This window comes from Streptomyces sp. 4F14 (genome assembly GCF_048159485.1).
Lineage (GTDB): Bacteria > Actinomycetota > Actinomycetes > Streptomycetales > Streptomycetaceae > Streptomyces.
Genome location: NZ_JBLRVY010000013.1, coordinates 1 through 228174, shown reverse-complemented (window position 1 = coordinate 228174; position 228174 = coordinate 1). Strand labels below are relative to the sequence as shown.

200 protein-coding genes, 1 pseudogene and 2 riboswitches (1 of these 203 only partly in view) are annotated in these 228174 nt (G+C 72.2%); of the genes and pseudogenes, 95 read left to right on the top strand and 106 right to left on the bottom strand.

The genetic code is table 11. The features are described from left to right. The 11 genes from ACLZOT_RS23865 to ACLZOT_RS23815 form a co-directional block, all read right to left on the bottom strand. Positions 1-1779 carry the 5' end (the start) of an amino acid adenylation domain-containing protein gene (locus tag ACLZOT_RS23865; RefSeq protein ID WP_416971071.1) on the bottom strand. It extends 2340 nt beyond the left edge of the window, so only the first 1779 of its 4119 coding nucleotides appear in the window; it begins with the start codon at positions 1777-1779; its stop codon lies off the left edge, out of view. A 29-nt stretch (positions 1780-1808) separates the two neighbouring features. Continuing rightward, the gene (locus tag ACLZOT_RS23860; protein ID WP_416971070.1) at positions 1809-8483 is read right to left on the bottom strand and encodes an amino acid adenylation domain-containing protein; all 6675 of its coding nucleotides are present in this window, start codon (positions 8481-8483) and stop codon (positions 1809-1811) included. After that, positions 8476-12207, bottom strand: coding sequence for an AMP-binding protein (locus tag ACLZOT_RS23855; RefSeq protein ID WP_416971069.1), 3732 nt, complete (start codon positions 12205-12207; stop codon positions 8476-8478). The genes ACLZOT_RS23860 and ACLZOT_RS23855 overlap by 8 nt, the downstream gene beginning before the upstream one ends. Next, a complete protein-coding gene (locus ACLZOT_RS23850) occupies positions 12200-13255 on the bottom strand; it encodes a GntG family PLP-dependent aldolase (RefSeq protein WP_416971068.1) in 1056 nt (351 codons plus the stop codon). The genes ACLZOT_RS23855 and ACLZOT_RS23850 overlap by 8 nt, the downstream gene beginning before the upstream one ends. After that, positions 13252-15534, bottom strand: a complete 2283-nt coding sequence (locus ACLZOT_RS23845) for a pyridoxal-phosphate dependent enzyme (protein ID WP_416971067.1) — start codon at positions 15532-15534, stop codon at positions 13252-13254. Before ACLZOT_RS23845 ends, ACLZOT_RS23850 begins: the two co-directional genes overlap by 4 nt. A 45-nt stretch (positions 15535-15579) precedes the next feature. Beyond that, positions 15580-16500, bottom strand: a complete 921-nt coding sequence (locus ACLZOT_RS23840) for a kinase (protein ID WP_416971066.1) — start codon at positions 16498-16500, stop codon at positions 15580-15582. Continuing rightward, complete coding sequence (locus ACLZOT_RS23835) at positions 16497-18020, bottom strand: argininosuccinate lyase (protein WP_416971065.1); 1524 nt, start codon at positions 18018-18020, stop codon at positions 16497-16499. Before ACLZOT_RS23835 ends, ACLZOT_RS23840 begins: the two co-directional genes overlap by 4 nt. Before the next feature lie 267 nt (positions 18021-18287). Further along, positions 18288-19730, bottom strand: coding sequence for an amidohydrolase family protein (locus ACLZOT_RS23830; RefSeq protein WP_416971064.1), 1443 nt, complete (start codon positions 19728-19730; stop codon positions 18288-18290). Positions 19731-19774: 44 nt separating this feature from the next. Further along, positions 19775-20977, bottom strand: coding sequence for a cytochrome P450 family protein (locus tag ACLZOT_RS23825; RefSeq protein WP_416971063.1), 1203 nt, complete (start codon positions 20975-20977; stop codon positions 19775-19777). A gap of 72 nt (positions 20978-21049) precedes the next feature. Beyond that, complete coding sequence (locus tag ACLZOT_RS23820) at positions 21050-21466, bottom strand: peptidoglycan-binding domain-containing protein (protein ID WP_416971062.1); 417 nt, start codon at positions 21464-21466, stop codon at positions 21050-21052. Positions 21467-21481: 15 nt separating this feature from the next. Continuing rightward, the gene (locus ACLZOT_RS23815) at positions 21482-21868 is read right to left on the bottom strand and encodes a peptidoglycan-binding domain-containing protein (RefSeq protein WP_416971061.1); all 387 of its coding nucleotides are present in this window, start codon (positions 21866-21868) and stop codon (positions 21482-21484) included. Positions 21869-22064: 196 nt separating this feature from the next. Here ACLZOT_RS23815 and ACLZOT_RS23810 point away from each other — a divergent pair, with 196 nt between their 5' ends. Further along, positions 22065-22538: a hypothetical protein gene (locus ACLZOT_RS23810; RefSeq protein WP_416971060.1), complete on the top strand. Its 474-nt coding sequence runs from the start codon at positions 22065-22067 to the stop codon at positions 22536-22538. A gap of 21 nt (positions 22539-22559) precedes the next feature. On the opposite strand, the gene ACLZOT_RS23805 is transcribed toward ACLZOT_RS23810, so the two are convergent. The 3 genes from ACLZOT_RS23805 to metE all read right to left on the bottom strand — a co-directional run bounded on the left by ACLZOT_RS23805 (position 22560) and on the right by metE (position 29319). Beyond that, a complete protein-coding gene (locus ACLZOT_RS23805; RefSeq protein ID WP_416971059.1) occupies positions 22560-25112 on the bottom strand; it encodes an ATP-binding protein in 2553 nt (850 codons plus the stop codon). A gap of 101 nt (positions 25113-25213) precedes the next feature. Then, a complete protein-coding gene (locus ACLZOT_RS23800; protein ID WP_416971058.1) occupies positions 25214-26860 on the bottom strand; it encodes a purine-cytosine permease family protein in 1647 nt (548 codons plus the stop codon). Between the two features lie 167 nt (positions 26861-27027). Further along, on the bottom strand, positions 27028-29319 hold the full coding sequence (gene metE, locus ACLZOT_RS23795) for a 5-methyltetrahydropteroyltriglutamate--homocysteine S-methyltransferase (RefSeq protein ID WP_416971057.1): 2292 nt from the start codon (positions 29317-29319) through the stop codon (positions 27028-27030). Between the two features lie 142 nt (positions 29320-29461). Continuing rightward, positions 29462-29678, bottom strand: a riboswitch (cobalamin riboswitch). A 168-nt stretch (positions 29679-29846) separates the two neighbouring features. Here metE and ACLZOT_RS23790 point away from each other — a divergent pair. From ACLZOT_RS23790 to ACLZOT_RS23780, 3 genes are all read left to right on the top strand, one after another. Continuing rightward, positions 29847-31349, top strand: coding sequence for an MFS transporter (locus ACLZOT_RS23790; protein ID WP_416971056.1), 1503 nt, complete (start codon positions 29847-29849; stop codon positions 31347-31349). Positions 31350-31721: 372 nt separating this feature from the next. Further along, a complete protein-coding gene (locus ACLZOT_RS23785; protein ID WP_416971055.1) occupies positions 31722-33443 on the top strand; it encodes an ABC transporter permease in 1722 nt (573 codons plus the stop codon). A 35-nt stretch (positions 33444-33478) separates the two neighbouring features. Further along, positions 33479-34780 carry a nitrate/sulfonate/bicarbonate ABC transporter ATP-binding protein gene (locus tag ACLZOT_RS23780; protein WP_416971054.1) on the top strand — a complete coding sequence of 434 codons (1302 nt, stop codon included), beginning with the start codon at positions 33479-33481 and terminating at the stop codon, positions 34778-34780. A gap of 3 nt (positions 34781-34783) precedes the next feature. Here the strand turns inward: ACLZOT_RS23780 and ACLZOT_RS23775 are convergent, their stop codons facing one another. The 4 genes from ACLZOT_RS23775 to ACLZOT_RS23760 all read right to left on the bottom strand — a co-directional run bounded on the left by ACLZOT_RS23775 (position 34784) and on the right by ACLZOT_RS23760 (position 38684). After that, a complete protein-coding gene (locus ACLZOT_RS23775) occupies positions 34784-35197 on the bottom strand; it encodes an ArsR/SmtB family transcription factor (protein ID WP_416971053.1) in 414 nt (137 codons plus the stop codon). A 25-nt stretch (positions 35198-35222) separates the two neighbouring features. After that, on the bottom strand, positions 35223-36587 hold the full coding sequence (locus ACLZOT_RS23770) for an FAD-dependent oxidoreductase (protein ID WP_416971138.1): 1365 nt from the start codon (positions 36585-36587) through the stop codon (positions 35223-35225). Between the two features lie 161 nt (positions 36588-36748). Continuing rightward, positions 36749-37426 (bottom strand): hypothetical protein, encoded by a 678-nt coding sequence (locus ACLZOT_RS23765; RefSeq protein WP_416971052.1) that lies wholly within the window; start codon positions 37424-37426, stop codon positions 36749-36751. Positions 37427-37439: 13 nt separating this feature from the next. Then, complete coding sequence (locus tag ACLZOT_RS23760) at positions 37440-38684, bottom strand: aspartate aminotransferase family protein (RefSeq protein ID WP_416971051.1); 1245 nt, start codon at positions 38682-38684, stop codon at positions 37440-37442. Positions 38685-38852: 168 nt separating this feature from the next. Between ACLZOT_RS23760 and ACLZOT_RS23755 the strand changes: the two genes are divergently transcribed. The 5 genes from ACLZOT_RS23755 (at position 38853) to ACLZOT_RS23735 (ending at position 44515) form a co-directional block, all read left to right on the top strand. After that, a complete protein-coding gene (locus tag ACLZOT_RS23755; RefSeq protein ID WP_416971050.1) occupies positions 38853-40091 on the top strand; it encodes an MFS transporter in 1239 nt (412 codons plus the stop codon). Between the two features lie 99 nt (positions 40092-40190). After that, positions 40191-41507 (top strand): MFS transporter, encoded by a 1317-nt coding sequence (locus tag ACLZOT_RS23750; RefSeq protein ID WP_416971049.1) that lies wholly within the window; start codon positions 40191-40193, stop codon positions 41505-41507. 5 nt (positions 41508-41512) lie between these two features. Then, complete coding sequence (locus ACLZOT_RS23745) at positions 41513-42172, top strand: response regulator transcription factor (RefSeq protein WP_416971048.1); 660 nt, start codon at positions 41513-41515, stop codon at positions 42170-42172. 4 nt (positions 42173-42176) lie between these two features. Continuing rightward, positions 42177-43562, top strand: a complete 1386-nt coding sequence (locus ACLZOT_RS23740) for a sensor histidine kinase (protein ID WP_416971047.1) — start codon at positions 42177-42179, stop codon at positions 43560-43562. Continuing rightward, the gene (locus ACLZOT_RS23735) at positions 43559-44515 is read left to right on the top strand and encodes a TAXI family TRAP transporter solute-binding subunit (protein WP_416971046.1); all 957 of its coding nucleotides are present in this window, start codon (positions 43559-43561) and stop codon (positions 44513-44515) included. The genes ACLZOT_RS23740 and ACLZOT_RS23735 overlap by 4 nt, the downstream gene beginning before the upstream one ends. 14 nt (positions 44516-44529) lie before the next feature. On the opposite strand, the gene ACLZOT_RS23730 is transcribed toward ACLZOT_RS23735, so the two are convergent. The 8 genes from ACLZOT_RS23730 to ACLZOT_RS23695 form a co-directional block, all read right to left on the bottom strand. Further along, positions 44530-44898, bottom strand: coding sequence for a peptidase inhibitor family I36 protein (locus ACLZOT_RS23730; protein ID WP_416971045.1), 369 nt, complete (start codon positions 44896-44898; stop codon positions 44530-44532). A 97-nt stretch (positions 44899-44995) separates the two neighbouring features. Further along, positions 44996-46555 carry a protein kinase domain-containing protein gene (locus ACLZOT_RS23725; RefSeq protein ID WP_416971044.1) on the bottom strand — a complete coding sequence of 520 codons (1560 nt, stop codon included), beginning with the start codon at positions 46553-46555 and terminating at the stop codon, positions 44996-44998. Then, positions 46552-47289 (bottom strand): FHA domain-containing protein, encoded by a 738-nt coding sequence (locus tag ACLZOT_RS23720; protein WP_416971043.1) that lies wholly within the window; start codon positions 47287-47289, stop codon positions 46552-46554. The genes ACLZOT_RS23725 and ACLZOT_RS23720 overlap by 4 nt, the downstream gene beginning before the upstream one ends. A gap of 134 nt (positions 47290-47423) precedes the next feature. Next, a complete protein-coding gene (locus tag ACLZOT_RS23715; protein WP_416971042.1) occupies positions 47424-48074 on the bottom strand; it encodes an ABC transporter ATP-binding protein in 651 nt (216 codons plus the stop codon). Next, positions 48067-49053, bottom strand: coding sequence for an ABC transporter ATP-binding protein (locus ACLZOT_RS23710; protein WP_416971137.1), 987 nt, complete (start codon positions 49051-49053; stop codon positions 48067-48069). The genes ACLZOT_RS23715 and ACLZOT_RS23710 overlap by 8 nt, the downstream gene beginning before the upstream one ends. Positions 49054-49112: 59 nt before the next feature. Then, positions 49113-49985 (bottom strand): ABC transporter permease, encoded by an 873-nt coding sequence (locus ACLZOT_RS23705; RefSeq protein ID WP_416971041.1) that lies wholly within the window; start codon positions 49983-49985, stop codon positions 49113-49115. Next, positions 49975-50943, bottom strand: a complete 969-nt coding sequence (locus ACLZOT_RS23700) for an ABC transporter permease (RefSeq protein ID WP_416971136.1) — start codon at positions 50941-50943, stop codon at positions 49975-49977. The genes ACLZOT_RS23705 and ACLZOT_RS23700 overlap by 11 nt, the downstream gene beginning before the upstream one ends. Before the next feature lie 65 nt (positions 50944-51008). Then, positions 51009-52592 (bottom strand): ABC transporter substrate-binding protein, encoded by a 1584-nt coding sequence (locus tag ACLZOT_RS23695; protein ID WP_416971040.1) that lies wholly within the window; start codon positions 52590-52592, stop codon positions 51009-51011. A gap of 143 nt (positions 52593-52735) precedes the next feature. Here ACLZOT_RS23695 and ACLZOT_RS23690 point away from each other — a divergent pair, with 143 nt between their 5' ends. From ACLZOT_RS23690 to ACLZOT_RS23650, 9 genes and pseudogenes are all read left to right on the top strand, one after another. Continuing rightward, positions 52736-53425: a M24 family metallopeptidase gene (locus ACLZOT_RS23690; protein WP_416971039.1), complete on the top strand. Its 690-nt coding sequence runs from the start codon at positions 52736-52738 to the stop codon at positions 53423-53425. 83 nt (positions 53426-53508) lie between these two features. Then, on the top strand, positions 53509-54552 hold the full coding sequence (locus ACLZOT_RS23685) for an enoyl-CoA hydratase/isomerase family protein (RefSeq protein WP_416971038.1): 1044 nt from the start codon (positions 53509-53511) through the stop codon (positions 54550-54552). A 44-nt stretch (positions 54553-54596) separates the two neighbouring features. Beyond that, positions 54597-55787 carry a CaiB/BaiF CoA transferase family protein gene (locus ACLZOT_RS23680; protein ID WP_416971037.1) on the top strand — a complete coding sequence of 397 codons (1191 nt, stop codon included), beginning with the start codon at positions 54597-54599 and terminating at the stop codon, positions 55785-55787. Positions 55788-55988: 201 nt separating this feature from the next. Next, a pseudogene (locus ACLZOT_RS23675) lies at positions 55989-56978 on the top strand (LacI family DNA-binding transcriptional regulator); the annotation flags it as partial. Positions 56979-57417: 439 nt separating this feature from the next. Further along, a complete protein-coding gene (locus ACLZOT_RS23670) occupies positions 57418-58791 on the top strand; it encodes an ABC transporter substrate-binding protein (RefSeq protein WP_416971036.1) in 1374 nt (457 codons plus the stop codon). A 1-nt stretch (position 58792) separates the two neighbouring features. After that, on the top strand, positions 58793-59671 hold the full coding sequence (locus ACLZOT_RS23665; protein ID WP_416971035.1) for a carbohydrate ABC transporter permease: 879 nt from the start codon (positions 58793-58795) through the stop codon (positions 59669-59671). Continuing rightward, positions 59668-60597 (top strand): carbohydrate ABC transporter permease, encoded by a 930-nt coding sequence (locus tag ACLZOT_RS23660; protein ID WP_416971034.1) that lies wholly within the window; start codon positions 59668-59670, stop codon positions 60595-60597. Before ACLZOT_RS23665 ends, ACLZOT_RS23660 begins: the two co-directional genes overlap by 4 nt. 35 nt (positions 60598-60632) lie before the next feature. Then, positions 60633-62753, top strand: coding sequence for a beta-galactosidase (locus ACLZOT_RS23655; RefSeq protein ID WP_416971033.1), 2121 nt, complete (start codon positions 60633-60635; stop codon positions 62751-62753). After that, the gene (locus tag ACLZOT_RS23650; RefSeq protein WP_416971032.1) at positions 62747-64510 is read left to right on the top strand and encodes an RICIN domain-containing protein; all 1764 of its coding nucleotides are present in this window, start codon (positions 62747-62749) and stop codon (positions 64508-64510) included. Before ACLZOT_RS23655 ends, ACLZOT_RS23650 begins: the two co-directional genes overlap by 7 nt. Before the next feature lie 42 nt (positions 64511-64552). Here the strand turns inward: ACLZOT_RS23650 and ACLZOT_RS23645 are convergent, their stop codons facing one another. Further along, on the bottom strand, positions 64553-65149 hold the full coding sequence (locus ACLZOT_RS23645; protein WP_416971031.1) for a TetR/AcrR family transcriptional regulator: 597 nt from the start codon (positions 65147-65149) through the stop codon (positions 64553-64555). Positions 65150-65357: 208 nt separating this feature from the next. On the opposite strand from ACLZOT_RS23645, the gene ACLZOT_RS23640 reads away from it, so the two are divergent. The 7 genes from ACLZOT_RS23640 to ACLZOT_RS23610 all read left to right on the top strand — a co-directional run bounded on the left by ACLZOT_RS23640 (position 65358) and on the right by ACLZOT_RS23610 (position 77148). Continuing rightward, positions 65358-66905 carry an ABC transporter substrate-binding protein gene (locus tag ACLZOT_RS23640; protein ID WP_416971030.1) on the top strand — a complete coding sequence of 516 codons (1548 nt, stop codon included), beginning with the start codon at positions 65358-65360 and terminating at the stop codon, positions 66903-66905. Positions 66906-66914: 9 nt separating this feature from the next. Then, the gene (locus tag ACLZOT_RS23635; protein WP_416971029.1) at positions 66915-67859 is read left to right on the top strand and encodes an ABC transporter permease; all 945 of its coding nucleotides are present in this window, start codon (positions 66915-66917) and stop codon (positions 67857-67859) included. Further along, on the top strand, positions 67856-69862 hold the full coding sequence (locus tag ACLZOT_RS23630; protein WP_416971028.1) for an ATP-binding cassette domain-containing protein: 2007 nt from the start codon (positions 67856-67858) through the stop codon (positions 69860-69862). Before ACLZOT_RS23635 ends, ACLZOT_RS23630 begins: the two co-directional genes overlap by 4 nt. Beyond that, positions 69859-70695, top strand: coding sequence for an ATP-binding cassette domain-containing protein (locus ACLZOT_RS23625; protein ID WP_416971027.1), 837 nt, complete (start codon positions 69859-69861; stop codon positions 70693-70695). The genes ACLZOT_RS23630 and ACLZOT_RS23625 overlap by 4 nt, the downstream gene beginning before the upstream one ends. A 261-nt stretch (positions 70696-70956) precedes the next feature. Beyond that, positions 70957-72753, top strand: coding sequence for a beta-glucuronidase (gene uidA, locus ACLZOT_RS23620; RefSeq protein ID WP_416971026.1), 1797 nt, complete (start codon positions 70957-70959; stop codon positions 72751-72753). After that, positions 72750-73541: an SDR family oxidoreductase gene (locus tag ACLZOT_RS23615; RefSeq protein WP_416971025.1), complete on the top strand. Its 792-nt coding sequence runs from the start codon at positions 72750-72752 to the stop codon at positions 73539-73541. The genes uidA and ACLZOT_RS23615 overlap by 4 nt, the downstream gene beginning before the upstream one ends. A gap of 4 nt (positions 73542-73545) precedes the next feature. After that, the gene (locus ACLZOT_RS23610; protein WP_416971024.1) at positions 73546-77148 is read left to right on the top strand and encodes a family 78 glycoside hydrolase catalytic domain; all 3603 of its coding nucleotides are present in this window, start codon (positions 73546-73548) and stop codon (positions 77146-77148) included. 63 nt (positions 77149-77211) lie between these two features. Here the strand turns inward: ACLZOT_RS23610 and ACLZOT_RS23605 are convergent, their stop codons facing one another. Next, entirely contained in the window at positions 77212-77799 is a 588-nt protein-coding gene (locus tag ACLZOT_RS23605) for a hypothetical protein (RefSeq protein WP_416971023.1), read from the bottom strand. Between the two features lie 190 nt (positions 77800-77989). Between ACLZOT_RS23605 and ACLZOT_RS23600 the strand changes: the two genes are divergently transcribed. Further along, positions 77990-81637: a hypothetical protein gene (locus tag ACLZOT_RS23600; protein ID WP_416971022.1), complete on the top strand. Its 3648-nt coding sequence runs from the start codon at positions 77990-77992 to the stop codon at positions 81635-81637. 103 nt (positions 81638-81740) lie between these two features. Here ACLZOT_RS23600 and ACLZOT_RS23595 read toward each other — a convergent pair whose 3' ends face one another. From ACLZOT_RS23595 to ACLZOT_RS23550, 10 genes are all read right to left on the bottom strand, one after another. Further along, positions 81741-83033: a YhgE/Pip domain-containing protein gene (locus ACLZOT_RS23595; protein ID WP_416971021.1), complete on the bottom strand. Its 1293-nt coding sequence runs from the start codon at positions 83031-83033 to the stop codon at positions 81741-81743. A 56-nt stretch (positions 83034-83089) separates the two neighbouring features. Continuing rightward, positions 83090-84220, bottom strand: coding sequence for an ABC transporter substrate-binding protein (locus ACLZOT_RS23590; protein WP_416971020.1), 1131 nt, complete (start codon positions 84218-84220; stop codon positions 83090-83092). Between the two features lie 106 nt (positions 84221-84326). After that, entirely contained in the window at positions 84327-84821 is a 495-nt protein-coding gene (locus ACLZOT_RS23585; protein ID WP_416971019.1) for a MarR family winged helix-turn-helix transcriptional regulator, read from the bottom strand. A 66-nt stretch (positions 84822-84887) separates the two neighbouring features. Continuing rightward, complete coding sequence (locus ACLZOT_RS23580) at positions 84888-85862, bottom strand: Lrp/AsnC family transcriptional regulator (protein ID WP_416971018.1); 975 nt, start codon at positions 85860-85862, stop codon at positions 84888-84890. A gap of 83 nt (positions 85863-85945) precedes the next feature. Further along, complete coding sequence (locus ACLZOT_RS23575) at positions 85946-87484, bottom strand: MFS transporter (RefSeq protein ID WP_416971135.1); 1539 nt, start codon at positions 87482-87484, stop codon at positions 85946-85948. Positions 87485-87668: 184 nt separating this feature from the next. Then, entirely contained in the window at positions 87669-89048 is a 1380-nt protein-coding gene (locus ACLZOT_RS23570; RefSeq protein WP_416971017.1) for a glycoside hydrolase family 43 protein, read from the bottom strand. Positions 89049-89212: 164 nt separating this feature from the next. Beyond that, positions 89213-90082 (bottom strand): sugar phosphate isomerase/epimerase family protein, encoded by an 870-nt coding sequence (locus ACLZOT_RS23565; protein ID WP_416971016.1) that lies wholly within the window; start codon positions 90080-90082, stop codon positions 89213-89215. After that, positions 90079-91095: a Gfo/Idh/MocA family oxidoreductase gene (locus tag ACLZOT_RS23560; protein WP_416971015.1), complete on the bottom strand. Its 1017-nt coding sequence runs from the start codon at positions 91093-91095 to the stop codon at positions 90079-90081. Before ACLZOT_RS23560 ends, ACLZOT_RS23565 begins: the two co-directional genes overlap by 4 nt. Before the next feature lie 14 nt (positions 91096-91109). Beyond that, positions 91110-92516, bottom strand: a complete 1407-nt coding sequence (locus ACLZOT_RS23555; protein ID WP_416971014.1) for a sugar porter family MFS transporter — start codon at positions 92514-92516, stop codon at positions 91110-91112. Next, a complete protein-coding gene (locus ACLZOT_RS23550; RefSeq protein ID WP_416971013.1) occupies positions 92506-93456 on the bottom strand; it encodes a TIM barrel protein in 951 nt (316 codons plus the stop codon). Before ACLZOT_RS23550 ends, ACLZOT_RS23555 begins: the two co-directional genes overlap by 11 nt. 175 nt (positions 93457-93631) lie before the next feature. On the opposite strand from ACLZOT_RS23550, the gene ACLZOT_RS23545 reads away from it, so the two are divergent. Then, a complete protein-coding gene (locus tag ACLZOT_RS23545; RefSeq protein WP_416971134.1) occupies positions 93632-94624 on the top strand; it encodes a LacI family DNA-binding transcriptional regulator in 993 nt (330 codons plus the stop codon). A gap of 51 nt (positions 94625-94675) precedes the next feature. Here the strand turns inward: ACLZOT_RS23545 and ACLZOT_RS23540 are convergent, their stop codons facing one another. Further along, a complete protein-coding gene (locus ACLZOT_RS23540; RefSeq protein WP_416971012.1) occupies positions 94676-95674 on the bottom strand; it encodes a substrate-binding domain-containing protein in 999 nt (332 codons plus the stop codon). Positions 95675-95914: 240 nt separating this feature from the next. Between ACLZOT_RS23540 and ACLZOT_RS23535 the strand changes: the two genes are divergently transcribed. Continuing rightward, a complete protein-coding gene (locus ACLZOT_RS23535) occupies positions 95915-96478 on the top strand; it encodes an EF-hand domain-containing protein (RefSeq protein WP_416971011.1) in 564 nt (187 codons plus the stop codon). A gap of 7 nt (positions 96479-96485) precedes the next feature. Here ACLZOT_RS23535 and ACLZOT_RS23530 read toward each other — a convergent pair whose 3' ends face one another. Together ACLZOT_RS23530 and ACLZOT_RS23525 are read right to left on the bottom strand one after the other, a co-directional pair. After that, positions 96486-97067, bottom strand: a complete 582-nt coding sequence (locus ACLZOT_RS23530; protein ID WP_416971010.1) for a hypothetical protein — start codon at positions 97065-97067, stop codon at positions 96486-96488. A gap of 214 nt (positions 97068-97281) precedes the next feature. After that, a complete protein-coding gene (locus ACLZOT_RS23525; protein WP_416971133.1) occupies positions 97282-97695 on the bottom strand; it encodes a MarR family winged helix-turn-helix transcriptional regulator in 414 nt (137 codons plus the stop codon). A 274-nt stretch (positions 97696-97969) separates the two neighbouring features. On the opposite strand from ACLZOT_RS23525, the gene ACLZOT_RS23520 reads away from it, so the two are divergent. The 4 genes from ACLZOT_RS23520 (at position 97970) to ACLZOT_RS23505 (ending at position 103251) form a co-directional block, all read left to right on the top strand. Further along, a complete protein-coding gene (locus ACLZOT_RS23520; RefSeq protein WP_416971009.1) occupies positions 97970-98752 on the top strand; it encodes a putative protein N(5)-glutamine methyltransferase in 783 nt (260 codons plus the stop codon). A 115-nt stretch (positions 98753-98867) separates the two neighbouring features. Then, entirely contained in the window at positions 98868-99743 is an 876-nt protein-coding gene (locus ACLZOT_RS23515) for a hypothetical protein (protein ID WP_416971008.1), read from the top strand. Between the two features lie 76 nt (positions 99744-99819). Next, on the top strand, positions 99820-100179 hold the full coding sequence (locus ACLZOT_RS23510; protein WP_416971007.1) for a hypothetical protein: 360 nt from the start codon (positions 99820-99822) through the stop codon (positions 100177-100179). Between the two features lie 9 nt (positions 100180-100188). Next, positions 100189-103251, top strand: a complete 3063-nt coding sequence (locus ACLZOT_RS23505) for an ATP-binding protein (RefSeq protein WP_416971006.1) — start codon at positions 100189-100191, stop codon at positions 103249-103251. On the opposite strand, the gene ACLZOT_RS23500 is transcribed toward ACLZOT_RS23505, so the two are convergent. Further along, positions 103206-103994 carry an ABC transporter permease gene (locus ACLZOT_RS23500; RefSeq protein WP_416971005.1) on the bottom strand — a complete coding sequence of 263 codons (789 nt, stop codon included), beginning with the start codon at positions 103992-103994 and terminating at the stop codon, positions 103206-103208. The two genes, ACLZOT_RS23505 and ACLZOT_RS23500, sit on opposite strands and share 46 nt — an antisense overlap. Continuing rightward, the gene (locus tag ACLZOT_RS23495; protein ID WP_416971004.1) at positions 103991-104995 is read right to left on the bottom strand and encodes an ATP-binding cassette domain-containing protein; all 1005 of its coding nucleotides are present in this window, start codon (positions 104993-104995) and stop codon (positions 103991-103993) included. The genes ACLZOT_RS23500 and ACLZOT_RS23495 overlap by 4 nt, the downstream gene beginning before the upstream one ends. 165 nt (positions 104996-105160) lie before the next feature. Between ACLZOT_RS23495 and ACLZOT_RS23490 the strand changes: the two genes are divergently transcribed. Beyond that, entirely contained in the window at positions 105161-105649 is a 489-nt protein-coding gene (locus tag ACLZOT_RS23490; RefSeq protein ID WP_416971003.1) for a MarR family winged helix-turn-helix transcriptional regulator, read from the top strand. Between the two features lie 127 nt (positions 105650-105776). On the opposite strand, the gene ACLZOT_RS23485 is transcribed toward ACLZOT_RS23490, so the two are convergent. Then, a complete protein-coding gene (locus ACLZOT_RS23485) occupies positions 105777-106322 on the bottom strand; it encodes a TetR/AcrR family transcriptional regulator (protein ID WP_416971002.1) in 546 nt (181 codons plus the stop codon). Positions 106323-106471: 149 nt separating this feature from the next. Here ACLZOT_RS23485 and ACLZOT_RS23480 point away from each other — a divergent pair, with 149 nt between their 5' ends. The 9 genes from ACLZOT_RS23480 (at position 106472) to ACLZOT_RS23440 (ending at position 115150) form a co-directional block, all read left to right on the top strand. After that, positions 106472-107434, top strand: a complete 963-nt coding sequence (locus ACLZOT_RS23480; RefSeq protein WP_416971001.1) for a DMT family transporter — start codon at positions 106472-106474, stop codon at positions 107432-107434. A 195-nt stretch (positions 107435-107629) separates the two neighbouring features. Next, on the top strand, positions 107630-108598 hold the full coding sequence (locus ACLZOT_RS23475; protein WP_416971000.1) for a 2OG-Fe(II) oxygenase: 969 nt from the start codon (positions 107630-107632) through the stop codon (positions 108596-108598). 66 nt (positions 108599-108664) lie between these two features. After that, positions 108665-109681, top strand: coding sequence for a hypothetical protein (locus ACLZOT_RS23470; RefSeq protein WP_416970999.1), 1017 nt, complete (start codon positions 108665-108667; stop codon positions 109679-109681). A gap of 82 nt (positions 109682-109763) precedes the next feature. Continuing rightward, positions 109764-111299 (top strand): S-methyl-5-thioribose-1-phosphate isomerase, encoded by a 1536-nt coding sequence (mtnA, locus tag ACLZOT_RS23465; RefSeq protein WP_416970998.1) that lies wholly within the window; start codon positions 109764-109766, stop codon positions 111297-111299. After that, on the top strand, positions 111296-111976 hold the full coding sequence (mtnB, locus tag ACLZOT_RS23460; RefSeq protein WP_416970997.1) for a methylthioribulose 1-phosphate dehydratase: 681 nt from the start codon (positions 111296-111298) through the stop codon (positions 111974-111976). Before mtnA ends, mtnB begins: the two co-directional genes overlap by 4 nt. Then, a complete protein-coding gene (locus ACLZOT_RS23455) occupies positions 111973-112551 on the top strand; it encodes a 1,2-dihydroxy-3-keto-5-methylthiopentene dioxygenase (protein WP_416970996.1) in 579 nt (192 codons plus the stop codon). The genes mtnB and ACLZOT_RS23455 overlap by 4 nt, the downstream gene beginning before the upstream one ends. Then, positions 112548-113120, top strand: coding sequence for a hypothetical protein (locus ACLZOT_RS23450; protein WP_416970995.1), 573 nt, complete (start codon positions 112548-112550; stop codon positions 113118-113120). Before ACLZOT_RS23455 ends, ACLZOT_RS23450 begins: the two co-directional genes overlap by 4 nt. Next, positions 113117-114292 (top strand): aminotransferase class I/II-fold pyridoxal phosphate-dependent enzyme, encoded by a 1176-nt coding sequence (locus ACLZOT_RS23445; protein ID WP_416970994.1) that lies wholly within the window; start codon positions 113117-113119, stop codon positions 114290-114292. The genes ACLZOT_RS23450 and ACLZOT_RS23445 overlap by 4 nt, the downstream gene beginning before the upstream one ends. 63 nt (positions 114293-114355) lie before the next feature. Then, complete coding sequence (locus ACLZOT_RS23440) at positions 114356-115150, top strand: S-methyl-5'-thioadenosine phosphorylase (protein WP_416970993.1); 795 nt, start codon at positions 114356-114358, stop codon at positions 115148-115150. 149 nt (positions 115151-115299) lie between these two features. Here the strand turns inward: ACLZOT_RS23440 and ACLZOT_RS23435 are convergent, their stop codons facing one another. Then, positions 115300-116751: an AMP-binding protein gene (locus tag ACLZOT_RS23435; protein WP_416970992.1), complete on the bottom strand. Its 1452-nt coding sequence runs from the start codon at positions 116749-116751 to the stop codon at positions 115300-115302. Positions 116752-117363: 612 nt separating this feature from the next. On the opposite strand from ACLZOT_RS23435, the gene ACLZOT_RS23430 reads away from it, so the two are divergent. The 7 genes from ACLZOT_RS23430 to ACLZOT_RS23400 all read left to right on the top strand — a co-directional run bounded on the left by ACLZOT_RS23430 (position 117364) and on the right by ACLZOT_RS23400 (position 125455). Next, positions 117364-118443 (top strand): LLM class flavin-dependent oxidoreductase, encoded by a 1080-nt coding sequence (locus ACLZOT_RS23430; protein ID WP_416970991.1) that lies wholly within the window; start codon positions 117364-117366, stop codon positions 118441-118443. A gap of 42 nt (positions 118444-118485) precedes the next feature. Continuing rightward, positions 118486-118917, top strand: a complete 432-nt coding sequence (locus ACLZOT_RS23425) for a tetratricopeptide repeat protein (protein ID WP_416970990.1) — start codon at positions 118486-118488, stop codon at positions 118915-118917. Positions 118918-119148: 231 nt separating this feature from the next. Further along, entirely contained in the window at positions 119149-119688 is a 540-nt protein-coding gene (locus ACLZOT_RS23420) for a hypothetical protein (RefSeq protein ID WP_416970989.1), read from the top strand. Between the two features lie 70 nt (positions 119689-119758). Next, a complete protein-coding gene (locus ACLZOT_RS23415; RefSeq protein WP_416970988.1) occupies positions 119759-121813 on the top strand; it encodes a PEP/pyruvate-binding domain-containing protein in 2055 nt (684 codons plus the stop codon). After that, positions 121810-122775 carry a hypothetical protein gene (locus ACLZOT_RS23410; RefSeq protein WP_416970987.1) on the top strand — a complete coding sequence of 322 codons (966 nt, stop codon included), beginning with the start codon at positions 121810-121812 and terminating at the stop codon, positions 122773-122775. The genes ACLZOT_RS23415 and ACLZOT_RS23410 overlap by 4 nt, the downstream gene beginning before the upstream one ends. 534 nt (positions 122776-123309) lie before the next feature. Beyond that, positions 123310-124467 (top strand): MFS transporter, encoded by a 1158-nt coding sequence (locus ACLZOT_RS23405; RefSeq protein WP_416970986.1) that lies wholly within the window; start codon positions 123310-123312, stop codon positions 124465-124467. 262 nt (positions 124468-124729) lie between these two features. Beyond that, the gene (locus ACLZOT_RS23400; RefSeq protein ID WP_416970985.1) at positions 124730-125455 is read left to right on the top strand and encodes a TetR/AcrR family transcriptional regulator C-terminal domain-containing protein; all 726 of its coding nucleotides are present in this window, start codon (positions 124730-124732) and stop codon (positions 125453-125455) included. Positions 125456-125495: 40 nt separating this feature from the next. Here ACLZOT_RS23400 and dacB read toward each other — a convergent pair whose 3' ends face one another. The 3 genes from dacB to ACLZOT_RS23385 form a co-directional block, all read right to left on the bottom strand. Then, on the bottom strand, positions 125496-126833 hold the full coding sequence (gene dacB, locus ACLZOT_RS23395; RefSeq protein WP_416970984.1) for a D-alanyl-D-alanine carboxypeptidase/D-alanyl-D-alanine-endopeptidase: 1338 nt from the start codon (positions 126831-126833) through the stop codon (positions 125496-125498). Between the two features lie 299 nt (positions 126834-127132). After that, complete coding sequence (locus ACLZOT_RS23390) at positions 127133-128635, bottom strand: alpha/beta fold hydrolase (protein WP_416970983.1); 1503 nt, start codon at positions 128633-128635, stop codon at positions 127133-127135. A 177-nt stretch (positions 128636-128812) separates the two neighbouring features. Then, the gene (locus ACLZOT_RS23385; protein WP_416970982.1) at positions 128813-129136 is read right to left on the bottom strand and encodes an antibiotic biosynthesis monooxygenase family protein; all 324 of its coding nucleotides are present in this window, start codon (positions 129134-129136) and stop codon (positions 128813-128815) included. Positions 129137-129297: 161 nt separating this feature from the next. Between ACLZOT_RS23385 and ACLZOT_RS23380 the strand changes: the two genes are divergently transcribed. Further along, positions 129298-131496, top strand: a complete 2199-nt coding sequence (locus ACLZOT_RS23380) for an MMPL family transporter (RefSeq protein ID WP_416970981.1) — start codon at positions 129298-129300, stop codon at positions 131494-131496. On the opposite strand, the gene ACLZOT_RS23375 is transcribed toward ACLZOT_RS23380, so the two are convergent. Further along, positions 131493-132629, bottom strand: a complete 1137-nt coding sequence (locus ACLZOT_RS23375; protein ID WP_416970980.1) for a hypothetical protein — start codon at positions 132627-132629, stop codon at positions 131493-131495. The genes ACLZOT_RS23380 and ACLZOT_RS23375 overlap by 4 nt on opposite strands. Before the next feature lie 92 nt (positions 132630-132721). After that, positions 132722-133747 (bottom strand): 3-oxoacyl-ACP synthase III family protein, encoded by a 1026-nt coding sequence (locus ACLZOT_RS23370; protein ID WP_416970979.1) that lies wholly within the window; start codon positions 133745-133747, stop codon positions 132722-132724. A 364-nt stretch (positions 133748-134111) separates the two neighbouring features. Here ACLZOT_RS23370 and ACLZOT_RS23365 point away from each other — a divergent pair, with 364 nt between their 5' ends. Further along, on the top strand, positions 134112-135482 hold the full coding sequence (locus tag ACLZOT_RS23365; protein ID WP_416970978.1) for a class I adenylate-forming enzyme family protein: 1371 nt from the start codon (positions 134112-134114) through the stop codon (positions 135480-135482). On the opposite strand, the gene ACLZOT_RS23360 is transcribed toward ACLZOT_RS23365, so the two are convergent. The 9 genes from ACLZOT_RS23360 to ACLZOT_RS23320 form a co-directional block, all read right to left on the bottom strand. Further along, complete coding sequence (locus ACLZOT_RS23360; RefSeq protein ID WP_416970977.1) at positions 135386-137044, bottom strand: acyl-CoA oxidase; 1659 nt, start codon at positions 137042-137044, stop codon at positions 135386-135388. The two genes, ACLZOT_RS23365 and ACLZOT_RS23360, sit on opposite strands and share 97 nt — an antisense overlap. Next, a complete protein-coding gene (locus tag ACLZOT_RS23355; RefSeq protein WP_416970976.1) occupies positions 137034-138029 on the bottom strand; it encodes an ACP S-malonyltransferase in 996 nt (331 codons plus the stop codon). The genes ACLZOT_RS23360 and ACLZOT_RS23355 overlap by 11 nt, the downstream gene beginning before the upstream one ends. A gap of 203 nt (positions 138030-138232) precedes the next feature. Then, positions 138233-139003, bottom strand: a complete 771-nt coding sequence (locus ACLZOT_RS23350; protein ID WP_416970975.1) for an ABC transporter ATP-binding protein — start codon at positions 139001-139003, stop codon at positions 138233-138235. Continuing rightward, a complete protein-coding gene (locus ACLZOT_RS23345) occupies positions 139000-140010 on the bottom strand; it encodes a FecCD family ABC transporter permease (RefSeq protein ID WP_416970974.1) in 1011 nt (336 codons plus the stop codon). Before ACLZOT_RS23345 ends, ACLZOT_RS23350 begins: the two co-directional genes overlap by 4 nt. Then, positions 140007-140990, bottom strand: a complete 984-nt coding sequence (locus ACLZOT_RS23340) for an ABC transporter substrate-binding protein (RefSeq protein ID WP_416970973.1) — start codon at positions 140988-140990, stop codon at positions 140007-140009. Before ACLZOT_RS23340 ends, ACLZOT_RS23345 begins: the two co-directional genes overlap by 4 nt. Positions 140991-141090: 100 nt before the next feature. Then, positions 141091-141288, bottom strand: a riboswitch (cobalamin riboswitch). Beyond that, complete coding sequence (locus ACLZOT_RS23335; RefSeq protein WP_416970972.1) at positions 141286-141414, bottom strand: hypothetical protein; 129 nt, start codon at positions 141412-141414, stop codon at positions 141286-141288. It overlaps the preceding riboswitch by 3 nt. A gap of 233 nt (positions 141415-141647) precedes the next feature. Then, positions 141648-142037: a hypothetical protein gene (locus tag ACLZOT_RS23330; RefSeq protein ID WP_416970971.1), complete on the bottom strand. Its 390-nt coding sequence runs from the start codon at positions 142035-142037 to the stop codon at positions 141648-141650. Continuing rightward, entirely contained in the window at positions 142034-142555 is a 522-nt protein-coding gene (locus tag ACLZOT_RS23325; RefSeq protein WP_416970970.1) for a GNAT family N-acetyltransferase, read from the bottom strand. Before ACLZOT_RS23325 ends, ACLZOT_RS23330 begins: the two co-directional genes overlap by 4 nt. A gap of 37 nt (positions 142556-142592) precedes the next feature. Beyond that, entirely contained in the window at positions 142593-144014 is a 1422-nt protein-coding gene (locus ACLZOT_RS23320; protein WP_416970969.1) for a PucR family transcriptional regulator, read from the bottom strand. 350 nt (positions 144015-144364) lie between these two features. On the opposite strand from ACLZOT_RS23320, the gene ACLZOT_RS23315 reads away from it, so the two are divergent. Continuing rightward, positions 144365-146140: an FAD-binding dehydrogenase gene (locus tag ACLZOT_RS23315; RefSeq protein WP_416970968.1), complete on the top strand. Its 1776-nt coding sequence runs from the start codon at positions 144365-144367 to the stop codon at positions 146138-146140. A 195-nt stretch (positions 146141-146335) separates the two neighbouring features. On the opposite strand, the gene ACLZOT_RS23310 is transcribed toward ACLZOT_RS23315, so the two are convergent. Beyond that, on the bottom strand, positions 146336-146794 hold the full coding sequence (locus tag ACLZOT_RS23310) for a MarR family winged helix-turn-helix transcriptional regulator (protein ID WP_416970967.1): 459 nt from the start codon (positions 146792-146794) through the stop codon (positions 146336-146338). A 126-nt stretch (positions 146795-146920) separates the two neighbouring features. Between ACLZOT_RS23310 and ACLZOT_RS23305 the strand changes: the two genes are divergently transcribed. Beyond that, positions 146921-148384 (top strand): MFS transporter, encoded by a 1464-nt coding sequence (locus ACLZOT_RS23305; protein ID WP_416970966.1) that lies wholly within the window; start codon positions 146921-146923, stop codon positions 148382-148384. 158 nt (positions 148385-148542) lie between these two features. Here ACLZOT_RS23305 and ACLZOT_RS23300 read toward each other — a convergent pair whose 3' ends face one another. The 5 genes from ACLZOT_RS23300 to ACLZOT_RS23280 all read right to left on the bottom strand — a co-directional run bounded on the left by ACLZOT_RS23300 (position 148543) and on the right by ACLZOT_RS23280 (position 154274). After that, positions 148543-149181 (bottom strand): response regulator, encoded by a 639-nt coding sequence (locus ACLZOT_RS23300; protein WP_416970965.1) that lies wholly within the window; start codon positions 149179-149181, stop codon positions 148543-148545. Next, on the bottom strand, positions 149178-150389 hold the full coding sequence (locus ACLZOT_RS23295) for a sensor histidine kinase (protein ID WP_416970964.1): 1212 nt from the start codon (positions 150387-150389) through the stop codon (positions 149178-149180). The genes ACLZOT_RS23300 and ACLZOT_RS23295 overlap by 4 nt, the downstream gene beginning before the upstream one ends. Before the next feature lie 74 nt (positions 150390-150463). Further along, positions 150464-151582, bottom strand: coding sequence for an ABC transporter substrate-binding protein (locus tag ACLZOT_RS23290; protein WP_416970963.1), 1119 nt, complete (start codon positions 151580-151582; stop codon positions 150464-150466). A 149-nt stretch (positions 151583-151731) separates the two neighbouring features. Continuing rightward, positions 151732-152895, bottom strand: coding sequence for a helix-turn-helix domain-containing protein (locus tag ACLZOT_RS23285; protein WP_416970962.1), 1164 nt, complete (start codon positions 152893-152895; stop codon positions 151732-151734). 401 nt (positions 152896-153296) lie between these two features. Next, positions 153297-154274 (bottom strand): alpha/beta hydrolase, encoded by a 978-nt coding sequence (locus ACLZOT_RS23280; RefSeq protein WP_416970961.1) that lies wholly within the window; start codon positions 154272-154274, stop codon positions 153297-153299. A 231-nt stretch (positions 154275-154505) separates the two neighbouring features. Here ACLZOT_RS23280 and ACLZOT_RS23275 point away from each other — a divergent pair, with 231 nt between their 5' ends. Then, positions 154506-155462, top strand: a complete 957-nt coding sequence (locus ACLZOT_RS23275; protein ID WP_416970960.1) for a TerC family protein — start codon at positions 154506-154508, stop codon at positions 155460-155462. Here ACLZOT_RS23275 and helR read toward each other — a convergent pair. Both helR and ACLZOT_RS23265 read right to left on the bottom strand, forming a co-directional pair. After that, a complete protein-coding gene (gene helR / locus ACLZOT_RS23270; RefSeq protein ID WP_416970959.1) occupies positions 155452-157578 on the bottom strand; it encodes an RNA polymerase recycling motor ATPase HelR in 2127 nt (708 codons plus the stop codon). The genes ACLZOT_RS23275 and helR overlap by 11 nt on opposite strands. Positions 157579-157602: 24 nt before the next feature. Further along, complete coding sequence (locus tag ACLZOT_RS23265) at positions 157603-158796, bottom strand: glycosyltransferase (RefSeq protein WP_416970958.1); 1194 nt, start codon at positions 158794-158796, stop codon at positions 157603-157605. Between the two features lie 240 nt (positions 158797-159036). On the opposite strand from ACLZOT_RS23265, the gene ACLZOT_RS23260 reads away from it, so the two are divergent. Further along, entirely contained in the window at positions 159037-159918 is an 882-nt protein-coding gene (locus ACLZOT_RS23260) for an LLM class F420-dependent oxidoreductase (protein WP_416970957.1), read from the top strand. A 60-nt stretch (positions 159919-159978) separates the two neighbouring features. Here the strand turns inward: ACLZOT_RS23260 and ACLZOT_RS23255 are convergent, their stop codons facing one another. After that, positions 159979-160542 (bottom strand): NAD(P)H-dependent oxidoreductase, encoded by a 564-nt coding sequence (locus ACLZOT_RS23255; RefSeq protein WP_416970956.1) that lies wholly within the window; start codon positions 160540-160542, stop codon positions 159979-159981. Between the two features lie 121 nt (positions 160543-160663). Between ACLZOT_RS23255 and ACLZOT_RS23250 the strand changes: the two genes are divergently transcribed. The 3 genes from ACLZOT_RS23250 to ACLZOT_RS23240 all read left to right on the top strand — a co-directional run bounded on the left by ACLZOT_RS23250 (position 160664) and on the right by ACLZOT_RS23240 (position 164122). Further along, positions 160664-161359, top strand: coding sequence for a TetR/AcrR family transcriptional regulator (locus ACLZOT_RS23250; RefSeq protein ID WP_416970955.1), 696 nt, complete (start codon positions 160664-160666; stop codon positions 161357-161359). A gap of 118 nt (positions 161360-161477) precedes the next feature. After that, entirely contained in the window at positions 161478-162518 is a 1041-nt protein-coding gene (locus tag ACLZOT_RS23245) for a LacI family DNA-binding transcriptional regulator (RefSeq protein WP_416970954.1), read from the top strand. 173 nt (positions 162519-162691) lie between these two features. Next, the gene (locus ACLZOT_RS23240; protein WP_416970953.1) at positions 162692-164122 is read left to right on the top strand and encodes a benzaldehyde dehydrogenase; all 1431 of its coding nucleotides are present in this window, start codon (positions 162692-162694) and stop codon (positions 164120-164122) included. Here ACLZOT_RS23240 and trxA read toward each other — a convergent pair. Beyond that, positions 164119-164508, bottom strand: coding sequence for a thioredoxin (trxA, locus tag ACLZOT_RS23235; protein ID WP_416970952.1), 390 nt, complete (start codon positions 164506-164508; stop codon positions 164119-164121). The genes ACLZOT_RS23240 and trxA overlap by 4 nt on opposite strands. 120 nt (positions 164509-164628) lie before the next feature. Here trxA and ACLZOT_RS23230 point away from each other — a divergent pair, with 120 nt between their 5' ends. Then, positions 164629-166035 carry a dihydrolipoyl dehydrogenase family protein gene (locus ACLZOT_RS23230; RefSeq protein ID WP_416970951.1) on the top strand — a complete coding sequence of 469 codons (1407 nt, stop codon included), beginning with the start codon at positions 164629-164631 and terminating at the stop codon, positions 166033-166035. Positions 166036-166110: 75 nt separating this feature from the next. Here the strand turns inward: ACLZOT_RS23230 and ACLZOT_RS23225 are convergent, their stop codons facing one another. Beyond that, positions 166111-166740 carry a peptide deformylase gene (locus tag ACLZOT_RS23225; RefSeq protein ID WP_416970950.1) on the bottom strand — a complete coding sequence of 210 codons (630 nt, stop codon included), beginning with the start codon at positions 166738-166740 and terminating at the stop codon, positions 166111-166113. A 136-nt stretch (positions 166741-166876) separates the two neighbouring features. Between ACLZOT_RS23225 and ACLZOT_RS23220 the strand changes: the two genes are divergently transcribed. Then, the gene (locus ACLZOT_RS23220) at positions 166877-168277 is read left to right on the top strand and encodes a PepSY-associated TM helix domain-containing protein (protein ID WP_416970949.1); all 1401 of its coding nucleotides are present in this window, start codon (positions 166877-166879) and stop codon (positions 168275-168277) included. Positions 168278-168329: 52 nt separating this feature from the next. Here the strand turns inward: ACLZOT_RS23220 and ACLZOT_RS23215 are convergent, their stop codons facing one another. Both ACLZOT_RS23215 and ACLZOT_RS23210 read right to left on the bottom strand, forming a co-directional pair. Then, positions 168330-168767 carry a MarR family transcriptional regulator gene (locus tag ACLZOT_RS23215; protein WP_416970948.1) on the bottom strand — a complete coding sequence of 146 codons (438 nt, stop codon included), beginning with the start codon at positions 168765-168767 and terminating at the stop codon, positions 168330-168332. Between the two features lie 100 nt (positions 168768-168867). After that, the gene (locus tag ACLZOT_RS23210) at positions 168868-169374 is read right to left on the bottom strand and encodes a MarR family winged helix-turn-helix transcriptional regulator (protein ID WP_416970947.1); all 507 of its coding nucleotides are present in this window, start codon (positions 169372-169374) and stop codon (positions 168868-168870) included. Between the two features lie 91 nt (positions 169375-169465). Between ACLZOT_RS23210 and ACLZOT_RS23205 the strand changes: the two genes are divergently transcribed. Together ACLZOT_RS23205 and ACLZOT_RS23200 are read left to right on the top strand one after the other, a co-directional pair. Next, complete coding sequence (locus ACLZOT_RS23205; RefSeq protein ID WP_416970946.1) at positions 169466-170431, top strand: pirin family protein; 966 nt, start codon at positions 169466-169468, stop codon at positions 170429-170431. A gap of 6 nt (positions 170432-170437) precedes the next feature. Further along, on the top strand, positions 170438-171625 hold the full coding sequence (locus ACLZOT_RS23200; protein WP_416970945.1) for a fumarylacetoacetate hydrolase family protein: 1188 nt from the start codon (positions 170438-170440) through the stop codon (positions 171623-171625). 6 nt (positions 171626-171631) lie between these two features. Here the strand turns inward: ACLZOT_RS23200 and ACLZOT_RS23195 are convergent, their stop codons facing one another. The 4 genes from ACLZOT_RS23195 to ACLZOT_RS23180 all read right to left on the bottom strand — a co-directional run bounded on the left by ACLZOT_RS23195 (position 171632) and on the right by ACLZOT_RS23180 (position 177111). Beyond that, the gene (locus tag ACLZOT_RS23195) at positions 171632-173914 is read right to left on the bottom strand and encodes a beta-glucosidase family protein (RefSeq protein ID WP_416970944.1); all 2283 of its coding nucleotides are present in this window, start codon (positions 173912-173914) and stop codon (positions 171632-171634) included. A gap of 89 nt (positions 173915-174003) precedes the next feature. Next, positions 174004-174897 (bottom strand): carbohydrate ABC transporter permease, encoded by an 894-nt coding sequence (locus tag ACLZOT_RS23190; protein ID WP_416970943.1) that lies wholly within the window; start codon positions 174895-174897, stop codon positions 174004-174006. Between the two features lies 1 nt (position 174898). Continuing rightward, on the bottom strand, positions 174899-175801 hold the full coding sequence (locus tag ACLZOT_RS23185) for a carbohydrate ABC transporter permease (RefSeq protein WP_416970942.1): 903 nt from the start codon (positions 175799-175801) through the stop codon (positions 174899-174901). Further along, positions 175798-177111 carry an extracellular solute-binding protein gene (locus tag ACLZOT_RS23180; RefSeq protein WP_416970941.1) on the bottom strand — a complete coding sequence of 438 codons (1314 nt, stop codon included), beginning with the start codon at positions 177109-177111 and terminating at the stop codon, positions 175798-175800. Before ACLZOT_RS23180 ends, ACLZOT_RS23185 begins: the two co-directional genes overlap by 4 nt. A 223-nt stretch (positions 177112-177334) precedes the next feature. On the opposite strand from ACLZOT_RS23180, the gene ACLZOT_RS23175 reads away from it, so the two are divergent. The 8 genes from ACLZOT_RS23175 (at position 177335) to ACLZOT_RS23140 (ending at position 183683) form a co-directional block, all read left to right on the top strand. Then, positions 177335-178357 (top strand): LacI family DNA-binding transcriptional regulator, encoded by a 1023-nt coding sequence (locus ACLZOT_RS23175; RefSeq protein WP_416970940.1) that lies wholly within the window; start codon positions 177335-177337, stop codon positions 178355-178357. Positions 178358-178422: 65 nt separating this feature from the next. Beyond that, the gene (locus ACLZOT_RS23170) at positions 178423-179532 is read left to right on the top strand and encodes a hypothetical protein (protein WP_416970939.1); all 1110 of its coding nucleotides are present in this window, start codon (positions 178423-178425) and stop codon (positions 179530-179532) included. 69 nt (positions 179533-179601) lie between these two features. Next, a complete protein-coding gene (locus tag ACLZOT_RS23165) occupies positions 179602-179967 on the top strand; it encodes a hypothetical protein (RefSeq protein ID WP_416970938.1) in 366 nt (121 codons plus the stop codon). Positions 179968-180044: 77 nt separating this feature from the next. After that, positions 180045-180224 carry a hypothetical protein gene (locus ACLZOT_RS23160; protein WP_416970937.1) on the top strand — a complete coding sequence of 60 codons (180 nt, stop codon included), beginning with the start codon at positions 180045-180047 and terminating at the stop codon, positions 180222-180224. Between the two features lie 12 nt (positions 180225-180236). Then, positions 180237-180893, top strand: a complete 657-nt coding sequence (locus tag ACLZOT_RS23155) for a hypothetical protein (RefSeq protein WP_416970936.1) — start codon at positions 180237-180239, stop codon at positions 180891-180893. Further along, positions 180890-181774 (top strand): DUF6895 family protein, encoded by an 885-nt coding sequence (locus ACLZOT_RS23150; RefSeq protein ID WP_416970935.1) that lies wholly within the window; start codon positions 180890-180892, stop codon positions 181772-181774. Before ACLZOT_RS23155 ends, ACLZOT_RS23150 begins: the two co-directional genes overlap by 4 nt. After that, positions 181771-182685: a DUF6895 family protein gene (locus tag ACLZOT_RS23145; protein WP_416970934.1), complete on the top strand. Its 915-nt coding sequence runs from the start codon at positions 181771-181773 to the stop codon at positions 182683-182685. The genes ACLZOT_RS23150 and ACLZOT_RS23145 overlap by 4 nt, the downstream gene beginning before the upstream one ends. After that, complete coding sequence (locus ACLZOT_RS23140) at positions 182685-183683, top strand: serine hydrolase domain-containing protein (protein WP_416970933.1); 999 nt, start codon at positions 182685-182687, stop codon at positions 183681-183683. Before ACLZOT_RS23145 ends, ACLZOT_RS23140 begins: the two co-directional genes overlap by 1 nt. A gap of 1 nt (position 183684) precedes the next feature. On the opposite strand, the gene ACLZOT_RS23135 is transcribed toward ACLZOT_RS23140, so the two are convergent. Continuing rightward, positions 183685-183888, bottom strand: a complete 204-nt coding sequence (locus tag ACLZOT_RS23135; RefSeq protein ID WP_416970932.1) for a DUF6059 family protein — start codon at positions 183886-183888, stop codon at positions 183685-183687. A gap of 204 nt (positions 183889-184092) precedes the next feature. Here ACLZOT_RS23135 and ACLZOT_RS23130 point away from each other — a divergent pair, with 204 nt between their 5' ends. From ACLZOT_RS23130 to ACLZOT_RS23120, 3 genes are read left to right on the top strand one after another with little or no spacing between them, the layout of a single operon-like run. After that, positions 184093-184539: a hypothetical protein gene (locus ACLZOT_RS23130; RefSeq protein ID WP_416970931.1), complete on the top strand. Its 447-nt coding sequence runs from the start codon at positions 184093-184095 to the stop codon at positions 184537-184539. Positions 184540-184550: 11 nt separating this feature from the next. Further along, positions 184551-185222: a two-component system response regulator CseB gene (gene cseB, locus ACLZOT_RS23125; protein WP_416970930.1), complete on the top strand. Its 672-nt coding sequence runs from the start codon at positions 184551-184553 to the stop codon at positions 185220-185222. Next, the gene (locus ACLZOT_RS23120) at positions 185219-186415 is read left to right on the top strand and encodes an ATP-binding protein (RefSeq protein ID WP_416970929.1); all 1197 of its coding nucleotides are present in this window, start codon (positions 185219-185221) and stop codon (positions 186413-186415) included. Before cseB ends, ACLZOT_RS23120 begins: the two co-directional genes overlap by 4 nt. A gap of 3 nt (positions 186416-186418) precedes the next feature. Here the strand turns inward: ACLZOT_RS23120 and ACLZOT_RS23115 are convergent, their stop codons facing one another. From ACLZOT_RS23115 to ACLZOT_RS23095, 5 genes are all read right to left on the bottom strand, one after another. Continuing rightward, complete coding sequence (locus ACLZOT_RS23115; protein WP_416970928.1) at positions 186419-187309, bottom strand: SDR family oxidoreductase; 891 nt, start codon at positions 187307-187309, stop codon at positions 186419-186421. Then, positions 187309-188409 carry an enolase C-terminal domain-like protein gene (locus ACLZOT_RS23110; RefSeq protein WP_416970927.1) on the bottom strand — a complete coding sequence of 367 codons (1101 nt, stop codon included), beginning with the start codon at positions 188407-188409 and terminating at the stop codon, positions 187309-187311. Before ACLZOT_RS23110 ends, ACLZOT_RS23115 begins: the two co-directional genes overlap by 1 nt. Next, entirely contained in the window at positions 188399-190204 is a 1806-nt protein-coding gene (locus ACLZOT_RS23105) for a thiamine pyrophosphate-requiring protein (protein WP_416970926.1), read from the bottom strand. The genes ACLZOT_RS23110 and ACLZOT_RS23105 overlap by 11 nt, the downstream gene beginning before the upstream one ends. 246 nt (positions 190205-190450) lie before the next feature. After that, complete coding sequence (locus tag ACLZOT_RS23100; protein WP_416970925.1) at positions 190451-193369, bottom strand: FAD-binding and (Fe-S)-binding domain-containing protein; 2919 nt, start codon at positions 193367-193369, stop codon at positions 190451-190453. 28 nt (positions 193370-193397) lie between these two features. After that, positions 193398-194354, bottom strand: coding sequence for an LLM class F420-dependent oxidoreductase (locus ACLZOT_RS23095; protein WP_416970924.1), 957 nt, complete (start codon positions 194352-194354; stop codon positions 193398-193400). An 88-nt stretch (positions 194355-194442) separates the two neighbouring features. Here ACLZOT_RS23095 and ACLZOT_RS23090 point away from each other — a divergent pair, with 88 nt between their 5' ends. After that, complete coding sequence (locus tag ACLZOT_RS23090) at positions 194443-195060, top strand: diguanylate cyclase (RefSeq protein ID WP_416970923.1); 618 nt, start codon at positions 194443-194445, stop codon at positions 195058-195060. Here the strand turns inward: ACLZOT_RS23090 and ACLZOT_RS23085 are convergent. Continuing rightward, a complete protein-coding gene (locus tag ACLZOT_RS23085) occupies positions 194975-195667 on the bottom strand; it encodes an ANTAR domain-containing protein (RefSeq protein ID WP_416970922.1) in 693 nt (230 codons plus the stop codon). The two genes, ACLZOT_RS23090 and ACLZOT_RS23085, sit on opposite strands and share 86 nt — an antisense overlap. Before the next feature lie 133 nt (positions 195668-195800). Here ACLZOT_RS23085 and ACLZOT_RS23080 point away from each other — a divergent pair, with 133 nt between their 5' ends. Genes ACLZOT_RS23080 through ACLZOT_RS23050 form a run of 7 tightly spaced genes read left to right on the top strand, consistent with a single transcriptional unit; the run spans position 195801 to position 199838 of the window. Continuing rightward, on the top strand, positions 195801-196151 hold the full coding sequence (locus tag ACLZOT_RS23080; protein WP_416970921.1) for a MarR family transcriptional regulator: 351 nt from the start codon (positions 195801-195803) through the stop codon (positions 196149-196151). 50 nt (positions 196152-196201) lie between these two features. Next, the gene (locus ACLZOT_RS23075; protein ID WP_416970920.1) at positions 196202-196393 is read left to right on the top strand and encodes a hypothetical protein; all 192 of its coding nucleotides are present in this window, start codon (positions 196202-196204) and stop codon (positions 196391-196393) included. Then, positions 196390-196875, top strand: a complete 486-nt coding sequence (locus ACLZOT_RS23070; RefSeq protein ID WP_416970919.1) for a monovalent cation/H+ antiporter complex subunit F — start codon at positions 196390-196392, stop codon at positions 196873-196875. The genes ACLZOT_RS23075 and ACLZOT_RS23070 overlap by 4 nt, the downstream gene beginning before the upstream one ends. Further along, positions 196872-197120, top strand: coding sequence for a Na(+)/H(+) antiporter subunit B (locus ACLZOT_RS23065; RefSeq protein WP_416970918.1), 249 nt, complete (start codon positions 196872-196874; stop codon positions 197118-197120). Before ACLZOT_RS23070 ends, ACLZOT_RS23065 begins: the two co-directional genes overlap by 4 nt. Further along, positions 197117-197845 (top strand): hydrogen gas-evolving membrane-bound hydrogenase subunit E, encoded by a 729-nt coding sequence (mbhE, locus tag ACLZOT_RS23060; protein WP_416970917.1) that lies wholly within the window; start codon positions 197117-197119, stop codon positions 197843-197845. The genes ACLZOT_RS23065 and mbhE overlap by 4 nt, the downstream gene beginning before the upstream one ends. Beyond that, positions 197845-198192 (top strand): sodium:proton antiporter, encoded by a 348-nt coding sequence (locus tag ACLZOT_RS23055; RefSeq protein ID WP_416970916.1) that lies wholly within the window; start codon positions 197845-197847, stop codon positions 198190-198192. The genes mbhE and ACLZOT_RS23055 overlap by 1 nt, the downstream gene beginning before the upstream one ends. Beyond that, the gene (locus ACLZOT_RS23050) at positions 198192-199838 is read left to right on the top strand and encodes a complex I subunit 5 family protein (protein WP_416970915.1); all 1647 of its coding nucleotides are present in this window, start codon (positions 198192-198194) and stop codon (positions 199836-199838) included. The genes ACLZOT_RS23055 and ACLZOT_RS23050 overlap by 1 nt, the downstream gene beginning before the upstream one ends. On the opposite strand, the gene ACLZOT_RS23045 is transcribed toward ACLZOT_RS23050, so the two are convergent. Next, the gene (locus tag ACLZOT_RS23045) at positions 199784-200788 is read right to left on the bottom strand and encodes a Ppx/GppA family phosphatase (RefSeq protein ID WP_416970914.1); all 1005 of its coding nucleotides are present in this window, start codon (positions 200786-200788) and stop codon (positions 199784-199786) included. The genes ACLZOT_RS23050 and ACLZOT_RS23045 overlap by 55 nt on opposite strands. A 92-nt stretch (positions 200789-200880) precedes the next feature. Here ACLZOT_RS23045 and ACLZOT_RS23040 point away from each other — a divergent pair, with 92 nt between their 5' ends. After that, positions 200881-201051 carry a hydrophobic protein gene (locus ACLZOT_RS23040; RefSeq protein ID WP_416970913.1) on the top strand — a complete coding sequence of 57 codons (171 nt, stop codon included), beginning with the start codon at positions 200881-200883 and terminating at the stop codon, positions 201049-201051. Between the two features lie 8 nt (positions 201052-201059). Here the strand turns inward: ACLZOT_RS23040 and ACLZOT_RS23035 are convergent, their stop codons facing one another. From ACLZOT_RS23035 to ACLZOT_RS22975, 13 genes are all read right to left on the bottom strand, one after another. After that, positions 201060-201335: a gas vesicle protein K gene (locus ACLZOT_RS23035; RefSeq protein WP_416970912.1), complete on the bottom strand. Its 276-nt coding sequence runs from the start codon at positions 201333-201335 to the stop codon at positions 201060-201062. Beyond that, positions 201332-201520, bottom strand: coding sequence for a gas vesicle protein (locus ACLZOT_RS23030; RefSeq protein WP_416970911.1), 189 nt, complete (start codon positions 201518-201520; stop codon positions 201332-201334). Before ACLZOT_RS23030 ends, ACLZOT_RS23035 begins: the two co-directional genes overlap by 4 nt. After that, on the bottom strand, positions 201517-202272 hold the full coding sequence (locus ACLZOT_RS23025) for a GvpL/GvpF family gas vesicle protein (protein WP_416970910.1): 756 nt from the start codon (positions 202270-202272) through the stop codon (positions 201517-201519). Before ACLZOT_RS23025 ends, ACLZOT_RS23030 begins: the two co-directional genes overlap by 4 nt. After that, entirely contained in the window at positions 202269-202586 is a 318-nt protein-coding gene (locus ACLZOT_RS23020) for a gas vesicle protein (RefSeq protein WP_416970909.1), read from the bottom strand. The genes ACLZOT_RS23025 and ACLZOT_RS23020 overlap by 4 nt, the downstream gene beginning before the upstream one ends. Further along, positions 202583-203680 (bottom strand): SRPBCC family protein, encoded by a 1098-nt coding sequence (locus ACLZOT_RS23015; protein ID WP_416970908.1) that lies wholly within the window; start codon positions 203678-203680, stop codon positions 202583-202585. The genes ACLZOT_RS23020 and ACLZOT_RS23015 overlap by 4 nt, the downstream gene beginning before the upstream one ends. Beyond that, positions 203680-204234 carry a DNA primase gene (locus ACLZOT_RS23010; protein ID WP_416970907.1) on the bottom strand — a complete coding sequence of 185 codons (555 nt, stop codon included), beginning with the start codon at positions 204232-204234 and terminating at the stop codon, positions 203680-203682. The genes ACLZOT_RS23015 and ACLZOT_RS23010 overlap by 1 nt, the downstream gene beginning before the upstream one ends. Continuing rightward, the gene (locus ACLZOT_RS23005; RefSeq protein ID WP_416970906.1) at positions 204231-204482 is read right to left on the bottom strand and encodes a gas vesicle protein GvpG; all 252 of its coding nucleotides are present in this window, start codon (positions 204480-204482) and stop codon (positions 204231-204233) included. The genes ACLZOT_RS23010 and ACLZOT_RS23005 overlap by 4 nt, the downstream gene beginning before the upstream one ends. A gap of 30 nt (positions 204483-204512) precedes the next feature. Beyond that, a complete protein-coding gene (locus ACLZOT_RS23000) occupies positions 204513-205241 on the bottom strand; it encodes a GvpL/GvpF family gas vesicle protein (RefSeq protein WP_416970905.1) in 729 nt (242 codons plus the stop codon). Further along, complete coding sequence (locus ACLZOT_RS22995; protein WP_416971132.1) at positions 205238-205663, bottom strand: gas vesicle structural protein GvpA; 426 nt, start codon at positions 205661-205663, stop codon at positions 205238-205240. The genes ACLZOT_RS23000 and ACLZOT_RS22995 overlap by 4 nt, the downstream gene beginning before the upstream one ends. Positions 205664-205726: 63 nt before the next feature. Beyond that, positions 205727-205999, bottom strand: coding sequence for a gas vesicle protein (locus tag ACLZOT_RS22990; RefSeq protein ID WP_416970904.1), 273 nt, complete (start codon positions 205997-205999; stop codon positions 205727-205729). Positions 206000-206053: 54 nt separating this feature from the next. Next, a complete protein-coding gene (gene ligD, locus ACLZOT_RS22985; protein ID WP_416970903.1) occupies positions 206054-206968 on the bottom strand; it encodes a non-homologous end-joining DNA ligase in 915 nt (304 codons plus the stop codon). 6 nt (positions 206969-206974) lie between these two features. After that, complete coding sequence (locus ACLZOT_RS22980; RefSeq protein WP_416970902.1) at positions 206975-208324, bottom strand: NAD(P)/FAD-dependent oxidoreductase; 1350 nt, start codon at positions 208322-208324, stop codon at positions 206975-206977. Positions 208325-208364: 40 nt separating this feature from the next. Then, the gene (locus ACLZOT_RS22975) at positions 208365-208847 is read right to left on the bottom strand and encodes a phage holin family protein (RefSeq protein ID WP_416970901.1); all 483 of its coding nucleotides are present in this window, start codon (positions 208845-208847) and stop codon (positions 208365-208367) included. A 107-nt stretch (positions 208848-208954) separates the two neighbouring features. On the opposite strand from ACLZOT_RS22975, the gene ACLZOT_RS22970 reads away from it, so the two are divergent. After that, a complete protein-coding gene (locus tag ACLZOT_RS22970) occupies positions 208955-209515 on the top strand; it encodes a hemerythrin domain-containing protein (protein WP_416970900.1) in 561 nt (186 codons plus the stop codon). A gap of 55 nt (positions 209516-209570) precedes the next feature. Here ACLZOT_RS22970 and ACLZOT_RS22965 read toward each other — a convergent pair whose 3' ends face one another. Both ACLZOT_RS22965 and ACLZOT_RS22960 read right to left on the bottom strand, forming a co-directional pair. Further along, positions 209571-209897 (bottom strand): plasmid stabilization protein, encoded by a 327-nt coding sequence (locus tag ACLZOT_RS22965; RefSeq protein ID WP_416970899.1) that lies wholly within the window; start codon positions 209895-209897, stop codon positions 209571-209573. Positions 209898-209912: 15 nt separating this feature from the next. Further along, on the bottom strand, positions 209913-210449 hold the full coding sequence (locus ACLZOT_RS22960) for a type 1 glutamine amidotransferase domain-containing protein (protein WP_416970898.1): 537 nt from the start codon (positions 210447-210449) through the stop codon (positions 209913-209915). A gap of 88 nt (positions 210450-210537) precedes the next feature. Between ACLZOT_RS22960 and ACLZOT_RS22955 the strand changes: the two genes are divergently transcribed. From ACLZOT_RS22955 to ACLZOT_RS22940, 4 genes are read left to right on the top strand one after another with little or no spacing between them, the layout of a single operon-like run. Next, on the top strand, positions 210538-210762 hold the full coding sequence (locus ACLZOT_RS22955; RefSeq protein WP_416970897.1) for a DUF6458 family protein: 225 nt from the start codon (positions 210538-210540) through the stop codon (positions 210760-210762). 10 nt (positions 210763-210772) lie between these two features. Continuing rightward, a complete protein-coding gene (locus ACLZOT_RS22950) occupies positions 210773-212617 on the top strand; it encodes a transketolase (RefSeq protein ID WP_416970896.1) in 1845 nt (614 codons plus the stop codon). A gap of 10 nt (positions 212618-212627) precedes the next feature. Continuing rightward, complete coding sequence (locus ACLZOT_RS22945; RefSeq protein ID WP_416970895.1) at positions 212628-213134, top strand: DUF6328 family protein; 507 nt, start codon at positions 212628-212630, stop codon at positions 213132-213134. Positions 213135-213178: 44 nt separating this feature from the next. Then, positions 213179-213454, top strand: coding sequence for a WhiB family transcriptional regulator (locus tag ACLZOT_RS22940; RefSeq protein ID WP_416970894.1), 276 nt, complete (start codon positions 213179-213181; stop codon positions 213452-213454). Between the two features lie 113 nt (positions 213455-213567). Here ACLZOT_RS22940 and ACLZOT_RS22935 read toward each other — a convergent pair whose 3' ends face one another. After that, a complete protein-coding gene (locus ACLZOT_RS22935; RefSeq protein ID WP_416970893.1) occupies positions 213568-215673 on the bottom strand; it encodes a catalase in 2106 nt (701 codons plus the stop codon). A 139-nt stretch (positions 215674-215812) separates the two neighbouring features. Here ACLZOT_RS22935 and ACLZOT_RS22930 point away from each other — a divergent pair, with 139 nt between their 5' ends. Beyond that, positions 215813-216229, top strand: coding sequence for a CBS domain-containing protein (locus tag ACLZOT_RS22930; protein ID WP_416970892.1), 417 nt, complete (start codon positions 215813-215815; stop codon positions 216227-216229). Between the two features lie 97 nt (positions 216230-216326). Continuing rightward, positions 216327-216788, top strand: a complete 462-nt coding sequence (locus tag ACLZOT_RS22925; RefSeq protein ID WP_416971131.1) for a VOC family protein — start codon at positions 216327-216329, stop codon at positions 216786-216788. Here the strand turns inward: ACLZOT_RS22925 and ACLZOT_RS22920 are convergent. Beyond that, positions 216785-217204, bottom strand: coding sequence for a VOC family protein (locus ACLZOT_RS22920; RefSeq protein WP_416970891.1), 420 nt, complete (start codon positions 217202-217204; stop codon positions 216785-216787). The two genes, ACLZOT_RS22925 and ACLZOT_RS22920, sit on opposite strands and share 4 nt — an antisense overlap. Before the next feature lie 110 nt (positions 217205-217314). On the opposite strand from ACLZOT_RS22920, the gene ACLZOT_RS22915 reads away from it, so the two are divergent. Beyond that, positions 217315-218169 carry a hypothetical protein gene (locus ACLZOT_RS22915; RefSeq protein WP_416970890.1) on the top strand — a complete coding sequence of 285 codons (855 nt, stop codon included), beginning with the start codon at positions 217315-217317 and terminating at the stop codon, positions 218167-218169. Here ACLZOT_RS22915 and ACLZOT_RS22910 read toward each other — a convergent pair. Then, positions 218138-219532, bottom strand: coding sequence for an aldehyde dehydrogenase family protein (locus ACLZOT_RS22910; protein WP_416970889.1), 1395 nt, complete (start codon positions 219530-219532; stop codon positions 218138-218140). The genes ACLZOT_RS22915 and ACLZOT_RS22910 overlap by 32 nt on opposite strands. A 59-nt stretch (positions 219533-219591) precedes the next feature. Here ACLZOT_RS22910 and ACLZOT_RS22905 point away from each other — a divergent pair, with 59 nt between their 5' ends. Continuing rightward, positions 219592-220047 carry a DUF1569 domain-containing protein gene (locus tag ACLZOT_RS22905; protein ID WP_416970888.1) on the top strand — a complete coding sequence of 152 codons (456 nt, stop codon included), beginning with the start codon at positions 219592-219594 and terminating at the stop codon, positions 220045-220047. Beyond that, positions 220034-220669, top strand: coding sequence for a TetR/AcrR family transcriptional regulator (locus tag ACLZOT_RS22900; RefSeq protein ID WP_416970887.1), 636 nt, complete (start codon positions 220034-220036; stop codon positions 220667-220669). Before ACLZOT_RS22905 ends, ACLZOT_RS22900 begins: the two co-directional genes overlap by 14 nt. Before the next feature lie 16 nt (positions 220670-220685). Here the strand turns inward: ACLZOT_RS22900 and ACLZOT_RS22895 are convergent, their stop codons facing one another. Further along, on the bottom strand, positions 220686-221528 hold the full coding sequence (locus tag ACLZOT_RS22895) for an SDR family NAD(P)-dependent oxidoreductase (RefSeq protein WP_416970886.1): 843 nt from the start codon (positions 221526-221528) through the stop codon (positions 220686-220688). Between the two features lie 214 nt (positions 221529-221742). On the opposite strand from ACLZOT_RS22895, the gene ACLZOT_RS22890 reads away from it, so the two are divergent. Next, positions 221743-223026 carry a hypothetical protein gene (locus ACLZOT_RS22890; protein ID WP_416970885.1) on the top strand — a complete coding sequence of 428 codons (1284 nt, stop codon included), beginning with the start codon at positions 221743-221745 and terminating at the stop codon, positions 223024-223026. Here ACLZOT_RS22890 and ACLZOT_RS22885 read toward each other — a convergent pair. The 3 genes from ACLZOT_RS22885 to ACLZOT_RS22875 all read right to left on the bottom strand — a co-directional run bounded on the left by ACLZOT_RS22885 (position 223021) and on the right by ACLZOT_RS22875 (position 224993). Next, positions 223021-223617, bottom strand: a complete 597-nt coding sequence (locus ACLZOT_RS22885; protein WP_416970884.1) for a TetR/AcrR family transcriptional regulator — start codon at positions 223615-223617, stop codon at positions 223021-223023. The two genes, ACLZOT_RS22890 and ACLZOT_RS22885, sit on opposite strands and share 6 nt — an antisense overlap. After that, a complete protein-coding gene (locus ACLZOT_RS22880; protein WP_416970883.1) occupies positions 223617-223943 on the bottom strand; it encodes a non-heme iron oxygenase ferredoxin subunit in 327 nt (108 codons plus the stop codon). The genes ACLZOT_RS22885 and ACLZOT_RS22880 overlap by 1 nt, the downstream gene beginning before the upstream one ends. Before the next feature lie 156 nt (positions 223944-224099). Then, a complete protein-coding gene (locus ACLZOT_RS22875) occupies positions 224100-224993 on the bottom strand; it encodes a LysR family transcriptional regulator (RefSeq protein WP_416971130.1) in 894 nt (297 codons plus the stop codon). A gap of 129 nt (positions 224994-225122) precedes the next feature. Between ACLZOT_RS22875 and ACLZOT_RS22870 the strand changes: the two genes are divergently transcribed. Further along, positions 225123-226502 (top strand): M20/M25/M40 family metallo-hydrolase, encoded by a 1380-nt coding sequence (locus ACLZOT_RS22870; RefSeq protein WP_416970882.1) that lies wholly within the window; start codon positions 225123-225125, stop codon positions 226500-226502. An 88-nt stretch (positions 226503-226590) separates the two neighbouring features. Continuing rightward, positions 226591-227877 carry an MFS transporter gene (locus ACLZOT_RS22865; RefSeq protein ID WP_416970881.1) on the top strand — a complete coding sequence of 429 codons (1287 nt, stop codon included), beginning with the start codon at positions 226591-226593 and terminating at the stop codon, positions 227875-227877. The last annotated feature ends 297 nt before the right edge of the window (positions 227878-228174 follow it).

Below are 228174 nucleotides of genomic sequence, written 5' to 3'. Positions count from 1 at the left end.
CGGCTCGCGCAGGAAGTCGCGCAGGGCGACGCTCACCCCGAAGTCGGTGCGCACGCGCGCCAGCAGCCGGGTCGCCAGCAGGGAGTGGCCGCCCGCCTCGAAGAAGCTGTCGGCGGGGGCGATCCGGCCGCCGGGCAGCAGGTCGGCCATGGCGGCGACGATCCGCGCCACCACCGGGTCACCGCCCGTGTCGTCCACCGGCGTGTGGTCGCCCGGCGCCGGGTCGGGCAGGGCGCGGCGGTCGAGCTTGCCGTTGTGGGTGAGGGGGAGCGCGTCGAGGGGCACGAACACGCTGGGCAGCATGTACTCCGGCAGCACCTGCGCCAGCTGTCGGCGCAGCTCGGCGCCGGGCCCGTCCGCGACGACGTACGCCACGAGCGCCCGGCCCTGCTGCGGCAGTTCGCGGGCGACGACCGCCGCCTCGGCGACCCCGTCCAGGGCCCGCAACGCGCCCTCCACCTCGCCGAGTTCGATGCGGAAGCCCCGGATCTTGACCTGGTCGTCCCGGCGGCCGTGGTAGACGAACTCCCCGTCGGGCAGGAGCCGGGCCAGGTCCCCCGAGCGGTAACCGCGCCCCCGCCCGCCGGGCAGCTCCACGAACCGCTCCCGGGTCAGGTCGGGGCGGCCCAGGTAGCCGAGGGCCACGCCGGGGCCGGTCACCACGATCTCGCCGGTCTCCCCGGCCGCCACCGGCGCCAGCTCCTCGTCGAGGAGCAGGAACTCCAGGTCGGGCAGCGGACGCCCGATCAGCGACAGGCCCCGGTCCAGGTCGGCGCGGCGTACCCGCCGGAAGGAGGCGTGGACGGTCGTCTCGGTGATCCCGTACATGTTCACCAGGGCCGGGGTGTCGTCCCCGTACTTGTCCGCCCAGCGTTTCAGGTCGGAGAAGTGCAGGGCCTCCCCGCCGAACACCACCCAGCGCAGCGGCAGCCGGTCGGGGTGGCGGACGTCCTCGGCGGCGAGCTGGTTGAAGGCGGTGGGCGTCTGGCTGAGCACCGTCACGCGCTCCTCGCGCAGCAGCGCCCGGAAGGCCACCGGGTCCTGCGCGGTCGCCTTGGGGACGACGACCAGCGTGCCCCCGTACAGGAGCGCGCCCCACATCTCCCACACCGACACGTCGAACGCGAAGGAGTGGAACAGCGACCACACGTCCTCGGGCCCGAACCCGTAGTGCCCCTCGCTGCTGCTGAACAGCCTGAGCACGTTCCCGTGGGTGACCTGGACGCCCTTGGGGCGGCCGGTCGTGCCCGAGGTGAAGATGACGTACGCCCGGCTGTCCCGGCCGGCCGGTACGACTGCCGGGGCGCCGGTCCCGGACGGCGGCGGCGCGTCCACGCGCAGGACGGCCCGCTCGCCGGGCAGCGCGGCCAGGTCCCCGGAGGTGATCACGACGGCCGGGTCCGCGTCCTGGAGGATCACGTCGAGCCGGGCGCGCGGCGTCGCCGGGTCCAGCGGCACGTAGCAGCAGCCGACGCGCAGCACGGCGAGGGCGGCGGCGACCATGTCCGCCGACCGCTCCAGCAGGATCCCCACCGGGCGGGCCGGGTCGACGCCCAACGCCTGGAGAGCGCCCGCGAGTTCGGCCGCCCGCTCGTCCAGCTGCCGGTACGTCAGCGACCGGCGCCCGCAGCGGACGGCCACCCGGTCGCCGTACGTCCGCACGGCGGCGGCGAACGCCTCGGTCAGTGACCCGGCGCGCGCGACACCGGACGGGCCCGGCACGGGAGTCGTGCGCAGGGCGACCCGGCGGCGCAGTTGTTCCACACGGTCCTTGTTCATCGGGGGGTTCATCGGATTCTCCGGGTCCGTCAGAAGGCGAGCAGCAGGGCCGGGAGCAGACCGGCGGCGTCGAGGCGGCCGAGGAACTCCTCCCAGTGCGGGGAGCCGGCCACCGATGCGGCCTCGTCCGGGTCGGCGAAGTCGAGGCGTTCACCGCTGACCTCGTGCCAGATCCGGGTGAGCGCCTCCCGGTCGGCGGTGTCGGTCAGCGGGACGCGGTGCGGGTCGCCGTCCGGGTCCGCCAGCAGGCCCGCGAGCATCGACTCCACGGCCCGCAGCAGCCGGGCGGCGGTGTCGCCGGTGAACAGGGAGGCGTCGTACTGGAGGGTCAGGCTTCCGTCCTCCGTGAACCGGAACGACAGGTCGAACTGGGCCGTCGCGGGCGGCACTTGGACCAGCGAGCCGACCAGGCCCGGGACCCGGTCCAGGTCGAGGGGGAAGTTGTCCACCGTCACCAGGACCTGCACCAGCGGCGAGGTGTCCGGCCGCCGCTCGGCGCCCGAGACCCGCACGATCTCCTGGAACGGCAGGTGCTGGTGCTCCAGCGCCTCCAGCGCGCTCGCCGTCACCTCCCGCAGCAGATCGGCCGCGCTGCGGCCCGGCTCGACGCGGTAGCGGAACGGCAGGGTGTTGGCGAAGAACCCGATCAGCCCCTGCGTCTGCGGCAGGTCCCGCCCGGCGACCGCCGCGCCCAGCACCAGATCCGGCTGCTGCGCGAACCGGGACATGACGGCCGCGACCGCCGTGTGGAACACCATGAACGGCGTACTGCCGTGCGCGGCGGCGAACTCCCGTACCCGCTCCGCCGTTTCGGCACCCCAGGACGTCGTGAGGTGCCCGGCCGCCCGCGAACGGCCCTCCGTGCGCTCCACGTCGGTCGTCAGCGCCAGGTCGCCCGAGCAGCCGTCCAGGTAGGCCCGCCAGAACGCCACTTCCCCGGCGGCCCGCGTCGCGAGGAACTCCCGCTGCCACAGGGCGTAGTCGCCGTACTGCACCGGCAGCGCGGGCAGATCGGCGGGGCGGCCCGCCAGGATCGCCTGGTACGCCTCGGTGATCTCCCGGACCGCGACGTCCGTGGACCAGCCGTCGGAGACGGTGTGGTGGCTGCTCCAGCGCAGGATGTGCTCGGTGGGGGAGAAGCGGTAGAGGCGGGCCACGACCAGAGGGCCGCGCGTCAGGTCGAAGCGCTGGGCCAGGGCCTCGCGCCGGACGTACTCCTCGGGGTCGTCGACGCCCTCGGTCTCCTCGACGCCCAGGCTGATGCGTGCCGCCGGGTCCGGGGCCTGGTGGGGGACGCCGTCGCGGGCGCCGAAGCGGACCGAGAGGATCTCGTGCCGCTCGGCCAGCAGGTCCACGGCCGTACGCAGCGCGTCCACGTCGAGGGGGCCCGACAGGCGCAGCAGCGACGTGTTGTCGTAGGCCCGGTCGTCGGGGTCGACCTGGTGCAGGAACCACAGGCTGGCCTGTCCCGCCGTCAGCGGGAAGGAGACCGTGCCCGTGGGGCGGGGCGGGATGCTCAGGGCTACGGGCGCGGGCGCGTCCTGGGCGGCCTCCTCGTCGAGGCGGGCGGCGAGCGCGCGCGGCGTCGGGTTCTCGAACAGCAGACGCAGCGGCAGATCCTGGCCGAAACGGTCCCTGAGCCGTGCCATGACCTGCGTGGCGTGCAGGGAGTGGCCGCCCGCCTCGAAGAAGTGCGTCGTCGGAGAGGGCCTGCGGTTCAGGACGCCCGCCCACACCTCGACGACCGCCCGCTCGGTCGGCGTCGCCGGCTCGCCCGCCTCCTCGGCGCCCTCGGCCGCCGCCGTCAGGTCCCAGGCGGCCAGCGCCTTCGTGTCCACCTTGCCGTGCGGGGTGCGCGGCAGCCCGTCGAGGCGGACCAGGTGGTCGGGGACGGCGTAGCGGGGCAGCACCTCGCCGAGCCGCTCGCGCAGCGCGGACAGGCCGACCTCGACACGACGGACCTCCGCGCCCTCGCCGGTGTTCTCGGCCGCCCGGGGCACGAAGAAGCCGACGAGCTGCTTGCCGTCGCTCTCCGACTCCCGGACGATGACGGCGCTCTCCTGAAGCTCCCCGAGACCCGCGAACGCCCGCCGCACCTCGCCGAGTTCGATCCGGTGGCCCCGGATCTTCAGCTGGCTGTCGATCCGGCCGATGAACTCGAAGGTCCCGTCGGCCAGTTGGCGACCCCAGTCGCCGGTCCGGTAGGCGAGCACCGACGGGTCGCCGGCGAAGGGGTCGGGGACGAACGCCGCCGCCGTCCGCTCCGGGTCGTTCACATAGCCGCCGCCCACGCACAGCCCGCCGACGTACAGCTCGCCCGGCGTGCCGGCCGGCACCGGCTCGCGGTCCGCGTCCAGGACGTACACCTTGGCATTGCGTATCGCCCGGCCCACCGGCACCGACGCCGCCCGCTCGTCGGCCTCGCCGGCCAGCTCGAAGTGGGTGCAGTCGTCGGACACCTCCGTCGCGCCCCACATGTTCAGCAGCCGCACCCGCGGCAGCTCGCGCCGGAACGCGTTCGCGCAGCGGGGCGTCAGGGTCTCGCCGCTGGAGACGACCCAGCGCAGCGCGAACGGGGGGAACGACTCGACGCCGTGGTAGGCGAGTTCCGAGCTGAAGACGCTCAGCACGGACGGCGACACCTCAAGCACCGTGATGCCGTCCTCGGCGACCGCGCGCAGCAGCCGGGGCGGGTCCTGGCTGACGCCGTCCGGGTAGATCACGGTCGTCGCGCCGACCAGGAGCGGCGCCAGGAGCTGCCACACCGAGATGTCGAAGGTGGCCGCCGCGTCCTGGGACACCCGGTCGCCGGGGCCGATCCCCAGGTCGCCGAGTTTCGCCTCGATGTGGTTCAGCATCCCGTCGTGCCGCAGCAGCGCCCCCTTGGGCTCCCCGGTCGACCCCGACGTGAAGATCACGTACGCCGCGTCCCGGCCCCCGGGCACGGGACCGTCGTAGGGCACCGCCTTCTCGGCGTCGGCGAGGGCCTGCGCCAGGTCCAGCACACGCACCTCCTCCGTGACGGCGGGCCGGTAAGTCGCGTCGCACAGCACGGTCTTGGCCGCGCTCGTGCGCAGCACCGACGACACGCGGCGTACGGGCCCCTCCGGCAGCGGCAGGTACACCGCGCCGACGCGCAGGATCGCGAGGACGGCCGTCAGGTGGCCGATGCCGCGTACGGCACCCAGCGCCACCACCTCGCCGGGCCGCACCCCCAGCCCGTGCAGGTGACCGGCGAACGCGCCCACGCGCGCGGCCAGTTCGCGGTAGGTCAGCGTCTGGTCCTCGTACCGCACGGCGATGTCGTCGGCGTACCGCTGAGCCGCCTGCGCGAACCGGGTCAGCACCCCCGGCGCCGACAGCGGGGCCGCCGCCGGTCCGGCCGCCTCCACCAGGCGGGTCCACTGCTCCTCGCCCAGCAGCTCCCGCTGGGCGGGGATCGCGTGCGGATGGGAGGCGACGTGGGCGAGGGCGTTGCGGTAGAGGGCGCCGATAGTGCGGAGCTGGTCCTCGGTGACCCGCTGGACGTTGGCCTCCAGGTCCAGCGAGAGGAGTTTCGTGAAGGGGTCCTTGTTGAACTCGGTGCGCAGGGTGAAGTGGGTCTGGATGTACGCCTTCGCGTCCAGCACCTCGAAGCGGGTCGCCTCGGCGAGCTTCCCGTAGCTGTGGAAGTGCGTGTAGTTGAAGCTGATGTCCGTCAACTCGCGGGCCCCGCACAGGCGTTGGAGTTCCGCGTACGGGTAGCGGCGTACCGGCAGGAGCTCGTTCTCCTTGTCGAAGGCCGCCCGGATCAGGTCCCGCCAGGCCAGGCCCCGGCCGGTCAGCAGGTAGGGCACCACGTTGAGATGGACGCCCAGCACGTCGGCGCCGCCCTCGCCCTCGAAGCGGCCGTTGGACTCGACGCCGAGCAGCACCCGGTCGCGGGCCGTGAGGACCGACAGGACGCGCGCGTGCACGGCCAGCAGGACGTGCTTGAGGGAGACGCCGTGGTCGCGGGCCAGGTCGTCCAGCGCGTCCGACAGCTCCGGGTCGACCGGCACGGCGAGGAAGCCCATCGTGCCCTGGTGGGTGTCCGAGGGGCCGTCCGCCAGGCGCGGCAGGAGCGTCGGCTCCGGGTCGGCCAGCTCCTTCGCCCAGAAGTTGCCGGTCCCGGCGTCGTCGAGGGCCTGCCGCTCCAGGGCGACGTAGTCGGCGTAGCGCCGTGCGGTGCGCGGGGCGGGCGGCAGGTCCGGGTTCTCGCGCAGCGCCCAGTAGTCGGACAGCACCTCCGTGATCAGCGACGACTCGCTCCAGCCGTCGAGGAGCGCGTCGTGGAAGCTCATCGCGAACAGGAACTCGCCCTCGTCCAGCAGCTGGACGGCGAACCGGAGCAGCGGCGGCTTCGCCCAGTCGTACGGGACGAGCCGCTCCGCCCGCTGCCAGGCGTCCAGCCGCGCCTCCTGCTCCTGGGGCGGCAGGTCGCGCAGGTCGGTGACGGTCAGTGGCGCGGCGGCCGTGCGGTGCACGAGCTGGAGGGGCCGTGTGTAGCCGGAGAAGTGGAACGACGTCCGCAGGATGTCGTGCCGCTCCACCACCCGCGCGACGGCCCGCCGCATCGCCTCGCCGTCGTAGGCGCCGCCGCGCAGCCGGAACATGAAGATGTCGCAGTACATGTTCACGTCGGCCTCGTACGCGCTGTGGAAGAGCAGCCCGGCCTGGAGCGTGCCCACCGGGTAGGCGTCCTCGACGTCCAGCGCCCGCACCGCCTCGCGGTCGGCCGGCTCCAGCAGGCTGAACGGCACGGTCGGCGGCTGCTGTTCGCTCTCCGTGGCCCGTCCGGCGACGGCGGCCAGCGCGCGGGGCGTCTGGAGGGCGTAGATGTCGCCCAGCTCCAGGGAGATGCCGAGCTTGAGGGCCTCGGCCCGCAGCTTCAGCGCCAGGATCGAGTCACCGCCCACGCCGAAGAAGGAGTCGTCCGGGCCGACGCCGCTCACACCGAGGACGTCGCCGTACACGCCGCTGATGGCTTCCGCGACCTCGTCGGAACCGGCGGCCGGCGCGGTGTCCGGGGCAGGCTCGCGCAGGCTGCCGGCCACGGTCGGCGCGGGCAGCCGCCCCTGGTCGACCTTGCCGTTGTGGTTGAGCGGGATCGCGTCCACGGGCATCACGAACGCAGGGATCATGTACGCCGGAAGGCGCCCCCGCAGCCGCTCGAACAGCTCACCGGCGTCCAGTCCCTCACCGGGCACGACGTACGCCACGATGCGCGGCCCGTCGGCGCGGCTCACCCGGCCGCGCGGACCCCCGCGCACCAGGTCCCGGACGTCGGTGATCCGCAGCGACGGCTCGGCCTCCTTGACCACGGGCCCGGCGGACTCCTGCGGCCTGGTCACGACCACCGTCGCCTGCGCCACCCCCGGCACGTCGTTCAGGACCGCCTGGATCTCGCCCAGCTCGATCCGGAACCCCCGGATCTTCACCTGGCCGTCCTTGCGGCCCTCGTAGGCGTACTCCCCGTCCTCGGTGAGCCTCGCCAGGTCGCCGGAGCGGTACGCGCGCCCGACGCCGGGCAGCTCCACGAACCGCTCCCGCGTGAGGTCGGGGCGGCCGAGGTAGCCGAGCGCCACGCCGGGGCCGGTCACCAGGATCTCCCCGGTCTCGCCCTGCGCCACCGGGGCCAGTTCGTCGTCGACCAGCGTGAAGTCCAGGTCGGGCAGGGGGCGGCCGATCAGCGAACGGCCGTCCTTGAGGTCGGTGGCGCGGACCCGGCGGTGGGAGGCGTGGACGGTCGTCTCGGTGATGCCGTACATGTTCACCAGGGCCGGGCTCTCGTCGCCGTGCTTGGCGACCCAGCGGGCCAGGTCCGAGAAGTGCAGGGCCTCGCCGCCGAACACGACGTGCCGCAGCGGGAGCCGGTCCTCGTGCCGGGTGTCCTCGGCGACGAGCTGACGGAAGGCCGTCGGCGTCTGGTTCAGGACGGTCACCCGCTCCTCGGCGAGCAACTGCCGTAGCGCGCGCGGGTCCTGGGCGGCCTCCCGGGGGACGACGACCACGCTGCCGCCGTACAGCAGCGGGCCCCACATCTCCCACACGGAGAAGTCGAAGGCGAACGAGTGGAACAGCGTCCACACGTCGTCGGGGCCGAAGCCGTAGAGGGACTCGGTGGTCGTGAACAGGCGCAGGACGTTGCCGTGCGACACCTCGACGCCCTTGGGGCGGCCCGTCGTGCCGGACGTGAAGATGACGTACGCGCGGGTGTCCCGGTGCGCGGGCGCCGGGGCGCCGGTCAGGGGGGCCGGCAGCGGGGCGTCCACGGGGACGGCGGTCACCTCGCCGGGCAGGCTCTTGGCCAGCTCCCGGGTGGTGACGACCACCGACGGCGCGGCGTCGTCGAGGATCAGCTCCAGGCGGGCGGCCGGGGTCGCCGGGTCCAGGGGGACGTACGAGGAACCCGTCCACAGGGCGGCCAGGGCGGCGGCCACCATGTCGGCGGAGCGCTCCAGGAGGATCCCCACCGGGCGCTTCGGGTCCGCCCCCTGGGCGGTGATCGCGGCGGCCAGGGAACGGGCCCGCGCGTCCAGGTCCCGGTAGGTCAGCGTCTCGTCGCCGCAGCGTACGGCGGTGCGGTCGCCGTGCGCGCGGACGGCGGCGGCGAAGCCCTCGACGAGGCTGTCCACTCCGGCCAGAGGCGAGGTCGGCACAGTCTTCTCCTTCATGTCAGCCATGTCGGCCTCCGGCTGCTGCGGTACGGGTCAGGGGTGCGGTCAGCTCGGCCAGGGCCTCCCGGAACGCGTCGCGCAGCCGCGCGGCGGTCTCGGGCGGGACCAGGTGCTCCTGGTGTTCGAGGCGGAACACCAGGCGGTCGCCGTCCCGGGCGCCGTACAGGCTCACCGCGAACGCCGTGTCGCGGGGCGGGACGTCGACGGCCGCCACCTCGACGCCGTCCAGGGTCTGGCGGGCGCGGCTCCAGGGGATCGCGAAACCGTCGCCCAGCAGGCCGTCGGCGGACTGCTGGAACGTCAACGTCGCCTGGAACAAGGGGTTCTGGCCGTGCCTAGGGGGTTCGATCTCGCGGACCAGGCGGGCGAAGGGGACGACCGCGTTCCGCTGGGCTTCTCGGACCTCCCGTGCCGTGCGGGCGCGGAGGTCGTCGGGGGCGGCGGTGAAGTCGCCGAGCAGCGGGACCATGTCGACCAGGCAGCCGACGGTTCCCGCGAAACGCCAGTCGTCGCGGTGGTGGTAGGGGGTGCCGATGACGACGCGGTCCTCGCCGGTCACCTCGTGGAGGGCGCGGAGCCAGGCTGCGGCGAGGAGGGTGAAGGGGGTGTGGCCGTGGGCCTTGGCGTCCTCGTACACCGGGGGTGCGTCCACGGCGAAGTCGAGGAGGGAGGCGGGGGTGCGGCGGCGGGGGGCCGGGCGGGCGGCCGGGGTCGCCGGGGCAGCCGGTGTTGCCGGTGCTGCCGGTGTTGCCTGGTTCGCCGGGAAGAGGAGGTGGTCGCGGAGGGGGCGCCACTTCTCGGCGGCTTCGGTGATACGGGCCTCGGCGGTGGTCGTTTCGCGGGCGCGGTGGCGGTTCCACTCCGTGGCGCTCGGGGCGTCGGTGGGGGTGGGGAGGTCGATGTCCAGCAGGTCGGCGAGGAGTTCGGCCAGGACGATGCGGAGGGACCAGTAGTCGACGATCGCGTGGTGCGCTGTGAGGAGGAGGGTGGTGGCGTCGGGGGAGGTGAGGGCGGCGGCGCGGACGAGGGGGCCTCGGGTGAGGTCGAAGCGGCGGTGGGCGACGCCTTCCAGACGGGCCAGGTCGGGGAGGTCGCTGTCGCGGCGAGCGCCCCCGGCGAGGGCGTCCTCGGGCTCGGTGCCGGTCTCCCAGTGCGTGAAGTCCAGCGGCAGCGCGCCCGGTTCGTGCACGACCTGGGTCCCGCTGCCCGGCTCGCCCAGCGTCGTCCGCAGCGCCGCGTGCCGCGCGGTGACGGCGGTGAGCGCGGCGCGGATGCGGGCAGGGTCCAGGCGGCGGCCGATGCGCAGGGCGACGGGGAGGTTGTGCGCGGTGTCCTCGGCGAGCAGCTCGTGCCGGAACTGGAACTGGACCTGACCATCGGTCGCCGGGTGGACACCGGTGCCGGTCTCGGCGGAAGGGGCGGTGCCGGCGGGGTCGGCTCCGGCGGAGGGGCCTGCGGGGTCGGCGGGACCGGCTCCGGTGGAGAGGCCGCCGGGGCCGCCCGGGGCAGCCCCGGCGGGGTCGGCCTCGGCGGTGAGCCCGGCCGGGTCGGTGCGGCCCGACAGGCCGGTGAGGTCGGCGGCCGGCTTCCCGGCGTTCAGGTCCGGCGCCCGGTCGAGCGCCTCCGCGATGTCGTCGAGCGAGCGGTCGCCGTAGAACAGCCCGGTGTCCAGGCGCCGCCCGGAGTGCCGCTCGATGCCCCCGCGCAGGGCGACCAGCTTCAGCGAGTCCAGGCCCAGGGCGGCCAGCGGCAGCGCGTAGTCCTCAGCGCCGGGCTCGGCACCCGCGTGGGCGGCGACGAGGCGGGCCAGCAGAGAGCGGACGGGCTCGGGACCGGAGCCCGGGGCCGGGGGCACCTGACCCGGGGCGGCGGGGGAGCCGGTCCGGTCCGGCACCGGGAGGGCGGAGCCGTCGGCCCGGCCTGGTGCCGGAACGGCGGGGGAGCCGGTCTGGCCCGGTGCCGGATGGGCGGGCGGCTCGGTCCGGCCCGGTGACCGGAGGGCGGAGGCACCGCCCGGTGCCGTGGGGTTCCCCGTGCTCGACGTACCGAGCACCCTCAACCGCCCGTCCAGGAACCGCTGGCGCGTCTCCGCCCGCCGTATCTTCCCGCTGGACGTCTTGGGGATCGACCCGGGGTAGACGAGCACCACGTCGGCCAGGTCGAGCCCGCACTCGGCCCCCACCCGGCGTCGTACCGCCGCACCCAGCGCCGCCACCGCCTCCGGGGACGACCGCAGCCGGGACACGGCGCTCCGCGCGGCCTCGGCGACGAGGACCACGCGGGGTGCGGACGGGTCGGGCTGGAACGCCGCCGCGCTGCCCCGGCGCAGGTCGTCGGAGGCGGCGGAGGCGAGGTTCTCGACGTCGTACGGGTAGAAGTTGCGCCCGGCGACGATGATCAGGTCCTTGCCGCGGCCGACGGGATAGAGCTGCCCGTCGCGCAGCGCGCCGAGGTCGCCGGTGCGCAGGAAGGTCCCCGCCCGGCCCTCGACGCGTGCGCGGAAGGTCTCCTCGGACGCCTCGGGCCGCTCCCAGTAGCCGCCCGCGACACCGGGCCCGCGTACGCAGATCTCGCCGATCTCCCCGTCGGGCAGGGCGTGTCCGTCCGTCGAGCGGATGACGATCTCCGTGCCGACGGCGGCCCGCCCGCAGGAGACGACGTCCAGCCGGTCGGGGTCGTCCGGGGCCGCCGTCTCCAGCCTGCCGCTCTCGACGCCGCGCCGGTCCAGGGCCAGGGCCTCGTACCCGGCCATGGGCTGCGCGCCGGACACGAACAGGGTGGCCTCCGCCAGCCCGTAGCACGGGTACAGGGCGCCGCGGTCGAAGCCGTGGGGGCCGTACAGGCCGGCGAAGTGCTCCAGGGTGGCCGGGATGATCGGCTCGGCACCGTTGAAGGCGATGCGCCAGGTGGAGAGGTCGAGGCCGGCGAGGCGGTCGGGGTCGTGGCGGTCGGCGAGGAGCTGGTAGGCGAAGTTGGGGCCGCCGGAGCAGGTCGCCCGGTACCGGTCGATCGCCTCGGGCCAGCTCAGCGGGTCGTGGATGAACGCGAACGTGTCGAGCAGCACGGCCCGTACGCCCAGGTACAGCGGCAGCAGGGCCGTACCGATGAGCCCCATGTCGTGGTAGAGCGGCAGCCAGCTGAGGATGACGTCGTCGGCGCGGACCCCGAAACCGGCCGCGATGGCCCGGTCGTTCTCGGCGAGGTGGCCGTGGCCGACCATGACGCCCTTGGGGGTGCCGGTCGAGCCGGACGTGTACTGGAGGAACGCGAGGTCGCCGGCGCCGGGCAGGGTGATCGGCGCGGTGTGCCCGGCCGCCCTGATCTCCTCGACGCTGTGCAGGCGCAGTCCCTCGGCGGCGGACCGGAGGTGCTCCAGGAGCAGGTCGACGGTGAGCGCGTGGGTGGGGCGGCAGTCGCGGACGACCGCCTCGATCCGGTCGAGCTTCGCGCCGGGGCGCGGCGGGTACAGCGGCACGGCGACCGTCCCGGCGTACAGGCAGCCGAGGAACGCGGTCAGGTAGTCGAGGCCGGGCGGCAGCAGGAGCAGGACGCGGTCGCCGGGCCGCGCGGTCGTCCGCAGGAACGCGGCGACGGTCAGCGCGGAGCGCTCCAGCTCCCGGTAGGTGACGGTGTGGTCGGCGTCGCCCCGGGCGAAGACGTACGCGGTGTCGTCGGGCCGTACGGCCGCCCAGTGGGAGAGCGCGGCGGGCAGCGTGGGGAACTCAGGCATGGCGACCGGCACCCGCTTCCCCCAGCACACGCGCCACGATCTCGACCGCCTTGTCGACGTCCTTCTCGCTCACCCCGCGATGCGTCACCGCCCGCAGCCGCCCGTGCCCCAACTCCGCGATCGCCAACCCGTGTTCGGACGCGGCCGCCGCGAACGTCCGCCAGGTGAACCGGGGGTCGGTGACCCGGAACATGACGATGTTCGTCCGCGTCCCGGCGGGCAGGACGTCGATGCCGTCGATCTTCGCGAGCCCGGCGGCGAGCCGTTCCGCGTTGCGGTGGTCCTCCGCGAGCCGGCCGGCGTTCTCGATGGCGAGGATCCCGGCCGCCGCGATCACCCCGGTCTGCCGCATCCCGCCGCCGAGCAGCTTCCGGATCCGGCGCACCCGGCCGATGAACTCCGCCGTCCCGACGGCCATCGAGCCGATGGGCGCGGACAGGCCCTTGGAGAGGCAGAACTGTACGGAGTCCGCGTACCGGGCGAGGTCCGCGACGGGGACGCCCGCGCCGACGGCCGCGTTGAAGAGGCGGGCGCCGTCGAGGTGGACGGGCACGCCGCGCTCGTCGGCGAACCGGCGTACGTCGGCGAGGTAGCCGAGGGGCAGGACGCTGCCGCCGGAGCGGTTGTGGGTGTTCTCCAGGCAGATCAGCGCGGGCAGCGCGAACTGCGGGTCGCCGGGGTCGTCGGGGAAGCCCTTCGCGAGGTCGGTGAGCAGGAGCCGGCCGTCCGGCTGGGTGGGGACCGGCTCGTAGACGAGGCCGCCCGCGACGGAGGCGCCGCCCGCCTCGTAGACGTAGATGTCGCTCTCGTCGCCGACCAGCACCTTCGTGCCGCGCGGCGCGTGCGCCATGATCGAGGCGAGGTTGGCCATGGTGCCGCTCGGCAGGAGGCAGGCCGCCTCCTTGCCCAGGGTGGTGGCGGCCAGCTCCTCCAGGCGGTTGGTGGTGGGGTCCTCGCCGTAGACGTCGTCCCCGAGGGGTGCCTCGCCCATCGCCCGGAGCATCTCGCGGGTGGGCAGGGTGAAGGTGTCGCTGCGCAGCTCGATCACTGGGGGTGCCCCTCTGTGGCGTCGTCGCCCTCCAGGACGACGGTCGTACGGCCGACTGCCTCGGCCAGGATCTTGGTGACCTGCTCGGGGGTGTCGCCGTGGGCGATGACGTGGCCCAGGCGGTCGTAGGCGTTGCGGGGCGGGCGCACCTCGGCGCCCGGGCGGGCGGTGACGGTGACCCGGTCGACGCCGGCGATGGCGAGCGCCTCGTCGGTGCCGGTCAGCGCGGCGAGCTTCCCGGGCCGGTCCGCGAGCAGGAAGCGGATGCCGGCGTGCCGGACCGACTCGCGCACGGGCTCGAGCGGCAGCCCCGCCGCGACCCGCACCTGCTGCTCCAGCAACTGGACGCCGGTGGCGAGCTGGACCAGCTCGGGGATCATGCCCCCGGCGAGCCGCGGGTTGATCTCGATGACCACCGGCCCGCCGTCGGTGAGCCGCACCTCGGTGTGGGTCGCGCCCAGCGTGATCCCGGCCGCCGTCACGGCCCGGCGTACGACGTCCTCGACGGCGGCGGCGTCGCCGGGGGAGAGCGGGGCGGGGAACACGTGCCGGTACTCCACGAAGTGCGGCAGCCCCGTCACGCTCTTCCCGGTGATCCCGACGCAGCGGGTCTCGCCGTCCCAGGTGAACATCTCGACGCTGAACTCGGGCGCGTCGACGTACTGTTCGACCAGCACGGTCCCGGACGTCGGCATACCGCGCATGTTGAAGCGGATCCCGAGGATCGCGCGGGCCTGCGCGAGCGCCTCCTCCTCGGTGTGGCACAGCAGCACGTTGTTCGACCCCGAGTCGTCGGCGGGCTTGACGACACAGGGCAGCCCCACCGACGCCACCGCTGCGGGCACCTCGGCGGCGTCGGTGACGGCGACGAACCCGGGCTGCGCCACGCCGTGTTCGCGCAGCCGCTCCCGCAGCAGCGCCTTGTCGCGGCACACGGCGACCGCGTCGGCCCGGTTGCCGGGCATGCCCAGCCAGGTCGTCAGCCCGGCGACGGCGGGGACGTAGAAGTCGCTGGTCGTCGTCACCCCGGCCAGCTCGTCGCGGCGGAACGTGTCCTGGATCGTGCGGCGCAGCTCCGCCTGGGAGTTGGTGTCGCAGACGAGGACCCGGCAGCCGGCCGCGTCCAGCCCCGCGTACCGGTCCGGGGAGCTGGTCAGCAGCACCGGTTCGAAGCCCAGCCGGCGGGCCACGGACAGCGCCAGCATGCCGGTGCCGGTGGTGTTGGACTCCACGAACAGCAGGTGACCGCCCGGCGGTTCGGGCTCCTCGCGCAGCGCGGCCACCGACCAGCCGCGCACGACCCGGTCCAGCGGTACGGAGTCAGGGGCCTCGCGCGCCTCCAGCGCGGCCAGCTCCTTGCGCTCCCAGAACCCGTCGTCGTAGATCGTGTCGGCGTACCGGTCGCCCCGGTCGGGCAGGATGCCCACGATCCGGGTGCCCGGCTCCGCCTGGGCCGCCAGGTGCATCAGGACCCGGTACACCGAGCCGGACGTGTTGCCCCCGAACACCTGCTGCTCCCGGGCCAGCGCGCGCGTCGACTCGAACGCCTCGCGGTCGTTGAGCCAGTGCACCTCGTCGACGAGGCGGCGGTCCAGGTTCTTCGGCAGGAGGCTGTTGCCGAGCCCGCTCTGCAGCCGGCCCGGCACGTCCGGCTGCCCGAACAGGACGCTGCCGACCGAGTCGACGCCCACCACCCGCAGCCCCGGCCGGGTCCGCCGCAGCGCGCGGGCCGTCCCGCACAGCGAACCGCCGCTGCCGACCGAGCCGACCAGCACGTCCACCGCGCCGAGGTCGTCCTCGATCTCCTCGGCGAGCAGCCGGTAGGCGCCCGGGTTGTCGGGGTTGCTGTACTGCTGCGGCCAGAACGCGCCGGGCAGACCGGCCATCAGCCGCTCCAGCTCCTCCAGGCGGGCGCTCTGCCAGCCGTGGCTGGTCATGGCCGCCACCACGTGCACCTCGCAGCCGAGCGCCCGCAGCTTCGCCAGGGTGATGGCGTCGATCCGGGGGTCGGTGACGATGTGCACCGGGTGCCCGAGCGCGGTCCCCACCAGCGCCACCCCGAGCGCCATCGTGCCCGACGAGCTCTCCACGATCGGGGCGCCCTCGCGCAGCACGCCGGTGCGGCGGGCCTCCAGGAGCATGGACCGGGCGACCCGGTCCTTCATCGCGAACAGGTTCTGGAGCTCCAGCTTGGCGTAGACCTCGACTCCGGGCGCCGCTGTCCGCAGGCGCACCAGAGGAGTACGGCCGATCGCGTCGACCACGCTGTCGAACTTCACAGGAAAATCCCCCGGGCAATATCGCGTTCGGTGTGTTCTGCCGGTTTATTCGCCGCCGGCGCGGTAACTGTCCGGCCCCATCGACCGGTAGAGCGAGACGGAACCGGGAAGCGCCTCGCAGGACTTTCTGGCATGGGCCAGCCGGTCCTGGTGATCGCTGACGTCGTCGCGCAGCAGAATGCCGAGATTCGTTCCGCTGTGGGCCAGCACGAGACCGAGTCCCTCGACCTCGTGGCAAATGCGCAGGATGTCGTCGGCATGGTCACGGGTGACGATCTTCGCGTTCTTGCGGGCACTGCGCGTGGACACTTTTCCGACCGTTTCCAGGTCGCCGTGGAGCAGCGCCTCCCGCAACTCGTCGAGCAGCCCGCTGTATTCCTCGCGGTCGGCCGCGTCGAACGGCTTCGGGGACCGGTTGAAGAGGACCGTGTCGACGGTTCCGCCGATGTCGTGCGCGACGATCGTCAGCGGCGGCAGGAAACCCAGCCGCTCCTTCAGCCGGACCTGCCGGTGGTAGAAGGCGACGACGCCCTCGTACATGACGCCGTCCGAGGGCTCCACGTCCCGCAGCAGCGTCTCGATCTCGCTCTCCGTGAACCGCACGCCGAGCGCGTCCCCCACGGCGTGGGCGGTCGCCACCAGGTCGGCGGACGAGCTGGCCAGGCCCTTCCCCTCGGGGATCGAGCTGATCAGGGTCAGCAGCCCGCCCCCGGCGACCTGGTGGTCGCGCAGGATGCGCCGGGCCAGCGCCTGCGCCTTGCGCTTGTGCGGGGGCCGGACGGTGACCTCCCCGGCGCCCTCGACGAGGTGGAAGTCGGCGCGGGAGGAGAGGGAGACGGGGAAGGTGACGAGGAAGTCGAGGCCGTTCTCGGCGAGGACCCCTTGCAGCAGCTCGCCGAAGGTGCCGTGGGCCCGGCCCGTGCCGGTCGCCGTCCCGCGCTCCAGGGTCGTCTCGTCGGCGCTCACCGCTCGCCGTCCTTCGCGTCCCCGAGGCCCAGCAGCCCGTCGGTGCGGGCCAGGGCGGCGTCCACCGTCGCCCCGTACGCGGACCGCTCCTCGTCGAGGGCGTCGAACCGCGCGGCCTGCTCCGCCAGCAGCGCGCGGACGGCGTCCGGGTGGGCGGAGCCCGGCGAGCACTTGCGCAGCAGGCCCCGGCGGACGTCGAAGGACTCGGCGACGAGGTGCTCGGGCCGGCTCAGCTCGAAGCCGTTCTGGAGGGCCACGGCCCGCAGCAGCTCCGGGTCGGCCTGCCGGGGTGTCAGACCCTTCTCCACGCAGGCCGTGATGAACTGCCCCGCGACGACCTGAGCGCGCCGCCACGGCACCCCCTCGTCGAGGGTGAGCAGGTTCGCCAGGGAGAAGCCGCCGAGGAACTCCCGCTCGCACAGGGCCAGCGCGCGGTCCTCGCGGAAGCTCAGATGGTCCAGGACCGTGGTGAACAGCTCCAGGGTCGAGCACAGCGTGTCGAACGACGCGAGGACGTGGGTGCCGGCCTCCTTCGACACCTCGACGCTGTTGGAGTACGAGGTGTTGCGCTGCCCGAGCACGGCGTCCAGGTGCAGCGAGACCAGGTGGGCGGTCCTGCCCCGGATCCGCTCCAGGACCGGGTAGTTCTTCTTCTGCGGCATCGCCGAGGAGATCCCGGACAGGGCGTCGGGCAGCTCGATCAGGCCGTACTCGGAGCTGCCCCAGGCCATCAGGTCGGTGCAGAAACGCCCCAGCCAGGTCGCCGCCAGCGACAGTTCCGCGGTGACCTCCACCGCCCAGTCCCGTGACGCGACCGCCGTCAGGGCGTGCGGGTTCGCCGCCCGGAAGCCGAGCAGGCGGGCCATCTCCGCGCGGTCCCAGGGGATCTCCTGGCCCGCCATCGCGCCGGCGCCCAGCGGGCACAGGTCGATGCCCCGGTAGGCGGCCAGGAGCCGGTCCATGGCGTGCAGCACCCGGTCCGTGAGCGCCGCCAGATAGAAGCCCGGGGTGATGATCTGCGCGGACTGGAGGTGCGTGTAGCCGGGCATCGGGGTGTCCGTGTGGGCCGCCGCGAGCCGGTGCGCCGAGCGGCCGAACACGCTCAGCGCCTCGGCGGCCCGCAGCACCTGGCTCCGCCCGAAGAGGAGCTGGGCGCACGCCTGGAGGTCGTTGCGGCTGCGGTCCACGTGCCAGCGCGGGACGGCCGGGTCGAGGCGCTGCTCGACCTGGCGCTCCACGGCGAAGGCGATGTCCGAGTAATTCGCCTCGGGGTCCGCCCGCAGCCCGTCCGCGGTGATTTCGTCGAGCAGAGAGCCGATACGCCGGACGTCGTCCTTTTCGATCAGACCCATCCGCCCGTATTCGAGGGCGAGGACTTTCTCGATGGTCACGTACCAGGGCAGAAGGTGTTCCGCCTCGTACCGGAACTGAGGTTCCAGGATTTCCCGGTGCAGCAAATCGCTGGGTGCTGCTGATATCCGGCCGCTGAGACGGGTGTCAGGGATGCGGCGGTCGTTCATGGAACCCCCGTAAACGCATATCGGTACGCCGTGCGACACCGAGGTTTGTGCGCCGGGCGACCTTGGGTCAAGGGTGACGGGTTTCACCCGGCGTGGGGGATTGAGTAGCGGAATCCAGCATTCCCGCAGCTCGGGGCCGGTCCCGGAGAGCGGCGCGGCCCCGAGAGGCGATCGTTCTTGACGCGAACTTTTCGCAACAACCTGACGGACTCGACAGCGACTTATGTGCAGCAGGCCGCCGGGCGCCCATCATGGCTCACGATCCGTTCACCCGGTCTTCATCGCGGCCTCCCATTCCGCGTCCGGGATCCGCGACCGCAGATACCCGAACGACTCCGCCGCCAGCCGCCGCGCCCGCCGCAGATCCACCCCGATCAGCTCGCCCCGGTGCTTGAGGACCCGCCCGTCCACCAGGACCGTGTCGACGTCACCCCGGCCCGCCTGGAACACCAGGTGCCCCGCCGGGTTGTGCACGGGCGTCATCGCCACCGTGTCCGTGCGCAGCAGCACCAGATCGGCCCGCTTGCCCACCGTCACCGACCCGATCAGCGAGTCGAGGCCCAGCGCCCGCGCACCGCCCAGCGTCGCGTACTCCAGGACGTCGGCGGCCCGCAGCGCGTTGTCCGCGAGAGCGTGACCCGCCTCGTGCGCCCGCAGATGCGCCAGCGCCCGGTCCGCGCTCAGCGTCGAGCGCATCGCCGAGAACATGTCCCCGCTCCACCACACGACCGTGTCCATCGACAGCGACACCGGGATCCCGAACTCCCGCGCCTTCCCGGTGGGCGGATACCCCTGCCCCGCGCTCGACTCGCTCTCCGCCGCGACCGACAGGTACGCGCCGCGCGCGGCGATCCTGCGGTACGCGTCGTCGCCCAGCGAACCCCCGTGGACCAGCGTGTACGACGGCGACAGCGCCCCGAACTCGTCCAGGAACCGCACCTGTTCGTCGCCGGAGAAGCCGAACACGCCCGCGTGCGAGGTCACCGGCAGGTTCCGGTCCCGCGCGAAGCGCAGCGCCCGGCGGCCGTCCTCCGTATCCGCCACGTCCAACGCGAGCTGGAGGGTGACCAGTTGATCCGGGCGGCCGGAGAACCGCTCCCGGATCAGCCGGTCCACCCGGCCGTCCGTCACCCAGCCCAGGTCGGGCGCGAAGGAGTTGCCGTACGCGTACCTCGCCCGGCCCGGGACCGAGAACAGCGCGTCCACGGCCGCCTCCGCGTGCTCCGGGGTACGGGAGTTGTGCGACCAGTCGGTGACCGTCGTGACGCCGTCGTTCACCGCCTCGACCATGCCGAGGTGGTTGGCCGCGTAGACGTCCTCCGGGCGGAAGAGCGGGCCCCACTTCGTGATCATCCACGTGTAGTAGTTCCCCAGCGTCCAGTCCGCCCCGACGCCCCGCAGCGAGGTCTGCCACATGTGCCGGTGCGTGTCGACGAACCCCGGTATCAGCAGGCCGCCGTCCGCCTCGATCACCGTCGCGGGGGCGGTGAGGTGTCTGCCGATCGCGGCGATGCGGGTGCCCTCGACCAGGACGTCCGTGTCGGGGAGGATGCCGCGGTCCATCGTCACGACGGTGGCGCCACGGATGAGGAGGGGGCGGCCGGGGCGGAAGTCGGCGGCTTGGGCTTGCGGCGCGGCGAGGCCCGTCACCCCCAGGGCGGCGGCTCCCGTGAGGGCCTGGCGGCGGGTGGTCCCTGTCCAACCGGTCATGGATGACTCCTGGTCGTCGGCTCGGGAGGTGCCGGATGTCTCCGTCACGCGGTGCCCCGTACGCGCAGCGGCAGGGACTCCGGGCCGCGCATCAGCAAACTCTGACGGTACGTCAACTCGGTGAGCGGGACGGCCGGTTCGAGCCGGTCGTAGCGGCGCAGCAGGTCGCGGAAGGCGACGCGGGCCTCCTGGCGGGCCAGCGGTGCGCCGAGGCAGTAGTGGAGGCCGGCGCCGAAGGAGACGTGCCGGTTGGGGGCGCGGGTGACGTCCAGGCCGTCGGGGTCGGTGAAGCGCGCGGCGTCGCGGTTGGCGGAGGTGACGGCCGCCAGGACCAGTTCACCGGCCGGGATCTCGACACCCCCGACGGTGACCGGCTCCTTCGTGTACCGGTACGTCGAGAGGTTCACCGGGCCGTCGTACCTGAGGAACTCCTCCACGGCCGTCGGGATCAGTGCCGGGTCCTCGCGGAGTTTCTTGAGTTCGGCCGGGTGCGTGAGCAGGGCGCGCATGCCGTTCGCCACGAGGTTGACCGTCGTCTCGTGGCCCGCGCTGAGCAGGAGGAACACCATCGCGACGAGTTCCTCGCCGGAGAGGCGGTCGTCGGCGAGGAGCGCGGAGAGGAGGTCGTCACCGAGGGCCCGGCGTTTCGCGGCGATCAGGCCGGTGAGGTACGCCGTGATGTGCCCGGCCGCCGCGCTCACCGTCTCCGGGGCGCCGGTCGCGTTGTAGTCCCGGGTCCAGCCGCCGAACGCGTCCCGCTCGCCCTCCGGGAGACCCAGGAGTTCGCACATCACCGTGATGGAGAGGGGGAACGCGTAGTCGCCGATCAGGTCGATCTCCGCGCGGTCCGCGAGGGCGTCCAGGAGGGAGGCGGAGAGAGCCTCGGTGCGGGGGAGCAGCGCGCTGATCCGGCCGGGGGTGAACGCCTTCGACACGAGGGCCCGCAGCCGGGTGTGGGCCGGCGGATCGCTGTTCAGCATGTGCCCGGCGGTCTTCCGGCCGACCGTCCGGGGAGGCCGCCCCGGCGCGGTGTTGCGCCGGAACAGCTCCCCGACCGCCATCGCGTCCTTCCCGAGCCGGGGGTCGGTGAGAACCTGCCGGACACCGTCGTACCGGCTCACCACCCACACCCGAAGACCGTCCGGAGTGACGACGGTGCGGACGGGCTCGTCCCGCCGCAGCACCTCGTACGTACCGTGCGGATCGGCCCAGAAACCCGCGTCGAAACTCTCACCTAATGTGACCATGCCGTCACATTACTTTTCCTTTGCCTTGCGAGGAAGACCGACCGGAACCGCTCGCTCCGCCCCGCGCGGCGATCAGCCGGGACCGTTCACCCGGTCGCAGGCGAAGCCGGCCACCCGCCAGCGCAGCGCGTCCCGCGTGCGCGGTCCGTACACCCCGTCGGCCGTCTGACCCTCCCGGGACTGCGCGCGCCGCAGCGCCGCCTGGGTGCCCGCTCCGAAGATCCCGTCCCGGACGAGTGCAGCCCCGTAGCACTCGTTCAGGGAGAACTGGAGGGCCTTCACCGCGTTGCCGCTGTCACCGCGCGCCAGCAGACAGGTCACGTCGCGACCCGCGGCGGGTATCGACGTGGTGAAACCGCTGACCGTGGTGTACGAGACGCTGGTGCTGCACGTCGCCGTCGCGGCTTGCGCCGTCCCCGCGCCGAGCAGTGCCGGTGCGCCGGCGGCCAGCACGACCACCGGGCCGAGAATCCATCGGCGTGTCCGCATGCCCTTCTCCTTCGCTCAGTTGATGGTCATCAGCCAGTACCAGGTGTTCGGACCGACGATCCCGTCGTCGGGGAGGCCGCTGTTCCGCTGGAACGCCCGGACGTAGGTGCGGGTGACGGAACCGAAGACGCCGTCGACGAAGTCGGGTCCCGGGACCGGTCCGTGGGAGCCGATCAGGCGCTGGGCGTACCGCACGCAGGCACCCGTACTGCCCACCCTCAGGTAGACGTTCGGGACCTGAAGGGTCCCCAAGTCGCCGCTCGGACGGTAGGTGCGGGTGCCGACCTGGCTGACGCAGGCCGAGCGGTCCGAGGCGGCGGCGGCCGGAGCGGGCGAGGCCGCCAGGCCGACGCTGAGCGCCGACACGAGCGTGCCGGTCACCAGCGCATAGTGAAACCGCATGAGTCATCAACCTCCTTGACGAAGAGACACCCCGCAGCCAAGCAGCCGCGACGCCGGCGCCTGAAGGGGTTGTCCCGTACGAAGACGTACGAACACGGACCCCGTACGGGCTCGTACACCTTCGTACGGCCCGAGGGCTGCCGAGGCGGGCTCTGCGGTGGTCGGATCGGACCGTCGAAAGCCGAGAGGAGTTCCCATGAGTCTCATCCGCCAACTGGCCGTCGGTACCACCCTGTTGGGTCTGACGGCGGCGGGAGTCGCCCCCGCCGCGGCGGCCGCCCGGCCCGCCGCGGTCCCCTACCCCGTCTGCTACGGATCCGAGGCGTACGTCACGAACCAGAACGGTCAGCGCGGCGCGTTCGCAAAGACCTCGTGGTGCCTGCGGGACGACGGCTACTTCGAGACCACCACCGGTACGAGCACGGTCAAGGACCTGGTCGCCGGCGACGGTGTCGCCGCGCGCATCTGGCTGTGGGGCGTGCCCCAGAGAGGCGCGGCATTCAAGTTCGAGCGGAAGAAGGACACCACCGCCACCCCCGGAGCGACCGGGTGGGGTTACGACATATACCTGAAGAGCATGTCGATCTGGCTGTGCCTGGGGAAGAAGGAGCCGGGTGCCACCAACGCCAACTGCGAGGAACTGTCTCCTTCGATCCGCTACCCCTGGTGAGTGCGGCCCCGCCGCCCGCCGTCAGACGAGCCGGGACCGGGCCGACCCGGCCTCGGCCCGGGCGCGGACCGCGTCGGCACCCGCGCCGGACAGGTCGGCGGCGGTGGCCATCAGGTCGAGTGCCTGGGCGAGCCAGTAGAACGCGTTCAGCCGCCGCCAGATATCGGCGGCGGCACTCGCCCGCCGGAGCGCGATGTGCGGTCGCCCGGCGGCGAGTTGGGCGTTGCCGAGGTTGAGGAGCGTGGCCGCCTCTCCCCACGCGTTCGCGCACTCCCGGTAGACGTGCAGGCACTCCGCGAGCAGCCGCCGGCCCTCCGCCGGCCGGCCCAGCCGGACCAGCGCGTCACCGGACCAGCAGCGTGCGTGGGTCGCCGACAGCCGGTCACCCACGCTCACGCTCAGGCTCTCCGCCTGGGCGTAGCACCGCGCGGCCGACTCGATGTCACCACGGGCACGGTGGACATGACCCAGCGACCGCAGGGCCAGCGACTCGCCGGGCCGGTAGCCGACGAGACGGCTGAGCCGCCGGCTCTCCCCGTAGAGACGCTCGGCCTGCGCGAGGTCACCCCGCTCGTAGCAGATGACACCGCTCCCGTTGAGCGCGTACGTCAGGCAGTTCACGTTGTCGGCCGACCGCGCCAGTTCGGCGGCGCGCTCGAAGCAGGACAGCGCGCGCGACTGCTGACCGACGAGCCGGTAGACGTAGGCCAGTCCGGCCATGGCGCTGGCCGTGTAGTCCGGCTCCGCCGGCTCCGGCGGTTCCAGCGCCTGCCGGAAGTGCTCGACGGCCTCCGGATACCGGTCCACGATGGTGGCCAGCTCACCGAGGGACCGGTGCAGCTTGACGGCGGTACGGCGGTCGCCGGCCGCGACGGCTTCGGCCAGGGCCCGCTGCTGGAGGTGGCGCCACTCGTCGAAATGGCCGCGGATCTGGAAGAACGTGGTCAACGACACCGCGAGGGAGCCGGCGAGGGTGGCGTCGGCCGGGAGCATGCGCTCGACGGTCCGGCCGAGGAACTCCGCCTCCTCGTCGAACCAGCGCAGAGGGTCCGACAGCAGCCGCCGGGTGTCCTCGCCCGGCAGCGTCCAGCGCGGCGGGTGATGGTGGCGGGTGATCCCCCGGAAGTCGGCGCTGAGTTCGACGTCCGCGCTCTGCGCCAGCTGGAGCGCGGCACTGAGCACCCGGTCGAGCGCGCGTTCCCGGTCCTCCTCCGTCTCCTCCCGGCGCGCGGCCTCCCGGGCGAACGCCGCGACCATGTCGTGCATCCGGTAGCGGGCGCCGCCGCCCGGCGTGGCACGGACCTCCACCAGATGCAGTTCCAGCAGCTGGTCCAGCGGGAGTCCGGCACCGGCGAGATCCGTGTCCAGCAGCGCCGCCACGGCCCAGGAAGCGAGATCGGCGCCGCCGCACAGACTCATCAGCCGCAGGACCCGCCGCGCCGAGGCGCCGAGATGCTGGTACGACAGCTCGATGCTGGCGCGCAGAGCGACGTCACCGACGGTGAACTCGTCGAGCTTGCTCCGCTCGTCCGCGAGGGCCCGCGCCATGTCCTCCAACGGCATGTGCGGACGGGAGGCCAGACGCGCGCCGATCACCCACACGGCCAGCGGCAGGCACCCGCACTCCTGCACGATGCGGTCGGCCACGGCCGCCTCGCGCGCGGTACGGCCGCCACCGGCCATGTGACCGAGCAGCGCGACCGCGTCGGCCGGCCGCAGATGGGGCAGCCGCAGCCGGGTGCCACCGCTGTCGGCGAGCATGGAACGGCTGGTCAGGACGGACCGGCACGCCAGTCCGTTGGGCAGCAGACAGCGCGCCGCGCGCGAGGTCGCCACGTTGTCGAGGACGACGAGTACGCGGCGCCGCGCCAGCAGCGTCCGGTACATCGCCACCCGTTCCTCCAGGTCCCGGGGGATCGTGGAACCGGGGACACCGAGAGCGCGCAGGAACACGGCGAGGATCTGCCGGGGGTGCACGGGTGCCGTACCGAATCCGCCGAGGTCGGCGTAGAGCTGGCCGTCGGGGAACTCGCCGATGAACCGGTGCCCCAGGTAGACGGCCAGGGAGGTCTTGCCGACGCCGGCCGGTCCCGTGATGATCAGGCTCTGCGCCTCGCCGCCGGCCGCCTTGAGGAACCCGCCCGCGACGCGGATCTCCTCGTCGCGGCCGACGAGCGGGAGCTGGGCCGGCGGCAGGAGACACGGCGCCCCCACCGAACCACCGCCGCTCCGCACAGCCGGCGCCCCCTCGGCCATGGCCCGGCGGACCTCCAGCCAGCGCGCCACCTCGTCCTCCGGGAGGTCCAGAGCGCGCAGCAGTACGGCGGTCAGCTCGCCGTGCGGCAGCGTGTCCCGGTTGAGCGCGCTGGCGACCGTACTCATCGGCAGGCTGTGACCCTGCTGCCGCGCACGTCGTTCGATGTCCCGGAAGGACAGCCCGGCCCCGGCCTTCAGCCGCCGCAACTGGGCGACGAACTCACCGCTGTCGCGCGCGTCGCCGGGATCGACGCCGGACGACCCGGCCGGGTTCACCGCGCCACCCGCCGACGTGTCCCGCTCCCCGGTGACTCGCACAAGTCCAGCACGAGTCCCCATCTTGCCGACGCCGCTGAGTGACGACTACGGGATTGTCGGCCAAGGACGAGGGGGAGCGGGGGGCGGATCAGGCGCCTGGACTACGCCGTCGCCGGGAGGACGTGATCCCCCACGGTGTCCGTGCTCAGGCACAGGGAGCAGACCACCGCGTCGTGTGTGGCGCAGGACGCGAGGTCGGGGCGTTCGTAGGGCTGGTGGCAGACGTGGCAGTCGTACGTCGTCGCGCTGGGGTTGCCGTCCGAGTCCAGGAGGGGTTCCGCTATGCCGTCGTCCGTGCGGCGCAGGTAGTACTTGCCCTTGGTGGCGATCGCCATCACCGGGGTGAGGACGAAGGCCAGGACCGCCGCCGCCACGGGGGAGTACGGCTGGAGGGTGTCGCCCAGGGCGTGGAAGTACATCGCGATCGACAGACCCGAGGCGGCGACGAAGGAGACCACGCCCACCGGGTTCACCGCGTACAGCATGCCCCGGCGGAACTCCGGCTGGAGCGGGGAGAGTTTGAGGACGTACTTGTTGATGCCGATGTCCGTCGCGACCGTCACCACCCACGCGATGGCGCAGTTCGAGTAGAAGCCGAGGATGCTGTTGAGGAAGCTGAACATGTCGGCCTCCATCAGGATCAGCGCGAAGGAGAGGTTCACGAGGACGAAGACCATGCGGCCGGGGTAGCGCTTGGTCACGCGGGTGAAGGAGTTCGTCCAGGCCAGCGAACCGGAGTACGCGTTCGTCACGTTGATCTTGATCTGGCTGATCACGACGAGGACGACGGCGAGCGGTACGACCAGCCAGGACGGCATCATCGCGTCGAACGCGCCCCGGAACTGCTGGATCGGCTCGGGAGCCGCGTCCGCCCCGACCTTGGCGATGATGTACACGGCCAGGAACACGCCGATCGCCTGCTTCAGCGCGCCGAGGACGACCCACCCGGGGCCGGCCATGATGACGGCCGTCCACCAGCTCCGCTTGTTCGCCTCGGTCTTGGGCGGCATGAACCGCAGGTAGTCGATCTGCTCACCGATCTGCGCGATGAGCGAGAGACAGACACCGGCCCCGAGGAGCACGGACGCGGTGTTGATGCCGCCCTCCCCGTCCGTACCGGCGTAGTTGAGGAACTTGTCGACCGTGCCGGGGTCGGTGGCGACGAGGTAGACCAGCGGCCCCACCATCAGCAGCAGCCAGATCGGCGTCGTCCACACCTGGAGCTTGCTCAGCGCCTTCATGCCGTAGATCACGAGCGGGATCACCATCAGCGTGGAGACCAGGTAGCCGAGCCACAGGGGGAGTCCGAGGCCCAGCTTCAGCCCCTGGGCCATGATCGACCCTTCGAGCGCGAAGAAGATGAACGTGAAGCTCGCGAAGATGACGCTCGTCAGCACCGAGCCGTAGTAGCCGAAGCCGGAACCCCGGGTGATCAGGTCGAGGTCGATGTTGTAGCGGGCGCCGTAGTACGCGAGCGGGAACCCGGTGACGAAGATGACCACGGCGGCGACGGCGATCGCCACGAGCGCGTTGCCGGTGCCGTGCGCGAGGCCGATGCCGGCGCCGATCGAGAAGTCCGCCATGTAGGCGATGCCGCCCAGCGCGGTCGTGGCCACGACCATCGGGGTCCAGCGGCGGTAACTGCGGGGCGCGAAGCGGAGGGTGTAGTCCTCCAGGGTCTCCTTGGTGGCCTGGTCGGTACTTGGCGCTGGTGCGGTGCGTACGTCTGTCTGCGGCTCGACGCTCACTACGTCTCCTTGCGGCGGGGGTGGGGACGGTTGCCCCGCGAGACGGTTTGCGGGAGCACGGAGACGGTAGGCAGGGGGTGTTACCCCTAAATACTTCCTGTATGAAGGAGATGTTTCGCCGTACGACCGAAGGGACCCGGGAATCCCGGGTCCCTTCGGTCCATGCCTCAGTACAGCTCCGCCCTCACCCTCCTCGCCGCCGTCACCAGGTTCTCCAGCGACTCCCTCGTCTCCGGCCAGCCCCGTGTCTTGAGGCCGCAGTCGGGGTTCACCCACAGGCGGTCCGCCGGGATCGCCTTCAGGCCCGCCCGGAGCAGTTCGGCCGCCTCGTCGGCGCTGGGGACGCGCGGCGAGTGGATGTCGTAGACACCCGGCCCGGCCTCCCGCGGGTAGCCGTGTGCGGCCAGTTCACGGGCCACCTGCATGTGGGAGCGGGCCGCCTCCAGGCTGATGACGTCCGCGTCGAGGTCGTCGATCGCCTGGACGACGTCGCCGAACTCGGCGTAGCACATGTGGGTGTGGATCTGGGTCCGGGGGAGTACCCCGGAGGTGGCGAGGCGGAACGACTCCGTCGCCCAGGCCAGGTACGCCGCGTGGTCGGCGCTGCGCAGCGGCAGGGTCTCCCGGAGTGCGGGTTCGTCGACCTGGATCACCGAACTCCCGGCAGATTCGAGGTCGTTGACCTCGTCGCGGAGGGCAAGTGCCACTTGGCGCGCGGTGTCCCCGAGGGGCTGGTCGTCCCGTACGAACGACCACGCGAGCATCGTCACCGGCCCCGTCAGCATGCCCTTGACCGGGCGGGCGGTGAGGGACTGGGCGTACGAGGTCCAGCGGACCGTCATCGGCTCGGGCCGGGAGATGTCCCCGGCGAGGATCGGGGGCCGGACGTACCGGGTGCCGTAGGACTGGACCCAGCCGTGCTGGGTGGCGAGGTAGCCGGTGAGCTGTTCGGCGAAGTACTGGACCATGTCGTTGCGTTCGGGCTCGCCGTGCACCAGGACGTCGAGACCCGCCTTCTCCTGGAAGGCGATCACCTCCCGGATCTCGGCGGCCATCCGGTCCTCGTACCGGGCGGCCCCGATCCGCCCCGCCCTCAAGTCCGCCCGGGCGGACCGCAGTTCGCCGGTCTGCGGGAACGAGCCGATCGTGGTCGTCGGCAGCAGGGGCAGCCCGAGATGGGCGCGCTGCGCCAAGGCCCGTTCGGGGTACGGCTGTTCGCGGCGCGCGTCGGCCTCGGTGACCGCCGCGACGCGGGCCCGCACCGCGGGGTCGCGGGTGATCGGCGAGCCCGCGCGGGAGGCCAGGTCGGCGTGGTTGGCGGCGAGTTCGGCGGCGATGGCGCCGGTGCCCCGGGCGAGTCCGCGGGCCAGGGTGACGACCTCGGCGGTCTTCTGCCGGGCGAAGGCGAGCCAGCGCAGGATCTGCGGGTCGACGTCGCGTTCGAGGGCGGTGTCGAGGGGGACGTGCAGGAGGGAGCAGGAGGCGGCGACGTCGACGCGGTCGGCGAGTCCGAGGAGGGTGCCGAGGACGGTGAGGGACGCGGAGAGGTCGTTGACCCAGATGTTGCGGCCGTCGACGATGCCCGCGACGAGCCGCTTGCCGGGCAGTCCGCCCACGGAGGCGAGGTCCTCCAGGGTGCCGGGCCGCGTGAAGTCGAGGGCGAGCCCCTCGACGGGGGCCTTGGCCAGCACCGGCAGGGCCTCGCCGGGCCGGTCGAAGTAGGTCGCGACCAGCAGTTTCGGCCGGTCCCCGAGGGCGCCGAGGTCCCGGTAGGCGCGGGCGGCGGCGTTCAGCTCGGCCGGGGTGCGGTCCTGGACGAGGGCCGGCTCGTCGAGCTGTACCCACCCGGCGCCGGCCGCGCGCAGCTCGGCGAGGATCCGGGCGTACACCGGGAGGAGCCGGTCGAGGAGGGTGAGCGGCTCGAAGGCGGGGTCGACGCCGGGGGCGGGCTTGGCCAGCAGCAGGTAGGTGACCGGGCCGAGGAGCACCGGGCGGGCGGTGAGACCGAGAGCGAGGGCTTCCCTCAACTCGGCGACCTGCCGGGCGGGTTCGGCACGGAAGACCGTGTCCGGGCCCAACTCGGGGACCAGGTAGTGGTAGTTGGTGTCGAACCACTTCGTCATCTCCAGCGGCGGCGCGTCCTGCGTGCCGCGGGCCATGGCGAAGTAGCGGTCCAAGGGGTCTTCGACTGCCGCGTGGCGTACGGGGATCGCGCCGACCATGACGCTGGTGTCGAGGACATGGTCGTAGAGCGAGAAGCCCCCGGTCGGGACCTCGTCGAGGCCGGTTTCGGCGAGCTGCCGCCAGGTGGCGGCGCGCAGGTCGGCGGCGGTGGCGTGGAGGGCGTCGGCGGTGACGCGGCCCTTCCAGTAGCCCTCGACCGCCTTCTTCAGCTCCCGGTTCTCACCCTGGCGGGGGTAGCCGTACAGGGTTGCCGCGGCTGCGGACTTCGGTGTCACGGAGATCTCCTTCACGAGACGATTCCCTGAGGTCCCGGCGACGGGACGAGGGCGTGAAGGAGCGGACGACCGGACGGCAGCGCCGTACGGCCTTCTGTGCGCCGACCCACCCGCGAGGTCACCGGAACTCCGCACGCGAACACATCGCGTACGGGCAGTCGGCAGGTCTTCGGACTCGCGGGCACGCCTCCGGAGGAGGCACCTAGTGGCCGTCGCTTCCCAGGTCCGTGCGGACCCAGTGCGTATGACGGCGGTCGTTCCCGCTCACCGCTGCGGGGCAGTCCCGGATTCCCACCGGGTTCCCTCTTGCGACGCGGCCCGTCTGGCTGACGGGGCGAACCGGCTGCGGTGATCAGCGTACGGGGTGAAGCCGCTGTTGGGGGAGGTCGTTCGGGAAACCGGCTGGTATGTGACGGCGGTCTCTTTATCGAAACGGTTGAGTTTCGCTAGCCGGGTGTGTAGCGTTCCTGGAGTACGAAACCGTTTCGTTCGCGAGACGCCCGATCATCTCATCGGAGCAGGCCCCTATGTCACAGACCACCGAGACGCCGGACACGACGTCACTCACCAAGACAGCCGAGGAACCCGCGTCCCGTCACCGCTGGTGGGTCCTCGCGATGATCGGCATAGCCCAGCTGATGGTCACGCTGGACGCGACCATCGTGAACATCGCGATGCCGTCCGCCCAGGCCGACCTGGGCTTCTCCGACGGCGACCGCACCTGGATCGTCACCGCCTACTCCCTGGCCTTCGGCAGCCTCCTGCTGCTCGGCGGCCGGATCGCCGACCTCTTCGGCCGCAAGGTCGCCTTCCTGGTCGGCGTCGGCGGCTTCGCGGCGGCCTCCGCGCTGGCCGGCGCCGCCCAGAGCTTCGAGGTCCTCGTCGCCGGCCGCACCCTCCAGGGCGTCTTCGGCGCGCTGCTCGCACCGGCCGCGCTCTCCCTGCTGACCACGACGTTCACCGACGCCAAGGAACGCGCCCGCGCCTTCGGCATCTACGGCGCCATCGCCGGCTCCGGCGCGGCCGTCGGCCTGCTGCTCGGCGGGGTCCTCACCGAGTACCTCGACTGGCGCTGGACCCTCTACGTCAACCTCGCCCTCGCCGTGATCCCCCTGGTCGGCGGCTGGATCCTGCTCAAGCGCACCGCCCGCGAACCCGGCGCGAAGCTCGACATCCCCGGCACGATCCTCGTCACCACCGGCCTCTTCTCCGTCGTCTACGGCTTCTCGATGGCCGAGTCCCACGACTGGTCCTCGCCGCGCTCCTGGGGCTTCCTGACCATCGGCGCCGTCCTGCTCGCCGCGTTCACCTGGTGGCAGACCAAGGCGTCCCACCCGCTGCTCCCGCTGCGCGTCCTGCTCGACCGCGACCGCGGCGCCTCCTTCACCGTCATGCTGATCTCCAGCGCGGGCATGTTCGGCGTCTTCCTCTTCCTGACCTACTACCTCCAGCTCAGCCTGGGCTTCTCCGCCGTCAAGACCGGGCTCGCGTTCCTGCCGATGGTCGGCGCGCTGATGATCTCGGCGACCGTCGCGACCAGCTTCCTGGTCCCCCGGATCGGCCCGAAGACCATCGTCCCGCTCGGCATGGCCCTCGGCGCGCTCGGCCTGGTCTGGATGACGGGCCTGGACCTCGACAGCACGTACCTCACGCACGTCATGCCGCCGCTGATCGTCACCGGCTTCGGCATCGGCCTGGTCATGGCGCCCGCGATGTCCCTCGCCACCAGCGGGGTCGCCGCGCACGACGCCGGGGTCGCCTCGGCCGCCGTCAACACCATGCAGCAGATCGGCGGCTCCATCGGTACGGCCCTGCTCAACACCCTCGCGGCCAGCGCCGCGACCAACTACCTGGACGGCAGGTACGCGGGCGACAAGCTCGTCCAGGCGCACGCCGCGCTGGAGTCGTACTCCACCGCCTACTGGTGGTCGGCCGGGTTCTTCGCGGTCGGCGCCGTCATCACCCTGCTGATGTACCGCAGGGGCGTCCCGAAGGCCGACGAGAACGCGGCCCCCACGGTCCACATGTGAGCGGCATGTGGTGACCGCACCCTGAGCGGAGGGTGCGGGTGACGGACCCGGTGTCTGGGGAGACACCGGGTCCGTTCATGTGTGCGCAGGTGAGAGGCGGGCAAGAGTCCCCGCCTTTATTTGCGTCTGGACGCAAGAAGGTGCAGACTCGTCGCGTCGGGCCCGGTCACGGGCGCACTCGCATCGCGGAACGGAGGCGGCCATGGGCGCAGAACCTCCCAGTCCGAGCCGCCCCCAGGGCACTCGCTGACCCCCTTCTCTTCTTCACTCCCCACACTCCCCGTGCTCCCCGGGTGACCCTGCCCCGCTGTCGGCGTGCCGCCGCCGGACGGGGCGCCTCGCCGTGCGCAGAGTGTGGGCGGAGGCCCCGTGATGCTGATCCGCGCTGTCAAACGACCCCTGCTCTCCCGCTTCTCCTGGGTGGACGCCGCCGTCGCCGCCGCCGTCCTCGTGCTGCTCTACACCGTCCTGCGTGTCGGCCAGGGCACCACCGTCGCCTTCAACGCCCACTCCGACCTCCACGTCGACACCGACCCCGCCCGCCTCCCGTACGACGCGGCGCGCTCCCTGCTGCGGATGTTCGCGGCGCTGGCCGCCTCGGTCGTCTTCACGTTCGGCTACGCCTACGCGGCGGCCAAGAGCCGCAGGCTGGAACGTGTCCTGATCCCGGCCCTCGACATCCTCCAGTCGGTCCCCGTGCTCGGGTTCCTGACCGTCGCCGTGACCGGCTTCATCGCCCTGTTCCCCGGCTCCATGCTCGGCCTGGAGTTCGCGTCGATCTTCGCGATCTTCACCTCGCAGGCGTGGAACATGACGTTCGGCTTCTACTCCTCGCTGACCTCCCTGCCGCGCGAACTCGACGAGCTGTCCCGGTCGTTCGGGTTCACCCGCTGGATGCGGTTCTGGAAGGTCGAACTGCCCTCCGGGATGATCGGCCTCGTCTGGAACGGCATGATGAGCTTCGGCGGCGGCTGGTTCTTCCTCGTCGCCTCCGAGGCGATCAGCGTCGACAACAAGCAGTACGCGCTGCCCGGCATCGGCTCCTACGCGGGCGCCGCCATCGCCGACGGCGACCTCGGCAGGGTCGGCTGGGCGATCCTCGCCATGGCCGTCATGGTCATCGGCGTCAACTTCCTCTTCTGGCGCCCCCTCACCGCCTGGGCCGAACGCTTCAAGAACGAGCAGTCCGAGGCCGGCGAGGTGCAGCGGTCCGTCGTCCTCGACCTGCTGCGCCGCTCCCACTGGCCCCGCCTCCTCGGCAGGGCGCTGCGCCCCGCCGGACACGCGCTGAGCAGGGCGGGCCGGGTGTTCGGCCGCGACGACCGGCCGCTGACCGTCGACCTCGCCAGGCGGCGCACCGGGGACCTCGTCTTCACCGTCGTCGCCGGCGGGCTGATCCTCTGGGGCCTCGCCGACCTCGCCCGCTACCTCTACGACCGCACCGGCCTCGGCGTCTTCGGCGAACCGCTCCTCCTCGGGCTCGCGACCTTCGCCCGCGTGATCGTGCTGGTCGCGCTCGCCACGGTCGTCTGGGTGCCGGTCGGCGTGAAGATCGGGTTCTCACCCCGGCTGACCCGGATCGCCCAGCCCGTCGTCCAGGTGCTGGCCTCCTTCCCGGCCAACTTCCTCTTCCCGCTGGCGGTTTGGTTCTTCCTGAAGACCGGCCTGTCCATCAACATCGGCGGCACGCTCCTCATGGCGCTCGGCGCCCAGTGGTACATCCTCTTCAACACCATCGCCGGCGCCATGGCCATCCCGACGGATCTCCGCGAGGCCATGGACGACCTCGGCGTCACCGGCTGGCAGCGCTGGAAGCGGCTCATCCTGCCGGGCATCTTCCCCGCGTACGTGACCGGCGGCATCACCGCGTCCGGCGGCGCCTGGAACGCGTCCATCGTCTCCGAGGTCGTCACCTTCGGCGGTACGACCCTGACAGCGACCGGCCTCGGCGCGTACATCGCGCAGGCCACGGCCAAGGGCGACAACCCGCACCTGCTGGCCGGGGTCGCGGTGATGAGCCTGTACGTCGTGCTGCTGAACCGGGTGCTGTGGCGGCGGCTGTACCGGCTGGCGGAGACGCGCTACTCCCTCTGAACTTGCCTGATTCCCACGTGCTTTGGAGTACGACCATGAACGACCTCCTCCTCGAAACCGTCGGACTCACCAAGTCCTACGCCGGCGCGGACGGCGAACTCCCCGTCCTGTCCGGCATCGACCTCCAGGTCCGCGCCGGTGAAGTCGTCGCGCTGCTCGGCAAGTCGGGGTCCGGCAAGTCGACGCTGCTGCGCTGCCTCGCCGGGCTCGTCCCGGCCTCCTCCGGCACCGTCACGTACAAGGGGACGCCGCTGACCGGGGCCAACCCCGGTACCGCGATGGTGTTCCAGACGTTCGCGCTGCTGCCGTGGCTCACGGTCCAGCAGAACGTCGAACTGGGCCTGGAGGCCAAGGGAGTCGGTCCCGCCGAGCGTGCCGAGGCCGCCCGGCAGGCCATCGAGCTGATCGGCCTCGACGGCTTCGAGTCCGCGTACCCCAAGGAGCTGTCCGGCGGGATGCGCCAACGCGTGGGCTTCGCGCGGGCGTTGGTCGTCGAGCCCGACGTCCTGATGATGGACGAGCCGTTCTCCGCGCTGGACGTCCTCACCGCCGAGAACCTGCGCGGCGAGCTGATGGAGCTGTGGGAGTCGGGCCGCTTCCCGACCCGGGCGATCGTCCTCGTCACCCACAACATCGAGGAGGCCGTCCTGATGGCGGACCGCATCGTCGTCCTCGGCGCGCGGCCGTACGGCACGATCCGCGAGGTCTTCGAGGTCGGCATGGAGCGGCCCCGGGACCGGGACTCGGCCGCGTTCGAGGACATCGTCGACCGGGTGTACCGCACGATGACCGGCCGTCAGAAGGAGGGCCGCATCCCCGGGCGCCACGAGACCCCCGAACTCGACAAGCGCACCCCCGCGAACACGCCGCTGCCCCCGGCGAGCGTCGACGGCCTCTCCGGGCTCGCGGAACTCGTCCTCAGCCGGGGCGGTGCCTGCGACCTGGCCGACCTCGCCGACGACCTCGGCCTGGAGATCGACGACCTGCTGCCCCAGGTCGACGCCCTCGACCTCCTCGGCTTCGGCACCGTCACCGGGGACGACCTGCTCCTCACGGAGACGGGGACGGCCTTCGCGGGCGCCGACGTCCAGGACTCGAAGCGGATCTTCGCCGAGGCCGCCGTACAGGCCCCGCTGGTCCGCCTGATCACCACCAGCCTCCGCCAGAACCCCCGGGGCACCCTGCGGGCGGGCTTCTTCCGGGACCTGCTGGCCCACCACTTCACGAGCGAGCAGGTGACCCGGCAGCTGGAGACGGCCACGGACTGGGGGAGGTACGCGGAGCTGTACGCGTACGACGCGGAGCCGCAGGAGTACCGGGCGGAGGAGGGCGGGTGAGGGTCAGTTCGCCGGGGCGGGGCGTCCGGCGCGTGCCTTCTTCCCGGCGCGTGCCTTCTCCGTCGCCGGGTGCGTGACCTCTCCGGTGGCCTGCGTGCCCTCCTGCCGCGTGCCCGTCCCGTCGGACGCCAGGACCGCGCCCTCCAGGAGGGCCCGGACCCGGGGGCCGGTGGTGCGGTAGTAGATGCGGGTGCCGTCGCGGCGGGAGTCCACCAGGCCGGCGGCGCGCAGGCGGGCGAGGTGCTGGGAGGTCGCCGCGACGTGGGCGCCGATGATCTCCGCGAGCTTGCTGACCGGGAGTTCGCGGTCCGTGAGTGCCCACAGCAGACGGTAGCGGGAGGGGTCGGCGACCGCTTTGAGGACGGCGACCGCCTGCTGCGCCTGCGCCTCGTCCCAGGGCCCTACTTGCGCTTCCATGCAAGTAGGGTACCCGGGCCGGGGGTCAGGAAGCCGTGCCGGACTCCTCGCGGACCGGCGGCGGACCGTCGGGCGTCGGAGCCGGCGAGCCGAACAGCACGGCCCGGGCCACGGCGGGCGCGAACAGCGCGGAGACCGGCGCGGACAGCGTCAGCACGGCCCGGAAGGCCCGCCCCACGACGGGATCGCCGGGCGCGCGCTCGGTGACCCGGCGCAGATACCACCCCGCGACCCGGTCGGCGGGAGTGGTGGCGACGGCCGACCCGACCGCCCCCGGCATCTGCCGGTCCGCCCCGGCGGAGATGTCCCACGCCTGCCGGGACGCCGCGAGCAGCACCTGCTGCACCCGCCGCGTCGTCGGCGTACGGCGCCGGTCCGCGAGGGCGTCGCGCAGGGCGACCGCGCTCATCGCGGCGATGGCCATGCCCTGCCCGTAGATCGGGTTGAACGTGCACAGCGCGTCCCCGGCCGCGAGGAACCCCGCCGGGGTGCCGGGCAGGTCGTAGCGGCGCCGGACGTTCGAGGTCCGCCGGAACCCGAACGCCGGCGTCAGCGGCTCGGCCTCGGCGAGCCACCGGTCGAGCAGCGGATGCCCGAGCCGCTTCGTGTACGCCTCGAACTCCTCGTCCCCGGTGGGCGGTTCGTCGCCGCGCAGCCCGGAGACGATCACCAGATGGCTGCCGTCCTCCAGCGGCAGCGCCCCGCCCGCGTGGACCTGCTCGGGGTTGGGGTAGACGTAGTACCCGAGGGTCCCCCCGTCGTCGAGGCGGCTGCCTCCCTTGCCCCGGTAGATCCGCGAGGCGTAGGCGAGCCCGGTGTCGATGGTCTCCTCCTGTACGGCCCCGGCGCCGAGTTCCGCGAGCCACTGCGGGGCCCTGGTGCCCGCGCCGGACGCGTCGAGCACCAAGTCGGCCTCCAGGTCCCGGAGTTCGGCCCCGGCGCCCTCGGAGCGGTCCCGCACCCGCACGCCCCGCACCCGCGTGGCGTCGCCGAGGAGGCCGACGACGTCGGTCCCCTCCAGCACGCTGATCGCCGGATCGGCGAGCACCCGCCGCCGCACCAGGCCCTCCAACTGCCCCCGGGAACCGGTGTAGATGTGCGTCGTCGCGGGGAACCGCCGCAGCCAGCGGCCGTTCTGCCACAGCGCCATGTCCTCGGGCATCCCCACCCACGGCGCCCCCGCCGCCCTCAACTCCGCGAGGATTCCCGGCAGCAGGGACTCGAACGCCGTCTGCCCGCCCTGGAGCAGGACGTGCGGATGCCGCCCCTGCGGTACGCCGGGCCGGGCCCCGCCCCCTTCCGGGAAGCGGTCCCGCTCCACGACCGTCACCCGCTCGGCCTGCCCGGCCAGCACCCGCGCCGCGAGCAGCCCCGCGAGACTCCCACCCACGACGATCGCGTGCCGTCGCCCCGTTCCTGCCGCAGAAGTCACCGGTCAGCTCCCTGTCGTCACGTTGTGCGAAGCGTCGATTATCCCGCTTCGCGCCGTCGGACACGCCGAGGTCCTGGATCTCGAACGGCCCGCCTTCTCCCGGGTGTTGGACGCGCCGGTCAGCCCCGCGCCGGGGCGTCGTCCGTGAAGCCGATGGAGAAGTCCAGCGTGGTGCGGGCGGTGCCGTGGGCCTTCTCGGTCTCGTGGTAGTAGGCCGCGTTGATGAGGTAGACGTCGCGTGCGCGCGGCCGGAAGACGTGCCGGGGCGCGGCGGCGACGACCTCGCCCCGGTAACCCGGCCCGTCCGGGAGCCGCCACCGCTCGTCGGACGCTTCCCACGGTCTGCGGTAGACGACCAACTCGCCTCCCCAGTCGCACTCCTGGAGGCTGACGAAGCAGCTGAGCCGGGCCGTCCCCGTCGCGTCGTGGTGCAGGGGATCGCGTACGCCGCCGGTGTGCAGGCGGACGACGGCCTCGCTCGCCGGTTCCAGCGCGGAGAGCCCGAACGTCCGGCGCAGCGCGGCGCGGACGCGGGCGGGCAGGCCGAAGCCGGCGCGGGCCATGCGGGCGCCGGTGTCGACGTACTCGTGCGGACCCTGTGGGCGGGCGGCCGGGGCGGGGCCGAGGAGGGCGTGGGCCTGGTGGCGGGCCGTGTCCATCTCCTGCTCCGCCAGCAGCCCGCGCAGGCAGACGACCGCGATCCTGCCCGCGCCGAGCCAGCGCAGCGGTTCGCGGCCGAGGACGGCGCCGCCGGACAGGTCGTAGGTGGCGCTGTTCCAGGGGGCCTCGGACCGCACGGCGGCGCGCGTCTCAATCGTGGTGCGCGGCGATTTCCGCCGCCCGGAATCCGGCCGCCGTGGCGTCGAGAGCGGTCTCGATGTCGTCATGGGTCATCGCGGCGTTGATGTACCAATGGTGGTTCGGGTGAAACAACACCCCGCGGCGTGTGGTTTCTGTGTAGAAAGCGTCCTGGATGTTTCGGCGGACCCTGTCATCGGTGTGGCGGAAACGCATGAACGGCATTTGCGGTACGCCCAGCACATGGGCGTCGAGTCCGGACCGTCCGATCTGTTCGGCCATACCGCGTTGCAGAGCCGCCCCCAGTTCCTCGATGTTTTTCAGCGCGTCGGAATCGCGGAGCCGGGTGACCGTGGCGACGGCACCGGCCATTTCCGCGCCGTTCACGTGGAAGGTCGACCCGATGTGCACGTCGCCGACCGTGCGCATGACCTCCTCACGGCCCACCACCGCCGAGATGGGATAACCATTGGCCATTGCTTTGCTGAAGGTGGCGATATCCGCCTGCACCTCGTACCGCTCCTGCGCACCGCCCAGCGCGACCCGGAACCCGGAGCGCATCTCGTCGAGCACGAACAGGGCGCCGTGCTCCCGGGCCAGTTCGGCGGCGGCGGTCAGGAAGCCCTCGGCGGGGGGCTCCTCCTCGAACGGCATCATCAGCAGACAGGCGACCTCGCCGGGATGGCGGCGGAACTCCTGCTCCAGGCTGGCCAGATCGTTGTACCGGAACGTGCTCACCGTCCGCTGGGCGGTCTCGGGCACCCCCGCCGGGCGGCCCGCGCACCAGTCGTGCCAGCCGTTGTACCCCCAGCGGATCACCCGCTCACGGCCGGTGTACGCCCGGCTCAGCCGCACCGCCGCGCTCGTCGCGTCCGAGCCGCTCTTCAGCAGGAACACCCGGTCGGCGTTCGGGACCACCGAGACGAGCAGCTCCGCCAGTTCCACCTGGACTTTCTTACGGAGGGTTATCGCGAACCCGTCGCGGATCTCCCGCACGACCGCCTCGGACACCACCGGATCGGCATGGCCGAGAATTACGGTGCCATAGGCCAGAATGAAATCCACATACCGGTTCCCGTCGACATCCCACACATACGCGCCGGACGCCCGTTCCCCGTACAGCGGATATTCGCCGTCCACCAGACGGTCACGGTCGAGGACATAGCCGGAGTAAGCCTGGGTGGCATCGACACGTACCGCTCTGCCGAGCAGCTGCCGGGATTCGCTCAAGTCCAGGGGTGGGGTTCGATCGGTCATCGCTACTCCTCCTCGGTCTTTAGAAGAGCTTTACTGATCGTCGGCGGATATCGCACCCCGCCCGGAATGAATCAGCCATTCTTGGCGGGAACTCGCCGCCGCCGCTGTCGAATTTCCGGGGCACACCTATGCTCGGCTTTATCGGACCGGGCCCGGACGGAGCAGACCATGACCGACACCCAGCCGGACCGGGGCGGTGTCCGGGACCCGGGAATCGTCGCCGTCCTCGGCGCCTTCGTCCTCAACGGCGCGCTGCTCGGCTCCTGGGCCCCTCGGGTGCCCGCGCTCGCGGAGCAGATCGGCGCGGAGGAGGGAGCGCTCGGCCTGTCCCTCCTCGGCGCCAGCGTCGGCATGATCGCCGCCTCGCTGCTCGCGGGCCGGCTCTGCGCGGCGTTCGGCGCCCGCGTCGTGATGACGGTGTCCGGCGTCGCCGGGTCCGCGATGCTCCCGGCCCTGGGCCTCGCGGGGTCGCCCGCCGCGCTCGGCCTGCTGCTGATCGCGCTCGGCGCCATGGTCGGCGTGATGGACGTGGCGATGAACGTCGCCGGGGTGACGGCGACCCGCCGGACCGGCCGGTCGATCATGCCGCTGTTCCACGCGGCCTTCAGCGTCGGCACCCTCGCCGGTTCGGTCGGCGCCGCCCTCGCGGCCGGACAAGGGCTCGCACCGGGCCGCCACTTCGTGATCGTCGCCCTGGTCTGCGGCGGCGTCACCGTCGCCATCGCCCGCTGGATCCCCGTCGAGGAACGGCTGAAGGTCCCGGCGGCGAACGGACGCGCCGGGAAAGCCCCCTTCCGCAGGCCCGCGCTGTGGCTGCTCGGCGCCGTCGCCCTGTGCGCCTCGATCGCCGAGGGCGCCACCGCCGACTGGTCGGCGCTGTTCGGGGTGCGCGAGCGCGGTCTCAGCGAGGCCACCGGCGCCCTGATCTACTCCTGCTTCTCGGTCACCATGGCCTGCACCCGCCTGTGCGGCGAGGCGATCCAACGCCGCTGGGGAGCGCCCCGGATGCTCATCGGGGGCTCGGTGATCGGCGGCCTTGGGCTCGCCACGGCGGTCCTGGCCCCGTCCCCGGCGCTCACCTTCGCCGGGTTCGCCGTCGCCGGAATCGGCCTCGCGTACGCGTCCCCCGTCGTCATGGAACTGAGCGGCGCCGCCGGGCGCCGCGTCGACGGGGGCGGCGGCGAACGCGAGGTCGCCTTCGCGACGACCATCGCCTACAGCGGCTTCCTCCTCGGCCCGCCCATGGTGGGCGGCCTCGCCGAACTGACCAGCCTGCCCGCCGCGTTGGGCGCGGTCGCGGTGCTCGTCCTGCTGATCGGCCCGCTGACCCTGGCCGCAGGCGCCTTCCGCCGCCGCGAGCAGGCGGCCGAGGAACCGGCCCGGGACCCGGTCAGCGCCGAGTCGTAGCCGCGTCCTAAGGGGGTGTTAGGACTTCACGCCCGATCTTGTCCACCCCCCTCGTCACCCGGATTCTGGCTGCTCCAGGCCGCTGACGAGGGAGTTTCGATGGCCACACAGGACACCGCCGTCCACGAGAGGGACACCCGGCACGACGAGCGCAGGGTCGCGAAGAACATCGTGCGCGGCTCGGTCGGCAACCTCATCGAGTGGTACGACTGGTACGCGTACACCGCGTTCAGCGTCTACTTCGCCGCCGCGTTCTTCCCCTCCGGCGACCAGACCGCCCAACTCCTCAACACCGCCGCCGTGTTCGCGGTCGGGTTCCTGATGCGGCCGATCGGCGGCTGGGTGCTCGGCCGGTACGCGGACCGCAAGGGCAGGCGGTCGGCGCTCACCCTGTCCGTGACGCTGATGGCGGTCGGCTCGCTGATCGTCGCGCTGACCCCGTCGTACGACGCGATCGGCGTCGCCGCGCCGGTCCTGCTCGTCACCGCCCGCCTGCTGCAAGGCATTTCGGTCGGCGGGGAGTACTCGACGTCGGCGACGTACATGTCCGAGGTCGCGACGCCCGGCAGGCGCGGGTACTACTCCAGCTTCCAGTACGTGACCCTGATCGCCGGGCAGTTGACGGCGCTGGGGCTCCAGATCGTCCTCCAGTCGGTGCTGAGCGACGGGCAGATGGAGGCGTGGGGCTGGCGGATCGCGTTCGTCGTGGGGGCGGCCGGGGCGGTCGTCGTGCTGTGGCTGCGGCGCGGGATGGACGAGTCGGAGAGCTTCGAGGAGGGGCGGGCGAACGAGGAGCGCGGCAGCCTCAGGATGCTGCTGTCCTACCCCCGTCAGTGCCTGGTCGTCGTCGGACTCACCATGGGCGGCACCCTGTTCTTCTACACGTACACGACCTACCTCCAGAAGTTCATGGTCAACACCAGCGGTATCGCGAAACCGACCGCAGCGTGGATCAACTTCTGCGCCCTGCTGGTGTTCGTGGCCCTGCAACCGGTGATGGGCCGCCTCTCCGACCGGGTGGGCCGCCGCCCGCTGCTGATCGGCTTCGGGGTGCTCGGCGCGCTCGTCGTCGTCCCCTCGCTGACGCTGCTGTCGCACACCGACAACCCGTACTACGCCTTCGTGCTGATGGTCGTCCCGCTCGCGATCAGCTCGCTGTACACGTCGATCAGCGCGGTCGTGAAGGCGGAACTCTTCCCAACAGCCATCCGGGCCCTGGGGGTTGGCCTGCCCTACGCCCTGACGGTCGCGGTCTTCGGCGGCACCGCCGAGTACATCGCCCTGTGGTTCAAGGACATCGGCCACGAGAGCTGGTACTTCTTCTACGTCACCGCCTGCGTCCTGGTCTCCCTGCTCGTCTACATTCGGATGCGCGAGACGTCGGACGGCTCGCCGCTGGACGAGCGGAAGGGGTAGACGCGGTGCGGGTGCTGCTGGCCGAGGACGACGACGGGGTCGCGGGCGCCCTCACCGAAGCCCTCTACGACGCCGGACACGAACCCGCCCGCGTCAGCCGGGGCGAGGAGGTCCTCACCCGGCACCGCCAGGCCGACCTGCTCCTCCTCGACCTCGGCCTGCCCGGCCTCGACGGCCTCGACGTCCTGCGCAAACTCCGCGCGGTCAGCGCCCTGCCGGTGCTGATCCTCACCGCGCGCGGCGACGAACGCTCCGTCGTCCGGGGCCTCAGGCTCGGCGCCGACGACTACCTCGTCAAACCGGTCCGCCTCGCCGAACTCCTCGCCCGGATCGAGGCGGTGGCCCGGCGTGCCGCCGCCCTCGCCGCGCCCGCCCGGCACACCGTGCGCGCCGGGGACGTCGAAGTCGACCTGGACGCCCGCCGCGTCCAGGTCGGCGCCGCCGAAGTCCGGCTCACCACCAAGGAGTTCGAGATCCTCGCCGCGCTCGCCTCCCGCGCCGGGGCCGCCGTGAGCCGTCAGCAGCTCCTCGACGAGGTGTGGGGCGACGCCTACCTCGCCGTGTCCCGCTCCCTCGACGTCCACATCACCCAGCTGCGCGCGAAACTCGGCCGGCCCGAACTCCTCACCACCATCCGGGGGTTCGGCTACCGCTTCGGCGGGTGACCGGATGCGCGCCCGGGTCCTCACCGTCGTCCTCGCCTTCGCCCTGCTCGCCGTCGCCGGCTTCGCCGGACCCCTCCTCACCCTGACGGCCGTCCAGCGCACCCAGCAGCTCGTCGCCGCCCGCGCCGCCGACCTCGACCGCTTCGCCACCCTCGCCGAACAGGCCGCCACCAGCGGCGATCCGAGCACCCTGACCGCCGAGGCCGACCGCTACACCGAGCTGTACGGCGAGGCCGTCGTGGTCGTCGACGCCCGCCGCGCGCCCGTCGTCCAGACCGGCGGCCTGCACGCGGCCGACCCCGCCGTGGCCCGTCTCGTGGACGCCGCCCTGCGCAGCCAACTCCGCTATCCGGCGGGGACGGTGCGCCCCTGGTCCCGCGCCGACGTCCTGCTCGCGAGGCCCGTCGGCACCGGCACCCGCGTCTCCGGCGCGGTCGTCCTGCGCGCCTCCGTGCGGGCCGCCGCCGCCGACGTCGCCCTGCGCTGGGCCCTCGTCCTCGCCGGGGCCGGGGTGTTCGCGGCGGCCTGCGTGCTGCTGGCCCGCCGGGCCACCCAGTGGGTCGTCCGGCCCCTGCACCGACTCGACCGCGCTGTAGGGGAGTTGGCGGCCGGGCTGCCACCGGAACGTGTCGTGCGCGCCGGAGGTCCGCCCGAACTCCGGCAGGTCGTCGAGGGGTTCAACCGCTTGGCCGACACCGTCACCACCGCCCTCGAACAGCAACGCCGCCTCGTCGCCGATACCTCGCACCAACTCCGCAACCCCCTCGCGGCGTTGCGCCTGCGCATCGACTCCCTCCAGCCCCGGCTGCCCGCCTCCGCGACGCGCACGTACACAGGAGTCACCGCCGAACTGGAGCGCATGGAACGCCTGCTGGACGACCTCATGACCCTCGCCGACGCCGAACACCGGGCCGGGGAGCTGGCAGTGACGGACCGTCAGGGCGCGAGCTGCGAGGTGCGGCCGGTGATCGAGGCACAGGCACAGGTGTGGCGGCCGGCCACGAAGGGGGCGCTGGTGCTCGACCGGGTCGGGAAGGGCGTGGTGGCGTGCTCCGCCGACGAGTTGGCGCAGGTGATGGACATCCTCCTGGACAACGCGATCAAGTACGGCGGCGGACGCGTCGAGGTGTCCTGCGAGGCGACCGGCACCGAGGTGGCGATCGAGGTCCGGGACGACGGTCCCGGGCTGTCCCCCGGTGAACTCGCCTGCGCCGGAACGCGGTTCTGGCGCGCGGAGCGCCACCGGGACGTGCGGGGGAGCGGGCTGGGACTCGCCATCGCGGAACGCCTCGTCGCCGGACACGGCGGACGCATCGAGTTCGAGGCGGGCCCGCTCGGCGGGCTGGCGGTACGCGCGGTGCTCCCCCAGCGGGAAAGCCGTACGCCATGAACAGCCGCCGTACCCTCCTGCTCGCCGCTCTCGGGGCCGCTGCGCTCGGCGGCGACGCCCGGCTCGCCGACCGGGGCCCCACCGGCAGGCTGCGGATCGCGACCGGCGAGGGCGACGGCTTCTACGTCGCCTTCGGACGGCTCCTCGCCGCCCAGGTGACCGCCGTCTACCCCCGGCTGACCTGCGAAGTCGTCAGCAGCGAGGGCAGCGTCGCGAACATCCGGCTGCTGGCCGCACGCCGCGCCGACGTGGCGCTCGCACTCGCCGACATCGCCTGGTCCGCGTACGGCGGACGCGGACCGTTCACCGCGCCCGTGCCGCTGCGCGCGGTGGGCCGGGTCTACGAGAACTACGCCCAGTTCGCCGTACGCGCCGGCTCGCCCGCCCGCAGCGTCGCCGACCTCAAGGGACGTACCGTGTCGGTCGGCGCCCCCGCCTCCGGCGGCGCGGTCCTGGGTGAGCGCCTGCTGCGCGCGGCGGGCCTCACACCCGGTGTGGACGTACGGGTGCGGTATCTGCGGATGACGCGGGTCGCCCAGGCCCTGCGGACGGGCGCCGTCGACGCAGCCCTCGTCGCCGGCGGCGTCCCGATGCCCGTTCTGGCCCCCCTCGCCCACGCCCCCGGCATCCGTCTCCTGCCCCTGGCGGGGCTCCTGCCCGAGGTGCGCGAGAGCGGCGGCGCGGGCCTGGAGGCGGTGACGATCCCGGCGGGCGTGTACGAGGGGACGGCCGAGGTCGCGACGATCGGGGCGGCCAACCTGCTGCTGTGCCGCCCCGACCTCTCGGCGCCGCTCGCCGCCGCCCTCACCCACGTACTGGTCAGGCGCGCGACCCGGCTCGTCCCGGCGTCGGCGCTCGGGACGCAGTTCCTGGACGTGCGGAGCCTGATCGGCACCGGGGAGGTGCCGCTCCACGCGGGAGCGGTGGCGGCCTACCGCGAACTGCACGGGTGACGCGCGTGCCCCGCTCAGGTGGTGACGCGATACGCGCTCACCCACGGGCCGATGTTGCCGTACCCGCTGTCGTCGATGGTGATCGACCAGCCGGTGCAGTTGGCGTGCTCCCACAGCTCGACCCGCACGTTGCGGTCCTCGGTGCGGGCGGAACGGACCTTGTCGTTCCAGTTGCCGCCGACGTAGATGCACGACCCCGTGGCCCCGGGGCCGAACCAGCCGTCCGGGCCCTGGAAGCCCGTCTGGGTGAAGGCCCGCCACTTGCCGGCCGCCTCGACGGAAGCCGAGTCGGCGGATGCCGTGGTGCCGGCCGCGAGCACGCCGGCCGCCGCGACCGCGGCGGCAGCGGTGGTCAGCCGCCTGAACCGGATTGCGTTCCTCATGAGGTTGTCCTTCCTTGACACGTTCACCACCCCCGTAGGTGGACGGTCATCACCTTGGTACGGAACGGAAGGGAGAGGTACCTCGGAACTCTCAGGGTCACTTCCGCCCCGGCGGCGTGTACTCCTTGAGGTAATGGCCGACGCGCTCCGCGTAGGGCCGGACCTTCGGGGGAACGCCGGCCGCCTTGTTCACCACCTTGTACGACGTCCGGTACGCCGCCGAGACCAGCACCCGGCGGTCGCCCGGCAGCTTCGCGTCCAGCCGGGGCGCGATCCAGCACAGGTAGCGGCCCATCGCCGGGATCGACTCGGCGGGCGGGAAAGGAGGCTGGGGGACCGACTCGCCGGGAGTGCCGTCCTCGTGCATCCACCAGCGCAGCACCCGGGGCGTCCACCGCGCGATGCCGTACTCGTCGTTCGCCGGGTCCGCGAGGTCCGGGTCGAAGTCGCTCTCCACCTTCAGCATCGCCGCGAGCAGCGCCGGGGTGACCTCCGGCCGCCCGCAGTCGTGCGCCGTCTCCACGATCAGCAGCCGGTAGGCGGGCGGCACCCCCTTGTCGGTCCGCAGATACGGGGCGCCGTACAGGGCCGCCGCCGTGCTCGCCCCGCCCGCGCTCCCGGGCGCCTGGGGCAGCTCCTCGTCCGCCCAGGTGCTGACGGTGTACCCGAGGACGGCGACGGCCGCCGTCGCCACCGCCGCCGCGCCCGCGACCAGCGGCGTACGGCCGTGACGGCGCTGCCGGAACCCGGCCCTCGGCGCCGTGCCCGCCACCGCCTCCACCCGCCGCAGCAGCGCCTCTCCGCCGACCCGCTCCTCGTGCGTCCGGGTCAGGCAGTCCCGCACGATCTCCCGCCAGGCGTCCGGGAGTTCGGGCGACAGCCGCAGCTCCTCCACGCCCCGCGCGTACGCCGCCGACGCGTGCCGACGGGCCGTCGGGGTGCCGCCGGGCAGCGGGAAGGAACCGGTCAGCACCAGGTGGGCCAGGACACCGAACGCCCAGATGTCCGCCGACGGACGGATCCGGCGCCCCCGCTCGCCGATCTCCGACCACAGCAGCTCCGGCGGCGTGTAGTCGGGCGTCGAGAACGCGGGCGCGTACGCGTGCGTGCCCTCCAGCTCCGCCGCCGTGTTGAAGTCCGCGAGCCGTGCCGAACCGTCCCGCATCAGCAGCACGTTGGCCGGTTTCAGGTCACCGTGCACCCAGCCCGCCCGGTGCAGCTGGGCCAGCCCTTCGCAGATCTCCGCCAGCAGGGCCGGGCCCCCAGCACGCGGGGTGCGGGTGAGGAGGGACGCGAGGGACTCCTCCGCCCGCTCCAGGACCAGGACCACCGCGCCGTCCAGCTCCGGGCGGGCGGGGTCGTCCACGGTCAGCGTGCCGTACATGCGGATCAGCCGGGGGTGCTTGAGCCTGCGGTGCAACGCCAGCTCGCGGTCGGCCAGTTCGCGCAGGTGGGCGAGGTGACGCGGGGTGCCGGTGCCGGTGGGCAGGAACTTCAGGGCGGCGGTGCGGGGCAGGTGGGGGCCGGACTCCTCGTCGCCGGTGCGCCGCGCCGCGTACACACTGCCGAACGCGCCCGTCGCGATCGGCTCCCGCACCTCCCAGACACCCACCCGGTAGCCCTTGGGCACCACCACCGCGTACGGCTGCGGCGTCACCGTGTCCCCGGACCCGGGAGCGCGGTCAGGTCGTCCTCGCGTACGAGGTCGAAGCGGAGCGCCAGCGACACCAGGGACTCCTTCTTGCCGTTCAGGCGCGGACCCGGGTCCGCCGTGTCGGGGCCGGGTTTGAGGCGCAGCTTCACGGCCAGGTAGTCGATGTTCCACTGCACCGTGGCGCGCGACGCGGCGGGCCAGCCGGGGCGCAGCCGGTCGACGACCTGGTCGACCGTCGGCAGCGGGGCGTGCGGTGCGCCGCGCAGCCGGGGCTCGCACAGGGCGGCCAGCACGGCGAAGTAGCGTTTCGAGCGGTCGACGGAGAACGCGGGCGTGGTCGTCGAGCCCGCCGGACCGGCCGACCAGTCCCGGTAGTCGTGGCGCGGCGCCCACACCTCGATCGGCAGCAGGTCCCCGGCCGCCGGGAGCACGATCCGGGAGAACTCGAAGGGGATCGGCGCGTCCAGCCGCCCCGGGCCCACCTTGACGTGCTCGCCCGCGCCCTCCGGGTTCTCCACGACGTACGTCTGGGAGCGGCTGTGGTTGCTGAGGATCCAGTAGGCGCCGTGCGCGGCGATCTCACCGGCCGAGCGGGAGACCCCCTCGTGCGGGATCCCCAGGGTGTTCTCGCCCGCGGACCGGCCGAACGTGAGCCGCTCACCGGGCGCGAGCCGGAAACGGGTGTCCGGCCGGGCGTCCTCCGTGGTCGGCGGAGGGATCACGATGATGCTGTACAAGGTGCTACTCCCCGAGCCGCGCGGCGATCCAGGGGCAGAGTAGGGGGACCCGCCGGGGGCGGTCTGCCCCTGTGCGGGTACGGCCCGTCGAATGGCTTGAACTGTACGGCGGCCACGGGTGCGGGGCGGGGCCGTCATCCGGCTCCGCCGACCTCGTCCCAGTGCACGGTCCGGTCGCACCAGCGGCTCAGCAGGACCCGGTCGTGACCCACGGCCAGGAGACCGGCACCGCTCTCCGCGCGGTACGCCTCGACCGCCTGTACCAGCGCGGCCGTTGTCGACGCGTCCAGCATCGCCGTCATCTCGTCGCAGATCAGCCAGCGCGGCGACAGCGACAACGCGCGGGCCAGACAGGCGCGTTGGAGCTGGCCGTCGCTCACCTCGTGCGGGCGGCGGGCCAGCAGGTCCGGGGTGAGACCGACCGAGGCGGCCAAGGCGTCGATGCGCGGCGGGTGGCCGTTCGCGCGCAGGGGCTCGGCGATCAGGTCCGCGAGCGACAGGCGCGGGTCCGCCGAGAGGCGCGGCTGCTGGAACACGACGCCCACCGAGGTGCGTTGGGCTCGCGGAGCGCGGTGGCGCCAGCGGCGGACGGGCGTGCCGTCCAGGGTGAGGGTGCCCGCGTCCGGGCGGTGCAGCAGGGCCGCCACCTTCGCCAGTGTCGACTTTCCGCAGCCGCTCGGACCGAGGAGGCCGACGGACTCGCCGGGGGCGATCGTCAGCGACGCGTCGCGGACCGCCGGGGACTTCCTGTCGTACCCGGCGGTGATGGCGCGCAGTTCAAGCACGGAGGTCCTCCAGGAGGTGCGGGTGGTGACAGGCGGTCGTGCCGGTCGTGCCCGTCGGCGTGGGGAGCACCGCGCACGCCGGGCTCGCGCGGGGGCAGCGGGGCGCGAACGCGCAGCCCTCCGGGAGCGCGCCCAGCTCCGGGGGCATGCCGGGGATCGGCAGGAAGGCCCGGTCCGGCAGGGCGTCCAACAGGCCCCGGCTGTAGGGGTGGCGGGGGCCGGGGGTGCCGAAGAAGCTTGCCGCGTCGGTGAGTTCGACGATCCGGCCCGCGTACATCACGGCCACCCGGTCCGCGATACGCTCCGCCGCCGCGAGATCGTGCGTGATCATCAGCAGCGCCCGGCCCGCCCCGGCGTCCACGTGCCGGCGCAGCTCGTCGACCGTGTGGTCCACCAGGTCGCGGTCCAGGCCGGTCGTCGGCTCGTCGGCCAGCAGCAGGGGGGCTTCGCCGACCAACGCGAGGGCGGTGGCGGCGCGTTGGGCGAGGCCGCCGGAGAGTTCGTGGGGGTGGCGGTCGAGGTGGTCGAGGGGGAAGGCGGCGCGCTGGGCGGCTCTCTCGACGGGACTGAGGTGGGGGGTGGTCGCGGGGTCGGCCGGATGCGCCGGCCCGCTCGTGCCCGCCTTCTTCGTGCCCTTCCCGGTCTCCTTCTTGGTGTCCGTCAACGCCCGTATGGTCTCCGCGAGTTGCGACCGGACCGTCCGCACCGGCGTCAGATGCGCCGCCGGGCTCTGCGGCACCAGCCCCACGAGCCGCCCCCGCACCCGCCGCACCAGCGTCCCCTCGTCGGCCGCGATCAGGTCAAGACCCCGGACCCAAGCCTCCCCGCGCGCCTGCGCGTTGGCGGGCAGCAGCCCGAGCAGCGCCGACGCCAGCACCGACTTGCCGCACCCGCTCTCCCCGATCAGCGCGAGGCACTCCCCGGCCGCCACCTCGAACCCGACGTCGGTGACGGCGGGCACCTCGCGCCCGCCGGGCATGAGGAAACGGACGGAGAGACCGCGTACGGACAGGACGGGCGCCTCTTCACCAACCGTGCTCAAAGCATCAGCTCCGATCTCCTGCGCGGGTTGATCCGCTCGCGCCAGGCCCCCGCCGCCCCGGCGATCGCCAGGGTCGGCACGATGATGAACAGGCCGGGGAACAGCGTCGGCCACCACTGCCCGGCCAGCAGTGAGCCACGGGCCGACTGCACGAGCCCGCCCAGGCTGGCCATGTGCGAGGGGAGGCCGAGACCGAGGAACGAGAGGGCGGACTCGTGCCACATGGCGTGCGGCACCATCAGGACGGCGGCCAGCCCGGCCTGCGGGAGGACGCCCGGCAGCAGGTGCCGTACGGTCACCCGGCGGCGCGAGGCCCCGCCGGAGACCGCCGCGTCGACGAACGGCCGCGACCGCAGCGACAGCACCTCCGCGCGGACGATCCGGGCCGTGGACAGCCAGTGCGTGACCCCCACCGAGACGATCACCGGCCACACCCCGGGCCGGAACATCGCGACGACGAAGATGCCGAGCAGCAGATGCGGAACGGACGACACGGTGTCCACCGCCCGCATCACGACCCGGTCCACCCACCCCCCGAACGTCCCGGCGAGCGCCCCCACCGCCGTGCCGAGCACCGTCGCGGTCAGCGCGGCGGCGAGGCCGACCAGGAGGGAGACGCGCAGCCCGTACACGCAGCGCAGCAGGAGGTCCCGGCCGAGGTCGTCGGTGCCGAAGGGGTGCGACCAGCTCGGCGGCAGCAGCTTGGACGCCAGGTCGACGGACTGCTGGTCGAGTTGGACGATCGGCGGTACGAGCAGGACGGCAAGTGCGGTCACCACGAGGATGGTTGCCGAGACCCGTACCCGGACTGTTCGCGTGGAGCGGCGACTCGGCCCGTACGACCGCCAGCCGGGCGCCTCACATGTCACTGAATCCCACCCTCGGGTCGAAGAGGCCGTACAGCAGGTCGGCCAGGAGGTTCCCGGCGAGGACGGCGGCCGTGGCGAGCGTGGCCAGCGCCGCGAGCAGCGGGAAGTCGACGGAGGTGGCCGCCTCGACGGTCGCCGCCGCGATCCCCGGCCAGCTGAACACGGTCTCCACCAGCAGGGCCCCGGTGATGAGTTCGGGCACCCGGGAGCCGACCAGCGTCAGCACCGGCAGCAGACCCGAGCGCAGGGCGTGCCCGAGCAGGACGGTCCGCTCGCTCAACCCCCGGGCGCGGGCGCCCCGTACGGGGTCCTCGACGAGCGCGTCCCCGACGCCCTGGCGAACGTACAAGGTGAACCAGGGGAGTTGGGACACGGCGAGCACCCCGGCGGGCAGCACGAGATGCCGGACGACCTGGTCCGCCGTCACCACCTCGCTGGCCGTGTCGGTCAGTCCCCCGGCGGGCAGCACACCCCACTGGAGCGCGAACAGCCACACGGCGAGCAGCGCGATCCAGAAGACGGGCGCGGCCTCCAGGGCGTACGCGAGCGAGGTGACCGTGCGGTCGAGCATCGAGCCCGGACGCCGGGCCGCCAGAACTCCCAGCACTGTGCCGGTCGTTACGGCGACCACGAACGCCGCCGCGCACAACAGGCTGGACCACAGCAGCCGTTCACCGATCACCTCCGCGACCGGCTGCCGCAGTACGCTCGACCGGCCCAGGTCCCCGCCGAGCGCGGACGTCAGCCACTCCCACCAGCGCTCCGCGAACGGCCGGTCCACACCCAGGTTCTCCCGCAGCCGCGCCAGCGTCTGCGCGTCGGCGCCGAGCGCGGCGCTGCCCGCGTACGCCTTCACCGGGTCGAAGGGGGAGGCGGCGGCGATCGCGAACACGCCGAAGGTGACGACGAGCAGGACGGGGACGGCGAGCAGGAGACGGCGGGCGACGAGCCGGGCCATCGGGGACCAGGGCAGGCGTCTCAACGGGCTTTCGGTGACGGGTGGTTGCTGCACGGGCGGTCCGCTCACTTCGCCGTCCGCTTCGGCTTCCAGGTCTCCAGGTTCCACCACGGCCCGCTCGCGAACCCGTGCTCGTGCGGCTCGACCTGGGTCGTGAGGCCGTCCCAGCGGTCGGCGAGGACGTACACGTGGTCGATGTGGGTGAGGAACGTGTACCCCGGGTCGGCGGCCAGCGCGCGCTGGACCGTGTCGTACGCCGCCTTGCGGGCCGCCGGGTCACTGGTGCGGCGGCCCGTGTCGAGGGCCTTGTCGACGGCCGGGTTCGTGTAGTGGCCCATGTTGTTCCAGCCGTCGCCCGCGAGCGTGGAGTACAGCATCGTGTAGAGGCCGAAGTCGGGGTCGCCGGTGGAGCCGAAGCCCGCGAGGACGGCGTCGTTCGTCATGCGCGGCTCGATGACCTCCCACGTCGCGCTCTGCGCCTTGACGTCGACACCGGCCTTCTTCGCGTCGGAGGCGTAGGCGAGGGCGTGGTCCTGGCGGACCTTGTCGCCGGCCGGGTACAGCAGCGTGAAGGAGGCGCGGCGGCCGTCCTTGGCGCGGATCCCGCCGTCACCGGCCTTCCAGCCGGCCCGGTCGAGGACGCGGCCCGCCTCCGCGAGGTCCTGCTTCCGCTCGATGCCCTTCGTGAACCACGGCGAGTCCACCGGCAGCGGCCCGTACGCCGGGCTCCCCGCGCCGTCCAGGACCTTCGCGACCATCGCGTCCCGGTCCACGGCCAGGTCGAGGGCCCGGCGGATCGCGGGGTCCCCGGCGACCGGGTTCTTCGAGGGCAGCGACACCAGCCGGACGTCGTACGTCGTCGCGTCGTACCGCTTGCGGCTGCCGTCCTTCGCGAACGCCGCCGCGAGGTTCGGCGGCAGGATCGCGCCGTCGAGGTCGCCGGCGCGCAGGCGGGTGGCGCGGACGTCGTCGTCGGGGACGATCGCCATCGTCACCTTCTTCACCTGCGGGGCGCCGCCCCAGTAGCCCGGGTTCGCCTTGAACGTGAGCTTCTCGCCCTTGCGCCAGTCCGCGAGGACGTAGGGGCCCGTGCCGACCGGCTTCGTGTTGAACACACCGGTGTTGGGGTCCTGGCCGCCCGCGACGTGCTTCGGGACGATCGGCAGGGTGGTGCGCGCGGCGAACGGCGCGTAGGGGTACTTGAGGGTGAAGACGACCTTGTCGCCGTCCGCCTTCACGCCCTTCACCGCGTCGAGTTCGACGCGCGAGGTGTTGTTGGTCTTCGGGTCGAGGACCGTCTCGTACGTGAACACCACGTCGGCGGCGGTCAGTTGCTTCCCGTCGCTGAACTTCACGCCCTCGCGCAGCGTGTACGTGTAGGTGAGGCCGTCGGCGCTGACCTCGGGGAGGGACTTCGCGAGGGCGGGCTTCAGGGTGAGGTCGGCGCTGTGGGCGAGGAGGCCGTCGAAGATCTTCGAGTTGCCGTCCTTGCCGTAGCCCAGCAGGGGGCTCAGCGTGGCGGGTTCGGAGGGGACCCCGATGACGACCGAGTCGGCCTCCTGCGCCCCGCTCTCGCTGGGTGCCGAGCAGGCGGCCGTGGCGGTGAGCAGCGCCGCCGTCAGGGCGGTGGCTCGTATGCGGGGGGTCATCGGGCTCCCTCTGTTGCTGGTGGGTCGTTGTTGCATATGAGTTGCAGATGAGGGGTACCCGAGTCAAGGGCGGGTCAAGCGCGCGGAGCGGGGCCCGCCGACGGCCGTTGCGGGAAACGATCAACCGGAGTTACGTTCGGCCCATGTCGGACGACGAACTCACACGCGCGGAACGGCTGTTGAGTGCGCAGGCCAAGGCGGAGCGGCTCTTCGCGGAGATCTCCCGGCGTGAACTCATCGCCCCGGGCGAGAGCGAACGCGCGGTCAGCGACCGCGTCCGCGACCTCGCGAACGACCTCTTCGGCACCACCCGGCACTGGCACAAACGCATCGTCCGCTCCGGCCCCAACACCCTCGCCCCCTACCGCGAGAACCCGCCGGACCGCCTGATCACCGCCGACGACATCGTGTTCGCCGACTTCGGCCCCATCTTCGAGGAGTACGAGGCGGACTTCGGCCGCACCTTCGTCCTGGGCGACGACCCCGTGAAACACCGCCTCCGCGACGACCTCCCCGAGATCTTCCGGGCAGGCCGCGACTTCTTCGCCGCCACCCCCGACATCACCGGCGACCGACTCCACACCGAGATCAACCGCCTCGCGGAGAAGGCCGGTTGGACCCTGGGCGGCTGGCACGCGGGCCACCTCGTCGGCGAGTTCCCCCACGAACGGATCGACGGCGCGGACGTCGAGTCGTACATCACACCCGCGAACACGACACCCCTGCGCCGCACCGACCGCGCGGGCCACCGCTGCCACTGGATCCTGGAGATCCATCTCGTCGACACGGAGAGGCAGTTCGGCGGCTTCTACGAGGAACTGCTCACGCTCTGAGGACCGCGCGCCGCTTTTGCGACCATGGACGCGGGAAGATCGTCCATGACGTGTTCGGCGGATGCGGAAGGAAGCGGCAGTCCATGTGCACCAACGTGACCGGTGTCCAGTGCTGGAAGGACGGCCTGGTCGGGCGGATCGTGCTCGATCGGCCCAAGGCGCTCAACGCCCTCAACCATGAGATGGTCCTGCGGATCGACGCGGCCCTCGACGAGTGGGAGCGCGATCCAGCCGTCGCGGCCGTCGTCATCAGCGGCGCGGGGGAGCGGGGGCTGTGTGCCGGTGGGGACATCCGGGCCGTGCACGACGACGCGCGGGACGGGGACGGGCGGGCCTCGGCTGCCTTCTGGCGGGACGAGTACCGGGTGAACGCGCGGATCGCCCGGTACCCGAAGCCCTACGTCGCCCTCATGGACGGCATCGTCATGGGCGGGGGCGTCGGGATCTCCGCGCACGGGGATGTGCGGATCGTCACCGAGCGGTCCAGGGTCGCGATGCCCGAGACGGGGATCGGGTTCGTGCCGGACGTCGGGGGGACGTATCTCCTGGCGAACGCGCCCGGCGAGTCCGGCACCCACCTCGCGCTGACGGGTGCTCAGATCGGCGCCGCCGACGCGGTGTTGTGCGGCCTCGCCGACCACTACGTCCCCTCCTCCGAACTCCCCGCCCTGCTCGCCGACTTCGCCGCCCTCCCGGTGACCGAGGCCCTCGCCCGCCACGAACAGGCGGCGCCCGCCCCGGAGTTGCCGGCCGACCGGCACTGGATCGACGCCTGCTACGCCGCCGACACGGTCGAGGAGATCGTCGACAACCTCTCCACGTACGACGACCCCCGGGCCAAAGACGCCGCCGAAACCCTCCTCACCCGCTGCCCGACCACCCTCAAGGTCACCCTCCGCGCCCTGCGCGCGGCACGCGAACTCACCCTGGAACAGGCGCTCGACCAGGAGTACCGCATCTCCTGCCACGCCCTCTCCACCCACGACCTCGTGGAGGGCGTCCGTGCACAGATCATCGACAAGGACCGTGACCCCCGCTGGTCCCCGGCGACCCTGGGGGACGTCTCCGAGGCGGACGTCGCCCGCTACTTCGCGCCGCTGGAGGAGGAGTTGGGCCTCGGCGCGTGACGGGGAGCATCTCCGCAGCAGGAAACCGACGAAAGGGACCCGCCATGCCCAGTGACCTCCCCCTCTCCGGCATCACCGTCGTCAGCGTCGAGCAGGCCGTGGCCGCCCCCTACGCCACCCGCCAGCTCGCGGACCTCGGCGCGAGGGTGATCAAGGTGGAGCGCCCGGGCGGCGGAGACTTCGCCCGGCGCTACGACAGGACGGTGCACGGGGAGTCGAGCTACTTCGTGTGGCTGAACCGGTCCAAGGAGTCGGTGACGCTGGACCTGAAGTCGGAGGCGGGACGGCGGATCCTGGGCCAACTCGTGGACCGCGCCGACGTGTTCGTCCAGAACCTCGCCCCGGGCGCGGCGCGGCGGCTGGGGTTCGGGACGGCGGAACTGCGGGAGCGGTACCCCTCGCTGATCCCGTGCACGATCACCGGGTACGGCGGCACGGGCCCCTGGTCCGACCGCAAGGCGTACGACCTCCTCGTCCAGTGCCAGACGGGCCTGGTCTCCCTGACCGGCGGCCCCGAGGAGCCCGCCCGGGTCGGGATCTCGGTCGCGGACATCGCCGCCGGCATGTACGCGTACTCCGGCATCCTGACGGCCCTGTTCGCGCGGGCGACCTCGGGCGCCGTACGCCCCGTCGAGGTCTCGTTGTTCGAGGCGCTCGCGGAGTGGATGGGCCAGCCCGCCAACTACACGCGGTTCGGGGGGAGTCAGCCCCCGAGGGTGGGCACGCAGCACGCGACGATCGCGCCCTACGGGGCGTACCGGTGCGCGGACGGCAAGGACGTCCTGTTCTCGATCCAGAACGAACGCGAATGGGCGTCCCTGTGCGAGCGGTTCCTCAAGGACCCGGCGCTGACGGACGACCCGCGTTTCGCGACCGGCGCCGAACGCGTCGTCCACCGCGAGGAGTTGAACGCGATCGTGGCCCGCAGGTTCGCGGAGCTGGACAGCGCCGGGGCGACGCGTGAACTGGACGCGGCGGGCATCGCGAACGCGGGAGTGAACGACGTCGCGGAGTTCGTCGCCCACCCGGTGCTGGCGGAGCGCGAGCGCTGGCGGGACGTGACGCTGCCCGGGAGACTCGCCGTACCGGCCCTGGTCCCGCCCGTCGACCTGGCCGGGGTGACGCCCCGGATGGACCCGGTGCCCGGCGTGGGCGAGCACACGGACGCGGTGCTCGCGGAGCTGGGGTACGGGGCGGCGGAGATCGGGGTGCTGCGGAGCACGGGGACCGTCTGAACCCCTGCGCTGATCCGGCCTCCCGATTGTCGTCCGAACTCTTGACGCCATCCTTCTGACTGCGTAGACATGACAGCGCAGACATGACTACGCAGTCATGCGGGACGGTGTCTGGAATCATGGACACGTCGTAACTGTCGACCGGGAGGTGCCGTGACACGAGGAAGCGGGCGGAACGCCGGACCGCCGGCGCCGCGCAGTGTGGACGTCGCACGCCTCGCCGGCGTCTCGCAGAAGACGGTCTCCCGGGTCTTCAACGACGAGCCGTACGTCTCGGCGGACGTCCGGCGCCGGGTCCTGGACGCCGCTGAACAGCTCGGGTACCGGCGCAACAACGCCGCCCGCGCGCTCGCCTCCGGCCGCACCAGGTCGATCGGCGTCGTCACCCTCGGCACCGCGCTGTACGGGCCGGCCTCGCTGCTGATGGGCGTCGAGAAGGTCGTCCGGGACACGGGGTACGCGCTGCGGGTCGTGAACACCGTCGAGGGCGACCCGGCGGGCATCGCCGGAGCCGTCGGCTCGCTGCTCGACCAGGGCGTGGACGGCATCGTCGTGTCCGAGCCGATCGACGAACCGGGCGGGGTCCCCCTGCGCGTGGACGTCCCGGTCCTGGTGATCGGCGCACCCTCGCCGGTCACCTCGCCGACCGTGCTGTCCGTCGGCGACGACGCCGACCTGATGGCCCGCACGGCGACCGAACACCTCCTGGAACTCGGCCATCTGACGGTCCATCACCTCGCGGGCCCGCAACGCTGGTTCGCCGCCCGGGACCGACTCGCGGGCTGGCGGGCCGCGTTGACCGAGCACGGCAGGCGGGTGCCGCCGGTCGTCGAGGGCGACTGGTCGGCCGCCTCCGGATACCGGGCGGGTCAGGAGCTGGCCCGACTGGACGACGTCACCGCCGTGTTCGCCGCCAACGACGACATGGCGATCGGGCTGATCCGGGCGCTGGCGGACGCCGGACGCCGGGTGCCCGAGGACGTGAGCGTCGTCGGGTTCGACGACATCCCCGTCGCCGCCTATGTGACACCCCCGCTGACCACGGTGCGCCAACCCTTCGACGCCGTGGCCCAGGAGGGGCTGAAGAGACTCGTGCACGTCATCGAGAACCCCGACGCGGAGCCGCTGCCGGCGAGCGCGTCACCGGTGGACCTCGTCGTACGGGACTCGACGGGGCCGGCGACGGGCGGGGGGAGCAGGGGCGGGACGGGGCCGCGCCGGGCTGCGCGGCGCCGCGAGCCGTCAGCGCCCGGGTCTGAGGCATCCGCGCCCGGCCGTGAGGCGTCTGTACCCAGCCGCGAGCCGTCAGCACCCGGCCCTGAGGCATCCGCATCGCGCCGCGAGCCGTCAGTGCCCGGGCGCCAGGGGGCCGCGCCCGGCCGCGATGCCTCGGCATCGCGCTGCGAGCCGTCCGCCGGTGTCGTGAACGGAGGTGAGCCGCCCCGCGACTGACCAGCTCCCCGCGCCGAGCGCCTCCCCACCGCGCCGCGCCTGATCGACAGAGCCGCGTACCCCCCTCATGCCGCCTCCCTCTGAGGCGTGCCCCGGGTCCCCCGACCCCCTTGTCTCCGGCGGACGCCCACCTCCTCGGCGTCCCCGCACCCCTCTTCGCTTCCGGCGGGAGTCCACCATGCCCAAGAACACGCCCCTGAGCCGCCGCCTCTTCCTCACCACGACCGGTGCCCTCTCCCTCGGCGCCGCCCTCACCGCCTGCGGCGGCGGTGACTCGGGCAAGTCGCAGTCCGCGACCCAGCCGGTCAGCCAGGCCGACATCGACAAGGCGATGAAGACGCCGACCGAACTCACCTTCTGGACCTGGGTCCCCAACATCGCCAAGGAGATCGCCCTCTTCGAGAAGAAGTACCCGGCGGTCAAGGTGAAGATCGTCAACGCCGGCCAGGGCACCCCGCAATACACCAAGCTGCGCACGGCGTTGAAGGCCGGCAGCGGCGCCCCCGACCTGGTGCAGATGGAGTACCAGGCGATCCCCACCTTCACGATCACCAACAACCTCCTGGACCTGCGCCCCTACGGCGCCGACTCCCTCAAGTCCACGTTCGTGGACTGGACGTGGGGCCAGGTCACCGGCACCGGCGGCGAGGTCTGGGCGATCCCGCAGGACACCGGGCCGATGGGCATGCTGTACCGCAAGGACATCTTCGACAAGCACGGCATCCAGGTCCCCACGACGTGGGACGAGTTCGCGGCAGCGGCCCGCAAGCTCCACCAGGCCGACCCGAACGTCTACCTCACCAACCTCGCCGCGAACCAACCCGCCGCCTGGCACGGCCTGTTGTGGCAGGCGGGCGCCAAACCGTACGTCAGCCGCAGCAAGGGCGAGATCGCGATCAGCGTCGACGACACCGTCTCGAAGAAGCTCGGCGCCTACTGGGGCGGCCTCGCGAAGGAGGGCGTCATCGGCGTCGAACCCGACTTCACCGACGGCTGGTACGCGGCCCTCAACAAGGGCAAGTACGCGACCTGGCTGACCGCAGCCTGGGCCCCCGCCTTCCTCTCCGGCTCCGCGAAGGACACCGCCGGCAACTGGCGCGCGGCCCCGCTCCCGCAGTGGGACGCCGCGAAACCGTCCTCCGGGAACTGGGGCGGCTCCACCACCGCCGTCATCCGGGGCACCAAGAACGCCGTCCAGGCCGCCGTGTTCGCGCAGTTCCTCAACAGCGACCCCGCCAGCGCGAAGATGTTCGCCACCGAACAGTTCTTCTTCCCGGCGACCAAGGCCCTCCTCGCCGACCCGTCGTTCACCGGCGACGCGCCCGCCTTCTACGGCGGCCAGAAGGTCAACGAGGTGTTCGCGGGCATCAGTTCGACCGTCGACGCCGACTTCCAGTGGCCGCCGTTCCTCGACCAGGCCGCCACCGACTGGACCGAGACCGTCGGCAAGTCCCTCGCCGACCACGCCGACACCGTGTCCGCGCTGGGCAGCTGGCAGTCACGGCTGACGTCGTACGCCAAGGGCCAGGGCTTCACGGTCAAGGGGAGCTGAGATGGCCGCCCCACGTCGCACGAGGTCTGCGGGGCCGCTCTTCGTCGCCCCGTTCATGATCCTGTTCCTCCTCCTCTTCCTCGCCCCCCTCGGCTACGCCGCCTACCTCAGCCTCTTCCAGGAACGCCTGATCGGCGGCACCGCCTTCGTCGGCCTCGACAACTACACCCAGGCCCTCAAGGACTCCCAACTCCTGCACGGCATAGGCAGGGTGGCCCTCTTCTTCGCCATCCAGGTGCCGGTCATGCTGGCCCTGGCCCTCCTGTTCGCCCTCGCCCTCGACAGCGGCCTCCTGCGGCTCGCCCGCGTCATCCGGCTCGGCGTCTTCGTGCCGTACGCGGTCCCCAGCGTCGTCGCCGCCCTGATGTGGGGCTACCTGTACGGCCCGGACTTCGGCCCGTTCGCCCAGTTCGCCCGTGAACTCAGCCTGCCCGTACCGGACTTCCTCAGCTCCACCTGGATGCTCGGCAGCCTCGCCAACATCGTCACCTGGGAGTTCACCGGCTACAACATGATCATCCTGTACGCGGCGCTGCGCACCATCCCGACGGAGCTGTACGAGGCCGCCGCGATGGACGGCGCGGGCGCCTGGCGGATCGCCCGGTCGGTCAAACTCCCCGCGCTGCGGCCCGCGTTGCTGCTCTGCCTGCTCTTCTCGGTGATCGGCAGCTTCCAGCTCTTCAACGAACCCAACCTGCTGATGAAGATCGCCCCCGACGTCATCACCAGCGACTACACCGCCAACCTCTACGCCTACTCCCTCGCGTTCACCGGCCAGCAGGTCAACTACGCGGCGACGGTGTCGTTCCTCCTCGGCCTCGTGATCGTCATCGCCTCCTACGCCGTCCTGCTGACCGCGAACCGCAGGAGGACCCCGTGACCTCTGTGACTCCTACGACGGCGACCTTGGACCGGCCGACGGCCGTACAGCGCAAGGAAGTTCGCAAGGCGAAGCGCCCGCGTCGCAGCACCCCGCTCACCATCGCCATGTTCGCGGCCCTCGCCTACTTCCTGCTGCCGCTGCTGTGGCTCCTGATCGCCTCCACCAAGTCCGCGCACGACCTGATCGGCAGCTTCGGCCTCTGGTTCTCCGACGCGCCGCAACTGTGGACGAACGTCAGGGACACCTTCACGCAGGACGACGGCGTCTTCGTCACCTGGCTCCTCAACACCATGCTGTACGCGGGCGTCAGCGCGGTCGGCGCCGCGATACTCGCCGCCGCCGGAGGCTACGGCTTCGCCAAGTTCCGCTTCCGGGGCGACCGGGCCGCCTTCAACCTCGTCCTCGGCGCGGTCATGGTCCCGACGACGGCGCTGGCGATCCCGACGTACCTGCTGTTCGCCGAGGCGGGCCTGGTGAACACCCCGTGGGCGGTCATCCTGCCGTCCCTGGTCAACCCGTTCGGCCTGTACCTGATGCGGATCTACGCCGCCGACGCGATCCCCGACAGCCTCCTGGAGGCGGCCCGCATCGACGGCGCGGGCGAGGTGCGGATCTTCTTCCGCATCGCGCTCAGGCTGCTCGGCCCCGGTCTCGTCACCGTCCTGCTGTTCACGCTCGTCGCGACCTGGAACAACTACTTCCTGCCGCTGATCATGCTGAACGACCCCGAGCTGTACCCCGTCACCGTCGGCCTCTCGTCCTGGGCCGCGCAGGCGCAGAACGGCGGCGCGGGCGCGAGCAGCGACATGCTCGCCCTCGTCGTGACCGGCTCCCTGCTCTCCATCCTGCCCCTCGTCGTGGCCTTCCTCATGCTCCAGCGGTACTGGCAGAGCGGGCTCGCGGCGGGCGGCGTCAAGCAATGAGCTCTAGCCAACTCTCGTCCTCCGGAGGCCAGTTCATGGCGGAACTCCCCGCCCGCGTCCTGTTCGGCGCTGCCTACTACCACGAGTACCAGCCCTACCCCCGCTCCGAGAACCGCCTCAAGACCGACCTCGACCTCATGGCCGAGGCGCACTTCACAGTCATCCGCGTCGGCGAGTCTGTGTGGTCCACTTGGGAGCCGGAGAACAACGTCTTCGACCTCGACTGGCTCCAGCCGGTCCTGGACGGCGCCCACGAACGCGGCATCTCCGTCGTCCTCGGCACCCCCACCTACGCCGTCCCGCCGTGGCTCGCCCGCCAGTACCCGGAGATCACCGGCGAACGCCGCACGGGCGAGCGCATCGGCTGGGGCGCCCGCCAGGAAGTCGACTTCACCCACCCGGCGTTCCGCTTCCACGCCGAGCGCGTCATCCGCCGGATCACCGCCCGCTACGCGGACCACCCGGCCGTCATCGGCTTCCAGGTCGACAACGAACCCGGCAACGAACTCCTGCACAACCGGGGCGTGTTCGAGCGGTTCACCGACCACCTGAGGCACAAGTACGGCGACGTCGAGACCCTCAACCGAGAATGGGGGCTGGTCTATTGGTCCCACCGCCTCTCCACCTGGGCCGACCTGTGGACCCCAGACGGCAACGTCCAGCCCCAGTACGACGTCGCCTGGCGGGAGTTCCAGGCCCGCCAGGTCACCGAGTTCATCGGCTGGCAGGCCGACATCGTCCGCGAGTACGCGCGCCCCGGCCAGTTCGTCACCACCTGCATCTCCTACACCCGCCCGGCCGTCGAGGACGACGAGCTGACCGACCGCCTCGACATCGCCTCCGGCAACCCGTACTACGCGATGCAGGACGGCCTGCGCCTCCCCGACCCCGTCGACCACGCCCAGAAGTGGCAGACCACCGGCGTCTGGTCCCTCTACCAGACCGCCGACTGGATGTTCTCCTCCCGCCAGTCCCCGTTCCTCGTCACCGAGACCAACGCCTCCTCGATCGGCTTCCCCTGGGACAACCGCCCCGCCTACGACGGCCAATGGCGCCAGGCCGCCTGGGCGCTGGTGTCCCGGGGGGCCCGTATGATCGAGTACTGGCACTGGCACACCCTGCACTTCGGCGCCGAGACCTACTGGGGCGGCGTCCTCCCGCACACCGGCAAGCCTGGCCGCACCTACGCCGAACTCGCCCGCCTCGGCGCCGAGTTCGACACCGCCGGAGAGCTCGTCGCGGGCCTCGAACCCGACGCCGACATCACCGTCGTCTACTCGACGCCCAGCAAGTGGCTCATGCAGAAGTACCCGCCCCTCGCGACCCCGGACGGCGAACCCGACCCCGCCGCCTACCACGGCATCCTCGACCCCTTCTACCGGGGCGCGTTCGACGCCCGCCGCCAGGTACGCGTCGTCCACGCCCGCCAGTTGCACGACCCGACCGGCGAACGCCCCGGCCTCGACCCGGAGTTCGCCGCCCGGACCCACCCGGTCCTCGTCGTCCCCGCGCTCTACCTCGCCGCCGACTCCACCCTGGAGTGGCTCGCCGCGTACGCCGCAGCCGGCGGTCACCTCGTCCTCGGCCCCCGCACCGGCTACGCCGACCAGGAGGCCCGCGCCCGCACCGACCGCGCGCCCGCGAGGCTGGCGGAGGCGGCGGGGGTGTCGTACGACGAGTTCAGCAACCTCGTCACCGAGGTGCCGGTCACGGCCGGGGGGCCGCTGGGCATCCCGGAGGGGGCGACGGCGACGCGGTGGGCGGACGGGCTGACGGTCGACGGCGCGGAGGTTCTCGCCGGGTACGAGCACCCGCACTTCGGCCGCTGGCCCGCCATCACCACCCGGCGCCACGGTGCAGGCCGGGTCACCTGCGTCGGCACGGTCCCCGGCCGGGACCTGGCCCGCGTTCTCGCCGAGTGGCTCGCCCCCGAACCCCGGCACGGCTGGGGCGAGTTGCCCGACTCGGTGACCGTGACGAGCGGCACCTCGGAGGACGGGCGGCGCGTGTACGTCGTCCACAACTGGTCTTGGGAGCAGGCGAGTCTGCGGGCACCGTCCGGTCTGACGGACGTGCTCAGCGGCGAACCCCTCGGCCAGGAAGCCCACTTGGACGCCTGGGACGTCCGCGTCTTCGTGAAGGAAGAGACATGCTGAAGAGACTCGGCGTCCTCGCGGCGGCCCTCGCGCTGCTCCCCGCCGCCTCCGCCCACGCCTACAACCCCACCGGCGGCATCCTCTACCAACTCGGTTCGGAGCCTTGCCTGAAGGGCCGGGGCAACTGCGCGATCTACCCCAAGTCGGCCCAGTTGCCCAGCGGTCGGCTCGTCGCCGCCTTCGAGAAGTCCACGGTGGTCCCGTCCTCCGGCAGCGCGGACGGCCAGACGATCCCCGTCTACAAGAGCGACGACCACGGCACGACCTGGCAGCCCCTGTCGGAGGTGAAGGCCCCGGCGTACCTCGGCAACTACCCGAAGTACACCAGCAATTGGACCAACCCGTACCTGTACGTCCTCCCGCAGAACGTCGGCGCCCTCAAGCGCGGCACCCTCCTCATGGCGACCGTCGTCTCCGGCGACGACGCGTACTACAAGGAGCACAAGGCCGCCGACCCGAACTGGACGCCCTCCAACGACGGCGACCGCAGCGACCTGGCCATCGCCCTGTACGCCAGCAGTGACCAGGGCGTCACCTGGCGGGTCGTCAACATCGTCGCCACCGGCGGCTGGCAGGGCGGCAGCGCGGGCGCGGTCGGGCAGAACGTCGCCGCCGCGAACACGCACCGGCAGGTGGACCCGCTCTGGGAGCCGTACCTGATGGTGCATCAGGGCGAGCTGGTGTGCTTCTACTCCGACGAGAACGACTACACCGGCTTCGACCCGGCGACCGGCGTCCCGGTCCCCGACCCCGCCAACGACACGGCGGCGGACGCGCACGGCCAGATCCTCGTCCACCGTACGTGGGACGGGCGTTCGGCGGCGTGGGGGAAGCCCGTCGTCGACATCGCCGGGCTCTCGGGAGCGCAGGGCATCGGCGGCGGACGGCCCGGCATGACGAACGTCGTGCCCACGACCGACGGCAAGTGGCTGCTGACGTACGAGTACTGGGGCGGCGGCGCCAACACGCGCTACCGGGTCGCGGACAGCCCGCTGGAGTTCTTCAAGGGCTCGCCGGTCGGGGAGGGCGTCAACTCCCTTCCTGTGGACCCCGGTTCGCATCCGCTTGCGATGGGCGGGAGCCCCGTACTGATCCGGCTGTCCGACGGGCGGCTCGTGTACAACGCGGCCGGGAGCGGGGACGTGTGGGTCAACGAGAGCGGGCGCAGTGACGGGGTGTGGAAGGAGTACCGGACGACGCTGGGCGCCGGGTACAGCCGTAACCTCCAGTACGACGCCGTCACCGGGCGGGTCGTGATCCTCCGGAACCAGGGGACGTCGACGCTCGCGTACGCGGAGGTCGACCTCGGGCGTTCGGCGGGCGCCTACCACCGCCTCCAGAACCGGAAGACGGGGCAGGTCATCGGCACCAGCGACAAGACCAACGACGCGGACCTCGGCAACGGCGACGTCCCCGACGTACGCCTCGAAGCCCCCGGCCTGGTGAGCAACCAGGACACGCAGTACTGGCACGTCGTGACCGAGCCGCAGGGCGGGACGACCCTGCTGAACAAGTCCGGCGGGCGGGCCGCCGCGATCTGGACCGGCAACGCGACCGAGGGGCAGCGGATCGGCCAGTGGGTCGACGACAGCCCGAAGGGGAGCTGGAACCTGGTCGCGACCACGAACGGCTACTACCGCCTCCAGTCGGCGAAGAACCCGGAGCTGTATCTGACGGGCGCGAGCGCGGGGGCGCCGCTGACCTTGCAGAAGGCGGCCACCGACGGTTCGCAGGAGTGGCGGCTCACCGGGAAGTGACAACGTCAGGGGCGCCGGGCCGACCGGCGCCCCTGACGCATGTCATCCCTCGTCCATGAGCAGCCGTACGAAGTCCCGCACAGGCCGCGTGATGTCGAGGCTCTGGTCCAGCAACCACTGCAACTGCAATCCGTGCATGACCGCGTTGAGCAGCAGGGCGGCGCTCTCGGGGCTGACGCCGGGGCGCAGGGACACGCCGACCTCGCCTTCGTGGATGCCCTCGACGAAGGTGGCCCGGGAGCGTTCGTAGCGCTCGGTGAAGTAGGCGTGGGCGGGGTGGTCCGGGCGGGAGGCGGCCGCCGCCAACTCGATCCACAGGCGCATGAGTTCGGGTGCGTGCTGGTGGTGGCGCAGCACCCCCGCGAAGTACGGCCCGAGCTGGTCCGGACTCTCGATGAGGTCCGCGCCCTGGCGCCACTCCTCGGCGTCGCGCTCGGCGAGGACGGCCGTGAGGATCTCGTCCTTGTTGCGGAAGTGGTGGAGCAGGCCGGTGTGGGTGATCCCGGCGCGTTCGGCGATGTCGCGCAACGACGCCTTCGCGAATCCGTGCTCCACGAAGCTCTCGCGCGCGGCCTGCACGATCTCCGCCCTGCGGGCGAGCGACTTCGCATAGCTCCCGCGCGCCTTGGACTGCTCCACGTGCCTCTCGCTTTCTTTGACAGGGCTGGTCAGGAGCTCGAAAGTATGCCGCCCGGCCGGGAATCGTCCAGCGTCGCGCAAGAGATTCGATAACGAATCAATAACGAGATGTGGTGACTGTCTTCACGAGCTTGCAACGGGAACCTAACGTCCCACCGAAAACAGACCACGTGGTAAGTGGTGGGTTCCCGGACGAAGGAATCAAGCCATGCGCATACGACACCCCCATCCGCGCACCCGCAGACAAGCCCTCACCGCCCTGGGCGTCGGCGCGGTGCTGTTCGCCTCGGCGGCCTGCGACAGCCGGCCCGCGAGCACCTCCGCCTCCTCCTCGACCCTCGCCCTCTCGATCTTCGGAACCCCCAACTCCCTCGATCCGACACAGCTGTTGGAGGGGCAGCAGATGTACGTCTGGGACTCCGTCTACGACACCCTCCTCCTCCAGGACAACAAGGGCCGCCTCCAGCCCGGCGCCGCCCGGAGCTGGCAGTACTCCGCCGACGCCCGCACCCTCACCCTGAAGCTGCGCACCGGCATGAAGTTCAGCGACGGCTCACCCGTCGACGCCGCCGCCGTCCGCGCCACCCTCGACCGCATCCGCAGCACCCCCGGCCCCACCCAGGGCATGCTGGCCTCCCTCGCCTCCGTCGAGGCCCCCGACGCCACCACCGTCGTCATCCGCCTCGAACGCCCCGACGGCGCCCTGCTCACGGCCTTCTCGCAGGCCGCCGGAGTGATCGGCGACCCGAAGACGATGACCTCGAAGAGCGCCGCCCTCCAGCCCGTCGGCTCCGGCCCCTACACCCTCGACAAGGGCCAGACCGTCAACGGCTCCGTGTACGTCCTCAAGCGCCGCGACGACTACTGGAACAAGGCCGCCTACCCCTTCGCCACCGTCAAGGTCCGCGTCATCTCCGACCCCACCGCCGCCGCCAACGCCCTCAAGGCCGGCCAGACCAACGCGGGCACCGTCGACGTCTCCCAGCTCTCCGGCTTCACCGCACCCGCCTTCGAGCACAAACACGTCGACGCCACCGCCGGCGCCACCCTCGTCCTCGCCGACCGCAAGGGCCAGGTCCTCAAGCCCTTGGCCGATTTGAAGGTCCGCAAGGCCGTCAACATGGCGTTCGACCGCGCCAAGATGGTCAAACAGCTCCTGCGCGACTCCGGCCGCCCCACCACCCAGATCTACAACCCCAAGGGCACGGCCTACGACAACGCCCTGAACCAGACCTACGGTTACGACCCCCAGGGCGCCAAACGCCTGCTCGCGGAGGCCGGTTACCCGAACGGCTTCTCCGTCACCATGCCGAGCCTGGTCTTCACCAAGACCTTCGAACCCACCCTCACCCAGGCCCTCGGCGACATCGGGATCAAGGTCACCTGGCAGCCCGTACCGCCCCAACAGGCCGTCTCCGCCCTGGCGTCCAAGAAGTACCCCATGTTCCTCGTCGTGGACGGCCTCACCGCCACCCCCACCGAGACCCGCAACTTCTACAGCCCCACCGGCTACCGCAACGTCTTCAACTCCACCGACCCGACGCTCACTTCACTCCTCGCCCAGGCCGACCGAGAACTCGACCCCGACAAGGCCGCCGCCATCTACCGGCAGATCAACAAGTTCGGCGTCGACAACGCCTGGTACAGCCCCCTCTTCCAGATCGGCAGCGACTGGGTCACCAAGAAGGGCATCACCTACCTCGGTGACGGATCGTCAACTCTGGCCACCGTCCGCCAGTTCGGCACCACCGCCTAGGAACACCCCATGATCCTCTACGTGGTGCGCCGACTCGGCACCGGACTGGTCCTCGCCGTCCTCGTCACCCTCCTCACCTTCCTCCTCCTCAGCACCTCCTTCGACGACGTCGCCAGCAGCATCGTCGGCCCCGGCGCCACCCCCGCCCAGATCCACCAGCAGAAAGCCCAACTCGGCCTCGACCGACCCCTGTTCGTCCAGTACGGCGACTGGCTCGGCCACGCCGTACGCGGCGACCTGGGCGTCTCCTGGTTCACCAGCGAACCCGTCCGCGCCGCCGTCACCGCCCGCCTCGGCGTCACCCTCTCCCTCGTCGTCACCGCGCTCCTCCTCACCACCCTCATCAGCGTCGCCCTCGGCGTCGCCGCCGCAGCCCGGGGCGGCGCCGTCGACCGCATCGCCCAAGGCGTCTCGATGATCGGCCACCTGGTGCCCAACCTCCTCATCGCGATCGCCCTCACCTATGTCCTCGCCGTCAAACTCGGCTGGTTCCCCGCCACCGGCTACACCCCCCTCGCCGAGGACCCCGCCGGCTGGGCGTCCACCATCACCATCCCCGTCGCCGCCCTCATGCTCGGCGGCGTCGCCAACCTCACCGCCCAGATCAGAGGCGCGATGATCGGCGAACTCCGCAAGGACTACGTCCGTACGCTACGCACCCGAGGCGTCCCCACCCGCTCCGTCGTCCTGCGGCACGCCCTGCGCGGCGCCGCCGGACCCGCGCTCACCGTGCTCTCCCTGGAGTTCGTCCAGATGCTCGGCGGCGCCCTCGTCATCGAGCAGGTCTTTGCCCTCCCCGGCTACGGCCAGTACGCCTTCAACGCCTCCCTCCAGGGCGACGTGCCGATCATCATGGGCATCAGCGTCTTCGGCGTACTCCTCGTGATCGGCGTCAACCTCACCGTGGACCTGGTGGGCGGCTGGCTCAACCCGAAGGCGAGAGTGCTGAGTTGACCTTCAATGCCAGATCGACGCTGCGGAAGCTCCGCCACGACCCGCAGGCCGTGATCAGCGCGGGGCTGCTCCTCGCCATCGTCCTGCTCGGCCTGACCTCCCCGCTCTTCCGCGAACACGGTCCGAACCAGGCGTCGTTGGACGCCGTCAACGCCGCCCCCGGCAGCGACGGCTACCTCCTCGGCGGCGACAAGAGCGGGCGCGACATCCTCGCCCGGCTCCTCGCGTCCATCAACACGAGCATGGTCTCCGCCCTCATCGGCACCGGCATCGCCCTCGCCGTCGGCGTCACCTTCGGGCTGATCGGCGGGTACTTCGGGCGGCGCGTCCGGGGCGTCACCGAATGGGTGTTCAGCCTCATCATGACGTTCCCCGGACTCCTGCTCCTCATCGTCCTGCTGCCCGTCACCGGCGGCGACTACCGGGCGACCATGCTCATCTTCGGGTTCCTCCTCTCGCCGGGCGTCTACCGGCTCGTCCGCAACCTCGTCCTCGGCGTCAGGAACGAGCTGTACGTCGACGCCGCGCGCGTCTCCGGCCTGCCCGACCGGCGGATCCTGCGCCGCCACGTCCTCACCGTCGTCCGGGGGCCGGTGATCATCGCCACCGCCTTCCTCGCCGGGTCCTCCATCGCCGTGCAGTCCGGGCTCGCGTTCCTCGGACTCGGGTCCAGTACGGTGCCCAGCTTCGGGGCGATGATCTCCGAAGGGTTCACCAACCTCTACGAGGAACCCCTCCAGTTCGTGTGGCCCAGCCTCACGTTGGGCCTCATCACCGCCTGCCTCGTCCTGCTCGGCAACTCCCTGCGGGACGCGCTGGAAGGAGGCCGCCCCAAGCCGGTACGTATCGCAACGCCCCCTCGCCTTCAGGTGCCTTCCCCCTCCAGTACCTCTTCAGGGCTGCTCGTCATCGACGACCTCGCCCTCGCCTACCCCACCCCCGACGGGGAGTTGAAGGAGGTCGTCTCCGGCGTGAGCCTCACGCTGGAGGCCGGGAAGACCCTCGGGCTCGTGGGGGAGTCCGGGTCCGGCAAGACCCAGACCGCGTTCGCGGTGCTGGGCGTGCTGCCCGCCGAGGCCGTCGTCACACGCGGATCCGTACGGCTCGACGGACGGGAACTTCTCGGGCTGGGCGAAGGGGAGTTGAGAAAGGTGCGGGGGCGGTCCATCGCGTACGTCCCCCAGGAACCGATGTCCAACCTCGACCCCAACTGGACCGTCGGCGCACAGCTCGTCGAAGCCATCCGCGCCGCAACTCCCTTGCCCCGCAAGGAAGCACGAGCCCGAGCCCTCGCCCTCCTGACCCGGGTCGGCATCCCCGACCCCGCCCGCACCTACGCCTCCTACCCCCACCAGATCTCCGGGGGCATGGCCCAACGCGTCCTCATCGCCGGAGCCGTCGCCACCCACCCCGCCCTCCTCATCGCCGACGAACCCACGACCGCGCTCGACGTCACGGTCCAGGCGGACATCCTCGACCTTCTCCGCGACCTCCAGGCCGAGTTGGGCATGGCGGTGCTGCTGGTGACGCACAACTTCGGTGTCGTCGCGGACATCTGTGACCGGGTCGCGGTGATGCGGGAGGGCCGGATCGTGGAGACGGGCGAGGTGGAGCAGCTGTTTGCGGCGCCTCAACACCCGTACACGCGGATGTTGTTGGACTCGATCCTGGACGAGGGCACGCTCCGCGAAGAGGGTGAGGGAACGGGTCGGTTCGTGGAGCCCGGAGCCGGTGGCACCGGGAAGTACCCGGGAAGCGAGGGCGCGGCCCGGCGGGGGGACGGGAACGCCGACCTTGCGGAGAGCGGCGGAAGTGGCGTGGGCCAAGACGTGTCCGCCGGGCGGGACTTCGGCGAGCCCGACTCCCGGGGCGCCAGCGGCCTCGCCGGCCACGCCGCTCGTGAGTCCCGTGTCGACGGCGAGGGACCTCGCACCCGCGACACCCCCGAGCCCGGCGATGTCCACGCCGTCAGCGACGCCTCCGGCCCCCAGGAGACCCGATGACCAGCCCCCTCCTCGATGTCTCCGGCCTCCGCGTCACCTACCCCGGCCGAGGCTTCCGTGCCCGCCCCAAAGAGGTTCTCCACGGTGTCTCCCTGACCGTCGGGCAAGGCGAGACCCTCGGTGTCGTCGGGGAGTCGGGGTCGGGCAAGACCACGATCGGGCGTGCTGTCCTCGGCCTCGTCAAGGCGGCCGACGGAAGGATCGGCTTTCTCGGTCAGGACATCACCCACGTGACGCCCAAGGAACGTCGGGGACTTGCCCGTGATCTCCAGGTCGTCTTCCAGGACCCGTACACCTCCCTCAACCCCGCGCTGACCGTCGGTGACATCCTCAGCGAACCCCTCGTCGTCCAGGGCGCGACCCCGAAGGGCGCCCGCACCCGGGTGCTGGACCTCCTCGACCAGGTGGGGCTGCCGACGGACGCGTACGACCGGCTGCCGCGCGAGTTCAGCGGCGGGCAGCGTCAACGCGTCGCCATAGCGAGGGCGTTGGCGCCGGGCCCCAAGCTGATCGTCTGCGACGAACCGGTCTCCGCGCTGGACCTCTCCACGCAGGCCCGCGTCCTCGACCTGTTCGTCGACATCCAGCGCCGTACCGGTGTCTCCTACCTCTTCGTCTCGCACGACCTCGCCGTGATCCGGCACGTCAGCCACCGCGTCGCGGTCGTCCACCACGGCGACATCGTCGAGACCGGCCCCGCCGGACACGTCACCTCCACCCCCGAACACCCCTACACCCGCCGCCTGTTGCTGGCGGCACCCGTCGCCGACCCGGTGAGACAGCGAGCCCGGCGCGAGGCACGAAGGCGGTCCGAGACCGCCGGAACTCCGTGAGCCGAGCCGCCCCATCCGGCCCTCTGTCCGACTCACCTCGCCCGAGCCGCCCCGTCCGGCCCCCCATCCGACTCACCCCGCCCGAGCCGCCCCATCCGACTCACCCCATCCGTGCCGCAACGATCCGAGCCCCCTCCATCAGCCCCGCCCCGGTGCGAGTCGACCCCGATGCGAGCCCCCGACCCGCCGCCCTTCGGCCTGAGCCCTCGCCCAACCCCCGCCCAGCCCCCCGTCACCCGACCCCGCCCCGAGAGGACCCCGATGCTGAAACCCCGTCCGTCCGCCACCCGTGAGCTGGTGAACCTCGACGGTGTCTGGAAGTTCGCCCTCGACGCGGAGGCGGGCCACGCCCCGTGGTCGGGGCCGCTCGACACCCTGCTGGAGGCGGCCGTCCCCGCCAGCTACAACGACCTCTTCACCGACCCCGCGATCCGCGACCAGGTCGGCTGGGTCTGGTACCAGCGCACGGTCCGCGTCCCGAGGGGCTGGACCGGCGAGCGCGTGTTCGTCCGCCTCGACGCGGCCACCCACGAGGGCTGTGTGTACGTCGACGACGTCCTCGTCGCCGAACACGTCGGCGGCTACACCCCGTTCGAGGCCGACATCACCGAACACGCCGTGCCCGGCGCCGAGTTCCGCCTCACGATCGGCGTGAACAACGAACTCACCAACACCACGATCCCACCCGGCCGCATCACCGTCGACCAGGACGGCCGCCGCAGACAGACGTACCTGCACGACTTCTACAACTACGCCGGCCTGGCCCGCTCGGTATGGCTGCACAGCGTCCCGACCACCCACATCACGGACGTCACCGTCGTGACCGGCCTCGACACCGGCACCGGCACGGTCGCCTACGACGTGAGCACCAGCGAGCCCGCCGACGTCAGGGTCCGGATCCTGGACGCGGACGGCACCGAGGTCGCCGCCGCCGACGGCGCCACCGGCACACTGCGGATCCCGGACGCCACCCTGTGGAGGCCGGGCAGCCCGTACCTGTACGACCTGGTCGCCGAGATCCCCGGCACGGACATCTACCAACAGCCCTTCGGCGTCCGCACGGTGGAGGTCAGGGACGGGCAATTCCTCATCAACGGCGAGGAGTTCTACTTCACCGGCTTCGGCAAGCACGAGGACACCCCGGTCCGGGGCAAGGGCCACGACGACGCCTACCTCGTCCACGACTTCCAGCTCATGGAGTGGGTCGGCGCCAACTCCTTCCGCACCTCCCACTACCCGTACGCCGAGGAGGTCCTCGACTTCGCCGACCGGCACGGCATCGTCGTCATCGACGAGACCGCCGCCGTCGGCCTCAACCTCGGCGTGGAAGCGGGCCTGTTGGGCACCCCGCCCCGCCCGACGTTCTCCCCGGACACCCTCAACGACGACACCCGCGCCGCCCACGCCCAGGCGATCCGCGAGCTCATCGCCCGCGACAAGAACCACCCCAGCGTCGTCATGTGGTCCATCGCCAACGAACCGGCGTCCAACGAACCCGGCGCCCGCGAGTACTTCGAGCCCCTCGTCGAACTGGCCCGCAAACTCGACCCCACCCGCCCGCTCACCTACTCGGTCGTCATGTTCGCGACCTCCGAGAACGACCGCATCGCCGACCTCTTCGACGTGATCAGCGTCAACCGCTACTACGGCTGGTATGTCGCGACCGGCGATCTCCCCACCGCCGAACGTTACTTGGAGGGCGACCTGCGCGCCTGGGCGGCGAAGTTCGGCAAGCCGCTCCTGATGAGCGAGTACGGCGCCGACACCCTCCCCGGCCTGCACTCCGTGTGGGACCAGCCGTGGAGCGAGGAGTACCAGGCCGACCTGCTCGCCCTGCACCACCGCACCTTCGACCGCATCCCGGAGGTCATCGGCGAACACATCTGGAACTTCGCCGACTTCCAGACCTCCCACGGCATCCACCGCGTCGACGGCAACCGCAAGGGCGTCTTCACCCGCGACCGCCGCCCCAAGGCCGCCGTCTACGAACTCCGCTCCCGATGGCTGGAGTTGGGACACCGGAAGCCCGTCGCCCAGGAAGGAACGACAGCGCGATGACCGTCGAGATGAAGGGTGCCGTAGCCGTGGTGACCGGCGCCGGCAGCGGTATCGGCCGGGCCGTCGCCCACTCCCTCGCCCGCCGGGGCGCCCTCGTCGTCGTCACCGACCGAGACGGAGCCCGCGCCGACACGGTCGCCGGGGAACTCGGCGGCCAGGCGACCGCCGCCCGCTGCGACGTCACCAGCCTCGACGACCTCCAGGCGGTGAAGGACCTCGCGCTCGCCACGTACGGCCGGGTCGACGTCGTCATGAACAACGCGGGCGTCCTGGCCGTCGGTCCCGTCGAGGCGATCCCCCTCGACGCCTGGCAGAAGGTCATCGACGTCAACCTCCTCGGCGTCGTCCGCAGCAACATCGTCTTCCTCCCGTACCTGCTGGAACGCGGCAGCGGACACATCGTCAACACCGCCTCCAACGCGGGCCTGATGCCCTACGGGTACGAGCAGCTCCCGTACACGGCAAGCAAACACGCGGTCGTCGGGCTCTCCGAGTCCCTCGCCCTGTACCTGCGCCCGCGCGGCATCGGCGTCTCCTGCCTCTGCCCCGGGATGGTCGTCACCAACATCGCCGAACAGGTCGCGTTCTACGGACCCGTGTCCGAGCCCGGCGGCCCCAACACCCCTGTCCTGGAAGCGGACCAGGTCGGCGAGCTCGTCGCCGACGGCATCGCCGAGGACCGCTTCCTCATCCTGACCGTCCCGGCCGTGGCCGACGAACTGCGCGAAAAAGGCGCGGACATCGAAGCCTATCTGGCCCGACTGACCAGCGAGATCGAAGGAACCTGAGCACATGAGCACGTTGAGCCGCCGACACCTGCTCGGCATCATGACGGCGACAGCGGCGGGGGCGGCCGTCTCGGCGCCGACAGCCGCCGCAGCCGCGCCGGCGACGCCCTTCAAGGGCCCCGCGAGACAGCCGTACGCCCTCCAGATCAACTCCCGTACCGCGCCGATCGGCACCCAGACCACCCCGGCGTTCAGCTGGGTCCCCCCGGTCGACCGCCAGTCCGCGTACGAGATCCGGGTGGGCACCCGCCCCGGCACCGCCGACGTCTGGGCCAGCGGGCGTGTCAAGGGCACCGCCACCGTCGAAGTCCCCTACCAGGGACGTGCGTTGAAGGCGGACCGCGCCTACCACTGGCAGGTCCGCTCCTGGGACGAGCACGGCCGGCCCGGCGCCTGGAGCAAGCCCGCGACCTGGGAGACCGGGCTCTTCGACGGCGACTGGTCCGGCGCCCGCTGGATCGGCGGACGGACCGAACAGGACCACGACTGGCGGGACTCGACCGCGACCGTCGTGTTCCGGGGCGGCGCCGACCCCGACAGCGGACTCTCCCTCCTCCTGCGCGCCGAACCCATCGGCAAGACCTGGGGCGAGGCCCTCGACTGGACGCTGAAGCGCGTCGGCGACGCGATGCAGCTCGTCATGGCGACGAGCCACTACGCGGGCAACACCTGGGTGGACGACGGGACTTCGCAGCCGGACTGGGGTGTCGACCACTACGACCCGCAGAGCGAGACCAACCCCACGACGTCCGGCACCCGCCGCGTCCCCGTCGGCACGGTCGCCCTCCCCGCGTCGACCGGCCTCACGCCGGGCACCTGGGCGAGCCGCGACCACACCGTCACCGTCGAGGTGCGGGGCCTCACCGTCACGACCACCGTGAACGGCGTCCACGTCGACACCCGGACCCTCACCGGGGACCAGATCCGCCGCCACGGCAGCTTCGGGTTCGGCGGCGTCACCTCGGCGACCATCCGCAACGTCACCGTGAAGGGCACCGGCGCACGGGACTTCAGCGCCGACCTCACCACCGGCGCGAACCCCTTCGAGGCCGGCATCGGCACCCTCGACGGCCTCACCTTCCCGCCGAAGAACCCGTACATCCCCGGCCGCAACAACGTCCTCCCGATCGCCGCCCCGGCCCCCGTCCTGCGCCGCTCCTTCAGACTCACCGGCAACCGCCGTATCGCCAAGGCCCGCCTCCACCTCAGCGCGGCCGGCAACGTCACCCTCACCGTCAACGGCGCCCCCCTCACCGTCGACGGCACCCGCACCCCCCGCCTCCTCACCGACCACAGCACCTACGACCGCACCGTCCTCTACGACACGTTCGACGTCACCGCCCTCCTGCGCGCCGGCCGGGAGAACGTCGTGGCCGCCGAACTCGGCCGGGGCTTCTACGGGCTGACGACCCCTCAGGAGTGGTACTGGCAGCTCGCCCCCTACTCCGGCCAGCCCCGCCTCCTCGCGAAACTCGCGATCACCTACACCGACGGCACCTCCACCACCCTGGTCACGGACGGCAGTTGGCTCACCGCCGACGGGCCGACCACCTTCGACTCCGTCTACTCGGGCGAGAAGTACGACGCCCGGCGCGCGGAGAAGCTGGGGGAGTGGCGGACGGCCGGCTACCGCACGGGCGGCGACTGGCGCCCCGCAACCCACCTGATCCCGCCCGGAAGTTGCTCCAGCCCGCATCCCAAGTTCCATGGCAGGCTTCCCGCGACGAAGACCCCGTCCGGCTTCAAGCCCGCCGTCCTGCGCGCCCACGAGTCCGAACCCGTCCTCGTCAGCGAGGTGTTGAAGCCCGTCGCCCTCACTCCTGGGACCCCGGGCACCTGGATCGTCGACTACGGGCAGATCCTCACCGGCTTCGTCCGCGTCCACCTCACCGGCGTCACCCCCGACAAGGCGGGCCTCGCCCTGCGCATCCGGGGCGGCAACCGCGTCACCGACGGGACGGTCGAGGAGGAGAACTTCCAGCACGACGCCAACCTCCAGACCCACTACTACACCGTCGGCACCCGCCCCACCCAGACGTGGGAGCAGCAGTTCAGCCACTTCGGCTTCCGCTACCTGGAGGTGCGCGGCCTCGATGCGGTCCTCGGCCGCACCCCCGAACTCGCCCGCGACGCCGGCCTGTTCACCGTGTCCGTCGCCCGCACCGGCTTCGCCCGCACCGGCACCTTCACCACCGGCAACGCCCTGATCAACCGCATCCAGCGCAACCTGGAGTGGGCCGAACAGAACAACCTCGTCCAGAAGCCCACCGACACCCCCTCCCGCGAGAAGAACGGCTGGACCGGCGACGCCATGGCCAGCTCCGAGTCCCAGTCCCTCACCTGGGACGTCAACGGCGTCTTCACCACCTTCCTGCGCCACCTGCCCGACAACCAGATCTCCACCGGCCAGCTCCCGATGATCGTCCCCGCCCCCAAGGGCGCCTACGGCTACGACCGCACCCCCGGCTGGAACGCCACCTGGAAGGCCGTCCCCGCCTGGGACTCCGCGTACTTCGTCATGCCGTGGGAGCTGTACACGTACTACGGCAACAGCAGCCTCTTCGCCGAGCTGTACGACCACCAGGACCGGCTGCTCAGCTACTACGAAACCCTCTTCACCCCGGCGAACGACTACATCTTCGAAGCCTCCCTCGGCGCCTACTCCGGCGCGGAGCCCCCGGGCAGCAACGCGGTCATCAGCCTCGCCTTCTACATCCACTTCTGCGACTACATGGACCAGGTGGGCGACCTCCTCGGCCGCACTCAACGCGCCGCGTACTACCGCGAGTTGGCCCGCACCCTCCGCAAGGCGTTCATCACCAACTACTGGGACGGCACCCAGTTCACCAAGGGCAGCATCTCCAGCGAGAACACGATGGCCGTGGCCTTCGACCTCGTCCCCGGCTCCGACCTCCCGAAAACCGACCCCCGCTACCTCAAGGACACCAAGTCCCAGGCGGAGAACAAGAAAGCCCTCGTCGAACTCCTCGCCGACCGCATCACCGCCTCCGGCAACCACATCCAGAACGACATGTACGGCTCCCGCTACGAGTTCAACATCCTCAGCGAGTACGGCTACACCGACACAGCCCTCAAGTCGGTCACCCAGACCGGCACCCCCGGCTACGTCTACCAGATCGCCAAGGGCGCCACCTCCCTCTGGGAACAGTGGACCGACCGCCTCTCGGTCAACCACCACTACCGCTCCAACGTCGCGACCTGGTTCTACCAGAGCCTCGCCGGCATCCGCCCCACCTCGACCGCCTACGAAACCCTCCGCGTTCGCCCCTACATCCCCTCGACTCCCGTCAACAGCCGAGTCCCCGCGAACGTCGACGACACCGACCTGTCACCCACCCTCCTCGACCACGTCAGCGCCACCATCAACACGGTCCGCGGCAAGGTCACTTCGGCCTGGCACCGACTCCCGGACGGCCGTATCGCCCTCACGGTCACCGTCCCGTTCAACACGGACGCGGAGATCTGGGTCCCGACGCAGGGCAAGCCGGTCACCACACCCCTGAAGCCGATACGCAAGGCCACCTCGGGAGGCGCCGAGTACCAGGTCTTCCGGGTGCGGGCGGGGGAGTACCGCTTCAACGCGTAGCACACCTGCCAAGAGGCCGCCTGGCCCCCGAAGGGGTGGTTCCAGGCGGCCTCCGTCAAGGACTCAGCAGACCCGGACCCCGTCGATCATGTCGTTCCAGGGGGTGTTCGCGAGGCTGTCCTCCGTGTGGTAGGCCGTGCTCGTGAACTTCTGGACCCAACGGCCGCCCTCCCAGTTGTAGAACCTGGCCACGGTGCCGCGGGTCTGGTTGTTCTTGTACGAGGTGAGGGTGTCGTTGCCGAAGGGGAGGTCGTTCAGGTCGCGGAATTCGCAGACGTACAACGACAGCTTGGTGCCGGTCCAGTTGGCATCCCGCCACAGGCACAGGTACTGGGAGGCACAACTGGTGTCCCGCACGCCGGGCACGGCCAGCGTGATGGTCGCGCTGCCGTCCTTGACCCGGATCTCGTTGTACCCCACCTGCTCCGCCGGGACCTTGATGTCCGCCAACTGCGCTTCCACCCGGTCCTGCAACTGGGCCGCCTGCCGGGCCGAAAGGCCCACCGCCTTCGCCTGCGCCGCGTACGTCGACCCGGTCGACCCAGTGGCCTGGTCCGTGGCGGCCGTGGCGGCGCTGCCGGCTCCGAGTGTCAGCGCCATGCCGCACAGCAGGGCGGAGACGCGCTTCGTGACGTGGGATCGGACGTGCATGAGGTTTCCTCCGTCGGTGGGTCTCGGCGGCACCCCCCGGTACCGCTCTCACCTCGATCTCAGCGGCCGGCCCATTGATTGGCAGGGCTGTTCCGGCGGCCAATCAATGAGCGGGTGTGACGTTTCGGGCCGGGTTGAGGGGTGTAGGGGTGAGATGTCTGGTGTGGGACGGCCGACGAGGGGGACGGGCATGGCGGGGCGTCGTGAGGTGCCGGTGGATCCGGGGGCGGGCCCGGTGCAGCGGTTCGCGTTCGAGTTGCGCAAGCTGCGGACGGAGGCGGGCGGGACGACGTACCGGGCGATGGCCGAGCGGGCCGGCTACTCGGGCACGACCCTGTCGCAGGCGGCGGCGGGCGAGCAACTGCCCACGCTCGCGGTGACCTTGGCCTACGTGGCGGCGTGCGGGGGCAATGCGGTCGAGTGGGAAGCCCGGTGGAAACAGGCCGTGGACGCCGCCGCCGCGGTCGGCGCGCAGGAGGAGGGCGGTGAAGGGGCGGATGTGCCCTACCGGGGGCTGGCCCGGTTCGAGCCGGGCGACAGCGGACTTTTCTTCGGCCGGGACCGGCTCACCACCGACCTGCTGGATCTGCTGCGGCGCCGGCGGTTCGCCGCGGTGTTCGGCCCGTCCGGCAGCGGCAAGTCCTCCTTGCTGCGCGCGGGCCTGATCCCCGCCCTCCAGCACTCCCAGGAACCCGGCCTGCGGCCGGCCGTGATCCAGATCCTGACGCCCGGCGACCACCCCGCGCGCGCCCACGCGCCTCTACTCGACGCGAGCGGACCCGGCGACGGCGGCACGGACACGTTCGTGATCGTCGACCAGTTCGAGGAGGTCTACACCCTCTGCCAGGATCCGGCGGAACGCACCCGCTTCATCGACCTCCTGCTCGCCGCCCTCCGACCGGCAAGCCGCTTACGGGTGCTGATCGCGGTCCGCGCCGACTTCTACGGCCGTTGTGCCGAACACCACGCCCTGGCCGAGGCGTTGCGTGACGCCAACCTGCTGGTCACCCCGATGAACCAGGACGAACTGCGCGACGCCATCGTCAAACCGGCCACAGCCACCGGACTGACCCTGGAACGCGCCCTGACCGCCCGGATCGTCCGGGACGTCGCCGACGAGTCCGGTGGCCTGCCCCTGATGTCGCACGCGCTGCTGGAGACCTGGCGAAGGCGCCGGGGCAGAGTGCTCACCGAAGCCGTGTACGACGCCGTCGGCGGGGTGAGCGGTGCCCTCGCCCGAACCGCGGAGCGCCTCTACACCCAGCTCTCTCCCGAACAGGCCGCCGTCGCCCGCGATCTGCTGCTGCGGCTCGTCACCCCCGGTGAAGGAGCCCAGGACACCCGTCGCCCCGCTCTGCGCACCGAACTGGCCGCGAGCACCCGCGGGGATGCCGCCCTGGTCCTGGAACGACTGGCCCGCGCCCGCCTGGTCACCCTCGACGGCGACACCGTCGACCTCGCCCACGAAGCCCTGATCACGGCATGGCCGCGACTGCGGATGTGGATCGAGACCGACCGCGAACTCCTGCGCGCGCACCGGCGTCTGACCCATGCGGCCGGGGAGTGGGCGGACCACGGCAGGGACGACGGGGCGCTCTACCGCGGAGTACGGCTGGCCGAGTGGGACGACCGGGACACCGGCCGGCTCAATGATCTCGAACGCGGGTTCCTGGCGGCGAGCCGCGACCGCGCACAGGCCGAGCGGGCGGCGGCGAGGCGCCGTGCGCGGCTGACGCTGAGCGGGCTCACGGCGGCGGTGGTCGCACTGACCGTCCTCGCGGGCATCGCGTTCGTACAGGCCCGGCGGGCGCAGGCCGGGCAGGAGCTCGCGTTCTCCCGGCAACTCGTGGCGAGCGCGCGTGGCCAGGCCCAGCTCGACCCCGAACTGGGCCTGTTGCTGGCTACCAGTGCCTACCGCACCAGCGCGACCGACGAGACCGAGGCGGCACTGCGCCAAGCCGTGTTCGAGTCACGGGTGAGGGCCGTGCTCGCCAGCCACGACGGGCAGGTTCTCGGGGTCTCGTTCAGTCCGGACGGCCGCTACCTCGCCACCAGCGGCGGCGACGGCGCGGTCCGGGTGTGGCGGTACGGCACGACGCTGCGAGACCCCGTGGTGCTGCGCGGTGGCGGTGGCGGCGAGGTGTGGACGCCGGTGTTCAGCCCGGACGGCACCCGGATCACGGCGGCCGGCGAGGACGGCACGGTCTCGGTGTGGACGTGGGCGAGCGGCGCCGAGCCGGTCATCCTGCGAGGACACACGGCACAGGTGTGGAGCGCCACGTTCAGCCCGGACGGCCGCAGCGTCGCCAGCGCCAGTGACGACGGCACCGTACGGATCTGGAACGCCACGGGCGGCGGCGGACCGGTCGTGCTGCGCGGCCACGACGGGCGGGCGCTCGGCGTCGCGTTCAGCCCGGACGGACGCCGTCTCGCCAGCAGCGGCGGCGACGGGACGATACGTGTCTGGGACGTCGGGAGCCGGCGGACGACCGTGGTGCTGCGCGGGCACAGCAACTCCGTGGAGTCGCTCGCCTTCAGTCCCGACGGGCGGCGCATCGCCACCGCGAGCACCGACGGGACCGCGCGCCTGTGGGACCCCGACGCCCCCGCCGAGTCGGTCGTGCTCGGCAGCCACGACGGCACGGCGGAGGGCATCGGCTTCAGCCGGGACGGCGCCCGGGTCGCCAGCGCGGGCAACGACGGGACCGTACGGATCTGGAACGTGCGGCACCGCGCCGCACCGCTGATCCTGCGCGGGCATCGCGGCACCGTGACCGCGGTCGCGTTCGCCGCCGACGGGCGGCGCGTGGTGAGCGTCAGCCAGGACGGCACCGTACGGGTCTGGGAGGCGGCCCCGACGGGCAGCGACAGCGTGCTGACCGGGCACGACGGGCCGGTGTGGGCGACGGCGGCCAGCCGGGACGGCCGCCGGCTCGCCAGCGCCGGCGCCGACGGTACCGTGCGCGTCTGGCGCACCGGGAGCGCCGCCCCGCCGACCGTGCTGCGCGGGCACGACGGCGACGTCGTCGGGGTGGCGTTCAGCCCGGACGGCCGCCGGGTGGCCGCGACCGGCGCCGACGGGACCACCCGGATCTGGCCGGTGGACGACGCGAGGGAACCCGTCGTCCTGCGCGGCCACGACGGGGCGGTGTGGACCGCGGCGTTCAGCCCCGACGGACGCCGCCTGGTCACCGGCGGCAGCGACGGCACCGTACGGATCTGGCACACCGCCGCGGGCGCGGAACCCCTGGTCGTCGACACCGGCCAGGACCAAGTGCGGTACGTCGCCCACAGCCCCGACGGGCGGCGCGTGGCCGCGGCCGGCCGGGACGGCACCATCCACGTCCTGGACCCCGCCACCGGTAAGGAACTGGAGGTCCTCCGCGGTCACACCGGCCTGGTGTGGACGGTGGCCTTCAGCCCCGACGGCCGGCACCTCGTCAGCGGCGGCAACGACGGATCGGCCAGGCTGTGGAATCTCGCCGAGCCCGGCAGACCGCGCGTGCTGAACGGCCATCAGGGAGTGGTGTGGAGCGTGTCGTTCGGCCCCGACGGCCGTCGAGTCGTGACCAGCGGCAACGACGCCACCACCCGCATCTGGAGCACCACCGGCAACAGCCCGCCCGTGATCCTGCACGGCTTCGGCGCCTCTGTGGAGAACACGAACTTCCTCCCCGGTAACCGTTTCGTCAGCGCGCACGACGACGGCACCGTCCGCGTCTGGACCTGCCGCCCCTGCGAACCGATCGACGAGGTCCTGCGGCGCTCCCGGGCCGGCACCACCCGAGAACTGACCCACGAGGAACGGGCCGCCTACCTCAACGAGCCAGCCGGATGAGGCCCGCCGGCAGCCCTCGAAGACGCGGCGAGTCGGACACCGTTCCGCGAGGACGGCGACGCGCGGAGTGCCGTATCTCTCGGCTGTTGTGGTTCGCGGGCCTTCATGAACCGGTGCGGGTACCGGGTTCGGGCTGTGGCGTGAAGCGGCGGTGGCCCTTGCGGTCGTAGTAGCGGGTCATCGCGAAGCCGAACAGGAGTGAGACCACGAAGCCGAGGGCGATCATCAGCCAGGCGCGGGTCAGGCCCGCGTCGCCGCGGGCGTCGAAGTAGAGGATCGCGCGGACGCCGTCGCCGAGCTGGCGCATGGGCTCGAAGTGGGATAGGAAGCGGTAGAAGCCGGGGACCGCTTGGAGGGGGACGGTCGTGCCGGAGGAGGGGAGGCCCATCACGATGAAGACGAACATCGCGACGAGCTGGCCGATGCCGCCGAACGCCGCGTTGATGGCCTGCACACCGAGGCCGACGGCGAGGGTCGCGCAGTAGGAGAACACCCACAGCAGGGGGAGGTGGGTGGCGTCGATGCCGAGGATCGCCACGCAGGCCAGCATCACGAGCGACGAGCTGATCAGGGTGATGCCCGCTGTCATCAGCATCTTGAGGAGCAGGGTCTGCGTGCGGTTCACGCCGATCGTGGGCCGGCGTGTGTGCAGGGGGCCCATCTCGACGTCCGCGTACCCCAGCGCGCCGTCCACGCCGGAGTGGATCACGTTCCCGCCCATGAAACCGGCCAGGACCAGGAGGAGGGCGTAGTAGAACGCGGTCAGGCCGATGCCGCTGTGGTCGCCGATGGGGTGCCCGACCTCGGTCCTGATCTGTACGGGGTCCGCGAGCAGCAGTCTCGTGGTCGCCGTCGCCGCCGGGTCGGCCTGGGTGAGCTGCTCGCCGATCGTGGCCGACGCCTGCTGCGCGGCCGTCGTCGAGATCCTGCTCGCGAGGCTGGAACCGAGGCTGCCCTTGCCGGGGTTCGTGAGGACCGTGAGCGTCGGGCGGCTGGTCGCGCCCCGGGTGGTGAGGGCGAGGGTGCGGTCCGTGAAGTCGGCGGGGATGACCAGCGCCCCGTACACCTTGCCGCTGTCCAGCTCGTCCTGGGCCTGCGAACGGGTGCGCACCCGCCACTCGGCCTGGTCGCCGGGCGCTTTCCTGATCGCCTCGGCGACCTGTGTGCCCAGGTTCGCGCGCTGCCCGGCCGGGGGTTTGCCCTGATCCATGTTGACCAGGGCGATCGGCAGGTCGTGCAGGTGCTTGTTCGGGCTGACGATGCCGCCCATGTAGAGGAGGGACAGCAGGAAGGCGAGGACCGTGCTGAGGAGGGTCGGCAGGATCCACAGCCTGGGGTGCCGGATCAGCGCGAACGCACGGACCGTGCGGGCCGGGGGTGGGGGCTCGGGCGTCATGGTTACCAGGTCAGCACGGGTACGGGCGACCCGCACATCGAGCCCCCACGGGGCCGTCAGCCCTGGGTGCCGCTCTGGCTCACCGGACGCAGGCCCAGGACGCCCTTCGGGTCGGACGGGTTCACGCCCTGGACGTCACCGACGTACAGGCCGATCCGGGACTTGTAGCGGTCCAGCGCGGTGCGGTCGCTCAGGAACTCGCCGAGGCCGAGCGGGTTCATGTTCTTGTACTCGAAGATGCCCTTGCGGCCGGCGGGAGCGGGGACGTCCGTGCGGGCGGCCCACGTGCCGATGTCGTTCTTCTGGGCGTCCTTGGAGAGGATCCAGCTCAGGTACAGCTTGGCGGCGGCCTTGTGCGGGGCGTTCTTGAGGATCGCGCCGGTCTGCGGCCAGGCCACCCACGGGGACTGCTTCGGGAGGGTGACCTGGGAGAGGCCGTTCATGCTGCCGCCGCTGCCGAAGTTGGCGACGTAGTCGCCGGTGCCGACGAGGTCGGACGAGTCCTGGGTGCCGCGCACGAACTTCGGGTTCTGCGCCATCAGCTGCTTCAGGTAGCCGAAGCCGTACTTGTCGGTCAGCTCCTTGAAGTAGTAGAGGACCGCGTCGTCGTCGTTCGGGTAGGTGAAGACGAGCTTGTTCTTGAACTCGGGCTTCAGGAAGTCCTTGGCCTCCACGGGGGCCTTGTCGCCGAGCTTCGTCGCGGTGACATTGGCGAAGGCGAAGTAGAACAGGCCCGCGTAGTAGCCGTCCTTGTCCTTGACCCGCTTGTCGACGGCGTTCCAGCCGACGGGCTTGTACTTCTCCAGGACGCCTTCCTTCTTCCAGCGCGGGAAGTCGTCGACGGTCTGGAGGTGGACGACGTCGGCGACGACGTGCCGCTCGGCGATCTGGTTGTCGACGCGGGCGTCGTGGTTCTTGCTGAAGTCGACGACGATGTCGACCTTCATCTTCGGGAACTTCTTGACGAAGGCGTCCTTCAGATAGTCGGCCTGGCCGGGCTTGTCACCACCGGCGTAGACGACGAGCCGGCCACCCTCGGCGACGGCTTCCTTGTACAGCTTCTGCAGCTGCGCGTCCTCGCTCGCCGGCTTCGTCCCGGCGGCGGCGACACCCGCGACGCCCGCTCCGGTCGTGGCGAGGACACCCAGGGCGACGGCACCGGCCCAGGCCGTACGGGAGATCCGCATGACAGCTCCTTGCTTGAGGCTTCAACTGTCTTCGACCTTAGCCCCAGGTATTGCAAAACTGCAAGATATGGCCGTGGCTGAGCCCGCCAGAAGACATCGTTGCTGGTCAGCGCCGCCAGGGCAGGTCCACCGGGAGCGCCGGACGCTCCGGACCCGTCAGCCCCGCGAGGACGATCGCGCACGCCTCCCCGAGCGCCTGCGCCTGCTCCGGCGTCAGCCGGTCGAAGACCGTGGAGCGTACGAGGGCCACATGGCCCGGCGCCGCCTCCTCCAGCGCGGCCAGCCCCGCGTCGGTCAGCACCGCGAGCTGCGCCCGCTTGTCGCCGGGGGAGTCCTCACGCCGTACCCAGCCCTCCTCCTCCATCCGGGCGATGGTGTACGACAGCCGGGTCCGGGCGATGCGCAGCTTCTCCGCGAGGTCCGTCATCCGCAGCCGCTGTTCGGGCTGCTCGGAGAGGAACACCAGCACCGAGTAGTTGAGGTGGCTCATCCCCGAGTCGTGCCGCAGCTGCTGGTCGAGCGCGTCCTCCATGACGAGACTCAGGTCCGAGAACGAGCGCCAGGTGCGCATCTCCTGCGCGGAGAGCCAGCGGGGTTGCATGCCGTGCACCCTAGCAGCGCGAGATGAGCGGCTCTTTTGCGCCCTCCACCCTGCTGACCAGCGCGTTCAGCGCACCGGCTCGTAGCTGAGCTGCTTCACCTGGCGCAGCGTCAGCGCCGTCTCCACCGAGTGCACCCCCTCCAGCGCCCCGATCTTCTCGCTGAGGTACTGGTACAGGTCGGCGCTGCTGCGGTGCAGGGTCGCGGCGACGATGTTCGCGGGCCCGGTGATCGCCGCCGCGAACGCCACCTCCGGGTGCCCGGCGAGGGCCCGGCCGATCGGGGCCAGCGCGGACGGGGCGACGGTGAGCCAGAGCATCGCGTCGACCGTGGAGCCCAGCGACTCCGGGTCGTACTGCACGTCGTAGTAGAGGACGCCGGACGAGCGCAGCCGCTCCAGGCGGCGCCGGACCACCGACTCCGACTGGCCGGTGGCGGACTGGAGTTCGCCCAGCGAGGCGCGGCCGTCCAGGCGCAGGACCGCGAGGAGGTGTTCGTCGGTCTCGTCGATCCGGACGACGCCGCGCTCCTGGTCGACGGGCGGCGGGCGCAGGGCCTCCTCCTCCGCCGGGGTGAGCGCCTGGAGCTTGCTGAGCCAGCCGGCGGGGCCGCCGTAGAAGTGGTTCAGGATGCAGTGCGCGCTCACCGACAGCAGGCGGGGGGTGCGCTGCAACTGGTTGAGCAGCAGTTCGTTGCGTTCCTCGCGGCTGCGTGGGCGCATCGAGGCGACCACCTCCGTGCCGCCGGACTCCAGCGCCACGTAGATCGTGTCCGGCCGCCGCGCCAGTGCCTCCGCGAGCCGGTCCGCCGAGTCCGGCGTACACCGCATCCGGACGATCCAGCCGCTGCGGCCCACCCGGTTCTCGTCCACGATCCCCAAGACCCGCACCCGGGCCGTGCCGTGCAGCCTGCGCAGCCGCCGGGCGACCGTCTGGTCCGAGACGCCGAGGACCTCCGCGATCCGGGTGTACGGGGCGCGGCCGTCCAGCTGGAGGGCCTGGAGGAGCTTGAGATCGAGGGGGTCGAAGACGGCTGGTGCCATGGGGTCTCTTCTGGGACGGGACGGGTGCGACCTCATGCGGGGAGCGTACGGGGCCCGGCATGAGGTCGCGTTGTCATGATCTGTCAGGTGGTCGCGGGAGCCTGCACAGGGGTGCCTGCCTCCGACCCCGCGACCTTCGTCGACGCCGGAGGCGTCTGCGGCCTGCGCAGCAGCGCCGCCGCCACCAGGGCCGCGACCGCCGCGAGGCCCGCCGCGATCACCAGGCACAGGTGCAGGCCGTCCAGGAACGCCTGGGACATCGCGCCCAGCGCCCGTCCCTGCTCCGCGCCCAGGTCCAGGCGGGCCACCGCGCCGAGGCCGCCCTCGTCGACCGCCGCGCCGATCCGCCGCGTGGCCGCCGCCGAGACGCCCGCGTCCGCGAGGTGCCCCGGCAGGGCGTCCGCCGCCTTCGTGCTGAGCACCGCGCCCAGTACGGCCGGGCCGAGTGCCCCGCCGACCTGCCGGAACGCGTTGTTGCCGGCCGCCGCCATCCCGGCGAGGTGATGCGGCACCGACGTCACCGCCGTCGCCGTCATCGGCGTGATCACGAAGCCGAGGCCGACGCCCAGCAGGACCAGCCGCCAGGACAGCGAGCCGTACGAGGTGTTCACGCCCACCGACGTCAGGGCGAGCAGCGCGCCCGACGTCACCAGCAGGCCGCCCGTGATCAGGACGCGCGGCGACCAGCGGTGCATCAGCCGCGACGCCGGCTGCGAGACGACGATCGCCGCGAGCGTCACCAGGATCATGCGGCCCGCCGACTCCAGCGTCGTGAGCTGCTGGACCATCCCGAAGTACAGGCTCAGCGCGAAGAAGAAGCCGATCAGGCCGAGGAAGCTGATCATCGCGACGAGCGTGGTCGCGGTGAACGCGGGGGAGCGGAACAGTTTCAGGTCCAGCATCGGGCTGTCGCTGCGGCGCTCGGCGACCACGAAGACGACGGCGCTCACGGCCGCCAGCACCAGCGCGACGACCACCCTGGCCTCGGTGAACGAGCCCGCGCCGCCCTCGATGACGCCGTACACGAGTGCCGTGATCGTCACCGCCGCGCTGATCTGGCCCGGCCAGTCCAGGCGCCGGGTGCCGGGGGCGTGGGAGTCCGGGACCAGGCGGGCGACCAGGACCAGGGCGAGCAGCGAGGCCGGGATCGGCAGCAGGTAGATCCAGCGCCACGCGAAGTGCTCCAGGATCAGGCCCGCGATCACCGGGCCCAGCGCGAGGGCGCCCATCAGGGACGTCGCCCACAGGCCGACGTACTTGCCGCGCTCGCGGGGGTCCGGGACTGCGTGGCTGATCAGCGCGAGCGTCGTCGGCAGCAGGGCCGCCGCGCCGAGGCCGGACACCGCCTGGCCCGCCCACAGCACCTCTATGGACCGCGCCGACAGGGCTATCGCCGCACCCGCCGCGCTGAACAGGAGGCCCGCGAGGACCACCTTCTTGCGGCCGTGCACGTCGCCGAAGACGCCCGCCGTGAGGATCAGCGCCGCCATCGGCAGCACGAACGCGTCACTCACCCACGACAGTTCCGCCGTCGACGCGTGCAGGGCCCGCTGGATCGCCGGGAGGCTCACCGACACGGTGGTCACCGGCAGGTAGGCGACGAACACCCCCACGCAAGCCATCACGAGCGTCGCCGCCCGGTGCTCGCGCGGGGTGTCCGTCGCGGTCGAGACGTTCACGGGTTCTCCCTTTCCGTGTTGTAGCTGGGGGCAACTTTCCGCCACGTGCGGGGGAGAGACCGAGCCACAACCGGGGTGATGCCGGAAATCCGACATCACTGGGGGGTTCCGCGAGGATCTACGACATTCAGTACCCGACCCGGAACGTCGCGTCCTGCTTCTCCGTCGCCGTCGACACCGGGTCGATGCGCAGGGCGTAGCTGTAGTGCCGGATGTACCGCGTCGGGTTGTTGTACGACCGGAACGACGCCCAGCTCGCGTCCGCGAGGCCCGCCGTACGGTAGAACGTCGCGTCCCCGGCGAACGCCGACGTCCCGTCGTTCACGTCCAGCTGGAGGGCGTAGTTCACGTGGCGCAGGTACCGGTCCGGGTAGTTGACCGAGCGGAACGACACTCCCGCACCGTCCGCGAGCCCCGGGACCAGCGTCCACAGCGAGTCCTTGTACGGCTCGACCGGGTACTCGTCGATCCGGGCCGCGTAGTTGGAGTGGCGGACGTAACGGGCCGGGAAGTTGTACGACTTGAGCCGGTTCCAGGCCGGGGCGCCCCACTTCGCGAGGAGGTTGTCGTACTCGGCCGTCGTGATCGGGACGATGCCGCAGTGCTTGGAGTTGACCGGCTGCGTGTACGTCTTCTGGTCCAGGGCGGTCCAGGTGCCGGTGGCGGGGCTGGTCGACTGCCAGGCGTAGAACACGCCGTTGGGGGTGTACGTGTCTCCCCACAGCCACCAGAGGTTGCTGCTGGTCAGGGACTTGACGATCGTCGGCGCTTCCGTGCCGCCGTGTGCCACCCCCGCGCTGTACTCCGTGAAGCTGCCCGGGTCGAGGCTCGTCGAGCGGGCGCTCACGAGGGTCTGGTTCTTCTTGAAGTACAGGTAGTTGTAGCCGTTCACCCCTACGGCCATGTCGCCGTCGATCACGTCGTAGCCGGGGTCGAAGAAGACCTGCGGCGCCGACGCCGTCACGAAGTCCGTCGTGTAGTTGACCATGATGACGTTGTGGCCGCTGGAGTTGACGGCCGAGTAGAGCACCGCGTACTGCTGCCGCCCGGCATCCCAGAACGCCTCGGGCGCCCAGCTGTGCGTGGTCATGTCGTGCAGCTTCAGCCGCCGGTACCCGGTGAAACTCCGCAGGTCCGCCGAGTCCCACACGTGGATGTACTGGCTGTTGTAACTCCAGTCCGTCCCCTTGAGGTCCGTCGCCAGCACGACGAACGCCCCGTTCTGCTTGCGCATGATGAAGGGGTCCCGCAGCCCGAGCGCCCCCGCCGTGGGCGTCACGAGCGGATTGTTCTGGTTGAGCGGCGTCCAGTTCAGCCCGTCCGGGCTGACGGCGAGATGCAGCCCGTAGTCGGTGCCGTCCCCCAGATTGGTCGACTCGGTGAAGTAGCACATCGCGTACGCCGAATCGGCGGCGTACGCCGTACCTCCTCCCAACACCAGCGCGGCGGGCACAGCGGCACCCATGGCAAGAAGCCCACGGCGCGAAAGGTGGGGCAGTTCGCTCATCTCGATCTCCGTGCGGGGGGAGTTGGATGTCCGAAATCCCGGACATGGTTCGGAAAATCGATCAGAAGGTAGGGGGTACGGGAACGCAGGTCAATGCTTCTGACAGGAACAGGGGTGAGCTGTGGGGGAGTTGTGAGGCGCCCGGACGGGCGCCTCAGGTGTGGTCAGGCCGCGAGTTCCTTGCGTATCCGGTCCAGCATGAACGCCGAGGAGTCGTGCGCCCGTTCCTCCCACGCGAACACGCATGCCGTGGCCACGCCGTCGAAGTTCAGGTCGCGGAGGGTGGTGAAGAAGGCGGGCCAGTCGACCTCGCCCTGGCCGATGTCCAGGTGCTGGTGGATGCGGGCCGGGGTGCCGGGCGGGTTCATGATGTAGCGGAGGCCCGAGGAGCCTTTGTGGTTGAACGAGTCGGCTATGTGGACGTGTTGGAGCTTGTCACCGGCGTAACGCATCATCTGGGCGATGTCGGCGCCGGCTTCCGAAGCGCCGGACAGGTGGAAGGCGTGCGGGGCGCAGAACAGGTAGTTCACCCACGGTTCGTTGATCGCGCGGACCAGGTCCACCGCCGGGGCGTTCTCCTCGCAGAAATCGTCCGGGTGCGCCTCCAGGTTCAGAGCGATGCCTTCCCGCTCGAACAGGGGGAGCAGCTCCTCCAGCGACCGCCAGAACGCCGCCTCGCTCTCGGCGGCCCGCTCGGGACGGCCGTTGAACTCGCTGTTCATCAACGGGCATTCGAGCTCGGCCGTGATCTCGATCATCCGCTTCCAGTAGCGGACGGCGGCCTGCCGCTCGGCCTCGTCCGGCGACGACCACTTGTAGAGCGGCAGTACCGAGGAGAGCTGAACCCCGTGCGTGCGAAGGGAGTTCTTCAGTTCCGCGATCCGCTCGTCGTCCGCACGCGGATGCAGGAAGAACGGCATGAAGTCGTCACGCGGCGACAACTCGATGTACTCGTAGCCGAGTTCGGCCACCGTACGGACCATCGCGTCGATGGGCAGCGAACGGAACATGTACGGGTCGAGGGCGATCTTCACGCGGCACCTCCGTAGAAGGCGGGACGGGGCTTCAGGTCGGTGGCGACGACGGCGCCGGTGTTCAGGGCCTCGACGGTCGCCGAGGTGATGACGGTCGCGGCGTATCCGTCCCACGCGGACGGCCCCGTCGGCGCCGCACCGGAGGCGACCCCGGCGACCCACTCCCGGAACTCCGTGTCGAACGCGTCCCGGAACCGCTCGACCCAGTCGGTGAGCACGGCGGACGTACGCTGCCCGGCACCGCGCAGGGCCACCGAGGAGGGATCCGGCAGCCGCACGAGCCCCTCCTCGCCGACCGCCTCGCACTGGATGTCGTACCCGTACTGGCAGTTGACGAAGACCTCCAGGTCGATCCGCACCCCCTTGACGGTCTCGAACAGCATGATCTGCGGGTCCTTGAGATGCGCGGCCCGATGCCGGGTGGCGCGCGGGGTGACGACCTGCGCGGAGACGATCTCGTCGTCCAGCAGCCAGCGCAGGACGTCGACTTCGTGGACGGCCGTGTCGAGCGCGGCCATGTCGGAGGTGTACGAGTCGGGCACGCTCGGATTGCGGTGCGCGCAGTGCACGATGAGCGGCGTCCCGATCCGCCCGGCGTCGATGACCTCCTTCATCTGCCGGTACCCGGCGTCGTAGCGCCGCATGAACCCGACCTGCACGAGCCGCCGGCCATGAGCCTGTTCGGCCTCGACGATCCGCAGACAGTCCTCGGCGGTGGTGGCGAGCGGCTTCTCGCAGAACACGGGCTTCCCGGCGGCGACGGCGTCGAGGACGTGCTCGGCGTGGGTGGGCCCCCAGGAGGTGACGAGGACGGCGTCGACGTCGTCCGAGACGACCACGGAAGCACCGTCCGGCAGCACCCGCGCCCCCACGGGCCCGGCGGCCTCGGCGGCCCGCACCGCGTCGATGTCCGTGACGGCGGTGACCCGCGCCCCCGTCACCGTGTGCGTGAGCCGGCGGATGTGCTCCTTGCCGATCCACCCGGCGCCGATGACACCGATACGTACAGTCATTCCAACAGCTCCGATCAGGGTCGGGAGTAGCGGACGCGAAGCTCCGCCTCCAGCGTTTCGAGCGTGCGCCCCTTGGTCTCGGGGACGTACCGCTTCACGAACGCGAGCGAGAAGAAGCCCGCGACGACGAACAGGAAGAAGGTCGCGGAGACGCCGATCCCGTCGACGAGGGACGGGAAGACGAGCCCGATCGCGAAGTTGGTGAGCCACAGCACGACCGCCGCGACCCCCATCCCGAACCCGCGCATCCGCATGGGGAAGATCTCGGACAGCATCAGCCAGGTGACCGGCGAGATCGCCCCCTGCTGGAAGGCGAGGAAGGTGACGGTCATCGCGAGGACGGCGTACGCCCGCCCGTCCCCGGCGGGCAGCGTCAGCGAGAACACCCCGATGAGGAACAGCGCGACGATCGTGCCGACCTGCCCGGTCATCAGCATCGGCCGCCGAGGCACCCGCCCCAGCAGCCAGATCCCGACGAACGTCGCCAGCACGGAGATCACCCCGTTCGCGATGTTCGCGGTGAGCGCGCTGTCCGAGGCGAACCCGGCGTCGGTGAGGATCTGCGTCCCGTAGTACATGATCGTGTTGACGCCGGTGATCTGCTGCACGATCGCGATCCCGAACCCGACGACCATCAGCTTCCGCAGCCAGGGCGTGGACCTGACGTCCTGCCACCCGCCGATCTTCTGCTCGGCGTCCTTCGCGGCGAGCGCCGACACCTCGGCGAGTTCGCTCTCGGCCCGCTCCCGCGACCGGACTTGACGCAACACGTCCAGCGCTTCGGCGAACCGCGTCTGCGAGGCCAGCCACCGAGGGCTCTCCGGCATGACGAGCATCCCGAACCAGAGCACGACCGCCGGCAGCGTCGCGACGACCAGCATCCACCGCCACACGCCGCCCGACTCGCCCCCGACGTCCGCGATCACCGCGTTGGACGTGAACGCCAGCAACTGCCCGCTGACGATCATCAGTTCGTTCCGGGTGACCAGCGCCCCGCGCCGCTCGGCGGGCGAGATCTCCGCGAGGTACACCGGCACGGTCACCGACGCCCCGCCGACCGCGAGCCCCAGCACGAACCGGGCCACCACCATCGACGCCGTGCCCGGCGCGAGCGTCGCCCCGAGCGCGCCGACGAAGAACAGCACCGCGAGCGCCAGGATCGTACGGCGCCTGCCGCGCGCGTCGGACAGCCGCCCGCCCACGACCGCGCCCAGCGCCGCGCCGAGCAGCAGCGAACTGGTCACCATGCCCTCGGTGAACGGCGTCAGCCCGAGGTCGTCCTTCATGTACGGCAGGGCGCCGTTGATCACGCCCGTGTCGTAGCCGAAGAGGAGCCCGCCGAACGTGGCGACGAGGGTGACGACCCGCAGCCGCCGGGCGACGCCCGGCGAGGTCTCAACCGCCTTGGTCTCAACGGCCATCGGCGGGCCTCCGTGTCCCCGTGAGCCCGCAGCCGGCCAGGTGCTCGCGCGTTCCGACCGCGATCGGCAACGGCACCTCGGGCGCGCACGGGTACAGATCCTGCTCGACGATCACGAACAACTCGGCGTCCAGCTCGGCCAGTTCGGCGACGACATCGGCGGGATCCGGCACCCCGGCGGGCGGCGACACGCACACGCCCCGCTTGACGGCCTCCCCGAACGACAGCCCCTCGGCGGCGACCTGGGCCAGCACTCCGGGGTCCATCTGCTTGATGTGGACGTACCCGACCCGCTCCCCGAACCGCCGGATCAGATCGACGCTGTCGCCGCCGCCGTACGCGACGTGCCCGGTGTCCAGGCAGAGGTTCGTGTACCGGGAGTCGGACTCGTTGAGGAGCCGTTCGATCTCCGGCTGGGTCTGGAGGTGGCTGTCGGCGTGCGGGTGGACCACGAGGTGGACGTCGTACTCGTCGAGGAGGAGCTTCCCGAGGCGGTCGGCGGACTTGCCGAAGCCCGCCCACTGCTCGGCGGTCAGCTCGGTGGGCTCGGTGAACGTGCCCGTCCTCTCGTCCCGGTACATCGGGGGGATGAGGACGAGGTGGTGCGCGCCCACTGCCTCGGTCAGCGCGGCGACCTGGCGGACGTGCGCGAGGGTCTCGTCCCAGGCTTCCGGGCGGTGCAGCGCGCCGAACGCCGTACCGCCGGAGACCTGGAGGCCGCGCGCGTCCAGCTCCGCCCTCAGCTTCTGCGGATCGGTGGGGAGATAGCCGTACGGGCCGAGTTCGAGCCAGCGGTAGCCCGCCTCGGCCAGCTCGTCGAGGAAGCGGGGGTAGGGGACCTGGTGCTCGTCCTCGGGGAACCAGATGCCCCACGAGTCGGGGGCCGAGCCCAGGCAGAGGTTGCCCGCGGTGGCGCGGAGGGAGGCCGGCGCCTTTGCCATGACGTGTCCTTCCGATGGTGTGCGGCGCTCTACTAGAGCGCTCTATGCGAGGAGGATCGGTCCTGTGCGAATGTCATGTCAATAGGTCGTGACGAGGAGATGTCCCGGAGTTCCCCGCCCCACGTACAGTGGGCCGCGAAGGGTGGTGGACGTGACGGTGGGAAAGCGGCCGACGATGGAGGACGTCGCCGAGCGCGCGGGGGTCTCCCGGGCGCTCGTGTCGATCGTCTTCCGCAACCAGCCCGGCGCGAGCCAGGAGACCCGCGAACGGGTCCTGCGCGTCGCCGGGGAGATCGGGTACCGGCTCGACAGCGCGGCCCGCCTCCTCGCACGCGGGCGCAGCCGCACGATCGGCGTCCTCATCGCCGCCCACCAGCCCTTCCACGCCGACCTCATCGAGGGCATCTACCCCGAGGCCGAGCGCCTCGGGTACGACGTCCTGCTCTCCGCGACCGCGCGCGGACGCGGCGAGGACAAGGCCGTCGAGGCGCTCCTCGCGCACCGCTGCGAGGCCGTCATCCTCTTCGGCTCCGACGCCGAACCCGTCGACCTCGACGCGCTCGGCCGCCGGACCGTCGCCGTCTCCGTCGGGCGGCGCGTCCCCCACGCCCGCGTCGACAGCGTCCACACCGCCGAGGGCAAGGGGGTCCGGCTCGCCATGGACCACCTCGTCGAGCTGGGGCACCGCGACATCGTCCACATCGACGGCGGCAAGGGGCCCGGCTCCGCGGAACGCCGGCGCGCGTACCGGGCCGCCATGCGCCGGCACTCCCTCCAGCCCGAGGCCCGGATCATCCCCGGCGACCACACGGAACGCTCGGGCATCGAGGCGGGGCGGCTGCTGCTCGCCGAGCGCGACGAGGGGCGGGCGCTCCCCACGGCCGTCCTCGCGGGCAACGACCGGTGTGCGATGGGGCTGATGATGTCCTTCGCGCGGGGTGGGCTGGACATTCCGCGTGACGTCTCGATCGTCGGGTACGACGACAGTCACCTCTCCCATCTCATGCCGCTGGGTCTGACGACGGTCCGTCAGGACGCGCTGCTGCTCGCGGAGTACGCGGTGCGGTTCGCGGTGGAGCGGCTGGAGGACGAGCAACTGGAGCCCAGGGAAGCGGTGGTGGACCCCAAGCTGGTGGTACGGGGGACTACGGGGAAACCTCGGGGGTGAGGGGTCGGGGGCAACTCCCTTTATGTGCCCCGGCGTTCGGCCGACCTCCGGTCACCGCGTCCCCTTCGCCGCGAACCTCGCCACCGCGTCCACGTTCTCCTTCGTCACGAACGCGGGCCCCGTCAGGACCGGTGCCGTGCCGCCGCCGCTGACGTTGCCGTTGGTCTTGTACAGCCACAGCGCGTCGATGGCCAAGTAGCCCTGGAGGTACGGCTGTTGGTCCACCGCGAACTCCACGCTGCCCGCCTTGACCGCCGCGACCAACTCCTTGTTCAGGTCGAACGTCGCCACCTTCGCCCTGCTCCCGGCGTCCGCGACGGACTGGACGGCGGTGAGCGCGAACGGCGCCCCGAGCGTGACGACCTGGTCGATCGACGGGTCCCGGCGGAGCTTCGCGGTGATCGTCGCCTTCACGGACGGCATGTCGGTACCGGTGACGTAGATCTTCTCCGTCTTCCCCGCGAACCCCTTCTCCAGGCCGGCGCATCTGGACTCCAGCGCGACCTGCCCCTGTGACTGCACGACGCACAGGGCGTTCTTCGCGCCGAGTTCGTCGAGCCGCTTCCCGAACGCCTGGCCCGCGATCGTCTCGTCCTGCCCGAAGTACTCCAGCATGCCGAGGCCCTTCCAGACGTCCAGGCCGGAGTTGAAGCCGACGACCGGTATCCCGGCGGCCGTCGCCTTGGCGACCACCGCCTTCATCGCGTCCGGCTTCGCGGCGGTCAGGGCGATGCCGTCCACCTTCTGGTCGATCGCGTTCTGTACGAGGTTCGCCTGATTCCCGGCGACCGGGTCGCTCGCGTACACGAGGTCGACGTTGTCCTTCTCGGCGGCGGCCGAGGCGCCCTTGCGGATCAGGTCCCAGAACGTGTCCCCGGGATCCGCGTGCGTGATGAGGGCGACCTTCATCCGGGGCGTGCTCGCCTTCCCGGCCGAGGCCCCGGTGTCGTCGGTGTCCTGAGCCTTCTTCCCGCCGGACGTGCTGGAGCAGCCGGCGACGAGCAGTCCTGAGACGAGGAGTGCCGCGGTGATACGAGGGTGACGAACCATGTCCTGCACCTCACTGTGCGGATCTGGAGCGCGTTAGTGGAGCGCTCTAGTGCCAGGAACTATGGGGTTGGCCGAAAGGGATGTCAACAGATCCGGCATACGCCGACCGGGGGACCCGCGCGGACCTCTCGCACATCTGTCTCCCAGGGTGACGCGCCCCCGAGATCCGCGCGCGACCCCCGCCGGCCGGGCGATCCTGGCACCGCTCAACCACAACCCGCGCCGGACAAGAGGAGTTCGATGACCGACGACCTGCTCACCACCAAGATCGCCCGAGGCTTCGACCACCTCGACGCCGACGGCGACGGCCGCCTCACCGAGCAGGACCACATCCTGATGGGCCGGCGAGCCGCCCGGGCCCTCGGCCACGAGGAGGGATCCGCCGCCGAGAGCGTGATCGTCGACGCCTACGTCGGCATCTGGCGCGATGTCCACCAGCCGTCCGTCGGCGGCGCCGACGCGATCACCCGCGCAGACTTCATCACCGCGGTCCGCTCCCTCGCCGACGACCCGGACGCCGCCGCCGCGACGCTGGGCCGCCTGGCGGAGACGTTCTTCGAGATCGCCGACACCGACGGCAACGGCACCCTCGACCCTGACGAGTTCCACGCCTTCCAGAGCAGCCACTTCCCGGCCCTGGACCGCGCCCGGTGCGAGGAAGCCTTCGCCCACCTCGACCGCGACGGCAACGGCACCATCTCCCGTGAGGAGTTCACCGCGGCGAACCTGGAGTACTGGACGAGCAGCGACCCCGAGGCCCCCGGCAACTGGTGGACCGGCGCCCACCCCCTGCCCGGCAGGTGACCGTCCCTCACGACCGCAGCAGGTAGTGCAGGGTCAGCCGCCGCGCCCGCTCCGCGTCCAGGCCCAGCGCCACCCCGATCGCCTCCCACTGCGGCTCCTCGTCCTTCACCGAGTACGCCGCCTCACGGGCGACACCCCGGGTCACCCGCTCCAGCGCCCCCACCGCCCGCAGCGCGGCGACCGGCGCCTGGTCGGCGAGGGCGGCGAGCTGGACGTGGAGCTGGTCGATGGCCTCGGCGAGGTGATCGGGGACGGGTATCGTCCGCCGCTCGACGACGTCGATGTGCTCGCCCCACTCCTCGTACGCGCCCAGCACGTCGACGTCGGCGAGTTCGTCGTAGGTCATCCCGGCGCGGTCCACGGGACGCGCGGTGCCCCGCCAGCCGCACATGCAGGCCGCCCGGAACCCGGCGGCCAGCGGCCGGTTCAGCCGGCCGTCGTAGGCCCACCACTCGCGCGTCTCGACGATGCTCGCGGCGCTGGACCCGAAGTCGAGGTGGACGGGCCCGGGTTCGCTCCCGTCCGCGAGCACGGCCCCCGCGTACCCCCCGTGGGACTCCCCGAACTCCTCCTGCGTCCACAGGTCCATCTCCGCTCCCCTTCGCTGCCGACGGCCGGGCGCACGTTGCTGCGAGCATGCCCCACCCGCCCGCACGGCGAACGGCACTCCGCGCTACCGGCGCTCCTGCCCGGCCTCCCGCAGCGCGTCGAAGTGATGGGTACGGGTCGACAGCGCCACCGGAGTGTCGACCGCCCCGCAGCTCAAGTGCGCGAGTCGGGCGACGATGCCGCGCCGGACGGGGTCAGGGCATCGCAGGGTCGTCGGACCCGGAGGATTCGCCCGTCGCGTTGTACCGCACCAGATACGCGGCGAACCGCTCCAGATCCCCCGCCTCCCAGCCGTCGAGCCGCTCCCGGAACGCGTCGCGCCGGCTCTCGGTGACCTGCGCGAGGATCCGCCGCCCGGCGTCGGTCAGGTACAGGCCCTGCACCCGCAGGTCCGCGGGGTCGGGGCGCCGCTCGACGAGCCCGGCCCGCTCCAGCGCGGTGACCTGCCGGCTGATCGTCGACTTGTCGAGCCCGTAGTACGCGGCGAGATCGGTCGCCCGGCCCCCCTCGTCCTCCTCCAGATGCCCGAGCAGCGTGTACGACACGAGCGTCAGCTCGGGGTGCAGCCGCCCCGCGCTCGCCCGGGCCCGCCGGGCGAACGCCGTCATCTCCCGCTGGATGGTCTCCACGGCCTCCGAATCCACTGCCGGACCTCCCTCACAGCCTGTGGTTGCAGAGTACAACCGGATCCGGGAGGCGGGCCCGCCGAACCCTTGGGGTAGGGTGACGCCCGACCGCGACAGCCCCGGTCGCCCGAACCCCGAGGAGGTGGGACCCATCACCGCTGTGCCAGCACGGGTGCTCCCCCTCCGCCGCGCGGACCGCCGGTCCTAGTCGACCGTACGAGCGCCCTTCGCCGCCCCGAAAGGCCCTCGCCCCACCATGATCTCCCTGTCGTCAGCCCGCCCTGCCGTCGTCGCCGCCCTGCGCGCGGCCGGCTGCGTCTTCGCCGAGGACGAGGCGGAACTGATCCTCTCCGCCGCCCGCACCGAGGCCGAGCTCACCGCGCTGGTGGCCCGCCGGGCCGCCGGTGAACCCCTCGAAGTGGTCGTCGGCTGGGCCGAGTTCGCCGGTCTGCGGATAGCCGTGGCGCCCGGCGTCTTCGTCCCCCGCCGCCGCACCGAGTACCTCGTCGACCGCGCCCTCGCCACCGCCCCGCACGCCCGGACCGTCGTCGACCTGTGCTGCGGCTCCGGCGCGGTGGGCGCGGCCCTCGCGGCGGCCCTGAACCCGCCGCACCTGCACGCCGCCGACGTCGACGAGGCCGCCGTCGCCTGCGCCCGCACCAACCTCACCCCGTACGGCGGACACGTCCACCGGGGCGACCTGTACGCCGCGCTGCCGGACACCCTGCGCGGACACGTCGACATCCTCGCCGCGAACGTGCCGTACGTCCCCACCGGCGAGGTCGGCCTCCTGCCCGCCGAGGCCCGCGACCACGAACCCCTCGTCGCCCTCGACGGCGGCACCGACGGCCTCGACGTCCTGCGCCGCGTCGCCGCCGACGCCGCCCACTGGCTCGCCCCGGGCGGCTGCCTCCTCGTCGAGACCAGCGAACACCAGGCACCGGGCGCGCTGGAGGCGTTCGAGGCGGGCGGCCTCACACCGCGCCTGGAGTACGACGACGACCTGTACGCGCAGGTGGTCGTGGGCATTCGGCGGTAGGGCCGGAAAAGTCGTTCCCTGTTCCCCAACTCGCCCCCGTACATGGGCTGTACACGCCTCCCACCACCCGCCACACTGTTCCGCCGAACCCCTCCCTACCGAGGAGTAGGCCCTCATGCCTCTGCGCCCCACCCGGCTCCGCCGTGCCCGTGCCGCCCTGGTGACGCTCGCCACCGCCGCGGCCGTCGCGTTCTCGGCCGCGCCGCCCGCTTCGGCCGCCGACACCTGGACCGAGGCCGGCTCCGACCGCGCCGACCCGCTGACCGAGAGCCAGGGGCTCACGTCCGTGGAGGTGCCGGCGAACAGCCCCAACCGGTACACCGGGATCGGGACCATCCCGGTCGGCGTCAGCGTCCGGGGCTGGAACCACGTCGGGGACCCGGACGCCGCGTACGACGGGACGTACATCGAGCCCTACCAGCGGGACTCCGGCTCGAAGATGTTCCGCGTCCAGTCCCCGGGCGGCGCCTGGTCCGAGTACGTCCACACGCTCGCCCCCGGCGAGGCCATCAACAACTCGTGGGTCGCGATCTCCCCCGACGGGCAGTGGATGCTCGCCGGGGAGTGGGGCACGATGACCCGCTTCCTCGTCTTCCCCACCCCCGGCATCAACCCCGCCACCTCGCCGGGCACGAACCTCCCCTGGGTCACGACCGTCACCCTCGACCGCCCCGTCCGCGACGTCCAGGGCTGCGACTTCTCCGGCCCCACGACCCTCCTGTGCTCCTCGGACGACCCCGCGGGCACGCTCTTCGGCATGACCAAGCCCCTCCTCCAGGTCGACCTCGCGGCGAAGCCGAACGGCACGTCGAACGTCTCCGGCCGCGTCACCGCCCTGCGCCAGCTCCCCCTGCGCAGCGGCTGCTCCGGCAGCTTCGAGACGGAGGGCATCGACTACGACCGCCGCAGCGGAGTCCTGCGCGTGATCGTCATCTCGCCCGGCTTCTGCGTGCTCACGGACAGCAAGACCTACCGCTTCACCCGGAGCTAGCGAAACGCGGCGGTGGTTTCCTGGAGGTGTGGCGTGGTACGCGGGCCACTCCACACCATCCCAGGAGGTGATCACGATGCGTGAGGAATCCGTCTCCGTCGAGATCAGCGGCTGCCACCACGACGACGCCCGGATCGTGTTCGACACGCTCCGGGCCTGCTACGCGTCCGACCGCACCGCCGCCGACATCCCCGAGCGCCTGCACGAGACCCGCCCCGCCGTCTGGCTCGGCACCTTCGAGGTCGCCGAGACCCACACCTGCCCGCCCCCGTCCCGCCTCGCCGCGACCGTCGAGGCCGACGCGCAGGGCAGCTACTGGGCGATCGACCGCCTGCGCACCACCCTCGACTCCCTCTTCACGGTCCGCGACCTGACCACGTCCTCCGGCGACCAGGAACGCGAACTGCACGTCCGCCTCTCCAACCGGCCGGGCTAACCTGCCCGGGTGACCACCGAGCTGACCCTCCTGCCCCGCGTCGCCTGCCGGGGCCGGGAGATCACCGCACCCCGGCTGCGCGGCCTGCTCGCGCTGCTCGCCGAGGAGCCGGCCACCGGCTGCGGGACGGCCCGGATCGTCGAGGGCCTGTGGCCGGAGGAACTCCCGGAACACCCCGCGAAAGCCGTCCAGATCCTCGTCTCCCGGCTGCGGACGCAGATCGGCGCCGAGGCGGTCCTCAGCACGCCGACCGGCTACCGGCTCGCCTTCGCACCCGACCGGATCGACAGCTCCGCGCTCCTCCTGCACGAGGCCGCCGCCACCGCGTGCGCGCGCACCGGCGACCACACGGGCGCCCTCGCCCGCGCCGAGGCGGGCCTCGCCCTGTGGGAGGGCGCCGCCGAGGAGCCGCCGTACGACCCGCTGAGCGCCCTGCGCGCCGACCGCGCCCACGTTCGCCGGGCGCTGGCCCGCACGCGCGCGTTGGCGCTGGCCCGCCTCGGCCGCCGCGAGGAGGCCCTCGCCCCGCTCACCGACGTCGTCCGCGAGGCACCCAGGGACGAGGAGGCGCTCGCGGAACTCCTGCGCTGCGAGGGCGGCGCCGCCGCGCTCGGCCGGTACGACGCCTACCGGCGCGAGCTGCGCGACACGCTCGGCACCGACCCGGGGCCCGAACTGCGGTCCGTGCACGAGGAGTTGCTGAGCGCCGGCACGCCCCGCGTCCGGCACGGCGTCCCGTACGAACCCAACCCCCTGCTCGGCCGGGACGCCGACGTCGCCGCGGTCGCCGGGCTGCTGCGCACCACGCGGGTCGTCACCGTCGTAGGGACCGGCGGGCTCGGCAAGACGCGGCTCTCGCACGCCGTGAGCCATGCCGCGACGCAGCCGGTCGTGCACTTCGTGCCGCTCGCCGGGGTCGCCTCGGACGACGGGGTCGCGGCCGAGGTCGCCGCCACCGTCGGGGCCGGCCCGGCGGACGGCCTGATCACGACGCTCGGCGCCCGGCCCACGCTGCTGGTGCTGGACAACTGTGAACACGTCGTCACCGGCGTCGCCGACCTCGTGCGGAGCCTCGTCGCCCGGTTCAAGGAACTGCGGATCCTCGCCACCAGCCGCGCCCCCCTCGGCTTGACCTCGGAGTCCGTGTACGCGCTGCCGGAACTCGGCGCGAAGGACGCCGCCGAACTCTTCGTCCAGCGCGCCCGCGCCGCCCGCCCCGGCGTCGACCTGCCGCCCGACACCGTCGCCGAGATCTGCGCCCACCTCGACGGCCTCCCCCTCGCCGTCGAACTCGCCGCCGCCCGCGTCCGTGTGCTCTCCGTCGCCGACGTCTCCCGCCGCCTGCGCGACCGCTTCGCCCTGCTCTCCGGCGGCGCCCGCGACGCACCCGAACGCCACCGCACCCTGCGGGCCGTCGTCGACTGGAGCTGGAACCTCCTCGGCCCCGACGGCCGCGCCGCCCTGCGCGCCCTGTCCGTGTTCCCCGGCGGCTTCGACGTCACCGCCGCCGAACACCTCCTCGACACCACCGCCGACACCCTCGACCTGCTGGAACAGCTCACCGGACAGTCCCTCCTCAAGGTCGCCGACACCCCGCACGGCACCCGCTTCCGGATGCTGGAGACCCTCCGCGAGTTCGGCGCCGCCCGCCGCGCCGAGGCCGGCGAGGACGAGGCCGTCACCGGCCGGCTCCTCACCTGGGCCCGCGCCTTCGGCCGCGCCCACCACGACGTCCTCTTCGGCGCCGCCCCCATCCCCGCCTGGGACCTCGTCCGCGCCGAACAGGACAACCTCGCCCTCGCCCTGCGCCACGCCCTCGCCCGCTCCGACGGCGCCACCACCGCCGCCGTCACCGCCGTCCTCGGCTCCCTGTGGGCCACCGAGTCCCACTACGCCCGCCTCGCCGCCCTCATCGAGGAGACCGGCGGCCCCCTCTCCCACCACCACCCCGACGACCCCCGCGACATCGAGACCCTCCGCAGCGCCTGCGTCGTCTCCACCGGCACCCTCTTCATGGCCCACGGCCCGCACGCCGTACGCCAGTTGGCGACCCTGCGCCGCCTGCCGCCCGCCCCGCCGGACACCGTGCCCCGGGCCCTCGCCGTCGTCCTCGCCGCCGTACCGGACATCCACCCGCCCGCGTACGAGCGGCTCACCGAACTCTGCGAGGCGCCCGAGCCGATGCTCGCCGGGACCGCCTCCACCTTCGCCAGCTACGTCTGGGACGCCGCGCACGACACCCCGCGCGCCCTGCACCACGCCCGCCGGATGCTCGCCTCGCTCGACCCCGCCGGCAACCCCGCCCTGCGGATGCTCGCCCACGGCCGCATCAGCGAACTCTGCCTGCGCACCGAACGCGGCCAGGAGGCGTACGACCATCTGCGCGCCGCCCACGACACGCTCGGCGCGTACGGCAGCGGCCACAACGACTGGTCCGACCCCGTCGGCGTGCGCTGGGCGCTGACCCTCGCCTGCCTCCAGCTCGGCCGCGTCGACGAGGCCGAGTACTGGTACGGGCTCGCCGCCCTCGAACAACGCCCGGACAGCGCCGAGGCGTTCAGCTCCGACCTCGGCGCCCGCGCGGAGATCATGCTCGCGCGCGGGCGCGTCGAAGCGGGGCTGCGGCTGTGGCGGCGCTCCGCCGAGGACGTGCGGACCGTCGACGTGGGCGACCCCTTCATGACGAGATGGTCCCTGGAGGTCCGCGCGGGGGCGGTGGCCGCGCACGCCCTGCACGGGCGGGTCGATCAAGTCGGGGGGCTCGTCGAGGAGTTGCGGGAAGTGCTGCCGGGGCTCGCGCCGGGTTCCTCGGCCGGGGCGGTGCTCGTCGCCGTCGCGCTCGCGGGGCTCGCCGAGGGGGACGCCGGGGCGGTGCGGCTGGTCGCGCTGAGCGAACTGGTGCCGGTGGCACGGGACTTCCCCGCCCTGTCGGCGGCGCGGGCCCGGGAGGCCGCCGAGCGGGCCGACGCGGCGGGGTACGCGAAGGCCCGGGACGAGTACGGGGAGTTGGGGCGCGACGCCGTCCTTCAGTGCCTGGGTTCCCTCACGAACAGCGCCTTCGACCAGACGTAGCCCAGCACCGACAGGCCCACCGCCCAGCCGAGGGTCAGCAGCGCGTTCGTCGTACCGATGACCGTGCCCATCAGCAGGCCGCGCAGGGTCTCGATCGCCGGGGAGAACGGCTGGTACTCCGCGAACCAGCGGAACCAGCCCGGCATGTCGGCCACCGGGACGAACGCGCTCGACACCATCGGCAGCATCATCAGCGGCAGACCGAGGTTGCTCGCGCCCTCCGGGTTCGGGGAGGCCAGGCCGATGCCCACCGCGAACCAGATCAGGGCCAGGCTGAACAGGGCGAGCAGACCGGCCGCCGCGAGCCACTCCAGCGGCGTCGCGTCCGGGCGGAAGCCGATGCCCACGCCGATCAGGAGCAGGACGGCCAGCGCGAGGAGCGTCTGCAGGACGCTGCCGAGGACATGGCCCGTCAGCACCGACGCCCGGGAGATCGCCATCGTCCGGAACCTCGCCATGATGCCCTCCGTCATGTCCATCGACACCGCGACCGCCGTACCGAGGGCGGTGCCGCCGATCGTCATCAGGAGGATGCCGGGGACGATGTAGGCGACGTACGCGGAGCGGTCCGCCGGGCCGCCGGTGATGCCCGCGCTCATGACGTCGCCGAAGAGGTAGACGAACAGGAGCAGGAGGATGACGGGGGTGAGGAGGATGTTGAGGGTGAGAGAGGGGTAGCGGCGGGCGTGGAGGAGGTTGCGGCGAAGCATGGTGAGGTTGTCGCGCAGGGCGTGGGTAGTCATCGGACCTGCTCCTTGAGGGCGTTCGGGGCCGTCGGCTGTGCTGTCAGCGCGAAGAACACGTCGTCCAGGTCCGGGGTGTGCACGGAGAGTTCGTCCGCCTCGATGCCGGCCGAGTCCAGCCGGTCCAGGACCGCGCGCAGTTCCCGTTGGCTGCCGGTGCTCGGGATCTGGAGGGTGAGGGTGTCGTCGATGGGGGTCCCCCCGCGCGAGCGAAGCCGAGCGTGGGGGAGGGTCGTCTCGCGCAGGGCGGTCGCCGCGTGCTCGTACGCCGTAGGGTCCGTGAAGCGCAGGCGTACGTGGCCGCCCGGGACCAGGCGTTTCAGCTCCGCGGGGGTGCCCTCGGCGACGATCCGGCCGCCGTCCAACACCGCGATGCGGTCGGCGAGTTCGTCGGCCTCGTCCAGGTACTGGGTCGTGAGGAAGACGGTCGTACCGGCGGCGACCAGATCGCGGACGATGCCCCACATCGTGTGCCGGGAACGGGGGTCGAGGCCGGTCGTGGGTTCGTCGAGGAAGATGATGCGGGGGCCGCCGACCAGCGTCATCGCGAGGTCCAGACGCCGCCTCATGCCACCGGAGTACGTGGACGCGGGCTTCTTCGCGGCGTCCGCCAGCGCGAATCGCTCCAGGAGACCGGCGGCGACCCTGCGGCCCTCGTGCCTCGGCAGGTGGTTCAGGTCGGCCATCAGGAGCATGTTCTCCTCGCCGGTGATCAGCCCGTCCACCGCCGAGAACTGCCCGGTGACCCCGATCGCGGCCCGTACGGCGTGCGCCTGCGCCCGGAGGTCGTGGCCGCCGACCCGGGCGTGTCCGGCGTCCGCCGTCAGCAGGGTGGAGAGGATCCCGACGGCCGTCGTCTTGCCCGCGCCGTTGGGCCCCAGCAGGGAGAAGACCGTGCCCTGCGGCACCTCGAAGTCGATGCCGTCCAGCACGGTCCTGTCGCCGTACGCCTTGCGCAGGCCGTGCGCCTCGATGGCGAGCCGCTGTGGTGTCGTCGTCATGCGGCAGAGGATGCGGCGGGGCCGGTTCAGCGGGGTTTCAGGGCGGTTTCAGCCCGGCGGCCACGGACTGCAAGTGGTTGACGTGTCAAGAGGGTGGGTCGGGGGAAGGGTTCCGATGACGGACCGAATGGTCGGTGAAGTGTCAACTACGTTTACACTTCCCTTATGGAACAAGAGGTGCGGTGGTTGACGGCGGACGAGCAGCATGCGTGGCGTGCCTTCCTGCGCCTGCACGACCGGCTCCGGGGGCACCTGACCCGTCAGCTCCAGGCGGAGTCCAACGTGTCGGCCGCCGACTTCGGCGTGCTGGTCGAACTGACCGACCGGCCCGAGGGGCGCCAGCGCATCCTGGACCTCGCCCGCTCGCTGGAGTGGGAGAAGAGCCGGATGTCCCACCACATCGCGCGCATGGTCAAACGCGGGCTCGTGGTGCGCGACGAGTGCCTGGAGGACGGGCGCGGGGCGTTCGTCGTGATCACGGACGAGGGGCGGCGAATGATCGAGGCCGCGGCTCCCCGGCACGTGGAGGCGGTGCGCGCCCTGTTCCTCGACCATGTGACGCCGGCCGAGCTGCGGGTGCTGGCGGAGGTGTCGGAGCGGGTCGTCAGGAAGATCGACGAGGCACCGGAGTGCCCGACGGCTCTGCCGGAATGACGGCACGGGGGTTCGGCTGAAGCCCGAGGGTGTCCGGGTCGGCCGCACTGTCCCGTGCGGCACACCCATGACGTGATGGCTGACGTGACAACTAAAGCTTGCGGGAGCCACCCCCAGTGACCTGGGACTACCGGGCCAGGGCGTGCCCGATCAGGATCTCCGCCATCTGCTCCGCGCGCCGCGCCGCATCGTCCACCGACCGCATGGAGTTGGCGATGCAGGCGCCCTCGTGGAGGATCAGCAGCTGCGCGGCGAGGGTGTCGGGGCTCTCGGCCCCGGCCTCCGCCGCCAGGTCCTCCATGTAGGCCAGCATCCACGCCTTCTGTTCCCGGGCGATCTCCTGCCCGGGATGGTCCGCCGGCAGCTCGACGTGCGCGTTGACGAACGCGCAGCCCCGCGGATTGCGCTCACGCATCCAGCAGTGCAGGGCGCCGAACGTGGCGAGGAGCTTCTTCTCGGGGGGCCCGTCGCTCTCGTTGACGTACTTGACCAGGGTCGAGCGCCACAGCCCGTCGCGTGCTCGCAGGTAGGCCAGGATCAGGTCGTCCTTCGAGCCGAAGCGGTCGTAGAGCGTCTTCTTCGTGACGCCGGCCTCTTCCGCGATCGCCTCCACGCCGACCGCGCGGATCCCCCGTTCGTAGAAGAGCCGCGACGCGGTCTCCAGGATCCTCACGCCGGCAGGCGTCAGGTGCTGCACATCTCCGCGCCGGCCGGCCCGGGCTTGATTCTTGCTGAGGGCATCCACGTGTTGACGGTACACCGAACGGTATGGTTACGTCAGTTGCTATACCGGTCTGTATACCTCGCGGGAGTCTGATCGTCATGACTGGATTTCGCAGTGTCCTGCGAGGCGAGCCGGCGGTGGCGGCTCTGTTCGTCGTCCTGTGGAGCTCGGGATTCATCGGCGCCGGCCTGGGGACTGCGGTCTCCAGCGCCGTGACGATCCTGATGTGGCGGTTCATCGCCGTCGCGGCCGTGCTGTTGCTGCTCCAGTTCGTCGTCAAACGGCACCGGATGAGCCGCGGCGAGGTGGCGGTCCAGGCCCTGCTCGGCCTGTTCTCGCAGAGCATCTACCTCTTCAGCATGTTCGGCGCCGTGCAGCTCGGGGTCACCAGCGGGATCGTGTCGCTGATCGACGCCCTGCAGCCGGTGTGCGCGAGCGCTCTGGCGGGACTGCTGCTCAGCGAGCGCGCCTCCGGCAGGCAGTGGTGGGGGCTCGGTGTCGGACTCGTCGGTGTCGCGGTGGTGATCAGCGGCGATCTGGGGCTGCGTCCAGACGTACCGGCCTGGGCCTACCTGATCCCCTTCATCGGCATGGTGGCGCTGACCGTGGCCACGCTCATCGAGCGCAAGGTCGAGCCGCGGGCACCCCTGATGGACTCGCTGGCCGTCCAGTGCGCCGCGAGCGCGGGTTTCTTCACCCTAGTCGGCCTCGGTACCGGGCAGGCGGCGATGCCCACGGCCGGACAAGCCTGGCTGGCGATCGTCTGGCTGATCGCCCTGTCCACGCTGGGCGGCTACGGCCTGTACTGGATCATCCTGAAGAGCCACGGCGTCACCTACGTCAGCTCCCTCATCTATCTGACGGCGCCGGCCACCCTGATCTGGGGCTTCTTCATGTTCGGCGACGCCATCAGCTTTGTGAGCGGTATCGGTATCGCCGTCTGTCTGGGCGGCGTTGCCCTGGTGCATTCGGAGCGGATCCGGAGAGGCCCCGTCACCGAACCACCCCTCACCGAACCGGCCCGGGGCGACGAGGGGGAAATCCGCCGAGCCAAGGCGTAAGTGGGGGCGTCGCGCTCCGGAGCAGACATCCGTTTATGACCGTGGATACTTCGGCGTGCCTGGATTCGGCACGCTTCCCTTGTTAATTAGAGGTTACGCAAGTTGCGGCGGTTGACACCTGAAGGAAGGCGCCCCTACGGTGTAACCATACCGGTAGGTATACTTCGTCTTTCTTCCTTCGAGGAAGGAGAAGGAATGTCCCCCGAAGACCCTTCGAGCGGCGGTAAGAACGGAACTCTGGAACTCCCCAAGACCGCCACCGGATTCGATCAATTAGCCCACGCGATCCGCGCACGAAAACCGCGCTACGACGGAAAGATCCTGGCGGAACCCCGGTGGGACAGTGAATTGGTCCTACAGGATGTCCGGCATCCGACGGTCAAACTCCAGGAGTTCGGATACGACACCGCCGAACTCAACCGCGGATACGGAGTCATCGACGACACGGCCATGACGGGCCCCACACAGCTGCTCACCCCGGAAGGCGTGACCCGGCTGAAGGACGTGTGCGACAAGCTGGAGGCGTACGCCGGCAGCAGCGAGTTCATCGTCACCCGCCGGGTGCGCAGCGCGGATCTGATGTCGCCCTTCATCAACAACATGATCCGCGACCGCGCCTTCCTGCTGGCCTGCTCCCGCATGGTCGGTGTCCCGCTGATCCCGCACCCGCTGCGCACGCCGACGGTCCAGATCAACTACTTCGAGGGCCGGCGGACGGGCGACCGCGAGATAGCCAAATGGCATCGCGACGGGATGGACTACGTCTTCACCATCCAGCTAAACGACGCCGGTGAGTACGAGGGCGGCAGGTTCACGTACTTCAAGGGCCGCACCGACCAGTTCGACGGCGTCACCGAGGACGACCCCCGTATCGAGGAAGCGCGCTGCGACGAATTCGGTGCGGCGCTGTTCATCCACGGGAGCAATATCTTCCACGCGGTGACTCCGGTGACCGCGGGACGGCGGGTGACGTTCGTCCTGTCCCTGTTCTGCCCGTACTTCGCCAAGCAGGACTCCAACACGTTCTGGCATCTGGCGGGCGACGACGGAATCCTCGCCACCATCCCGAACTGGATGCGCCTGAAATGGCCCGCGCGGAGTCCCGCCATGGATTTCAGTCTGCGCGCCGGGAGCCCTGTCATCACCTGGTCCGATCTTCAGTAACGGCTCACCGAAACGGAAATCATCAATCCCCCCGAGATCCGTACCGCTCTCAATCCGGAGGAATTCGTGACTCAGCAGATTCTCGAAACGCCCGTTCATTCCGGCATGAGCCTGGTCGGCCAGATCCGCAGTGGGCTGGCCACCTACCTCCGCGTCCCCGAAAGCAGCATCACCATTCCGCAGAACGTGGACAAGTACCACGACAAGGACGCCCCGGCCCAGTCCGACCCCGCCCTGGAAGAGGTGTTCCAGCTGATGTGGGCGCTCAACGAGCGCGGTCTGTCCGACAGCCGGATAGGCAACACGGCGCTGCGCCGACGCCCGCTGACCACCGCCCTGGACCAGGTGCTCGGTGACATCGCCGAAGAACTGGGCGACGCCCCGCTGCAGTACACCGAACTCGGTCCCGAACCCGTCAAGACCAAGTACATCCTGCGCAACCTGCGCGAGAGCGGGCTGGACATCCGCCAGTACAACGGCGTGGACATCAACCCCGCGTCCCGCGAGACGATGCGCAGCGAACTCTCCTCCGTGCTGCCGGTGGAGCGCTTCACCTACCAGCAGACGCTGTTCGAGGAACTCGGCGAACGGGAGTACCGGGTGCCCGGCGTCCGGAACCTCGTGACCATGCTGGGCTTCGAGGAGGGCAACGAACACCCGTCGGCCATCAACAGGATGCTGGACCACATCCTGGAGCCCGGCGATCTCTTCCTGTCGGAGATGCAGATCCTCTCCGACGGCGGCTGGCACCCGATCTTCAACTTCTACCAGAACGATTTGATGCGCCGTTTCTCCAAGATCGCCCTGGAGCGCAGCCGACCGCACGTCGACTCCGAGTACGGCGTCTATCTCGTCCCGCTCTCCCTCGGCACCGACGGATCCCCCACCATGGCGGCGGTGACCGCGGAGCGCATCCGTAGCTCGCAGTCGGCGGACGACAGCATCTTCGTCACCAACTACTGCCTGAAGTTCGCCCTGGACGAGTACCGCCATCTGCGCGAGTCCTCGGGCCGGCTGAAGGTCCTGTCCGAACGCACCACGGCCGACGGTTCCGTCGTCTTCCAGCTGACGCGCAAGCTCTGACACCCTCTCCCGGCCGGCTCCGCCCAGCCCTCGCCAGGGCTGGGCGGAGCCGGCCGCACACCCCTCTCTCGGGAGCACTCTCGTGTCGCGATCACTTGACTGGATCGACGGGCGCCTCCGTGTGATCGACCAGCGGAAGCTGCCCGACCGCCAGGAACACCTGGACATCACCACGGTCGACGAACTCCTCGACGCCATCGCGGGCCTCGCCGTGCGCGGGGCACCGGCCCTCGCCGTCGCGGGCGCCTTCGGCGTGGCGCTCTCCGCCGCCCGGCACTCCGCCTCGGGGCCTCTCGACGCCGGCGCCGTACGCGCCGACGCCGACCGCATAGCCCGGTGCAGGCCGACCGCGGTGAACCTCTCCCGAGGCGTCGCGCGCGCCGTCGCCGTACTCGACGGCGGGGCGCACGCGGTCCTGGCCGAGGCGCGGAGGCTGCTCGACGAGGACGAACGCGTCAACCGCGCCGCCGCCGCCCACGCCGCCGAGTACCTCCTCGCGACGACGGGCCGCCGGCCCCTGCGCATCCTCACCCACTGCAACACCGGCAGCCTCGCGACGGGCGCCTGGGGCACCGCCCTCGGCGCCGTCCGCGACCTGCACGAGCGCGGGTCGCTCGCATCCGTCCTGGCCACCGAGACCCGGCCGCTGCTGCAGGGGGCCCGCCTCACCGCGTGGGAACTCCAGCGGGACGGCATCCCCGTGCGGCTGTGCCCCGACAGCGCCGCGGCCTCGGCGCTGAGGTCGGGGGCCGTCGACTGCGTGGTCGTCGGCGCCGACCGGGTCGCGGCCAACGGCGACGTCGTCAACAAGATCGGCACCTATCCACTGGCGCTGGCCGCCGCCCGCCACGGCGTTCCGTTCGTCGTCGTGGCCACCTCGGAGACGGTGGACGAGGCCACGTACCGCGGCGACGACGTCACCATCGAGCAGCGCCACGCGGACGAAGTCACCTCGCTGGGCGGCCGGCCTGTTGCCCCACCGGGCACACCGGTCTACAACCCGGCGTTCGACGTGACGCCGCACGACCTGATCAGTGCGGTGATCACCGAGCACGGAGTGCGCGCCCCGTCCCCGGCGAGCGGCCTGGCGCAGCAACTGGCCGCGCACACGGAGGCCGTGACCGACTTTCCCGCCCCGGGAGTTCTCTTCCAGGACCTGGCAGGTGTCTACCGCCGTCCTGGCCTGCTCAGGGCCGCGGCACGCGACATCGCGCGCCGCGTCGACGGCGGCTGCGATGCCGTGGTCGGGGTGGAGGCCCGGGGCTTCGTCCTGGCCGCCGCGGTCGCCGTCGAGGCCGGGCTGCCCCTGCTGCTGGCGCGTAAACCCGGCAGGACGCCGGGCAGGACCGAGCGCGTGTCGTACCGCAGCGAATACTCCACAGACACGCTGGAGTTGCCCGCGGGTGCGCTGAGCACCGGTCACCGGGCCCTGATCGTGGACGACGTCCTGGCCACCGGGGGGACCCTCGCCGCCGCCCGCGCGGTGGTGGAGGCGTGCGGCGGCACGGTCACGGGCTACGCGGTGCTCACCGAGATCGCCGCTCTGGAGGGGGCGGCCCGCCTGGCGCCGCTGCCCGTCCACGCGCTGCGGACCGTCCCGGAAGGAGACCCGGTGTGAAACCCCTCTTCGTCGACGAGAACGTGGAACTGCACCGCGAGCGACTCGCCACCACCTGCCGCGACCTGTACAGGCAGGGATGGATGCCGGGGACCTCGGGCAACCTCTCGGTGCGCTCGGGTGAGGCGGTCGTCATCACCGCCAGCGGGCGCGGCAAGCGCACGATGTCCAGGAACGACACGGTGCTGGTGGACCCCTTCGAGGGGCTGCCGCTGACCGGTGAGACCGAGTGGCCGTCGGCCGAGACCTCGATCCACCTGGCGGTCTATCGGTACGTCCCCGACTGCGGCGCCGTCATCCACGCGCACACGCCGTACGCCACGGCCGTCGCGACCCTGTGGGGCGCCGGCCCGGCGTGGGGCGAGGTGTGCTTCGAGGAACTGGAGTTGGCCAAAGGACTCGGGGTCGTCGATCCCGCACGGGTCGTGGTGCCGGTCTTCGCCAACTGGGCCGACGTGCCCCGCATCGCCGCCGATGTGCGGTCGTACCTCGGCGGGTCGGGTGTCCCCGCGCCGCCCGCCCTGCTCATCGACCGCCACGGCGTGACCGTATGGGGCCATGATCTCGATCAAGCCCGTGACCGGCTCGAATGCGTCGAGGACCTGAGCCGGCTGACCCTGCTGACCACGGAACGCGAACCTCGGACGGCGCGGAAGACCGCGGAGGCCGGACCATGACCCTGTTACAGATCATGCCCGACGACGCGCCCGGGACGGTGCTGCTGCGCACCGCCGAACTGGACACCGTCCGCGCGGAGCTGATCAGGATCGGCGTCCGGATCGAGCGGTGGCACACGGCCCGTCGGCTGCCGGCGGACGCCGACGACAAAGCCGTTCTGGAGGCGTACCGCAGCCATATCGACCACATCACCGCGGAGGGCGGCTACCGGCTCGTCGACGTGGCGCGGCTGACTCCGCGGCCCGAGGACCCCCGGTGGCCGCAGCAGGCCCGGACGGCTCGGGAGAAGTTCCTGGAGGAGCACTTCCACGACGAGGACGAGGTGCGCTTCTTCGTCGCGGGCTCCGGCTGCTTCTACCTGCACGTCCGGGGCAAGGTGTACGCGACCGTGTGCACGGCCGGAGACCTGCTGTCCGTGCCCAGCCGGACGGTGCACTGGTTCGACATGGGCGAGCAGCCGGACTTCACCGCCATCCGCTTCTTCCAGGAGGAGGACGGCTGGGTCGGCCGGTTCCTGCCGGACAGCATCGCGGCCTGTTTCCCGGGTCTCGACGAGCTGAGGGCAGCGGCATGACCGGCGCCGTCGTCCTGGACATCGAGGGCACCACCAGTTCCACCGCCCAAGTCCACGACGTCCTGTCCCCCTACGCCCGTCGGCGCGTGGCCGACCGGGTCGCTGCGCATCGCGGCTCGCCCGAGGTACGGCGGATCCTCTCCGACGTCGCCCGCACACCGGTCCTCACGGTGCACGACGACGGAGCCGCCGTACGGGTCCTGGAACGCTGGTCCGACGACGGCCGGAAGGCCGGGCCGCTGAAGCGGCTGCAGGGGCTGATCTGGTCGGAGGGCTATGCGAGAGGCGAGCTGTCCGGGCATGTCCACCCGGACACCGTCGAGGCACTGGCCCTCTGGCAGGAGCGAGGGGTCCGGGTCCACGCCTGTTCCTCCGGCGATCTGCGGGGGCGGCTCACCCACCACTTCGACACCGTCGCCGAACTGGACGCGGCACGCCTGGCCGACTGGTGCACGGCACTGGTCCGGCGGCCGCAGGAGCCGTCAGGGCCGGTCGAGGTCCAGGGCGACGGGCACCGCCATCCCGTCCATCCGGACCTGGTGTCCGTCGCGCGGGGGAGAGCACGATGAGCACGGCACCCGCCTCCCGCCCGACGCGCCGGGCCGCCGGCCTCGGGACCTCCGTCTTCGCGGAGATGACCGAGCTGGCCGTCCGTACCGGAGCGATCAACCTGGGCCAGGGCTTCCCCGAGGACGACGGCCCGCGCGAAGTCCTGGCCGCCGCGCAGCACGCCCTCGCCCACGGCTCCAACCAGTACCCGCCCCTCAACGGAACCCGGCCACTGCGTGAGGCCATCGTGCGCCAGCGCCTGCGCCGCCACGGCACGCGGTACGACCCCGAGACCGGCGTCGTGGTGACGAGCGGGGCCACCGAGGCGGTCACGGCGGCCGTCCTGGGCCTGTGCGCGGCGGGCGACGAGGTCCTGGTCTTCGACCCGGCGTACGACTCCTACCCGGCCGCCGCACAACTGGCCGGGGCCCGCTGCCGACGGGTACCGCTGCGCCCCGGCCCGCAGGGGTTCGGCTACGATCCCGACGCGCTGCGCGCAGCGGTCACCCCCGCCTGCCGGATGCTGCTGCTGAACACACCGCACAACCCCACGGGCAAGGTGTTCACCACCGACGAACTCGCGGACATCGCCGAGGTGTGCGTACGTCACGACCTGGTGGCGGTCGTGGACGAGGTGTACGAGTACCTCGTCCACGACGGGCGGCGGCATCACGCGCTCGCCGCCTTCGAGGGGATGGCCGACCGCACGCTGACGGTGTCGTCCGCCGGAAAGTCCTACAGCCTGACCGGCTGGAAGGTCGGCTGGGCCTGCGGACCGGCCGACCTGGTGACCGCGGTGCGCGCAGTGAAGCAGTACACGACCTATGCGACCGCCGCCCCGCTGCAGGACGCCGTGGCACTCGCGCTCGACCGGTACGAACCCTGGACGGCGGGTCTGCGCGCGGTGCTGCGGTCCAACCGTGACGCCCTCGCCGACTGTCTGCGGGCCGCCGGGACGACCGTCCTGCCCGCCGAGGGCGGCTATTTCCTGCAAGCCGATGTCGCGGGCACGGACACCCCCGACGCCCTGGAGTACTGCCGCGCCCTCGCCCTCCGGGCGCGCGTGGTGGCCATCCCCACGCAGGTCTTCGCGCAACGGCCGGACCCCTACGGCTCCCTGGTGCGCTTCGCGTTCTGCAAGTCGCCCCGGACGATCGCCGAGGCGGTGGCACGGCTGGAAGGACACGTCTGAACCCCCTGGCCGGGCATGACGGCCTCTCTGTTTTCACCACCATCCACCGAAAGTGACATGATCATGCCTGAAGCTGAGATCGCCGTCATCGGAGGATCCGGGCTCTACTCCCTCCTCTCCCTCCTCGACAACGGCCATGACGTCGAACCGGACACCCCGTACGGTCCGGTGAGCGACCCGATCACCGTAGGCATGCTCGGCACCCGCCCGATCGCCTTCCTTCCCCGCCACGGCCGTAGCCACCAGCACGCCCCCCACCGCGTCAACTACCGTGCCAACCTCTGGGCGTTGCGTGAACTGGGGGTCACCCGGGTGGTGGGCACCGGAGCGGTGGGGAGTCTCGACCCCGCCGTCCCGCCCGGCAGTCTGGTGATCCCCGACCAACTGGTGGACCGGACCGACGGCCGTGCGCAGACCTACTTCGACGGGCCGGACGTCGCCCATGCCCCGTTCGCCGATCCCTACTGCCCCGAAGGGCGCACCACGGCACTCAAGGCGGCCGACCGCAGCGGGTGGTCCGCCATCGACGGCGGCACCCAGGTCGTCATCCAGGGACCGCGCTTCTCCACCCGGGCCGAGTCCCGGTGGTACGCGGCCCAAGGGTGGTCGATCGTCGGGATGACGGCCCACCCGGAAGTGCTGCTGGCTCGTGAACTCGGCCTCTGCTACGTGCCGTTGTGTCTGGTCACCGACCTGGACGCCGGCATCCAGGAGGGAACGGGGGTGACGCAGGAGGAGGTGATGGCCGTCTTCACGCAGAACATCGAGCGGCTCCGGGACGTCCTCGTGACCACCCTCGCCGCCCTGCCCCCGCGACCGTCGTGCGCCTGCCGCTCGCTGGCACCGGCGCCGCTGTGATCCGACAGGGGCGGCGGCCGGGGTGACCGTGGGCCCCTCCTCCGGCGGCGTACCGGCTGGAGGAGGGGTGAGGCGCTGGCGTGGCGGCTACCGCGCCTTCGGCGCGGCGTGGATCCGGTGGAATGCGCTGGATCCCGCCCGAGCGGACCTCATTTCGGTGATCGGGCGAACAGGAGCGCGACGGTGCCGTCGGAGTGGCGACGGCCGAACAACCCCGTGCGCAGTGAACCCGTACCGGACGAGGTGGTCGCGACCGCGCGAGGGCCGCACGTCGAAGTGCCGCTTTCCGGCCAGGGCCACTTGTGCACGTCGATCCAGACCTCTCCGGTCTCCTCGAACTGCGCGTCACGGACGAGCGCTCCGCTGTGGACAGAGGGCGCCGGCCGGGCGGGCGCGACGACGTGCAGGGAATGGCCGGGCAGGGCCGTCGCGCGCAGCTTGCTTCCGGCCGCCTCCCGGACGGGGGATGCCATCAGCCCGACAGAGGTGTGCCGGTGACGGACACCCCAGCGGACCTCCTGCGGCAGCGCGGACAGCGTGGTCGCCAGGCCCGCCCCACCCCCGGCGCCGTCGGCCCTGGCCAGCGCTTCGGCACTCACCGAGCTGAGAAGCTGCACGGCGGAGGACGGGCCCGAAGAGACCGCGGCCGGGTACGAGGACGAGTTCTCGCCGAGCAACTCGACAGGAACATAGGCGAGTCGGGCATTCTCCCGGCCCGCCCATTCCTGTACCGCGGCAGTGGAACCGGCATCGGGTCCGCTCGCGACGAATGTGGTCGCGCCGGCCGTCAGCGGGCCCAGGAAGCTGAAGCACAGGTGCTCCACCGAACCGGCGGGCGCTGCGGTCACATACCGTTTACCGGGGCTCAACTGGGTAAAGAAGAGGTCCGTCAACCGCCCGACCGTGCAGGCGTAATGCGAGTGAAGTCGACCGCTGCCCACCCCCGTCATGGAATGTTCGAGGAGGAAGGGAGTGAGGGAATTGCGTGGGCTTTGTCCTCGGTGCCGGAGCGCGTGCCCGTAGGCGTCCTCATAAGGCGACCAGCCCGGGACGCGGCCTCCGACGGTGATGCCGGTCCAGGCCGCGGCGGGCCGTACCTCCTGGGCGAGTTCGGCGTCGATGACGAGAGCGGTGGCCCCGGAGAAGGCCGTCACCTCCAGCAGTTCGCCGCTCCTCGCCCCCGCCGGGACGGGCACGACGACGGCACCCAGCTTCAGTGCGGCCAGCTGGATCTCCCAGAGAGCCGCGCAGGCGTCGAGCGCGACGAGGATGCGGGTGCCGTGGCCCACGCCTTGCCGGACCAGCCAGCCGGCGGCGCGGTCGGAATTCTCCCGTAAGCCGTCAAAGGTGAGTTTCTGTACGGCTCCACCTCGTTCGCTCCAGATGACCGCGGGATCGAGGTTTCCTCTTGTGGTGGGGTCGAACCAGTCGGTGGCCCAGTTGAATTCGGCCAGATCTGGCCAGGAAAAGTCAGGGCGTGGATCAGTGCCTCCAGCGACGCAATCCAGGACTTTCTGTCGAATCGCCTCAAAAATGCGGGCCGAACTCCGCAAGGGATCCCCAATCGCCCGTACCGCAGAACAGGTCTTCGTCGATAGCATTCCGAAATCAGATTCCACGGAGCTCGCGCATTATGCGTCCGCCGCGGGGTGGGGCTGGAAATCGGTGTTCCTCATTGTGCGGAGTTGGTGATCCTTTGTGAAGCGGTGAGCTGCGGGAATCACCTCGGCTGCGGTCGGGGGCGGGCGGGCCCGCGGGTGCGGCGGCTGGCTGAACCCGCAGTCGTGATCGGCGAAGGGCGCTCGGCCGTCGGCGTGCGGACCGGAGCGCGTTCGGTATCCATACAGGTGGGTATACCTCTTGGGGCGAGGGCGTTGCCGCGCTCTGCTCGGCAGTCGGGACTGCTTGGAGAAGCCCACATGAGGATGTTGCTTCAGCACGCATGGAATCTCCTTCGAGACTTCGCGTACGGGATCGATGCGGGGCATGCCATCAGGCATGGTGCGCCCCTGCCGGATGCGCCCCGGAGGCCCTGCGCGCGGGGATCGTCGCGGGGCCGCGGGAACCGGTGAAGGCGGCCCGGGGCGCATCCGGTTCGCACCGCTCCCCGGTCGAGGGGGGTGTCGTGGAATAGTCGCCGGGGTGCGCGCGTTCTCACCGTACAGTTGATGTGTCAACTGAACGTGTGAACGGAAACTGGGAGGTCGAGGGCGATGCAGTTCGGCATCTTCACCGTCGGCGATGTGAGTACCGATCCGACCACGGGCCGCACCCCGACGGAGCATGAGCGGATCAAGGCGATGACGGCCGTGGCGCTCAAGGCGGAGGAGGCCGGGCTCGACGTCTTCGCGACCGGGGAGCACCACAACCGGCCGTTCGTGCCGTCCTCGCCGACCACCCTGCTCGGATACGTCGCCGCGCGCACCGAGCGGCTGATCCTCTCCACCTCCACGACGCTGATCACGACCAACGACCCGGTGAAGATCGCCGAGGACTACGCGATGCTCCAGCACCTCGCCGACGGCCGCGTCGACCTGATGATGGGCCGTGGCAACACCGGGCCGGTCTACCCCTGGTTCGGCAAGGACATCCGGGACGGCATCGACCTCGCGGTCGAGAACTACGCGCTGCTGCGGAGGCTGTGGCGCGAGGACACCGTCGACTGGGAGGGCAAGTTCCGTACGCCGCTCCAGGGGTTCACGTCGACGCCGAGGCCGCTGGACGACGTACCGCCCTTCGTCTGGCACGGGTCCATCCGGTCGCCGGAGATCGCGGAGCAGGCCGCGTATTACGGGGACGGGTTCTTCCACAACAACATCTTCTGGCCGGCCGACCACACGAAGCGGATGGTCGACCTGTACCGGCAGAGGTTCGCGCACTACGGGCACGGGACGCCGGAGCAGGCGATCGTCGGGCTCGGCGGGCAGGTCTACATGCGGCCGAACTCGCAGGACGCGATCCGGGAGTTCCGGCCCGTCTTCGACCACTCGCCGGTGATGGGCGGCGGGCTCCCGCTGGAGGACTACATGGCGCAGACGCCGCTGACCGTCGGCACCCCGGACCAGGTGATCGAGAAGACGCTCGCCTTCCGGGAGTACGCGGGCGACTACCAGCGCCAGTTGTTCATCGTCGACGGCGGCGGGATCCCGCTCGCGACCGTCCTGGAGCAGATCGACATGCTCGGCGAACTGGTCGTGCCCGTCCTGCGCGAGGAGTTCGCCGCACGCCGTCCGGCGGGCGTGCCGGACGGCCCGCCGACCCACGGTTCGCTGCTCGCGGACCGCGCCCGCTGACGCCTGCGACCCGATGTCCGACCGTTTGCAAGGAGGAAGACCGTGACCGCCGAGTTCAACGCCCACGCGGCGACCGACGGCGTCGCCCCCGACCGCTGGGCCAGCGCCCTGCACCTCTTCGACGACGGCCCCGGCGCCGCCCGCGAGGAGACCCCCGGTGAGCTCTGGGAGCGGGCCGGACTGCTCTTCGAGGCGAAGGACTACATCGCCGCCGCGAAGCTCCTGACCACCGTCGTCGAGGAGTTCCCGCAGCAGACCGCGCCCCGCCTGCTGCTGGCCCGCGCCTACTACCACTCCGCCCAGCTGAGCCGCGCCGAGGAGCAGCTGCGGCGCGTCGTGGAGCGCGACCCGGTGGAGCACTACGCCCACCTCATGCTGGGCCGCACCCTGGAGCGGCAGGGCCGGCAGGCCGAGGCGGAGCCGTGGCTGAGGATGGCCGCCGCGTTCTCCGGGGAGTTCCCCGACGACGAGTGAGGGTGCGAGAGACGCCGGGGTGTCCGTGGCTTTGTCCGGGGCACCCCGGCGATCTGTTCTCCCGGGAATGTTCGGCTCCGGAAGTTGTTGACATCTCAAAGGGCCGCGATGGAGAGTGGTTGATACGTCAACATCTCCGGACGGCCGGATCCAGCAGCACGGCCGGTGGAAACAGGAGGCTGCCGTGAAGGACGACCGTCCCGGCACAGCCACGACCGCGGGAACGGTCCGGTGAGCACACCGGCCGTACGCGGCCATCACCCCGACCGGCGGCTCATAGCCGGGTGCACGGCACTCGCCACCGCCACCGTGTACGTCGCCCTCGCGCTCGGCCACGACGCCGTACGCCTCGCCTCCGGCGCCGACGGATTCGTCCGCTGGCCCGCGACCGCGCTGACCCTCCTCTGGCTCGCCCGCCGCGACCAGGCCCTCTACGTCCGCGGCGCCATCGCCCTCCTGCTGACCGGCATCGGCGGAATCGCCGTCCTCGTCGCCCAGCACGGCGTACGGGCTCACGAGACCTCCCTCGTCCAGGACTACCTGGCCCTGCCCGGCACCGCCGCGGGCTGGTACGTCCTCATGGCGCTGGCCGTCGCGAGCGGGGCGAAACACTCCCTGACCCGCGCCGGCGCCGTACTCGCCGCGACCGCCGTCGGCCTCGGCGCGGTCCTCTCCGCGGACGACCCCCTCCTCGTCGCCCTCCTCGCCGTGGCCCTGCCCGGCGTCGCCTGGGCGCTGGCCGGTGCCCGGCCGCCGCACCGGTCCACCTGACCGACCGGTCCACCACCACGGCCGCACCGGGCCGTCTTTCACCCCCCCACCTCCAAGGGAAGAGCCACTCATGGGATTCGTAGGCGCCGAACTCGCCGTCGTACCACTGGACTCGGAGCAGGCGCGGCACACGTCCGTCACCGGCGCCAAGGCCGCCAACCTGGCACGCGCCGCCGTCGCGGGGCTGCCCACCCTGCCGGGCTTCGTCCTGGTCCCCGCCGAACGCGCACCCGACGCGCCGACCGGCGAGTACTCCGTACGCGCCCTGTGGCACGAACTCGGCGGCGACCAACGGCCCCTGGTGGTGCGCTCCTCCTCCGCGCACGAGGACACCGAGGACTCCTCCATGGCCGGCCGCTTCGAGTCCGTCCTCGACGTCCGCGGCTGGGAGGAGTTCAAGGTCGCCGTCGGCGTCGTCCTCGACTCCGCGCGCAGAGTACGGCCCCTGCGGCCACCGGAGGACGGACCCGACGACGACGGCATGGCCGTCCTCGTCCAGCCCATGCTGGCCTCCGCCGTCGGCGGCGTCATGTTCGGCGCCGACCCCGTCGAGGGCCGCACCGACCGCATCCTCGTCAGCGCCGTACGCGGCGGACCCGACCAGCTCGTCGACGGCAGCACCCAGGGCGTGCGGTACCAGCTCACCCGCATGGCCCGCCTCGTGCGCACCGAACCCTCCGGCGAGCGCCTCCTCTCCCACCGGCAGCGCGCCCGCCTCGTCCAGCTCGCGAAGCGGACCGAACGGGTCTTCGGCGGCCCCCAGGACATGGAGTTCGGCTTCGACGGCCACGGCACACTGTGGCTCTTCCAGGCCCGGCCCATCACCGCGATGGCCGCCCGGCCCGCCCCCGGCGCCCGCCTGCTGGGCCCCGGACCCGTCGCCGAGACCCTCCCCGGCGTCCTCCAGCCGCTGGAGGAGGACCTCTGGGTCACCCCCATGTCCCACGGCCTCACCCTCGCCCTCGACATCGCCGGCGCAGCCTCCCGCCGCCAACTGCGCCGGCTGCCCGCCGTCACGACCGTCCGCGGCCGCGCCGCCGCCGACCTGCGGCTGCTGGGCGCCGTGCCCTCCGCCCACCCCGTGCTCGACTTCATCAACCCGGCGCCGGGCGCCCGGCGGGCCGGGGCCGCCTGGCGCGTGGGGCGGCTGCGGTCCGCGCTGCCGCTGCTCGCCGTGGACCTGATGGCCGACGTGGACCGGCAGCTGGCGGACTTCCCGCCGCCCCGCGAGATGCTCGGCGGACAACTCGTCGACGCCGTCGGCTGGGGGCGGCAGGCCCTCGCCTCCCTGCACGCCCAGGAATCCCTCGCGGGCGCACTGCTCGGCGCGGGCACCGGCGCCACGGCCGCGGGCGAGGCGCTCGCCGAACTCGCCGAGGGACGCCTGCGCGGACTCACCGACGACCAGCTCATCGAACGCCACCCCGTCCTGCTGGCCCTCCTGCCCCCGACCCTCGGCCGACGCCCCGAACTGCCCGGCCGCACCGGCTGGACCGCCGCCCCGCGCGGCGTGGGCGCGCTGCCCGTCCGCGAGGGCCTCAGGCTGCGCATCCGGTGGGTCCAGGAGATGCAGGCCCGGATGGTCCAGGAGATGAACTGGCGCCTCGACACCGGCGACTGCGGCCTCGGACCGGCCCGGCTCGCCCTGCTGCGCTGGAGCGAACTGGTCCGCGCCACCGAGGGCGGCCCACTCCCCGCCGACCTCGACGAACGGGTACCCCGCGAGGACGAAGGCCCCCTGCCCGCCGTGTTCCGCCTCGCGGACGGACACCCCGTCGCCCAGGCCGCGCCCGGCCGCCGCGGCGCCGACGAGGGCCAGGGCGCCGGAGGCGGCTTCGGTGCCGGCACCGCCTGGGACGGGCACGGCGAGCGGCCCGAGCACGCCGTCCTCGTCGTCCGCTCCCTCGACCCCGCCCTCGCACCCCTGCTGCCGGGGCTCGCCGGACTCGTCGCGGAGACCGGCAGCGCGCTGTCCCACCTCGCAGTCCTCGCCCGCGAGTACGGCGTCCCGACCGCCGTCGGCGTGCCCGGCGCGGTGGACCGGTTCCTCACCGGTACCCCCCTCACCGTCGACGGCGGCAGCGGTGCCGTCGAGGCGTCCGCACCGAAGGAGCTGGCCGCATGAGAGCCGTACGCCTGGTCGGCTACACCTTCGGCGGGCTCTCCGCCGTCTACGCCGGCTACTACACCGTCGTCTACCTCACCCGCTGGGAGTGGCAGCGGGCGCTGATCTCCGCCGCGCTCCTCATCGTCGTCGAGGTGTTCCTCGCCACCGTGCTGGTCCTGACCCGGCTCGCCCGGCTCGAAGGCCGGATCGAGGCGTCCGACGCCCGCGTGGAGGAGGTGCGCCGACGCCTCGAACAGTCACGGTCGCCGATCCCCAACCGGTTCAACTGGCTGTCCTCCGTGGACCGCACCCCACTCGACGGGACCCAGCGGACGTTCGTCTTCGTGCCCGTCCTCATGGTCGCGGGCGCCGCGCTCTCCGGGATCGCCCTGGTGATCCAGAAGATCGCCGGCGCCACGGCCCGCCCCGGCGCGGAACGCCGCCTCGCCGGACGCCTCGCCGCGCTGACCGCGCCGACCCTGGGCGAGGGGGTTGCGGGGAGCGGCACGGCAGGGAACCGGCGTTCCGCGCCGGGGACCACGGCGCCCGGGACACTGGGAGACGCCGTCCCGCGTGCCCGCACGGGTCGCCGGCTCCTCGCCGTCACCGCCGGCGTCGTCGGGCTGCTCCTCGTCCCCCTGCTGTGGACCGCCCTCGCGGACGCCACCCAGACCCGCGCCGAAGAGGCCCCCCACGCGGCGAGCACGACCCTGGTCTTCCGCGTCGACACCTACGGCGACCACAGCGCCGCCGCCGTCCAGCTCGCCGCGCAGGACCTGTGGGAGACCTGCCGGCGCTCCACCGCCGCCCAGAACGCGGACACGAGCCTCAGCGCACTGCGGGACGGCGTCTACACAGGAGTCGTCCGACCCGCACTGCCCTCCCACGACGTGATGCGGCTGCGGGGCTGCCTGGAGGACGCGAACACGAACCGGACGAGTGCGGTCGTGCTGGGGGAGGGGCAGGCGGACAGCCGCTGAGGCGGGGTGCGGGGTGACGCCGGGTGGTGCGGCATCGGGGGTGGGGGCCTGAGTTGGGGTTGGAGAGGGGATCGGGGGCGAGAGACGGAGAATCGGGGGTAGGGGTGGGGTGCGGCGGGGGAGTGCTGGGGGTGGCGCCGAGGCGCGGCGGGCGAATGCGGGAGGTCGGGTGCGGGGTTGGGGCAGGGCCGGGGAGTGGTGGGCGAAGGGTGGTGAACGGAGACCGGTGAGTGGAGAGGCTTCCCTCGCGGGACGCTCTGGCTTTCGCCTTCGGCCCAGGCGTCCGGGTTCGGGCTTTGGCCCCGGCTCCGAATCCGGTCCCAGCCCCAGCCCCAGCCCCAGTCTCGGGTTCGGCCGTGATTTCGGTCCCGGCCCCAGCTCCGGCCTTGGGGGCGACCCCAACTCCAACTACGGCTTCGGCCTCGGGGTTTCGGATGCCGGGCCGTGGTTGCTGATCTCTTTCCAGATGCTGATCGCCGTGATGGCATGGTCGCGCCGCGAAGGTGACGTCCCCACGCGAACGGAGTGTCTCGGATGCCGGTCGGACTGGTCGCGCTGGCCCTCGGAGGGTTCGGCATCGGGCTGACCGAGTTCCTCATCGCGGGGCTGCTGCCACAGGTCGCGGAGAGTTTCTCGGTGTCCGAGGCGGCTGCCGGCCGGCTGATCTCCGGGTATGCGCTGAGCGTCGCGGTCGGGGCGATCGCGTTGACCGCGGCGACGGCACGGCTCCCGCGCAAACAGGTCCTCGTCGGCCTCGTGGGGCTGTTCGTCATCGGCAATCTCCTCTCCGCGGTCGCGTCGGACTACTCGGTGATGATGCTGGGGCGGATCGTCGCGGCGCTGTGCCACGGTTCGTTCTTCGGCATCGGCTCGCTCGTCGCCCGTTCGCTCGTCGCCCCTGAGAAGAAGTCCCAGGCCGTCGCGGTGATGTTCGCCGGTCTGACGGTCGCGAACGTGCTCGGCGTGCCCTTCGGCGCACTGGTCGGGGAACGGTGGGGCTGGCGTGCCGCCTTCTGGGCGGTCACCGGCATCGGGGTCCTCGCGCTGGCCGGCATCGCCGCCCTCGTCCCGGCCACCGCGTCGCCGCCTGTGTCTCAGGGGCTGCGTGAACAGTTCCTCGCGTTTCGCTCCGCTCAGGTCTGGCTCACTCTGGTCGCCACCGCGCTGAGCTATGGCGGCATGTTCGGGGCGTTCAGCTACATCGCCTACACCTTCACCGAGGTCAGTGGGTTCTCCTCCGGCGATGTCGCCTGGCTGCTGATGGTGTACGGGGTCGGTCTGGTCGTCGGGAATCTGGTGGGCGGGCGCGCGGCGGACCGGGATCGGGACCGGGCGCTGGTGTGGGCACTGGGCGGGCTCGCGGTGACCCTGACGGTGTTCGGGGCGCTGGCGGGGAGTGGGAGCGCCTCGGTGGTGCTGGTGTTCCTGATGGGGGTGACCGGGTTCGCGAGCGTGCCGGGGATGATCACGCGGGTCACGGATCACGCGGGTGGGGCGGCGTTGGCGGCCAGCGCGAATGTGTCGGCTTCCAATGTGGGCAACGCGTTGGGGGCTTGGCTGGGGGGTGTGGGGATATCGGCGGGGTTGGGGTACCGGTCGCCTCTCTATGCGGGGGCGGGGATCGTGGTGGTGGCGTTGGGGGTGATGGTGGTGGCGGCCCGGATGGATCGGGCGGTCGTGGTGCGGAGTTGAGGGGTGCGAGGGCTGAAGGAACTGGAGGGGGCTGGGTGTTCGTGGTTCCCGGCCCTGGTTCGCGGCTTTCGGCCATTGCGGCCGGGTCCTGCGGCCCGTGTACTCGGCCGAGCGCGGGCGTTGGGTGGAGCTGCGCCCGCCCGATGCCAGGCAGTAACTCGCGCGCGAGCCCCGTGAGAACGTTGTACGCAAAGAGGGAACGGTGTGCGCACCGCGCGGTATGCTGGCCCGGACGAAGCCCCGGCGAGGAAACAGGAGCGTCATGACGGCCAAGCGGAACCCGATCCCCTCGGTATGGGCCCGCCCCCGGCGCGAACCGGACCAACCCGCGCTCAGCCGGGCCGCGATCGTGCGCGAGGCGGTCGCGGCGCTGGACGCGGAGGGCGTCGAGGCGCTCAGCATGCGCAAGCTGGGGGCGCGGCTGAACGCGGGCGCGACCTCGCTGTACCGGCACGTCGCGACCAAGGACGAGCTGATGGAGCTGGCCGCCGACGAGGTCTTCGGCGAGATCGCCGTACCCCCGGCGGACGGTGACGACTGGCGGGGTGCTGTGGCGGACGCGGCGTTCTCGTTCCGGGCGACGATCCTGCGCCACCCCTGGCTGGCCTCCGTCCTCGGTCAGGCGGGCCTCGCCTACCTGGGCCCCAACCTGATGTCCCGCACCGAGAGCCTCGCCGCGCTCTTCGTCCGCGCCGGCTTCCCCGACCCCGGCAACGCGATCTCCGCGCTCCTGTCGTACGTCACCGGCATGAGTGCCACGGAGGCCGCCTGGCTCGGTACGGTCGCCCGCTCCGGCGACACCGAGGCCGACTTCGTGGCCCGCCTGATGCCGGCGGCGGAACAGGCGGCGGCGGGCTACACGCACCTCGCGGACGGATACCGGGCACCGGAAGGCCAGGGCCCGCAGGAGGCACGGGAGACGAAGTTCCGGTACGGCCTCGACGTGGTGCTGGACGGCCTGGCGCTGAGGCTGCCGGACGGGGCCTGACGCGGACCCCGGGGTCACATCAACCCCGGGGTGAACCCCCTTACGCCCAGCAGCCGTTGACCGTCGCCGCCAGTCCGTCCATCGCGTCCTTGATGTCCCCCGGCGCGGCGGTGGAGTTGTTCTCGACGAAGGAGAACACCTTCCACCGCCCGTCCTGCGCCTGCGTGAACCCGCTGAGCGCGATGGCCCCGGTCAGCGTCCCCGTCTTGGCCATGACCTTCCCGACCGCACAGGAGGAGTCGGCCGTGTCGAAGCGCCCCCACTCGGGCCCGAGCGTGGCGCCGGCCTCGCCTGCGACGGGCAGGCCGTCCTTGATGTACTTGAGGGTCTGGCTGTAGCGCGGGTTCGTCGTGAGGTCGAGGATGTCCGCGAGGGTCTGCGCCGGGATCCGGTCGGCGCGGGAGAGCCCGCTGCCGTCGTGGATCTCGAAGTTCTCCATGGAGACCCCGTACCGGTGGGCGAGGACGTCACGGACGACGGCCGTGCCGTCCTCGAAGGTGGCCGCGCGGCCGGCACCGAGCGCGGTCATCCGCAGCAGCGTCTCGGCGATGTTGTTGTCGCTGGTCTTCAGCATCGTCTTGACGATGGTGGACAGCTTCCCGGAGGTGTGGCGGGCGACCGGCACGTCCGTACGCGACGCGGTGCCGTGCGCGACGTCGCCGTCCACGGTCACGCCCTGCTCGCCGAGGAGCTTCGCGAAGACCTGCCCGGCGTCGAGAGAGGTGTCCATGACGCCGTGCCCGTCGACGACGAGCGCGCGCACGGGCGCGATGTTGTCGGGGTAGTAGCCGTCGTTCCAGCCGGTCGCGAGGGACGGCTCGGGGAAGAGGCTGTCGTCGACGTGGACCTTGACGGAGGTGAGGCCCGCCGCCTTGATCCCGGCCGCCGCGGTCTTCGCCAGCTCCTGGAGGTCGCCCGAGGTCAGCGTGCGGTCGCCGCCGCCGACGAGGGTGAGCGTGCCGTCGCCGTACACGACCTTCGTGGTGAAGCGGTGGTCGGGGCCGAGGACCGTCAGGGCGGCCGTCGAGGTCGCGAGCTTCGCGTTGGACGCCGGCATGAGGGCGGTCGTCGCGTCGTGGCCCCAGATCTGTTTGTCCGACTTGGCGTCGATGACGACACCGCTGAACGTCGTGCCGAGGCGGGTGTCCTGGACGCGGGTGTTGAGGTTGTCGGCGATCTTCTGCTCGGCGGGGTCGAGTTCCGTCGCGCCGGCCTTCGTCGCGGTGGCCTTCTCGGCGGCGAACGCGGAGGGGCCGGCCAGGATCGTGCCGGCGACCGGGGCCACCGCCGCGACGAGGAGGGCGCGGCGGACCGCCGGGTTCATCTCGCGCGGCTTGCGGTGACGCCCGCGCGCGCCGGAGAAGGAGGTGCTCGACATGGAGGGGTCCTAGTGGGGGGTGGGGATGGACCTGGCCGAAAGTAGCAGTCGAAAAAGTTTGTACCTTCAAGTAGGCGTGAAGGAGATGTGAAGACCTCCGGGTGCGGGGGAAGGCCCGGGAAGGGGTATAGTTGATCTCACGCCGGACAGCCCAACTCGGTTGAAACGGCAGTGCGTTGGTGGTCCAAGGAAAGACGCCCCGCTTCCTGCGGGGAGATGTAAGTGCAAGGCTTGCCCAGCGCTCAGGCGAAGAGCCCCGCTTCTGAAGAAGCGGGGCTCTTGCCGTGTCAGGACTCGCGTCAGGGGCGGCAGGTCACATCCCCGGCCGGCAGGCGTCCGCTCGCCAGATAGGCGCGCACCCCGTCGTCCGCGCAGGCGTTCCCGTACACCCCGAACACCGCGTGCTGCGCCGGCCCCGCCAGCGTGATCAGCCGGGACGACGGCCAGTTGCGGCGCTGGGCGAGCGCGCCCGCGTACGTGGTGCGCGGATCGCCCGTGGCGTTGACGAGGAGCGCCGGGAAGTCGTCCCGGACCGCCGTCGGGGCCTCGCGCGGAGCGGCCCAGAAGGCGCAGGGGCCGATGTTGCGGGTCACGGGGGTCAGCAGCGGGTCCGTCAGCCGGCCGCGCTCGATGTCCCGCCGGTACACCTCCGGGTCACGCTCCGCGGGGACGTCACCGCAGAGGATCGCCGACTGCACGCTGCCGTACGACGACTCCTCGCCGGTCAGCACGAACCGCAGCGTCTCCGCGAGCGCCGGGGACGGCTCCACCGGGCCGCCCTGCGCGGCTCGCGCCAAGTCGCCGACGGCGCGCGCGAGTTCGCCGTACGCCTGGTCGTTGTCCTGGGAGAGGCCGGTGAACAGGACGAGCGGGACGACGCGTTCGTCGACGCGGTACGGGCCGACGGGCAGGGGGGCTCGGGTCGCCGCCGCCCGGATGCGGTCGACTGCCTTGAGTACGGCGGCACTTGTGGCGCCCAGCCGGTACGTCGCGTGCCGGGTCGCCGTCCAGGCCGCCCAGTCCTCCAGCGCGGCCCGGTTCGCGGACTCGGTGGGGCGCAGGAGGCGCGGGGAGTAGTGGGCCGGGTCGATGACGCCGTCCAGGACCATGCGGTCGACGCGGGCGGGGAACATCGTCGCGTACACCTCGCCCAGGTAACTCCCGTACGAGTAGCCCAAGTAGGAGACCTTCCGCTCGCCCAGCGCCGCGCGGATCACGTCCATGTCGCGGGCGGTGTTGCGGGTCGTCACGTACGGCAGGACGTCCCCGGCGTTCTTGCGGCACAGGGCGGCGAGGTCGCGCGCGAACCCGGCGTCGAAAGGAGACGGGGCGCCCCAGATCGACGTACCGGTAGGCCACTTGCAGTCCAGCGGCGTGCTCCGGCCCACGAACCGCGGGTCGACCCCGACGACGTCGTACCGGCCGGCGACCTCCTTCAACTCCCCCCGGATCCACGGCGGATCGCCGATCGTGGCCCCGCCGGGACCGCCGCCGTTGAGGAGCAGCGCCCCGATCCGGTGCGCGCTGTCCGTCCCCCGGATCCTCGATATCGCGACGGTGATGGTCCGCCCGCCGGGGTCGGCGTAGTCCAACGGCACAGTGACGTCAGCACACTTGGCGCCTGCCTCCTCCAACTCCTTCCCCGTGGTGTCGTCCGGCCCCGTCACGCAGCTCTTCCAGTCGAGCCGCTGCTCATGGAACCGGGCGAGGGGATCGGTGGCGGCCGACGCGGTCAGCGGGAGCGCGGCGAGGGCGAGAGCGGAACAGAGGGCAACTCGGGTTCGTACAGCGAAAGTTGTCACGCGACCCCACGCTAGAGATCGCCCCCGGCCCGAACACGCCGACAGCCCCGCCGGTCCACCCGGGTGCCAACCCCCTTGTGCACGGCCCCTGTTGCCGGTAGCGGCTGAGTCACCCCACCCCTGAGCCGGGGCCCCCGAAGGAGCCCCTGCCCCCGAGGGCGACCCCGGCTCACAACGTCACTCGCTCTTCGGCCCCGTCGACTGCACCACCTCGAACGACCACAGCTCCGACGCGGAGGACGCCGGCTTGGGGCGTTCCCCCTCCGCCCCGCCCTGGTGGGCCTGCTTCATCGGACCCTCCATCCACGCCTGGAAGGCCGCCTCGTCCCGCCACCGCGTGTACACGAGGTACGTGTCGGTGCCCTCGACCGGCCGCAGGAGTTCGAACCACTCGAAGCCGTCGGAGTTCTCGACCGCGTGGGCACGGCCCGCGAACCGCTTCTCCAGGGTCTCGCGCTGCTCGGCTGGGACGGTCAGTACGTTGATCTTGACTACGCTCATGCGTCCATCCTGCCTGTCCCCTCGGGCACCCCCGCACCCCGCCCCCTCCTGCTGCCTTCTCCGGCACCCCCACCCTCCCCACTCCCGAGATCACGAAATGCGCGGCGCGAACCGCGGCCCGACACTGTGAGCCCGGGGGCCGCACGTGAGGAGCGTTCCGCATGGCCTCGTTGCTCTACCGCCTGGGCAGGCTGGCTTTCCGCCGGCGTTGGTACGTGGCAGTCTTCTGGATCCTGGTGCTGGTCGGTTTGGGCGCGGCCTCCGCGCAGGCTCCGGAAGCGCCGAACACGGCGTTCTCGGCTCCCGGCATCGAGGCCCAGCGAGCCTTCGACCTGATGGACAAACGCTTCCCCGGCGCCCAGGCGAACGGCGCGACAGCCCGCGTCGTCTTCGTGGCACCGAAGGGGCAGAAGGTCACCTCCGCCGAGAACAGGGCCGCCATCGACAAGGCCGTCACCCAGGCGGCCCAAGGGCAGCAGGTCGCCTCCGCGGTGGGCCCCTTCCAGGCGGGAGCCGTCAGCAAGGACGGCTCGACGGCGTACGCGACGGTCACCTACACGGTCGCCTCGGACGACCTCACGGACGCCGCGAAGGACACCCTGCGCGGCGCGGTGAGGACCGCGAGGGACGCGGGCCTGACCGTCGAGACCGGCGGCACGGCGCTCGCGGACTCGCCGAGTCCGGGCAGCACCGGAGAGATCATCGGCATCATCGTCGCCGCGATCGTCCTCCTCGTCACCTTCGGCTCGATGGCCGCCGCCGGCCTCCCGCTGCTCACGGCGGTGCTCGGCGTCGGCCTCAGCATCACCGCGATCACCACCCTGGCCAGCACCTTCGGCCTCACGTCGACGAGCAGCACGCTCGCCTCGATGCTGGGCCTGGCCTGCGGCATCGACTACGCCCTGTTCGTCCTGTCCCGGTATCGCGAGGAGCGCGCCAACGGTCACACGGAGGAGGACGCGGCGGGCCTGGCCGTCGGCACCGCCGGTTCGGCCGTCGTCTTCGCGGGCCTCACGGTTGTTATCGCGCTGGTCGGCCTGGCCGTCGTAGGCATCCCGATGCTCACCAAGATGGGCCTGTGCGCGGCGGGTGCGGTCGCTGTCGCCGTCCTCGTCTGCCTGACCCTGACCCCGGCGCTGATCGGGTTCTGGCCGCGCGCGGTGCTCTCGCGCCGCTACCGGCTCACCGGCCGGCGCGTGCAGGGCGTGTTCGGCAACCGGGGCAGCCGGTGGGCGGAGTTCGTGCAGCGCCACCCCTTCCCGGTCCGGTTCACCGCGATGGTCAGCCTGATCGTGCTGGCCATCCCGGTGCTGAGCCTTCAGCTCGGCATGCCCGGCGACGAGGTCAAGTCGACCGCGACGAGCGAACGCCGCGCCTACGACGACCTCGCCAAGGGCTTCGGCCCCGGCTTCAACGGCCCGCTGACGATCGTGGTCGACGCGCAGAAGGCGGGCGACCCCAAGGCCGCCGTCACGACGATCGAGGACCGGGTGAAGGCGACGAAGGGCGTCGTCTCGGTCACCGAGCCCCGTTTCAACAAGGCCGGCGACACCGCGATCTTCTCCGCCGTCTCCGCCTGGTCGCCGACGGACAAGAAGACCGAGGACCTCGTCCACACCATCCGCGACGACCGTTCGAGGACGATCGCCGGGACGGGCGCGACCTTCGAGGTCACCGGCACGACCGCGCTGAACATCGACGTCGCCCAGAAGGTGCAGCGCGCGCTGATCCCGTACCTGATCGTCGTCGTCGGGCTCGCGGTGCTCCTGCTGCTGATGGTCTTCCGGTCGATCTTCATCCCGCTGAAGGCGGCGGTGGGCTTCCTGCTCTCGGTGCTCGCCGCGCTCGGCTGCGTCGTCGCCGTCTTCCAGTGGGGCTGGGGCGCCTCGCTCCTGGGCGTCGAGTCCACCGGCCCGATCATGAGCATGATGCCGATCTTCATGGTGGGCATCGTCTTCGGCCTCGCCATGGACTACGAGGTCTTCCTCGTCTCCCGGATCCGCGAGGCGTACGTCCACGGGGAGGGCGCCGGCGAGTCCATCACCACCGGCTTCCGCTACAGCGCCCGCGTGGTGGCCGCCGCCGCGCTCATCATGATCTCGGTCTTCGCCGGCTTCATCACCGCCTCCGAGTCGATGATCAAGATGATCGGCTTCGGCCTGGCGGTCGCCGTTCTGTTCGACGCGTTCGTCGTCCGCATGGCCTTCGTCCCCGGCGTCCTCGCCCTCCTCGGCGACAAGGTCGACTGGCTCCCGAAGTGGCTCGACCGCATCCTCCCGGACCTCGACGTGGAGGGCGCGGCCCTCAGCCGCGCCCACCCCGCGCCGACCCCGCGGGCGGGGACGGGCGAACCCGACTAGCAGACGTTCTGCGTGCTGTTCACCAACTGGATGTTCCGGAACGTCGTGTTCGTCCCGCACGGATTCTCGGTGATCCGCGAGTTCGTCACCGTGAGGTTCTGTACGACGATGTCGGCGTTGTTCGGGAACTCCGAGCGGGCGGCGAGGCGGATCTCGCCGCCCCCGGAGACCGTCCCGCTCCGCGCCGCGAGGCTGACGTTGTAGCAGTTCTCGATCAGTACGGCGTTGTTGCCGGTGTTCGTGAGGCTGATCCGGTCGATGACCGCGCCCCCGCTCTCCGACACGCAGAACACACCGCGCCCGCCCCCGCGCGCGACGACCTCGCCGACCCGGATGTTCGTCGGGTAGGAGCTGCCGATCCGCCCGTTGCGGTTGGCCATCCGGAACGCGGCGTACCCGGTCCCGGCCCCGGCGCCGTCCGCGTCGACCTTCGTGACGTTCGCGTTGACGGTCTGGTTGAGCAGCAGCCCCGACTCGCCGACGTTGCGAGCGGTGACCGTACCGACCGTCAGCCCGTCCACCCCGTACGTCTCGACGGCGTGACTGGACGCCCCGGACACATACACGTTGTCGATGCGGACGTTGCGGGTCCACTCGGCGGTGTTGCCCCGGTTGTCGATGCGCACCCCGAGCCCGCGCGACAGGCGCATGTCGATCTGGCCGAGGACCACGTTCTGGACGTTGCGCAGGAAGATCCCGTACAGCGGGGAGCCGGTGAGGTTGAGGTGCTGGACCTCGATGTCGCGGGTGCCGCGCGAGTACACCGGCGCCTGGTCGCCCGAGCCGCTGCCGGTGACGTCGATCGTGCCGCACACGTCGAGGACGGTGTAGCTGGGCAGGGAGACGCGGGAGCCCGCGCCGATGCTGCCCGACCCCCGGACGACGACCCGTTCCTTCGACGTCCGGTTCGCCGTCAGGCTGTTGACCGCCGCCTGCATCGCGGCCCGCATGTCCGTGCCGGTGTAGCTGACCGAACTGCCGCGCCGGGCCGTCCAGGTGGAGCCGTTGAGGACGGCCTCGGCCTGGTACGAACCCTCGCCGCAGGCCGCCGCCGACGCCGTGGGGGAGTGGGTGAGGAGGAGCCCTCCGGTGAGGAGGGCGAGGGTCGACGCGGCGACTCCGAGTCTGCGCATGGTCGTCTCCTGTGGGGTGGGAGAAGTGCGGGTGGAAAGCGCTTTCCCCGGAGTGTGGCCAGTGCGCGTGCGTGCGTCAAGGGTTCGTAAAGTCAGTGCAGTTGAAGCTGGGTGGCGAGAGCCGGTGCGACCCGCACCGCCGACGCCCCGCTCCACCGCAGCAGCGTCGTCCCCCAGGTCACCCCGCCGCCGAACGCGATCAGGACCACCAGGTCACCGTCCCGCAGCCGCCCGTCGGACGCCGCCTTCGCCAGCGCGTACGGGATGTTCGCGGCACCGATGTTGCCCACCTCGTCGCCCACGACCACGAGTTGACGGTCCGTCACCCCCATTTCCCGGGCCGCCCGTTGGAGCAGCACCGGGTTCGGCTGGTGGGTGACGACGAGGGCCACCTCGTCCAGCGTGACCCGGCCCCGGCCCAGCGCCTGGGCCAGCATGCGCGGGAACACGTCCAGGATGAAGTCCCGGACTCCCTTGCCGTTCATGGTGATCCGCTGCCCCCGCGTCACGGGCAGCCGGCTGCCGCCCGCCGCGATCATCGCGTGATCGGCGTACCGCCCGTCCGAACCGAGCGTGAACGCCCCGAAACCCCGCCCCTCCGCGACCGGACCAAGCAGCGTCGCCGCCGCGCCGTCCCCGAACAGCGACGCGGTCGCCCGGTCGGTGGGGTCCACGAACTTCGAGTACGCCTCCACGCCCACCACCGCCGCGTACCGCGCCGACGGATCCTGGGCCAGCCAGTCCCGGGCCACCCGCGCCCCGAACAGCCAGCCCGAGCAGGCCGCCGTCACGTCCAGCGCCACCGCCTGCCGCGCCCCCACGAGCGCCTGCACCCGGCACGCCGTCGCCGGCCCCAGCTCGTCCGGCGTCGACGTCGCCACCACGATCACATCGAGCTGCTCCACCTCCAAGTGGGCCGCCGCCAGAGCCGACTTGAGCGCCGCCGCCCCCAAGTCCGACGCGGCCTCCTCCGGCGCGGCCGCATGCCGGGCCAGCACCCCCGTCCGCCCGGCGATCCACTCCGCCGACACCCCGGCCGCCACCGCGACCTCGTCGTTCGTGCGCCGCCGCGCCGGCAGATAGGAACCGGCGCCGACGACGCCTACGGGTACGTTCATCACGCGACCTTCCGGACAGAGGGCGGGAGCGGCGAACCGGCGCCGCACCTCTCGTTCTCGCACAGCACCGCGACGGCGTGCGAGGCACACACGGAGCAGTACGGCTCACGCCGGGCCCCGCGCGAGCCGGGGGCGCGCTCACGGGGGCGCCCGACGCGGGGCGGGAGCACGGCGCCGTCGGCGCGCGCCGCAATGCCGACCGTGCGTCCTTTACAGGCGGCGAGCAGGTGGTTTGACTTGGGGACGATCTCTTCTTCCCCCACATCACCTTCTCTCCTGCCCGTCGGGCGGCCCCTGGAGTTCCCGGCGGAAGCGTTCCTTGCGTACGACTGCTGCGTCTCACCATGCCGACCACGAAAGGCAGTTGACGTTGAGCACCCTCACGCTCGTCCCGCCCGAGGACCAGGTGGCCGACTACCTGAGCGACCGGGTCGACACAGACGCCGGGCAGCCGGTGCGCCGGCGGCGGCTCGCGGACGTGCGGGAGGCGTTCGCGGCCGCCGCCCTCCCGCCCGGCAGCCCGGTCCTCATCGCCGTCCCCGACCCCCACACCCAGCTCACCGCGTTCCTCGCCGCCCACTACGCGGGCCTGGTCCCCGTCCTGCTGCCCCGCGTCTGCCCCGAGCACCGGCGCCGCATCATCGCCGACGCGCTCGGCGCCGCCGCCCTCGCGACCTGCGCCCCCGACCTCGTCGTCCGCCGGATAGCCACCGCCCACCCGCGCGCCTACGAACCCGGCCAGGCGATCGTCATGACCTCCGCGACCTCCGGGACCCCGGCCGGCTGTCTGCACCGCGTCGCCGCGCTCTTCGGCAACGCGCGCCGGCACGCGGGCGCGATCGGACTGCGCGGCAGCGACACGGTCTGGCTCAACCTGCCCCTGCACTACTCCTTCGCGCTCGTCGCACAGGCCCTCGCCGGGGTCGCGACCGGCGCACGGCTCGTGCTCAGCGGGCCCCCGTTCGCGCCCGGCGCCTACCGCGAGGGCCTGCGCCGCCACGGCGTGACGGTGTCCTCCCTGTCCCCGTCCCTGGTCCGCTCGTTCCTCGACGACACCTACGAACTCCCCGCCTCCTTACGGGTATTGACCGTCGGCGGGGACTCCCTGGAGGCCACCCACGTCAAGGAGCTCCTGGCCCGCCACCGGGGCGGCGAGCTGTACCTCACGTACGGCCTCACCGAGGCGGGCCCGCGCGTCTCCACCCTCGCCGCGCACCGCGCGCCCCCCGAGCGGTACACCTCCGTCGGCCTCCCGCTGCCCGGCGTCGAGGTCGCCGTGCGCGGCGAGGGCGTCAAGGGGGAGCTGCTGGTGACGACGCCGGACGCGATGGTCCGGCGCGTCGGCCAGGGCACCGCCGGGCGCCGGGGACTGGTCGCGGCCGACACGGTCGCCACCGGGGACGTCTTCCGCGTCGACGAGAGCGGACACCTGTTCTTCTGCGGGCGGATCGCCGACTTCGTCGTCATCAACGGCGACCGGGTGTCCCTGCGCTGGGTCCGGGAACTGGTGGGCGCGCTGCCCGGGGTGCTGCACGTGCGCACCGAGATCGTGCAGGCCACGGCCGGCCGGGGCGGGATCGGACGGCCGCGCTACCGGCTGCACGTCACCGCCCGCGAGGCCAGCCAGGCGATCCGCGATCAGGTGACCCGGCGGCTCAAGGAGGTGCTGCTCAGGGTGGAGTTCCCGTGCGACGTGGTGGTGCGGGAGCCCCGCGCGAACGAGTTCGCGAAGTGATCCCACAGACTCGTGGCGTAGTCCTGGGCGCCGAGCGGGGGAGCGGCACCCGGCACGTCCAACTCGGTGATCAGATCGTCGAGTTGAGGCGTCAACTCCTCGCAGAGCCGGTCGATCGCCTCCGGGAGGGCGCGTACGTCGTCCGGGCCGAGGACGCCCGTCGCGACGAGACAGCCCGCCGCACGGTCGGCCTGGAGGAGCCCGAACAGGACCCCCAGCGGATGGTCCGCGAGGACACCCGCGAGGAGCGTCGCCGCCCTCGCCTCGCCGAGTTCCTTCAGCCGGCGCAGGTTCCCGGGTACGGCGTCCGCCGCGAGCCGCAGCTCGTGCGCGCGGGCCACCCCCGGCCACCAGCCCGGGTCGGTCAAGTCCCCCGGGATCACCGGCTGTTCGCCGACCGCACCGAGCGCCGCGCGCCCCGTGTCCAGGAGGATCAGCGCGTTGTCCCCGCCCGCGACGGTGAACGCCTGCGCCGCACCGAGATACCCCTCCACCAGGTTGACGTCGAGGAACCCGGCGAGCCCGCAGTGCCGCCGGCACACCTCGACGACCCGCACCGCCTCCTCGGTCGACGCCGCCTTCAGCAGCGCCAGCGAGGCGTCCACGGCGACCCAGGGCGAGAACGCGTCCTGCGCCGCCGCCGAACCCGACGCCCTCCTGCGCCACGCCGCCAACGCCGCCTCCGCCGCCCCCGTCAGCGCGTACGCCCCCGACAACGCCCCCAACAGGGCCCGCCGATGCGTGAGATGAGCGAGCAACGGCTCCCCCGACGGCGTCGTACGACGCTCAGCGAACCGGAGGGCCGAGACGGCCGCCCGGCGGGACATCGCGGCCATCGCGGAGGGCACCGTCGCCCACAGGGCCTGCCCGACGGACATGGTCCGCCGCAGCCGTGCGCCGGGTGAGCCCACGGGGTCGGTGAAGCGCCCGTCCGGTTCGATCCAGGCCCCGTCGGACAGCCAACGCCCGTACGGAACACGGCAGTTCCGGAACCGGATCAGCCCGTACTCCAGCGGCAGCGCGCTCGCCGCCAGCGGACCCGAGAGCTCCACGCCCGGCGCCGCCCGCTCGCCGTCCGTGAGGTCCACGAGGAACGTGAACGTCCCCCGGTCCACGCCCTCGACCACGGCCCGCGCGACGACCGCGCCGAACGTCGGCGGCCCGCCCGGCGTCACGCTGGAGAACTTCAGCGCGTCCGTGTCCGGGGTGTCGAGCACGAACTCCCTTGTCGTGAAGTCGAATTCGGCGGTCGTCCGGGCCCCGAGGTGACTGCCCGCGCGGCCCACCTCCGTCACCAGGAACACGCCCTTCGCCGCCCCCCGCTCCAGCGCCTGACGGTACGGCTTGAGGCAGGAGTCGTCGGTGCCGAAGGACACGACGGCGTTGAGGCACAGGACGTAGTGGTTGACCAGCGCCATGTAGAGCGCGGGCCGCCGCACCGCCGCCTCGGCCTGGACGGCCGCCAACCGGTCGATGTCGCCCAGCAGTTGCCCCGCGTCGCCCAGAACCGCCGTAAGGCGCAGCAGATCTGACGCGACGTCATCATTGCCGTCACCGGCCATTGGACACCCCCGTCGCCCACGCGAACCCGTCCGCGACCAGCGGCGCCACCGCCGCCACGTCCTGCCCCGCCTCCGTGAACAACTCCCGCGCGCTGCGCGTCAGCGCGCTCCCGGTCCCCGCCTCCAGCAGCACCGCGGGGCCGCCGCGCACCGCCTGCCGCAGCACCCCCGGCAGCCGGGCGGGCCGCGTCAGACCGTACGACAGGACCTCGCGGACGTCGTCGTCCGGGCGGTAGGCCCGGCCCAGCAGCGAGGAGTGGACGGGGAGGCGGGCGGCGCCCACCCGGACGTCCCGGATGCTCTCCACGAACCGCCGCGCGTCCGCCTCCAGTTCGGGGTGGTGGCACAGGAACGGCAGCCGGAGGCGGGCGACCGGCAGGGCCAGGCCCAGGAGGAGCTGTTCGGCGCGGTCGACCGTGTCCGAGGGGCCGGTGAGGATGACCCGGCGGTCGTCGTTGACGCAGGCCAGGGTCAGGCCGGGGAGGTCCAGGGCGGCGATGAGCCGGCCCGCCTCCGCCTCCGTGTCGCCGTCCGTCACCGGCGGCTCGACCAGCAGCATGCCGCCGGGGTGGCCGGTCAGGGCACGGGCGATCAGGCAGGCTATGCGGGTGCCGTCCGCGACGTCGAAGACGCCCGCCGCGACACAGGCCGCGATGTCCCCGAAGCTCATCCCGACCACCCGGTCCGGGGCCAGCCCCGAACGGCACAGCGCCCGGTGCACCGCCACCGAGCACGCGAACAGCGCGTACTGCGGCGTCCCCACGGGCCCTTGTGCGAGCTCCCGCGAACTCCTCAACTCACCGCTCAGCAGCCGCGACACGACCGGCGCCACCCCGAACTCCGCCGCCACCGGGTCCCCTTCGGCGGCGACCTCCTCCAGCGCCTCCTCCACGACGTCCTGCGCGTCCAGCGCTCTCAGCAGCGGCGCCAGCGTGAAATCCCCCTGTCCGGCGAAGGCATGGACCACCATCCGATCGGCCACCACGGCGACTCCCAGACTCGGCTGACTGTCTTTCGGGAAACAGGTCTCTCGTCCCCCGACCTCAGCACAGCGCGACCCGGCGGTGGCAGAGCGCGCGGCGGCACAGGGGAGCGACTCGGGCGCGCACGCCGGGTTTCGCGATGGCCGCAGCGCGTGCGCCCGGCTCACGCCGCTTCCTTGGGGCTGCCTTCTTGAGGCCGTTCCGCTTACGCCGGGCCCAGGAAGCGGATGTGCGGCCGGCCGTCCCGCGCCTCCTCGGTGACGGTGGCGCGCACGCCGTACACGTCCGCCACGAGTGACTCCGTCAGGACCTCGGCGGGTGTGCCGGCCGCGACGACCCGGCCCTGTTTCAGGACCGCCAGGCGGTCGCAGTACATCGCCGCGAGGTTCAGGTCGTGCAGGGCGACGACCGTCGTCACCTTCAGTTCCGTGATCAGGGTCATCAGGGCCAACTGGTGCTGGATGTCCAGGTGGTTGGTCGGTTCGTCGAGGAGGAGTTCGCGAGGGTCCTGCGCGAGCGCGCGGGCGATGTGCACCCGCTGGCGTTCACCGCCCGACAGAGAGTGCCAGGGCCGGTCCGCCTTGTCGGTCAGGCCGGTGCGCTCCAGCGCCGTCCGCACGGCGTCCTCGTCCCCCGGCGCGGCCGGGGCCCACGCCCTGCGGTGCGGGATCCGGCCCAGCCGTACGACGTCCACGACCGACAGCGCGACCTGCGTGTCCGCCTGCTGCTCGACGACCGCGACCCGGCGGGCGACCGCCCTGCGGCCCACCTCCGGCAGCGGGCGCCCGTCCAGGGTGACCGTGCCCGCGTCGGGGGCCAGGACGCCCGCGAGGATCCGCAGGAGCGTGGACTTGCCGGAGCCGTTCGGGCCCAGCAGGCCGGTGACCCGGCCCGGGCGGGGCGTGAGGGTGACGCCGTCGAGGATCAGGGTGCCGCCCGCCGTACGGCGTACCCGGTCGGCGTTCAGGCCGGTCATCGCGCGCCCTTCGTCCGGTACAGCACCGCCACGAACGCCGGGACACCGATCAGCGACGTCACGACCCCCACCGGGACCTCCTGCGGGGACAGCACCGTGCGGGCCAGCGTGTCGACCCACACCAGGAACACCGCGCCCGCCAGCGCCGTCGCCGGAAGCAGGCGCGTGTGGCCCGGGCCGGTCAGGGCGCGCGTCGCGTGCGGGAGGACCAGGCCGACGAAGCCGATCGCACCCGCCGAGCTGACCAGGGCCGCCGTCAGCAGGGCCGTCGTACACAGCAGGACCAGGCGGGTACGGGCCACGGAGACGCCCAGCGACGCCGCCGCGTCCTGCCCGAACGCGAACGCGTCCAGCGTGCGCGCCTGGCCGACGCAGACCAGCAGCGCCGCCGCCAGGATCGCCGTACCGACCGTGACGTCCGTCCAGTCCGCGCCGCTCAGCGAACCCAGCAGCCAGAACAGGATGCCCTTCGTGGTCTCCGCGTCCGCCGCCGTCATCACGATGAACGACGTCAGCGCGGAGAAGAGCTGCATCGCCGCGACCCCCGCGAGGACCACCCGGTCCGTCGTGCCGCCCAGCGTGTGGCTCAGCAGCAGGACCAGGCCGAACGACAGCACCGCGCCGATGAACGCGCCGCCCGACACGGAGACCAGGCCGCCGCCCGCGCCGAGGACGACGATGACGACCGCGCCCGTCGAGGCGCCCGAGGAGACGCCGAGGACGAAGGGGTCCGCGAGCGGGTTGCGCAGCAGCGACTGCATCACCGCGCCGCACACCGCGAGCCCGGCGCCGCACACCGCCGCGAGGAGCGTGCGCGGCAGGCGCAGGTTCCACACGATGCCGTCCCGCAGCGGGCTCAACTCCGTGTGGCCCCAGCCCAGATGGGACGCCACCGACGCCCACACGTCCGCGACCGCGATGTCCGCCGGGCCGATAGTGATCGCCAGCGCGACCGAGGCGGCGAGCACCGCGAGGCCGCCCGCGCCCAGCAGGAGACCCCGGGTCACCTGGACAGGCCGTACGTCCGCAGCGCCGCCGCGACCTTCTCGATGCCCTCGACCGTACGGATCGTCGGGTTCATGGCCTGGCCCGACAGCAGGACGTACCGCTTCCCCTTGACCGCCGTCATGTTCTTCGTGACCGGGTTCGACTCCAGGAACTCGATCTTCTTCGCGGCCGTCTCCGCCGTCTGCTGCTTGCGCGTCAGGTCGCCGATCACCAGGACCGCCGGGTCACGGTCCGCGACCGTCTCCCAACTCACCTGCGGCCATTCGTCCTTGGTGTCGTCGAAGACGTTCTTCGCGCCCAGCGTGCGGGTGATGACGCCGGGGGCCCCGCAGCAGCCCGCGAGGTAGGGGGACTGGGAGTTCGCGAACCAGTAGAGCAGGGTGACGTCCTGCGCCTTGAGGCCCGAAGTCGCCTTCTGCACACGGCCCTTGAGGTCCGCGACCAGCTTCTCGCCGCGCTCCTGCACGCCGAACAGCCGTGCCAGGTCCAGGACTTCGCCGTAGATCGCGTCGAGCGCCAGCGGCTGGGTGCGGGCGCCGTCGCCGTCACCGTCGTTGTCCTTGCCCACGCAGTCCGAGGGGGACAGGTACGTCGGTACGCCCAGCTTCTCGAACTGCTTCCTCGGGGCCACACCGCCCTTGCCGAGCGTCGACGCGAACGACGCCGCCACGAAGTCCGGCTCCGTGTCGAGGACCGTCTCCAGCGAAGGGGCGTTGTCCGCGAGGCGCTCGACCTTCGCGTTCTCCTTCTCCAGGCCCTTGGACACCGGGTCCGTCCAGGTCGCCGTGCCGACCATGCGGTCCGCGAGGCCCAGGGACAGCATGATCTCCGTCGTGCCCTGGTTCAGGGACACCGCGCGCTTGGGCGGGCTGTCGACGGTGACCTTCTGCCCGCAGTTCGTGAGGGTGACGGCGTCGGCCGCGGTCGCCTCGCTCCCGTCGGAGGACGTGCCGCACCCCGCGGCGAGGACAACGGACATGAGAGCCGGCACAGCAGGACGTGCGAGTCGCACAGAGCTTCCTTCGGCGTCGAGGGCTCGTACGCGAAGCCCGGTCGTACGGTCGCACTCCCGACCGCGGTCCCGGCCGGAAGCCGCCAGCAGGTCTTCGGACTCGGGATCGTCCAGCCGGGGCGCCTTCCCGGACACACCGTCCAGTGGCCTGCTGCCCCGCCCGTCACCCTCACCGCTGCGCGTCAGCTCCGGAGTCCCACCGGATTCCCTGACCCGTGCGCTCACCTGCACGCACGTGGGTTCGACTGGCCCTGGGAAGCTATCACACAGGGGGTTCGGGCCGTGCCCGCGCTGTGTTCCCCCACTCCCTCCCCAGCATCGCGTACACGTACTCGCTGCCCCAGCTCTCCCCGTTGACGTCGTTCTCGATCAGGTGGGCCTCCCGGCGCATGCCGAGACGCTTCCGTGGCGTAACCCCGGCCGCCGTACGCGGGGTTGAAGACCCAGCCGATCTCGGTCTGCCGGGCGTTCGCACTCCTCCCGGCTGAGTGGCGGCCGGTACAGATAGCGGGTGACCTCGTCGGGGTCGTCCGGGGTGAAGAGGCGGAGGTGGAGGCGGTCGGTGGTGAGGGAGGTCATCCGGGGAACGCAACTCCCGGTCGGTGGCCCGCGCTTGAGGATTCCTCAGGCGTTCGTGAGGGCGGCTTCGAGCGCCGGCCCCGTCATCTCGATGACGATCGCCCCCTCCCGCAGGCTCTCCGGCAGACGCGCGACATCCTCCTGCGCGCGGCACGCGACGTGACCGCCGGGCTCGACCACCACCGCACCGAGCCGCACCGCGAGTTCGGCGACGAGGCCGAACACCCCACCCGGCTGCGGGCGTTCCACCGTGATCCCGTACGCGTCGACGAAGAACTCCGCCTCGCCGCCGTCCTCCGCGCGCACCCAGTACTCCGCGTCCGACGGCTCCACCACCGCGTACGGCCCGAGAACGTCCCGTACGACGGCCGGATCGGGCGGAACGGTGCTCTCCCCGCCCTCGGCGAACCGGTAGATCGACGGACCCCAGCTCACACGTCCCCCTCGGCGGCCATGCTCCGCCGCCACCGCATCTCCCCCTCGTGCCACTCCCCGGTGGCGACGAGCCCTGCCCCCGCCGCCACGGCCGCGGACGCGGCATGCTCGGGATGAACATGCGCGACGACGGCCCGAACCGGCACCTTCCCGAGCCACCTCACCAGCCCCTTGGCCGCCTCGCCCGCGATCCCCCGCCCCTGCCACGGCGTCCCCACGACCCACGCGACCTCGGCGACGCCCCCGGGCACGACCGTCGCCTGCACGGTCCCCACCAGACACCCCTCCTCCCGCAGCCGGATCACCCAGTTCAACCACGAGACACCGGGCTCGGGACACCCCACGACCAACCGCCGGTACCGCCCCCGCAGTTCCTCCACCGTCTCCGGCGCCCCACCGATGAACACGTGCAACGCCGGATCGGCCAGCACCCCCGCCATCTCCTCGGCGTACTCGACCCGCAAAGGCACCAACTCCAGCCGCCCGGTACGAATCAACTCCGCCGAAACCCCGTTCACCTATGACGCCCCTTGTCCTGTAACTCGGTTCCCTCAACTATCCCGCGTCCTCGTACGTCGCGTCCGCCGTCCGCTCCTCGCCCAGCCAGGTCGTCAGTGCCCACCACCAGTGGAGTGTTTCCGTGTGGGCGCCTGATCCGGTGCTCAGGGAGCTGCCGGTGATCTGCTGGAGGCGGGCCAGGCGGTAGCGGATGGTGTTGGGGTGGGTGAAGAGGGCGGCGGCGGTCTGGTCGAGGCGGCGGCCCAGGTCGAGGAAGGTGAGGGCGGTCAGGGCTAGTTGGCGGTGGAAGTCGTCGGTGGGGTTCAGGGCGCCGAGGAGGCGGGTTGTTACGTGGGCGCCCAGCAAGGGTTGTTCGGAGAGGGCCAACTCCGCTGCGAGGTCGGTGAGTTCGTGGAGGCCGTGGCGGCTCTGGCGGCGGAGGAGGTCGACTGCCTTGACGCACAGGCGGTACAGCTCGGGGAGGTCGGCGAGGGGGGCGGCCGGGGCCACGACGACCAGTGCGCCGGGTTCCAGTTGGTCCGGGGTCGGGGGGAGGGGGGAGAGGGCGGCAAGTCGGCCGTCCAGGAGGGCTGTTGCCGCGGGGGTGCCGGGGAGGGCGGTGTTGTCCGCCGCCAGGCAGTGGTAGAGCCCGTCGGCGCCGGGTCGTATACCGGCGCGGCCGAGTTCGGTGAGCGGAGGGAGCGCGCCGCCCAGCAGGACCTGGCGCAGGAGGCGGGTGCGGGCGGCGCCGGTGCCGCGGGGGGTCTCGCGTTCGGCTGCCCGGTAGCCGTTGATGACCTGGCGTTCCAGCGCATCGCCGTACTCCTTCAGGCGGAGCACGACGTGGAGTTGGGCCCGGTCCGGGATGCCCGCGGAGCGGCAGCGGTCGACGGTGATCTCGGCGGCGCGGGTGAGGGCCGCCTGTACGCCGCGCAGCACGACGGTCATCGGGACGCCCTGGGCCGCGCGGTCGGCGCCGAGCAACAGGGCCGCGGTGAAGTCCTGTTCGTCGAGAGAGTCGGGGGAGTCGGGGTAGGTGAAGGGGCCCGGCGAGTCGAAGGGGTCGAGGGAGTCGGAGGGGTTGGACGGGCCGGGGGAATGGGAAGGGCTGGGGGAGCTGGAAGGGCTGGAAGGGCTGGATGGGCCTAGGGAACCGGACGGGCCGGGGGCGCCGGGCCGGCGCGGGGTGTCGGAGGACGGTCGGGCCCCGGAGGTGCCGGGCGGGTGCGGTGTGCCGGAGAGGCCGGAGGGGGCCGCGCCGGGTGCGTCGAGGGGATCCGGGTGCTCCAGGGCCGCGAACCACGCGCCCGCCGCCCGCAGCATCGCCGTCGCGTGCGAGCGGGTCTCCTCCTCGGTGAGGCGGGCCAGTTCCGGGGAGCGCCTGCGGGCCGCGGTGACGAGTTCACGGCACACGTCCGTGTCGTCGGCCATGCCGCGCAGGATCCCGGCGACCGGTTCGGGTCCGGGGCGGACGCTCATGGGCCCCCTTCGCTCGTCCGGACACTGTGTCCGGGCCACAACGAAGGGGAGTTCCTGTTGCCGCCCGGCCACTACCGGATCAGGGTGACGACCTGATTTCCTGTGGGCTACCGAAGGTAACAGGGGTGGGTCCGGCCGCAACACCCTCTGAACTCCCCGTGGCGACACGTCATATGTCGGTGGCGACACCGGCGTACCGCCACGGCACCACTCGCCGCGCCCCCGCGGCGGCAACCGCCGTACCCAGCCGCACCCCGCAGCAACCCCGCCGTACCCTGCCACCCCCCGCAGCACCCCTCCCCGTCCCCGCACGGCTCGCGCCGACGCGAGCCGTACCCGGAAGGAAGCCCATGGAGCCTGTGGAGCACCCCTCCCGCCGCCGAGTGATGACCGTGGCCGGCGGCGTCGTCGCCGGTGCCGCCCTCGCGCAGTCCCTCGCCGCGCCGTCGTTCGCCGCCGAGGCGCAGGACGCGGACGCGATCGTCGTCGGACACGGCCTCGCCGGTCTCGTCGCCACGTCCGAACTCGTCGCCGCCGGACGGAAGGTGCTCCTCCTCGACCAGGAGCCCGAGGCGAGCCTCGGCGGGCAGGCGTTCTGGTCGTTCGGCGGCCTGTTCTTCGTCGACTCCGACGAACAGCGGCTGATGGGCATCAAGGACAGCCGCGACCTCGCGTGGCAGGACTGGCTCGGTACGGCCGGCTTCGACCGGGACGTCACCGACCCGGCCGGGCAGGACCACTGGGCGTACAAGTGGGCCGAGGCGTACGTCGACTTCGCGTCCGGCGAGAAGCGGTCCTGGCTCGCCGGGCTCGGCGTCCAGTGGTTCCCGATCGTCGGCTGGGCGGAACGCGGGGGCGGGCTCGCGACCGGGCACGGCAACTCCGTACCGCGCTTCCACGTCACCTGGGGCACCGGGCCCGCCGTCGTCGAACCCTTCGAGAAGAAGGTCCGCGCGGGCGTCTCCTCGGGCAAGGTCACGTTCAAGTTCCGGCACCGGGTCGACGAGCTGATCGTCACGAACGGTACGGTCACCGGGGTGCGGGGCGCTCTCCTCGAACCCTCCAACGCGGCGCGGGGGACGGCCAGTTCGCGTACCGTCGTCGGCGACTTCGAGCTGCGCGCGCCCGTCGTCATCGTCACCTCCGGTGGTATCGGCGCGAATCACGACCTCGTACGCGCCAACTGGCCCGCCCGGATGGGGAATCCGCCGAAGTCGATGATCACGGGGGTGCCCGCGCACGTCGACGGCCGCATGCTCGGGATCACCCAGAAGGCGGGCGGGCGCATCGTCAACCCCGACCGTATGTGGCACTACACGGAGGGGCTGCGCAACTACGCGCCCATCTGGCCCGGCCACGGCATCCGGATCCTCCCCGGGCCGTCCTCGATGTGGTTCGACGCGAAGGGCAAGCGGTTCGACACGCCCGACATTCCCGGGTACGACACGCTCCACACGCTCAAGACGATCACCGACTCCGGGTACGACTACTCGTGGTTCGTCACGACCCAGAAGATCCTGGCGAAGGAGTTCGCCCTCTCGGGGTCGGAGCAGAACCCCGACCTCACGAACAAGGACATCTGGAAACTCCTCTCCCGGATCTGGCAGTCGCCCGAGCCGATCGAGAAGTTCAAGGAGAAGGGCGCGGACTTCGTGGTCGCGTCGACGCTGCCCGAACTCGTCGCCGGCATGAACAAGTTGACCGGCGAGAACCTCATCGACCTCGCCGACCTCAAACGCCAGATCGAGGCGCGCGACCGGGAGATCGACAACCCGTACACGAAGGACGTCCAGGTGATGGGCATCCGCAACGCGCTGGCCTACCCCGGCGACAGCATCAGCCGTACGGCGTCGGCGCACAAGATCCTGGACTCGTCTGCGGGGCCGCTGATCGCGGTCCACCTGAACATCCTGACCCGCAAGACACTGGGCGGCCTTCAGACGGACCTCTCGGGCAGGGTCCTGAACGCGGCGGGTGCCCCAATTCCGGGTCTGTACGCGGCGGGTGAGGTGGCGGGCTTCGGCGGAGGCGGGGTCCACGGCTACCGCTCACTGGAAGGTACGTTCCTCGGAGGCTGCCTGTTCTCGGGCCGCCAGGCGGGGAAGGCGGCAGCGGCGGCGATCTAGGAGGCCGGCTGCGGGTGCGTCGTGGCTGGTCGCGCAGTTCCCCGCGCCCCTGAAAAGACGGCGCAAGCGCCGGTCTTTTCAGGGGCGCGCTTGCGTGTACAGCCCCGCGCCCCTGGAGGATCGGCGGCGAAGCCGCCATCCTCCAGGGGCGCGGGGAACTGCGCGATCAGCCACAGCGGGCCCGCAGCCGAAGGACTACCCCTCCCGAGGCCACGGCCGTCCCGCAATCGCCTCGATCCCGTTGTTGAACCGCCTCAAATACCCCGCGAACACGGCGATGTCCTCATCCGACCAGTCCCCCATCACCCGGTCCAGCACCTCCACAATCCCCCGGCGCTCCTGATCCAGCAGCCGCTCACCCTCCTCCGTGAGCCGGAACTTCCGCGCCATCCCCCCGTCGGGATCAGGAATCCGCTCCAACAGCCCCGCACGGGACGCCGCAGCGGTCTGCCGGTTCAACGTCGACGCGTCGAGCCCGAACGCCTCGCTCAGCTCCCCGATGGACATGGGCCCCTGCATCCGGATCCGGCTCAGCATGATGTACGCGCTGCGCTCCATGACCCCGTCGGTCCGCCGCCCACCCCGCTTGCTCATGAACGAGTGGCGGCTGAGCAGCATCTGCTCGTACTCGACCTGATGAGTGGGCGTCTCCATGGATCAATCCTGGCACACGGCGAAGGACAGATCACATGCTTGATACATACGACATGTACGATGCACATCCTTCACCCCGAGCGCCTCCGAGGCGCCCCGCATCCTGAGAGAAAGTGGAGTCCTCGAATGGACGCCCCCCAGCCCACGGCCCGGCCCACACCCCGCTCGGGCGCCGTGGTCGCCACGCTCGCCTTCGCCGGCACGACCGCGGCGATCATGCAGACGCTGGTCACCCCGCTGATCGCGGAGCTGCCGAAGATCCTGGACACGTCGTCGTCGAACGCGGCGTGGGTGATCACGGTCACCCTGCTGGTCTCGGCGGTGTGCGTCCCCGTGGTCGGCCGTCTGGGAGACCTGGTCGGGAAGCGACCGATGCTGCTGGCCTGCTCGATCCCGCTGGTCGTCGGCTCGATCGTGTGCGCGCTGGCCTCGGACGTCGTGACGATGATCGTCGGCCGTGGCCTCCAGGGCATGGGGATGGGCATGGTCCCGCTCGGCATCGCGCTGCTGCGGGACGTCGTCCCGACGGAGAAGCTGAGCGGCTCGATAGCCCTGGTGAGCGCGTCGATGGGGATCGGCGGCGCGATCGGTCTGCCGATCGCCGCGGCGGTCGCGGAGTACGCGAGCTGGCGCGTCCTGTTCTGGGGCTCGGCGACGCTGGCCGCCGCCGTGGCCGTACTGATCTGGTTCCTGGTCCCGAACGTCCCGGCGGGCGCGAAGGGGCAGCGGTTCGACGCGCCCGGGGCGATCGGGCTCGGCATCGGGCTCGTCGCGCTGCTGCTGGCGGTCTCCAAGGGCGGTGACTGGGGCTGGGGTTCGGGCTCGGTGCTCGGCCTGTTCGCGGCGGCGGTCGTCGCGCTGGGCGCGTGGGGGTTCTGGGAGACGCGGACGAAGGACCCGCTGGTCGACCTGCGTACGACGGCCCGCCCGCGCGTCCTGCTCACCAACGCCGCGTCCGTGTTCATCGCCTTCGGCATGTACGCCTCGATGCTGGTCCTGCCGCAGCTCCTCCAGTTCCCGAAGGAGACCGGCTACGGCCTCGGCCAGTCGATGCTGGCGGCCGGTCTGTGGATGGCGCCCGGCGGCGTCATGATGATGCTGGTCTCGCCGCTCGGCGGAAAGCTCACCAACGCGCGCGGCCCCAAGTTCACCCTGGTCTGCGGCGCGCTCGTCCTCGCGGCCGGGTACGGCGCCTCGCTCGCCCTGATGGGCTCGGCGGCCGGCCTGATGGTCGTCACGATCATCACCAGCAGCGGCGTCGGCCTCGCCTACGGCGCGATGCCCGCGCTCATCATGAGCAGCGTCCCGGCGTCGGAGACGGCCGCCGCGAACGGCTTCAACACCCTGATGCGCGCCCTCGGCACCTCGATCGGCTCGGCCGTCATCGGCGTGATCCTCTCCCAGATGACGACGACGCTCGGCGGCCACACCTTCGCCTCCGAGGACGGCTTCCGCACGGCCCTCATGGTCGGCGGCGTCCTCGCCCTCGTCTCGGCCGGCATCGCGGCGGTCATCCCGGCGGCGAAGCCGCAGGCGGACGGCACGGAGAAGACGGACCCGGCGCAGGAGCCGGAGCAGGCCCGAGTCTGACCCACGGATGCCGGCGGGGCACCGCACACACCAGGGCTCGCGAGCGAGCGTCTCTTCACCGGAGGCGCGCTCGCGGGCCCTTGGCGCGAGGGGCCCGGGCGGAGCCTTCGCGTCGGCCCGCGCGACCGGCGTTCACGTCAGGCCCTCGTCAGCGGCCCTCACGACAGGTCCAGCACACCCCGCCGTACCGCCTCCGACACCGCCGACGCCCGGTTGTCGACCCCCAGTTTCCGGTAGATGCGCACGAGATGCGTCTTCACCGTCGCCTCGCTCAGGAACAGCGTCTGCGCGATCCCCCGGTTCCCGTGCCCCTGAGCCAGCAGCCGGACGACGCCGATCTCACGGGCCGTCAACTCCCGCTCCCGGTCCGGCTCTTCGCCGACGAGCGCCCCCACCAGCTCCGGCGCGAGCCCGAGCGCCCCGGCGGCGGCGCCGCGTACGGCCCGGAACAGGTCCTGCGGAGGGCCCGCCTTCAGGACGTACCCCCGGGCCCCCGCCTCCAACGCCCGTACGACGTCGGCGCGTCCGGAGTAGCTCGTCAGCATCACCGCGGCCACCCCGGGAGCTTCCGCCCGCAGCCGGCGTACGGCCTCCACCCCGTCGATCCCGGCGGCCCCCGCGAACCGCAGGTCCATCAGCACCACGTCCGGCGCCAACTCGGCGGCCAGCCGCACCGCTTCCTCCCCGCTCCCCGCCTCCCCGGCGACGACGAGATCCGCCTCCCCCTCCAGCAGGGCGCGCAGACCCGCGCGGACGACGGTGTGGTCGTCGGCGAGCAGCAGCCGCAGCACCGTCACCGGACCGCCTCGTCGAGGACCTTCTCGGCCGGAACCGGGATCGACGCGCACACCCGCGTGCCGTGCCCCGGCGCGCTGCGCACGTCCAGGACACCCCCGCACTCCCGCAGCCGCGCCCGCGCCGCCGGCAGGCCGTAACCCCGCGACGGTCCAGGGCGGTCGGGCAGCTCCGCGAACCCGCGGCCGTCGTCCCGGATCTCCAACTCGGCGCCGTCCGGCCGCTGATGGAGCGTGACGTGGACGTTCACCGCGCGGGCGTGCTCACGGATGTTCGCCAGCGTGCCCTGCGCGACCCGGAACAGGGTCGCCGTCGCCTGCCGGTCAAGTGCCGGACACGCGGCCCCTGTTGCTCGGAACCGGACCCGCGCCGCCGCGCCCTCCGTCTCCGCGCGCTCGCACAACAGCCGCAGCGCGCCCGCGAGTCCGGCCTCCGCGACCGCCGACGGGGTGAGGTCGCTGATGATGCGGCGGGTCTCCGCGAGGTTCGCGTGCAGACCGTCCGCCGCCGCCCGGACACGTGTCAGCGCGACATCCGGACGCTCCCGCCAGTCCCGCTCCGCCGCCTGCAACAGCATGACGCCGCCCGCGAGTTCCTGCGCCAGCGTGTCGTGCAGGTCCCGCGCGATGCGCTCCCGCTCCGTCAACACCCCGGCCCTGCGCTGCTGTCGGGCGAGTTCCTCGCGCGTCGCCCTCAACTCCTCGACCAGCAGCCGCCGTCGGTCCGCCTCCCGCTGCAACGCGCCGTACAGCGCGACCGTCCCCCACACCGCCGCCACCGGGATCAGCACCTCCGGCGTGAAACCGCCGCTGCCGCGCACCAGTTGGCCGACCAGTGAGACGGTGATCACGCCCACGGCGAGGCCCGCCGCCCGCCGGTCCAGCGCCCGCAGCGCCGCGCAGGCCAGCGGGATCGCCGCCCACACGTACGCGTCGGTCAGCGTCACCGGGGCGCGCAGCACGAGCCCCGTCCACAGCGCGACCAGCGCCGCCACCCAGGTGCGCCGCGCGGCCGTCCCCCACCGGCCGCCGGCCGCCAGCCCGACCCCGTACACCAGCGCGAGCAGCGTGCTCAGCACCACGATGTCGCGGCACAGCGGACCCCCGTACGCGGCCGCCCGGACCAGCCCCGCGACGACGACGAGCGCGAACGCGCCGTGCGCGAGGTGGTCCAGGGACCGTCTGGGGGCGGAGGGACGGTGGTCGGACACGGCGGGACCCCTTGAGCCGGTGGACGAGGGGCGCCGAGTCTAACGGGCCGGTGTAGGGGCCAGGTGAGTTCCGGTCACGCGCCCGGGTGCAGGCCCGGCCGGCCCGGGGTGGGCTCGCCGCGGACCTCGCCGAAGTACAGGGCGAACGTCTGCTTCCAGCGCTCGATGCCCGCGCGGTCCGCCATGAACTTCGGGAAGCCGTCCAGGTTCGCGTTCGGGTACGTCCACACCGGGTTCAGGCCCGTCGGCGGGGTGACGTCCGTGCGGACCGACCAGCCGTTGAACGACGCCTGCTGGCGGGCCGTCGACAGGCACCAGTTCAGGTACAGCTTCGCCGCCGTCGGGTTCGCCGCGCGCTTCAGGACCGCCGCGCGCTGGCCCCACGCCATGAACGGCGCCGTCTCCGGCATCACCCAGCGGACCGGGCCCGTGCCGAGCGCGCCGCCCGCGCCGCCCACGCCGATCGCCTTCGCGCCCGAACGGACGTTGTCCCCGGGGAAGTTGCTGCCCCGGCCGAACACGACGTCCTGCGCCGCGTACCTCGCCGCCCACTCCCAGCCGTACTTCTGCACGTACAGCGCGAACAGGTACAGGACCGCGTCGTCGTCGTGCGGGTACGCCGACGCGATCCTGCCCTTCCAGCGCGGGTCCAGCAGGTCCTGCGGGGTGCGCGGCGCGTCCGTGCCGGCCGCCGCCACGTCGTACATGAAGCCGAACGAGATCACACCCACCGCCGTCCACGCGGCCTGCGGGTCGCGGAACGCGTCGTACAGCTTCGAGAAGCCCGCCGGGCGGTACGGCAGCAGGTGGCCCTGCGCCTTCCAGCGCGTGAAGTCCTGGAGCGTCTGGAGCTGGACCACGTCAGGGACGAGGGTGTCCGTCGCCAGCTGGTTGTCCACGCGGACGTCGTGGTACTTGCTGTAGTCCACGACCACCGTCAGGTCGATCTCCGGGAAGTCCTTCGCGAACGCCGCCTTCATCCCGTCCCGCTGGGTCGGGGTGTCGCCGCCCGCGTAGATCTTGAGCTTGCCGCCCTCCGCGAGGGCCGCGCGGTACAGCTCGTCGAGACTCCGTGTCTCCTCGCGGCTTCCTCCGTAGGGCGCCGCCGTCGCCGTCCTGCTCATCGCACCGACCGCGAGCGCCGCACCCGCGCTCGTCGCGAGAATCCGTCGCCGACTGGGGAAACTGGGCATGGTGGGGGGCCTTTCTGCACGTCAGGGGAGACCGGGCGGTCCAACTGACGTGAGTCTGGCGGGGGGAGGGGCGGGCGCGCGTCGGGAGAACGGAGGGGATGACGGGCGGGGGGTGGAACGGGGGTTCAACCGATCGGTTGAATGGAGGGTCACGGTTTCACCAACCTCCGCATCGTCAGGGCCAGTTGCAGACGGAAGCGGCCCTGCGGGGTGCGTACCGGCCAGCCCAGCGACTGTTCCGCGTGCGCCAGCCTGTCCTGCAACGTCGAGTGGTGCACGGTCAGTTCGGCCGCCGCCGACCGCAGGCTCTGCGTGAACGCCACCGCGTGCAACGTCGCCAGCATCCACGGCGCCTCGACCGCCGCCCGCTCCAACGCCCTGACGTCCGGCGGGGGTTCGGCCCCCGGCACGACCGTCTCCGCGAGCAGCGCGATACCGCCGAGATCCTCGGCGTACACGACATGCGGGCCGGGATCCTTGGCGGTCCCCTCGGAGGTGAACCGCAGAGCGGTACGGGCGGCGGCCCAGGAGACGGGCAGATCGAGGAGGGGGAGAGCCGGGCCCACGCCGGCGCGGACGGCGGGGGTGGGGCGGGCCGGCGTGCCCGGGTCCGTGGGGGTACTGCGGCTTCCCGGGGCCGTCTCCGGGACCGGGGGCGCCGGAACCACGTACGGGGGACCGTCCAGCGGGGCGACCACGCGGGCGTACGCGTCGGGGGAGAGGCCGAGACGCCGGGCCGCGTGCAGGCGCGTCTGCTCCGGAGCCGTGGCATCGAGCAGCGTCTCGACGAGCGCCGGGTCGTCGGAGGGGGCGCGGCCCCGGGTGCGGTCCAGGACACGGCGTACGACGCCGGCTGCGCGCTCCAGGATGACGGCGTCGACGACGTTGGACGGGGTGGTGGAACGGCTGCCGGGCGGGGTGGTGGAACGGCCGTTGGACAGGCTGCTCGCGTCGAAGCCGGAGGGCGCGGTGGGACGACCGCCGGGTGAGTCGCTCGCGTCGATGCCGGGCGAGCCGGCCGGCCGCTCCAGCCACAGCGCCGGAACCCCGCCGGGCGCCAGCGGGGCGCTGGGCCAGGCCGGGTCGGGCGGCGAGTCGTCGTCCCGCCGTACCCCGTCCGCATCCACCCGCACCCGGACCCGCCGCTCCTCGTCCACGAGCCGCACCGGCACACCCGCCAGCACCGCGGCCCCCCGCACCAACGCCTCCACACCCACACGGGCCTCCGCCAGCCGGTCGAAGTACGCGATCACCCCCACAGCGGCCCCGGCATCCGGATCCACCGCGCTCAACCGCCCGGCCAGCTCTTTCATGCCCCCATCATGCGCCACCCCTCCGGGGGCGGACAGGGTTGCAGGGTTACTGCGAGTCCCCGGAACCAGCAGCCAGGGCACCCTGCGGACGCACCCGCGCCCGGGGCATGGCGAGCGGGTCAGGAGGGCGACGGAGGCCGCGTCCCGGAAGACCGACCGGCACCGGAGGCTGGTCGCCCCCGGCCCGCACGGGCCGTGCCTGGCTTGCCCGGGCGTCCCCAACCTGTGCGGGCTGCCGCCGCACGACCGCACGCCTCGGCCCCCCTCCATCGGCCCCGTCCCGTCCCGCTCCCGGCATCCGGCGCCCGCCTCCCAGGACACCCGCCCCGGCAACGGCCCGAGCAGCGCCCCCGTTCCCCCCGAAAGGCGCTGCCCGCGTGCGCCGCACCCTGTACAGCCCCCTACTCCGCCAGCAACCTCCGCAACCACCTCACCTGCGCCTCCTTCGCCGCCTGGGACAGCGATGCCTGTGGGGCGAAGCCGTCGAAGCCGTGGAAGCCGCCCGGCCAGACGTGGAGTTCCGCGATGCCGCCGGACTGCCAGATGCGGGTGGCGTAGGTGACGTCCTCGTCACGGAAGGTCTCGGCGGAGCCGACGTCGATGAAGGCCGGGGGGAGGTTGGAAAGGTCGGTGGCGCGAGCCGGGGCCGCGTAGGGGGAGACGGAGGGGGTGCCCCGGGTGGGGCCGAGGAGGGCGGTCCAGCCGGTGTCGTTGGAGACGCGGTCCCAGATGCCGAGGCCCGCCATCTGCTCGGCGGACGGGGTGTCGTTGCGGTCGTCCAGCATCGGGCACATGAGGAGCTGGCCCAGGGGACGCGGGCCCTCGCGGTCGCGGAGGAGGAGGGCGAGGGCGGCGGTGAGGCCGCCTCCGGCGCTCGCCCCGGCGATCACGACGCGCTCGGGGTCCACGTACAGCTCGTCCGCGTGGCCGACCGTCCACAGGAGTCCGGCGTAGACGTCCTCGACGGGCGCCGGGTGGGGGTGTTCGGGGGCGAGGCGGTACTCCACGGACACGACGACGAGGTCGAGTTCGCGCGCCCACTGGAGGACCCCGTCGACGCCGGTCCGGTTGTCGCCGAGGACCATCCCGCCACCGTGGGTGTGGTAGATCACCGCGCGGGGCCGGGCCGGTCGCGGAGTCGTCGGCGTACAGATGAGGAGGGAGATCGACGGTGCCCCCTCGGGGCCGGGCACCACCCGGTCCTCGACGGTGAACGCGCCGTCGAGGGTGAGGTCGGTCTCGGGCATGAGGACGGGCAGTTCCCCGCGCCGCATGGCCCGGACGTCGTCGATGGTGATGCTGGGCCCGATGACGTCCTTGATCAGCTCCAGCGCGGCGGACAGCTCGGGGTCGAAGGGCGGCGGTGACATCGTCGTCATGGCTACTCCTGGCGTGGGTGGAGTGACCATGTTCCGGCCACGGGGGGTGCCAGGGGCCACCGCCGGACGGCGGATCCTGCCCGCCGGACGGCGGGTGGATCGCGTCTGAACTGGGCTTATTGCCGTCCCGTGATCGCTTCTTCATCGAATCGAAGTGGAAAGAATCCGGCCGTTCATGGATCATGGCGAATCCCCACAGCCACCCCCACAGCCGTACAGGAGCCCCCTTTCGTGAACGTCACCCTGACCGTCTGGCTGGTGACCGTGGCCGCCTTGTGCGTCCTGGTCGCCGTCGACTTCTTCATCGGCAGAAAGCCGCACGAGGTCTCCCTGAAGGAGGCCGGGACCTGGACGATCGTCTGGGTGGTGCTCGCGATCCTGTTCGGTGTCGGTATCTGGATCTACGGCGGCGGCCAGTCGGCGGGCGAGTTCTTCGCCGGATACATCACGGAGAAGTCGCTCAGCGTCGACAACCTCTTCGTCTTCGTTCTGATCATGTCCAAGTTCGCGGTGCCCCCGCAGTACCAGCAGCGCGTGCTGATGGTCGGCGTCCTGGTCGCCCTCGTCCTGCGCGCCGGCTTCATCGCGGCCGGCGCGGCGATCATCTCCGCGTTCTCGTGGGTGTTCTACATCTTCGGCGCCTTCCTGATCTGGACCGCGTGGAAGCTCGTCCAGGACGCCCGCAAGGGCGGGCACGGGGACGAGGAGTACGAGGAGAGCAAGATGCTGAAGATGGTCGAGGAGCGCTTCGGCGTCGCCGACCGCTACCACGGCACCAAACTGTGGATCGAGGAGAACGGCAAGCGGGTCATGACCCCGATGCTGGTCGTGATGCTCGCCATCGGCTCCACGGACATCCTGTTCGCCCTCGACTCCATCCCCGCGATCTACGGCCTGACCGACGACCCGTACATCGTGTTCACCGCCAACGCGTTCGCGCTGATGGGCCTGCGCCAGCTGTACTTCCTGATCGGCGGCCTGCTGAAGAAGCTGGTGCACCTCAGCTACGGCCTGTCGATCATCCTCGGCTTCATCGGCGTGAAGCTGTTCCTGCACGCCCTGCACGAGTCGGGCGTGCACGTCCCCGAGATCAGCATCCCCTTCTCCCTCGGGTTCATCGTCCTGGTCCTCGCGGTGACGACGTACACGAGCCTGCGCGCGTCGAAGAAGCAGGAGCTCACGAACTGAGCACGACGAGCTGCCGGGTGGCCCGCGTCATCGCGACATAGTGGTCGACCGCCCCGAACCGCTCCGGGTCGACGAGGACGACGAGGTCGAACTCCAGCCCCTTGACCAGTTCGGGCGACAGCGACCGGACCCGTCCGCCGACCCCGGCGTACCAGGGCGCCCCGATGACGCAGGCCGTCCCCTCGTCGTGCGCGGCGAGCCAGTCGCGTACGACGGACTCCAGCCCGGACACCGCCCCGCGCACCACGGGTACGCCCGAACTCCGCACGGACGTCGGCACGTTCGCGTCCGGCAGCACCGCGCGGATCACGGGCTCGGCCTCGGTCATGATCTCCTCCGGCGTCCGGTAGTTGACGCCGAGGGAGGACAGGGCGACCCGGTCGAACCCGACCCGCTTCAGCCGCTCCTGCCACGACTCGGTGAACCCGCGCCGCGTCTGCGCCCGGTCCCCGACGATCGTGAAGCTGCGGGACGGGCAGCGCAGGAGCAGCATCTGCCACTCGGCGTCGGTGAGTTCCTGCGCCTCGTCGACGACGATGTGCGCGAACGGGCCGGCGAGCAGGTCGGGTTCGGTGACCGGCGCCTGCGGGGTGGCCAGGGAGTTCTGGAGGTCCTGGCCGGAGAGCATCGTCATCAGCATGCCCTCCCAGTCGTCGTCGCTGCGCTGGAGGTTTTCTGTGACCTGCGCCCGGTACTCCCGCTCGGCGGCGGCCTCGGCCTCCTGGCGCCGGCGTCGCCGGGACGCGCCGGGGTCGCCGAGCCGCTGCCGGGCGGCGTCGAGGTAGGGCAGGTCGGACACCGTCCACGCGTGCGCGTCCGTGCGCTGGAGGAGGCGCACCTCGTCGGGGGTCAGCCAGGGCGCGGCCAGCCGCAGGTACGCCGGGACCGTCCACAGGTCGCCGACCAGGTCGGCCGCCTCGATCAGCGGCCACGCCTGCGAGAGCGCCGAGGTGAGCGGCTCGATCTGGCGCAGCATCCGCTGGAACAGCTGGGGCGTGAGGTCGCCCTCGTACTTGTCCCAGAGGATCTCGACGAGCTTCGCCCAGATCTCCTCGCGGCCCTCGTTGTGCGGGGTGCCCGGTTCGACGGCGTCGAACGCCTCCGCCCAGTCGCCGGCGGTCAGCGGCAGCAGGACGCGGTCGACGGCGAGGGTCATCCCCTCGGCGGGCGGCTCCTCGTAGAAGCGGACGGCCTTCTCGACGGCCCGCACCAGGCGCGCGGACTCCTTGAGGCGGGCCACCTCCGGGTCGCCCTCGGGCCGCGCGGCGGCGCCCTCGGCGACCAGGTCGCGCACGATGCACGTCTGCACGCCCTCCTCGCCGAGGCTCGGCAGCACGTCGGAGACGTAGTCGAGGTAGGGCCGGTGCGGGCCCACGAACAGGACGCCGCCGCGCCGGTGCCCGAGCCGCGGGTCGGCGTACAGGAGGTGCGCGGTGCGGTGCAGGGCGACGACGGTCTTGCCGGTGCCGGGGCCGCCGTCCACGACGAGCGCGCCGCGCGAACCGGCGCGGATGATGGCGTCCTGGTCGGCCTGGATGGTCGCGAGGACGTCCCGCATCCGCTCGGAGCGGTTGGTGCCGAGGCTCGCGACGAACGCGGACTGGTCGTCGAGGGCGACGCCCTGTTCGAGGCCGTCGGCGGTGAACGCCTCGTCCCAGTAGTCGGCGACCCGCCCGCCGGTCCAGCGGTAGCGGCGCCGGGAGAGCAGGCCCATCGGGTTGGCGTGGGTCGCCGCGAAGAACGGTTCGGCGGCGGGGGAGCGCCAGTCGATCAGCAGCCGCCGCCCGTCCTCACCGGTCAGCCCGAGCCGCCCGACGTACAGGTTCCCCTCCTCGGTGACCATCCGGCCGAGGCACAGGTCGAGGCCGAAGCGCCGGAGCGTGCGCAGCCGGGCGCCCAGCCGGTGCACCTCGATGTCCCGGTCCATGGCGGCCTGCCCGCTCCCGCCGGGCGCCTTCAGCTCGGCGTCGAGCAGCCGGGACGTCTCCTCGATCGACGCTTTGAGACTCTCGGCGACGGCCGCGAAGTGCCGCTCGTCCTCGGCGACCATCGCCGGCCCGGCCTTCGCGGACAGCCGCTCGGGAAGGTCGAACGCGCTGGTGGTGAGGGGGTTCATCAAAGACTCCGTACGTTTCGTGGCTCAGCCCGCCACATCGATCAACAGCTTCGCAGCCACATCCGCCCCGTCCGCCCGCACCGTCCCCGCGACGGCCTTCGCCCGTGCCGCGGTCTCCGGCGCCAGCGCCGTCCCGAGCGCCGCCGACAGCGACTCGTACGTCGGTACGGGACCGTCGTGCGCGGCCCCGATGCCCAGCGCCGCGACCCGGGACGCCCAGTAGGGCTGGTCCACGATCTGCGGGACGACGACCTGCGGCGCCCCGGCGAGGGTGGCGGTCGTGGTGGTCCCGGCGCCCCCGTGGTGGACGACGGCCGCGACCCGGCGGAACAGGGCCTGGTGGTTGATCTCGCCGACGACGTGGCAGTCGGGCTGGTCGTCGACCGGCGTCAGCTCGGCCCAGCCGCGCGCGAGCAGCACCCGGCGCCCGTGCGCGCGCACCGCGTCGATGGCCGCGCGGGCGACCTCGGCGGACGCGTCCCGCAGCGCCATGCTGCCGAAACCGACGTACACGGGCGGCTCGCCGGCCTCCAGGAACGCCGTCACGTCGGCCGGGAGCGGGCGGGAGTCGGGCAGGACCCAGGCGCCGGTGTGGACGACGTCGCGGTCCGTCGGGGCGAGGGTCTCGTCGGCCGCGAGCCAGGGGCGGTCGGTGAAGACGTGGTCGCGGACGTTCGTCAGGGGCGGCAGGCCCCGCTTGACGCGGTGGGTGTTCACGGCCTCCCCGTACAGGGCGTCGACCTTCTCGCCGTCCAGGCCCCACAGGACCATGTTGTCCTTCTCGTCCGGCGGGAACGGCTTGCCCGGCCGCGACAGCGGCGGGTAGTGCGGGGACGGGAGCGAGGTCGGCTGGAACAGCGCGAACACGTACGGGATCCCGTTCAGGTCCGCCACCGACCGCGCCCCGGCGGGCAGCAGCCCCGTCGCCAGCAGGACGTCACAGCCCTCGGCCGCCGCGCCGACCGTCTCGAAGTGCTCGGCGACCAGCGCCTTCGCCGTCGCGAAAGGGTCCGCCGGCTTCGGGCCCGACACCAGCGCCCGCACGGACATCCCGAACGGCACGACCTCCGCGCCGACCGCTTCGAGGAGCCGCGCGAACTCCTCGTCCGGCGGTACGCACACCCGGACCTCGGCGCCCCGCGCCCGCAGCCGCGCGGCGAGAGCGGCGAGCGGCTCGACGTCTCCGCGCGACCCGTACGACATCAACAGCACACGCATTCCCACAACCCCCATTTACGCAGGTGGAACAGGTCAGGTCGGTGATTGTGCGGGACGGAGGGGGCCTTGCCGCAAGGCCCCCCATGCGTTATAACTTGAGCATGGCAAGGAAAGCCGTTTCGGCTCCTTGCCTTTTTGCTGCCCTCCTCCTGTCTTGACTCCTTCGTCTTGACTTCGAGAGCGCTCGAAGTCATAGCGTCGGACGTGCCAGAAGATCGTCCGGTGAGCAGGAGACGGACCATGCGTGTCGGTGTGCACATCAATCGTTTCGACCATCCCGGAGGCGGGGGCGCGCTCGGCGCCGAACTCGCCGCGACCGGAGCGGCGGCGGAAGCGGCCGGGGTCAGCCGCCTGTCGGTGATGGACCACTACTTCCAGATGGAGTTCAACGGCGGCGCCGAGGACCCGATGCTGGAGGCGTACACGACGCTCGGCTTCCTCGCGGCGAACACCTCCACGGTCAAGCTGGGCGCCCTCGTCACCGGCGTCACCTACCGCCACCCCGGCCTCCTCGCGAAGATCGTCACCACCCTAGACGTCCTCTCCGGCGGCCGGGCCTGGCTCGGGATCGGCGCGGCCTGGTACGACCGTGAGCACGCGGGCCTCGGCGTGCCGTACCCGGCGGTTGCGGAGCGCTTCGAGCGGCTGGAGGAGACCCTGAGGATCACCCTCCAGATGTGGGACCCGTCGGACAACGGCCCCTTCGAGGGACGGCACTACCAGCTCGCCGAGACGCTGTGCGTCCCGGCACCGGTCAGCGCCCCGCACCCCGAGATCCTCATCGGCGGCGAGGGCGAGAAGAAGACGCTGCGCCTCGTGGCCCGGTACGGGGACGCCTGCAACCTGTTCGCCTCGTCCCCGGAGTCGGTGCGCCACAAGCTGGAGGTGCTGCGCGGGCACTGCGAGACCGAGGGCCGCGACTACGACGCGATCACCAAGACGATCACGTACATGGGCGGGGCGGCGGGCGAGGGCGACGTCGAGGCGTTCCTCGCGGACATCGCCGGGTACGGGAAGCTCGGCATCGAGACGGTGATCCTCGGGCCGACGGTCGGGAATCCGGTCGGGTGGATCGAGGGGTTCGTGGGGCAGGTCGCGCCCCGGCTGGCGGAGCTGGACTGAACGCGCGAGGGCCGGAGCCTCTTCCGGAAGGCTCCGGCCCTGTCAGCGCTGCTGGGTGCCTCAGGCGGCAGCCGGCTCCGTCGCGTGGCCGTGCAGGGCGTTGACGACCTCGGCGAGCTGCGCCGCGACCTCGGCGTCGTCCGAGGGGTGGGTCTCGGCGAAGCGGGTCAGCGAGCCGGGGATGGAGAGCTTGGCGTCCTCCAGGACCTTGCCACCGGCGATGCCGACGGCCTTGCGGGCCTCGTCCTGCGCCCAGACGCCGCCGAACTGGCCGAAGGCGGTGCCGACGACGGCGGCGGGCTTGCCGGTGAAGGCGCCGGCGCCGTACGGGCGGGACAGCCAGTCGATGGCGTTCTTCAGGACGGCGGGGATGGTGCCGTTGTACTCGGGGGAGAAGAGCAGGAAGGCGTCGGCGGAGCCAGCGGCCTCGCGCAGCTTCACGGCGGCGGCCGGGACGCTGCCCTCGACGTCGATGTCCTCGTTGTAGAACGGAACCTCGGCGAGGCCCTCGAACAGCACGACCTCGGCGCCCTCGGGAGCGACCTTGACAGCGGCCTCGGCGAGCTGGCGGTTGGTCGAGCCGGCGCGGAGGCTGCCTACGAGCGCCAGGATACGGACAGACATGGGTACTCCCAGAAGTGCGAACGGAAAGCCGTGTGGGGATCCGGACCGAGGTCCGTTTAAGGTTCTACCACCATAACCGGACCGGGGTCCAGTTTCATTCCCGGTGCTTTACGCTGAGTTCATGTCCGCCCTTCTGCCCCCCTTCGTGAACCCCTCGGACCACCCCGCCGCCGAACCCGAACTGCTCCAGCTCGAACAGCCCGGCGACGAGCCCTGCCTGCGGGCGGACGCCGCGCGCAACCGGGCCCGCCTGCTGGACGCGGCGGCCAGACTCGTCGCCGAACACGGCGCGGCCGGCGTCACGATGGAGGCCGTCGCCGTCGAGGCGAACGTCGGCAAGGGCACCGTCTTCCGCCGCTTCGGCGACCGCACCGGCCTGCTCAACGCCCTCCTCGACCACTCGGCGCACAAGTTCCAGGCCGCCTTCCTCTCCGGCCCCGCGCCCCTGGGCCCCGGCGCCCCGCCGGTCGAGCGCCTGCACGCCTTCGGCCACGCCCTGCTGCGCACCACCCTCGACCACATGGATCTCCAGCTCGCCGCCGAACCCGCGGCCGACCGCCGCTTCGCCGTCGGCGCCGGCCGCTTCCTGCACAGCCACGTCGTCATGCTGCTGCGCCAGTGCGCCCCCGACGCCGACCACGTCCTGCTCGCCCACGCGCTCATGGGCTACCTGAGCCCGCCCTTCGTCAACCACATGGTCCGCCAGTGCGGCGAACCCCTGGAGCGGCTCGAAGCGGGCTGGAGCGACCTCGTGGACCGGGTGACCCGTGCGGCCCCTGTGACGGGTGTCGCCGGACGCCCGGCAAACCCTGTGTGACGAAGGTCTCGTCACCCCCCTGAGACCCTGGTCACAGGGTGTGCGGACCGGCCAGGAGGACGTCGGCCTGATTCCCCCTTGCTCCCGCCCCGCCGCGCCGCGCGTTGCATCTGCCAAGATGCCGTACGTCATGGTGCAGATACCCAGAACGCCCGTGCCGCCCGCGCCGCGGCCCGTGCCCACCAGCGCCGATGTCGCCCGCCTCGCCGGAGTCTCCCGGGCGACCGTCTCCTACGTCCTGAACAACACCAGCGCCGTCCGGATCAGCGAACCCACCCGCAGACGCGTCCACGACGCCGCCCGCGAACTCGGCTACGTCCCCCACGCCGCCGCCCGCAGCCTGCGCGCCGGACACAGCCGCATGGTGCTGATGCCCTCCCCGACCGTCGCCGCGGGCCCCCTCTACAGCCACTTCGTCCACGACCTCCAGCAGTCCCTGAGCCACCTCGGCTACACCGTCGTCCAGTACGGCGCCAGCGGACTGCGCGGCCAGGAAGCCGTCCGCGCCTGGGCCGAACTGCGGCCGGTCGCCGTCCTGGTGCCCGGCACCGGCATCGGCGCGGAGGGCGTCGCCGTCCTGAAACGCGCCGGGGCCAAGGCCGTTGTCGCCCTCGCCGCCGAACACGTCCCCGGCGCCCACACGTTGATCCTCGACCACACCGACGTCGGCCGCCTCGCCGCCCGGCATCTGTACGAGCGCGGCAGGCGCCGTATCGGGGTCGTCGTCCCCGTCGAACGCGGGATGGACATGTTCTCCACGCCCCGACTGAACGGCGTGCGCGAGGAATTGGCCGGCACCGACGCCGAGGTCACCGAACTGTCGATGGCCCACACCGAGGAGTCCGCCCTCGAACTCGCCGCCCGCTGGCCGGACTCCGGGCTCGACGGGGTGTTCGCCTACAACGACGAGTACGCCCTCCCGCTGCTGCGCGCCCTCCAGGACACCGGGGTCCGTGTCCCCGAGGACGTCGCCCTCGTCGGCGCCGACGACCTCCTGACGGCCCGGCTGGCCCGGCCCCGGCTCACCTCCGTCGCGATCCGGCTCCCCTCCGGGGCCGCCCTCGCCGACCTCGTCGACCACGCCGTGCACGCGCCCGGCACCGAGGCCGAGCACGGGGACGCCATCCAAGTCGCCCTGGTGGCACGGGAGTCCAGCTGAATCCCGGGCCGGGAAAATGTGTCACGGGTCACCGGAATTCTGTTCGACACGGCTAAGCTGTTGCGCGCTCAACCAATTCGGGTCCGCGCTGCCCCCAGCCGCGGGCCACGCCTGCCCGCCGGGTGCCGGACGCCCCCGGGCCGCCGTACAGAGCCGCCGAACGGAGAGCCGACATGCCGTTGCTCGACCCCTCGACCTGGTTGACCCGCCCGGGCGTTGAACACCCCGTCGTCGAAGCCGCCACCGGCGAACGGCTCGCCACCGTCACGCTCGCCGGCCCCTCGGACGTCGCCGCCGCCACCGAGGCCGCGCAGGCCGCCCAGCGGGAGTGGGCCGCCGCACCCCACTTCGTGCGCGCCGGCGTCCTGCGCAGGGCCGGGGACCTGTTCACCGCCCACGCCCCCGAACTGCGCGACTGGCTCGTCCGCGAGGCCGGGTCGATACCCGGCAAGGCCGACTTCGAACTCCACGTCGCCGCCCAGGAGTGCTACGAGGCCGCCGCCCTCGCCTCCCGGCCCACCGGACAGCTCCTGCCCAGCGAACAGCCCCGGCTCTCCTACACCCGCCGGGTGCCCGCGGGCGTCGTAGGCGTCATCGCGCCTTTCAACGCGCCGCTGATCCTCTCCATCCGGTCCGTCGCGCCCGCCCTCGCGCTCGGGAACGCCGTCGTGCTCAAGCCCGATCCGCGCACCGCGGTCTGCGGCGGGCACGCGCTCGCCGCGATCTTCGCCGAAGCGGGCCTGCCGGACGGGCTGCTGCACGTGCTGCCGGGCGGCGCCGAGACCGGGGCCGCGCTCGTCGCCGACCCCCGGGTGCCCGTCCTGTCGTTCACCGGGTCCACCGGGGCCGGGCGGGCCGTCGGGGAACTCGCCGGGCGGCATCTGAAGCGGGTCCACCTCGAACTCGGCGGGAACTCCGCGCTGATCGTCCTGGAGGACGCCGACCTCGACGCCGTCATCTCCACCGCCGCCTGGGGGTCCTTCTTCCACCAGGGCCAGATCTGCATGACCACCGGCCGCCACCTCGTCCACCGCTCCCTCTACGACGAGTACGTCGAACGCCTCGCCGCCAAGGCCGACTCCCTCGCCGTCGGCGACCCCCACCGCGCACAGGTCCACCTCGGGCCGCTCATCGACGACGGACAGCTCACCAAGGTCCACGCGCTCGTCACCGCCAGCACCTCCGCCGGCGCCAAACTCGCCGCCGGGGGCACGCACGAGGAGCGCTACTACCGGCCGACCGTCCTCGCCGACGTCACCGACGACACCCCCGCCTACGCCGAGGAGGTCTTCGGGCCCGTCGCCCCCGTCCGCCCCTTCGACACGGCGGAAGAGGCCGTCGCCCTCGCCTCCGCGAGCACGTACGGCCTCTCCCTCGGCATCGTCACCCCCGACGTCACCCGGGGCCTCGACCTCGCCTCCCGCATCCCCACCGGCATCGTCCACATCAACGACCAGACCGTGAACGACGAGGCGATCGCACCCTTCGGCGGGCTCGCCGCGTCCGGCAACGGGACACGGTTCGGCGGCGAGGCGAACCTCGACGCGTTCACCGAACTCCGGTGGACGACGGTCCGCGGCGACGTCGCGGGATATCCCTTCTAGTCCTTGTCCGCGTTCTTCTGCTGCTCGGCGATCGACTTGCGGACCTCGTCCATGTCCAGCTTGCGCGCCTGTCCGATGACGTCCGTCAGGGCGGCCTCGGGCAGCGCGCCCGGCTGTGCGAACACCGCGACCTGGTCACGGACGATCATCAGCGTCGGGATCGACTGGATCCCGAACGCCGCCGCCAGCTCCGGCTGCGCCTCCGTGTCGATCTTCCCGAACACCAGGTCGGGGTTCGACTCCGCCGCCTTCTCGTAGACCGGCGCGAACGACCGGCACGGCCCGCACCACGCCGCCCAGAAGTCGATCAGCACGAACTCGTTCTCGGTGACCGTCTTGTCGAAGTTCTCCTTGGTGAGCTCGACCGTGCTGCTCATGGTGTCCAACCTCTTCCAGTTCGGGGGGATCTCGTGGGCATCCGTCCCGGCAAACGCGGCCCGGGACGTCGGTATTCCGGCCGCCTACCCCTGTGGCCCCGCCGTACGCCACCCACCAGACTGGGGCCCATGAGCGAATCGGAAACCATTGCCTACGACGTGATCGTCATCGGCGCCGGGCCCGTCGGGGAGAACGTCGCCGACCGGACGCGGGCCGCGGGGCTGACCACCGCGATCGTCGAGAGCGAGCTCGTCGGGGGCGAGTGCTCCTACTGGGCCTGTATGCCGAGCAAGGCGCTGCTGCGGCCGGTCATCGCGCGGGCGGACGCGCGCAGGGTGCCGGGGCTGCGGGACGCCGTCGCCGGGGCGCTCGATGTGCCCGCCGTGCTCGCCAACCGTGACTACTTCACCTCCCACTGGAAGGACGACGGCCAGGTCGGGTGGATCGAGGGGATCGGGGCGGAGCTGTACCGGGGGCACGGGCGGCTCTCCGGCGAGCGGACGGTGACGGTCGGCGGGCAGGTGCTGACGGCACGCCACGCGGTGGTCGTCGCCACGGGGTCGCGGGCCGCCCTGCCCTCGCTGCCGGGTCTGGCCGAGGTCCGGCCGTGGACCAGCCGCGAGGCGACGAGTGCGCAGAGCGTGCCGGGGCGGCTGGTCGTCGTCGGCGGGGGAGTGGTCGCCGTCGAGATGGCCACGGCGTACCAGGCGCTCGGGTCTCAAGTGACGGTGCTGGTGCGGGGGAGCGGGGGGCTGCTGCCGAGGATGGAGCCGTTCGCCGGGGAGCTGGTCGCGGAGGCGCTGGGCGAGGCGGGGGCCGAGATCCGTACGGGGGTGAACGTCGCGTCGGTGAGCCGGGAGGACGGTGCCGTGCGCGTCGCCCTCGACACCGGGGACGTGATCGAGGCGGACGAGATCCTCTTCGCGACGGGGCGTGCGCCGCGTACGGACGATCTGGGCCTGGAGACGGTCGGCCTGACGCCGGGTACCTGGCTCGACGTGGACGACACGCTCCAGGTGACCGGCACGGACTGGCTCTACGCCGTCGGTGACGCCAACCACCGCGCCCTCCTCACCCACCAGGGCAAGTACCAGGCCCGGATCGCGGGCGCCGCGATCACGGCGCGGGCCTCGGGCGATCCGCTGGGCGCCGCGCACCGGGCGAGCGCCGACCACTACGCCGTCCCGCAGGTCGTCTTCACCGACCCCGAGGCCGCGTCGGCGGGGCTGACCCTGGCGGAGGCGGAGTCCGCGGGGCACCGGGTCCGCGCGGTCGACGTGGAGTTCTCGTCGGTCGCGGGGGCCGGGCTGTACGCCGAGGGGTACCGGGGGCGGGCGCGGATGGTCGTCGACCTGGAGGAGGAGATCGTCCGGGGCGTGACCTTCGTCGGCCCCGGAGTGGGGGAGATGATCCACTCGGCGACCGTCGCCGTCGCCGGCCGCGTGCCGGTGGACCGGCTGTGGCATGCGGTGCCGGCTTATCCGACGGTCAGTGAGGTGTGGCTGCGGCTGCTGGAGGCTTACCGGGACCAGTAGAGGGCGGCAGGGGGAGGGCTGCGGGGGCGTACGGCAACGCGGATCCCAGCGAGGTGTTCACGGCGACGCGGGTGCTTACGGCAGCGCGAACCCCAGCCCCTCCGCCGCCTCCCCCGGCGTCGCCTGCGCCCACCTCGCCGCCAGCACCTCGTTCGCGGCCAGCGACCTCAGCTCGGCCCGGTCGAGGTACAGCCCTCCGTCGAGGTGGTCCGTCTCGTGCTGGACGATGCGGGCGGCCCACCCCGTGAACACCTCGTCGACGATCCGGCCCGTCTCGTCCTCCCCCTTGAGCCGCACCTCGGCGTGCCGGGCGACGACCGCCTGGTATCCGGGGACGCTGAGGCACCCCTCGTAGAACGCGGCCCGCTCGGCGCCGACCCCTTCGTACGAGGGGTTGACCAGCACCCGGAACGGCTGCGGGGCGCGGGCGCGGGCCGCCTTGATCTCGTCCGGGACCGTCGCCGGGTCCTCGATGACCGCGATGCGCAGGGGGACGCCGACCTGGGGCGCGGCCAGGCCCACTCCGGGCGCCGCGTGCATGGTGACGCGGAGGGCCTCGACGAGGCGGGCCAGCAGCGCGGGGCCCAGCTGGCCCTCGTACCGGGCGGTGCCCGCGCGCAGGACCGGGTCTCCCGCCGGGACGATCGGCAACGGGCCGTCCGTGGAGAGGAGTTGCTCGATCTGGTCCGTCAGGTGGGTGTTCATCGGGTCAGGATGCCACGCGTACGGATCGGTGTGATGCAGGTCACTGAAATCGCCGGGAACTCACCGGCCCCGCCGCCCGACTACTGAACCGCAACGGCTGACAGCCACCGTCCCCAGCCCCCGGAGAACCCCGCCGATGTCCACCGCTCCCCCGACCGCCACGGACGAGGTCCCGCAAGACGACGCTCCGGCGGCGCAGCCCGCGCCGAAGAAGCGGGGTCCGTGGGCGCCGCTGCGTCCGCTCGTCCTGCGCCTGCACTTCTACGCCGGGATCCTGGTCGCCCCCTTCCTGCTGGTCTCCGCGCTCACCGGCCTCCTGTACGCGGCCTCCTTCCAGGTCGAGAAGATCGTGTACGCCGACGAACTCACCGTCCCCGTGGGCGAGTCGAAGCTCCCGATCTCGGAGCAGGTCGCGGCGGCGCGTAAGGCGCACCCGGAGGGCACGGTCTCGGCGATCAGGCCTTCGCCCGAGGACGACGCGACGACCCGCGTGCTGCTGTCCGGCGTGCGGGGCGTCGCCCCGACGCACACGCTGGCCGTCTTCGTGGACCCGTACACGGCGAAGGTGGAAGGCGACCTGGAGCAGTACGGCTCGACCGGCGCCCTCCCCGTCCGCACCTGGATCGACGAGTTCCACCGGGACCTGCGCCTGGGCGAGGACGGCCGCCTGTACAGCGAGTTCGCGGCGAGCTGGCTGTGGGTGATATCGCTCGGCGGCGTCGTGCTGTGGTTCTCCCGCCGGAGGGCGCTGCGCAAGGTGCGCGGCACCACGGGACGGCGCCGCAATCTGGGCCTGCACGGCACGCTGGGCGTCTGGGTGGCCCTCGGCTTCGTGTTCCTCTCCGCGACCGGCCTCACCTGGTCGAAGTACGCGGGCGAGAGCGTCACGCAGTTGCGCACCTCCCTCGGCCAGACCACTCCGTCGGTCTCGTCGGCGGCGTCCGGCGGCGAACACGCGGGCCACGGCTCGGCCTCGGCGGCGGGCGGCACCGGCGAGCACGGCGTCGGCCTGGACAAGGTCCTCGCGGCGGCGCGGGCCAAGGGGCTCGGTGACCCCGTCGAGATCGTGCCCCCGGCCGACGCGGAGTCGGCGTACGTCGTCCGCCAGGTCCAGCGGAGCTGGCCGGAGAAGCAGGACGCGGTCGCCGTCGACCCGGGGACCGGCGTGGTCACGGACACCGTGCGGTTCGCCGACTACCCGGTGCTGGCCAAGCTGACCCGCTGGGGCATCGACCTGCACACCGGCGTCCTGTTCGGCCTGGTCAACCAGATCGCGCTGATGCTGCTGGCGCTCGCGCTGGTCGTGATGATCCTGCTGGGCTACCGGATGTGGTGGCAGCGCGGACGCGGCAAGGCGTTCGGGCGGCCGATCCCGAGGGGCGCGTGGGCGGAGGTCCCGCCGTACATCCTCGTACCCGGGATGGCGCTGATCGCGGCGCTGGGGTACTTCGTGCCGCTGCTGGGGATCCCGCTGGCCGCGTTCATCGTGGTGGACGTGGTGCTGGGGGAGATCGCGCACCGCAGGCAGAGAGCCTGACGGCACGGACAGGGCCCGGTTCCGCATCAGGAACCGGGCCCTTCTCCGTGAACTACCCCTCCAGCTCGGCGAGTTCGGCGTTCGCCCGCTCCGTCACCACGTCGAGCACCCGGCCCGCCACCGTCAACTCCTCCTCCGTGAGCCCGGCGTAGAGCCGCGCCGACACCTCCGCGACCGCCGCGCTGGCCGTGGCGAAGAGCGCGCGTCCGGCGTCGGTGGGGCGCAGGAGGCGCGGGCCGTCGAAGAACTCCAGGTATCCCCGTGCGGCGAGGTAGGTCACCGCCTCCTTCGACACGGCGTGGTCGTTCTTGAGATCGTCGCTGAGCCGGTCCGCGAGGTCGTCCGGCGTGAAGGGACCGTCGGCGGCGAGCGCCGCGCGCAGGGCGAGGTGGTCGAGGAAGCCGATCCCGTGCCGGTCGAGGACACGCTCGGCGACCGCGCGTCCGGCGTGGTGGGCGAGGCCGATGGTGCGGCCGTTGACAGTGGTCATGACGTCTCCCGAGTGATGTCGTGAGGTCGAGCGGGGGTGTCGGACGGCGGCGGGGTGTCTCGGTGGTGTCAGGGGTGCCGGGCGGGTTGTGGCCGCGGGATCACGAGGGGGCGTCGGCCGACGGCAGGGGTGTCATCGGTGTCATCGGTGTCAGCGGCGTCAGGGGTGTCTCCAGCAGCAGCCGCAGGTCGTCCGCGAAGGCCGCCGCCCGCGCGCTGTCCTGCCCGCCCAGCGGTGCCAGCATCTGGTCCAGCAGCCCCTGGACGACCCCGATGGCCCGTCGGGTCACCGCACTCCCCTCCTCCGTGAGGGTGAGCCGCATGGCCCGCGGGTCCCTGGGGTCCTTCTCCCGGGTCAGGAACCCGGCGGACTCCAGCGCCCGCGCCAGTTTGGAGACGTACAGCGCTTCGAGCCCCGTCTGATCGGCGAGCCGGCGCTGACTGGGCCGTACGCCGGCCCGCCGCATCCCGTACAGCGAGGCGAGGACGACGTACTGCGCGTGCGTGAGACCCACGGGGGCCAGCGCCCGGTCGACCGCGACCCGCCACTTGCCCGCGAGGCGCCAGACCAGGGAGCCGTGGGTCACCTTCTCGTTCCCGGTGCTCATGAGCCGATACCGTACATGGCTATGATGTCCATGGCTACTATCTGGGTGAAGTCGCCGGACAAGACCCGTCCCGCAGGGCTAGGTTGACCCCATGAGCAACCTTGATCGGGCCCCGGTCCCCGCCGTCTGCGGCGGCCGGGGATTCGTCGTAGCGGAACCGGTACGCGAACTCCTCACCCCCCGCCGGGTCCAGCTCGGAGGGTCCACCGAGGTCCGCAGACTCCTCCCTAATCTGGGCCGACGCATGATCGGTGCTTGGGCATTTGTCGACCACTACGGCCCGGACGACATCGCCGGCGAACCCGGGATGCAGGTCCCCCCGCACCCCCACATGGGCCTCCAGACCGTCAGCTGGCTGCACGACGGCGAGGTCCTGCACCGCGACTCCACCGGCAGCCTCCAGGAGATCCGCCCCCGCGAACTGGGCCTCATGACCTCGGGCCGCGCGATCAGCCACTCCGAGGAGAGCCCCCGCGACCACGCCCGCCTCCTGCACGGCGCTCAGCTCTGGGTCGCGCTGCCCGACGCGCACCGCCACACGGAACCCCGGTTCGAGCACCACGCCGCCCTCCCCGAGGTGACCGCCCCCGGCCTCACCGCGACCCTGATCCTCGGCACCCTCGACGGCGCCGCCTCCCCGGGCACCGCCTACACCCCGATCACCGGCGCGGACCTCACCCTCACCGAGGGCGCGGACGTCCGCCTCCCCCTCGACCCCGGCTTCGAGTACGCGGTCCTCGCGATGTCCGGCGAGACCCACGTCGACGGCGTCCCCGTCCTCCCCGGCTCGATGCTCTACCTCGGCTGCGGCCGCACCGAACTCCCCCTGCGCGCAGGGTCGGACGCGAGCGTGATGCTCCTGGGCGGCGAGCCCTTCGACGAGGAACTCGTCATGTTCTGGAACTGGATCGGGCGCTCCCAGCAGGAGATCGAACAGGCCCGCGCCGACTGGATGGAAGGGACACGGTTCGGAACGGTGAAGGGGTACGACGGCGCCCCGCTGCCCGCTCCGGAACTGCCGGCCGTGCCGTTGAAGCCCCGAGGCAGGGTGCGCTGACCTGCCATGGAATCGGCAGCAGTGCGCCCCCGCCCGGTCCTCACGGCCGGCTCCGTCCTGCCGGCGGACGCCGACCGGGCCGTCCTCGTCGCGCGGGTTCACGATCCGGAGTGGGACGGACCGTGTGTGGCCGCGGTCCGGGGCGAGCAGGTCGTCGACCTGACCGCCGTCGCCCCGACCGTCTCCGACCTCGTGGAACGCGACGACGCGGCGGCGGTCGTCCGCGAGGCCGACGGCGGACGGGTCTGGCACCTGGACGAACTGCTCGCGGCGCCGGCCGGACGCCGTGACGTTCCGCGTCTGCTCACCCCCATCGACCTGCAAGTGATCAAGGCCGCGGGCGTCACCTTCGCCCGGAGCCTGCTGGAACGCGTCATCGAGGAGCGCACGGGCTGCGATCCGGCACAGGCCGCGCGGATCCGGGCCCGGGTCGGGCAGGTGGTGGGCGGCAGGCTCGACGGCATCCGTCCCGGATCGCCGGAAGCGGACAGGGCCAAGGAACTGCTCGTCTCCGAGGGGCTGTGGTCGCAGTACCTGGAGGTCGGGATCGGCCCTGACCCGGAAGTGTTCACCAAGGCGCCGGTCCTGTCCGCGGTCGGCACGGGCGCCGACATCGGCGTGCTCGGCGCCTCGGTGTGGAACAACCCCGAGCCCGAGGCCGTCCTCGTCGTGGACTCGCGCGGCCGGGTACGCGGCGCGACGCTCGGCAACGACGTCAACCTCCGCGACATCGAGGGACGCAGCGCCCTGCTGCTGTCCCGCGCGAAGGACAACAACGCCTCCTGCGCGATCGGCCCGTTCGTCCGCCTGTTCGACGAGGACTTCGGCCTCGACACCGTACGCGGGATCGACATCGACCTCCGGGTCGACGGCACGGACGGCTACGTACTGCGGGGCAGCAGCTCCATGCGCGAGATCAGCCGCGACGTACTGGACCTGGTGGCCGCCACGCACGGCCCGCACCATCAGTACCCGGACGGCTTCGCGCTGTTCACCGGAACGCTGTTCGCCCCCACCGAGGACCGCCAGGCGCCCGGCGCGGGCTTCACCCACGAGTACGGCGACGTCGTGCGGATCTCCAGCCCGCGGCTCGGCGCCCTGGTCAACACCGTCGTCCCGAGCGAGGAGGCCGCGCCGTGGACGTTCGGCGTGGGAGCGCTGATGCGCAGCCTCGCCCGGCGCGGCGTGCTGTGAGACGGTTCAGGCCCGGCCCTCCGGCGCCTGCCCGATCGTGGCGTGCAGGCGCCGCGTGTGGTCCACCCGGCGCTCGGCCCCGGTCAGCGTGACCCTGGCCGTCAGGCGCGGATCCGCGCTGGAGGCGGCCAGCCGCACTTCCAGCTCGCCCGGTTCGACGACGCGCCGGCCGTCGCGTCCGGTGAAGGAGGCGACGTCGGCCGGGACCGTGACCCGCAGGCGCCGGGCCTCACCCGGCTCCAGCTCGACCCGGGCGTAGCCGACGAGGCGCTGCACCGGCTGGACGACGGAGGCGACCGGGTCGTGCAGATAGACCTGGACGATCTCGGTCCCGGGCCGCTCGCCCGCGTTGCGGACGGTGAAGGCGAGGGCGAACTCGCCGTCCGTCGGGGCCTCTTGGGCGTCCAGGGCGAGGTCTGTCCAGTCGAACCGTGTGTAGGACAGACCGTGGCCGAAGGCGAACGCCGGGGTCGGGTCGATGACGGACACCTCGCTGACGTGAGCGAGCCGCGCCCCGAGGTACGTGGCCGGCTGGGAGCCCGGCCCGCGCGGCACGCCGACCGGGAGACGTCCCGAGGGACGGGTACGGCCGCTGAGCACCCCGGCGATGGCGCGCGTGCCTTCCTCACCCGGGAAGAAGGACTGCACGATCGCGGCGGACTCCGCCACGGCGCGGCCGAGGGCGTACGGCCGTCCCGCGAGCAGGACGGTGACCACGGGTGTCTCCAGGTCGAGCAGGGCGTCGAGCAGGTCCTGCTGCGCGCCGGGCAGCACCAGGGACTCGACGTCGCACCCCTCGCCGGTGGTGCCCCGCCCGAAGTGCCCGGCGCGGTCGCCGAGCACGACCAGGGCGATGTCGGCCTCGCGTGCCGCCCGGGTGGCCTCGGGGATGCCGGAGAGGTCTCCGTCGTCGATTCCGGTGCCGAGGGCGACCGTGATCTGGGCGTCGGGGAACTCGGCGGTGAGAGCCTCGCGCAGCGTGGGCAGTTCGATGCCGAGCGGGGTACCGGGGTGGCGGACGCCGATGTGCCGGGGGAAGGAGTAGCAGCCGAGGACGGCGGTGGGCTCGTCGGCGTTGGGGCCGAGCAGGGCGATGCGGCGCGGCCCCGTGAGCGGCAGGGTGCCGTCGTTGCTGAGCAGCACGACCGCTTCCTCGGCGATCGTGCGGGCCAGTGCGCGGTTCTCGGGGCAGTCCAGGTCGATTCGGCCGCGCAGGGCGGCCGGTTCGTCCAGCTCCGCGCCGTCGAGCGCGGCCGGCACGGGGTTCCAGTCGGGGTCGAGCAGGCCGAGCGCCGCCTTCTGGGTGAGGGTCCGGCGCAGGGCGCGATCGACCAGCGCTTCCGGTACGCGGCCGTCGGCGACGGCTTCGGCCAGGGGTGCGCCGTACGTCTTGACGTTGGGCAGTTCTGTGTCGATGCCCGCGCGCAGCGCCGTGCCGGCGGCGTCGGACCAGTCGGCCGCGATGCCGTGCAGGGTCTTGAGGAAGGCGATGGCGAAGTAGTCGGAGACGACGGTGCCGTCGAAGCCCCAGGTGTCGCGCAGCAGCCCGGTGAGCAACTCCTCGTCGGCCGCGGAGGGGATGCCGTCGGTGTCGGTGTAGGCGTTCATCACCGAGCGGGCGCCGCCTTCACGGAGCGCCATCTCGAAGGGCGGCAGCAGGATGTCGGCGCGTTCCCGCGGGCCCATGGAGGAGGGGGCGAGGTTGCGGCCGGCGCGTGAGGCCGAGTAGCCGGCGAAGTGCTTGAGGGTGGCGACGATCCCGGCGGATTCGAGGCCCCGCACGTAGGCCGTCCCGATGGTGCCGACGAGGTACGGGTCCTCGCCGATGGTCTCCTCGACCCGGCCCCAGCGGGCGTCGCGCACCACGTCGAGGACGGGCGCGAGCCCCTGGTGGACGCCGACGGCACGCATGTCGCGGCCGATGGCGGCGGCCATGCGCCGTACCGCGTCCGGGTCGAAGGTGGCGCCCCAGGACAGCGGAACGGGGTAGGCCGTCGCCCCCCAGGCGGCGAAACCGGCCAGGCACTCGTCATGGGCGAGGGCGGGGATGCCGAAGCGGTTCGTGGCGGCGATACGGGCCTGGGTGCGGGCCAGTGACAGCGCGCCCACGGCGGGGTCGACCGGGACCGTGCCGAAGGGCCGGGTCAACTGGCCCAGTCCGTCGGGCAGAAGCGCTTCGAGGTCGACGGCCTCCTCCATGTCGTGCTGGTGGGGCGCCACTTCACCGCCCTGGTCGCAGGCGCCCACCCACACTCCGTACAGCTGGGCGGTCTTCTCCTGAAGGGTCATCGCGTCGATCAGGGCGTCGACTCTCGCGGTGACGGGAAGAGTGGGGTCGTTCCAGATCCCACGTCCGTCGGACCCTCGGCCGGGGCGCGTCAACGGCTGAATCCGGCGGTCAGACCGCTGAGCAGCTGGCGGCGGCCGAACACGTACAGGACGATCAGGGGCAGGGTGGTGAGGACGACGGCGGCCAGCAGGGCGGGGATGTTGACCCCGTACTCCCCCTGGAAGGTCCACAGGGCGAGCGGCAGAGTCCGCCGGGACGGGCTCTGGGTGAGGATCAGCGGCAGCAGGAAGCCGTTCCAGATGGTCAGCGCGTTGAAGATGGTCACGGTGAGGATGGCCGGGCGGGTGAGCGGCGCCGCCAGGCGCCACAGCGTCCCCCACTCGGTGGCCCCGTCCACCCGCATCGAGTCGAACAGCTCCTTGGGCACGTCGCGGATGAAGTTGGCGAGGATCAGCACGGACAGCGGGATGGAGAAGGCGATCGACGGAAGGATCAGCGCCAGCAGGCTGTCGTACAGCTGGAGCTTGATGATGATCAGGTAGATCGGGATGACCGTCGCCTGGAGCGGGATGGCGAGGCCCATGAGGAACAGGCCGTTCACCACGCGCAGGAACCGCATGCGCCAGCCGCGCACGATGGCGTAGGCGGCCATGAAGGAGACCGCGACCGCCGGCACCACCGCGCCGACGGTGACCACGACGCTGTTCCAGAAGTAGCTGAAGAACTCGGACTCCAGGACCAGCTGGTAGTTGTCCAGCGTGGGGTCGGCCGGAGGCGCCAGCGGGTTGCTCGCGTAGTAGGTGGTCCGGGCCTTGAGGCTGGTGATGAGAATCCAGTAGAGGGGGATGACGACGACGGCGAGCCAGAGCCATCCGGCCAGCCCGCCGAGCCAGTTGCGCCGGCCGGCGGTCCCACCGGGACGGCGCCCCCGCTGACGTGGGGTGGTCTTCTGGGGCTGCGGCTTGGTCAGCGTGGTGGTCATGTCAGACTCCTTCGAGCTGGCTCTCGCCGGCGTCCCGGCCGCCGAGCCGGCGCAGCAGCAGGGCGAGGCCCAGACCCACCAGGACCAGGATCACCGCGATGGCGCTGGCCGGCCCCATCAGGCTGGCCTGGAAGCCCCGCTTGTACATGTCCAGCGCGAGGACCCGGGTGGCGTCCGACGGGCCGCCCTCGGTCAGGACGAAGATGAGGTCGAAGAAGGTCAGCGAGCCGACCACCATCAGTGTCGACGAGGTGATGATGGTGTATTTGAGCTGGGGCAGCGTGATGCTGAAGAACTGGCGGACCTTTCCGGCGCCGTCCAGCTGCGCGGCCTCGTACAGGGACCGCGGGATCTGCTGGACGCCCCCCTGGTAGATCAGCGAGTGGAACGGCACGAACTGCCAGGAGACGACGAAGACCACGACACCGAAGGCGAGCCAGGGGCGGCCCAGCCAGTCCTTGCTGAGCCAGTCGAACCCCAGCCCGGCGCCGAGCCCGAAGTTGGGGTCGAGCAGCGCCTTGTACGCGACGGCGATGGCGGCCGAGCTGAGCAGGAGCGGGACGAAGTAGATCAGGCTGAGCACCGCACGGTAGCGCTGGCGGCCGGCCAGGAACGTGCCGAGCAGAATGCTCGCCGGTGTCTGGACCGCCCAGGACACGGCCATCACCAGGAACGTCACCCACAGGGCGTGCGGCAGCCCGGGTTCGGTGAGCACCGCACGCCAGCTGGTCAGCCCGGACGGTTCGATGGTGCCGATCCCGTCCCACGTCGTGAAGCTCAGCGCGAAGACGCCGACGAGCGGGACCACGGCGAAGCCGACGAAGAACAGCAGCGCCGGCACGGCCAGCCAGGGCAGGATGCCGCGCCGGCCCTCGCGCCCGGGGGAGCCCGTGAGTGCGCTCACGTGCCGATGACCTTGTTGAGATTGCCGGCGAACTGCTGGGGCGAGATGGACAGCTGGAACAGCTTGGTGATGTTGTCCAGCAGTGCTTCGGCGGCCGTCGGGCTGAGTGCCTGGTCCCAGGACTGGCTGAACGACTTCGCGTTGTTCGCGATGCCGTACACGAACTCCAGGAACTCGGAGCTCCTGGAGCCGGCCAGCAGTCTCTGCGAGTCCTTCCGGAGCGGCACCGCCCCGGTGTCGATCCACTCCTTCACCTCCTCGTCCGTGAGGACGCCGGTGGCGAAGAACTTCTTCGCGATCTCCTTCTGCTCGGCACTGGCCTTCGAGGAGATGGACAGGTACTGGGCGGGGTTGCCGACGGAGTTGCTCGGATCGCCCTTGCCGCCTTCGACGGGCGGGAAGTTCATGAAACCGAGGCCGCCACCGGAGACGAAGTTCTTGCCCTCGGTCTGCTGGATGCCGTACGACCAGGAGCCGTGCAGCATCATCGCGGCCCTGCCGGTGTACAGCAGCGCCTGGTCGGCGTTGGAGTCCGCGGTGATCGAGGAGAAGCCCTTGATGAATCCGCCCGCCTTGACCAGGTCCTGGAGTTTGGTCAGCGCCTCGATGGCGGCCGGGTGGGACCAGGCGTCCTTCTCGCCGTCGTAGGCGGCCTGGAACACCTCGGGGCCGCCGATGCGGTCGAACAGGAACTCCAGCCACATCATGTTCGTCCACCGGGACTGGCCGCCGAGGGCGAACGGGGCTATGCCCTTCGCGTTGAACCGGGGCACCAGGGCCATGATGTCGTCCCAGGATCGGGGCGGCTGGACGCCGACGTCGGCGAAGACCTTCTTGTTGTAGAACAGGACGATCGGCTCCACGCTCTCGGTCGGCACCGCGTAGATCTTGCCGTCGACGGTCGCCGGGCCGAACGAGTTCGGCAGGAGCCGGTTCTTGAGGTCGGGGTGCTCGGCGAACCACGGGGTGAGGTCGTCGACCTGGCCGGCCTTCACGTAGGTGCGCAGCGTGCCGCCGCCCCACCCCCAGATGATGGTGGGCGCCTTCCCGGCGCCGATGGCGGTCTTGATCCGCGTCTTGTAGGCGTCGTTCTCGAAGGTGGTGACCTTGATCTGCCCCTTGGGGTTGGCCTTGTTGAACCGCTCCGCCGCACCGGTCCTGACGCCTTCCTGAGGCTGACCGCTGAGGTGCCAGTACGTGGCCGTCGCGTCGTCGCCCCCGCTGGGGCCGGACGAGCCGCAGGCCGCGAGGGCCGCGGAGGCCGGCGCCGCGGCGGCCAGGCCGAGGAGGGTACGTCGGGAGAGCGCCATGTTTCTTCTCCGCACTCGAGAGCCGTCGGCTTCTCGTGAGTCAGGGGGAAAGGTTTTCGAAACAGCTGTCTCCGAGCTCTGTCCGTGCAAACTAGGTTTCGATCTGACGCCCTGTCAAGGTGCGTGCAGGCCCGTTGTGGTGTCGGATACAGGCCCCTAATATCGGGCTGATGACGGCCCTCCGGTAATCTTGACGGGGACCGAAACTATTTCGGAGGAACCGATGCGTCCGAACGACAGGCGCACCACCTTGGCCGACATCGCCGAAGCGGCGGGAGTCTCCGTCGCGACCGTGTCCAAAGTGGTCAACGGCCGCGGTGACGTGGCGCCGCACACCCGCAGCCGGGTGCAGGAACTGCTGCGTCAGCACGACTACCTCGCGCCCGTGTTCCGCCACACCGAGACCGTCGAGTGCCCGACCGTCGAGGTGCAGTTCCAAGGTGGCCTCAAGCCGTACGTCGCCGAGGCCCTGGAAGGCATCATCGACTCCGCCGCCGCGTCGGGAGCCTCGGTGGTGATCAGCAAGGCGTCCCACGCCCCGCACTGGGCCCGGGACCTGGTCTCCGCCGGGCGCAGCGCCGTCATCGCGGTCACCAGCGTGTACACCACGGCGCATGTGAACGAACTGGCCCGGTTCGGGCTGCCGTTGGTCGTGCTGGACCCCATGCACCTGCCGGACAGTCGCGTCCACAGCGTCGGGTCGACCAACTTCGGCGGCGGCCTGGCCGCGACCCGGCACCTGCTCTCCCTGGGACACCGCCGCATCGCCTACATCGGCGGACCCGCCATGGCTGTGTGCAACCAGGCGCGCGTGCACGGCTACCGCGCCGCCCTGGAGGCGGAAGGAGCGCGGGTGCCCGACGCCTATGTCCGGTCCGGGGAGTTCACGTACGAGGCCGGGGTGTTCGGCGCCACGGCCCTCCTGGGCCTCCAGGAGCCGCCGACGGCGATCTTCGCCGGCAACGACGAGATCGCCATCGGTGTCATCGAGGCCGCCCGCACCCGGGGTCTGCGTGTCCCCGAGGACCTGAGCGTGGTCGGCTTCGACGACACGAGCTTCGCCCAGATGGCCTCGCCGCCCCTCACCACCGTGCGCCAGCCGCTACGGGAGATGGGCGCCGCCGCCCTGCGCACCGTCCTGCGCCTGGCAGGCGGTGAGAAGGTCGAGTCCCACCACATCGAACTCGCCACCGAACTCGTGGTCCGCGCCTCGACGGCGCCACCCCGCGAGGCTGACACGACGTGAACTCCCGTGTACAGAAAGCGTGATGACCCCGTGCCGGGCCGCCGTACTCGGTAGGCTTCCTCGGCGTGGTGGAGAAGATCCGTCTCGCGGACGTCGAACACGTACCGACGGACGACCTGGTGCCCCTGATCAGCGAACGCTTCGACAACCTGGTCACCGTGGCGGTCGCGGAGGCCGTCAGCGGGTACGTCCCGCAGCGCACCCGCAGGCTGCTGCGCAGACCGGAGTGGCGGCAGGACTGGCAGGACGCCCTGCTGTGCGCCGACGGGGAGCTCCAGGTCGCCACGGAACGCATGCGCTACACCGGCGACCCGCGCCTGGAGACGACCGAACACCGCCTGCGCCGGGTGCGGGTGCGCCGCAACGAGGCCGGCGTGCTCGTCAAGAAGCTGCGCCGGGACGACTTCCTGGGCAGCGTCGAGCGCAGGGCGGGCACCGACTCCCGGCTCACCGCGCAGGGCTGGCTGCGGCTCGCGTTCCCGGCGGAGTACACCGCCCTCCTCGCCGAGGAGCGGGCGCGGCTGAACGTCGCCGAGCCGCCCGGGGATCCGTCGTTCCGCGACGTCCACGAACAGATCGAGCACGCCTGCGCCCACGGCCTGCTCACCGCGCCCCGCACCCCCGAGGTCGACAGCCTGCTCGGCGCCGCCGACACCGTCGTCCGCCACACGGCAGCCGAGGACGCCAAGGACCAGGAGGGCCGCAACACCGCACTGCGCCACCCCCTGCTGCTCGGGCGCTGGGAGAACGCCCTGCGGGAACTCGGACGGACGACCGCCGTGCGGGCGCGCGCCGAGACGCCGCACGCCCTCGGTGTCCTCCCGGACGACTTCTACGCGCTGCCCCGCCCGGAGGCGACCGGCGTCCTCAACGCCCGCCGCTTCCTCGCCGCCCTCCAGCAGCGGCGCCTGGAGTACAAGCGGTACGTCCGCCAGCTCACCCAGGCGCTGCGCGAGCGGGCCCGCGAGAACCCGCGCGTCCTCGCGGCGGCCGAGGCGAAGGCGGGCGCCTCCGCGCGCCTCGCCGAGCGGCATCCCCGGGAGTACGCCCACGTCCTCGCCGTCCTGCGGCCCTTCGAGGAGCGGGACGGCGTCCTGCCCCAGGACCTGGTCTCCAGCCCCCGGCGGGCCGAGCTGAAGCGGGAGGTCCTCGCGGCGCTCGCGAACGGGGTCTGAGCCCCGCACGATGGGGTGGATCGCCGCGAACACCCCGGACGGCCGGGCCCGCTCGGGGACCATGGCCGTATGAACGACGACGCATTCCTGGAGACCACCCGGCGGTTCGCGCGCCGCCTGGCCGAGCTGCGCGGCAGTCTCGACCCCGAGGCGTACGCCCTGCTGCTGCGCATTCTCAAGGGGACGAACGAGGCGCTCGTGCACCGTGACACCAGCGTCGACATCGACCTGTCCGACCGGGAACAGGAGCTGTTCACCCCGGAGTTCGGGGAACGGCTGCGTGAACTCCTCGATCTGTTGGGCCCGTTGGGTGCGATGACCTCGGTCGATCTCGACGCGCTCACCGGTCCCGAGGCCGAAGCGCGGGAGGCGGAGCGGGAGCGGCTGCGGCGGGAGGTGGAGGCGATCGCCCGCGCGAGCGGTCTGCCGACCTGACGTGAATGGTCAACTTGCGGTGATTTGTCCCGAATATAGGCTTTGAGGAGTCATCCCCTTCTGAGGAGCTGATTTCCATGAGCATGGAACGCACGTTGCCGACCGAACTCACCGTCCAGGTGGACCACCTGGTCGACGCACCCGAACAGGACGGCGTCTACCAGGACAGCGCCGAATGCGCGGCCCTCCTGCTCGTCGGCGCTGCGCTGCTGCTCTCGCCGCCGACCCCGCGCCCGAAGAAGCCGGCGAAGAGCTAGAGGAGAGCCGCGTTGGCTGAGCTGCAGACCGCTGTGGCCGACGCGGCGACCGGGGTCATCCTCGCCCTGCGCGAGGGTGACCCCTACGCCGTGTCCCGCGTCCTGCGCCCCGAAGACCCCCTCACCCCGGCCGCCGTCCGGGTCCTCGGCGCCGACGTCCTCGTCCCGTACACGCTGAGCGGCCACGCGGCCGACGACGACGGCCCCCTCGTACGCCAGGCCCTCGCCGCCTACCCGCCGACGGCCGGTTCCGCCGTGTCCGCGTGGAGCCACCACGGGCTCGCCGAGTCGGCGCGCACCCTGCTGCCCGGGGCCTGGCCCGCCGCCGGGGACCCCGACACCGGCTGGACCGAACACGAACCCTGGCCGCGCCTGACGCACCAGGTCTCCCAGCTCGCCGCCCTCGCCGTGCCCGGACTCGCCCCCGGCCTGGAGGAGCGGCTCGCCGCACGGGCCGTCGACCTGTCGCGCGGCTTCGTCCGCGCCGTACGCCGCCGGGACTGGCTCCAGGCCGCCGGCGTCGGACGCTGGCTCGCCCGGCTGCCCGGCGTGCCCGACTCCCTGGGGCTCGCGGCCGGGCTCGTGTTCGTGGAGCGGTGGGGCGCCGCCGACCCCCGGGTCGTGCTCCAGGTGGAGGCGGCCCGCCGGCTCTTCGGGACCGGCCGGTGACGGCCCTCCTCCTCGACCGGGTCGCGCGGCGGGCGCTCGGCTGGCTCACCGCGCACCGCGACGCCTTCCGGCTGCCCGCCGACGCGACGACCGACGCCGACCGCGACCTCACCTGGAAACCCCTCGGCGAACTCGCCCAGCTCACCGGCCGGATCGCCGCCCTGCACCCCAGCGCCGACCTGCGCGCCGAGGCCGCCGCCCTCTTCGCGTTCGCCTGGGCCGAGACCCGCGAGGGCGCCCTCTTCGCGGAACTCGTCCACCGCGAACCCCACGCCACCTACCCCGTCGAGATCTACGCCGTCTTCGCCCAGGCCGGCCTGCGCCACCGCGCCACCGACGAACTCACCGCCGCCACCGCCCCGCTCCGATCCCGGACCGTCGCCCTCGACACCCCGACCCGCACCCTCGGCGTCCTCATGGCCGAACGCCGCATCGGCCTCGCCCCGCACACCGACCCGGCCGCCGAACTCGCCCGCACCTGGCTCGGCGTCCGCCCCGAACCCTGGGCCCTCGACCTCCGTACCGCCTACGGGCTCACCCACGACGTCTTCCACGTCACCGACTGGGGCGCCGACCGCACCGCGCTCACCCCCGAAGCCGCCCGCTACCTGCGCCTGTGGCTCCCCGCCTGGCTCGACGACCGGCTCGCGCAAGGCGAGTGGGACCTCGTCGCCGAACTCCTCGCGGTCGGCGCCTGCCTGCCCGACGCCGACCCCTACGACGGGGCCTGGGCGCGGCTCGCCGAGGCGCAGTCGGCCGACGGGGGGCTCCCCGAACAGGACGCGTTCCCCCGGGACTCGTTCCGGGCCTGCTACCACTCGACGCTGGCCACGGCCTTCGCGGCGACGCTGGCGCTCTTCGGAAGGAACCCCGCGCCATGACCGTGACGGCAGCCTCCCCGGCCCTCCTGCACCGGGTGGGGGAGCGGGCCCTCGACTGGCTCGACAGCCACCGCGACCGCTTCCGGATCGTCCCCGAGGACCACGCCTCCGGCCTCGCCCTCGGGGAACGCCTCAAGCCCGTCGGTGAACTCGGCGTCAACATGCGGGTGTTGTTCCGCGAGGGCGTCGTCGGCTCCCGGCAGCGCGAGCGGTGCGGCGCGCTCCTCGACTTCGCCTGGCGCGAACTCCTCGACGGCGGCGGGGTGCTGGCCGCCCTCCAGCGGCAGGAACCGCACTCGCCGGTACCCCTGGAGGTGTACGTGCCGTTCCACGAGAGCGGCTACCGCCACCCCGGCCTGGAGGACATGCTCGCCGTGTCCCGGCTCACCCGCAGCTGGGCCGCCGTCGAACGGCCCCCCAACCGGCAACTCGCCCTGCTCAGCGCCGAACGCCGCATCGGCCTCACCCCCAGCGCCGACTTCGACGAGACCCTCCGCCGCACCTGGCTCGGCCAGCTCCCCGAACCGTGGACCGTGCAGCTCCACATCGCCTACGACATCACCCACACCGTCTTCCACATCACCAACTGGGGCGAGAAACCGCACGCGATGCCCGCCGACATCGCCGGCTACCTCGACCGCTACCTCCCCGCCTGGCTGGAGACCTGGGCCGACCTCCGGCACTGGGACCTCCTCGGCGAACTCCTCGTCGTGGACGCCTGCCTGCCGGCCCCGACGCTGGACACCGACCTGTGGGAGCGGTACGCGGCGGCCCAGGACCCCTCCGGCGCGTTCCCCGTCCACGGGGAGATGCCCGACGGCGACCCCGGCGACGTCTTCGACCTCGTCCACCACCCCACCCTCGTCGCCGCGTTCGCCTCCGCCATGGCCGTCTCCCGGGCGCTCGGCTGATGCCCGCCCCCGACCCACGCCTCGCCGAGGCCCTCCACCGCATCGACGCGCCCGACGCCGTCCTCGGCGTCTCCCGGCAAGGCCGGCGGACCGTCGTCGGCGCCGACGGGGCCGTACGGGCGCTGCGGTACGAACTCGGGTCGCTCACCAAGACGTTCACCGTGCTGCTCGCCGCGCGCCTCGCCGACGAAGGGGTGCTCGGCCTCGACGACCCCCTCGCCGCGCACCTGCCCGTCCCGGCCGGACCGATCACCCTGCGCCACCTCGCCACCCACACCTCGGGCCTGCCCCGGATCCCCCGCGACCTGCTCCCCGGCGCCTTCCTGCGGCCCCACCGCAACCCCTACACCGCGTACGGCACGGACCGGCTGCTCGCCGCGTTCGCCCGGACCCGGCCCCGGCACGCGCCCGGCGAGCACTGGGCCTACTCCAACTTCGGCGTCGCCCTCCTCGGGCAGGCGCTCAGCCGGACGGCCGGGGTGCCGTACCCCGAACTGCTCGCCGGGCGGGTGCTGACGCCGCTCGGCATGACACGGACCGGCGCGACGGCCGCCGACACGGACATCGTCGGCTACCGCAAGGACGGCACGACCCGCGTGCCGTCCACCTCGATGGGGGCGTTCGCACCGGCCGCCTCCGTGCGGGCGACGCCGGGGGACCTGCTGACGTACGCCGAGGCGCACCTCGTACCCCGGGGCGTGCTGGCGGGCGCCCTGCGCGAGGTCGTCGTCCCCCAGCTGCGGCGCGGGCGGCACCGGGAGGCGCACACCCTGACCTGGTTCCAGCACGAGACCGGGCACGGGCCGCTGCTCTTCCACAGCGGCGCGACCTTCGGGCAGCAGGCGTACGCCGGCTTCCACCCGGCCTCCGGCACGGCCGTCGTCGCCCTCGCCAACCGGCACCACCGGGGCTGCCGGCTCGTCCCCGTCGCCCACGAACTCCTGCACGCCCTCGCCGCCACCACCGAGGCGCCCCGCTCGGCGGCCTCCGGCGCGTGAGTCACCACAGCCGGGACCACACGGACCACTCCTCGGGGGACAGCGGCACATGGGGGACGTGGCGCTCGGGGTGACCCGGGCCGGGCAGGCCGGGGCCGGGCGCCGGGGGTGGCTGCGGGGGGTCGGGCTGCTCGTCCAGCACCTCCGGTGACATGCCGAGGGCCAGCGCGCCCATGATCTGCACGCTGCGGACCAGCTCCCGCACCCATCTCCTGAGCAACCGCCGCACCATGGACCGACCGCCCTCCGCCACCGGGTCCCGTACGCCCGCATCCTGCGGACGCCCCCTTCACGACCGGTCGAGGAGCGGTCGACGCACGCTGATGGAAGATCGCCGGACAGTCGTTACAAGAGGCGGACGAGGCGCTGCGTACGATGTGGCCGTTCTGGTGACCAGTAAGGAGACGGGATGCGGTTTCGGCAGGTCGGAGGCTGTGTCGTGGCCCTCCTCTGCCTCGCCGCGTGCGGGCGGCCGGACGGCGGGGTGAAGATCGAGGGGCCCGCGGTGACCGCCGCGCAGTGGTCGGGGCCGACGTACATCAGCGATGTGTACGGGCGGGCCTGGCGGCATCCCACCGAGATCGCCGTGGAGAGCCTCTACCTCGTCGGACTGCACTGGACCGGGTGGGGAACCGCGCGGCCGACGTCCACCGGGATCGCGCAGGACAGCGTGTGCAACGCCGGATGCGACGACGGGAAGACGGCGCAGTACCGCGTGAAGATCGTCCTCGACGGGCTCACCCGGCGCGGGGACGTCGCCTACTACGGGCACGCCGCCATCACCCCGCTGAAACCGCCCGCTCCCTTCTGGGCCGAGGGCAACGACGACATGACGCTGGACGTGCCGGACGATTGAGAGGGACCGCCTTGCCTGAGGTGCTGCTGGTCGAGGACGACGACCTGATCCGGGAGGCGACCCAGCTCACCCTGGAGGCGCGCGGCTACCGGGTGCGGGCCGCCGCCGACGGGGTGAGCGGACTCGCCCTGTTCCGGGAGCGGCGGCCCGACGTCGCCGTCCTGGACATCATGCTGCCCGGCCTCAACGGCGTGAGCCTCGCCGGGCGGATCCGGGAGGAGTCCCGGGTGCCGGTGCTGCTGATCTCCGCGCGCAACGACCCGATAGACGTGGTGATGGGCCTGGAGGCGGGCGCCGACGACTACGTCACCAAGCCGTTCGACGGGCCCGTGCTGGTCGCCCGGATCCGGTCCCTGCTGCGGCGGGCCGTGCCGCTCGCCCGCGGCGACGACCCGCGGACGCGGCTGCGCTTCGGGGACCTGGAGTTCTGCCCGGAGTCCATGACCGTCGAGCGAGGCGGTGAGCCCCTCGCGCTCACCGCGACCGAGCTGAAACTCTTCGGCGAGTTCGCGGCGGCGCCCGGCAGCGTCCTCTCCCGCGACCTGCTCCTCGAACGCGTCTGGGACTACGCCTGGTCCGGCGACACCCGCGTCGTCGACGTCCACGTCCAGCGGCTGCGCGCCAAGATCGGCCGGGAGCGCATCGAGACCGTGCGCGGCTTCGGCTACAAGCTGCGCACATGAGAAGGCCGGGTTCGAGCCTCGGCACGAAGGTCGCGCTCGCCGTCGCCGCCGCCGCGACCTGCGTCGCGAGCGCCGTCGGCGTCCTCGTGCACCGGCTCACCGCCGAGGACCAGCTCAGGACGGCCCGCGCCGGCTTCGACCGCGAGCTGGTCGCCGCCGCCTACGACCACGCCGCCGGCCGCCGCACCGCCGCCCGCCTCGACCGCCCCGACCTGCCCCCGCCGGTCGCCCACGCCGTACGGGACAAGGTCCGCGTCACCTACCTCCACGGCGGCGTCCTCTGGGCGGCGACCCCCGTCGCCGGCGGCAAGGTCCTCTCCCTGAAACGGTCCTACGGCCCCGAGGAGGAGGCACTGTCCACCCTCGACCGGACCCTGCTGGCGACCGGCGCCGCCGCCACCGTCGCCGTGTCGCTGGCCGGACTGCTGCTCGGCATGCGCATGGGCCGCCGGGCCACCGCCGCCGCGCGCACCGCCGAACGCATCGCCGAGGGCGACCTCGACGCCCGCGTCCACCCGCGCGGCCACGATGAGATCGCCCGCCTCGCGGCCTCCGTCGACACCATGGCCGAGGCCCTCGGCGCCCGCCTCGAAGCGGAACGCCGGGTGACCGCCGACATCGCCCACGAACTGCGCACCCCCGTCGCCGGGATGGCCACCGCCGTCGGGCTGCTGCCGCCCGGGCGGCCGTCCGAGCTGATCGCCGACAGCGTGGGCAGACTGCGGGGGCTGGTCGAGGACGTCCTCGAAGTCGCCCGGATGGACGCGCAGGTCGCCGCCGTCGAGCGCGAGCAGCGGGAGGTCAGCGCGATGGCCCGGCGGGCGGTGTCCGGTCTCGACGGGGTGAGCGTCGACATCGTGACCGACACCGTCGTCGCCACCGACCCCCGGCGGGTGGAGCGGATCCTCACCAACCTCGCCACGAACGCGCTGCGGCACGGAGCGCCGCCGGTCGTCGTCACCGTCGACGGCCCGGTGATCCGGGTCCGCGACGAGGGCCCCGGCTTCCCCGCCGACCTCCTCACGGTCCTCCACGCGTCCGGCCCCCAGCGCTTCCGCACGGGCGACCGGACCGGCGGCACGGGCCTCGGCCTGACCATCGCCACCGGCCAGGCCCGGCTGCTGGACGCCCGGCTGACGTTCCGCAACCGTCCCGGAGGCGGGGCGGAGACGGAACTGCGGCTGCCCGACTGAGGCTCAGAAGATCCCGCGCGCCCCGTGGTCCCTCTCGCCGTCGGCCGGGGCGAACAGGTTGTCCGGGCCGGGCGGGCGGGACGCGCCGGTCTGCTGCGACGCGTACCCCGTACGGGCGAGGTACCGGTCCAGGAGAGCCGGTACGACCCGGTTGGCCAGCAGCGTCGCCCGCGTACTCGCCCCGACCCACCGCTCCCGGCGCCCGGGACGGTCGGCGGCGCGCACGACTCCCCTCGCGGCGGCCTCCGGCTGGTAGATCGGCGGGATCGGCTGAGGCTGGCGCGGCAGCCGGGACCGTACCCAGGTGAACTGGGGCGTGTTGACGGCGGGGAGCTGGGCGACCGTGACGCGGACCCGGCTGCCCCGGTGCAGGAGTTCGAGCCGTACGGACGACGTGAACCCGTTGACGGCGTGCTTGGCGCCGCAGTACGCCGACTGGAGCGGCACCGAGCGTTCGCCGAGCGCCGAGCCGACCTGGACGACCGTGCCGCGGTCGCGGGGGACCATGCGGGCGAGGGCGGCGCGGGTGCCGTTGACGTAGCCCAGGTAGGTCACGGAGGTTACGCGGGCGTACTCCTCGGGAGTGATGTCGGTGAAGGGCGCGAAGACGCTGGTGAAGGCGCAGTTGACCCACACGTCGAGCGGACCGAGCGCCGCTTCGGCCGCGCCCGCCGCCGCCTCGACCGCGTCCGCGTCGGCGACGTCCGCCTCGGCCACGTACGGCCGGCCGCCCAGCTCCGTGACCTCGCGGGCCGCCGCGTCGAGGCCCGCGCGGCCCCGGGCGATCAGGGCGACGCGGGCGCCACGGGTGGCGTACAGGCGGGCCACCGCGCGCCCGACACCGGCGCTCGCGCCGGTCACCACCACGGTCGTCGGCTCTGTCGGCGGATCCATCACCGGCTCCTGAACGGCCGCGCCTGCTCGGCGTCCAGGCCGAGGCCCAGGCCCGGGCCCCGCGGGGTCACCGCGCCGCCCAGCGGGTCGAGGACGCCGTCGAACAGCAGGCGCTCCACCCGGACGTGGTCGTGGAACCACTCGATGTGCCGCAGGTTCGGGACGGCGGCGGCGACGGGCGCGGAGGCGTGCGGGGCGCAGTGCGCCGAGATGTCGAGGCCGTACGCGAGAGCCAGGGCGGCTACCCGCAGCCGGCCCGTGATGCCGCCACAGCGTGTCACGTCGGCCTGGAGGCAGTCGACGGCTCCCGCGTCGAGCATCCCTCTGAAGTAGGGGAGGGTGTAGCCGTACTCCCCGGCGGTGACCTCCGCGTCTGTGCGGCTACGGATCTCCGCGAGGACGCCGAGCCGGTCGGCGGAGACGGGCTCCTCGAACCAGGTCACCCCCTCACTCTCCAGAGCCACCGCGACCCGGGCCGCCTGTTTCGCGCCGTAGCCGCCGTTGGCGTCGACGTACAGCTCGGCGGCGGGGCCGATCGCGTCGCGGGCGCGGGCCGTGCGCAGCAGGTCGCGGGTCTCGGCGCGGCCCCACGACTCCCCGATCTTGATCTTCACGCGGGGGATGCCCTGCTCCTCGACCCAGCCGCGCAACTGCCGCTCCTGACGCCCCTCGTCGTACGTCACGAACCCCCCGCTGCCGTACACCGGCACCTCGCCGCGCGCCGCGCCCAGCAGCCCCGTGAGCGGTACGGCGAGGAGGCGGGCCTTCGCGTCCCACAGGGCGATGTCGACGGCGGACAGCGCCTGCGCGGCGATCCCGGGCAGCCCGGCGTTGCGCACGGCCCGGGTCATCGCCTCGTGCGCGCGGGGCACGTCCAGCACGGAGGTGCCGACGACGGCGCCGGCCAGCAGATCGTCCACGACGTGCGCGGCGGCGGGCGGGGCGTACGTGTAGCCGAGCCCCGTGACCCCGGCCGCGTGGACGGTGACGAGGACCAGGGTCGTGTGGTCCCAGGAGAGGGTGCCGTCGGCCTCGGGGGTGTCGGTGGGGACGGTGTAGACGGCGCTGTCGACACGCTTCACGACCGGGTCATCGGCCACCGTCGCGCCTTCCCTCGTGCTTCCCCGGCAGGAACTCCTGCATCTTCGCCTTGAACCCCTGCTTCACCATCGCCGCCCGGTCGCTGTCCCCCTTCAGCACCGCCGCCGCTGCCGCCTCGATCTGGTCGAGGGTCGCGTGCGGCGGGATCGGCGGTACGGCAGGGTCGGTGACGAAGTCGAGGACGTACGGCTCCCGCGCGGCGAGCGCCGCCTCCCACGCGCCGCCCACCTGGTCCGGCTTCTCGATCCGCATCCCGCCGAGGCCCAGGGAGCGCGCGAAGTCGGCGTACGCGACGTCCGGGAGCGACTGCGAGGGCAGGAACTGCGGGGCGCCCTCCATGGCGCGCATCTCCCACGTCACCTGGTTCAGATCGCGGTTGTTGAACACGGCGACGACCAGCCGCGGATCCGCCCACTCCCGCCAGTACTTGGCGACCGTGATCAGCTCCGCCAGCCCGTTCATCTGCATCGCCCCGTCCCCCACCAGCGCGACCACCGGACGGTCCCCGTGCGCGAACTTCGCGCCGATCGCGTACGGCACACCGGGCCCCATCGTCGCGAGCGTCCCCGACAGTGAGCCCTGCATCGCGCCCCTCAACTCCACATGCCGGGCATACCAGTTGGCGGCCGAACCCGAGTCGGCGGTGAGGACCGCGTTCTCCGGGAGCAGTCCGCTCAGCGCGTGCGCGACGTACTCCGGGTTGATCGGATCCGCCGACACCTCCGCCCGCCGGACCATCACCCGGCGCCAACGGGCCACGTTCGCCTCGATCTTCTCCCGCCACGCGAAGTCCTTCACCTGCTCCAGCAGCGGCAGCAGCCGCTGGAGCGTGGCCGCCGCGTCGCCCACGAGGTTCACCTCGAAGGGGTACCGCAGGCCGACCATGTGCGCGTCGATGTCGATCTGCACGGCCCTCGCCTTGCCGAAGTCCGGCAGGAACTGCGTGTACGGGAACGACGAACCGACCACCAGCAGCGTGTCGCACTCCCGCATCATCTCGTACGACGGCCTCGTGCCCAGCAGGCCGATCGCGCCCGTCGAGTACGGCAGGGCGTCGTCCAGGGCGTCCTTGCCGAGCAGTGCCTTCGCCACGCCCGCGCCGAGGCGTTCGGCTGTCGCCGTCACCTCCGTGCGGGCGCCTCGCGCGCCCTGGCCTATCAACAGCGCCGGTTTTCCGCCGGAGTTGAGGACGTCCGCCGCGCGCTGGAGGTCCGTGTCCGAGGGGATCGGGGCGTACTGCGGCAGGCCGAGGCTGGAGGGGACCATCTTGAAGGCGTGCTCGGGGGGTGAGTAGTCGAGTTCCTGGACATCTGCCGGGAGGATCACGGCGGTTACCGTGCGGCGCGCGTACGCGGTGCGTATCGCCCGGTCCAGGACGTTCGGCAGCTGCTCCGGGACCGTGACCATCGCGCAGAAGTCCGAGGCCACGTCCTTGTAGAGGCTCAGCAGGTCCACTTCCTGCTGGTACGAGCCGCCCATCGCGCTGCGGTTCGTCTGGCCGACGATCGCCACGACCGGGACGTGGTCGAGTTTCGCGTCGTAGAGGCCGTTCAGGAGGTGGATGGCGCCGGGGCCTGAGGTGGCCGCGCAGACGCCTACCCGGCCGGAGAACTTGGCGTATCCGACGGCCTGGAACGCGGACATCTCCTCGTGGCGGGCCTGGATGAACCTGGGCAGGTCGTCGGCGCGGCCCCAGGCGGCGAGCAGGCCGTTGATGCCGTCGCCGGGGTAGGCGAAGACGTACTCGACGTCCCATTCGCGGAGGCGGTTCAGGAGGTGGTCGGAGACCTTCATGGGGGGTCCTTCGGGTGTGGGGGTGGGTGCGGGTTCGGTGGGTGGCTGGGGTGGGGGGCGTGTCGCTTGCCCGCGCTTGCGGGGTGCCGCTGCGCCCACCCGTGCCGCCCCATGGGGGTACCTCCCAGGCCCTTAGAGGCACTGGGGGAGGCACGACTGCCCGCAGCTGGGTGAGCTGGGTGAGCTGGGTGGAGCGCGTGGCGGGTGGCGGGTGGGCGGGGCTGGGGGTGGTGCGGCTGCCTGCTGCTAGGTGGGCTGGGTGGGGCAGGGGGCCGGGTCGCCAGGGGTGGAGGGACGGGCCTCCAGGGCGTGTGCCAGTGCCTCCGCCAAGTGCATCGCTCGTCGTCCCGTCCCTGCCTGTTCTATCTGTGTGCGGCAGCTGAAGCCGTCGGCCAGGATCAGGTCGTCCGGGGCGGTGTTGCGTACTGCGGGGAGGACTCCCGACTCGGCTACCGCCAGGGAGACTTCGTGGTGGCCGCGTTCGAAGCCGAAGTTGCCTGCCAGGCCGCAGCAGCCGGCGTCCAGAATTTCGGCCTTCATGCCGGCCCGGTGCATCAGGGAGCGGTCGGCGGCGGAGCCGGTCACCGCGTGCTGGTGGCAGTGTGTCTGGACCACCGCCCGTCGGGGGACCTGCGGTGGGTCCCAGTCGCAGTCGGTCAGTTGCTCGGCGAACGTCCTTGTGTGCGTGGCCAGTTGCCGTGCCAGCGGATCGTCCGGGAGGAGTTCGGCCGCGTCGGAGCGGAACACCGCCGTGCACGACGGTTCGAGGCCGACTATCGGCGTTCCCGCGTCCAGGTAGGGGCGCAGGACGCGGAGGGTGCGTTTCAACACGCGTTGCGCCACGTCCAGTTGGCCCGTCGAGATCCAGGTCAGCCCGCAGCACACCGGCGTCGCCGGGACCGCCACCGTGTACCCGGCCGCCTGGAGGACGCGTACCGCCGACCTCGCCACCTCCGGGTGGAAGAAGTTGGTGAACGTGTCCGGCCAGAGCACGACCGTCGTGGGGTCGCCCGGCGTCGGGCGGGCGGCGCCGCGTGCTCGGCGGCGTCGTACGAAGGGTTCGGGGGCGAAGCGGGGTGCCTCGCGGGCGGGGTCGACGCCGGCCAGCCTTTTCGAGAGGCCCGTGCGGAGTGCGGCGTTCACCAACGTGGGTGCGTTCTGGGCGAGTTGGGTCCAGAGCGGGAGCCAGCCCAGCGAGTAGTGGGAGAGGGGGCGCAGGCGGTGGGCGTAGTGGTGGGCGAGGAACTCCGCCTTGTAGGTGGCCATGTCGACCCCGGTCGGGCAGTCCGACTTGCAGCCCTTGCACGCGAGGCACAGGTCGAGCGCGTCCCGCACCTCCGGTGACCGCCAGCCGCCGGTGATCGCCGAGTCCGGGTGGCCGTCCAGCATCTCGAAGAGCAGGCGGGCACGCCCCCGAGTGGAGTGCTCCTCCTCGCGGGTGACGCGGTAGGAGGGGCACATCACGCCGCCCTCGTGGCTGCGGCACTCCCCGATGCCGACGCACCGCAACACGGCCCGGCTGAAGGAGTGCTGGTCGTCGGGGTACCCGAAGTGCGTGCGGGTGTCGGCGGGTTGCCACAGCGGCCCCACCCGCAGCCGTCCGTCCAGCGGCTCGGGGTCGACGACCTTGCCGGGGTTCATCCTGTCGCGCGGGTCGAAGAGCGCCTTGAACTCCCCGAACGCGCCGACGAGCCGCTCCCCGAACATCCGCGTGAGCAGTTCCCCGCGGGCCTGCCCGTCCCCGTGTTCCCCGGAGAGCGAACCCCCGTACCCCACGACGAGATCCGCGGCCCGCTCCACGAACCGCCGGAAGGCGGCGACTCCTTGCCCGGTCCGCAGGTCGAAGGGGATCCGCGTGTGCACGCACCCCTGCCCGAAGTGCCCGTACAGGGAAGGGTGGTCGTAGTCGAACTCGGCGAACAGCTTCCGCAAGTCCCGCAGGTACGCGCCCAGTTGATCGGGCGGCACGGCGGAGTCCTCCCACCCCTCCCAGGTGTCGCGCCCGTCCGGCGGGCGTGCGGTCACCCCGAGTCCGGCCTCGCGGGCGCGCAGCATGCGCTGTTCGCGGGCGGGGTCGTCGGAGAAGGCGACCGAGGAGTCACCGGCGTCCCGGCCGAGGGCCTTGAGCAGCGCGTGCGCCTGTTCGTCGACGTCCTGTGCGCTCTCCCCGCCGAACTGGACGAGCAGCCAGGCGTCGCCCTCGGGGAGCGTCCCGAGGGACTCCGTGTGCACGCGCTCCTCCCGCATCAGCTGGGCCATCCGCCCGTCCAGCGCCTCCAGTTGGGCCGGCGAGGAGTGCTCCAGGAGACGCGGCACGTCGTCGGCGGCCCGGCAGATGTCCGTGTACCCGAGGACGAGCAGCGACTCGTACGGCGCCACCTCCACCAGCCCGAGTTCGGCGCGCAGAACGGCGACGAGGGTGCCCTCGCTGCCGACGAGGGCCTTGGCGACGTCGAAGCCGTTCTCGGGGAGCAGGGAGTCCAGGTTGTACCCGGAGACGCGGCGCGGGATCTTCGGGTAACCCCGCCTGATCTGAGCGAGGTTGGCCGAGACGAGCCGGTCGAGGCCGTCGTACAGCTTCGCCTTGGGGCCGCCCTCGGCGCGGATGCGGGCGCGTTCGGCGGGGCCGGTCGGGCCGACCCAGGTGCGCAGCCCGTCGTAGGTGACGATCTCCAGGCGGCGGACGTGGTCCACCGTCTTGCCGTACGCCTGCGCGGACGCCCCGCAGGAGTTGTTGCCGATCATGCCGCCGAGCGCGCAGTGGCTGTGTGTCGAGGGCTTGGGGCCGAACCGCAGCCCGTGGTCGGCGAGCCGGGCGTCGAGGGCGTCGAGGACGATGCCGGGCTCGACGACACACGTACGGGCGTCGGGGTCGACGGCGAGGAGGGCGTCACAGTGCTTGCTCCAGTCGACGACGACGGCCGCGTTCGTGCTCTGCCCGGCGAGGCTCGTCCCGCCGCCCCGGGACAGGACGGGTACGTCGAACGCCGCGCACACCTCGATCGCGCGGGCCCCGGCCTCGACGGTGCGCGGGACGACCAACCCCAGAGGAACCCGGCGGTAGTTGGAGCCGTCGGTGGCGTACGCGGCTCTGCTGCCCGCGTCGAAGCGGACCTCGGCGTCGGTCTCCGCGCGCAGGGTCGTGGCCAGGTCACGTGTGCTCATGGCCGCCGGGTAACCCCCGCAGCGGAGTTCAGTCGCGCACCTGGGGCAGGATCTTGGTGCGGTAGAAGTCGAAGAAGCCCTGCTGGTCCGGGCCGATCTGGCTGACGTACACGGTGTCGAAGCTGGCGTCCACGAACGCCCGCAGTGCCTCGACGTGCGCGTCCGGATCGTCGCCGCAGGGGATCGCGGCCGCCGTCCGGTCCGGTGTCACGAGCTGGGACGCCTGCTCGAAGTGGCGCGGGGTGGGCAGGAGTTGGGCGAGTTCGCCGGGGAGCTGCTGGTTGGCCCAGAGGCGGTGCGCGGTGCGGACGGCCTCCTCGCGGTCGGTGCCCCAGCAGACCTTGAAGCCGCCGTACACCGGCTTCGCGCCGCCTCCGCCGCGCCGGAAGCGCTCCACCACGCCGGCGTCGGGGGCCATGGTGATCAGGCCGTCGCCGATGCGGGCGGCCGTCTCGGCGGCGTGCGGGCCGAACGCGGAGACGTCGACGGGGACCGGGGTGTCGGGCAGGGTGTAGAGGCGGGCGTTCTCGACGGTGTAGTGGCGGCCGTAGTGGCTGATCCGCTCGCCCGTGAAGAGTTTGCGGATGACCTGGACGGCCTCCTCCAGCATGCTCAGCCGGATCGGCGCCTCGGGCCAACCGCCGCCCAGGACATGTTCGTTGAGGGCCTCGCCGGTGCCGACGCCGAGCCGGAAGCGGCCCTCCAGCTGCACCGCGCTCGTCGCCGCGGCCTGGGCGATCACCGCCGGGTGGGTGCGCACCAGCGGGCAGGTCACCGCCGTCTCCACGGGCAGCGACACCGCCTGGGAGAGGGCTCCGATCACCGACCACACGAACGGGCTCTGGCCCTGCGCGTCGTTCCACGGGTGGTAGTGGTCGGAGATCCACAGCGCCTCGAACCCCGCCTGCTCCGCCATCCGGGCCTGGTCGACGAGGGCGGCGGGGGAGTGCTCCTCGCAGGCGAGGAAGTATCCGAAGTCGGTCACAGCGCCTCCTGGTTGTGTGGGGACCGGGTGCCCGAGTACCCGCCGAGGGCGGGGGTACCCGGTGGTTCCCCGTACGAGGAGGCGAGTCGTGGAGCCGAGGTGGCGGCACTGGCGGCAGGGCGAGATAGAGCGGATACCGGCCCGCTCGACCGACGTGGAGGACGCGAGCCGCCGGTTCCTGCTGTACGGGGTGCTGCCGCTGTGGGTCGTACCGGGACTCGCGGACTGGCGGCTGCACCGTGCCACCGGCATCGAACACACCAGTGGCATACGGGAGTCGGCCGTCCACGCGCTGATGATGACCGAGGCCGGTGTCCCCGTCGTGCTCGGTCTGACCGCGCGCGTCAACCCGCTCGTCCTGACCGTGATGGGCGGCGCGGCCGTCGCCCACGGGGCCACGGCGCTGTACGACGTGACGCTCGCGACCGGCGCCCGCGAGGTCCGGCCGGTCGAGCAGCACGTCCACAGCTTCCTGGAGGTGCTGCCGCTGACCGCGCTCGCGTTCACCGCCTGCCTGCACGCCGACCAGGTGCGCGCCGCGCTGCGCGGGGCGGGGGAGTGGCGGCTGAGGCCGCGCGAACGTCCGCTGCCCGCCCGCTACTTGACCGCGCTCGCGGCCGTCATCGGGGCGGGGGTGGTGCTGCCGTACGCGGAGGAGCTGCGGCGGTGTCTGCGGGCTCGCCGTCCGGGCCGTCCGGGGGGCTGACCCGGGCGACGGCCGCCGTGAGGTGGTGGCGCACCGGGTCGGGGAGCGGGGTGCCCTGCACGGTGGTGACCACGTTCGACGCCAGGCGGTGGAGTTTCGTGTTGGTGTTCTGGGAGGCCATCACCAGGACGTCCCACGCCTCGTCGGGGCTCAGGCCGAAGGACGCCATGAGGATGCCCCGGGCCAGGTCGATGTCCGGTCTGGTCTGCATGGCCCGGCGCAACTGGGTGACCTCGCTGCGCAGTTCCTCGTCCTGAGGGCCGGGGTCCGGGACGAGCAGGGGGCGCGTGTCGGTGAGCGCCAGCAGCCGTTCCGCGACCGGGCTCACGGCGGTGACGGCGAACTCCTTGTCCGCGGCCAGGGCCTCACGGCGGGCCGTCAGCAGGGCGTTCAGCGCCGAGCAGTCCCAGAACTCCAGTTTGCCCAGGTCGAGTTCGACGCGCCGGACCGGCTCGCGCAGGGCGGCGCGCAGGATGCGTTCCAGTGACGCGCTGTCGTCCAGGCACAGTTCGCCGGCGATCGTGACGAGAACACGGTCACCGTCGAGATGGGTGCTCACCGAGGGGGCGGCGCGGCCCGGGCGCGGTCCTTCGGGAGGGTTCGGCATGGCTGCCTCTCTGTGGGTACTCGCCGTCAAATCCCTGTCCCCAGCGTGTCGTCGACCGCCTCGCACGTCAAGCAATACCGGAATTATGGTTCGCGCTTTTGGACACGCGAAGGAAGGGCCGTAGGATCGACTCATGGCTGGAGTGGATGGAGTGCCCGAACCGCACACCGGATGGACGTTCGTCACCAACCACGCGCGGGTCCTCGCGGCCATCGCCGACAACCGCAGCGCCCGCGTCCGCGACATCGCCGCACGCTGCCGCCTAACCGAGCGGGCCGTCCAGAAGATCATCGCGGACCTCGAACAGGGCGGCTACCTCTCCCATACCCGGCACGGCCGGGGCAATACGTACGACATCGACGCCACCAGGATCCTCCGCCACCCCGCGGAGGCCGGCCTGACCGTGGCCTCCCTGCTGTCCATGCTGGTCAGGGACGAGGCGGAGCGCCAGGAGAGAGTGGACGAGAGAGTGCGGGAGGGATGACCCGCGGCTGAGGGGCGGTTTCGTCCCCGGTCGTTGGGCACTCGGAGAGGGTGCCGGCCAGGACAGCGCGTACGGTTCTCGCCGCCGCCGGGGAGTTCGCTGCCTGGTGGGCGGCGCTGGCCGCACTGTGGCTGGTTCTCGTCACCACGGTCGACGCGCTCGAAGCGCTCACCGGAGCGGGCGCCGCCGCCTTCGGCGCGCTCGCGGCCCGCGCGGGGCGGCGGGCGGTGACCCGCCGGTGAACGGCTGGCTCCTGGCGGCGACGATCCTGCTCGGCACGGGACTCACGGCCGCCCTGTGGGCCGTCGCCACCGGCCCCCTCCCGCGCCGCGTCCTCGCCCAGAACCTCACCACCTCCGTCGCCTGCCCCGCCCTCCTCCTGCTCGCCCAGGGCTACGGCCGCCCCTCCTACACCGACGTGGCGCTCCTGCTGGCCCTCCTCGGCCCCGTCGGCACCCTCGTCTTCGCCCGCCTCCTCGCGGACGAACTGCACGGACCCGCCTCCCCACGCACGGCAACGTCCCTGACCTGGACGGCGGTCGGCATCGGTGTGAGCGTCGCGGCGGCCGTGTCCGCGGCGACCGGGCCGGGGCGGGCCATGGCCAAGGTGCTGGTGGTGACGGCGCTGCTGATCGCCGGCAACCTGGTCGCCTCGCGGGCCCTGGCGGCGGGATACCGCGCGGTCGGGGAGACCCGCGACGGCGGCGCGGGAGAGCCACGATGACCGGCCCCCTGACCGCCGTCGCCCTCCTCCTCGTCGCGGCCACCGCCACCGCCGCCGTCCTCACCCGCGACCCCGCCCGCCAGGCCCTCGTCCTGTCCGTGCTCGGCGTCGACCTCGCCGTCCTGTTCACCGTGTTCCAGGCCCCCGACGTCGCCCTCTCCCAACTCGCCGTCGGCTCGGCCCTCACCCCCCTGCTGATCATGCTGACCGTACGGACCGTCCGCAGAAAAGGCGGCCGGCGATGAACCGCCGGGCGCGGTGGGCGGTCCTCGCGGCGGGCGGCACGGGAGTCGCCGCCCTCCTGACCGCCGCCTGCCTCGACCTCCCCGCCCACGGCACCGCCCACCACGCCTACGGCGAACAGGCCGTCCACGCCTCCCTCGACCGGCACACCGCCAACACCGTCGCCTTCCTCAACTTCGACCTGCGCGCCTACGACACCCTCGGCGAGGTCGCCATCCTCTTCGCGGCGGTCCTCGGCTGCGCCGTCCTGCTGAGGCAGGCGCACGGCGAACACCGCACACCCCCCGAGACGGCCCAAGTAGCGCCGGCCGTACGCCGCTACGCTCTCCTCGTCCTGCCCGTCACCCTCCTGACCGGCGTGTACATCGTCGCCCACGGACAGCTCAGCCCCGGCGGCGGCTTCCAGGGCGGTGTCGTCGCCGCCACCGCCCTGCACCTGCTGTACCTCGGCGCCGACTACCGCGCCCTGGAACGCCTGCGCCCCCTCGCCGTGTACGAGGCCGCCGACGCGCTTGCCGTCTGCGCCTACCTCACCGTGGGCCTCGCCGCCGTCCTCACCGGCACCGCGTTCCTCGCCAACTCCCTGCTGCCCTACGGCGAGTTCAACACCCTGGCCTCCGGCGGGACCGTACCCCTGCTGAACGCCGCCGTCGGCGTCGAGGTGGCCTGCGCCGTGGTGGTGCTGCTCGCCCGGTTCCTGGAACAGACCGTCGAGATCGAGGACTGATGGACTCCCTGCCCTACCTGGTCGCCGCCTGGATCTTCCTGGCCGGCTGCCTCGGCCTCGCCACCAGCCGCGACCTGATCCACGCCGTGGGCTGCCTGGCCGTCTGCCAGTCCTCGACGTACGTCCTGCTGCTCGCCGCCGGCCGGCGCGACGACGCGACCGCGCCCGTCTTCTCCGACCTCGAACCGGGCAGCCGCCCCGTCGTCGACCCCGTCGTCCAGGCGCTCACCCTCACGGACGTCGTCGTCGGCGCGACCGTCACCGCGCTGCTGCTCGCCCTCGTCGTCCAGGTCGCCCGCACCCACGGCACGGTCGACCCCGACGAACTGTCGGAGCTGCGCGGCTGATGCACCGGCTGCTGCCCCTCGTCGCCGCGCTCCCCCTGCTCGGGGCGGCCCTGCTCGCGGGCGCGGGACGCCGGCTGCCCCGCCCCGCCGCCGAGGCGTCCGCCTGCGCGGTCTCGGCCGGCACCGCGGTGCTCGCGCTGGCCCTGCTGCGCGACGCGCCCCTGACCGAGTGGGCCGGAGCCCGGCCGCGCCTGGGGATCGTCCTCACCGGCGACCGGCCCGGCCTGGCCGCCGCCGCGCTCGCCTCCCTGCTGACCTTCGCCGCCCTCGCGTACTCCTGGCGGTACTTCGAGGAACCGCCGCGCGGACACGCGGGAGCCTTCCCCGCGCTGATGCTCGCGTTCCAGGCCGGGATGTGCGGGTTCGCGCTCGCCGGGGACCTGTTCAACGCGTTCGTGTTCTTCGAGCTGATGGGAGTCGTCGCCTACGCCCTCACCGGCTACCGCATCGACGACCCCCGCGCCGTCCAGGGCGCGCTGACGTTCGGGATCGTCAACTCCCTCGGCGGCTACGCCCTGCTGCTCGGCATCGGCCTGCTGTACGCGCGCACCGGGGAACTCGCGATGACCCGTGTCGGCCACGCCCTCGACGCCCACGGACCGCCCGACGCGCTGGTCCTGGCCGCGTTCACGCTGGTCACGGCCGGTCTCCTCGTCAAGGCCGCCGCCGTACCCTTCCACTTCTGGCTCCCCGACGCGCACGCCGTCGCCCCCACCCCCGTCTGCATGCTGCTGTCCGGCGTCATGGTCGAACTCGGCGTGTACGGCGTGTGGCGCGTGTACGGCACCGTCTTCGCCGGACCCGGCGGCATCCCCGAGGCCGGGTTCACCCGCGCCCTGGTCGTCCTCGGCACGCTCACCGCCGTCACCGGAGCCGCCCTGTGCCGCCGCCAGCGGCACGTCAAACGCCTGCTGGCCTGCTCGACCATCGCCCACACCGGCCTCTTCCTCACCGGCATCGGCCTGCTCACCCCCGAGTCGGACGAGGGCGTCGCCCTGTACGTCCTCGGCCACGCCGGCGTCAAAGCGGCCCTGTTCGCCTGCGCGGGCACCCTCCTCGACCGGTACGGCAGCGTCGACGAACCCGAACTCCACGGCCGGGCACGGGAGTTACGCGCCACCGGCGTCCTGTGCGCGCTCGCCGCCCTCGGTCTCGCGGGCCTGCCGCCGTTCCTGACCGGCCTCGGCAAGGCGGCCGTCGAGGAGAGCGCGGGCCCCTGGCTCGCCCCGCTGTACATCGTCGTCCCCGCGGTCACCGCCGGAGCCGTCCTGCGGATGACCGCCCACGTCTTCCGGGGCCTCGGACCGCGCCCGCCCGGCGCGGACACCCGCGACCGGACGACCGGCTCCCACGAGCGCCCCGAGACCGGACGGCGGCTGCGCGGGATCCCGGACGGCATGACGGCCGTACCGGCGCTGCTGCTCGCCGCCGCCCTCGTCCCCGGCGTCCTCGGGCACTGGACGCCGCCCGGGGTCCTCTCCGGACTGGCCGCGGCCCTCCTCGCGGCCCTGCTCGCCCGGGTGTCGGTGGTGAGGCCAGGACCGGACCGGGCGAGGTGGCCGCAGTGGCTCCAGTCCGGGCACGTCGGCGACTACGTGGCCTGGTCGCTGCTCGGGACGGCCGTGCTCGGGATGCTCGCCAGGTGAGGACGGGACGGCGCGTCCTGCCACCAGTCGGTGCCGTCCTCCAGACAGCGCAGCAGGATCCCCTCGCGCAGAGCCCAGGGACAGACGGTGACCATCCGGACACCGCTCAGCTTCATCACGCTGTGCGCGACGACCGCGCCCGCCAGACTCTGACGCGCACGCGGCGCGGAGATGCCGGGCAGCGCCGCCCGGGCGGCGACCGGGAGCGCGGCCAGCCGGTCGACGGCGCGGCGCAGGTCGGTCCGGTGCAGGGCGCGCTCCACGAACAGGCCCTTGCGGCCCGGCGGAGCCCCGCACAGGCGGGCGAGCTGCTGGAACGTGCGCGAGGTGGCCACCGTCGTCTGGGGACGCTCCCAGCGGATCCGGGCCGACGCGTCGCGCAGGGTGTGGCGGACATGGCGGCGCAGGGCACGCAGCTCGTCGTCCGACGGCGGGTCGCAGGCCGCCAGCCGGTCGGTGGTGAGCCGGCCCGCGCCGAGCGGCAGGGAGGCCGCGAACTCCGGGGTACGGCCCCGGCCGAACGCCACCTCCAGCGAGCCCCCGCCGATGTCGAACAGGGCCAGCGGACCCGCCCGCCAGCCCATCCAGCGGCGTACCCCGAGGAACGTCAGCTCGGCCTCCAGCTCGCCCGGCAGCAGCCGCAGCCGCACCCCCGTCCGCTCCTGAACCGCCCGCAGGACCTCCGCGCGGTCCGGGGCCTGGCGGATCACCGCCGTCGCGAACGCCGGGGGATCGGGGGCGCCCCAGCGCGCCGCGGTCGCCGCCGCCGCGCCGACCGCCGCGGCCAGCTTCTCCGTCGCCGCCGCGCCGAGCCGGCCGTCCGGGTCCGTCCGCTCCGCCAGCCGCAGCCGCCACTTCGCCGTGTGCACCGGCAGCGGGACACCGTCCCGGGCGTCGGTCACCACCAGCCGTACCGTGTTCGAACCCGCGTCCACCACTGCTGCTCTCATGCCTGGCGGATACCCTGCCCGATTCGGGGGAATCACCGGAGTGTGAATGAAACGTGGAGTCGGGGAAACCCGGAGCACAGGAGGTTCACACCATGGTTCCGATTATTCTCGTCCTGCTTCTGGCGCTGCTTCTGTTCGGCGTCGGATTCGCCGTGAAAGTCCTCTGGTGGATAGCGCTCGCCGTACTCGTCGTCTGGTTGCTGGGATTCCTGCTGCGCGGGACGTCGGCGACCGGGAGCCGGGGGCGCTGGTACCGCTGGTGAGGTGAGAGTCAGCGCCGCGGCAGCAGCGGCCCGAGCGGCCCGAGGTCCAGATTCAGGTCCTCGGGCCGCAGCCCGTACCGCTCGCGCAGCTCGGTCATCCGCTCGTCGAGGAGCATCAGGGTCAGGCCGACGCGCTCCTCCTGCTCCTCGGTGAGATCGCCCTGGTCGAAGCGGCGCACCGCCTGCCGCTCCATGAGCTGGCGGAGTAGTTCGATCACCGTGAGAACGAGTTTGATCAGATCGCGCTCCACGGTGTCCGGTTCGAGATCCAGGCGGTTGGTCATGTCGGCCCTTCCCACGGGGACGGCACCTGGGCCGTCACGGAGCTGATCAGCGCGTTCAGGTCGATCCGGACGAGGTCGACGTCCGCGATCCGCAGCGTGATGTCGCCGGTGATGACGACACCACCGGCGAGGAGACGGTCCAGGAGGTCCACGAGGGAGACCTCGCGGCGTTCGAGAACGGTCATGGATTCACCTCGTCGGAGCAGAACGAATATGCCGCCCAAGGGCCGGTGATTTCGACGCGAATTCCCTTCTCGCTGTCCTGGACGCCGTCCGCGATTTCCACGAAACCCTCGGAGAGCTCCCGGCGCACGAGAAAAGCGGCGTTGAAGACGTTCTGCCCGTCGGGAGCGAGCGGGGAATTCTGCGGCGGGCGCAGGCGTACGGCGTCCGCGTGCGTGCACAAGGCGCTGTGGAGCCGTTCGGAGAACAGTTCCGCCCGGTGCCAGGACTCCTCCTGAGAGAGGGCCGCGCGGCGCCGCTGCCGCAGATAGTCCCGCCCCGACACCGGACCCGGCGGGGGCGCCGGGGGCGGCGCGTCCCGGTCGACGTACACCTTCACCCCCCACTCCACCCGGCCCGCGATCCGCTCCAGGACGTGCCGGAAGCGGGCCTCGCCCTGCGCCAGCATCGTCCGTACGCCGCTGTCGTCGCGGAAGACGGTCGCCAGCCGCAGCGGCAGCGGGGTCGTGACGGCGGTCAGCGCGTCGATCACCCGCTCGTGGGCGCGGGCCGTCCCGGTCAGCCAGTCCAGGTCCTCCAGGCGCCGCCGCAAGGGCTCCTCGGCGAAGACGTCCTCGGGGACCCGGCTGACGACCGCGACGAGGTGGCCGTGGGCGAGCCGGGCGGGTGGCTCGCCCACGACGCCGGTGAGATCCGCCGGGAGCGGCGTCTCGAACGGGGGGCAGACGGCGTAGACGTAGCGCAGGGCGGTCACCGGGGCTCCTCCAGCGCGTCCAGCGCTTCGAGACGCGCCCGCAGCTCGGCGTTCTCGCGGGTGAGCTGGTCCCGGCGGGCCCGGGTGGACAGCGCCGGGTCGTCCTCCCACCAGTCGATGCCCATCTCCTTCGCCTTGTCGACGGAGACGACGACCAGACGGAGCTTGACGGTGAGGAGCTCGATGTCGAGGAGGTTGATGCGGATGTCGCCCGCGATGACGATGCCCTTGTCGAGGACGCGCTCCAGGATGTCGGCGAGGTTGGCGCCTCCGTTGCCGTTGTACGGGTCGGGGAGGCGGCTCGGCATGCTCACCGCCGGCTCCGGTGATCGCGGGCGGGGGCCTCGTCGTCGGAGGTGTCATCGGCGGCGGGGGTGTCGTCGTCCGGCTCCTCGTCCGCCTCGTCCGGCTCGCCTCCCTCGTCCTCCTCGTCGTACTCCAACTCGCCCTCGGCGTCCTCGCTTTCGGCGTCCTGGTCCTGGTCCTCGTCCTCGTCCGTCTCCTCGTCCTCGTACTCGTCGCGGGGCTCGTCCTCTTCCTCGTACTCGTCCTGCGGCTCCTCGCCGTCCTCGGTCTCCTCCGCCACCGCGTCCTCGTGGCTCACGACGACCTTTCCGTCGTGGATCTCGCCCCGCCAGCCGTCCTCCGCCTCCCCCTTGAGGGTGATGAAGCGGGCGTAGTTCTTGAGGTCGAGGCGGACCCGGCGGCCCTGGGCACGCCAGAGGTTGCCGGTGCGTTCGAAGAGGCCGGCGGGGTAGTACTCGACGACCAGCAGGACGCGGGTCAGGTTCTCGGCGAGGCGGTGGAAGGTGACCACGCCCTTCGTGGTGCCCTTGGCGCCCTGCGAGGTCCAGGCGATCCGGTCGTCCGGGACCTGTTCCGTGGTCATCGCCTGCCAACTGCGGCTGGACCAGAAGACCTTGAGCCGCCAGTCGGAGCGGGTGTCGTCGGCGCGGTCGGCGCTCTTGACGCCCTTCGCGAAGGAGCCGAAGTCCTGGAAGCGGGTCCACTGGTCGTAGGCGGTGCGCAGGGGGACGCCGACGTCGACGTGCTCCATGACGACCGTCGGCTTCTTCCCGCCGGCGCCCTTGCTCTTCCCCTTGCCCTTCTTGCCGAGGCCCTTGAGCGCTTCCTTGACGTTGTCCTTCGCGCGGCCCGCGCCGACCTCCAGGGCGCTGCGCAACGGCCCTTTGCCCTCGGCGAGTTTGCGCCCGCCGTCGAGCGCGAGACGGGCGAAGCCGGGGCTCTCGCCGGACGCGATGTCGTTCAGCTTGACGGTGGTCTCACCGAGTTTGTGGCCGGCGCCGACGAGGAGGCGCTGCGCCTGGGCGGCGACGTACTCCCGGACCTCCGCCTTGAGCCGGTCGGCGGCCTCGCTGCGGGCCACCCCGGAGAGGGTGTCGGTCATCACTCGTCACCCCGCTTCGCCGAGCGCGCCGAGGGTTTCTTCGCCGCGCGGGGAGCGGCCTTCTTGCTGACGCGGGCCGGGGAGGCGGTCTTCCGGGCGGCGTCGGTGGCCTTCTTGGCGCCGGGCGCCTTCTTCCGGGGCTTGGCCGGGGCATCGGACTTGCCGGCCCTGCGGTCCTCCTGCCCGGCGTCGGCTTCGGTGTCGTCGTCCTCGTCGCGCTCGGCCACCCCGGGTATCGCCCCGTCCAGCCGCCCCCGCACCTCCGCCGTACGCCCGTGCAGCCTCCCCGCGAGCGAGTCGAGCCGGCGTTCCACGACCGCGCCGGTCGCCGCCTTGCCGACTCCCCGCAGGTCCTCGCGGAGTTGGTCCCCGATCTCCTTGAACTGCGGGTTGTTCTGGAGCTGCCCGGAGACCAGGTCGGCTACTCCCCTCGGGGTGAGGTTCAGCTTCTTGCCCGCCACCACGGAGCCGACGGCCAGCGCCAGCTTCAACTTCCGTGTGCGGCCCAGAAGATAGCCGGCCCCGATCGCGAGGCCCAGTGCCGTTCGGTTCATCGTGTCGTCCCGTCGCCTGTTCGCGTACTGGTCTCCAGCCGGTCGAGGAGCTGGTCCTCGGCCCGGTCGAACTCCTCCGCCGTGATCTCCCCGTCCGCCAACCGCCGCTCCAGCCGGGCGAGTTCGGCGCGGATCGTGGCGGGGTCGTAGTAGATCCGCTCCGCCTCCCGCACCACCTGCCCGATCACCCACGCGGTCCCGCGCACCGGGGCGAACGGCAGCAGCAGTACCTCCCCGATCAGCCCCATCCCGTCAGCCCCATTCCCTCGGCCCGCCGCTCACTCCGGCCCGGGCTCCACGAAGCTGTACGGCGGCAGCGGCCCCGCGAGCCGCACCTCCAGGTGCGGGTGCGTCTTGCGGAACGCCTCCACCGCCTCCGCGAACGCCGCCGAGGCGTCCCGGTCGATCAGGAAGGAGACGTTGGCCAGCCAGCCCGTCGACCCGGGCCCCGGATCGACGGCGACGGCGAGCGGCTCCAGCGCCCCGCGCACAGCGGCGGCGTCCTCCGCCTCCCGGGCCCGCACGGCGGTGGCGATCAGCTCGCCGAGCCTCAGCTTCTGCTCGTAACTCCCGCCGCCCTCCTGCCGGTTGGCCTCGGCCAAGGCGCGCAGCTCCGGGCTGTCGGCGAGCACCAGATGCAGGACCGCCTCCTCCAGGTGGCTCGCCTTGACGTTGTACTCGACCTTGTTGTCCAGCGCCCGCAGCCGCTCCCGGTAGTGCTCGGCGCGCTGCGCGAGGACCTCGGTGACGGCGGCGTCGTCGGGGGCGACGCTGCCGAACCGCATCGGCAGCACGCACCCCCGGGCGCCCGCCTCCACCAGCACCTCCTGGTGGGCGAGCAGATCGCGCCGCTTGGGCCGCAGTTCGGCGGGTGCGTCGCTGACCAGCGCGGCGAGCGGGCCTTCCCGCAGCACGCGCACGGCCGTCGGCGGATCACCCACGCCCTGGCCGCCCTCGGGCAGGGCCGGGTGCGTGCTCGCGGCGATGCCGTAGACGTACGTACTCACTCCTGCTCCTCCTTCCGGCGCGCGGCCGTGGTCCTGCGGCGCGGCTTCGGCTGCCCGTCGGACTCATGCTCGTCGCGGGCCTGCCGGACGGCGCCGGCGATCGTCTCGGCCGCGCCGGACAGCGCGCCCTTCGACTTGCCGCGCGCCCCCGACTCGGTCATCTCGCCCACGAGGTCGGGCAGTCCGGGGTCGCGGTGCGGCCCCGCCTCCAGGTCCAGGCGGTTGCACGCCTCGGCGAACCGCAGATAGGTGTCGACGCTGGCCACGACGACCCGTACGTCGATCTTGAGGATCTCGATACCGACCAGGGAGACGCGTACGAACACGTCGATCACGAGTCCCCGGTCGAGGATGAGTTCCAGGACGTCGTAGAGACCACTGGTACCGCCTCCACCGCCGGACTGTGCCGGGACGACGGTCATGTCGGCCATGCCTCCTCGCATGGTGGGGGATCGATCAACGGGAGCTGATCGAACGGGAGTTGATCAGTGGGGGTCGGCCCGTCCGCGCTCGTAGCGGCGGACGCGCCGGTAGGCCGTGACCTGGCCCTGCGGGTCGAGATCGACCCGGTATCCGGCCATCAGGCTCATCGTGTCGGGAACGCGGGCGAGTTCGAGGACCTCGATCTCCAACGACCAGCCGTCGTCGGTGCGTTCGAAGGACGACACGGTCTCCGCGGCCGTTCCGGTCAGCTCCGTGAGCTGTTCACGTGCCCGGTTCAGCACTTCCATGGGCTCTGGTAAGCCGCTGTCCGTCATCGTCGCCGCCCGTTGAATTGTGAAGGAGTTGTGACCTTCGACTGTCGAGTGGCCCTAACTCCCCCGGCCAAACCTCTGGTTGCCGCGCAGTGCGTCCAGCCTCCGGCGAGCCGGGCCCAGAGCCCGCCCCCGCCTCGGCAGACCCCGCCACGGGCGGGTACGGGCCTGCTCGACGGCGTTCGCGACCGTCCACCGGCGCGGACCGGCCCCGGGCTCGTCGAGCTGGTCCCAGGCGACCGGCACGGCGACCGGGGCGCCGGGCCGGGCCCGCACGGTGAACGGCGCCACGGCCGTCTGCGCGTACGCGTTGCGCTGCACGTCCAGATAGAGCCGCGCGCCGCGCGCCCGCTTGCGGACGGCCGTCGTCAGCAGGTCCGGATGGTCCGACGCCAGCAGTTCGGCGACGTCCCGGGCGAAGGCCCGCACCTCGTCGAAACCGTGCCGCCCGTCGAGCGGCACGAGGACGTGCAGCCCGCGCGAACCGGTCGTCATCGGCGCCGACGGCAGCCGTACGCAGTCCAGCAGTTCGCCGAGCCAGCGGGCCGTGTCGCGTACGGACCCGAAGTCGCCGTCGTCGGGCGGGTCGAGGTCGAAGACCAGCACGTCCGGGCGGTCCGGGTGGCCGGCGCGCGACAGCCAGCGGTGCAGGGTGAGGCACGCCTGATCGGCGAAGTAGGCCAGGGTGTCGGCGTTCTCGCACAAGGGGTGGCGGACCGTGCCGCCCTCCTTGGCGACCTGCGCGCGGGGGATCCAGCCCGGGTAGTGGTCAGGGGTGTTCTTCTGCATGAACACCGGCCCGTCCACGCCGTCCGGATGCCGCTCCAGCATCAGCGGGCGGCCCCGCAGGTGCGGCAGCATGAACGACGCGACCTCGCGGTGGTACGCGGCGAGGTCCGCCTTCGTGACCTCGCCGCCGTCCGGGCCCGCGGGCAGGAGCACCTTGTCGGGGCGGTGGATCTCTACGGGCACGGGAGCTCATTCCTTGGCGTGCTTCGGGGTCGGCGCCACGATCGGGGACGTCCTCTCGGGCTCGCCCGGCACCCGCGCCAGCTCCGGCGAGGACGTGTCCAACGGCACCGACCAGCCGCGCACCAGGCCCAACTGGACGCTCTGGCGCGGCAGTACGGCGTCCAGGAGCCAGTCGGCGGCGACCCGGACGCGGTTGCCGGGGAGCGCGGCGAGGTGGTAGCCGCGGGTGACGAGGCCGGCGGGGAGGCCGGACAGGGGCAGGCCCAGCGGGTCGGCCGCCGCCTGACCGCCACCCAGGTCCACCACGAAACCCAGGTCCTTGTGGTGGTACGGGCGTTGCTCGCGGCCGGTGAAGGAGGCGGCCACGTTCTGCGCCACCGTCCTGCCCTGCCGCCACGCGTGCTGCGCCGTCATCGCCGTGAACTCGCCCGGCCGGTCCGTGTCGGGCACCGCGGCGACGTCACCGCACGCGAACACCTCGGGCCTGCCCGGCACTTGGAGCGTCGGCTCGACGAGGATCCGGCCCCGCTCCAGGGGCAGACCGAGGGACTCGGCGAGCGGGTCGGGGCGTACGCCCACGCACCACACGAGCGTGCGGGTCGGGACCGACTCGCCGTCCGTCAGCAGGACCCCGTCCTTGCGCGCCTCCTTCACCGACGTCCCCGTCCGCACCTCCACACCCCGCTCGCCCAGCACCCGCGTCGCCGTGCGCGCGAGGCGCTCGTCCAGCTCCGGGAGGATGCGCGGGGCCGTGTCCAGCAGGAGCCAGCGGGTCGTGAGGGCCTCGTGGCGAGGCCGGGCCCGCTGCAACGCGTCCGTGAACAGCCGCCCCTGCGCGGCGACTTCGGTACCGGTGTAGCCCGCGCCGACCACCACGAACGTACAGCGCGCCGCCGCATCGTCCTCGGTGGCCGCCAGCTCCATCTGCCGGGTGATGTGGTCCCTCAGGTACAGCGCCTCGGGCAGACCGCGGAAGCCGTGCGCGTACTCGGTGACACCGGGGACGGGCAGCAGCTTGTTCACACTCCCGACGGCCAGCACGAGACGGTCGTACGGCAGGCTGCCCGTACCGCCCTCCGGGCCCTTGTAGTGCACCGCCCGGCCGTCCAGGTCCACCCGGTCCGCCTCACCGAGCACGACCCGTACGTCACGCAGGGTGCCCGGCAGGGAGACGGCGACCCTGCGCGGCTCCAGGACGCCGGTCGCGACCTGGGGGAGCAGGGGTAAGTACAGGAAGTGGTCGGTCGGGTTCAGCACGGTGATCTCGGCCCGGCCGCGCGCCGCTCGCGTGAGGTGGCGGGCGGCACGGTATCCGGCGAAGCCGGCTCCGACGATGAGGATGCGGGGGCGGCTCACGGGGGCTCCTGGGGGTAGGGGCGGATGGGGGGCTCGGCGCTCAGATCGGGCGCCGGCGCGGGTCCGGGGTGCTCTCCGGCCGGTGGGTCGGGACGGTCGGCGGGTACGGGGGGTGCGGGATGCCGGGGTTGCCGGTCGGCGTCGGGCCCCGGAGGGCCTCGTCGCGGCGCTGGTCGCGGAGTGGTGCCTCAGGCTCCGGCGGGGCCTCGTGGGCCGGGGTGTGCGCCGGGTCGTGCGGGCGTGCCGCACTGCGCAGGGCGTACGCCGCCGCGCCCAGGAGCGCCGCCATGATCAGGGCCGCCGCCCAGCCGGGGAGGCCCGCGTCCAGGGCCAGGCCCAGCGCGAGGGCCAGCGCCGCGCCCGCGTACAGGGCGACCGCGCCCGACGCGGCGTACAGCGTGGCCCGGCGGCGCTGCCTGCGGGTCTGCTCGCGCAGCTCCTCGCGGATCGTCTCGCGGGCGACCACGGTCAACTCCTCGACCAGGTGTTTGTCGAGATGTTCGAGATGGTCCATGCGTTTCATGCGCGCCGGGTACCCCTGGGCGGCGGCCCGTAACGCGACGGTTCGCCCCGGGGCGGCGGGGTACCCGGCGGGCGTCCGAGCACCCCCCGTACGAAGGAGGACCGGCCATGGGCCACGGCGGAGACGTCATCGCCGAACTCACCACCGACCACCGGGAGGTGGAGGAACTCTTCGCCCGGATCGAAGCGCTGCCGCCGGGGGACGCGCGGCGCCGTGACCTCGCCGACAAGGCCGTGATCGAACTGGTCCGGCACTCGGTGGCCGAGGAGATGCACCTCTACCCCGCCGTCCGCACCGCCCTCCCCGACGGCGACCGCGTCGCCGACAAGGAGATCGCCGACCACTCCGAGGCCGAGCGCACGATGAAGAGCCTGGAGGGCCTCGACGCGGACAAGCCGGAGTTCGACCGCCTGATCCGCGAGCTGATCGCGGACGTCCGCGCACACATCCGTGACGAGGAGGGCACCCTCTTCCCGCGCCTGCGCGAGGTCACCACCGCCGACGACCTGGGCAAACTCGGCGACCAGGTCCGCCACGCGAAGTCCACGGCCCCGACCCGCCCCCACCCCTCGGCCCCGGACACCCCGCCGGCCAACAAGCTCCTCGCGCCCGGCGCGGGGATGGTGGACCGGATCAGGGACGCGCTGACGGGACGCGGCAAGCACTGAGGAACAGGACCGACAGGTGGGTGGGACGGCCCTTCGTCCCACCCACTTCTCTGTCCTACTTCCCCAACGCCCGTGCCAGCTCCGCCTTGTTCATCCCCGACCTCCCCTCGATCCCCCGCCTGCGCGCCTCCTCGTACAACTGGTCCCGGGTGGGCCCGCCGGCCCCCTTGTGGGAGCGCTGACCGCCGCGCTGCGAGGCCGACTTGGGGTCCTTCAGCGACGTACGGCTCGCGGTCCTCGACTCCCCGGCGCGGGCCCGCTCCTTGTTGACGGTCCGCGCGGCGATCTCCTCGGCCCGCTCGGTGGACTCGCCGCGCTTCTTCGCGGACGCCTTGATGTGCTCGTACTGGCGTTCCCGTTTGCTGCTCGATCCTCGGGACATGTCGGCCCACTCCTCTCAGACGGTCGCGAACGCCTCGGTGAACGCTTGCGTGAACTCCGGCAGATCGTCCGGCCGCCGGCTCGTGATCAGCAGGTTCGGCCCGTGGTCACAGACCTGCACGGGGACGTCGACCCAGGTCCCGCCCGCGTTGCGGATGTCCGTCCGCAGGCTGGGCCACGACGTGAGGACACGCCCGTCCAGCACGCCCGCCTCGACCAGCAGCCACGGCGCGTGGCAGATCGCCGCGACCGGCTTGCCCGCCTCGAAGAACGACCGCGTGAACGCGACGGCGTCCGCGTCGAGGCGCAGCGCGTCGGGGTTCGCGACCCCGCCGGGCAGCACGAGCGCTCCGTACTCTCCAGGGTCCGCCTCCGCGACCGTGCCGTCCACCGGGAACACGTCGCCCCGGTCGAGATGGCGGAACGCCTGGACCGTGCCGGCCCGGGTGGACAGCAGGGACGGCCGGTCCCCGGTGGCCGCGACCGCCCGCCACGGCTCGGTCAACTCGATCTGCTCGGTGCCCTCGGGGGCGGTCAGAAAGGCGATGTCCACAGGGATCCACTCCTCGGTGTCGGTGGCCGCAGGGCGGGTACCCGGCCCGGATCCGGTGATGCGTAACCGGAGGGAAGGAGCAGGACCCATGGGACTGGGAGGGTGCCTCGCCCTGATCGCTGTCGGAGCGATCCTCACGTTCGCCACGGACTGGGAGGTGCAGGGGGCGAACCTCGATCTGATCGGTCTGATCCTCATGGTGGTCGGCCTGATCGGCACGATCACCTTCGCCAGCATCGCGCGCCGCAGGCGGATGATCGTCCCCCAGGCGCCACCGGTGGTGGACGACCGAGGCCCGTATCCGTACGAGTAGGGGACTTCGCATGCGGTACGACGAACTGGCCGAACTGGGACAGCAGTTGAGGGTGGACGCGGTACGTGCCGCGCAGGCGGCGGGCTCGGGACACCCGACCTCGTCGATGTCGGCGGCGGACCTCGGCGCGGTCCTGCTCGCCCACCACCTGCGCTACGACTTCGCGCACCCCGCCCACCCCGGCAACGACCGGCTGATCCTCTCCAAGGGCCACGCCTCACCCCTGCTGTACGCGCTGTACCGGGCGGCCGGAGTCGTGGACGAGGCCGAACTCCTCACCTTCCGCCGTAAGGGCAGCCGTCTGGAGGGCCACCCCACCCCCCGCCTGCCCTGGGTCGACGTGGCCACCGGCTCCCTCGGCCAGGGCCTGCCGGTCGGCGTCGGCATGGCGCTTGCCGGGCAGCGGCTCGACGAACTCCCGTACCGCGTCTGGGTGGTGTGCGGGGACAGCGAACTGGCGGAGGGCTCGGTGTGGGAGGCCGTGGAGCACGCCGGGCACGAACACCTCGACAACCTCACCCTGATCGTCGACGTCAACCGCCTCGGCCAGCGCGGCCCGACCCGCCTCGGCTGGGACCTCGACGCGTACGCCGCGCGGCTCGCCGCGTTCGGCTGGCACACGGTCGCCGTGGACGGCCACGACGTCGCCGCGATCGACGCCGCGTACCGCGAGGCGGCGTCGACCGAGGGGCGGCCCACGGCAGTTCTGGCCCGCACGCTGAAGGGCAAGGGCGTCGCCGCGGTCGAGGACGCCGAGGGGCACCACGGCAAGCCGCTGCCCGACGCCGAGCGCGCGATCGAGGAACTCGGCGGGGTGCGCAACGCGCGGATCGGCGTGGCCCTGCCCGTCGGGAGCCGGCGCCCCGAGCGGTCCAAGGCGGAGCATCTCCCCTGGCCGCGCTACGAGTTGGGCGAGAAGGTCGCCACCCGCGCCGCCTTCGGGGACGCCCTCGCCGCGCTCGGCTCCGAACGGGACGACGTCGTCGTCCTCGACGGCGAGGTCGGCGACTCCACCAAGGCGGGGGTCTTCGGTCAGGCCCACCCCGAACGGTACGTCGAGTGCTACATCGCCGAACAGCAACTCGTCGCCGGGGCCGTGGGGTTGAGGGCGCGCGGCTATGTGCCGTACGCGGTGACGTTCGCCGCGTTCCTCACCCGGGCGCACGACTTCGTCCGGATGGCCGCCGTCAGCGGGCTCGCGATCCAGCTCTGCGGCTCGCACGCGGGCGTCGCCATCGGCGAGGACGGGCCCTCCCAGATGGGACTTGAGGACCTGGCGATGATGCGGGCCGTGCACCGCTCGACCGTCCTGCACCCCTGCGACGCCCACCAGACCGCGTACCTGGTACGGGAGATGGCCGATCTGCCCGGCATTGGCTACCTGCGGACCTGCCGCTCCCCGATGCCGGTGCTGTACGGGCCCGACGAGGAGTTCCCGGTCGGCGGGTCGAAGGTGCTGCGGTCCGGGCCCGAGGACCGGGTGACCGTCATCGGCGCCGGGACGACCGTCCACGAGGCCCTGCGCGCCGCGGAGTTGCTGGAGTCGGTGGGGATCGGCGTACGTGTCGTCGACCTGTACTCCGTGAAACCCGTCGACGAGGTCGCGCTCAGGGCGGCGGCTGCGGCCACCGAATGCCTGCTGACCGTCGAGGACCACCGGCCCGAGGGCGGCCTCGGGGACGCCGTCGCCGCCGCCTTCGCCGACGGGCGCCCCCAGCCGAGGCTGGTGCGGCTCGCGGTGCGGGACATGCCGGGGTCGGCGACACTCGAAGAACAGGTGCGGGCCGCCGGGATCGACGCGGAGGCGATCGCGGCGACGGTGATGCTGCTGACGGGGCGAGCCGTTGTCTCCTGAAGGGCTTGAGATGAATGCCGGTCCTGAGTCGCGTGACGGCCGCCGGGAGACCCCGGAGGAACGGGCCGACCGGCGCTGGAACGACCTGCTCCAGGAGGTGCGGGTCGTCCTGACCGGCGTACAGATCCTCTTCGCGTTCCTCCTCGCCGTCGTCTTCCAGCCGAGGTTCGCGGACGTCTCGGACACCGACCGCGCGCTGTACGTCGTGACGGTGGTCCTCGCCTCGGCCACCCTCGGCGCCCTGGTCGGGCCCGTCGCCCTGCACCGGATCCTCACCGGCCGGCAGGTCAAACCGCAGACCGTGGACTGGGCGGCCCGGCTCACCGTCCTCGGCCTCGGCCTGCTCCTCGGGACGATGACGTCCGCCCTGCTGCTCGTCCTGCGCGCGGTCGTCGACGACACGCTCGCCGCGTGGCTGACCGTCCCGGTGGCCGGGTGGCTCGCGGTGTGCTGGCTGCTGCTGCCGCTGTGGGCGCGGGGGAGAGCCGGGGCCGGGCGGGGGCGGCCTGACGCGTGACGATCTGTATCTGTCCAGCGCGATCTGTGAGGAGGACGGACCCCATGAGGGCCAAGCCCGGAGCACGGTACGTCGAGACCGGCGGGCAGCACCGGATGGACTGGCAGCGCGACGCGGCCTGCGCCGACGCCGCCGATCCCGACCTGTTCTTCCCCATCAGCCTCCACGGCCCAGGCGCCGACCAGGTGGAACAGGCCCGCCGGGTGTGCCGCCGCTGCCCGGTCGCGGCGCAGTGCGCGGAGTGGGCGCGGGAGACGCATCAGGGGGCGGGGGTGTGGGGTGGCATGGCGATGGAGGCGTCCGGCGGTGGCCGGCAGTAGTCGCCAGGCGTCGCCAGTCGTCGTCAGTCGTCGTGGTGGTCATATGAGCTGATGGTCGTACGTCGATGGCGGGCCCGCCGCTCGCGGACCCGCCATCGACGCCTACGTCACTCTCAGAACCGCCCCGGCGGCCGGTACGGGTGCCGGTGTGCCGCCAGCGCCCGCGTGAACGCCTCCACGAACTCCGGCCGGGCCGCCCCCGCCGCCGCGTCGGTCACCACGCCCTGGTCGGAGACCGGCCCGCTCGTCGGCGTCGCCGTGCGCACCGCGTCCGGGACGACCGCCGAGAGCACCCCGACCCCGGAACCGAGCGCGCCGACCGGCTTGCCGTGCCGGTACGCGTCCCGGGCGAACCGGATCACGTCCGGGTCGGTCACCAGGTCCGGCGTACCGACGGGGCCGCCCGGCAGCAGGACCCCGTCGTACAGCACCGACGCCACCGTGGGCAGCGCGCGGTCCGCCGGGTGGGGGCCGCCGTCCGTGGTCGCCAGGGACCCGGCGAGCGGGGCGACGACCTCGACGACGGCGCCGCGCGCGGTCAACGCCTCCTTGAGAGACGTGAGTTGACGTCCGTCCACGCCGTCGTGCGCGAGGACCGCGACCGTCCGGGTGCGGACGGAGCCGTCGCCGGGCAGCGCCTCGATGCTCAGTTCGGGGGAGACGGCCGCGAACTCCGGTTCCTTGTCGGTGGGTTCGGGTACGCCGATGCCCCGGGCGACCTGCCGGGCCAGGTCCAGGTCGACATGCGTCAGCTCCGCGACCGTACGGGTGCGCACCTGGATCGCGCCGACCTTGCCGAGCTCGAACCGGAAGGCCTGGACGATGTGTTCGCGCTCCCAGTCGCTCATGCTGTGCCAGAACAGCGCGGCCTGACTGTAGTGGTCGGCGAAACTCGCCGCGCGCGTACGGGACTTGATGCCCTGCACATGCTCCGGGTAGTGCGTGCGCGGGCCCGCCACGGCCGGGTGGCCGCCGCCCAGGGAGTTCTTGGTGTAGTTGGTGCCCCGGTGGATCTCGCTCTGGTGGAAGCCGTCGCGCTGGTTCGTGCGGACGGGCGCGAGCGGGCGGTTCACCGGGAGCTGGGCGAAGTTGGGGCCGCCGAGGCGCAGCAACTGCGTGTCCAGGTAGGAGAAGTTGCGGGCCTGGAGCAGCGGGTCGTCCGTGAAGTCGATGCCCGGCACGAGGTTCGCGGTGTGGAAGGCGACCTGTTCCGTCTCGGCGAAGAAACTCTCCGGGTTGCGGTCCAGGACCATGCGGCCGATCGGGCGGACGGGCACCAGCTCCTCCGGGATCAGCTTCGTCGCGTCCAGGAGGTCGACGCCGTACCCGAACTCGTCCTCCTCCTCTATGAGCTGGACGCCCAGCTCCCATTCCGGGAACTCCCCGGCCTCGATCGCGTCCCACAGGTCACGCCGGTTGAAGTCGGGGTCGCGGCCCTGGCACTCCTGCGCCTCGTCCCACACCAGCGAGTGCACGCCCAGCTTCGGCGTCCAGTGGAACTTCACGAACGTGCCCCGGCCGGCCGCGTCCACGAACCGGAAGGTGTGCACGCCGAAGCCCTGCATCATGCGGTAACTGCGCGGGATCGCCCGGTCCGACATCAGCCACATGATCGCGTGCAGCGTCTCCGGCTGGAGCGACACGAAGTCCCACAGCGTGTTGTGCGCCGAGGCGCCCGTCGGGATGTCCGTGTCCGGCTCCGGCTTCAACGCGTGCACGAAATCGGGGAACTTGATGCCGTCCTGGATGAAGAAGACCGGGAAGTTGTTCCCGACGAGATCGTAATTCCCCTCCGCCGTATAGAACTTGACCGCGAACCCGCGTACGTCCCGGACGGTGTCGGCGGACCCCTTGGACCCCTGCACGGTCGAGAACCGCACGAACACCGGGGTCCGCTCGGCCGGGTCCCGCAGGAAGGCCGCGCGGGTGAACTCCGCGCAGGACTCGTACGGTTCGAACCAGCCGTACGCGCCCGCGCCCCGCGCGTGCACCACCCGCTCGGGGATGCGCTCGTGGTCGAAGTGGGTCAGCTTCTCGCGGAAGTGGAAGTCCTCCAGGAGCGTCGGGCCGCGCTCGCCCGCCGCCAGCGAGTCGTCCGTGTGGTCGACCTGGACGCCCTGGTCGGTGGTGAGGGGGCCGACGGCGGGGTCGTCGGCGGTGGCGCGTTCGCGCTGGCGCTGTTTGGGGGTGTCGGACGGCGTGTGGTCTTCGGGGGCCATGAATCCTCCTTGCCGCAGGGGCTCTCGGCCCACCGGAGTACCCCTTCTGCCGCCCGGCATACGGGGTTTGGCCCTCCGGTGGCAGGGGACCCGGGCATCTCACCGGGGTCGGTGCGGCCCCGGGGAAGGGAGGCAGGACATGACCACCGCACGCGAGATCATGACGCCGGACGCCGTCTGCGTCGACGAACGCGAGACCGTGGCCGAGGCCGCGCGCAGGATGACCGGCCTCGACGTCGGCGCCCTGCCCATCTGCGGCGCGGACGACCGGCTGAAGGGCGTCCTCACGGACCGGGACATCGTCACCAAGGTGCTCGGCAGGGGGCTCAGCCCCGAGAAGTGCACCGTGGGCGAGCTGGCCCAGGGGGAGATCGTCACCATCGGCGCGGACGAGGAGGCGCAGGAGATCCTGCGGACGATGGCCGCGCACAAGGTGCGCCGGCTGCCGGTCCTCGATCAGGGGCGGCTCGTCGGGATGGTCGCGCAGGCGGACGTGGCGCGGGCGCTGCCGGATCCGCAGGTGGGGGAGCTGCTGTCGGCGCTGTCGTCCGAGTGAACGGGCCGCGTTCCGCCTGCTACTAGGACAGGATCTGGCCTAGTTCGGTGCGAGGGTGGGCGCAGAGCCGATCAGCCGCACCGAACGGAGCACGCCGTTGAGCCTCGACGTCCAGATCACCTTTGACGCGCACGATCCCGGAGCCCTCGCCGAGTTCTGGCAGGAGGTGCTCGGGTACGTCTATCCCGCTCCTCCCGGTGTCCTGCTCGCGGACGGGGACGATGCGAGGGCCGCGTGGGACGCCTTCCTCGCGAAGGCCGGGGTGCCGAAGGAGGAGTGGAACGACAAGTCGGCCCTCGTGGATCCGGAGGGGCGCGGGCCTCGGCTGTTCTTCCAGCGCGTCCCCGAGGGGAAGAGCGCCAAGAATCGCGTCCACCTCGATGTCCGTGCGGCACCCGGTCTGGAGGGCGAGGACCGGACGGCCGCCCTTGAGGCCAAGGGGGCCGACCTCGTCGCCCTCGGGGCGACCCTGTTGCGCCGGTTCGAGGCACAGCCTCCGTTCACCGGCGGGTTCCTGGTCATGGCCGACCCCGAGGGCAACGAGTTCTGCCTCGACTAGGAGCCCTGCGGCGCGGTGATGTTGACCATCCACGGGACACCGAAGCGGTCCGTGCACATGCCGAACACGTCGCCCCACATCTGCTTGTCCAGCGGGACCGACACCGAGCCGCCGGCCGACAGCTTCTCCCACCAGCCGCGCAGCTCGGTGTCGTCGTCACCGCTGAGGCTGATCGAGTAGCGGTGCTCGGCGGGCGGCGCCATGCCGGGCGGGTTGTCGGCACACATCAGGGTGAAGCCGCTCGGTGTCTCCAGCATGCCGTGCATGATCTTGTCGGCGAGTTCGGGGTTGTCCGCCTGGCCGAAGGAGCCGTACGTGTTCAGCGACAGCTCGCCGCCGAAGACCTGCTCGTAGAACTCCAGCGCCTGCCGGGCCTCGCCGGTGAACGTGAGGTAGGGGTTGAGCCGAGAAGCCATGGGAGCCTCCAAAAGTGCGGTTGTTCGCACCGTAACGCCCGCCACTGACAACGGCCCGTCGGCCGAGGTGCCGGGGTCCGTTGTCAGTGGGCGGCGTTAGCTTGGGCGGCATGTCGAACTCGTCGTATCTCTGCGTGTCGGACCGGCCGGTGCTGTACCCGTCGAGCCAGGACCCCGACTTCGTGCCCCGCACGGGCGTCGTCGCCACGGACGCGCAGGCCGTGCCCCTGCTGTGGCTGGCGCTGTTCCGGGCCGGTGACCTGGTGACCAAGGTCTTCACGTTCGACGAGGACGACGATGATGACGAGGTCGATGAGGACGACGTGATCGAGGCGACGGCGCCGCTGGCACCCAAGGACCGTGCCCTCGCCCAGCTCGCCGCCGCCCTTCCCGCGCTGGCCCGCCTCTTCCCGGGCGCCCCGGACCTCGCCGGCCACGCCGCGCTCCTGCGCGAGGCGGTCGAGCGCGCGCCGGGCGCGTACGTGACGGTCGAGCTGGACGAGATAGCGGGGCTGTGGGAGGGCGAGGAGGAGGGCTCGTTCGTACCGGCGTTGACGGCGGCGCTGGAGGGGTTCGAGGGGGTGGAAGGCGGTGCCGGGGTGGCGGATCCGGCGTCCGGGCACAACGCCGAGGCGGTGGACCCGGCGTCCGGTGCCGGTGTCGGGGCCGTGGGCGAGGGCGGAGCAGTCGGTGCCGGGGAGGCGAGTCCCGCGTCCGGAGGCCGGGCCGGGAGAGCCGCGTCCTCCCCGACCCCCGCCCGTACCGCCCTCCTCGGTCTCACCCGGCTCGACCCCGCCCACCCCTTCCCGCCCGCCCGGCTGCTGCTCGACGCGCTGGAGGCCGGCGACGGTGACTACTGGAACTTCACGCGTCTCCTCGGCACCGCCTTCGCCGCAGAGGTCCCCTGGGAGGCGCCTCGCAGGAGTGGGGACGTCACACCAGCTTCCGCAGGATCCGCTCCTTGACCTGGGTGAACGGCGGGTACGCCACCCGCAGCGGGTCGAGCAGCAGCGGCTTGTCCAGGACCGCCTTGTGGTGGCTGAAGGTGTCGATGGAGTGCGCCCCGTGGTAGCGGCCCACCCCGCTCTCGCCGACCCCGCCGAACGGCAGCCCCGGCACGGTGAGGTGCGCGTTGGGCACCCCGAACGCGAGCGCCCCGGACGAGGTCTCCGCCTCCAGCCGCTTCTTGGACCGGCCGGACGCGACGAACGCGTACAGCGCGAGCGGCTTGTCCCGCGCGGTGATGAAGGAGATCGCCGCGTCGAGGTCGGGGACGGCGACGACCGGCAGGATCGGCCCGAAGATCTCCTCCCGCATGACCGCCGACTCGGGGGACACGTCCGCGAGGACGGTCGGCGCGATGAACCGCGTCTCCTTGTCGTGCTCGCCGCCCACGACCGTACGGCCGTCGCCGAGCAGCCCGGTCAGCCGCTCGAAGTGCCGGTCGTTCACGATCCGCCCGTAGTCCGCGCTCTCGGCGGGCCGCTCCCCGTACATCTCCCGGACGGCCGTCGCGAGATGCCCTTCCAGCTCCGCCGCCGCGTCCCCGACCGCGAGGACGTAGTCCGGGGCGACACAGGTCTGCCCGGCGTTCATGAACTTGCCCCAGGCGATGCGGCGCGCGGCGGTCGCGAGGTCCGTGCCGGGCTCCACGACGGCCGGCGACTTGCCGCCCAGCTCCAGGGTGACCGGGGTGAGATGGCGGGCGGCGGCGGTCATGACGATCCGGCCGACCGCGCCGTTGCCGGTGTAGAAGATGTGGTCGAAACGCTGTTCCAGCAGTTCCGTCGTCTCCGGGACACCGCCCTCGACGACGGCCACCGCCTGCGGGTCGAGGACCTTCGGCAGCCAGTGCGCGAGCGCCGCCGAGGTCGCCGGGGCCAGCTCGCTCGGCTTCACGACCGCGCAGTTGCCCGCCGCGAGCGCGCCGACGAGCGGGGCGAGGGCCAGTTGGAGGGGGTAGTTCCAGGGGCTGACGATCAGGACCGTGCCCAGCGGTTCGCGCACCGTGCGGGCGCGGGCCGGGGCCAGCGACAGGGGGACGCCGACGCGGCGCGGGCGCATCCAGCGGTTCAGATGGCGCAGGGTGTGGTCGATCTCGTTGACCACGAAGCCGAGTTCGGTGAGGTAGGACTCCAGGGGGCTCTTGCCGAGGTCCGTGTGGAGCGCGTCCGCCAGTTCGCTCTGGCGGTCGATCAACAGGGCGCGCAGGGCGCGGAGTTGTTCCTTGCGCCAGGCGGCGGGGCGGGTGCGGCCGGTGGCGAAGGTGGCGTGCAGGCGGGCGACGGTCGCCGCCGCGTCGGGGGTGGTCCTGGTGTCGAGGGGCATGCGGCCCAGGATATAGGAAACGAAAATGTTTCGTTTCGTATAAGTGTATTCTCGTGGCCATGACCGCAGCGCTCCCCGAGCTCACCGACCGCATCCTGGAACAGCTCCACCGTCCTGAAGGGGACCTGCTGGAGCTGGACACGGCCTGGAACCTCTCCCAGACCCTCCAGCACTGCGCCCAGACCGTCCGCTACTCGGTCACGGGGTACCCGCGCCTCAAGCCGGCCCTCTTCCGGGCCACCGCCGGCGCGCTCGCCAAGAAGGTCTTCCTCAGCCGGGGCGCCATGAAGCACTCCCTCACCGCCGAGATCGACGGCGCCCCGCCCCTGGACCCCGGCCTCCCCATCGCCGACGCGGCCGCCGACCTCACCGAGGCGGTCGCCCTCTTCACCTCCCACACCGGCCCGCACGCGCCTCACCCCGCGTACGGCCCCTGCACCCACGACGAGTTCGCCCGCCTGCACGCGTACCACCTCGCGGAACACCTGCCGGGACTGACCGGTGTCCGACGCTGAGGGGGCGGGGGTGCTCGGCGCAGGCCCCGTACCCGTCCGGCGCGGGCGTCCCCGGGACGCCGCCCGTGACCGCGCTCTCCTCGCCGCCACCCTCGCGGTCCTCGCCGAGAGCGGGTACGGCGGGCTGACCACCGCCGCTGTCGCCGCTCGCGCCGGTGTCTCCACGGCGACGCTCTACCGGCGCTGGTCCTCCAAGGAGGACCTGGTGCTGGCCGCGGCCGCCGCGTTCACCGCGGACCTGGAGCAGCGGCCGGACACCGGCAGCCTGGAGGGCGACCTCCGTATCCTCCTGCGGGACAAGGCCACCGGCCTGACCGGCGAGAACGGCCGCCTCATGCGCGCCCTGATCGGCGAGGCCGCCCACAACGTCACCCTCGCCGAAGCCCTCACCGGCGCGTTCATGACGCCCGTACGCGACCGCGTCGAGGAGGTCGTCCGCCGCGCCGTCGACCGGGGCGAGATCGCCCCCGTCGAGGACGCCGGCCTGGTCGCGGACTTCGTCATCGGCCCGATGGTCAGCCGCCTCCTGCTCACGGCCCGCCCCACGGAGACGGCCGACGCGGAGACGATCGCCGACCGGTTGCTGCCGTTCCTGCTGAGGGCGGTCGGGGGGAGGGGCTGACGGGGGCCGGGCGCGGTCACCCCGCCAACGGCGACGCCGGTTTCGGGTACCCCGCCAAGCCCCCGTCCGGGACCGACACCCCGCCGTCCACCACCAGCGCGTGGCCCGTGACGTACGACGACGCGGGGGACGCCAGGAACAGGACCGAGCCGGTGATCTCCTCGACGTTCGCCCAGCGTCCCAGCGGGACGTGGCCCATCAGCCACTCGGACAGCGCGTCCGTCTCGCTGGCGAAGGTCGTCATGTCGGTGAGGGTCCAGCCGGGGCAGATCGCGTTGACGCGGATGCCCTGCCGCGCCCACCCCACCGCGAGGCTCTTCGCCAGGGACACCTGGGCCGCCTTGGTCGCGGCGTACGAGTCGAGCAGCGGGGCGCCGAGGATCGCGGCGGTGGAGGACATGAGGACGAGGCTGGCCCGCGAGGACTCGGCGAGGTAGGGGTACGCGGTCCGGCAGAGCGCGGCCGTCGCGTCGAGGTTGACGGCGATCACCCGGTCCCAGGCGGGCTCGGGCAGGTCCTGGAGCTGGACCAGCAGCATCCCGCCGTCCGCGTCCGCGGGTGTCACCCCCGCGTTGTGGACGACGACGTCGAGCCCGCCGAGCGCTTCGGCCGCCCGCTCCACTACCCCCGCCGCGACCCCGGCCTCCCCGAGGTCCCCGGCGAGCGCGGTCGCCTTGCGCCCCCGCTCCTCCACCGCCCGCACGGTGTCCTCCAGCGCGGCCGCCGTACGGGCGGACACCGCCAGGTCGCAGCCCGCGTCCGCGAGCGCTTCGGCGACCGCCTTGCCTATGCCCCGCGAGGCGCCGGTGACGAGGGCGCGGGCACCTTCGAGTCGGAAGAGGTCAAGGGACGAGGCCATGGGGGAGTCCTCTCGGAGGGGGAAGGAGCACGGTGGTCCCAGCTGCCGCCCGCGCCCCGCGGGAGGGCGTGCCGGGCTGGAGCGCGCGCCGCCGATGCGCACTGCGCGCGACCGGCCGTACGGACGCACTCTGAGCGTGTACGACGCCGGCCGCGCCCGGTGTGCGTGCCGCTGACCGGTGTGTTGAACACGAGCGGACGTTGAACGTCCGGGGGTGACCGTGCGACGACTGAGACCACCCAACCGCGCCCTGCGCGCCCTCCTCACCGAGGCCGGCTGGTCCGGCGCGAGCCTGGCCCGCGAGGTCAACTCCCTGGGCGCCGCCCAGGGGTTCGCGCTGCGCTACGACCGTACGGCGGTGTCCCACTGGCTGTCGGGCACCCAACCCCGGCCGCCCGCACCGGAGTTGGTGGCCCAGGCCCTGTCGTCGCGGCTCGGCAGACGCTTGCGCCCGGCGGAGACCGGCCTCGTGCACGAGACGCCCCGAGCGGTGGGGGGCGACGGATTCGCCTTGCTGGCCGGGGCGTTGGGGACCGCCGAGGCGCGAGAGGTGTACGTCCCGGGAGGGCTGACCCTGTCCGGCATCACCGCTGTGCCCGCCACCCGTATAGGCCCGCCCCACGTCGAATCCGCCCGCCACCTCCTCGTCGTCCTCTCCCGCAGCGACGACGTCTTCGGCTCCGGCGCGGTCCGCGAACCGCTGCGGCGGTTCCTCGGGACGGTGCTGCTGCCCTGGCTGCGAGGCCCGTCCACGCCCGCCGTCCGGCGTGAACTCTTCGAGGTGGCCGCCCAGTTGGCGTACCTGTGCGGTTTCGTCGCCTACGACAGCGGCCGGCACGCGCTCGCCCAGCGCATGTACGGGGCCGCCGCGCGGCTCGCGGACGAGGCGGGGGACCGGGTCGGACACGCGGTCGCCCTGCGCGGACTCAGCGTGCAGGCCCACCAGTTGGGGCACGTCACCGAGGCGCGGGCGCTCGCGCGGGAAGCGGTCCGGATCGGCGTACGGCACGCCCCGCCGCAGCGACACGCCTTCTTCCTGGGGCAGTTGGCGCTCACGGAGGCCGCCGCCGGGGACGCCGCCTGCCTCACCCGGCTCACCCAGGCCGAGCGCTGCCTCGAACGGGCGGGCGGCGCAGGGGACTTGCCGACCGGCGCGTTCCACCCGGGCGCGCTCGCCCTGCACCAGGCGTACGTCCACCGCGCGCGAGGCGACCACCGGTCGGCCGTACGGGCGTTGGAGATCTCGTTGCGCCACCGGCCCCCGGACGAGCGGCGGTCCACGGCGATCACCCTCGCGGACCTGGCCCTGACGCACCTGGACATCGGCCATCTCGACCGGGCCTGCGCGGCGGCGCACACGTTCCTCGACGCGCGGCCCGGCGTGGCCAGCGCCCGGGTGGAGGGCCGGCTGCGGACGCTGCTGGCCCGGCTGCGCCCGTACGCCCGCGACCGGGCGGCGGCGGGGGTGCTGGAGCGGGCGCGGGCGGCCCCGTCATGAGGGGGCGGCCGGGAGGCGCAGCACGCGGCGGACCAGGTCGGCCCACGCCGTGTACAGGCGGGCCGCCGGGATCGCGTGCCGGTCGAGGTGGTCGACCGTCTCGAAGCTGAGGAACGAGAGCAGGGCGCGCGCGAGGAGGTCGTGGTCGCCGTCGACGCCCGCCTCGCGCAGCAGGGCGGTGACATGGGCCTGGAAGGCGCGGCCGGGGACCGACTCGTCGCGGTGCCGCGGCAGCAGGGCGCGGGCGAGGGCCGGGGCGAGGTCGCCCTCGACGGCCGCACGGTCCAGGAGGGCGTGCCCGAACGCGGTGAGCCGGTCGACGGGCGCCGCGCCCGGGCCCAGCGGCGGCGGGCCGGACGCGCACACCTCCAGGAAGTCCGCGTCGGCCTCGTCGAGGAGCGCCGCGAACAGGCCGTCCCGGTCCCCGAACCGCCGGAACAGCGTGCCCTTGCCGACGCCCGCCTCGGCCGCGACCTCCCGCATCGTGACGTGCTCAGGACCGTACGCGACGACCAGGCGCCGGGCGGCGTCCAGGATGCGTTCCCGGTTGCGGGCGGCGTCCGAGCGCGAGGCGTCGGGGCCGCCGTCCATCAGCTCCCGCCCGGCAGGGACACGTACACGATCCCGTCCGTGACCCGCACCGGATACACCGGCACCGGCCGGGTCGCCGGCGGGTCGAGCGGCTTGCCGGTGCCGAGGTCGAACCGCGAGCCGTGCAGCCAGCACGACACGCTGCGCCCCTCCACCTCGCCCTCCGAGAGGGCCACCGCGCTGTGCGAGCAGACGTCGTGGATCGCGAAGACCTCCGCCTTCGTCCGTACGACGGCCAGCGGCACCCCCGCGACCTCGAACCGCCGGGGCACGTCCTCCTCCAGGACGTCCAGCGCGCACACGTGGGTGAAGCCGTTCTCGGGCACCGTTCTCCTCGGGGGAAGGGGGATGGGCCGCTCAGGCTAACGACGCGGCTCGGCGCGGATAAGGACCTCGGGACGGAGGCGGGGTAGGCGGATGGGACTAGGCCCTGGGTACGACGTACCTGGGAGCTACGCCCACGTCACCCCCCGCCCCGCGCCTCATTCCCCGGACGCCCTCAGCAGCGCCTCCGTCAGCAGCTCCGCGGATCTCGTCGCCGCCCACGGCAGGCGCCGTACCGCCGCCGTCTGCACCTGCGCCTCCCGCTGGCGGAACACCGGATGGTCCACGCGGACGTGCGCGAGGCCCGTGTCGTCGAGGTCGCCGAGGTCGCCGACCAGGGCGATGCCGCCGCCCGCGCGGACGAACGCGTACTGCGGGGCGAGCGCGTCGCACACCAGCGCCGGGCGCACGCTGAGCCCTTCGAGGCGTACGCCGATGTCGAACAGCTCGCGCTGGCTGGTCCCCGGGTTGGCCAACGCCAGGGGATACCCGCAGAGTTCGGCGAGGCCCACCCGGTCGCGCCCGGCCAGCGGATGGCCGTACGGGACGAGCGCGGTCACCGGCACCACCACCGAGCACTCGACGCGTACGTCGGCCTGCGGGCCCATCGCGTAGGTCACCGCGACGTCCGCGAGCCCCTCCACCACCCGGCGGGTCGCCTCCTGGCGCTGGACGACGTCGACGCGGAACGCCACGTCGGGATGGTCGCGGCGCAGCTCGACGACCGCGAGCGGGACGAGGCGCTGCGCGAACCCCTCCGAGCAGGCGACCACCACACTGCGCGCCGCGGCGCCCCCGCCGCTCCTCAACTCCTCGACCAACGAAGCCGATTCGGCCTCCGTGCGGCGCGCGTGGGCCAGCAGCCTGAGGCCCGCCTCGGTCGGTGTCATTCCGCGCGGGTGCCGCACGAACAGGGGCACCCCGAGCCCCGACTCCAGCTTGGCGATCTGCCGGCTGACCGCCGACGGCGCCACGTTCAGACTCTGCGCGGCCTCCGTCACCGAACCGGCGCGGGCCACTTCGAGGAAATACGCCAGGTTCACCGGCAGCATCTGCACCAAAACCTCCGGAGGTTTGCTTCAAAGAGAACGCAGGGCGTCGCAAACGGCAATGGTCGCAGACCCGGAACCGCCCTACTCTGCTGATGCCACACCTCCCCGGAAACCTGGAGCGAAGCACCCGTGACCCCCGAGAAACTCGCCCGTGCGGCCGAGGAGTTCGTCGACTCCGGTGCCTTCTTCGCCGAGCTCGCGACGATGGTCGCCTACGCCACGGAGAGTGCCCGCCCCGAGGGCCGCCTTGCCCTGGAGGCATACCTCGGCGAGATCCTGGCCCCCGCGCTGAAGGACCTCGGCTGCACGGTCACCCGGCACGAGAACCCCTCACCGGCGGCCGGCCCCTTCCTGGTCGGCCGCCGGATCGAGGACCCCACGCTGCCGACCGTGCTGTGCTACGGCCACGCCGACGTCGTCGAGGGCATGGCCGGACGGTGGAGCGAGGACCGCGACCCGTGGACCCTCACGGCCGACGGTGACCGCTGGTACGGGCGCGGCGCCGCCGACAACAAGGGCCAACACCTCGTCAACCTCGCCGCGTTGCGGCTGCTGCTCGCCGAACAGGGCCGCCTGGGCTTCAACTTGACGTTCCTCTTCGATCCGGGCGAGGAGATCGGCTCGCCCGGCCTCGCCGAATTCGCCGCCGCCCACCGGGAGTTGCTGGCCGCTGACGTCCTGCTCGCCTCCGACGGGCCGCGCCTCGACGAGACGACACCGACGCTGTTCCTCGGCGCCCGGGGCGGCGTACAGCTCCTCCTGGACGCCGATCTGCGGCCCGGCGCCCACCACTCCGGCAACCGCGGCGGCGTCCTGCGCAACCCGGCGACCACCCTCGCCGCCGCCATCGCCACCCTCGTCGACGGACACGGCCGCATCCTCGTCCCCGAGTTGCTGCCGCCGCCGGTGAGCCCCGAGGTCCGCGAGGCGCTCGCCGGGGTCGAGGTCGACGCCGACCCGCGCTGGGGCGAGCCCGGACTCACCCCAGCCGAACGGCTCTACGCCTGGAACACCCTCGAAGTCCTCGCGATCTCCGCCGGGGACACCGACCGGCCCGTGGGAGCGATTCCCGGCCGGGCCCGCGCGGTCCTCCAACTCCGGCACGTCGTCGGCACGGAGGCCGAGAACGCCGCCGCGGCCGTCGCCGCGCACCTCGCCTCCCACGGCTACGCGATGATCGACGTCAGCACCCGGGGGACGTACCCCGCGAGTCGTACGCCGCTCGACGACCCGTGGGTGCGCTGGGCCCGGCCGGTCCTCGACCGCGCCGCCGGGCGGCCCGTCGCCGTCCTCCCCAACATCGGCGGCGGGCTGCCCAACGCGGTCTTCACGGACGTCCTCGGCCTGTCCACGCTCTGGCTGCCGCACTCCTACCCCGGCTGCCGGCAGCACGCCACCGACGAGCACCTTCCCGTGTCGATCGCGCGGGAGGGGCTGGTGCTGACCGTGGGGCTGCTGCACGCGCTGGGCAATCCGACGGCGGATCATCCGCTGCCGGTGCGCGGGTAGTCCTGCGGCTCGTAGTCCTGCGGCTCGTCGTCCTGCCACGCGTAGTCCTCAGGTAGTCCCCGTGTAGTACGCCGGAAGGACCCTCCCCATGACCGCTCCCTCCCCGCAGCCCACCCACACCGCCGCCCCCGTCCCCCGGAGCACCACCCGCGCCATCGCGGCGGCGACCATAGGCAACGCCCTCGAATGGTTCGACCTCGCGGTGTACGCGCTGATGGCCGCGCACATCGGCCGCACCTTCTTCCCCAGCGGCGACCCCGGCGTCCAACTCGTCCAGGCGTACGCCGTGTTCGGGGTCACCTACCTGATCCGGCCCCTCGGCGGGCTCCTCCTCGGCGCCTACGCCGACCGGCACGGCCGCAAGAAGGCCCTCATGCTGTCGATCCGGCTCATGGTCCTCGGCACGCTGATGCTCGCGGTCATGCCCGGCTACGACACGATCGGCATCACCGCGACGATCGGCATCGTCGTCGCCCGGCTCTTCCAAGGGTTCGCGGCGGGCGGCGAGTTCGGGGCGGCGACCTCGTTCCTCGTCGAGCAGGACGAACGCCGCAAGAGCTTCCTCGGCAGCTTCCAGTTCGCGAGCCAGGGCCTGTCGACGCTGATGGCGGCCGGGTTCGCGGCGGGGCTCACCGCCGTACTGAGCACCGGGCAGATGGACGCGTGGGGGTGGCGAGTCCCGTTCGTCTTCGGCCTGTTGATCGGGCCCGTCGGCTATTTCGTACGCCGGTACGTCGAGGAGTCCCCGGCCGTCGTGCGCGAGCCGCAGGCCAAGTCGCCGATGGTGACGGTGTTCCGCGACCACTGGCGGGGCCTGCTGATCGCCGGGGGTGTCCTCGTCGTGTCGACGGCCGTGAACTTCATGCTCCAGTACCTGCCGACGTACGGCATCGACGAACTCGGCCTCGACGACTCCCTCTCCTTCACCGCGCTCCTCATCGCCGGGGCCGTCCTCACGTTCGTCACCCCCGTCGTCGGCCTCCTCGGCGACCGCTACGGCCGACTGCCCCTCATGGTCCCGGCCGCGCTGCTCCTCGGCATCACGGCGGTCCCCCTGTTCCTGTGGCTCACGGCCTCCCCGACCTTCCTGACACTCGCCCTGTGCACGACGATCCTGGGCCTCCTCAAGGCCGTGTACTTCGGCACGCTCCCCTCGGTGATGGCCGACGCGTTCCCCGCCCACGCCCGCGCCACCGGCCTCTCCTTCAGCTACAACACGACCGTCGCCGTCTTCGGCGGCTTCACCCCGACGATCGCGGCGGCGCTCACCCGGGCGACGGGGTCCGGCGTGGCTCCCGGGTACTACCTCCTGGGTACGGCACTGCTGAGCGTGGCGGCGCTGGGGGCGGCGGTACGGGTGGGGGGCATCCGCTGAGGGACCGGGCGGGGCGGCGAGACACAGATACCGGCGGATACCCTGCGCTCGCCGCTCGCCGCTCGCCGCTCGCCGCTCGCCGCTCGCCGCTCGCCGCTCGCCGCTCATGCCGCCCTCATTGGCTCGCTGATGGCCACGGGCCATGCCGTCCCCACCGGTTCGCGAGGTGCTGCCGACGAGCCGGGCCTCTTGACTCGCCGGTGGACGCCGGTGAGGCTGCGCCCGCTGCCCGCTGCCCGCTGCCCGCTGCCCGCTGCCCGCTGCCCGCTGCCCGCTGCCCGCTGCCCGCTGCCCGCT

Excerpts from the sequence above, each read along its gene's own strand:
- ACLZOT_RS23860 (WP_416971070.1), bottom strand. The coding sequence starts at position 8,483 with ATGGCTGACATGAAGGAGAAGACTGTGCCGACCTCGCCTCTGGCCGGA.
- ACLZOT_RS23855 (WP_416971069.1), bottom strand. The coding sequence starts at position 12,207 with ATGCCTGAGTTCCCCACGCTGCCCGCCGCGCTCTCCCACTGGGCGGCC.
- ACLZOT_RS23835 (WP_416971065.1), bottom strand. The coding sequence starts at position 18,020 with ATGAACGACCGCCGCATCCCTGACACCCGTCTCAGCGGCCGGATATCA.
- ACLZOT_RS23830 (WP_416971064.1), bottom strand. The coding sequence starts at position 19,730 with ATGACCGGTTGGACAGGGACCACCCGCCGCCAGGCCCTCACGGGAGCC.
- ACLZOT_RS23825 (WP_416971063.1), bottom strand. The coding sequence starts at position 20,977 with ATGGTCACATTAGGTGAGAGTTTCGACGCGGGTTTCTGGGCCGATCCG.
- ACLZOT_RS23820 (WP_416971062.1), bottom strand. The coding sequence starts at position 21,466 with ATGCGGACACGCCGATGGATTCTCGGCCCGGTGGTCGTGCTGGCCGCC.
- ACLZOT_RS23815 (WP_416971061.1), bottom strand. The coding sequence starts at position 21,868 with ATGCGGTTTCACTATGCGCTGGTGACCGGCACGCTCGTGTCGGCGCTC.
- ACLZOT_RS23810 (WP_416971060.1), top strand. The coding sequence starts at position 22,065 with ATGAGTCTCATCCGCCAACTGGCCGTCGGTACCACCCTGTTGGGTCTG.
- ACLZOT_RS23790 (WP_416971056.1), top strand. The coding sequence starts at position 29,847 with ATGTCACAGACCACCGAGACGCCGGACACGACGTCACTCACCAAGACA.
- ACLZOT_RS23785 (WP_416971055.1), top strand. The coding sequence starts at position 31,722 with ATGCTGATCCGCGCTGTCAAACGACCCCTGCTCTCCCGCTTCTCCTGG.
- ACLZOT_RS23780 (WP_416971054.1), top strand. The coding sequence starts at position 33,479 with ATGAACGACCTCCTCCTCGAAACCGTCGGACTCACCAAGTCCTACGCC.
- ACLZOT_RS23775 (WP_416971053.1), bottom strand. The coding sequence starts at position 35,197 with ATGGAAGCGCAAGTAGGGCCCTGGGACGAGGCGCAGGCGCAGCAGGCG.
- ACLZOT_RS23760 (WP_416971051.1), bottom strand. The coding sequence starts at position 38,684 with ATGACCGATCGAACCCCACCCCTGGACTTGAGCGAATCCCGGCAGCTG.
- ACLZOT_RS23755 (WP_416971050.1), top strand. The coding sequence starts at position 38,853 with ATGACCGACACCCAGCCGGACCGGGGCGGTGTCCGGGACCCGGGAATC.
- ACLZOT_RS23750 (WP_416971049.1), top strand. The coding sequence starts at position 40,191 with ATGGCCACACAGGACACCGCCGTCCACGAGAGGGACACCCGGCACGAC.
- ACLZOT_RS23740 (WP_416971047.1), top strand. The coding sequence starts at position 42,177 with ATGCGCGCCCGGGTCCTCACCGTCGTCCTCGCCTTCGCCCTGCTCGCC.
- ACLZOT_RS23735 (WP_416971046.1), top strand. The coding sequence starts at position 43,559 with ATGAACAGCCGCCGTACCCTCCTGCTCGCCGCTCTCGGGGCCGCTGCG.
- ACLZOT_RS23730 (WP_416971045.1), bottom strand. The coding sequence starts at position 44,898 with ATGAGGAACGCAATCCGGTTCAGGCGGCTGACCACCGCTGCCGCCGCG.
- ACLZOT_RS23710 (WP_416971137.1), bottom strand. The coding sequence starts at position 49,053 with ATGCCCGGCGGGCGCGAGGTGCCCGCCGTCACCGACGTCGGGTTCGAG.
- ACLZOT_RS23700 (WP_416971136.1), bottom strand. The coding sequence starts at position 50,943 with ATGGCCCGGCTCGTCGCCCGCCGTCTCCTGCTCGCCGTCCCCGTCCTG.
- ACLZOT_RS23695 (WP_416971040.1), bottom strand. The coding sequence starts at position 52,592 with ATGACCCCCCGCATACGAGCCACCGCCCTGACGGCGGCGCTGCTCACC.
- ACLZOT_RS23690 (WP_416971039.1), top strand. The coding sequence starts at position 52,736 with ATGTCGGACGACGAACTCACACGCGCGGAACGGCTGTTGAGTGCGCAG.
- ACLZOT_RS23685 (WP_416971038.1), top strand. The coding sequence starts at position 53,509 with ATGTGCACCAACGTGACCGGTGTCCAGTGCTGGAAGGACGGCCTGGTC.
- ACLZOT_RS23680 (WP_416971037.1), top strand. The coding sequence starts at position 54,597 with ATGCCCAGTGACCTCCCCCTCTCCGGCATCACCGTCGTCAGCGTCGAG.
- ACLZOT_RS23670 (WP_416971036.1), top strand. The coding sequence starts at position 57,418 with ATGCCCAAGAACACGCCCCTGAGCCGCCGCCTCTTCCTCACCACGACC.
- ACLZOT_RS23665 (WP_416971035.1), top strand. The coding sequence starts at position 58,793 with ATGGCCGCCCCACGTCGCACGAGGTCTGCGGGGCCGCTCTTCGTCGCC.
- ACLZOT_RS23655 (WP_416971033.1), top strand. The coding sequence starts at position 60,633 with ATGGCGGAACTCCCCGCCCGCGTCCTGTTCGGCGCTGCCTACTACCAC.
- ACLZOT_RS23650 (WP_416971032.1), top strand. The coding sequence starts at position 62,747 with ATGCTGAAGAGACTCGGCGTCCTCGCGGCGGCCCTCGCGCTGCTCCCC.
- ACLZOT_RS23640 (WP_416971030.1), top strand. The coding sequence starts at position 65,358 with ATGCGCATACGACACCCCCATCCGCGCACCCGCAGACAAGCCCTCACC.
- ACLZOT_RS23635 (WP_416971029.1), top strand. The coding sequence starts at position 66,915 with ATGATCCTCTACGTGGTGCGCCGACTCGGCACCGGACTGGTCCTCGCC.
- ACLZOT_RS23625 (WP_416971027.1), top strand. The coding sequence starts at position 69,859 with ATGACCAGCCCCCTCCTCGATGTCTCCGGCCTCCGCGTCACCTACCCC.
- uidA (WP_416971026.1), top strand. The coding sequence starts at position 70,957 with ATGCTGAAACCCCGTCCGTCCGCCACCCGTGAGCTGGTGAACCTCGAC.
- ACLZOT_RS23615 (WP_416971025.1), top strand. The coding sequence starts at position 72,750 with ATGACCGTCGAGATGAAGGGTGCCGTAGCCGTGGTGACCGGCGCCGGC.
- ACLZOT_RS23610 (WP_416971024.1), top strand. The coding sequence starts at position 73,546 with ATGAGCACGTTGAGCCGCCGACACCTGCTCGGCATCATGACGGCGACA.
- ACLZOT_RS23605 (WP_416971023.1), bottom strand. The coding sequence starts at position 77,799 with ATGCACGTCCGATCCCACGTCACGAAGCGCGTCTCCGCCCTGCTGTGC.
- ACLZOT_RS23600 (WP_416971022.1), top strand. The coding sequence starts at position 77,990 with ATGGCGGGGCGTCGTGAGGTGCCGGTGGATCCGGGGGCGGGCCCGGTG.
- ACLZOT_RS23595 (WP_416971021.1), bottom strand. The coding sequence starts at position 83,033 with ATGACGCCCGAGCCCCCACCCCCGGCCCGCACGGTCCGTGCGTTCGCG.
- ACLZOT_RS23590 (WP_416971020.1), bottom strand. The coding sequence starts at position 84,220 with ATGCGGATCTCCCGTACGGCCTGGGCCGGTGCCGTCGCCCTGGGTGTC.
- ACLZOT_RS23585 (WP_416971019.1), bottom strand. The coding sequence starts at position 84,821 with ATGCAACCCCGCTGGCTCTCCGCGCAGGAGATGCGCACCTGGCGCTCG.
- ACLZOT_RS23580 (WP_416971018.1), bottom strand. The coding sequence starts at position 85,862 with ATGGCACCAGCCGTCTTCGACCCCCTCGATCTCAAGCTCCTCCAGGCC.
- ACLZOT_RS23575 (WP_416971135.1), bottom strand. The coding sequence starts at position 87,484 with ATGGCTTGCGTGGGGGTGTTCGTCGCCTACCTGCCGGTGACCACCGTG.
- ACLZOT_RS23570 (WP_416971017.1), bottom strand. The coding sequence starts at position 89,048 with ATGAGCGAACTGCCCCACCTTTCGCGCCGTGGGCTTCTTGCCATGGGT.
- ACLZOT_RS23560 (WP_416971015.1), bottom strand. The coding sequence starts at position 91,095 with ATGACTGTACGTATCGGTGTCATCGGCGCCGGGTGGATCGGCAAGGAG.
- ACLZOT_RS23555 (WP_416971014.1), bottom strand. The coding sequence starts at position 92,516 with ATGGCCGTTGAGACCAAGGCGGTTGAGACCTCGCCGGGCGTCGCCCGG.
- ACLZOT_RS23550 (WP_416971013.1), bottom strand. The coding sequence starts at position 93,456 with ATGGCAAAGGCGCCGGCCTCCCTCCGCGCCACCGCGGGCAACCTCTGC.
- ACLZOT_RS23545 (WP_416971134.1), top strand. The coding sequence starts at position 93,632 with ATGGAGGACGTCGCCGAGCGCGCGGGGGTCTCCCGGGCGCTCGTGTCG.
- ACLZOT_RS23540 (WP_416971012.1), bottom strand. The coding sequence starts at position 95,674 with ATGGTTCGTCACCCTCGTATCACCGCGGCACTCCTCGTCTCAGGACTG.
- ACLZOT_RS23535 (WP_416971011.1), top strand. The coding sequence starts at position 95,915 with ATGACCGACGACCTGCTCACCACCAAGATCGCCCGAGGCTTCGACCAC.
- ACLZOT_RS23530 (WP_416971010.1), bottom strand. The coding sequence starts at position 97,067 with ATGGACCTGTGGACGCAGGAGGAGTTCGGGGAGTCCCACGGGGGGTAC.
- ACLZOT_RS23525 (WP_416971133.1), bottom strand. The coding sequence starts at position 97,695 with ATGACGGCGTTCGCCCGGCGGGCCCGGGCGAGCGCGGGGCGGCTGCAC.
- ACLZOT_RS23520 (WP_416971009.1), top strand. The coding sequence starts at position 97,970 with ATGATCTCCCTGTCGTCAGCCCGCCCTGCCGTCGTCGCCGCCCTGCGC.
- ACLZOT_RS23515 (WP_416971008.1), top strand. The coding sequence starts at position 98,868 with ATGCCTCTGCGCCCCACCCGGCTCCGCCGTGCCCGTGCCGCCCTGGTG.
- ACLZOT_RS23510 (WP_416971007.1), top strand. The coding sequence starts at position 99,820 with ATGCGTGAGGAATCCGTCTCCGTCGAGATCAGCGGCTGCCACCACGAC.
- ACLZOT_RS23500 (WP_416971005.1), bottom strand. The coding sequence starts at position 103,994 with ATGACTACCCACGCCCTGCGCGACAACCTCACCATGCTTCGCCGCAAC.
- ACLZOT_RS23495 (WP_416971004.1), bottom strand. The coding sequence starts at position 104,995 with ATGACGACGACACCACAGCGGCTCGCCATCGAGGCGCACGGCCTGCGC.
- ACLZOT_RS23490 (WP_416971003.1), top strand. The coding sequence starts at position 105,161 with ATGGAACAAGAGGTGCGGTGGTTGACGGCGGACGAGCAGCATGCGTGG.
- ACLZOT_RS23480 (WP_416971001.1), top strand. The coding sequence starts at position 106,472 with ATGACTGGATTTCGCAGTGTCCTGCGAGGCGAGCCGGCGGTGGCGGCT.
- ACLZOT_RS23475 (WP_416971000.1), top strand. The coding sequence starts at position 107,630 with ATGTCCCCCGAAGACCCTTCGAGCGGCGGTAAGAACGGAACTCTGGAA.
- ACLZOT_RS23455 (WP_416970996.1), top strand. The coding sequence starts at position 111,973 with ATGACCCTGTTACAGATCATGCCCGACGACGCGCCCGGGACGGTGCTG.
- ACLZOT_RS23450 (WP_416970995.1), top strand. The coding sequence starts at position 112,548 with ATGACCGGCGCCGTCGTCCTGGACATCGAGGGCACCACCAGTTCCACC.
- ACLZOT_RS23445 (WP_416970994.1), top strand. The coding sequence starts at position 113,117 with ATGAGCACGGCACCCGCCTCCCGCCCGACGCGCCGGGCCGCCGGCCTC.
- ACLZOT_RS23440 (WP_416970993.1), top strand. The coding sequence starts at position 114,356 with ATGCCTGAAGCTGAGATCGCCGTCATCGGAGGATCCGGGCTCTACTCC.
- ACLZOT_RS23435 (WP_416970992.1), bottom strand. The coding sequence starts at position 116,751 with ATGCTATCGACGAAGACCTGTTCTGCGGTACGGGCGATTGGGGATCCC.
- ACLZOT_RS23430 (WP_416970991.1), top strand. The coding sequence starts at position 117,364 with ATGCAGTTCGGCATCTTCACCGTCGGCGATGTGAGTACCGATCCGACC.
- ACLZOT_RS23415 (WP_416970988.1), top strand. The coding sequence starts at position 119,759 with ATGGGATTCGTAGGCGCCGAACTCGCCGTCGTACCACTGGACTCGGAG.
- ACLZOT_RS23410 (WP_416970987.1), top strand. The coding sequence starts at position 121,810 with ATGAGAGCCGTACGCCTGGTCGGCTACACCTTCGGCGGGCTCTCCGCC.
- ACLZOT_RS23405 (WP_416970986.1), top strand. The coding sequence starts at position 123,310 with ATGCCGGTCGGACTGGTCGCGCTGGCCCTCGGAGGGTTCGGCATCGGG.
- ACLZOT_RS23400 (WP_416970985.1), top strand. The coding sequence starts at position 124,730 with ATGACGGCCAAGCGGAACCCGATCCCCTCGGTATGGGCCCGCCCCCGG.
- dacB (WP_416970984.1), bottom strand. The coding sequence starts at position 126,833 with ATGTCGAGCACCTCCTTCTCCGGCGCGCGCGGGCGTCACCGCAAGCCG.
- ACLZOT_RS23385 (WP_416970982.1), bottom strand. The coding sequence starts at position 129,136 with ATGAGCGTAGTCAAGATCAACGTACTGACCGTCCCAGCCGAGCAGCGC.
- ACLZOT_RS23380 (WP_416970981.1), top strand. The coding sequence starts at position 129,298 with ATGGCCTCGTTGCTCTACCGCCTGGGCAGGCTGGCTTTCCGCCGGCGT.
- ACLZOT_RS23375 (WP_416970980.1), bottom strand. The coding sequence starts at position 132,629 with ATGCGCAGACTCGGAGTCGCCGCGTCGACCCTCGCCCTCCTCACCGGA.
- ACLZOT_RS23370 (WP_416970979.1), bottom strand. The coding sequence starts at position 133,747 with ATGAACGTACCCGTAGGCGTCGTCGGCGCCGGTTCCTATCTGCCGGCG.
- ACLZOT_RS23360 (WP_416970977.1), bottom strand. The coding sequence starts at position 137,044 with ATGGCCGGTGACGGCAATGATGACGTCGCGTCAGATCTGCTGCGCCTT.
- ACLZOT_RS23350 (WP_416970975.1), bottom strand. The coding sequence starts at position 139,003 with ATGACCGGCCTGAACGCCGACCGGGTACGCCGTACGGCGGGCGGCACC.
- ACLZOT_RS23340 (WP_416970973.1), bottom strand. The coding sequence starts at position 140,990 with ATGTCCGTTGTCCTCGCCGCGGGGTGCGGCACGTCCTCCGACGGGAGC.
- ACLZOT_RS23335 (WP_416970972.1), bottom strand. The coding sequence starts at position 141,414 with ATGCGCCGGGAGGCCCACCTGATCGAGAACGACGTCAACGGGGAGAGC.
- ACLZOT_RS23320 (WP_416970969.1), bottom strand. The coding sequence starts at position 144,014 with ATGAGCGTCCGCCCCGGACCCGAACCGGTCGCCGGGATCCTGCGCGGC.
- ACLZOT_RS23315 (WP_416970968.1), top strand. The coding sequence starts at position 144,365 with ATGGAGCCTGTGGAGCACCCCTCCCGCCGCCGAGTGATGACCGTGGCC.
- ACLZOT_RS23310 (WP_416970967.1), bottom strand. The coding sequence starts at position 146,794 with ATGGAGACGCCCACTCATCAGGTCGAGTACGAGCAGATGCTGCTCAGC.
- ACLZOT_RS23305 (WP_416970966.1), top strand. The coding sequence starts at position 146,921 with ATGGACGCCCCCCAGCCCACGGCCCGGCCCACACCCCGCTCGGGCGCC.
- ACLZOT_RS23290 (WP_416970963.1), bottom strand. The coding sequence starts at position 151,582 with ATGCCCAGTTTCCCCAGTCGGCGACGGATTCTCGCGACGAGCGCGGGT.
- ACLZOT_RS23285 (WP_416970962.1), bottom strand. The coding sequence starts at position 152,895 with ATGAAAGAGCTGGCCGGGCGGTTGAGCGCGGTGGATCCGGATGCCGGG.
- ACLZOT_RS23280 (WP_416970961.1), bottom strand. The coding sequence starts at position 154,274 with ATGACGACGATGTCACCGCCGCCCTTCGACCCCGAGCTGTCCGCCGCG.
- helR (WP_416970959.1), bottom strand. The coding sequence starts at position 157,578 with ATGAACCCCCTCACCACCAGCGCGTTCGACCTTCCCGAGCGGCTGTCC.
- ACLZOT_RS23265 (WP_416970958.1), bottom strand. The coding sequence starts at position 158,796 with ATGCGTGTGCTGTTGATGTCGTACGGGTCGCGCGGAGACGTCGAGCCG.
- ACLZOT_RS23260 (WP_416970957.1), top strand. The coding sequence starts at position 159,037 with ATGCGTGTCGGTGTGCACATCAATCGTTTCGACCATCCCGGAGGCGGG.
- ACLZOT_RS23255 (WP_416970956.1), bottom strand. The coding sequence starts at position 160,542 with ATGTCTGTCCGTATCCTGGCGCTCGTAGGCAGCCTCCGCGCCGGCTCG.
- ACLZOT_RS23250 (WP_416970955.1), top strand. The coding sequence starts at position 160,664 with ATGTCCGCCCTTCTGCCCCCCTTCGTGAACCCCTCGGACCACCCCGCC.
- ACLZOT_RS23245 (WP_416970954.1), top strand. The coding sequence starts at position 161,478 with ATGCCGTACGTCATGGTGCAGATACCCAGAACGCCCGTGCCGCCCGCG.
- ACLZOT_RS23240 (WP_416970953.1), top strand. The coding sequence starts at position 162,692 with ATGCCGTTGCTCGACCCCTCGACCTGGTTGACCCGCCCGGGCGTTGAA.
- ACLZOT_RS23230 (WP_416970951.1), top strand. The coding sequence starts at position 164,629 with ATGAGCGAATCGGAAACCATTGCCTACGACGTGATCGTCATCGGCGCC.
- ACLZOT_RS23225 (WP_416970950.1), bottom strand. The coding sequence starts at position 166,740 with ATGAACACCCACCTGACGGACCAGATCGAGCAACTCCTCTCCACGGAC.
- ACLZOT_RS23220 (WP_416970949.1), top strand. The coding sequence starts at position 166,877 with ATGTCCACCGCTCCCCCGACCGCCACGGACGAGGTCCCGCAAGACGAC.
- ACLZOT_RS23215 (WP_416970948.1), bottom strand. The coding sequence starts at position 168,767 with ATGACCACTGTCAACGGCCGCACCATCGGCCTCGCCCACCACGCCGGA.
- ACLZOT_RS23210 (WP_416970947.1), bottom strand. The coding sequence starts at position 169,374 with ATGAGCACCGGGAACGAGAAGGTGACCCACGGCTCCCTGGTCTGGCGC.
- ACLZOT_RS23205 (WP_416970946.1), top strand. The coding sequence starts at position 169,466 with ATGAGCAACCTTGATCGGGCCCCGGTCCCCGCCGTCTGCGGCGGCCGG.
- ACLZOT_RS23200 (WP_416970945.1), top strand. The coding sequence starts at position 170,438 with ATGGAATCGGCAGCAGTGCGCCCCCGCCCGGTCCTCACGGCCGGCTCC.
- ACLZOT_RS23195 (WP_416970944.1), bottom strand. The coding sequence starts at position 173,914 with ATGACCCTTCAGGAGAAGACCGCCCAGCTGTACGGAGTGTGGGTGGGC.
- ACLZOT_RS23190 (WP_416970943.1), bottom strand. The coding sequence starts at position 174,897 with ATGACCACCACGCTGACCAAGCCGCAGCCCCAGAAGACCACCCCACGT.
- ACLZOT_RS23180 (WP_416970941.1), bottom strand. The coding sequence starts at position 177,111 with ATGGCGCTCTCCCGACGTACCCTCCTCGGCCTGGCCGCCGCGGCGCCG.
- ACLZOT_RS23175 (WP_416970940.1), top strand. The coding sequence starts at position 177,335 with ATGCGTCCGAACGACAGGCGCACCACCTTGGCCGACATCGCCGAAGCG.
- ACLZOT_RS23165 (WP_416970938.1), top strand. The coding sequence starts at position 179,602 with ATGAACGACGACGCATTCCTGGAGACCACCCGGCGGTTCGCGCGCCGC.
- ACLZOT_RS23160 (WP_416970937.1), top strand. The coding sequence starts at position 180,045 with ATGAGCATGGAACGCACGTTGCCGACCGAACTCACCGTCCAGGTGGAC.
- ACLZOT_RS23145 (WP_416970934.1), top strand. The coding sequence starts at position 181,771 with ATGACCGTGACGGCAGCCTCCCCGGCCCTCCTGCACCGGGTGGGGGAG.
- ACLZOT_RS23140 (WP_416970933.1), top strand. The coding sequence starts at position 182,685 with ATGCCCGCCCCCGACCCACGCCTCGCCGAGGCCCTCCACCGCATCGAC.
- ACLZOT_RS23130 (WP_416970931.1), top strand. The coding sequence starts at position 184,093 with ATGCGGTTTCGGCAGGTCGGAGGCTGTGTCGTGGCCCTCCTCTGCCTC.
- ACLZOT_RS23120 (WP_416970929.1), top strand. The coding sequence starts at position 185,219 with ATGAGAAGGCCGGGTTCGAGCCTCGGCACGAAGGTCGCGCTCGCCGTC.
- ACLZOT_RS23115 (WP_416970928.1), bottom strand. The coding sequence starts at position 187,309 with ATGGATCCGCCGACAGAGCCGACGACCGTGGTGGTGACCGGCGCGAGC.
- ACLZOT_RS23105 (WP_416970926.1), bottom strand. The coding sequence starts at position 190,204 with ATGAAGGTCTCCGACCACCTCCTGAACCGCCTCCGCGAATGGGACGTC.
- ACLZOT_RS23100 (WP_416970925.1), bottom strand. The coding sequence starts at position 193,369 with ATGAGCACACGTGACCTGGCCACGACCCTGCGCGCGGAGACCGACGCC.
- ACLZOT_RS23085 (WP_416970922.1), bottom strand. The coding sequence starts at position 195,667 with ATGCCGAACCCTCCCGAAGGACCGCGCCCGGGCCGCGCCGCCCCCTCG.
- ACLZOT_RS23080 (WP_416970921.1), top strand. The coding sequence starts at position 195,801 with ATGGCTGGAGTGGATGGAGTGCCCGAACCGCACACCGGATGGACGTTC.
- ACLZOT_RS23065 (WP_416970918.1), top strand. The coding sequence starts at position 196,872 with ATGACCGGCCCCCTGACCGCCGTCGCCCTCCTCCTCGTCGCGGCCACC.
- mbhE (WP_416970917.1), top strand. The coding sequence starts at position 197,117 with ATGAACCGCCGGGCGCGGTGGGCGGTCCTCGCGGCGGGCGGCACGGGA.
- ACLZOT_RS23055 (WP_416970916.1), top strand. The coding sequence starts at position 197,845 with ATGGACTCCCTGCCCTACCTGGTCGCCGCCTGGATCTTCCTGGCCGGC.
- ACLZOT_RS23050 (WP_416970915.1), top strand. The coding sequence starts at position 198,192 with ATGCACCGGCTGCTGCCCCTCGTCGCCGCGCTCCCCCTGCTCGGGGCG.
- ACLZOT_RS23045 (WP_416970914.1), bottom strand. The coding sequence starts at position 200,788 with ATGAGAGCAGCAGTGGTGGACGCGGGTTCGAACACGGTACGGCTGGTG.
- ACLZOT_RS23040 (WP_416970913.1), top strand. The coding sequence starts at position 200,881 with ATGGTTCCGATTATTCTCGTCCTGCTTCTGGCGCTGCTTCTGTTCGGC.
- ACLZOT_RS23035 (WP_416970912.1), bottom strand. The coding sequence starts at position 201,335 with ATGACCAACCGCCTGGATCTCGAACCGGACACCGTGGAGCGCGATCTG.
- ACLZOT_RS23030 (WP_416970911.1), bottom strand. The coding sequence starts at position 201,520 with ATGACCGTTCTCGAACGCCGCGAGGTCTCCCTCGTGGACCTCCTGGAC.
- ACLZOT_RS23015 (WP_416970908.1), bottom strand. The coding sequence starts at position 203,680 with ATGACCGACACCCTCTCCGGGGTGGCCCGCAGCGAGGCCGCCGACCGG.
- ACLZOT_RS23010 (WP_416970907.1), bottom strand. The coding sequence starts at position 204,234 with ATGAACCGAACGGCACTGGGCCTCGCGATCGGGGCCGGCTATCTTCTG.
- ACLZOT_RS23005 (WP_416970906.1), bottom strand. The coding sequence starts at position 204,482 with ATGGGGCTGATCGGGGAGGTACTGCTGCTGCCGTTCGCCCCGGTGCGC.
- ACLZOT_RS22995 (WP_416971132.1), bottom strand. The coding sequence starts at position 205,663 with ATGACCGTCGTCCCGGCACAGTCCGGCGGTGGAGGCGGTACCAGTGGT.
- ACLZOT_RS22990 (WP_416970904.1), bottom strand. The coding sequence starts at position 205,999 with ATGACGGACAGCGGCTTACCAGAGCCCATGGAAGTGCTGAACCGGGCA.
- ACLZOT_RS22975 (WP_416970901.1), bottom strand. The coding sequence starts at position 208,847 with ATGAAACGCATGGACCATCTCGAACATCTCGACAAACACCTGGTCGAG.
- ACLZOT_RS22970 (WP_416970900.1), top strand. The coding sequence starts at position 208,955 with ATGGGCCACGGCGGAGACGTCATCGCCGAACTCACCACCGACCACCGG.
- ACLZOT_RS22965 (WP_416970899.1), bottom strand. The coding sequence starts at position 209,897 with ATGTCCCGAGGATCGAGCAGCAAACGGGAACGCCAGTACGAGCACATC.
- ACLZOT_RS22955 (WP_416970897.1), top strand. The coding sequence starts at position 210,538 with ATGGGACTGGGAGGGTGCCTCGCCCTGATCGCTGTCGGAGCGATCCTC.
- ACLZOT_RS22950 (WP_416970896.1), top strand. The coding sequence starts at position 210,773 with ATGCGGTACGACGAACTGGCCGAACTGGGACAGCAGTTGAGGGTGGAC.
- ACLZOT_RS22945 (WP_416970895.1), top strand. The coding sequence starts at position 212,628 with ATGAATGCCGGTCCTGAGTCGCGTGACGGCCGCCGGGAGACCCCGGAG.
- ACLZOT_RS22940 (WP_416970894.1), top strand. The coding sequence starts at position 213,179 with ATGAGGGCCAAGCCCGGAGCACGGTACGTCGAGACCGGCGGGCAGCAC.
- ACLZOT_RS22935 (WP_416970893.1), bottom strand. The coding sequence starts at position 215,673 with ATGGCCCCCGAAGACCACACGCCGTCCGACACCCCCAAACAGCGCCAG.
- ACLZOT_RS22930 (WP_416970892.1), top strand. The coding sequence starts at position 215,813 with ATGACCACCGCACGCGAGATCATGACGCCGGACGCCGTCTGCGTCGAC.
- ACLZOT_RS22920 (WP_416970891.1), bottom strand. The coding sequence starts at position 217,204 with ATGGCTTCTCGGCTCAACCCCTACCTCACGTTCACCGGCGAGGCCCGG.
- ACLZOT_RS22915 (WP_416970890.1), top strand. The coding sequence starts at position 217,315 with ATGTCGAACTCGTCGTATCTCTGCGTGTCGGACCGGCCGGTGCTGTAC.
- ACLZOT_RS22910 (WP_416970889.1), bottom strand. The coding sequence starts at position 219,532 with ATGCCCCTCGACACCAGGACCACCCCCGACGCGGCGGCGACCGTCGCC.
- ACLZOT_RS22905 (WP_416970888.1), top strand. The coding sequence starts at position 219,592 with ATGACCGCAGCGCTCCCCGAGCTCACCGACCGCATCCTGGAACAGCTC.
- ACLZOT_RS22895 (WP_416970886.1), bottom strand. The coding sequence starts at position 221,528 with ATGGCCTCGTCCCTTGACCTCTTCCGACTCGAAGGTGCCCGCGCCCTC.
- ACLZOT_RS22885 (WP_416970884.1), bottom strand. The coding sequence starts at position 223,617 with ATGGACGGCGGCCCCGACGCCTCGCGCTCGGACGCCGCCCGCAACCGG.
- ACLZOT_RS22875 (WP_416971130.1), bottom strand. The coding sequence starts at position 224,993 with ATGCTGCCGGTGAACCTGGCGTATTTCCTCGAAGTGGCCCGCGCCGGT.
- ACLZOT_RS22865 (WP_416970881.1), top strand. The coding sequence starts at position 226,591 with ATGACCGCTCCCTCCCCGCAGCCCACCCACACCGCCGCCCCCGTCCCC.